General features: G+C 34.9%; 197 protein-coding genes and 1 tRNA gene. 107 read left to right on the top strand and 91 right to left on the bottom strand.

The window, feature by feature from the left end; all coding sequences use genetic code 11:
* Positions 1-395 precede the first annotated feature (395 nt).
* The 4 genes from D778_RS14810 to D778_RS10355 all read right to left on the bottom strand — a co-directional run bounded on the left by D778_RS14810 (position 396) and on the right by D778_RS10355 (position 3401).
* Positions 396-593, bottom strand: a complete 198-nt coding sequence (locus tag D778_RS14810; protein WP_040492120.1) for a hypothetical protein — start codon at positions 591-593, stop codon at positions 396-398.
* 134 nt (positions 594-727) lie between these two features.
* Positions 728-1528 carry a TIGR00266 family protein gene (locus D778_RS10365; RefSeq protein WP_007650397.1) on the bottom strand — a complete coding sequence of 267 codons (801 nt, stop codon included), beginning with the start codon at positions 1526-1528 and terminating at the stop codon, positions 728-730.
* A gap of 125 nt (positions 1529-1653) precedes the next feature.
* On the bottom strand, positions 1654-2109 hold the full coding sequence (locus tag D778_RS10360; protein WP_007650396.1) for a DUF4442 domain-containing protein: 456 nt from the start codon (positions 2107-2109) through the stop codon (positions 1654-1656).
* 62 nt (positions 2110-2171) lie between these two features.
* A complete protein-coding gene (locus D778_RS10355; protein ID WP_007650395.1) occupies positions 2172-3401 on the bottom strand; it encodes a hypothetical protein in 1230 nt (409 codons plus the stop codon).
* Between the two features lie 126 nt (positions 3402-3527).
* Between D778_RS10355 and D778_RS10350 the strand changes: the two genes are divergently transcribed.
* The 4 genes from D778_RS10350 to D778_RS10335 all read left to right on the top strand — a co-directional run bounded on the left by D778_RS10350 (position 3528) and on the right by D778_RS10335 (position 7052).
* The gene (locus tag D778_RS10350) at positions 3528-3974 is read left to right on the top strand and encodes a DUF4870 domain-containing protein (RefSeq protein WP_007650394.1); all 447 of its coding nucleotides are present in this window, start codon (positions 3528-3530) and stop codon (positions 3972-3974) included.
* 93 nt (positions 3975-4067) lie between these two features.
* The gene (locus D778_RS10345) at positions 4068-4412 is read left to right on the top strand and encodes a PadR family transcriptional regulator (RefSeq protein WP_007650393.1); all 345 of its coding nucleotides are present in this window, start codon (positions 4068-4070) and stop codon (positions 4410-4412) included.
* Positions 4405-6174 (top strand): PspC domain-containing protein, encoded by a 1770-nt coding sequence (locus tag D778_RS10340; RefSeq protein ID WP_007650392.1) that lies wholly within the window; start codon positions 4405-4407, stop codon positions 6172-6174. Before D778_RS10345 ends, D778_RS10340 begins: the two co-directional genes overlap by 8 nt.
* A 149-nt stretch (positions 6175-6323) precedes the next feature.
* Positions 6324-7052, top strand: a complete 729-nt coding sequence (locus tag D778_RS10335) for a head GIN domain-containing protein (protein WP_040492153.1) — start codon at positions 6324-6326, stop codon at positions 7050-7052.
* A gap of 184 nt (positions 7053-7236) precedes the next feature.
* Here D778_RS10335 and trxB read toward each other — a convergent pair whose 3' ends face one another.
* Positions 7237-8217, bottom strand: coding sequence for a thioredoxin-disulfide reductase (gene trxB, locus D778_RS10330; RefSeq protein WP_007650390.1), 981 nt, complete (start codon positions 8215-8217; stop codon positions 7237-7239).
* A gap of 146 nt (positions 8218-8363) precedes the next feature.
* Positions 8364-8933, bottom strand: coding sequence for a hypothetical protein (locus D778_RS10325; protein WP_007650388.1), 570 nt, complete (start codon positions 8931-8933; stop codon positions 8364-8366).
* A gap of 96 nt (positions 8934-9029) precedes the next feature.
* Here D778_RS10325 and D778_RS10320 point away from each other — a divergent pair, with 96 nt between their 5' ends.
* On the top strand, positions 9030-9440 hold the full coding sequence (locus tag D778_RS10320) for an arsenate reductase family protein (RefSeq protein WP_007650387.1): 411 nt from the start codon (positions 9030-9032) through the stop codon (positions 9438-9440).
* 5 nt (positions 9441-9445) lie between these two features.
* Here the strand turns inward: D778_RS10320 and D778_RS10315 are convergent, their stop codons facing one another.
* The 7 genes from D778_RS10315 to D778_RS10290 form a co-directional block, all read right to left on the bottom strand.
* Positions 9446-9766, bottom strand: coding sequence for a hypothetical protein (locus D778_RS10315; protein ID WP_007650385.1), 321 nt, complete (start codon positions 9764-9766; stop codon positions 9446-9448).
* A 280-nt stretch (positions 9767-10046) separates the two neighbouring features.
* On the bottom strand, positions 10047-10208 hold the full coding sequence (locus D778_RS14420) for a DUF1328 family protein (protein WP_007650383.1): 162 nt from the start codon (positions 10206-10208) through the stop codon (positions 10047-10049).
* Positions 10209-10419: 211 nt separating this feature from the next.
* Positions 10420-10869: a ferritin-like domain-containing protein gene (locus tag D778_RS10310; RefSeq protein ID WP_007650381.1), complete on the bottom strand. Its 450-nt coding sequence runs from the start codon at positions 10867-10869 to the stop codon at positions 10420-10422.
* Positions 10870-11050: 181 nt separating this feature from the next.
* Complete coding sequence (locus D778_RS10305; protein WP_007650380.1) at positions 11051-11485, bottom strand: hemerythrin domain-containing protein; 435 nt, start codon at positions 11483-11485, stop codon at positions 11051-11053.
* 82 nt (positions 11486-11567) lie between these two features.
* A complete protein-coding gene (locus tag D778_RS10300) occupies positions 11568-11777 on the bottom strand; it encodes a hypothetical protein (protein WP_007650379.1) in 210 nt (69 codons plus the stop codon).
* Positions 11778-11804: 27 nt separating this feature from the next.
* Complete coding sequence (locus D778_RS10295) at positions 11805-12152, bottom strand: hypothetical protein (RefSeq protein ID WP_007650378.1); 348 nt, start codon at positions 12150-12152, stop codon at positions 11805-11807.
* A gap of 3 nt (positions 12153-12155) precedes the next feature.
* Positions 12156-12488 (bottom strand): YtxH domain-containing protein, encoded by a 333-nt coding sequence (locus D778_RS10290; protein ID WP_007650377.1) that lies wholly within the window; start codon positions 12486-12488, stop codon positions 12156-12158.
* A 193-nt stretch (positions 12489-12681) separates the two neighbouring features.
* Between D778_RS10290 and D778_RS10285 the strand changes: the two genes are divergently transcribed.
* Positions 12682-14046, top strand: a complete 1365-nt coding sequence (locus D778_RS10285) for an NAD-dependent succinate-semialdehyde dehydrogenase (RefSeq protein ID WP_007650374.1) — start codon at positions 12682-12684, stop codon at positions 14044-14046.
* 10 nt (positions 14047-14056) lie between these two features.
* Positions 14057-14209, top strand: a complete 153-nt coding sequence (locus D778_RS14695) for a hypothetical protein (protein WP_007650373.1) — start codon at positions 14057-14059, stop codon at positions 14207-14209.
* 83 nt (positions 14210-14292) lie between these two features.
* Here the strand turns inward: D778_RS14695 and D778_RS10280 are convergent, their stop codons facing one another.
* The 12 genes from D778_RS10280 to D778_RS10230 all read right to left on the bottom strand — a co-directional run bounded on the left by D778_RS10280 (position 14293) and on the right by D778_RS10230 (position 25822).
* Positions 14293-14796: a pyridoxamine 5'-phosphate oxidase family protein gene (locus D778_RS10280; protein WP_007650372.1), complete on the bottom strand. Its 504-nt coding sequence runs from the start codon at positions 14794-14796 to the stop codon at positions 14293-14295.
* A gap of 35 nt (positions 14797-14831) precedes the next feature.
* A complete protein-coding gene (locus tag D778_RS14415; protein ID WP_081602635.1) occupies positions 14832-15149 on the bottom strand; it encodes a four-helix bundle copper-binding protein in 318 nt (105 codons plus the stop codon).
* A 99-nt stretch (positions 15150-15248) separates the two neighbouring features.
* Positions 15249-16277, bottom strand: a complete 1029-nt coding sequence (locus D778_RS10275) for a helix-turn-helix domain-containing protein (RefSeq protein ID WP_007650370.1) — start codon at positions 16275-16277, stop codon at positions 15249-15251.
* 204 nt (positions 16278-16481) lie between these two features.
* Positions 16482-19076: a PAS domain S-box protein gene (locus D778_RS10270; RefSeq protein WP_007650369.1), complete on the bottom strand. Its 2595-nt coding sequence runs from the start codon at positions 19074-19076 to the stop codon at positions 16482-16484.
* Between the two features lie 14 nt (positions 19077-19090).
* Positions 19091-19537: a response regulator gene (locus D778_RS10265; protein WP_040492119.1), complete on the bottom strand. Its 447-nt coding sequence runs from the start codon at positions 19535-19537 to the stop codon at positions 19091-19093.
* A gap of 24 nt (positions 19538-19561) precedes the next feature.
* On the bottom strand, positions 19562-20104 hold the full coding sequence (locus tag D778_RS10260) for a helix-turn-helix domain-containing protein (RefSeq protein WP_007650363.1): 543 nt from the start codon (positions 20102-20104) through the stop codon (positions 19562-19564).
* Between the two features lie 164 nt (positions 20105-20268).
* Positions 20269-21174, bottom strand: a complete 906-nt coding sequence (locus D778_RS10255; protein ID WP_007650360.1) for a mechanosensitive ion channel family protein — start codon at positions 21172-21174, stop codon at positions 20269-20271.
* Positions 21175-21185: 11 nt separating this feature from the next.
* Positions 21186-22985, bottom strand: coding sequence for an SLC13 family permease (locus D778_RS10250; protein ID WP_238307651.1), 1800 nt, complete (start codon positions 22983-22985; stop codon positions 21186-21188).
* 127 nt (positions 22986-23112) lie between these two features.
* On the bottom strand, positions 23113-23754 hold the full coding sequence (locus tag D778_RS10245) for an NADPH-dependent F420 reductase (RefSeq protein WP_007650358.1): 642 nt from the start codon (positions 23752-23754) through the stop codon (positions 23113-23115).
* A 22-nt stretch (positions 23755-23776) separates the two neighbouring features.
* Entirely contained in the window at positions 23777-24394 is a 618-nt protein-coding gene (locus D778_RS10240; protein WP_007650357.1) for a nitroreductase family protein, read from the bottom strand.
* 137 nt (positions 24395-24531) lie between these two features.
* On the bottom strand, positions 24532-25548 hold the full coding sequence (locus D778_RS10235) for an AI-2E family transporter (RefSeq protein WP_007650356.1): 1017 nt from the start codon (positions 25546-25548) through the stop codon (positions 24532-24534).
* Positions 25549-25582: 34 nt separating this feature from the next.
* On the bottom strand, positions 25583-25822 hold the full coding sequence (locus tag D778_RS10230; RefSeq protein WP_007650355.1) for a DUF7218 family protein: 240 nt from the start codon (positions 25820-25822) through the stop codon (positions 25583-25585).
* Positions 25823-26059: 237 nt separating this feature from the next.
* Between D778_RS10230 and D778_RS10225 the strand changes: the two genes are divergently transcribed.
* The gene (locus D778_RS10225) at positions 26060-26245 is read left to right on the top strand and encodes a CsbD family protein (protein WP_007650354.1); all 186 of its coding nucleotides are present in this window, start codon (positions 26060-26062) and stop codon (positions 26243-26245) included.
* A gap of 84 nt (positions 26246-26329) precedes the next feature.
* A complete protein-coding gene (locus D778_RS10220) occupies positions 26330-26773 on the top strand; it encodes an MgtC/SapB family protein (protein ID WP_007650353.1) in 444 nt (147 codons plus the stop codon).
* A gap of 13 nt (positions 26774-26786) precedes the next feature.
* On the opposite strand, the gene D778_RS10215 is transcribed toward D778_RS10220, so the two are convergent.
* The 7 genes from D778_RS10215 to D778_RS10185 form a co-directional block, all read right to left on the bottom strand.
* Entirely contained in the window at positions 26787-27692 is a 906-nt protein-coding gene (locus tag D778_RS10215; protein ID WP_007650352.1) for a YihY/virulence factor BrkB family protein, read from the bottom strand.
* A gap of 126 nt (positions 27693-27818) precedes the next feature.
* Positions 27819-28352 (bottom strand): lipid-binding SYLF domain-containing protein, encoded by a 534-nt coding sequence (locus D778_RS10210; protein WP_040492113.1) that lies wholly within the window; start codon positions 28350-28352, stop codon positions 27819-27821.
* Positions 28353-28539: 187 nt separating this feature from the next.
* On the bottom strand, positions 28540-28779 hold the full coding sequence (locus D778_RS10205; protein WP_007650350.1) for a DUF7672 family protein: 240 nt from the start codon (positions 28777-28779) through the stop codon (positions 28540-28542).
* Positions 28780-28875: 96 nt separating this feature from the next.
* Positions 28876-29076: a hypothetical protein gene (locus D778_RS10200; protein ID WP_007650347.1), complete on the bottom strand. Its 201-nt coding sequence runs from the start codon at positions 29074-29076 to the stop codon at positions 28876-28878.
* A 3-nt stretch (positions 29077-29079) separates the two neighbouring features.
* On the bottom strand, positions 29080-29430 hold the full coding sequence (locus D778_RS10195) for a hypothetical protein (RefSeq protein WP_007650345.1): 351 nt from the start codon (positions 29428-29430) through the stop codon (positions 29080-29082).
* A 5-nt stretch (positions 29431-29435) separates the two neighbouring features.
* A complete protein-coding gene (locus tag D778_RS10190; RefSeq protein ID WP_040492111.1) occupies positions 29436-29765 on the bottom strand; it encodes a YtxH domain-containing protein in 330 nt (109 codons plus the stop codon).
* Between the two features lie 253 nt (positions 29766-30018).
* A complete protein-coding gene (locus D778_RS10185) occupies positions 30019-30447 on the bottom strand; it encodes an FKBP-type peptidyl-prolyl cis-trans isomerase (RefSeq protein WP_007650343.1) in 429 nt (142 codons plus the stop codon).
* 370 nt (positions 30448-30817) lie between these two features.
* On the opposite strand from D778_RS10185, the gene D778_RS14235 reads away from it, so the two are divergent.
* Positions 30818-31189 carry a BamA/TamA family outer membrane protein gene (locus D778_RS14235; RefSeq protein ID WP_007650340.1) on the top strand — a complete coding sequence of 124 codons (372 nt, stop codon included), beginning with the start codon at positions 30818-30820 and terminating at the stop codon, positions 31187-31189.
* Between the two features lie 308 nt (positions 31190-31497).
* Here D778_RS14235 and D778_RS10175 read toward each other — a convergent pair.
* Positions 31498-31572 (bottom strand) — tRNA-Pro (locus D778_RS10175).
* A gap of 153 nt (positions 31573-31725) precedes the next feature.
* On the opposite strand from D778_RS10175, the gene D778_RS10170 reads away from it, so the two are divergent.
* The 11 genes from D778_RS10170 to D778_RS10120 all read left to right on the top strand — a co-directional run bounded on the left by D778_RS10170 (position 31726) and on the right by D778_RS10120 (position 42801).
* Positions 31726-32832 carry a PQQ-dependent sugar dehydrogenase gene (locus D778_RS10170; RefSeq protein WP_007650337.1) on the top strand — a complete coding sequence of 369 codons (1107 nt, stop codon included), beginning with the start codon at positions 31726-31728 and terminating at the stop codon, positions 32830-32832.
* 85 nt (positions 32833-32917) lie between these two features.
* Positions 32918-33526, top strand: coding sequence for a uridine kinase (gene udk, locus D778_RS10165; protein ID WP_007650336.1), 609 nt, complete (start codon positions 32918-32920; stop codon positions 33524-33526).
* Positions 33526-33852, top strand: coding sequence for an FtsB family cell division protein (locus D778_RS10160; RefSeq protein ID WP_007650335.1), 327 nt, complete (start codon positions 33526-33528; stop codon positions 33850-33852). The genes udk and D778_RS10160 overlap by 1 nt, the downstream gene beginning before the upstream one ends.
* Positions 33845-35212, top strand: a complete 1368-nt coding sequence (locus tag D778_RS10155; protein WP_007650334.1) for a methylmalonyl-CoA mutase subunit beta — start codon at positions 33845-33847, stop codon at positions 35210-35212. The genes D778_RS10160 and D778_RS10155 overlap by 8 nt, the downstream gene beginning before the upstream one ends.
* Positions 35213-35234: 22 nt before the next feature.
* Positions 35235-35903: a hypothetical protein gene (locus tag D778_RS10150; RefSeq protein WP_040492108.1), complete on the top strand. Its 669-nt coding sequence runs from the start codon at positions 35235-35237 to the stop codon at positions 35901-35903.
* Positions 35904-35923: 20 nt separating this feature from the next.
* Complete coding sequence (gene scpA / locus D778_RS10145; protein ID WP_007650330.1) at positions 35924-38047, top strand: methylmalonyl-CoA mutase; 2124 nt, start codon at positions 35924-35926, stop codon at positions 38045-38047.
* A gap of 95 nt (positions 38048-38142) precedes the next feature.
* Positions 38143-39021 (top strand): SDR family oxidoreductase, encoded by an 879-nt coding sequence (locus D778_RS10140; RefSeq protein WP_007650328.1) that lies wholly within the window; start codon positions 38143-38145, stop codon positions 39019-39021.
* A 678-nt stretch (positions 39022-39699) separates the two neighbouring features.
* Positions 39700-40134, top strand: a complete 435-nt coding sequence (locus tag D778_RS10135) for an RrF2 family transcriptional regulator (RefSeq protein WP_007650326.1) — start codon at positions 39700-39702, stop codon at positions 40132-40134.
* 46 nt (positions 40135-40180) lie between these two features.
* Positions 40181-40912 (top strand): iron-sulfur cluster repair di-iron protein, encoded by a 732-nt coding sequence (gene ric, locus D778_RS10130; protein WP_007650324.1) that lies wholly within the window; start codon positions 40181-40183, stop codon positions 40910-40912.
* 244 nt (positions 40913-41156) lie between these two features.
* Positions 41157-42368 (top strand): hypothetical protein, encoded by a 1212-nt coding sequence (locus tag D778_RS10125; protein WP_007650322.1) that lies wholly within the window; start codon positions 41157-41159, stop codon positions 42366-42368.
* Positions 42340-42801, top strand: coding sequence for a hemerythrin domain-containing protein (locus tag D778_RS10120; RefSeq protein ID WP_007650316.1), 462 nt, complete (start codon positions 42340-42342; stop codon positions 42799-42801). Before D778_RS10125 ends, D778_RS10120 begins: the two co-directional genes overlap by 29 nt.
* A gap of 40 nt (positions 42802-42841) precedes the next feature.
* Here the strand turns inward: D778_RS10120 and D778_RS10115 are convergent, their stop codons facing one another.
* The 4 genes from D778_RS10115 to nirK form a co-directional block, all read right to left on the bottom strand.
* Positions 42842-44119 (bottom strand): alginate export family protein, encoded by a 1278-nt coding sequence (locus D778_RS10115; RefSeq protein ID WP_007650315.1) that lies wholly within the window; start codon positions 44117-44119, stop codon positions 42842-42844.
* A gap of 55 nt (positions 44120-44174) precedes the next feature.
* Positions 44175-44903 carry an SCO family protein gene (locus D778_RS10110; RefSeq protein WP_040492106.1) on the bottom strand — a complete coding sequence of 243 codons (729 nt, stop codon included), beginning with the start codon at positions 44901-44903 and terminating at the stop codon, positions 44175-44177.
* A gap of 91 nt (positions 44904-44994) precedes the next feature.
* Positions 44995-45774, bottom strand: coding sequence for a formylglycine-generating enzyme family protein (locus D778_RS10105; RefSeq protein ID WP_007650307.1), 780 nt, complete (start codon positions 45772-45774; stop codon positions 44995-44997).
* Between the two features lie 28 nt (positions 45775-45802).
* The gene (nirK, locus tag D778_RS10100; RefSeq protein WP_007650306.1) at positions 45803-47275 is read right to left on the bottom strand and encodes a copper-containing nitrite reductase; all 1473 of its coding nucleotides are present in this window, start codon (positions 47273-47275) and stop codon (positions 45803-45805) included.
* Between the two features lie 174 nt (positions 47276-47449).
* Here nirK and D778_RS10095 point away from each other — a divergent pair, with 174 nt between their 5' ends.
* The 8 genes from D778_RS10095 to D778_RS10060 all read left to right on the top strand — a co-directional run bounded on the left by D778_RS10095 (position 47450) and on the right by D778_RS10060 (position 54322).
* The gene (locus D778_RS10095) at positions 47450-48607 is read left to right on the top strand and encodes a porin family protein (protein ID WP_007650304.1); all 1158 of its coding nucleotides are present in this window, start codon (positions 47450-47452) and stop codon (positions 48605-48607) included.
* Positions 48608-48732: 125 nt separating this feature from the next.
* Positions 48733-49497, top strand: a complete 765-nt coding sequence (locus D778_RS10090) for a ParA family protein (protein WP_007650302.1) — start codon at positions 48733-48735, stop codon at positions 49495-49497.
* 2 nt (positions 49498-49499) lie between these two features.
* Entirely contained in the window at positions 49500-50399 is a 900-nt protein-coding gene (locus D778_RS10085; RefSeq protein WP_007650300.1) for a ParB/RepB/Spo0J family partition protein, read from the top strand.
* The gene (locus D778_RS10080; protein ID WP_007650299.1) at positions 50389-50991 is read left to right on the top strand and encodes a DUF5683 domain-containing protein; all 603 of its coding nucleotides are present in this window, start codon (positions 50389-50391) and stop codon (positions 50989-50991) included. The genes D778_RS10085 and D778_RS10080 overlap by 11 nt, the downstream gene beginning before the upstream one ends.
* 6 nt (positions 50992-50997) lie before the next feature.
* A complete protein-coding gene (gene dapB / locus D778_RS10075; protein ID WP_007650297.1) occupies positions 50998-51699 on the top strand; it encodes a 4-hydroxy-tetrahydrodipicolinate reductase in 702 nt (233 codons plus the stop codon).
* Between the two features lie 64 nt (positions 51700-51763).
* Positions 51764-53341: a signal peptidase I gene (lepB, locus tag D778_RS10070; RefSeq protein WP_007650295.1), complete on the top strand. Its 1578-nt coding sequence runs from the start codon at positions 51764-51766 to the stop codon at positions 53339-53341.
* 52 nt (positions 53342-53393) lie between these two features.
* Positions 53394-54014 carry a WbqC family protein gene (locus tag D778_RS10065; RefSeq protein WP_007650293.1) on the top strand — a complete coding sequence of 207 codons (621 nt, stop codon included), beginning with the start codon at positions 53394-53396 and terminating at the stop codon, positions 54012-54014.
* Positions 54014-54322, top strand: coding sequence for a DUF6122 family protein (locus D778_RS10060; RefSeq protein WP_040492103.1), 309 nt, complete (start codon positions 54014-54016; stop codon positions 54320-54322). The genes D778_RS10065 and D778_RS10060 overlap by 1 nt, the downstream gene beginning before the upstream one ends.
* Here the strand turns inward: D778_RS10060 and D778_RS10055 are convergent, their stop codons facing one another.
* The 9 genes from D778_RS10055 to D778_RS10015 are packed head-to-tail and all read right to left on the bottom strand — an operon-like array spanning position 54323 to position 61120.
* The gene (locus tag D778_RS10055; protein ID WP_007650290.1) at positions 54323-54649 is read right to left on the bottom strand and encodes a DMT family transporter; all 327 of its coding nucleotides are present in this window, start codon (positions 54647-54649) and stop codon (positions 54323-54325) included.
* Positions 54650-54658: 9 nt separating this feature from the next.
* Entirely contained in the window at positions 54659-55684 is a 1026-nt protein-coding gene (locus D778_RS10050; RefSeq protein WP_007650288.1) for an endonuclease/exonuclease/phosphatase family protein, read from the bottom strand.
* A 12-nt stretch (positions 55685-55696) separates the two neighbouring features.
* A complete protein-coding gene (locus D778_RS10045; RefSeq protein ID WP_007650279.1) occupies positions 55697-56566 on the bottom strand; it encodes a rhomboid family protein in 870 nt (289 codons plus the stop codon).
* A gap of 2 nt (positions 56567-56568) precedes the next feature.
* The gene (locus D778_RS10040; protein ID WP_007650277.1) at positions 56569-57342 is read right to left on the bottom strand and encodes a rhomboid family intramembrane serine protease; all 774 of its coding nucleotides are present in this window, start codon (positions 57340-57342) and stop codon (positions 56569-56571) included.
* A 15-nt stretch (positions 57343-57357) separates the two neighbouring features.
* Positions 57358-59211, bottom strand: coding sequence for a DNA mismatch repair endonuclease MutL (gene mutL, locus D778_RS10035; RefSeq protein WP_007650275.1), 1854 nt, complete (start codon positions 59209-59211; stop codon positions 57358-57360).
* An 8-nt stretch (positions 59212-59219) separates the two neighbouring features.
* Complete coding sequence (locus tag D778_RS10030) at positions 59220-59495, bottom strand: hypothetical protein (protein WP_007650273.1); 276 nt, start codon at positions 59493-59495, stop codon at positions 59220-59222.
* A gap of 8 nt (positions 59496-59503) precedes the next feature.
* Positions 59504-59797, bottom strand: coding sequence for a hypothetical protein (locus tag D778_RS10025; protein WP_007650271.1), 294 nt, complete (start codon positions 59795-59797; stop codon positions 59504-59506).
* 59 nt (positions 59798-59856) lie between these two features.
* Positions 59857-60348 (bottom strand): 6,7-dimethyl-8-ribityllumazine synthase, encoded by a 492-nt coding sequence (ribH, locus tag D778_RS10020; protein WP_007650269.1) that lies wholly within the window; start codon positions 60346-60348, stop codon positions 59857-59859.
* 1 nt (position 60349) lies between these two features.
* On the bottom strand, positions 60350-61120 hold the full coding sequence (locus tag D778_RS10015; protein ID WP_007650268.1) for a tetratricopeptide repeat protein: 771 nt from the start codon (positions 61118-61120) through the stop codon (positions 60350-60352).
* A 131-nt stretch (positions 61121-61251) separates the two neighbouring features.
* On the opposite strand from D778_RS10015, the gene recF reads away from it, so the two are divergent.
* The 3 genes from recF (at position 61252) to D778_RS10000 (ending at position 63184) form a co-directional block, all read left to right on the top strand.
* Entirely contained in the window at positions 61252-62331 is a 1080-nt protein-coding gene (gene recF, locus D778_RS10010) for a DNA replication/repair protein RecF (RefSeq protein ID WP_007650266.1), read from the top strand.
* Between the two features lie 101 nt (positions 62332-62432).
* Complete coding sequence (locus D778_RS10005) at positions 62433-62858, top strand: lipocalin family protein (RefSeq protein ID WP_040492101.1); 426 nt, start codon at positions 62433-62435, stop codon at positions 62856-62858.
* Positions 62859-62887: 29 nt separating this feature from the next.
* Positions 62888-63184, top strand: coding sequence for a DciA family protein (locus D778_RS10000; protein ID WP_007650262.1), 297 nt, complete (start codon positions 62888-62890; stop codon positions 63182-63184).
* A 69-nt stretch (positions 63185-63253) separates the two neighbouring features.
* Here the strand turns inward: D778_RS10000 and D778_RS09995 are convergent, their stop codons facing one another.
* The gene (locus tag D778_RS09995; RefSeq protein WP_040492099.1) at positions 63254-65797 is read right to left on the bottom strand and encodes a M4 family metallopeptidase; all 2544 of its coding nucleotides are present in this window, start codon (positions 65795-65797) and stop codon (positions 63254-63256) included.
* Positions 65798-65888: 91 nt separating this feature from the next.
* Entirely contained in the window at positions 65889-66308 is a 420-nt protein-coding gene (locus tag D778_RS09990; RefSeq protein WP_007650258.1) for a nucleoside-diphosphate kinase, read from the bottom strand.
* A gap of 90 nt (positions 66309-66398) precedes the next feature.
* Here D778_RS09990 and D778_RS09985 point away from each other — a divergent pair, with 90 nt between their 5' ends.
* The 3 genes from D778_RS09985 to D778_RS09975 all read left to right on the top strand — a co-directional run bounded on the left by D778_RS09985 (position 66399) and on the right by D778_RS09975 (position 69163).
* Positions 66399-67418, top strand: coding sequence for a DHH family phosphoesterase (locus tag D778_RS09985; protein ID WP_007650256.1), 1020 nt, complete (start codon positions 66399-66401; stop codon positions 67416-67418).
* Positions 67411-67947 carry a gliding motility-associated peptidyl-prolyl isomerase GldI gene (gene gldI / locus D778_RS09980; RefSeq protein ID WP_007650254.1) on the top strand — a complete coding sequence of 179 codons (537 nt, stop codon included), beginning with the start codon at positions 67411-67413 and terminating at the stop codon, positions 67945-67947. Before D778_RS09985 ends, gldI begins: the two co-directional genes overlap by 8 nt.
* Positions 67948-68023: 76 nt before the next feature.
* Positions 68024-69163: a peptidylprolyl isomerase gene (locus tag D778_RS09975; protein ID WP_007650253.1), complete on the top strand. Its 1140-nt coding sequence runs from the start codon at positions 68024-68026 to the stop codon at positions 69161-69163.
* Between the two features lie 96 nt (positions 69164-69259).
* Here the strand turns inward: D778_RS09975 and D778_RS09970 are convergent, their stop codons facing one another.
* The gene (locus D778_RS09970; protein ID WP_007650251.1) at positions 69260-70726 is read right to left on the bottom strand and encodes an aminoacyl-histidine dipeptidase; all 1467 of its coding nucleotides are present in this window, start codon (positions 70724-70726) and stop codon (positions 69260-69262) included.
* Positions 70727-70799: 73 nt separating this feature from the next.
* Between D778_RS09970 and D778_RS09965 the strand changes: the two genes are divergently transcribed.
* The 13 genes from D778_RS09965 to D778_RS09905 all read left to right on the top strand — a co-directional run bounded on the left by D778_RS09965 (position 70800) and on the right by D778_RS09905 (position 87773).
* Positions 70800-71852 (top strand): DUF3810 domain-containing protein, encoded by a 1053-nt coding sequence (locus D778_RS09965; protein ID WP_040492098.1) that lies wholly within the window; start codon positions 70800-70802, stop codon positions 71850-71852.
* A 67-nt stretch (positions 71853-71919) separates the two neighbouring features.
* A complete protein-coding gene (locus D778_RS09960) occupies positions 71920-72717 on the top strand; it encodes a TrmH family RNA methyltransferase (protein WP_007650248.1) in 798 nt (265 codons plus the stop codon).
* A gap of 96 nt (positions 72718-72813) precedes the next feature.
* The gene (locus D778_RS09955) at positions 72814-74052 is read left to right on the top strand and encodes a M48 family metallopeptidase (RefSeq protein WP_007650247.1); all 1239 of its coding nucleotides are present in this window, start codon (positions 72814-72816) and stop codon (positions 74050-74052) included.
* Positions 74053-74212: 160 nt separating this feature from the next.
* The gene (locus D778_RS09950; protein WP_007650245.1) at positions 74213-76426 is read left to right on the top strand and encodes a RelA/SpoT family protein; all 2214 of its coding nucleotides are present in this window, start codon (positions 74213-74215) and stop codon (positions 76424-76426) included.
* Between the two features lie 26 nt (positions 76427-76452).
* A complete protein-coding gene (locus D778_RS09945; protein ID WP_007650243.1) occupies positions 76453-76905 on the top strand; it encodes a Fur family transcriptional regulator in 453 nt (150 codons plus the stop codon).
* Positions 76906-76916: 11 nt separating this feature from the next.
* Entirely contained in the window at positions 76917-78188 is a 1272-nt protein-coding gene (locus D778_RS09940; RefSeq protein WP_007650241.1) for an adenylosuccinate synthase, read from the top strand.
* Between the two features lie 244 nt (positions 78189-78432).
* Entirely contained in the window at positions 78433-80214 is a 1782-nt protein-coding gene (locus tag D778_RS09935) for an OstA-like protein (RefSeq protein WP_238307649.1), read from the top strand.
* Between the two features lie 2 nt (positions 80215-80216).
* A complete protein-coding gene (locus D778_RS09930) occupies positions 80217-81407 on the top strand; it encodes an aspartate aminotransferase family protein (RefSeq protein ID WP_007650237.1) in 1191 nt (396 codons plus the stop codon).
* 138 nt (positions 81408-81545) lie between these two features.
* Positions 81546-82931 carry a tetratricopeptide repeat protein gene (locus D778_RS09925; RefSeq protein WP_007650234.1) on the top strand — a complete coding sequence of 462 codons (1386 nt, stop codon included), beginning with the start codon at positions 81546-81548 and terminating at the stop codon, positions 82929-82931.
* Positions 82932-82988: 57 nt separating this feature from the next.
* Positions 82989-83999, top strand: a complete 1011-nt coding sequence (locus D778_RS09920; RefSeq protein ID WP_007650233.1) for a DUF368 domain-containing protein — start codon at positions 82989-82991, stop codon at positions 83997-83999.
* Positions 84000-85019: a DUF368 domain-containing protein gene (locus D778_RS09915; RefSeq protein WP_007650231.1), complete on the top strand. Its 1020-nt coding sequence runs from the start codon at positions 84000-84002 to the stop codon at positions 85017-85019.
* Positions 85012-85749 carry a shikimate dehydrogenase family protein gene (locus D778_RS09910; RefSeq protein ID WP_007650230.1) on the top strand — a complete coding sequence of 246 codons (738 nt, stop codon included), beginning with the start codon at positions 85012-85014 and terminating at the stop codon, positions 85747-85749. Before D778_RS09915 ends, D778_RS09910 begins: the two co-directional genes overlap by 8 nt.
* Before the next feature lie 101 nt (positions 85750-85850).
* Entirely contained in the window at positions 85851-87773 is a 1923-nt protein-coding gene (locus D778_RS09905) for a DUF349 domain-containing protein (RefSeq protein ID WP_007650229.1), read from the top strand.
* Between the two features lie 257 nt (positions 87774-88030).
* On the opposite strand, the gene mazG is transcribed toward D778_RS09905, so the two are convergent.
* The 6 genes from mazG to ruvX all read right to left on the bottom strand — a co-directional run bounded on the left by mazG (position 88031) and on the right by ruvX (position 91840).
* Positions 88031-88804, bottom strand: coding sequence for a nucleoside triphosphate pyrophosphohydrolase (mazG, locus tag D778_RS09900; protein WP_040492150.1), 774 nt, complete (start codon positions 88802-88804; stop codon positions 88031-88033).
* A gap of 116 nt (positions 88805-88920) precedes the next feature.
* A complete protein-coding gene (locus D778_RS09895) occupies positions 88921-89340 on the bottom strand; it encodes a DUF5606 family protein (protein WP_007650227.1) in 420 nt (139 codons plus the stop codon).
* A 53-nt stretch (positions 89341-89393) separates the two neighbouring features.
* Positions 89394-89984 (bottom strand): peptide deformylase, encoded by a 591-nt coding sequence (def, locus tag D778_RS09890; RefSeq protein WP_007650226.1) that lies wholly within the window; start codon positions 89982-89984, stop codon positions 89394-89396.
* A 111-nt stretch (positions 89985-90095) separates the two neighbouring features.
* Positions 90096-90338 carry a hypothetical protein gene (locus tag D778_RS09885; protein ID WP_007650225.1) on the bottom strand — a complete coding sequence of 81 codons (243 nt, stop codon included), beginning with the start codon at positions 90336-90338 and terminating at the stop codon, positions 90096-90098.
* A gap of 341 nt (positions 90339-90679) precedes the next feature.
* Entirely contained in the window at positions 90680-91273 is a 594-nt protein-coding gene (locus tag D778_RS09880; RefSeq protein ID WP_040492095.1) for a T9SS type A sorting domain-containing protein, read from the bottom strand.
* Positions 91274-91429: 156 nt separating this feature from the next.
* Positions 91430-91840, bottom strand: a complete 411-nt coding sequence (gene ruvX / locus D778_RS09875; protein ID WP_007650223.1) for a Holliday junction resolvase RuvX — start codon at positions 91838-91840, stop codon at positions 91430-91432.
* A gap of 147 nt (positions 91841-91987) precedes the next feature.
* On the opposite strand from ruvX, the gene D778_RS09870 reads away from it, so the two are divergent.
* On the top strand, positions 91988-92803 hold the full coding sequence (locus D778_RS09870; protein ID WP_007650222.1) for a 2,3,4,5-tetrahydropyridine-2,6-dicarboxylate N-succinyltransferase: 816 nt from the start codon (positions 91988-91990) through the stop codon (positions 92801-92803).
* Positions 92804-92813: 10 nt separating this feature from the next.
* On the opposite strand, the gene D778_RS09865 is transcribed toward D778_RS09870, so the two are convergent.
* Positions 92814-93392 carry a lipopolysaccharide kinase InaA family protein gene (locus D778_RS09865; protein ID WP_007650221.1) on the bottom strand — a complete coding sequence of 193 codons (579 nt, stop codon included), beginning with the start codon at positions 93390-93392 and terminating at the stop codon, positions 92814-92816.
* A gap of 306 nt (positions 93393-93698) precedes the next feature.
* Between D778_RS09865 and D778_RS09860 the strand changes: the two genes are divergently transcribed.
* Together D778_RS09860 and D778_RS09855 are read left to right on the top strand one after the other, a co-directional pair.
* Positions 93699-94775 (top strand): glycosyltransferase family 9 protein, encoded by a 1077-nt coding sequence (locus D778_RS09860; RefSeq protein WP_007650210.1) that lies wholly within the window; start codon positions 93699-93701, stop codon positions 94773-94775.
* Positions 94776-95354 carry a class I SAM-dependent methyltransferase gene (locus D778_RS09855; protein ID WP_007650208.1) on the top strand — a complete coding sequence of 193 codons (579 nt, stop codon included), beginning with the start codon at positions 94776-94778 and terminating at the stop codon, positions 95352-95354.
* On the opposite strand, the gene D778_RS09850 is transcribed toward D778_RS09855, so the two are convergent.
* Positions 95344-96165, bottom strand: a complete 822-nt coding sequence (locus D778_RS09850; protein ID WP_007650206.1) for a glycosyltransferase family 2 protein — start codon at positions 96163-96165, stop codon at positions 95344-95346. The two genes, D778_RS09855 and D778_RS09850, sit on opposite strands and share 11 nt — an antisense overlap.
* A 170-nt stretch (positions 96166-96335) precedes the next feature.
* Between D778_RS09850 and D778_RS09845 the strand changes: the two genes are divergently transcribed.
* From D778_RS09845 to D778_RS09825, 5 genes are all read left to right on the top strand, one after another.
* Entirely contained in the window at positions 96336-97274 is a 939-nt protein-coding gene (locus D778_RS09845) for a hypothetical protein (RefSeq protein ID WP_007650204.1), read from the top strand.
* A 374-nt stretch (positions 97275-97648) separates the two neighbouring features.
* A complete protein-coding gene (locus tag D778_RS09840) occupies positions 97649-98200 on the top strand; it encodes an NmrA family NAD(P)-binding protein (RefSeq protein ID WP_162138295.1) in 552 nt (183 codons plus the stop codon).
* A 199-nt stretch (positions 98201-98399) separates the two neighbouring features.
* On the top strand, positions 98400-98918 hold the full coding sequence (locus D778_RS14230) for a hypothetical protein (RefSeq protein WP_007650200.1): 519 nt from the start codon (positions 98400-98402) through the stop codon (positions 98916-98918).
* A gap of 35 nt (positions 98919-98953) precedes the next feature.
* A complete protein-coding gene (locus D778_RS09830; RefSeq protein WP_007650198.1) occupies positions 98954-99361 on the top strand; it encodes a hypothetical protein in 408 nt (135 codons plus the stop codon).
* 172 nt (positions 99362-99533) lie between these two features.
* Positions 99534-100268 (top strand): glycosyltransferase family 2 protein, encoded by a 735-nt coding sequence (locus D778_RS09825; RefSeq protein WP_007650196.1) that lies wholly within the window; start codon positions 99534-99536, stop codon positions 100266-100268.
* Here the strand turns inward: D778_RS09825 and D778_RS09820 are convergent, their stop codons facing one another.
* Entirely contained in the window at positions 100269-100988 is a 720-nt protein-coding gene (locus D778_RS09820; protein WP_040492092.1) for a polysaccharide deacetylase family protein, read from the bottom strand.
* A gap of 97 nt (positions 100989-101085) precedes the next feature.
* On the opposite strand from D778_RS09820, the gene D778_RS09815 reads away from it, so the two are divergent.
* Complete coding sequence (locus D778_RS09815) at positions 101086-101832, top strand: glycosyltransferase family 2 protein (protein ID WP_007650191.1); 747 nt, start codon at positions 101086-101088, stop codon at positions 101830-101832.
* A 5-nt stretch (positions 101833-101837) separates the two neighbouring features.
* Entirely contained in the window at positions 101838-102944 is a 1107-nt protein-coding gene (locus D778_RS09810) for a glycosyltransferase family 4 protein (RefSeq protein ID WP_040492090.1), read from the top strand.
* Here the strand turns inward: D778_RS09810 and D778_RS09805 are convergent.
* Positions 102925-103881: a WaaS/CpsH family glycosyltransferase gene (locus D778_RS09805; protein WP_007650188.1), complete on the bottom strand. Its 957-nt coding sequence runs from the start codon at positions 103879-103881 to the stop codon at positions 102925-102927. The two genes, D778_RS09810 and D778_RS09805, sit on opposite strands and share 20 nt — an antisense overlap.
* A gap of 20 nt (positions 103882-103901) precedes the next feature.
* Positions 103902-105116 carry a glycosyltransferase gene (locus D778_RS09800; protein WP_007650187.1) on the bottom strand — a complete coding sequence of 405 codons (1215 nt, stop codon included), beginning with the start codon at positions 105114-105116 and terminating at the stop codon, positions 103902-103904.
* A 131-nt stretch (positions 105117-105247) separates the two neighbouring features.
* On the opposite strand from D778_RS09800, the gene D778_RS14225 reads away from it, so the two are divergent.
* Positions 105248-106345 carry a glycosyltransferase gene (locus D778_RS14225; RefSeq protein ID WP_007650185.1) on the top strand — a complete coding sequence of 366 codons (1098 nt, stop codon included), beginning with the start codon at positions 105248-105250 and terminating at the stop codon, positions 106343-106345.
* Positions 106346-106359: 14 nt separating this feature from the next.
* Here D778_RS14225 and D778_RS09790 read toward each other — a convergent pair whose 3' ends face one another.
* Genes D778_RS09790 through D778_RS09780 form a run of 3 tightly spaced genes read right to left on the bottom strand, consistent with a single transcriptional unit; the run spans position 106360 to position 108904 of the window.
* On the bottom strand, positions 106360-107175 hold the full coding sequence (locus tag D778_RS09790; RefSeq protein ID WP_007650178.1) for a glycosyltransferase family 2 protein: 816 nt from the start codon (positions 107173-107175) through the stop codon (positions 106360-106362).
* The gene (locus D778_RS09785) at positions 107176-107814 is read right to left on the bottom strand and encodes a NeuD/PglB/VioB family sugar acetyltransferase (protein WP_007650177.1); all 639 of its coding nucleotides are present in this window, start codon (positions 107812-107814) and stop codon (positions 107176-107178) included.
* 1 nt (position 107815) lies between these two features.
* On the bottom strand, positions 107816-108904 hold the full coding sequence (locus D778_RS09780; protein WP_007650176.1) for a DegT/DnrJ/EryC1/StrS family aminotransferase: 1089 nt from the start codon (positions 108902-108904) through the stop codon (positions 107816-107818).
* Positions 108905-108995: 91 nt separating this feature from the next.
* On the opposite strand from D778_RS09780, the gene D778_RS09775 reads away from it, so the two are divergent.
* The 4 genes from D778_RS09775 to D778_RS09760 all read left to right on the top strand — a co-directional run bounded on the left by D778_RS09775 (position 108996) and on the right by D778_RS09760 (position 112774).
* The gene (locus D778_RS09775; protein WP_007650175.1) at positions 108996-109559 is read left to right on the top strand and encodes an L-threonylcarbamoyladenylate synthase; all 564 of its coding nucleotides are present in this window, start codon (positions 108996-108998) and stop codon (positions 109557-109559) included.
* 78 nt (positions 109560-109637) lie between these two features.
* Entirely contained in the window at positions 109638-111056 is a 1419-nt protein-coding gene (locus D778_RS09770) for a CCA tRNA nucleotidyltransferase (RefSeq protein ID WP_007650174.1), read from the top strand.
* A gap of 35 nt (positions 111057-111091) precedes the next feature.
* Entirely contained in the window at positions 111092-112111 is a 1020-nt protein-coding gene (locus D778_RS09765; RefSeq protein ID WP_007650173.1) for a COX15/CtaA family protein, read from the top strand.
* Positions 112112-112255: 144 nt separating this feature from the next.
* Entirely contained in the window at positions 112256-112774 is a 519-nt protein-coding gene (locus tag D778_RS09760) for an IS1096 element passenger TnpR family protein (RefSeq protein WP_007650171.1), read from the top strand.
* A 69-nt stretch (positions 112775-112843) separates the two neighbouring features.
* Here the strand turns inward: D778_RS09760 and D778_RS09755 are convergent, their stop codons facing one another.
* On the bottom strand, positions 112844-113905 hold the full coding sequence (locus D778_RS09755; protein ID WP_040492088.1) for a hypothetical protein: 1062 nt from the start codon (positions 113903-113905) through the stop codon (positions 112844-112846).
* Between the two features lie 125 nt (positions 113906-114030).
* Here D778_RS09755 and D778_RS09750 point away from each other — a divergent pair, with 125 nt between their 5' ends.
* From D778_RS09750 to uvrB, 7 genes are all read left to right on the top strand, one after another.
* Positions 114031-114927 carry an ABC transporter ATP-binding protein gene (locus D778_RS09750; RefSeq protein ID WP_007650167.1) on the top strand — a complete coding sequence of 299 codons (897 nt, stop codon included), beginning with the start codon at positions 114031-114033 and terminating at the stop codon, positions 114925-114927.
* A 46-nt stretch (positions 114928-114973) separates the two neighbouring features.
* Complete coding sequence (locus tag D778_RS09745) at positions 114974-115798, top strand: ABC transporter permease (RefSeq protein ID WP_007650165.1); 825 nt, start codon at positions 114974-114976, stop codon at positions 115796-115798.
* 26 nt (positions 115799-115824) lie between these two features.
* A complete protein-coding gene (locus D778_RS09740) occupies positions 115825-119139 on the top strand; it encodes a T9SS type B sorting domain-containing protein (protein WP_007650162.1) in 3315 nt (1104 codons plus the stop codon).
* A gap of 78 nt (positions 119140-119217) precedes the next feature.
* A complete protein-coding gene (locus D778_RS09735) occupies positions 119218-121017 on the top strand; it encodes a T9SS type B sorting domain-containing protein (RefSeq protein WP_007650161.1) in 1800 nt (599 codons plus the stop codon).
* 172 nt (positions 121018-121189) lie between these two features.
* A complete protein-coding gene (locus D778_RS09730; protein WP_238307647.1) occupies positions 121190-125974 on the top strand; it encodes a T9SS type B sorting domain-containing protein in 4785 nt (1594 codons plus the stop codon).
* A 79-nt stretch (positions 125975-126053) separates the two neighbouring features.
* The gene (locus tag D778_RS09725) at positions 126054-128384 is read left to right on the top strand and encodes a T9SS type B sorting domain-containing protein (protein WP_007650155.1); all 2331 of its coding nucleotides are present in this window, start codon (positions 126054-126056) and stop codon (positions 128382-128384) included.
* Positions 128385-128493: 109 nt separating this feature from the next.
* Entirely contained in the window at positions 128494-130494 is a 2001-nt protein-coding gene (uvrB, locus tag D778_RS09720) for an excinuclease ABC subunit UvrB (RefSeq protein WP_007650153.1), read from the top strand.
* A gap of 95 nt (positions 130495-130589) precedes the next feature.
* Here uvrB and D778_RS09715 read toward each other — a convergent pair whose 3' ends face one another.
* Positions 130590-130991, bottom strand: coding sequence for a hypothetical protein (locus D778_RS09715; protein WP_007650151.1), 402 nt, complete (start codon positions 130989-130991; stop codon positions 130590-130592).
* A 224-nt stretch (positions 130992-131215) separates the two neighbouring features.
* On the opposite strand from D778_RS09715, the gene D778_RS09710 reads away from it, so the two are divergent.
* From D778_RS09710 to D778_RS09700, 3 genes are all read left to right on the top strand, one after another.
* Positions 131216-131482, top strand: coding sequence for a DUF1456 family protein (locus D778_RS09710; protein WP_007650148.1), 267 nt, complete (start codon positions 131216-131218; stop codon positions 131480-131482).
* 68 nt (positions 131483-131550) lie between these two features.
* Positions 131551-132249, top strand: a complete 699-nt coding sequence (locus tag D778_RS09705) for a phosphoadenylyl-sulfate reductase (RefSeq protein WP_007650147.1) — start codon at positions 131551-131553, stop codon at positions 132247-132249.
* Positions 132250-132271: 22 nt separating this feature from the next.
* Positions 132272-133003, top strand: coding sequence for a YqjF family protein (locus tag D778_RS09700; RefSeq protein ID WP_007650145.1), 732 nt, complete (start codon positions 132272-132274; stop codon positions 133001-133003).
* 85 nt (positions 133004-133088) lie between these two features.
* Here the strand turns inward: D778_RS09700 and sucC are convergent, their stop codons facing one another.
* The gene (gene sucC / locus D778_RS09695) at positions 133089-134279 is read right to left on the bottom strand and encodes an ADP-forming succinate--CoA ligase subunit beta (RefSeq protein ID WP_007650138.1); all 1191 of its coding nucleotides are present in this window, start codon (positions 134277-134279) and stop codon (positions 133089-133091) included.
* Between the two features lie 215 nt (positions 134280-134494).
* Here sucC and lysA point away from each other — a divergent pair, with 215 nt between their 5' ends.
* Positions 134495-135706, top strand: a complete 1212-nt coding sequence (gene lysA, locus D778_RS09690; RefSeq protein ID WP_007650136.1) for a diaminopimelate decarboxylase — start codon at positions 134495-134497, stop codon at positions 135704-135706.
* A 51-nt stretch (positions 135707-135757) separates the two neighbouring features.
* Here the strand turns inward: lysA and D778_RS09685 are convergent, their stop codons facing one another.
* Positions 135758-136783, bottom strand: coding sequence for a T9SS type A sorting domain-containing protein (locus D778_RS09685; protein ID WP_040492080.1), 1026 nt, complete (start codon positions 136781-136783; stop codon positions 135758-135760).
* Positions 136784-136917: 134 nt separating this feature from the next.
* Here D778_RS09685 and D778_RS09680 point away from each other — a divergent pair, with 134 nt between their 5' ends.
* The 22 genes from D778_RS09680 to D778_RS09570 all read left to right on the top strand — a co-directional run bounded on the left by D778_RS09680 (position 136918) and on the right by D778_RS09570 (position 161605).
* Complete coding sequence (locus D778_RS09680; protein WP_007650132.1) at positions 136918-137430, top strand: SRPBCC family protein; 513 nt, start codon at positions 136918-136920, stop codon at positions 137428-137430.
* A gap of 228 nt (positions 137431-137658) precedes the next feature.
* The gene (locus D778_RS14220) at positions 137659-139506 is read left to right on the top strand and encodes a histidine kinase dimerization/phosphoacceptor domain -containing protein (protein ID WP_162138294.1); all 1848 of its coding nucleotides are present in this window, start codon (positions 137659-137661) and stop codon (positions 139504-139506) included.
* Between the two features lie 3 nt (positions 139507-139509).
* Positions 139510-140253: a LytR/AlgR family response regulator transcription factor gene (locus D778_RS09670; protein WP_007650127.1), complete on the top strand. Its 744-nt coding sequence runs from the start codon at positions 139510-139512 to the stop codon at positions 140251-140253.
* A gap of 175 nt (positions 140254-140428) precedes the next feature.
* A complete protein-coding gene (locus tag D778_RS09665) occupies positions 140429-140860 on the top strand; it encodes a hypothetical protein (protein WP_155949934.1) in 432 nt (143 codons plus the stop codon).
* A 178-nt stretch (positions 140861-141038) separates the two neighbouring features.
* Positions 141039-141977: an NAD-dependent epimerase/dehydratase family protein gene (locus D778_RS09660; RefSeq protein WP_007650125.1), complete on the top strand. Its 939-nt coding sequence runs from the start codon at positions 141039-141041 to the stop codon at positions 141975-141977.
* A gap of 6 nt (positions 141978-141983) precedes the next feature.
* Positions 141984-142505, top strand: coding sequence for a RidA family protein (locus D778_RS09655; protein ID WP_007650124.1), 522 nt, complete (start codon positions 141984-141986; stop codon positions 142503-142505).
* A gap of 557 nt (positions 142506-143062) precedes the next feature.
* Positions 143063-143368, top strand: a complete 306-nt coding sequence (locus tag D778_RS09645; RefSeq protein WP_007650121.1) for an EthD family reductase — start codon at positions 143063-143065, stop codon at positions 143366-143368.
* 117 nt (positions 143369-143485) lie between these two features.
* Positions 143486-144247 (top strand): SDR family NAD(P)-dependent oxidoreductase, encoded by a 762-nt coding sequence (locus D778_RS09640; protein WP_007650114.1) that lies wholly within the window; start codon positions 143486-143488, stop codon positions 144245-144247.
* 445 nt (positions 144248-144692) lie between these two features.
* On the top strand, positions 144693-145262 hold the full coding sequence (locus tag D778_RS09635; RefSeq protein WP_007650113.1) for a hypothetical protein: 570 nt from the start codon (positions 144693-144695) through the stop codon (positions 145260-145262).
* 191 nt (positions 145263-145453) lie between these two features.
* The gene (locus tag D778_RS09630; RefSeq protein WP_007650112.1) at positions 145454-146500 is read left to right on the top strand and encodes a proline iminopeptidase-family hydrolase; all 1047 of its coding nucleotides are present in this window, start codon (positions 145454-145456) and stop codon (positions 146498-146500) included.
* A 131-nt stretch (positions 146501-146631) separates the two neighbouring features.
* Positions 146632-147882 carry a DUF418 domain-containing protein gene (locus D778_RS09625; RefSeq protein WP_007650111.1) on the top strand — a complete coding sequence of 417 codons (1251 nt, stop codon included), beginning with the start codon at positions 146632-146634 and terminating at the stop codon, positions 147880-147882.
* Positions 147879-148208, top strand: coding sequence for a hypothetical protein (locus D778_RS09620; RefSeq protein WP_007650109.1), 330 nt, complete (start codon positions 147879-147881; stop codon positions 148206-148208). The genes D778_RS09625 and D778_RS09620 overlap by 4 nt, the downstream gene beginning before the upstream one ends.
* 35 nt (positions 148209-148243) lie before the next feature.
* Positions 148244-148984, top strand: coding sequence for a DUF6090 family protein (locus D778_RS14805; RefSeq protein WP_007650108.1), 741 nt, complete (start codon positions 148244-148246; stop codon positions 148982-148984).
* A 17-nt stretch (positions 148985-149001) separates the two neighbouring features.
* A complete protein-coding gene (locus D778_RS09610) occupies positions 149002-150141 on the top strand; it encodes an FIST signal transduction protein (RefSeq protein ID WP_007650107.1) in 1140 nt (379 codons plus the stop codon).
* A gap of 3 nt (positions 150142-150144) precedes the next feature.
* Positions 150145-151305: an FIST signal transduction protein gene (locus tag D778_RS09605; protein WP_007650105.1), complete on the top strand. Its 1161-nt coding sequence runs from the start codon at positions 150145-150147 to the stop codon at positions 151303-151305.
* Positions 151302-152348 carry a sensor histidine kinase gene (locus D778_RS09600; RefSeq protein ID WP_007650102.1) on the top strand — a complete coding sequence of 349 codons (1047 nt, stop codon included), beginning with the start codon at positions 151302-151304 and terminating at the stop codon, positions 152346-152348. Before D778_RS09605 ends, D778_RS09600 begins: the two co-directional genes overlap by 4 nt.
* On the top strand, positions 152345-157066 hold the full coding sequence (locus D778_RS14210) for an ATP-binding protein (RefSeq protein ID WP_051052649.1): 4722 nt from the start codon (positions 152345-152347) through the stop codon (positions 157064-157066). Before D778_RS09600 ends, D778_RS14210 begins: the two co-directional genes overlap by 4 nt.
* A gap of 68 nt (positions 157067-157134) precedes the next feature.
* Entirely contained in the window at positions 157135-157509 is a 375-nt protein-coding gene (locus D778_RS09590; protein ID WP_007650100.1) for a response regulator, read from the top strand.
* The gene (locus D778_RS09585; RefSeq protein WP_007650099.1) at positions 157509-158549 is read left to right on the top strand and encodes an adenylate/guanylate cyclase domain-containing response regulator; all 1041 of its coding nucleotides are present in this window, start codon (positions 157509-157511) and stop codon (positions 158547-158549) included. Before D778_RS09590 ends, D778_RS09585 begins: the two co-directional genes overlap by 1 nt.
* A gap of 34 nt (positions 158550-158583) precedes the next feature.
* Positions 158584-159144: a Pycsar system effector family protein gene (locus D778_RS09580; protein ID WP_007650097.1), complete on the top strand. Its 561-nt coding sequence runs from the start codon at positions 158584-158586 to the stop codon at positions 159142-159144.
* A 68-nt stretch (positions 159145-159212) separates the two neighbouring features.
* Positions 159213-160619 carry a vWA domain-containing protein gene (locus D778_RS14205; protein ID WP_007650094.1) on the top strand — a complete coding sequence of 469 codons (1407 nt, stop codon included), beginning with the start codon at positions 159213-159215 and terminating at the stop codon, positions 160617-160619.
* Between the two features lie 2 nt (positions 160620-160621).
* Positions 160622-161605, top strand: coding sequence for a hypothetical protein (locus tag D778_RS09570; RefSeq protein ID WP_040492070.1), 984 nt, complete (start codon positions 160622-160624; stop codon positions 161603-161605).
* 153 nt (positions 161606-161758) lie between these two features.
* Here D778_RS09570 and D778_RS09565 read toward each other — a convergent pair whose 3' ends face one another.
* From D778_RS09565 to D778_RS09525, 9 genes are all read right to left on the bottom strand, one after another.
* A complete protein-coding gene (locus D778_RS09565) occupies positions 161759-162250 on the bottom strand; it encodes a hypothetical protein (RefSeq protein WP_007650090.1) in 492 nt (163 codons plus the stop codon).
* Between the two features lie 8 nt (positions 162251-162258).
* The gene (locus D778_RS09560; protein ID WP_007650087.1) at positions 162259-163635 is read right to left on the bottom strand and encodes a M20/M25/M40 family metallo-hydrolase; all 1377 of its coding nucleotides are present in this window, start codon (positions 163633-163635) and stop codon (positions 162259-162261) included.
* Between the two features lie 74 nt (positions 163636-163709).
* Positions 163710-164591 carry a PPK2 family polyphosphate kinase gene (locus D778_RS09555; protein WP_007650086.1) on the bottom strand — a complete coding sequence of 294 codons (882 nt, stop codon included), beginning with the start codon at positions 164589-164591 and terminating at the stop codon, positions 163710-163712.
* Between the two features lie 23 nt (positions 164592-164614).
* Positions 164615-165778: a sigma-54-dependent transcriptional regulator gene (locus D778_RS09550; protein WP_007650085.1), complete on the bottom strand. Its 1164-nt coding sequence runs from the start codon at positions 165776-165778 to the stop codon at positions 164615-164617.
* 3 nt (positions 165779-165781) lie between these two features.
* Positions 165782-166669 (bottom strand): mechanosensitive ion channel family protein, encoded by an 888-nt coding sequence (locus D778_RS09545; RefSeq protein ID WP_007650084.1) that lies wholly within the window; start codon positions 166667-166669, stop codon positions 165782-165784.
* A gap of 6 nt (positions 166670-166675) precedes the next feature.
* Entirely contained in the window at positions 166676-167989 is a 1314-nt protein-coding gene (locus D778_RS09540) for an ABC transporter permease (protein ID WP_007650083.1), read from the bottom strand.
* A 1-nt stretch (position 167990) separates the two neighbouring features.
* Entirely contained in the window at positions 167991-168917 is a 927-nt protein-coding gene (locus tag D778_RS09535) for an ABC transporter ATP-binding protein (protein WP_007650082.1), read from the bottom strand.
* 283 nt (positions 168918-169200) lie between these two features.
* Entirely contained in the window at positions 169201-170328 is a 1128-nt protein-coding gene (dnaJ, locus tag D778_RS09530) for a molecular chaperone DnaJ (RefSeq protein WP_007650081.1), read from the bottom strand.
* A 4-nt stretch (positions 170329-170332) separates the two neighbouring features.
* The gene (locus D778_RS09525; RefSeq protein WP_007650080.1) at positions 170333-170881 is read right to left on the bottom strand and encodes a nucleotide exchange factor GrpE; all 549 of its coding nucleotides are present in this window, start codon (positions 170879-170881) and stop codon (positions 170333-170335) included.
* Positions 170882-171043: 162 nt separating this feature from the next.
* Here D778_RS09525 and D778_RS09520 point away from each other — a divergent pair, with 162 nt between their 5' ends.
* A complete protein-coding gene (locus D778_RS09520; protein WP_007650079.1) occupies positions 171044-171700 on the top strand; it encodes a YceI family protein in 657 nt (218 codons plus the stop codon).
* A gap of 52 nt (positions 171701-171752) precedes the next feature.
* Here D778_RS09520 and D778_RS09515 read toward each other — a convergent pair whose 3' ends face one another.
* The 4 genes from D778_RS09515 to D778_RS09500 all read right to left on the bottom strand — a co-directional run bounded on the left by D778_RS09515 (position 171753) and on the right by D778_RS09500 (position 174492).
* Complete coding sequence (locus D778_RS09515) at positions 171753-172655, bottom strand: TIGR01777 family oxidoreductase (RefSeq protein WP_007650078.1); 903 nt, start codon at positions 172653-172655, stop codon at positions 171753-171755.
* Between the two features lie 161 nt (positions 172656-172816).
* Positions 172817-173515 carry a tRNA (5-methylaminomethyl-2-thiouridine)(34)-methyltransferase MnmC2 gene (mnmC2, locus tag D778_RS09510; RefSeq protein ID WP_007650077.1) on the bottom strand — a complete coding sequence of 233 codons (699 nt, stop codon included), beginning with the start codon at positions 173513-173515 and terminating at the stop codon, positions 172817-172819.
* 2 nt (positions 173516-173517) lie between these two features.
* Positions 173518-173976, bottom strand: a complete 459-nt coding sequence (locus tag D778_RS09505; protein ID WP_007650075.1) for a hypothetical protein — start codon at positions 173974-173976, stop codon at positions 173518-173520.
* Positions 173977-174492, bottom strand: a complete 516-nt coding sequence (locus D778_RS09500; protein ID WP_007650073.1) for a DUF4920 domain-containing protein — start codon at positions 174490-174492, stop codon at positions 173977-173979.
* 113 nt (positions 174493-174605) lie between these two features.
* Between D778_RS09500 and D778_RS09495 the strand changes: the two genes are divergently transcribed.
* A complete protein-coding gene (locus D778_RS09495; protein WP_040492126.1) occupies positions 174606-175676 on the top strand; it encodes a branched-chain amino acid aminotransferase in 1071 nt (356 codons plus the stop codon).
* A gap of 71 nt (positions 175677-175747) precedes the next feature.
* Here D778_RS09495 and D778_RS09490 read toward each other — a convergent pair whose 3' ends face one another.
* Positions 175748-176137 (bottom strand): pyrophosphohydrolase domain-containing protein, encoded by a 390-nt coding sequence (locus D778_RS09490; RefSeq protein WP_007650070.1) that lies wholly within the window; start codon positions 176135-176137, stop codon positions 175748-175750.
* Positions 176138-176582: 445 nt separating this feature from the next.
* Between D778_RS09490 and D778_RS14200 the strand changes: the two genes are divergently transcribed.
* Positions 176583-179978 (top strand): M36 family metallopeptidase, encoded by a 3396-nt coding sequence (locus tag D778_RS14200; protein WP_155949933.1) that lies wholly within the window; start codon positions 176583-176585, stop codon positions 179976-179978.
* A 226-nt stretch (positions 179979-180204) separates the two neighbouring features.
* Here D778_RS14200 and D778_RS09475 read toward each other — a convergent pair whose 3' ends face one another.
* Positions 180205-182244, bottom strand: a complete 2040-nt coding sequence (locus tag D778_RS09475; RefSeq protein ID WP_007650067.1) for a dipeptidyl-peptidase 3 family protein — start codon at positions 182242-182244, stop codon at positions 180205-180207.
* Positions 182245-182335: 91 nt separating this feature from the next.
* Between D778_RS09475 and D778_RS09470 the strand changes: the two genes are divergently transcribed.
* The 4 genes from D778_RS09470 (at position 182336) to D778_RS09455 (ending at position 186428) form a co-directional block, all read left to right on the top strand.
* Complete coding sequence (locus D778_RS09470; RefSeq protein WP_007650065.1) at positions 182336-183373, top strand: SRPBCC family protein; 1038 nt, start codon at positions 182336-182338, stop codon at positions 183371-183373.
* A 9-nt stretch (positions 183374-183382) separates the two neighbouring features.
* Positions 183383-183748 (top strand): fluoride efflux transporter CrcB, encoded by a 366-nt coding sequence (gene crcB / locus D778_RS09465; protein ID WP_007650063.1) that lies wholly within the window; start codon positions 183383-183385, stop codon positions 183746-183748.
* 97 nt (positions 183749-183845) lie between these two features.
* Positions 183846-184949 carry a right-handed parallel beta-helix repeat-containing protein gene (locus tag D778_RS09460; RefSeq protein WP_007650061.1) on the top strand — a complete coding sequence of 368 codons (1104 nt, stop codon included), beginning with the start codon at positions 183846-183848 and terminating at the stop codon, positions 184947-184949.
* A 21-nt stretch (positions 184950-184970) separates the two neighbouring features.
* Complete coding sequence (locus D778_RS09455) at positions 184971-186428, top strand: T9SS type A sorting domain-containing protein (protein ID WP_007650059.1); 1458 nt, start codon at positions 184971-184973, stop codon at positions 186426-186428.
* 49 nt (positions 186429-186477) lie between these two features.
* On the opposite strand, the gene D778_RS09450 is transcribed toward D778_RS09455, so the two are convergent.
* A complete protein-coding gene (locus D778_RS09450; protein ID WP_040492064.1) occupies positions 186478-187080 on the bottom strand; it encodes a DUF1684 domain-containing protein in 603 nt (200 codons plus the stop codon).
* Between the two features lie 242 nt (positions 187081-187322).
* Here D778_RS09450 and D778_RS09445 point away from each other — a divergent pair, with 242 nt between their 5' ends.
* Positions 187323-188540, top strand: a complete 1218-nt coding sequence (locus tag D778_RS09445) for an MDR family MFS transporter (RefSeq protein WP_007650056.1) — start codon at positions 187323-187325, stop codon at positions 188538-188540.
* 288 nt (positions 188541-188828) lie between these two features.
* Here D778_RS09445 and D778_RS09435 read toward each other — a convergent pair whose 3' ends face one another.
* On the bottom strand, positions 188829-189272 hold the full coding sequence (locus D778_RS09435; protein ID WP_007650055.1) for an Lrp/AsnC family transcriptional regulator: 444 nt from the start codon (positions 189270-189272) through the stop codon (positions 188829-188831).
* A gap of 115 nt (positions 189273-189387) precedes the next feature.
* On the opposite strand from D778_RS09435, the gene D778_RS09430 reads away from it, so the two are divergent.
* Positions 189388-189783: a hypothetical protein gene (locus D778_RS09430; protein WP_040492062.1), complete on the top strand. Its 396-nt coding sequence runs from the start codon at positions 189388-189390 to the stop codon at positions 189781-189783.
* A gap of 507 nt (positions 189784-190290) precedes the next feature.
* On the opposite strand, the gene D778_RS14610 is transcribed toward D778_RS09430, so the two are convergent.
* From D778_RS14610 to D778_RS09395, 7 genes are all read right to left on the bottom strand, one after another.
* Positions 190291-190764, bottom strand: coding sequence for a T9SS type A sorting domain-containing protein (locus D778_RS14610; protein WP_007650052.1), 474 nt, complete (start codon positions 190762-190764; stop codon positions 190291-190293).
* Positions 190765-190876: 112 nt separating this feature from the next.
* The gene (locus D778_RS09420) at positions 190877-191782 is read right to left on the bottom strand and encodes an Lcl domain-containing protein (protein WP_007650050.1); all 906 of its coding nucleotides are present in this window, start codon (positions 191780-191782) and stop codon (positions 190877-190879) included.
* A gap of 86 nt (positions 191783-191868) precedes the next feature.
* On the bottom strand, positions 191869-192459 hold the full coding sequence (locus D778_RS09415) for a hypothetical protein (protein ID WP_007650048.1): 591 nt from the start codon (positions 192457-192459) through the stop codon (positions 191869-191871).
* A gap of 56 nt (positions 192460-192515) precedes the next feature.
* On the bottom strand, positions 192516-193214 hold the full coding sequence (locus D778_RS09410) for a hypothetical protein (protein ID WP_007650046.1): 699 nt from the start codon (positions 193212-193214) through the stop codon (positions 192516-192518).
* A 139-nt stretch (positions 193215-193353) separates the two neighbouring features.
* Positions 193354-194712, bottom strand: a complete 1359-nt coding sequence (locus tag D778_RS09405; RefSeq protein ID WP_081602633.1) for a T9SS type A sorting domain-containing protein — start codon at positions 194710-194712, stop codon at positions 193354-193356.
* A gap of 31 nt (positions 194713-194743) precedes the next feature.
* Positions 194744-195214 carry a hypothetical protein gene (locus tag D778_RS09400; RefSeq protein ID WP_155949932.1) on the bottom strand — a complete coding sequence of 157 codons (471 nt, stop codon included), beginning with the start codon at positions 195212-195214 and terminating at the stop codon, positions 194744-194746.
* A 165-nt stretch (positions 195215-195379) separates the two neighbouring features.
* Positions 195380-195721 carry a hypothetical protein gene (locus D778_RS09395; RefSeq protein ID WP_155949931.1) on the bottom strand — a complete coding sequence of 114 codons (342 nt, stop codon included), beginning with the start codon at positions 195719-195721 and terminating at the stop codon, positions 195380-195382.
* Between the two features lie 679 nt (positions 195722-196400).
* On the opposite strand from D778_RS09395, the gene D778_RS09390 reads away from it, so the two are divergent.
* Both D778_RS09390 and D778_RS09385 read left to right on the top strand, forming a co-directional pair.
* Positions 196401-198314 carry a histidine kinase gene (locus D778_RS09390; protein ID WP_238307644.1) on the top strand — a complete coding sequence of 638 codons (1914 nt, stop codon included), beginning with the start codon at positions 196401-196403 and terminating at the stop codon, positions 198312-198314.
* A 3-nt stretch (positions 198315-198317) separates the two neighbouring features.
* Positions 198318-199079: a LytR/AlgR family response regulator transcription factor gene (locus tag D778_RS09385; protein WP_007650035.1), complete on the top strand. Its 762-nt coding sequence runs from the start codon at positions 198318-198320 to the stop codon at positions 199077-199079.
* Positions 199080-199253: the final 174 nt, after the last annotated feature.

Raw genomic sequence — 199253 nt, 5'->3', positions numbered from 1 at the left:
TTTAAAATTTTAAAAAAAAAAAAAAAAAAAAAAAAAAAAAAAAAACTATCCAAAATTGCTCGTTGCAATAGCCATCCAATGGTTCATTTGTCTTTTATTTTCAATCGATGAATTTGATTATCTTCTTCCGAAACAGTAATACCTTTTATAGTTTGGGAGTCACAGCTACAATCAGGAGGTGTATCGTCTTCTTTATCGCAACAAAAATTCACTAAAGTTAAAAAATGGTCAATAAAAGGACTTTTATTTTCTTATGTTGGAATAAATTTGGGAAAGATGAAAAATAATAAAAAATATTTAGCAGGATTTTATTCGCCAAACGTGACGTTTACAGTTCTTTTGAACTTCACTTATTAAGTATAAAAAAAGCGACCCGTTGGTCGCTTTTAAATTTATCACTCTTTTAAGTAAATTAGACATTGATTTAAGTCGGGATTTTGCTGTACAAGAGATTGTATGAAAATCTTTAACTCTTCAATTTCATAAGGTAATAGACGTTGAAGGGCTTTTTGTACCTCTTTGCAAAACAACGTAGCATCAAAACTTACCTTATTAAGTACCGTTTTGGTGTACTCAAACATTGCTCTAGCCATAATATTATTTAGGTTTTTGGTTTAAAAAAAGTAGATTTGTTTTATAGGCATGTATTTAGTTTAGTTTCCATAAATTTAATAAAAAAAAGGATTGTTTTTTAATTTAAACAAAAATTTAACAATCCTTTTTAGTGTTAAAATCTGTTATCTCCATCCAACAAATCCCCTAAACCTCCAAGGATACTGCCTTCGCCTTTATCTTTTCCTCCTCCTTTAGGAGCAGATGCCAACACACGTCCTGCCAATCTGCTAAATGGCAACGATTGTATATAAACAGTCCCAGGACCTTGAAGTTTGGCAAAGAACAAACCTTCTCCTCCAAACACCGTGTTTCTAATACCTCCAACAAACTCTATATCGTAATCCACATTTTGGGTAAACCCAATAATACAACCAGTATCAACACGCAATACTTCGCCAGCTTTGAGCTCTTTTTTAACCATAGTGCCACCAGCATGAACAAAAGCTTTGCCATTTCCTTCCAGTTTTTGCATGATAAAACCTTCGCCACCAAATAAACCTCTCCCTAATCTTTTACTAAATTCTATACCAATACTAACTCCTTTGGCTGCGCACAAAAAAGCATCTTTCTGGCAAATAAACTTACCATTGAAAGCTGTTAAATCGATAGGAATTATTTTACCAGGATAAGGAGATGCAAAGCTCACCTTGCGTTTGCCGTTTAGGTTGTTGTAAAAAGCGGTCATAAAAAGGCTTTCTCCTGTTAAGATTCGTTTTCCAGCTCCTAAAATGGAATCTAAAAAACCTTTGTTTTTTGATGAACCATCACCAAAAATAGTTTCCATTTTAATGCCATCGTCCATCATCATAAAACTACCTGCTTCGGCCACAACGCCTTCTTGTGGATCCAGTTCTATTTCCACAAACTGCATCTCTTCGCCATAAATTTGATAATCTATTTCATGTGCTTCCATGTTATATGTTCTTATTTGTGTGTTAATAAATTGTCTAAAGTATTAGTTGGCAACTTTAATGCTTTGTTACACATTTTTCAAAAATTTAAGCAAGATTTACTGAAAAACCATATTCTAACATCTATCTATGGCTTTAATTTAAGCGTCCATTGAAATTCAAAACTGGACACTTCCACGCCTTCAGCATTAGTTCCTTTTGCATGCATCCAAAGGGTTTGTCCCTCACCTGTTTCAATAGCTTTTTGAATTGTTTTTTCAACTTCCAATCCTTCTTTACAAACAAACGTAATTCTACCTGTTGCTTTTTTAACAAATGTGGCATTGTTTTTTGCCACCAACATGGAAATGTTTTTTCCTGAGGCTTTTATTTGCTGCATGACCAAAGCGCCTGTAGTTAGTTCGGCTGCCATACCTTGCACAGCCCAAAACATGGAATGAAATGGGTTTTGGTTAATCCATCGATGTTTTACTGTAACAACGCATGTCTCTTTATCAATATGTTTTGTCCGAACGCCTGTAAAATAAGCAGCTGGAAGCTTGAACATTAAAAAAGCATTGAGTTTTTTTGGGGTGATGATCATATGGTTTTTTTTGTTATTTGAAATACTATCAGAATGATATACAACAGACAGCATTGCTGTGTTTATTCTTTGTTGGTTTTTTCCACTATAAAAGAAGGTGGGTATTCTGTAGTAAATAACCCATTCCAACTACTAGCAAACATAATCTTTGTTCCATCCCTATTTGGGACTGCTTGTGGTTGCTGTTGGTATGCGTCATGGTAAGTTGCATGATGCAAACCAAATCTTTCCACAGTGTTGCTTGAATCCAGTTTAATGGCAAATAATTCTTTTTTCCCTATGGTTTCGCAACAGCCTTCACTAACATAAGCCCAACCAGGTCTGTTAATGTTTCGACAACTAATATGACCATTCCACACACCATTGTCTGGCGTATAATTAAAAAGAGGCGTTGTTAGTCCATCAGACAGTCTAACCATTTTCATAAAATAACCGTTTGGTCTGGTGGTTTCATCTCCAAAAGCCACATAGACTTCCTGTCCATCTGCATCTATTCCCAAATCGGAGTGAGTGGTATAATTGTTTAAATGTCTTTTGTTTGTTAAATCAATATCATAAGCCTTTAATCCTTGGGTTGGTAAATCGCCATCTTCCCCAAAAGTAATTACCGCATAATTTCCAAGAGGACTTACAGAAAACCAAGCCAAATCCACATTTCCAATAGGATCGGTTCCAACAATTTGATTGTTTTTAATATCATAAACAATAAGGGTCAAATCAGATTCATTTTTACCTACAAGTCCTATATACCTATCGTCATAAGACATATTTCCTTTGTTAAAACCGTAACTTATTTCTTCAAAATCTTTAAAAACGTGAATGGTTTGAATGGTATTGATTCTAACATCATAAGAAACCAATTTATTTTTATAGGTACCATACATAATATTGGGATTGGTGTTTGCCCAGGTTGCGGAAGCTGGAATATCTGCCCATTTAACAAACTTATAAGTTTTGCCATCCAAGATGGCAGCAGGATATCCCGAAAGTTTAATATATGACCCATCACTATTCCAAGGGGAATCTACACTGTAATGATGACGCAATTGCTTATTATCTTTACCAAAAACCGTAGCGTCGCTTATTCTGGTGACTTGCAGACCAAATCCATTGGTAAAAGGCACCAAATACTCTGGAGTATCACTTGGAGGCTCATAAGCGTTCCATGTGGCAACCATGATTTTTTCTTCTTTTGGATAGGATTGCGACATGCAACTGTAACAGAACAAAAACAAGATGTAAACCACTTTGCCCACAAAGACTTTACTAATAAATTGAAACGTTTTAAACATGCCCTAATTTATTAAAAATAACGAAACAAAAATTTGTTAATTTTTTGTTAAATTTTAGTACTTTGTATTGCATAATACCTTTTTTAAGATATATATTTGCATAAGAAACTATTATATACTTTTAAAATGATAGACAAAAACCAGAAAAATATTGCCACTTTTATCCATCTTTCAACCTTTTCCAGGTTCTTTTTCCCTTTGGGAAATTTTATTGGACCAATTGTGTTATGGGTTGCCAACAAGGACAAGTCGGATTTTATAGATGCGCATGGCAAACAGGCTCTAAATTTTCAAATAAGCATTTTGTTATATGCCATTGTTTTAGGCATGATAACCATTCCGTTTTTTATTTTTAATCTTTTGGATGGATTTCAATTTATAAATATGGATGCCTTTAACAGTATTCATATTAGCTTAACAAAACCCTCTCCTCTACTTTATATCTCTGGCGGATTGGGTTTTGTTGCAGTCGTGGGTTTTATCCTGGAATTGGTATTTATAGTTAAAGCTAGTTTGGCTGCCAAAGAAGGATTGTACTATCATTATCCACTTACAATCAATTTTATAAAATAAATCATCAATTCTCCCATGTCAAAAAGGCATTGGAGAAGCAATCACAAATCAAAAAATGAACAGTTTAAAAACAATTAAAAAACGCTTTAGAATATGAAGATTGAAAACACAAAGGCTCAAATGCGAAAAGGCGTACTGGAATACTGCATTTTATCAGTCCTAAAAGATGAGGACGCATACGTTGCAGAAATCTTGGACACTTTAAAAGACGCCAAACTGTTAGTAGTAGAAGGCACCATCTATCCCTTACTAACGCGCCTTAAAAATGCTGGACTTCTCAATTACAGATGGGAAGAGTCCACCTCTGGACCACCAAGAAAATATTATGGTCTTACCGAAACAGGAAAGCTGTTTCTTAATGAATTAAACACGACTTGGAGTGAATTACAAAATGCAGTTAATATAGTAACCAGACAAAAAAACAAAAAAAATGAATAAAACAGTCAACATAAATTTAGCAGGTATATTTTTTCATATAGATGAAGATGCATACTTAAAATTACAACGCTATCTTGAGGCTATAAAACGTTCATTTACAGACTCTCAAGGACGCTCTGAAATAATCGCTGATATAGAAGCAAGAATTGCCGAACTTTTTAGCGAACGTGTAAAACACGAAAAACAAGTTATTAGCAACAAAGAAGTAGATGAAGTGATAGCCATTATGGGACAACCTGAAGACTATCTGGTAGATGATGAAATCTTTGAAGACGAACCCAAAACCTATACCAGCAGGCCATCTGGTCGTTCCAAAAAGTTATTTAGAGACACTGACAACTCCTATATTGGTGGTGTGGCTTCCGGTCTTGGACACTATTTAGGTATTGATGCTCTTTGGGTACGTTTACTTTGGATTTTGCTTGCCATAGGCTCTGGTGGTACCTTTATCTTTATTTACATACTTTTCTGGATTTTAGTACCTGAAGCTGTAACAACAGCCGATAAGCTAACCATGACAGGAGAGCCTGTGAACATTAGCAACATTGAAAAAAAAATTAAAGACGGATTTGAAAATGTTACCCAAACCGTTTCGGATACAGTAAAAAACATTGATGTATCCAAACAAAGCAACAAGATAAAATCCAGTTCAAAATCGTTTTTCGATGCCATAGGAGACATTGTGATGTTTTTCCTGAATATTTTTGCAAAATTCATAGGAATTATCTTGATTCTTGTAGGTGCCTCTACATTAATAGGGTTGATTATAGGCTTTCTTACAGTAGGTGTCACAGATATAATCAATGTTCCTGGTTTCGACTTTATAGATGCTGCCAATGCTGCAAACACTCCTGTTTGGCTAATATCATTACTGCTGTTCTTTGCCATAGGAATTCCATTCTTTTTTGTTTTCTATTTGGGATTGAAAATATTGGTGAACAACTTAAAATCCATTGGAAACATTGCAAAATTCTCTTTGTTGGGAATTTGGTTCCTGGCAATTATAAGTTTGATTGTTATTGGTGTAAAACAAGCAAGTGAACACGCTTTTGATGCAAGCGTCACAGAGAAAACCACATTAAATATAACAGCGAATGATACTTTAAAGGTGAAAATGTATGGCAATGATGCTTATAAGAAAAGCATATACAGAAACAATGGTTTTAAATTGGTTTATAATGAAGATGACGAAAAAATTATTTTTTCTTCAGACATTAGGCTCATTGTAAGATCCACAAAAGATAGTTTAGCAACCATTCACGTTGAAAAAAATGCTGAAGGAAGTAGTTACCAACAAGCCAAAGAGCGAGCAAAAAACATCCATTACAACTATTCATTACAGGATAATGAGTTAAAGCTTGATGCCTATTTAACAACCGAATACCAAAATAAATTTAGCGATCAGCAAGTAGAAATTATTTTGTACCTACCAGAGGGCATGACTTTAATTGCAGACGAAAACACCTACAGTTTCCATAAAAACACCAGTCATTACAACGATATTCTTGATAATGGTATGGAAGGTTATTACCTTAAAATAATGGATGATGGCATTATGTGCGAAGATTGCCCAGAGGATTTTAATATTGATGTAGATGTCAATAACAGCAACTCAAGGGTTAAAATCAACGAAAATGGCATAGACATAAAATCCAACGATTCCAGCCTGGAAATTAACCAAACAGGTGTGAAAGCTGAAAGTGAAAGTGTAAGGGTTGATATAGACGAAAACGGTATTAACATTACATCAGATGGAAATTAATCAATTCATCTATAAAAAATTACAGTTCAGAATATATTTCTTTAATATCCTGTTTTTAAAATGAATCTTTGAAAGCAACAAATATCAAAACCAATCACAGCTCCTTAGAGTGCACAAACTTTGGGGAGCAAATCAAAAAACGAACAATTATGAGCACACTAACAAAAATTTTGGTATCCGTTATTCTAGCCATCTTAATGATGTCGTGCAATTTCGACGGAAATTTTAATTTTGGAGTCAATGGAAATGGCAAGGTAATAAGTAAAAACAGACCATTGGATGGCACTTTCAATTCGGTAAAAATAAGCCGAGGTTTGGATGTGTATCTCACACAAAGTGATTCCGACAAGTTAACTGTTGAGGCAGACGAAAATCTTCATGAGATTATAACCACCAACATTAAGAATAATGTACTGTATATCTCAACCACAGAAAACATAGGCAGATCTTCCTCTAAAAAAGTCTTACTACATTTTAAAGACCTTGAATCCATAAAAGCCACAAGTGGTAGTGATGTGTTTGCAACCAATACCATTAAAGCCATACATTTAGAACTGGAAACCAGTAGTGGCAGCGATATGGAATTACATGTGGAGGCCGAAACCGTTTCTTGCCATGCAACTAGTGGTAGCGATTTAGAGCTGTCTGGAAAAACCCAAACCTTTATTGCAGATGCTTCCAGTGGCAGCTCTATAGAAGCAGACAACCTAGAATCCATAAACGCTCAAGTAAAAGCTTCCAGTGGTGCCGAAATTAATGTAAACACCTTAAAAAAACTTACAGCAAAGGCTTCCAGTGGCGGAGACATTCATTATGTTGGAACTCCAGAAAGTATTGAAAAAAACGATGGTGTTTCCGGGTCCATAGAGAAACATTAAATATCACTGAACCAACCAAAAAACAAAAAACCATGTCAGTCTGTATTGGATTGATATGGTTTTTTAACTTGTATTAAGAGCATGACATTTTTAAGATGCCGTTTTCTTCATTTTAAAACATCTAAAATAAAAAATCCGAAAACAATAGTTTTCGGATGTTTATTGATCTTTACATCGCTTGTTTTTAATTGTACGTGGATGTAGCCACTTCAAAATCGGCATCTTTAGCTGCCAACCATCGTTCAGCATCCAGTGCTGCCATACATCCTGTTCCAGCTGCTGTAATGGCCTGTCTGTACACATGGTCTGCAGCATCTCCAGACACAAACACACCTTCTACATTGGTTTTTGATGTTCCTGGTACATTAATAATATAGCCTGTTTCATCCATATCCAGATAGTCTTTAAAAATATCTGTATTTGGTTTGTGACCTATAGCCACAAAAAATCCTGTAGCTGGAATCTCGTGTTTTTCGTTGGTTTTGTTGTTAAACACACGAACACCAGTTACCACTTGTCCATCTCCTAAAACTTCTTCGGTTTCCGTATTGTACAAAATTTCAATATTAGGCGTTTTTTTTACTCTTTCAGCCATAATTTTAGAGGCTCTAAACTCGTCACGTCTAACCAACATGGTTACTTTTTTACAAAGTTTGGACAAGTAATGAGCTTCTTCGCAAGCAGAATCTCCTGCTCCAACAATTACAACTTCTTGATTTCTGTAAAAGAACCCATCGCAAACTGCACAAGCAGAAACACCTCCACCAAGTTTTAAATATTTCTGTTCAGAATCCAAACCTAAATACTTTGCTGAAGCTCCAGTTGAAATTATAACTGTATCGCAATGTATTTCCTTGGTGTCGTTTACCCATACTTTATGGATATCACCAGAGAAATCCACTTTGGTAACCCAACCATCACGTACATCTGTCTCAAAACGTTCAGCTTGTTTTTGTAATTCAATCATCATTTCAGGTCCTGTAATACCATCTGGGTAACCAGGAAAATTTTCAACTTCATTGGTTGTTGTCAATTGGCCTCCTGGTTGTGTTCCTTGGTACAAAACCGGTTTCATATTCGCTCTGGCAGCATAAATGGCAGCAGTGTAACCTGCAGGTCCAGATCCTATAATTAAGCATTTAACTCTCTCTATTGTATCAGACATAATGAATTGTAATTTATTTATAACAAAAGTAGAATTTTTATAAGAAACCTTTCAGTAAACTTATTAAAAGTTATTATTAACACATAAGCTTATTTTATATAAGCGTGTTCATAAAAGCCTATTCTTGATAATTTTATTTTTTTGGTTTAAGCATTGCTATTCTCCTCCAATTCCTTTTGGTTTTCTTTGGCTTTTTCCTGGTCTTCAGAAAGTAAGGGATGATCTTTTTTTAAGCCCACTATTAAAATTATATTACTTACTGTGTTGTAAAGCATTAAAATAACAACAACCATTAAACCGCTTAACATGGAAGACATAATTAAGGTTGCCCAATAAATAACCTTGAACCAGATGGTTGGCACATTGTCCGATTCCGTTATGGGAATATTAAAGAGCTGAAACAATACCAATGTAACTATAAACAAGGACGTATCTATTTTTGCTATACTCATGACTTCCAGATAGTGGCTGTCTTTTAATTTGGATTTGGTGCCAGAGCTTATTCCCAACAGGGTTAAAAGCAAGGCCAAAATGGTTGCCGAAGCTAAAATAATGGTGTTGCAAAGCATGTTGATTCCCATTAAGGAAGAGTTCAACAACTGTTTTGCTTCGTAGCCTGAGATATTTCCCAGTAAAAAAACACCAATACCAATAATTATAAAGGTGATCAAGCCTCCATAAATGGCTTTTTTGTTTTGCTTTAAAAATTCTATCATTTTTTTTAACTCTTTTTAAATGAATTAAGATTATATTTTTTACAGTTAGCAGAAATCCTTGATAACAAGTAGATTTACTTTATAAAATATACGATCATGGGAACCATAGCAACAGACAAAAAGAAATTAATACTGTATTATCATCCGGAAACATCCATTGGAAAACAAGCATACGCTTTTGCGCTTGCTTCCAATAAAAAAATATTGGCCATAGACATTTCCAAAACAAAAATTACCGGAACACAATGGTTAGAAATTTCAGAAAATTTAAACACCATTTTATCCAAATTGGTAAACCAAGAACATCCTGAGTTTACCAATAATTACGATTCTGGACTTTCACTGGACAAAGACGATTGGATAAAAGTGCTCCAAAAACACCCGGAAACCTTGCGTTGTCCCATTTTGGTTGATGGCAAAAATTACCATTTAATTGAAACGCCTTCTAAAGTTTCCAAGCTTATTGAAAAGGAAGAAACAGCTGAGGATCCACGTTCCAAAGAATAGGAGCCTTAAATATCCTTATTGGATAAATCGTTCTCTTTTGGAATGTTTTTAAAAAATTCGTCAATGTCCGTATCGCTATTGGCTCCATAATTGGCTGTAACCATTCCTTTCAAGCCATCGTCTGTTTTAATAACATATAAAATGGACATATCTGATGGATTGCTCAAACCTTCAAATCTATGTTCACGTTCTATAGTGATCTGTTTGGGTTGATACTTTTTTTTGGTTTCAAGCTCCATCAGTAAGCCACCTTCACATTTAAAATTACTTGAGTAGCCTTTTTCTTGATATTTTTTTATTAGGTCTAATTCGTTTCTTTCTTGCATGATTTTAATGTTTTTTAAATTAAAAAAGGCAGATATGCGTATTGAAGTGTGCCTATCTGCCTTTAACTACAAACCAACTAACTAATCTAAATAAGTGTTTAATTTATTGTCAAACATCGTTAACAGCCGTAAATTCCATTTCAGTCTCTCAACTGTAGTTTTTACCTGCTTCTGCAACGTCTTCAATAGTGTTTGATTTATTCATATTTACCATTTGGATAATCCAAATTAGTTGTTTAAATACTTATCGTTTTTTTATGTTAAGGAACTTAATGATCCTCTAGGACTTTCTTCGTCCCATGATTAAAGAAACAATAAATAAAACTATAAATATGAAGAATAAGATTTTAGCAATTCCAGCTGCTGCTCCAGCAATACCACCAAATCCTAATATTCCTGCAATAATTGCAATGATAATAAATGTGATTGTCCAACGTAACATAATGTGTGTTTTTATGGTTAATAATTAGAAACCTGACTATCAAATTTCTATGTTATAAAAGTCGTTATTTATTTTAATTGGTGTTTGCTGTATCAAGATATTGTTTAACTCAAAAAAAAATGGATATGCAAAACCCTTTGTGGCAAAACAAGAAGAGACCTCAACATTTTTTGAGGTCTCTTGTAACCAATAAATTACTGGTTGTGAATTTTTATTTTAAATCTTCCAAACGCTTAATGGTGTTAAGCTCTTGTGTAATGGTGTTTTTTTGTTTCAACACCAGGTCTCTGGTTGTTGGAGGTAAACCGGTTTCGTTTAGCACATCGTTGTATTCTTCCACAGATGCTTTTTCTCCTCTAATGGCCTCTTCCAACATGGATTCTTCGTTATCTGCCGAGAAAACAGCCTTTACATCCATCCAGGTTCTGTGAGCTGCTCCTGTGGCACTTCCTCCTTTTTTAGGGGTTTCTCCAAAATTTTGGATTTCCGATTTTAATTCATGTCCAAAATTGTAACGTTCTGCAGCCTTACGGTTAAAAAAGTTTTTTAAAGCAGTGTTTTGTGTGTGTTCTGCAGCTTTTTTGTAACCTTTTTCGGCATCGTAATTTTTTTCCAACAAATCGTTTAATTTGTTTCCTACTTCTTCTGTGTATGATTTCATAATATTAAGTATTAAATTCTTGAGCAATTTCTTTAAAGATGCTTGCTGTTTGACATCTATAAGCTTTTAAAGCATCATGTTCTATTCTTTAATATATATAGGCAGAAAGCAACATGTATGTATCTGTAAAAATCAAAAATTTACGCCATTCCATACTTTATTGAATGTTCTGTAATGGTTTTTACAAATGCGATTTCATATATTTTTGATACTCTGTAGCCAAGGTGGATTTTTTAGTTTCAGAAAAAACTTTTCCTGCCATTTGAAAAAATGCATGTTCCTCATCTTCCAAATGATGTTCCACTTTATCTTTTAAATCTTTTGCTATTTTTAACCAAGCAGAAGAATCGTAATCTGTTTCCTCCAATTGCTCTATTAGTTCGTCTATTTCGTGATGTTCTGCAATACCATGTCTGGCATGGTCCTGCATCATATCGCTACTTATCAATGGTTTGTAAAAATGGCGCTCTTCGGCATCTGCATGTACCTGAAGCTGTTTTTTAACAGCTTTAAAAAGGGCATCCCTTTTATTGGAATCTCCAGATGTTTCTACCAATTTACTCAATAGATCGCGTTGCTTGTCGTGATCTTCCCTTATGGCTTCAAAAATGTTCATTATTGGTGTTTTTTTTTTTAGGTTAGACTTTTACTGATGGTTATGGGATGATGGTTTGATGGAATCATCCAAAAAATAGGCATCAGCGTTTAGTGAAAAGTTTTCTTAAAAGCATAAACACGCCATATTTACTGGCTCCTTTAATTATAGGTTCCACCCAATTATAGGGTCTAAAATCTTCTTTAAACTCTGTTTTTATTAATTTCAATTCTTCCCAGGCAACCTTACGTTCTAAATCAAAACGTCTTAAGTCGGTTTCAATCTGTTCAAAATTGGTATATAATGGTTTCATAATATGCTTTACTGTTTATGGTTTGTGTTAAGAGAAAAATTTCGCACCTATTTTTTTTATTACAATGGCATTTATAAAGGCTCTTTTTAAATATATAACAAGACCTATCAATAAAAACAAAAGTCCTACTATAAGATATCCTAAAAGCAGGTTTTCTAGAGCATTGCCTATGGCCATTGCTGTTGCAACAGCACAAAAAATAAGTCCGAGAAATACAAACAAGCTTATGGCTGTTAACTTAGCAACCATACTAACCGACAGGGTTAATTGCTGGAATGCTTTTAACTTAAGATATTGGTGAGATGCTTTAAAATAAGCCTCACCAATATCTGTAGCTTTATCTGTGGTTTCTCCTAAAGATTGGAAAACATTCATGGTTTATGATGCTTTTTGATATTTTTTATTTTTTGCTTTCAATTCTTTAAGTTTGGCTTCCAAAGTAGAGATTACATCTTCAGCTTTGTAACTAGCATCAGACACGATACTTTCCACCTTGTTTTCCAAAGTGTTTTTTTCAGAACTTACGGTATCTGCAATTTTTTCCCTTAAATCAGCCGCCGAAGAAGCCAATCTGTCTTTTTGCAACTGCGCTTGGTCTGCAATACGTTGTCTGGTAACACTTCCTTTGTCTGGAGCAAATAAGATTCCCAAAACAGCTCCTGCTGCAGCTCCTACTAAAACTCCTAATCCTGTACTTCCGTTATTTGTCATGATATTGTATATTTTTATGTTAAACTTTTTTGTTATACTTCAAATTTCAGAAAAAACAAGCAGCTCCATTAACGCTAAAAATTAAAATGTTGACCTAAACCAAAATATGTGAAAGAGTTAATAGTTTTACTGAATAGGTTACTTGAAAAACCATTTAAGAACTATCTTACATTCACATTAAAAAAACAAGATTATGCCTTCTAAAATTGAAACCATTAATCCTTATAATGGGAATCGCATTAAAAATTATCAAGAGTTTACCAAATCGAAACTAGAGGCTTGTTTGGAACTTTCAGAAAACACTTTTGAAACATGGAAACAGACAGACATTAAGGAACGTACCACTCTATTAAAGACACTTTCCAAAAACCTGCTTAAAAACAAACAAAAATTTGCCGAACTAATGACTGAGGAAATGGGCAAACCCATAAGCCAAAGTCTGGCAGAAATAGAGAAATGCAGTTTTTTAGTGGATTTTTACGCTAAAAATGCTGATGATTTTTTAGCAGATGAACTTATAGAAACCGATGCCGAAGAAAGTTTTATCAGTTTCGATCCGTTGGGTTGTATTTTAGGCATCATGCCTTGGAATTATCCTTTTTGGCAAGTATTGCGCTTTGCCATTCCTACCGTTACAGCAGGAAACACGATACTTTTAAAACACGCCAGCAATGTTACAGGTTGTGCTTTGGCCATCCAGGAAATATTTGAAGAAAGTGGTTTTCCAAAAGGCTGTTTCCAAACACTTATTGCAGATCATGAACAAATAGACCAGCTTATAGCAGACTCAAGAATTAAAGCTATATCCTTAACTGGCAGTGAAAAAGCTGGAAGGCATATTGCCGAAACAGCAGGAAAACACCTTAAAAAAACCGTTTTGGAACTTGGAGGCAATAATGCCTGTATTGTTCTTGCAGATGCAGATTTGGATGCGCATTTGGACACAATGGTACATGCCAGAATGCAAAATACAGGACAAAGTTGTATTGCTGCCAAACGCTTTATAGTTGTTGAAGACATTTACGGGGAATTCCTAGAGAAATTTAAAGCCAAAGTAAAGAAACTTAACATTGGTGATCCTGCTGATAAAAATACCGAATTGAGTGTTCTGGCCAGGGAAGATTTGGCTAAGACCTTAAAAAAGCAAGTTGACACATCCATAGGTCAAGGTGCAAAAGTGATTACAGGCAACAAAACAGATAAAGCCTATTTTGAGCCTACCATTCTTACAAATGTCAAACCAGGAATGCCTGTTTTTGATGAAGAAACCTTTGGACCTGTAGCTGCAATTATAAAGGTGAAAACAAAAGAAGATGCTTATAAAATGGCCTCTCATTCCAAATTTGGTCTGGGAACCATGGTTTTTACACAAAATATTGAAGATGCCAGAAAACAAATTATAGAGATTGCAGATGGTGCCTTCTTTATAAACGAACTGGTGAAATCGGATCCTAGATTACCTTTTGGAGGCACCAAAGCTTCTGGTTTTGGAAGGGAACTTTCAAAAGAAGGTATCCATGAATTTGTAAACAGAAAAACAGTATTTATTAACCTTTAAAAAATAACATATGCCAATAATTAAAGACGAAGATTCAGACAGAAAAGATTATTTATTACAAGATGATAAAAAAACCAGGTTTGGTGCTAAATTTATCATAATAACCTTAATTTTATTAGCCATTGCAGTTGTAGCCTCTGGCTTATATTTTAAATGGTTTTAAGTTAACAACCAATTTCTTTAACGAGCATTAAAAAAGCGCAACGTTTGTTGCGCTTTTTTAGTTTAAATATGTGTTATGTGGCATTAATAACTTTGCAAATTAACATAGCCTTTTTGGCCTAAATCTGCTGTATCTCCTTCTATTAATTCAAAGAAAGAAACCAATTTGTGCAATTTGGAGTCCCAGTAATAAGCTTGTTCCATATTAACGTTCAGCAAGGCGAGGTTGGCATCTTGTTTCCCTCCTTCAAACCAATTGTTGAGCATGGGATTCCATAATTCGTCCACCTTTGTTTTATCCACAATGTGTGTGGCATTTCCGTAAATGGAAATATAGGTTTGGTTTTGTTCGTCTGTGTATAAAATTTGGACACGGTTGTCGTGGGCAATATTTGTAAAGTGCTCACTTTCTTTAGAAGTAAAAAACCACAAATCTCCTTGTTCATCCATTTGTAAAAGCGTCATGGGACAAACAGCAAAAGGTGCTTTGTGCAATCTGGTTGCCAACATAACCGTTTTTGGTTCGTTGATAAGGCTTCTTATTTTTTGAAATCCTTTTGTATCTTTTTTATAATTTACAGTACTCATGTTGTTGTGTTTTTATTGATATTAAACTTTAGGTTTTATGCAGCATATTGATAACAAGCTTCAGCACATGTTAAACAAGAAGCAGCACATACTTGACAATGATCGTGTTCGTGTTGCTGACATTGTTCTGCACACCATTTGCAAATGTCTGCACATAATTTGCATGCTTCTTTAGTAAATGGACTATCGGCAACCATAAACTTTATGCACATTAAGCAAGCATCTATACATTGGGCACAGCAATTTGGACAAGCATTGTGGCTTTCCATTGGTGCCATTTTAGTTAAACAGTTTTGACAATCTATCAAACACTGCTGACAGGCTTGAATGCAGGTTTCATAATTGCGTATCATGATTTTTAGGTTTTAATTATACATTAAATTTGCATGAAGTTAAACCAAGCATTCTAAAACCATTTATTCTAATAATAAAAGTTTTAACGCTATCGGTAATTAGGCAGAAATTGCCATACTACGTTGTGCAAACTTGTAGTCCTTTGGGCTACAGTTATATTTTTCCTTGAAAATTTTTGAAAAATAACTTCTACTTGTCAATCCTATGGTATAAACCACCTCAGAAATGTTCATATCTGTATTTTTAATAAGCTCTTCGGCTTTTTTAATACGTACTTCCCTAATGTATTCGGTTACTGTGTGTCCATGCATTAACTTAAAGCCTTCTTGTAGTTTTGATGGTGAAAGCCCGAATTGACTGTACAGTTGCGAAATGGTTATTTGAGATTCTGAATTGTTGTTTATAAATTGTGTCACTTCTTTTATGGTGTCCATGTCCCTAAGAGTTAAAGAACCTGTTTGAAGATTTTGGTTTTTAAGGTCGTCTTTATGTTGTTGAATCTCCAAGGCCAAAATAACATGTACCAGACCTTGAATTAACAAACTTCTTACAATTCCTTTTTGAGAAATGGCATTTAGTTGTTCTATTTTTTCTGCAATTTTTAAATTATGTGATCCTATGTAGATAAAATTTCCAGAGTCTTCCTCTTTAAAGAACGTTTCGCGCAATTTAGCCTTTAAACCATCCACTTCTGGATTGTTCTCTTTTTTTCCGGTTTGAACTGTAATCAACGTGGTTTTCAACTGTTCATCTTTTGTAAAATATAAGATGTTTTCATCGTTTCTCTTACTGGTCAAAATCCCTGTTTGATAACTTTCCAGAGAACGTTTTTCTCCTTTATGTCCAAAACTATGGGTTAAGGTTCCTTTTGAACAATAGGTGAAATATATAGGGTTTTTGTTGGGTGTATTGATGGAAAGCTCCAAATCGTGATAAAAAACCATATCAAATTCCAAATACGAAATCCCTCCTTTAAGTGACATTCCTTTAATGATACCTTTACCTATATCATTATTGATCTCTAAAGTATATTCTTTTAATTCCTTTGTTAATTTACCACCAAAATTAGTCTTCATTTGTTCTAACATGGTCTTGATAACATTTGATTCTAAATATGCAGTTTTCATAGGGTTTATGTTTTAAAGTATGGTTTGATTTTTATTTAAAGTAAAGATCGTTACTTAGGCAGCTTTCCCTATTACACAATTTTGGCATTGTGTTGTACAACTATTGGATTTTAAGTTAAAATGTGTTAAAACGTCACCTAAATGCTTGTTTAAGGTGTCTTGGTGAGAAAAAAAGAATAAAAAACAATTAAAAAGAATTAGTTTTTATGCAGGTAAATACATAATGAATTGCGCTCCTGTTCCCAGTTTTGCTGTGGCAAATATGTAACCGTTATGGTTTTCAACAATTTTTTTGCAAATGGCCAAGCCTATTCCGGTTCCTGAGTATTCGTTTTTTTGGTGCAAACGCTGGAACACTTCAAAAATCTTATCGGCATATTTAACATCGAAACCAATGCCATTGTCCATGACGGAAATTTTATGGTATTGTTTACTTGTTTTTAAAAATGTTTCAGGAATATCGGCAGCATGTATTTTTTCAGAAGTAATATGGATTACAGGTGTTTCAATGCTACTTCTATATTTGATAGCATTGGAAATTAAATTTGCAAATAGTTGCTCCATTTGAAAAAAGACGCCTTTTATTTCCGGAAGAGCATCTGCATGAACGCTTGTTTGGGTTTCATTAATGTTGGTAGCCAAATCGTCCAATACTTTTTCCAATACCAGATTTAAGTCCACTGTTTCAAAATCTGTTTTAGTGCTGTCAATTCTGGAATAGGCTAATAAGTTCTGAATTAGTGATTGCATGCGCTTTCCAGCATTTTTTACTTTCGTAAAATATTCCAAACTTTTATTGGAAAATCGATCGGACTCTTTATCTTCAATCCTAGAAATAAACAATTGAATTTTACGGAGTGGTTCTTGTAAATCATGACTGGCCACACGATTAAAAGATTCCAATTCGGCATTGCTTTGCAGGAGTTCCAAATTGCTTTTTCGCAACTTCTCTTCGGCTTCTATACTTTGGGTCACGTCTTGGACCACACCAATCATGACTGTTTCATCATCTTTGTTTATAAACTGTCCATTGGTTTTAAAATATTTAACATGGCCACTTTTTGTAACAACACGATAAGTGTATTCATTAGGTTTTAAAGTGGTTAAGGATTTTTTTGTTTTTTCGGTCACCAATTCCAAATCATCTGGATGAATGAATTTCTTATAGGTTTCAGGCGAAGGTTTAAATTCATTTGCTTTATAACCCAACATCTGAAAGAAATTATCAGAAATCTCGGTAATATCAGATTCTAAATACCATAAAAAACTACCAGTTTTAGCTATTTTTTCGGCATCTGTTAAAATGGAGTTCCTTATAACCAACTGTTCGTTTAACTTGATAAGCTGATTTGCTTTTTCTTTTTCTTCAGTAATATCCCTTGTGGTAACAGTCACGCCATCCCCTAATTTTATGGCTGTTGCACGAAACCAAGTGGTTTTACCATTTTTTTCGTGAGGGACTTCGTATTCTTCAGGTCTATTAAGCTCTATGGCGTTTACCAGATGTTCAAAAACACCATTTTTAAAAATATCTGGAAAAACCTTCGATACTTTTTTGTTTTTTAATTCTTCTGGAAGATCTCCTGTAATTGGATTGATTCTTTCGTTTACAAATAAAATCTTGAAATCTACAATCTCTCCCTTGGTATTGCGAATGCTTTTAAAGTGCATAACTACATGAGAGATACTTTTAAAGATATTTCCTAAAAACGCCCTGTTGTCCAACAATCTTAAATTTTGGCTTTCCAAACGCTTTTTAAATGCCAATTGAATTTCTTTGGCTTCTTCTTCTGCTGTGGTGTTTCTAGCTGTTTCCAAAATTCCATCTGCTAATGGTGTTACAATGGACTCAAACCACATATTGGAGTCTTGAACCACTATTTGCCTATCGGAAATTTCTTTGGTTTGTTCAAGATAACACTGTTTCATTTTGTTAAACTCGCCATTTTCCGAAAGAAAAGGAAAGACATTTAAAACAGAATCCCCAATCATTTCATCTGGTTCCAAGCCAAAATAATCGCTGTTACAATCGTTTGCATAGAGAATTTTAAAGTCTATGATGTCGTTATTATTATTAAAAATGGGTTCGTAATAATTAACAACATTATCGGTAGTTGACAGAACGTTTTTTAAAAAGGCCTCCGATTTTCTAAAGCGTCTTTTGTTTTTATAAATCCTGATAAAGGAAAGCACAAACACCAACAAGGCAAAAAAGGTAAGCACCAGTAAGGTTAAAGGAGCCAAGGATTTATGCGAATTATAATTAACTTCGCGTTCTTGCATTAAACGCTGTTCGTAGGCCAGAAGTTCGTTTTTGGCATTCCGAAGATGGTACAAGGTGCCATTTATTTTCATTTTCTGGGACTGACTGTAAGACAGAGCTTCCTCACTGTTTTTAAAATTCACGGTATCCAACTGCTGCAGCTGTGTATACAACTTATCCAATAAAACTTCAAAAGATTCTAAACGCGCTAATTGTTCTTTATTGTCTGAGGTTAGGGTTTTTAAGCTATCAAGAATGGTCTGGCCTTCTTCCCTATAATTTTTAAAAGCCATTCCAGCACCTCCTGTTTTTAGCAATTCTTCCCTAAATTCCTCTGATTCTGCTTGAGAATAATGGGTTGTTAGATCGCCTATGGCATTATAAACCTGCAAGGTATGCTTTACCAGTTCCGATGATTTTTGCATGTTCAATATTTGCAGATAAGTAATACTTGCAGTAAACACAAGCAAACCCAAAGCAACTATCAATAAAATTATATACGTTTTTGAAGATGTATATACGTGCTTAAAATCCATGGTAACATTTAACTTTAAATACGGAAAAGAAAGGTCTCTTTATTTAAATTGGACGTATGGTATTGCCAATTTAGCTGTAGCACCTTCTCTACCACTTCCCGCAATTTACTAAAGTTATTGGGCTTATTTACATAAATGTTTGCCCCATTTAAAAAAGTTTCTTCTATATCTTTTTCTGAAGAAGAAGTAGAATAAATAGCAACACACAAATCTTTAAGTTTTGGATTGTTACGAATTTCCATTAAACACTGTTGTCCATTTTTAATTGGCATATTAAGGTCCAAAAAAATAAGGTTTGGCAATACCACGTTGGGCAAGGTTAAATAATCCATTAACTCTTGTCCATGGTTAAAGAGCGACAATTTTGTTCTAATCTCTATTTCGTTGATTGCTTCACTAAATAGCATTCGGTCGTCCTCGTCGTCGTCTGCTAAAGCTATGTTAAGTATATTATCACTCATTTAATTAGTATAAGATGGTTTGTGCTAGTTTTTTTTCTTGTTCATGATGCTTTGAAAAACACTAGGTGTCAAGCCTGTTGTTTTTTTAAATTGCCTGGATAAGTGAGCCACACTACTATAATCTAAACGAAAAGCAATTTCCGTAAGGGTTAAATTGGTATTGCAAATAAGTTCTTTTGCCAAATCAATTTTTTTTAGAATGGTATAGTTTTCTACAGACATATAGGTGTTTTCTGAAAAAACAGTGGATAAATGCGCATAAGAATAATGCAACTTATTGGATAGATAAGTTGATAGTTTTTCTGTACGGAAATCTTCATTCCTTAAATAATCGTCTATGGCATTTTTTATTCTATCTATTAAAGACACTTTTTGTTTGGATAAAATGTCTATGCCATATTTTTTTAAAGCAGCTGTTAAATTTTCCTGCTTTTCTGGCGATAGTTTCCCTTCAATGTGAATTTCTCCCAGACTTCCCAGACTATAGGAAATATCTTGAGCATCCAGCTGTTCTTTTAAAAGCGTTTTGCAGAGCAAATCCAAATCGTATTTTACAAATAAAGTCATTAATGAATGAATAGGTCCTTAATTTTTTTTAAAGGATTTTAAAGATATACCATTTATTTGATATAAATAAGCTTAGAAAGCAAGTTTTTAACTTTCTTAAAAAAGCCTAAAGGAGCCAAGTATGGGAAAACACAAGCAATGGATTGAGGTTCAATATCCCTTAATTATTCCGGTTGATTTTTAGAACTGTTGTTGTTCTCAATACGCATGGTGTTTTTACTGAAATCCAAGGTGCGAATTGGAAAAGGAATGTTAATGCCATGTTTATCAAAATTACTTTTTATAAGTTTTATGGCTTTATGTGTTTCAGCGTGTTTTTCTTTGCTTTTTACCATATCTATCCAAAAGCGTGTCATAAAATTAATGGAGCTGTCACCAAATTCGGTAAAGAAAAATTCAACTTCCTCTCCTTCTTTTTGTTCAAAATTTTCAGAAATAATTTTAACCACCAAATCTTCCACCTCTTGTAAATTGCTCTCATAACCTACACCACAAGAAACAGCAATCCGGCTTCTTTTACTTAATGAATAATTGGTAAACGAGTTATCCACAAACTTGGAATTTGGGATAATGACGTAATTGTTATCTGGTCTGCGCAGTACAATGTTCCTTAAACTGATTTCGGACACAAAACCCTTAACGCTGTCTGTCTCTATATAATCGTTTATTTTTAATTTTGGCATAAACGAAAGGATTAAACCTCCAAAACTATTGCTTAATGTGCCTTGCAGTGCCAAACCAACAGCCAAACCAACAACTCCTGCTCCAGCAAGGATACTGGTTAACACCTTGTTGAGCTCCATAACGCCAAGCGCTATAAAAAACCCAAATAAGATAACGGTTACAAATATCATTTTGGAAATGATATCCTGAATGGATTTTTGGCTAATTCGATTTAAGAGGAATTTATTGAACAACTTCTTTACACCTCGAGCTATAAAATAAAAAACAATCATGATTAAAACAGCCAAAACCAGGTTTGGCAATTTCAATATAATGGCTTCCATCCAACCATCCATTTTATCCCACAATTTATTTACAGCTTCTTCAATAGAAAAATTTTGATCCATAATTATAAATTTTATAACATTTTGGTTAATAAAAAGGTGGCAACTATCCATAATATGAGACTGAGAACGCCTCCTATAAACAGAAAATGCTGAAAACGATAATTACCTATACCATATATTAAAGCATTTGTTTGATAACCAACTGGAGTAAAAAAACTAAAATTGGCAGCAAACATAACTGCCAGGATAAACGGTTTAAAATCCAGTCCCATACCATGTGCCAAGGAAATGGCAATAGGTGTCATAATAATGGCAGTTGCATTATTGCTAACCACACCACTCATTATCATGGTAACCAAAAACAATGTGCCAATAATGATATTGTTTGGTTGGTTGTGTAAAAAACCAAGCAACTTTTCTGAAATCCACATATCTGTTCCTGTATTGTGCATGGCCACACCCAAAGGGATCATGCCTGCCAACAAGAAAAATATTTGCCAATTTACCTTTTTATAAACCGTGTTCAGGTTTAAATTTTTGGTAACCAACAACAAACAGATCCCTGTTAGGGCACTTACCATAATGGACAACAAACCGGAAGCAGCCAATGCAATTACCAATAACAGTACAGAAAACGTAAAGTAGCGTTTTGTTTTTGAGGTTTTATCAATTTTATTCAATTGTTGCAAAACCACTACATTTTCCATCGTTTCCAGAGCGTAAAGTTTTTCTTTGGATATTTCCACCAACAATCTATCGCCTGCTTTAAGTGTTAGTTTGTCTTTACTACTGTGAATCATTCTTTCGTTAACATTTACCAAGGTTTTTCGTTTTTTAATAGCAATGGGAATGGCATCCTGTATCATAAAATCCCTAAGGTTACCTAATGTTTTACCCAACAACGATGCGCCTGGCAACATAAGAAGTTCCACAAAAATCATTTCCTCCAGTTCTATTTCACTTGTATTGGCACCTGTTTTGTCTTGTTGCTTATTTAAATGCTCTTTTTCATGAATGATGCTCATGTTTTCTGACTTACTGATACGCGATAAATTTTGAAGATCGCACATTAACAACAACTCGTCTCCTGCTTTAAGCGTGATGTATTTTCCTGGAGAATTGTGAGCGTGGTTGTTTCTGGTGAGCCTTAACAGTGTGACTTCAGGATTGTCGTGCAAAAAACTATCATCAATTCTTTTTCCAACCAATTTTGAGTTAGGTGTGACCCGCACACTAGTGATGTAGTTTTCAATTTCATAATCTTTATTTAAATTCTGTTTCTTTCCCCAAGGCAACCAACGCAAGGTTAGTGTTAAATACACAATGGCAATTCCCAAAAAAATAAGACCCAGTTCCGTAAATTCAAAAAACCCCAATTTTTCAGCTCCTAAATTTTTAGAAACCGAATTCACTATTAAATTTGTTGAAGTTCCCATTAAAGTACAGGAGCCACCTAAAATACCAGCAAAAGAGATGGGCAAAAGCAGCTTGGATTGAGGAATTTGATACTTTTCAGAAAGCTGATTGATCATTTTTATAAACACTATCACAACTGCTGTGGTACTTATAAAGGCCGAAATGCCTGCAGCTACAAACATAAAAATAGGTGCCATAACAAAAACTGGCAAGGACTTGACTTTGCTCATTCCAGAAGTCAACCAGCTGATGACTCCATTTTCTTCCATAGCAATAGCCAAAATCATGAGAGCCAATACAGCAATGGTAGCACTGTTTGAAAACCCACTAATACCTTCTTCTGGTGTTACCAAGCCAAGTAAAATAAGTAATACAATAATGAAAAAGGCAATTTTGTCCATTGGAAAAATCTCAAACATAAAAAGTACTACTGTAAGAAGTAGTACTGTAAACATTAAGATTATTTCCAAGCTCATCTGTTAGTTTATTAGTGTTAGGTGTTCCTGTTTCTTTAAAATTAATAAATTAACATGAGGTTTTGGGCAGAGATAGTTTTAAAATATTTTGAAATTCATTTGATTCCTAATGAATTCTTGTAGCATCTACCAATTCTTTTAATTTTCCAACCTCCACTGCTTTTCCATAAATTGCCTGATCTGGATCCATGATGTTGGTATCGCTTAAATTTCCTATGTAAAAGGCATCGAAACCTATATCTTCTATAAGCTGTTGTCCCACAGCTTTGCTTTCCTCGTCTTGAGCTGCAAAAGGCACAGATAATTTATCATACTCCCTAAACGCACGATCGCGCAAATCTTCAGCTTTTATGGTATTAAAAGCTTTTACTGTTTTTGCCGTATTGAATTTCATAGCTGTATATTCGGTTGCATTGTAATTGGCATTCCTTACTTCTTGAGCCATCTCGCCATCTCGTTCAGGATATGGATTGGTAGCATCTATAATCACTTTGTTGCCATATTCGCCAGCATACAATTCTGAAATTTTATCGATGGCTTTAAATGGAGTTGCCAGCAAATAAGCATCAGCATTGGCTTCAAAGGCTTCGGTTACGCTAACTGCTTTTGCATTGTTGCCAGCTTCACGAGCCAAATCGTTAAGTTCCTCTGGATGCCTGGAGCTAAACAGCACGTCATGTCCTGCTTTTGCCCAATGTTTCCCTAAATTTCCTCCTATATTTCCACTTCCTATTATTCCTATCTTCATAATTTCTTTTTTTATTGTTTGATTATTTTTCTTTTGGATTCCATGTTTCCTTAAAAGCAAATTCCTCTTGTGAAACCCTATTGCGCTTGGCAGTTTCCTGTTCTTGCAAATCTTCTGGAAGGTCTTCCAAATCGCCACCATAATATCCCAAGGCAACAGCTGTTGAGATATGATATCCTTCAGGAACGTTAAATTCTTTTTGTGCCTTTTGCCAGTCCACTCCTGCCATATGGTGAACAGCTATTCCCAAATATTGCGCTTGAACGGTTAAAGACCCCATACTCAAGCCCAAATCGTGCAAAGCGTGAAAGTTATCTTTACCATCTTTAGTTTTTTCTTTATAAGCAGTGAGCATTAAAACTGGTGCATTGTCTGTCCAGGATTTGTTGAAATCGCTTAAACAGTTGTAAATTTTTTTATAGGCTTCCGTTCCTTTTTCGGCATAAATAAAACGCCATGGTTGCAAATTATTGGAACTTGCAGACCAACGTACTGCCTCAAAAAGCTGATTGAGGTGTCTGCTTTTTATAGATTCCTTTTTAAAAGTCCTTGGACTGTATCTTTGTTTTAACAATGCGAATATTTCATATTCGGTGTCTGCTATGTTTTCCAATCTTATTTGTTCTGCTACATTCATCATAACTTAAATTTATACTGCAAATTATTTATTACATGGAACAATGCTTAACCGTAAACAAAAAAATTTTGATGCAATTAAGGTTTGAGTGGTATTTTTTGTGAAAAAAATTCAATAACAGAGCCTTTATGGCTAATCAATTATAGTCGATCTTTTTCGTTTGGCGCATACTCCTTTTTATATATACGAACGATTATCAGTGACAAACTAACCAATAAAGGTCCGAAAATCAAGCCTATAAACCCAAATAACGGAATCCCGACAATTACTCCTATTAAAGTAATCAATGGATGCACATTATCCAGTTTTTGAAGCACGTATAAACGGATTAAATTATCGGTAGAACCCACAACCACTATTCCGTAGATTAAAATTCCCCAAGCTTGAAACGTATCTCCATTGGAGATGGTTAAAATAAACACCGGAATGGTACCCAAAAGGTTTCCTACAAAGGGAATCATGGAGCCAATGGTAACAATTATGGCCCAAAAGAAAGGGCTTTCTATACCAAAAATCAAAAAACCAATCAATGCAACAATTCCTTGTGCAATTGCTACCAAAGGAATGCCAATGGCGTTGGCACGTACCATTTCCCTGGTTTCTTTTCCCAATATTTTTAAATTGTCTTTACTAATAGGAATGTATTCCATTAAAGATTCTTTAAGCTGTTTTCTATTGGTTAACATGTAAAACAATAGAAAGTACATAATGGCTATGGCTATGGCTGTATTAAATGTACCACCTGCAAAGTTCTGCAAATTTTCGGAAAGCCAACTGGAAATGGCTGAAGCATCAATCTGGGAAGTTAAATCATATCCTAAACGGCTTTCCAGTTCGACCAATTGTGTTTTTATGGCTCGCGTTACCTTTTCGGAATTGTTTGCCGCTTTCCCAATTTTGTTTCCCAGCATCAATACAGCTCCAGCTATGGGAATTAAAATGGAAAAAAATGACAGGACCATTAATGATACGGCAGCTAAATTCGGGTTCCAGCCTTTATTGACCAACTTGACCATGCTTCTTTTAAGCAAAACATACAAGGTTATGGCTCCCAACACACCAGAAAAATAAGGTGTCATTTCCCTAAAAATAAGGACTCCTATTAAAACGATTAATAGAAGTAAAAAAATTTGGCGTATTATTTTAGCGTTGATCATGGTTATGGTTTAGTAGTTATAAGTTGATTGGTTTTTAGTTGTTCCTTAAGGCATGAATAAGTTCTTGTTTGTCCATTTTAGAACGTCCCTTGATATCTACCTGTTTGGCTTGTTCATACAGCGCTTCTTTAGTCCATTCTTCATAGGGTTTAGCCTTTCCTCCTTTTTTACCGGAATTAGGGGAATTGGCAATTCTGGCTGCTTTTTGTTTACTGTAACCTTTGTCTCTTAAGGCTTCGTATTGGTCTTCGTTTTTAATACTTGGAATGTCCATAATCTATATTAATTTAATTTTTTAAATGACTGACACAAAATCAATCAAATATGATTAAATGCATTTAGTATGTTTAACACAATCCAAAAAAATGTTGCTCTCAAAAAAAATACACTCCTATCTTACACTCCTATTTTAATTGGTGCAACAAATTATTTTTTTGAGTCAATAACACAGGTTAAGTATGCCTAAATTGTGACTATTAAAATAATATTAATTTTTAAAAAAACATACATCATGAACAAAGATCAATTAGAAGGAAAATGGAAACAGGTTAAAGGTGAATTTAAACAAAAATACGGTAAGCTTACCGACGACGATTTAACCTATTCTGAAGGTAAATTTGACGAAATGTTAGGTAAACTTCAAGAAAAAACTGGAAAGACCAAAGAAAAATTGAAAAATGAAATTGAAAACTGGTAAGAGTTACTTGTAACCTTTAATACCAACCCCAAATAAATACCTCTAACACACAATTAGAGGTGTTTTTTTTTAAACTAAAAGAATATGATATCTGAGTTATTTACTTTTGAAGCAAAAGAGGTTTTGGATTTTTCCATAAAGATTGGCATAGCCACAGTTTCGGGTCTTCTTATTGGTTTGGAAAGAGAATATAAAGGCAAAAGTGCTGGTTTAAAAACAAATGCATTGGTAGCCATTGGTGCTGCAGTATATGTTTTGATATCCCTTAAATTTCAAGGTGAGGATTACGCAGACATAACACGTGTACTAAGTCAAGTGGTTACAGGAATTGGTTTTTTAGGAGGTGGTGTGATATTACAGAAAAAGGACACCATAAAAGGATTAACAACAGCTGCAACGGTTTGGTGCAGTGCAGGTGCAGGATGTTTGGCTGCCACTTCCATGTTTTTTGAACTTATAGTCCTTACCTTATTGGTTATAATTATAAACTTGGTTTTTGGATATTTGGATTTGAAAATAAATAAATAAAAACATGTTAAGATTATGCCTTTAGTTTTTCCTTTTTTGAACTAGGCTGGATTCCCAAACCATAACGTTCTGCATAGACCCAAGTAAATTGGGCACCAAAAAATAAAATTAAGCAAGAATAAGAAACCCAAAGCAGTATCAATACAATGGTACCTGCTGCACCATAAGTAGAACCTGGATTGGCTTCACCAAAATAGAGACCCAACAAAAATTTTCCTAAAACAAACAATACCGAAGTAATAACAGCACCAATCCATACCGTTTTCCATCTAATTTTAGCATCGGGCAAAAATTTAAAAATCATGGCAAATAACACCGTTATAATCCCAACGGAAACAATAAAATCCATGACAAAAGCAATGTAAACTATTAAATCTGGGAACAAGCTTTGAATGTAATCTGTTAAAACCGAAATAGCGGCAGTAATTAAAAAACTAATCAGCAATAAAAAACCCATGGCCAAAATAAAAGCAAAACTTCTGGCTCTGCTCCATAGCATTTTTAAAAAAGTCATTGAATTTTCTGAGCCAACTTGCCAAATTTGATTTAATGACAATTGTAGATGATAAAAAACTCCTGTAGCACCATAAATCAAGGTTGCAATACCCAGAATAGTTGCCATGGTGCTTTTGTTTTCATTTTGTGTTTCTATCATCATGGTCTGAATGGATTCGGCTGCATCACGTCCCAAGGCACTGGATATTTCATCGGTTAATTTTCCTTGAACGATTTCAACTCCCCAAACAGAACCTACCAAATTAATAATGATAACCAATAGTCCAGGCATGGAAAGTACGGCGTAATAGGCCACTACAGCACTCAACCTAAAAGGGTCACTGGCATCCCAAGCCTTATAGGTATCCACAATCAATGAAGGCAAGTCCTGTATTTTAAATGTTTTTGTGTTTGCTTCTGTCATGATATAAATCTATTATGATATCCCTTATTAGGTTAACTGAAAACAACTTTTACTTAACTCAATTAAATTTATAAAAAAAAAGGCTGACCAATAGCCAACCTTTTATATTTATAGTTTTTTGTTGTATTATTTGAATGGATGGTATTCAAATTTCTGTCCTCCAACCGAAGTGTCGGCCATTAAACCTGCTTTTGGCATAGCAAACACAATAACATTGTCGCTATAATTCGCGTCTTCAGAAACCCCTTTGTCTGCAACCACTGCAGAAACTTGAGCTGCAAATTCAAAATTTCCTTCCTTGAACTTTTCCAATGCTTCATCTGTTTCAAAAAAGATAACCTCAGTTAATGCTTGTCCTCCAGCTTGAAGCCCTACACTTAGTTTTTTAATGTTGGCCATCCCAATGGCGTTTCCGTTTTCATACACCACACCATTACCCATAGCACCTCCAATAACCAGTGCTCCTTTTCCTATGGTAGGAAAAATAACATAGCCTGAGGCACTGTCAAAAAATTTCTCCAGTCCTGGATCTTTTTCCAATAATGCTGCTTTTGCCTTGTCGGCATGCGCCATTACTTCTTTGTCTTTGTCGTTTTGAGCAGTGACACCTAATGTTATAAATAGAAGGCATACTGCCATAAATGTTTTAAGAGTCTTCATAATTGTATTGTTTTTAAGTTTCACTCAAAGATATTTAATTGACTCTTTAAGGACTGACTCAAAAAATTCAAATATTAGCTCAAATCCTTAAAAATCAAAAACCTATGATCTCATTATGTGGTTTCTGAAATTTTAATTTTTATAAAAAACGTAAAGTGTTATTAAGAGTAAATCTTCATTCTTTCATTCAAAAGAAAATAGCATAAAGTTTGGCTCCCAATAAATAACCCAACCCCAAGGTTAAAGGATACCCTAAAAACAACCAAAAATAATCCCACAGGTTTAGCTCCCTAAAAGCGCTTAACCCTATGTCACTCAACAACTGTATAAAATCGTACCAGGATTTAAGCCCAATTTTAATGGCTACTGCATTGGCTATTATGGCAACCAGTAAAATACTGATTCCTATGATGTAAAGTTTTACCATAGTTGCATATATTAAAACATAAATAAGTCTGTAGTTACTTTAAAATTAAAAAGGAACCATTTAACGATTCCTTTTTATCCTTTGTTGAAATAAGTTTTATTTAAAAATACGCTTAGTAAGTAAAAACAAGCCATATTTTCCTGCTATTTTAAGTGCAGTTTGTAACCAATTTGCTGGTTTTAATTCTTCTTGAAATTCACTTTTTATAAGTTTCATTTCTTCCCAAGCAATATGTCTTTCCAAATCCAGACGTTTTAAATCTGTTTCTATGTCTTCAAAAGAGTGATATTGTTTCATGTGTTAGGTGTCAAAAAATTTAGAAGATAGACTTTTAATAATTTTATTGTTAATAAAAGCTCTGTTGTAATATACTACAGCTGTTACAATTAAAAAAATGGCAGCAACTATTAAATATCCCAAGGCCAAGCTGTCAAGCCATTCGCCTAAAGCCAAAGCCAGTGCAAATGCCAAGAAAAACAATCCGACAAATAGCAAACCTCCAATAATAAGGGCTTTTGCAAAAAAACTTACAGAAATACTAATCTGTTGGAATACTTTTAATTTAATGTATTCTTGTGATTTTTTTACATAAATTTCTCCTGCATCTGCCATCTTGCCAGATGTATTGTTTATAGATTCAAAAAGGTTCATTCAAATTAAGATTTTTGGTACTTTTTGTTTTTAGCTTTTAGTTCGCTTAATTTTTTTTCCAAAGAAGTAATTACGTCTTCTGTCTTATGGCTTACATTGCTTACTATAGTTTCCAATTGCTCATCCAAGGTTTCTTTTTTACTGGAAACCGAATGAGCCACCTTGTCCCTTAAGTGATGTGCTTCTTCAGACACTCTATCTCTGGCAGCTGCAGCTTCATCGGCTATTCTTTGTCTGGTTTTAGAACCCTTGTCTGGTGCAAACAAAATTCCTAAAGTGGCTCCTATGGCAGTTCCTGCCAATATTCCCAATAATGTACTACTTTCTTTTCCCATGATCATTTAATTTTTTTAGTTAATAATTTTAGTAATCTGTGAGATTTTCTCTCTAACAAATCTAAATACCAAATTGGTATCATCTACATATGCAATTTACTAAAAGTCCTTGACTTTTAACCAGTTCGGCACGTTGATTTAATATATAATACCATAGATTTTTCAATTTAAGGCAGTAATTATAAATAATTTAACATTTAGGCATAAAAAAAGCCTGGGTTTTCCCAGGCTTTGTGGTTATGTTGGATAACTGTTATTTTATTTCAACCAATTCCAATTCAAAAGTTAAATCTTGACCAGCCAAAGGGTGGTTTCCATCAACAATAATATGATCTTCATTTACAGCAACCACTCGAAACTGATTTTCAGATCCATCTGGATTTTTTGATGCTAATCCCATACCTACTTCCGGTGCCATATCTTGAGGTAATTGTTCTTTTTTCACTTCGTGGAACAACTCCTTCCTAACGTCACCATATGCTTCTTCTTTGGCAATAACAACTGTTTTCTTATCGGCTACCTTCATATCCAATACAGCTTTTTCAAAACCAGGAATCAACATACCTTGACCAAGTGTAAACTCTAAAGGATCTCTATCCAAAGAACTGTCAAACACTTGACCGTTACTTAATTTTCCTGTGTAATGAACTTTAACCGTATCATTCTCTTTTACATGACTCATAAAATTGTGTTTTTTAATAATTTGAGCAAAACTACCAATTATTACCCGGAATACCATAAAACTAACAACTGTTATTAAAATATTAACGTAATACCTTAAAAAAACATTCTATTTTTTAATTACATAAAAAATATACCTACTTTTATTTTAAACATGAACGGAAGTATGAGAATTTTAAAATGTGTTTTGGTAATAATCACAACTCTGGTTTTTGCATTTTCAAGTTATGCACAATCTACCAAACCAAAAAAAAACCCTCAGGGATTCTTTGGACAATAAATTGGATTACAGTGATTTTTTATTGAATCCTATAAAGGATTGTATTTTCCTTCAATTTGAAACACTTCCAGATTTTGTTGAATAAAAGTCATTGAAAAGTATTTTAAGCAGCCCTGGACTTGTAGTGGAGTTTGATAACAGAGACAATATTTTTAATCCTGATAAAGGATTTTTAATAAACACAACCTATCATTTTAATGCCAATTGGACAGGAAGCGATTATACGTTTGGAAATTTGGAAATTTCTGCATTGTATTACCATCAGTTTACACCTAAATTGGTTAGCGGACTGCGACTTGCTTCAGAAATGCAATTCAAGGATGCTCCTTTTTACACAGATCCTTATATAAATCTACGAGGTGTACCAAAAATGCGATATCAAGGCAAATCCACCTATGTAATGGAAACAGAACAATGTTTTGAATTTACCACAAGGTGGAGTTTAAAGGGTTTTGGTTCTTAGCTAAGGCTGTTGAAGAAAACGACTAATTCCAACCTGTATTGATGTATAATTACGGAACTGGGTTTAGGTATTTAATTGCAAGGAAGTTTAAAATTAGAATGGGAATAGATGTGGTTTGGCCCAATCACGATTTTGGATACTATATAGTTTTTGGCTGCGCTTGGAACAATAGGAAATAACATTTTTTTATAATACCAATTCTTTGCATAAGAATTTTTGGAACCTTTGATTGTTTTGTTTGTCAAAGCAAACAAATTGCTTTCCAAAAAAATAAGCCAAAATATCAAATGATTTTTTGGCTTATTAAGTCGGGGTGGCAGGATTCGAACCTGCGACCTCCGCGTCCCAAACGCGGCGCGATAACCGGGCTACGCTACACCCCGAAAAATGTAAAATTCGTAGTGTGGTTTACCCCGAGCAATGTCGAGGGGCTACACCCCGAATTGGTTATCTAAATTTTGAGGTGCAAATATATAGCTTTTCTTTAACAACAAACAACTTTTATTTTTTAAATTTATGGATTAAACCTTATAAACATGAAAATTCGTCATTCGCTTTACATTCTTATTTGTTTTATCAGCATCTTAGCTTGTGCGCAAGCAAAAAAAGAACCGGCTTCCAAAGATACATACCAAATTATAGTCCCTGAATTGAACATTCCTTGGGGTTTTGCCTTTTTACCAGACAACGCCATGTTGATTACTGAAAAAAAGGGTGAGTTGATTCATTTCAAAGATGGGAAAAAAACCCTTATTGAAGGGCTTCCTGAAATTGAACTTCTTGGTCAAGGTGGCTTTATGGATATTGAATTACATCCTGACTATAAAAACAACGGTTGGATTTATTTTTCCTATGCGTCTCCCGAAGGTGAAGAAGAAGGTTGCAACACTGCCATAATTAGAGCACAATTAAAAGACAACCAACTTATAAACAAGGAACTGCTTTATAAAGCCAACCCAAACACTTCTGTAGGCTATCATTTTGGCTCAAGAATCGTGTTTGATAAAGAAGGCTATTTGTATTTTACCATTGGAGACAGAGGCGAAGAAGACATTAATCCTCAGGACCTTACTAGAGATGGTGGAAAGGTTTACAGGCTTTTTGATGATGGTCGCATTCCAGAAAATAATCCATTTTACAATACCCCAAATGCCAAAAAAGCCATTTACACCTATGGTAACCGAAATCCTCAAGGTATGAAAATTCATCCAGAGACTGGAGAAATCTGGTCTCATGAGCATGGCCCAAAAGGTGGCGACGAGATTAACATTATAAAAGCTGGTGAAAATTACGGTTGGCCAAAAGTGTCTTACGGCGTTAATTATGTTGGCACTAAAATTTCAGACTACACCACCTTGCCAGGAATTGAACCTCCTATTCATTATTGGGTACCTTCCATTGCTCCTAGTGGAATGGCTTTTATTTCCAGTAGTGTGTATCCCGAATGGAAAGGCAACTTACTGGTTGGCTCCTTAAAATTTCAATATGTAAGCAGGTGTGTTTTGGATGGAAAGAAAGTAATTAAAGAAGAAAAAATTTTAGAAGGCCTTGGTCGCGTTCGTTCCCTTGAACAAGGTCCAGATGGCTATATCTATGTTGGAATAGAGAATTTAGGCATTGTAAAGCTATTACCTGAAAATTAAAAATAGTGTCCTGTAAGTTTCGTAAATACCTCTCGTATTTCCAATGTAAATAACTAAATTTGTGCTTTAAATAAAATACATATTCATGCTAATTATAGGAATTGCAGGTGGAACAGGCTGTGGAAAAACCACAGTGGTCAATCAAATTTTAAACCAATTACCTGAAGGGGAAGTTGGTGTGATTTCACAAGACTCATATTATAAAGACACGTCCCACTTAAGTTTTGATGAACGTGTAAAAATTAATTTTGACCATCCTCGTTCCATAGATTTTGAATTACTGGAAAGCCATTTAAAAGAATTAAGAAAAGGAAACGACATTCATCAACCTGTATATTCCTTTATAAAACACAACAGAACTGGAGACACCATTTTAACACATCCCAGAAAAGTAATGATTGTTGAAGGTATTTTAATACTAACAAATCCTGAATTAAGGGACATGTTCGACATAAAAATATTTGTTCATGCAGATAGTGATGAACGATTAATAAGAAGGTTAAAACGTGATATTACCGAAAGAGGTCGCGATATAGAAGAAGTTCTTTCTAGATATCAAAACACCTTAAAACCCATGCATCAGCAGTTTATTGAGCCCATGAAGGAATATGCTGATATTATTATACCAAATAATAAATACAATACAGTGGCTATAGACATTGTTAAAACCATCATTAACCATCGTTTAGTATAATGGCAAAAAAACAAAGCAAATACTTAAAACCCTTTAAAAACATTTTTGTTTTAATACTCGTGGTGTTTGCTGTTTGGATGTTTTTTTTCGATGCTAATTCCTGGTTAATTCACAACGAGTTAAACTCTGATATTGAAGAACTGGAAGCCGAAAAAGAATTTTATAAAAACGAAATTATAAAAGACCGTAAAGCCATTAAAGAATTAAGCACAGAAGAAGGTGTGGAAAAATTGGCTCGCGAAAAATATTACATGAAAAAGGACAATGAAGAAATATTCATTATTGAATATCAAGACAGCCTAGCTAAAGCAAAGAAAAATGAGTAAAAAATTATTTGAGGAATTTAGCGACGTTTCATCCAAAGAATGGAAACAAAAAATTCAAGCAGATTTAAAAGGTGCCGATTATAACGACACCTTAATCTGGAAATCGAATGAAGGAATTGATGTAAAACCATTTTATCATGCCGATGAGTTTTCTTCCCTTCCCAATGTTTCGTCATCCAAAGCTACACAATGGAACATTTGTGAAACCATTTTTGTCGCAGATGTGGAAAAGTCCAATGCCAAAGCACAAGAGCTGTTGAATAAAGGGACGGAAAGTCTAAAATTCATCATCCCTTCCGAAGACATTTCAATTGAAACCCTGTTAAAAAACATTGATTTAAATAACACAAAACTGTTTTTTGAACTTCAGTTTTTATCTGCTTCTTATGTGCAGATACTTACCGAAAAAACTTCAACAAAAAACACCTTTATCCTTACAGATATTATAGGAAATCTGGCCAAAACAGGTAATTGGTATGCAAACTTGCAGGAAGACCAAAAACAATTGGACACCATAGTAAACACAACGGCAACCTTGAGCGTGGATGCTTCCTTATACCAAAACGCTGGTGCAACCATGGTGCAGCAATTGGCTTATGCCATGGCTCATGTTAACGAATATTTAAATCATCTTGATATTGTTGCAAAAGAAACGAGGCAATCCCTTCAAGTAATTTTCAATGTTTCCTTGGGCACCAATTATTTCTTTGAAATTGCAAAGCTAAGGGCCTTAAGGGTTTTATGGGAAACATTGGCTTTGGAATACAACATACCAACCGAGTGCCTGATATTTTCAACACCAACCAAACGCAATAAAACACTATACGATTACAATACCAATCTGCTCCGAACCACAACCGAATGCATGAGTGCCATTTTAGGAGGTTCAAATTTTATTAACAATTTGGCTTACGATGCCATATACCATAAAGACAATGAGTTTGGCAGTAGGATTTCAAGAAATCAGCTATTGGTTTTAAAACATGAAAGTTATTTCGACAAAGTAAACAATCCAGCAGATGGCGCTTATTATATTGAAAGCCTCACTCAGCAATTGGCTGAAAAAGCCCTGGAATTATTTAAAGATATTGAAGCCAATGGAGGGTTTTTAAAACAATTGAAAGAAGGCATCATCCAAAGGAAAATAAAGGAAAGTGCCGAAAGAGAACAGAACCAATTCAATAATGGCGAAGAGATTTTGTTGGGAACCAATAAACATCCCAACCCAAATGACAAAATGAAACACGAATTGGAATTGTATCCGTTTGTAAAAACAAATCCACGAAAAACACTTTTGGAGCCCATTATAGAAAAAAGATTGGCTGAAAACTTAGAACAAAACAGACTAAAAACCGAATAATTAACAATTTAAAATTAAAATGATGAGCAAAACACTATTAAAATTTTCAATTATTGCATTATGCTTCACGCTTTTTAACTGTAAAAATGAATCGGCTTCGTTTACCAATTACAAATATGCCGACAAAGAAAATATTTTAGTTTGCGATAATTTAGACACCAAATTGTATTTTGAGGCTTTACTTTCTTTTGAAGATGATATTACCAATAAATACAATCCCCAAAACAAAGATTTACGCAGATCTTACTCCTTTTTCACCAGAGATGCCATAGCAAATAGGGTTAATTACCAAGACATAGTATCTCCACATACCATGGAGGTTTTTGAAGCCTTAAAACAAGATAAGGATCTTTGGAATGCAGACAACAGCATTAATTATAATGCTGATATTTTTAAATGCGTATCAAGCAATTTCAAAAACAAAGACCTACAAACCACATTCAATGCCTTGGTTTCCACAAACAGCATGCGCCCAGATTTATTTGGTGCACCACTAATTAAACATGTGAAAAATGCTCACGACGATAGATACATGGCTGCTTATATTGCGTTGGACCTATTCTATGCTCGTTTGTTTCAAGTAGACCCAACAACAGTAACCGAAAAACCTGAAACAGACAAGGCCAATACAAACAAAGCCGTAAAAGGCACACCTCAAAACGTGATCTTAAACAGCGAAAAAAAAGGTTAAGAATTTGATATCCAACCAATATGTCTAGAAAAAACATTCAACATATCACACTAAAAAAAGCTTCTAAAAACGAAAAGGCTACCTCCAACACCACCTTTAACACGGCTGAAAATATTGATGTAAAATCCACCTATTCCAAAGAAGATTTAAGCGAATTGGAACATTTAAATTTTGCAGCTGGAATAGCGCCTTTTTTACGTGGACCTTACAGCACGATGTTTGTTCGAAGACCTTGGACCATTCGTCAATATGCAGGTTTTTCAACAGCTGAAGAAAGCAATGCTTTTTATAGACGAAATCTGGCTGCAGGCCAAAAAGGCTTATCCGTTGCTTTTGATTTGGCAACGCATAGAGGCTACGATTCAGATCATGAACGTGTGGTTGGAGATGTTGGTAAAGCTGGTGTGGCCATCGACTCGGTTGAGGATATGAAAATTCTTTTCGACCAAATTCCCTTGGATAAAATGTCGGTTTCCATGACCATGAATGGGGCTGTATTACCTATTATGGCATTTTACATTGTGGCTGCCGAAGAGCAAGGCGTTTCTCCAGAACAACTTGCCGGAACCATTCAAAACGATATTTTAAAGGAGTTTATGGTACGTAATACCTACATCTATCCTCCTACACCATCCATGAAAATCATTTCGGATATTTTTGAATACACCAGCAAGCACATGCCAAAATTCAATAGTATCAGTATTTCAGGCTATCATATGCAGGAAGCTGGTGCCACTTGCGATATTGAATTGGCCTATACCTTGGCAGATGGTCTGGAATATATTCGAAAAGGTTTGGAAGCAGGCATGGATATTGACACCTTTGCTCCTAGACTATCATTTTTTTGGGCTATAGGAATGAATCATTTTATGGAAATTGCCAAAATGAGAGCTGCCAGAATGCTTTGGGCCAAACTGGTAAAACAGTTTCATCCAAAAAACTCCAAATCCTTAGCTTTAAGAACCCATTGCCAAACAAGTGGTTGGAGTTTAACAGAGCAGGATCCATTCAACAATGTTGCTAGAACCTGTATTGAAGCAGCTGCAGCTGCTTTTGGTGGCACCCAATCCTTGCATACCAATGCCTTGGACGAAGCCATAGCTTTACCAACGGATTTTTCTGCCAGAATTGCCAGAAACACACAAATATTTTTACAAGAAGAAACCAAAATCACCAAAACCGTAGATCCTTGGGCTGGCAGTTACTATGTTGAAAAATTAACACATGATATTACCCAAAAAGCTTGGGAGCTTATTGAAGAAGTAGAAGAGCTTGGTGGCATGACCAAGGCCATTGAAGCTGGAATCCCAAAGCTTAGAATTGAAGAAGCTGCCGCAAGAAAACAAGCAAGAATTGATTCTGGAGAAGATATTATTGTAGGAGTCAATAAATATAGATTAGCAAAGGAAGACCCTATTTCCACTCTAGAGGTAGACAATCAAACGGTTAGAAATTCTCAAATAGAACGATTAAACACCATTAAAGCTAAAAGAGATTCCAAAAAAGTAAAACAAACCTTATCAAATTTAACTCAAGCTGCTCGTTCAGGAGAAAATAATTTATTAGCTTTAGCCATAGAAGCTGCTCGTGAAAGAGCTACTTTAGGTGAAATTAGCGATGCTTTAGAAACAGTTTTCGGACGTTACAAGGCTCAAATAAAATCTTTTTCTGGAGTGTATAGCAAAGAAATTAAAAACGACGACTCATTTAGCAAAGCCAAACAATTGGCAGACACATTTGCCGAGCAAGATGGTAGAAGACCACGAATCATGATTGCGAAAATGGGTCAAGATGGCCACGATAGAGGTGCCAAAGTAGTGGCTACAGGGTACGCAGATGTTGGTTTTGATGTGGATATTGGTCCTCTTTTCCAAACTCCAGAAGAAGCAGCCAAACAGGCTGTGGAAAATGATGTGCACATTCTTGGCGTGTCCTCTTTGGCTGCCGGACACAAAACCCTTGTGCCACAAGTTATAGAAGCACTAAAAAAATATGGTAGAGACGATATTATGGTAGTTGTTGGAGGTGTAATCCCAAAGCAAGATTACCAATATTTGTTTGATGCTGGTGCTGTAGCTGTTTTTGGCCCTGGAACTAAGATAAGCGATGCAGCCATACAAATATTAGATATTTTGATAGATTAATTATTCTGTTTGGATGCATTTTCAGAAAACTGTGATTGTTTCTTCACTGTTTATGAATACTTGTATTGCAATAAAAATTAAAAACCCATTAAATCATGAGCCACACAGCAAAAATGCTTCGCGATAACGCTTTAAAAGGAAAAACCATCGTAGTTACAGGAGGTGGCTCTGGTCTTGGAAAAGCAATGACCAAATATTTTTTGGAACTTGGTGCACAAGTTGCCATTACCTCCAGGAATTTAGAGAAACTACAGGCAACTGCTAAAGAATTGGAAACAGAAACTAGTGGTACTTGTCTAGCTATCCAATGCGATGTCAGGCATTACGACCAAGTGGAACACATGCTCAACCAAGTTCTTGAAAGCTTTGGAAAAGTAGATATTTTATTGAACAATGCTGCAGGAAATTTTATCAGTCCTACAGAGCGTCTGTCTGCAAATGCCTTTGATACGGTTATAGACATTGTTTTAAAAGGGACCAAAAATTGCACCTTAGCTTTTGGAAAACACTGGATAGACAGCAAACACACCAACACAGTAGTTTTAAATATTGTTACAACCTATGCTTGGACAGGTTCTGCTTATGTGGTTCCCAGTGCCACAGCAAAAGCTGGTGTATTGGCCATGACCAGAAGTCTAGCTGTGGAATGGGCAAAATATGGCATGCGTTTTAATGCCATTGCACCAGGACCTTTCCCTACAAAGGGAGCATGGGACAGACTTTTACCTGGAGATCTTAAAGAGAAATTTGATATGACTAAAAAAGTACCTTTAAATCGTGTGGGAGAACATCAGGAGCTTGCCAATCTGGCAGCATATTTGGTTTCCGATTTTTCCAGCTATGTAAATGGCGAAGTAATTACCATTGATGGTGGCGAGTGGCTAAAAGGAGCTGGACAATTCAATCTTCTAGAAGAAATCCCTCAACAAATGTGGGACCAGCTGGAAGCTATGATTCGTGCCAATAAAAAATAAAACCCCTTGAACATGGCAATTCAAGGGGTTATTACACTTAACTAAAAAATTCAACATTTCAATTTTCATGAACTTGTTGATCGAACTATCGTTATCTGCGTTTACGCATTTTCTTTTCTTCCAATTTCTTTAAAATTTTTTCTTGCCTTTTTTCTTTTAAATCAGTTTTTGGCGCTTTTAAATTTTTTCCTCTTGCCATCTTAGTATTATTTAAAGGATTATTATTAATATATTAATGACCATAACCTTATTGTTTAAAATTTATCCTAAGCGAGTAACCATCAAGGCATAGTGCCAAGACTTGATATGTTATTGGATTAAAATAAGGTGTTAGAGCACACTCGCTGGTGCTACTTAATTCAGGAAGATAATTTTGGATTTTCTAAAGGATACTTTATTAAAAAAACTAAACGTGTCTGTTAAAACACCGTTTAATGTAATCTGTATACAAATGATATGTTTAAATTTAGAAATAATCATTTTAAAAAACCCTAAAAGTATGACACTGCTAACATAACCAATAAAAGATATATCTCAAACTATTCCTTAGTAATTAACCTTATTTTAAGAATTGAAAAGCCTAACATTGGATTTAAAAAAATTTAACATAATTTAATTCGGATAAATTTGTCCGTATTAAGATTTTGTCATACATTTGTACCAAATAAAAACTAATATATGTTTTCCAAAGCATGCGAATATGGTATTAAAGCGTCTATTTTTATAGCGCTAAACTCTTATGAAGGTAAGAGGGTAAGCCTTAAAGCTATTGCCAAGGAAATTAATTCACCAGAAGCATTTACAGCTAAAATTTTACAAGACCTGGCGAGACATAGCATTATAAATTCTGTAAAAGGCGCCTATGGTGGCTTTGAGATAGACAAACATGCCATATCAAGCATTAAATTATCTCAAATTGTAAATGCCATTGATGGCGACAGCATTTATAGAGGCTGTGGTTTGGGCTTACATACTTGTGATGAAGAACATCCATGTCCTGTACATGATAAGTTTAAATCGGTTAGGGACGAATTAAAATACATGTTGGAAAATACCAACTTAGAAGAGTTGGCCCTAGATATAAAATCTGGTGTCGCTTTTTTAAAGACTTAAAAAAATTTGATTACAAATAGGATAAAAACATCCGAATAAATTGATTATGGAAACATTAAGAAAAGAAACTCAAAAACAAATAGGACAGTATGTTGCCGAAGATTACAGAACTGCAGGCGTATTCTCGAAATATGGCATAGATTTTTGCTGTAAAGGGCACAGAACCATAGAAGAGGTTTGCACCAAAAACAATATTGACAGCAACGAACTTTTGAATGAACTGGACAAAGTGTTGACTGCCAACACAAACCAATCCATAGATTACAAATCCTGGCCTTTGGACCTATTGGCTGAATATATAGAGAAAAAACATCACAGATATGTGGAAGAAAAAATCCCTATACTACGTCAGTTTTTAGACAAACTTTGCAAGGTTCATGGAGAAAGACACCCAGAACTGTTTAAAATAAACGAATTGTTTACAGCTTCTGCTGGGGAATTGGCAGCTCATATGAAAAAAGAGGAGTTGATATTATTCCCATTCATTAAAAAAATGGTTAAAGCACAAATAGACAAAGGAGCCATTTTAGCACCACAATTTGGCACTGTTGAAAACCCTATTGCCATGATGATGCAAGAGCATGACAATGAAGGGGAACGTTTTAGACAAATTGCCGAATTGACAAACAATTACAATCCTCCTGCAGATGCTTGCAATACCTATAGAGTTACGTTTGCGATGCTGGACGAATTTGAAAAAGATTTACACTTGCATATCCATTTAGAAAATAACATATTATTCCCTGAAGCTGCAAAATTAGAGAAAGCGTTTCTTTAAGAATGATTAATAGCAATTATATTTTCTAAATTAAATCTGGGAGCCTTTTCCCCAAGGGCTCCTCGATTTTAAAATATATATAAAATAGTTTAATGTTAGTAATGGTTGTTTATCAAAAACACTTCTCGAGTAATTAATTATAGTTTTAAATTTGTTGAGGAGAAAATTTATGTTCATGTAGTTTTTTATACAAGAGAAGTGTTTTTTTATTCATTACTTTTACCCAAACTATTAATTTAACCTTATGCCCAAAAAGCTCGTTTTTACTTGCTTAATTAATTTTTTTATTGCTGCCATCTTAGGATTGGCCCTTCGCTATACCTACCTATTCCCAATTTCTATCAACTATAGGTTTTTAACGCATGCACATTCACATGTAGCCATGTTGGGCTGGGTATATTTAATGATTTACACTTTATTTGTTCGTTATTTTATTCCCAATAAAAAACCGGTATACAATACCCTTTTTTGGGTGACCCAAATTGCTGTGGTTGGTATGTTATTAAGCTTTCCGTTTCAAGGATATGCAGCCATTTCCATTACATTTTCCACACTCCATATTTTTTGCAGTTATTATTTTGTACGTCTTATTTGGAAAAATCACAAAACCCAATCCACAACCTCCAAACTTTTGCTCAAGGCATCACTTCTATTCATGCTCATTTCTACCATAGGTGTTTGGTGTTTGGGTCCAGCTGTTGGTCTTTTGGGTCAAGCTTCTGCTTTTTATCAAATTGCCATCCAGTTTTTTTTACATTTTCAGTTTAATGGTTGGTTTTTGATATCCGTTTTGGCTATCTTTTTTCATAAACTTCAACTTACAGACTCAAAACAATTTCAACGTTTTTTTAAATTATTGATTGCCTCAACCATCCTTACCTTTGCACTACCTGTAAATTGGTTTGTGCCACATGCTGTTTTGTTATGGCTAAATGGGTTGGGAGTTGTATTGCAAATAGCAGCTTTACTTATTTTCATAAAACTTATAAAGGCTCCTTTTAAAATTGTTTTGAAACAAAGTCACAAACTCATCAGATTTATGTTCCAATTCGCCATGTTTTGTTTCATTTTGAAAATAGGTCTGCAAACCTTGTCTTTAATTCCAGATATATCCAATACTGCCTTTCAACATAGAAATTTGGTTATAGGTTTTATTCACTTAACTATGTTGGGTGTTATTTCTGGATTTTTGTTTGCATATATCCTTCAAACCAAATTGGTGAAACTCAATAAAACCCTTACCATAGGCATGTACGTTTTTGTTTTGGGCTTTGTACTTACAGAACTTATTTTAATTGTACAAGGAGGCTTGTTTTACTTTGGAGCTGGTTTGATACCAAAGTATTACCTGCTGCTATTTATAAGCAGCTTGTTGTTGCCATTGGGTATTTTAAGCCTTATATTAAACATTTTAAAACCTAATAATTATGACACCAAAACCCTTAAAGAGACATAAAGCGTTACAGCCATTAAGCAGAGAGCATCACCATGGGTTGTTATTATCCTGGAAGATTAGAAATGGTTTTAACAAGAATATAGATCCTAAACGCATGAAAATTTATGCGGATTGGTTTTTTGAAACACATTTAACACCACATTTTGAAATGGAAGAAAATTATATTTTCTCTATTTTGAAAAGTGATAACGAATTGATAAAACGTGCCTTGGCAGAACACAGACGTTTAAGACGTTTGTTTTCTGAAACGGAAGCCAATCCCAAAACCCTTAGCAAAATTGAAGAAGAACTGGAACAACACATTAGGTTTGAAGAACGTGTACTGTTTCCTGAAATACAAAAAGTTGCAAGTGAAGAGCAATTGCTTCACATAGAAAAAATTCATCAACCAGAATCTTTTAAAGACAATCTGGAAGATGAATTTTGGAAATAATATCAACCTACGGTTTTAAACTTCAATAAGTATTAAATTTTTATGGGTTTGTTGTCTCGTCTTTCTTAAAAGACGTTTTAAACAAAGATGGTTTAACCGAAATCATGGCCCAAGCCCAATTATTGGTAGCGTCTTTATCTCCTCCTTTAATCACTTCCATACTTTCGGTAGCAAACATTTGCGAATAACCTACTTGAAAAAGGATGTCTTTGGAAAATTTATAGCCTAAAACCATATCGATTTCTGTGCCCAAACCATTACTTAACTCGTCTCCAGTACTATCTACAATGGTAGCTGCCGAAGAAAAGAAATGTGGCACCAGTTTGGCCGAAAATTTATTTTTTTGGTACGCAATGGTTGCATTTATATCCAGCAATCCAACATTATTGATATGATTGCCTACATAAAAATAATCCATCCAACCATTAAATTTGTGATTGGTTCCATACCAAGGGTTAAAAGACTCCAACTTGTTGTTTGTAGCATTCATATCTGTTCCAGATAAATACTCGCCACCAAATCCTACATTAAATTCCGGTGTTATTGCATAATGCAAATTTAGGGCTACGTTGTAAGCACTTAAATCCCTATCGGCAATTTTTCCTGTTTGGAAATAAAAAGAGGCATCTGCTTTTATTTTGTTTTTACCATAAGTTGCATGTGTACCAAAGGTTTGATTGTAATCCACTTGCTGTTCGTAGTTTTCGTCATAAAAAGCATACCCATTGTTTAGTGCCAAAATACTTAGTCCAAAATCATTTAAATTGGTATGATACCATACATATTGAAACGACTTATAGTTATTTACGGTGTAATCTGCTTCAAACAAGGTTTCATCTTCAGAACTGATTGCCAAACCTAAATCTATCCTGTTGTTTACATTTGGTTTGTAGGTTACAATAAGGGCATCGTGACTTCTGGCTTGTTGCGCCCAATCCACACTACCAAATATTCGTTGATCGTCGTAAGAAATCTCTTGACGTCCAAACTTTAATGAAAACTGTTTGTTCAAGAAAACCTCAGCCCAAGCTTGGTGAATGGCAGTTCCATTTTTATCGGATGTTGCCAAAGTGGCAACGTCTCCCCAAACCCTTACGTTTTGCAAGCTGAAATAGGCATTGAATGTCTCGCTGTTATATCCTAAGTTTAAGCGTGTTCGTTGGGACACAAAAGCTGCTGCATCCACAGAATCCACTGCTAGGGTTTTATATCCGTGTCTATATTCAAATCTCGGTTTCAATTCGGCCGAAACCTCAAATTCTTGGGCATAACTTGTCATGCCTAGTCCAATACATAGGATTGCTAGTATTTTTTTCATCTGTAATATTTTAAAGATTTTTTGCGTTTTAAAACGCTTTCAATAGTTTTAGGTTTTAAGATTGCCCTTGAGTTAATTGCAGAATGGCTTCAACGGTTTCTTTGTTGTCCACTCCCAAACCTTCTTGCTGATGGATCAATTCGCCTTGAGAATTAAAAACACTAATAATGTTGGAATGAGAAAAATCTATGGGAGATATTTTCTTGTATTTTACAGCCAAAACATTGGCAAATTCCTGAACGCTACTTTCTGTACCTTGTAAAAAGGTCCACTGTTCTCCATCCATCATGTTTTCTTTTGCAAAAGCTTTTAATCGCTCTGGTGTATCTATTTTTGGATCGATACTAACCAGCACAAACCGCAAATCATCCAAATTGGCTTCTGGAATTTGAGCCTCAATATTTCGCATATCTGCCACCAATCTTGGACAGGCAGCCTTACAAGACGTATAGATCATGACCATTACCAAGGTTTTACCTTTTAAATCTTCAAGTTGAATCTCGTTGCCTTCTTCAGTATGCCATTTAGAGGTTAAATTGAAAATGGATTCTTCTGAAATGTCTTGATCGCTTAACTCTTTTGAGTTTTCAGTTTCCATAGGTTGCAAATCCATTTTGCAAACAGGGCAACTTCCTGCTTCAGGATATGTTTTTTCTCCTTCACATTTCATTGGGCATTGATAAACCGCTATATCATCTGATGCTTGATCAGATTTATTGGAATTGCAGGATGACAGTGTCATTATCAATAAAAGGACAGGGAAAATTATTTTTAAATGTTTCATGTGTTTATATTTATTGTTTTTCAAAGGTCACATGTAACATCCATATAATCATTCCGCTGTGTGACAAAATTTTTGGTCATGGATGTTTCATTTATTTTTTTTCGTTTACATCTTGAACACATCTAAAGCCAAGATTTTTCATAGCGTATTTTGCTTTTAAACTGCCTCTAATGGCATAACGCATAAATGCAGCATAATTCATTAAATCTGTTGCGTTTACTGATGCACTTCCACAAAACAGATTACTGTCTTTATCAACGTCTTTTCTGGATTCACCAGTAATCAACACGGAATTGAAATCCAATGTCCATTCCCAAACCAATCCATGCAAGTCGTAAACTCCCCAAATGTTTTTAGGGGTTTGGCCAATGAGGTTTTCGTTTGAACGTGGTGTTTCGTACCAAGATAGAATTTTAGCGTTGTAAGATAGTTTTACTCGTGCATCTTTGGTGGTTTCATCAGCCATGGCTACATACTCCCATTCATCTACTGTGGGTAATCTTTTACCTTGACATTCGCAATAAGCTTTGGCTGCAAACCAAGACACATAAGTAACAGGACTATCTGGATTTTCTGTGTCTTTCAACTCTAAATCATTTTTCCAATTACTTAGGTAACTATCATCGGCAAATAATTTAATGACTTTTGATTTTTGCCATTTTGGAAATTTTTCAACAAATTGTTTAAATTCCTTGTTGGTTACTGGATATACATCCATTTTAAAATCGTTTACTTCCACTACTGTAGAGTCCCTACCATACAAAGGTAAATACCTGCTGCCTTCAATGTAAACCATGCCTTCAGTTTGCGCGAACAAGAAGGTTTGAAACACACAACAAAAAATAATGAGACTGAAGGCTTTGGTTTTCATTTTTATAAGTTTTAAGGTTTAAAATTAATTATTTTTTATTTTTAACTTTTTCTACCATTTCTTTGGTAACAACCGTACCATTATTGCCCCAGGAATTATACACATAGGTCAATACGTTTGCAACCTCATCTGAAGACAGAGACTGACGTGTCATAACACTGTTGTATTTCTCACCATTTACAGTAATTTCTCCAGTTAAACCGTTTAATACAATGTCTATGGCTCTGTTAACATCAGCATTTAAATAATCTGAGTTAGCTAAAGGAGGGAAAGCATTTGGAATCCCTTGTCCTTCACCTTGGTGACAAGCAAAACAGGTTTGCATATAGGCTTGTTTACCAAATTCCATTTGTTCTTCGAAGGATTTTGCTGGAACTTCAGAAGCTACAATTTCATCGGTTGTAGGCATGGTTTGGATACCAGGTCCTTCAGGTAAATATATATCGTCTCTAATTTCACCAGAATAAACTTTCTTGTCTTCTTCCCCTTCTACTTTTAACATCGCTAAAGCCCCTTTATTAAAAGCTCTAAAAATTGAGTGGTCAACCAAAATAAAAGTTCCAGGAACATCAACCTTAAATTCCACAATGGCTGCTCCACCAGCAGGAATAAGCGTGGTTTGCACATTTTCGTTAATCATGTCGCCACCTTCTACGTGTACTTTGTCGAAAATTTCACCAATAACATGGAATGAAGATACAAGGTTTGGTCCACCATTACCAACAAACAATCTTACTGTCTCTCCAACTTTAGCTGTAATGGCATTATCTCCTGTCAAGGCTCCTACTTTACCGTTAAACACAACGTAATCAGCGTGCTCATCAACTGCTTTTTGCATGTCGAAAGGCTGTAAACCTCTTTCCCCATTGGCTCCTTTTGTATAAAAATCGCCTTGCATGATATAGTATTCTTTATCAACTTTAGGCAAACCACCTGCAGGCTCTACTAAAATAAGACCATACATACCGTTTGCAATATGCATACCAACTGGCGCTGTTGCACAATGATAAACATACAACCCTGGATTTAAGGTTTTAAATGAAAATACCTTAGAGTGACCTGGAGCCACAAAAGAAGATTCTGCTCCTCCTCCTGGACCTGTTACAGCATGCAAATCGATATTGTGAGGTAATTTGTTATCTGGGTGGTTCTGTAAGTGAAACTCCACTTCGTCTCCAACTCTGGTTCTTATAAAGCTTCCTGGAACACTACCTCCAAAGGTCCAGTAAACATATTTTACACCATCTGTCATTTCGCCTTCTTCTTCAAGAATTTCCATTTTAACAATAAGTTTTTTGGCTTTTCTTGTTCCTACAGGAGTTGGCACATGAGGTGGTGCTGTTAATTCTGCAATCATCTCTTGATTTACTGGAATTTCGGCAGCATTTTCAGCTTCCTCTTTTTTGTCGTTAAAGCACGCTACAAAAAACATAGGTGCTATTAGTAAAGCTAAATGCTTTACTAATTTTAATTTTCTTTTTGATTTTTGGGTTGTTTTCATGAATAAAATTTTAGTGATTTATTAATTCGATATTTTAAATCGGATAAATTAATCTTAATTGTTACTGTGCAAATATAAATGCCACTCAATAAGAAAAACATGACTTATGTCATGTAATTAATTCATAGATTAAATATCTTTGAAACTTTAAAAACATAAAATAAAAAAATTAACATGAAACACCCAATCATTTTACTTTTTATTTTGAGCACTACCCTATTCTTTGCTCAAAACAACAATTCCACAACCATTTATTTTAAAGATGGCTCTACCAAACAATTTGAAAAAGTTAAATTTGAAAACAATGCTGAAGACTACATTATTGGCGTTGAAGTTAAAAATGCTGATGACAATAAAACCATATACCATTTAACTGACATTGTTAGCGTAAAAGAGAACACTACCAAACACGTTACCAAACAATACAAAAAAAACTTGTATCTTTTAGAAGAAGTTATTGTTGGTTCATTATCACTTTACAAAAGTGGAGCCCATTATTTTTTGGAAAATGATGAAAATGGTTTAAGGGAAATTTCAAAAGTTATTATTGATCAAACAACCTTAAACAGATATGACTATGCCACTTTATCTGTATTTGTTAACAAGTGCAAAGCTGCACAAGAGGAAGCTTACAACAAAAACAATTCCATTAGTATTAGCGTTCTTAAATCTGTGGTAGAGACTTATAACTCTTGTGTTTTAAGCGATGACACACAATTTGCAGAAAACATTATAACCCTTGCAAATGCGCCTTCAGAGTTTTTAGAAATTGGCATTAATGTTGGCTATGGTTTTTTAAACACAAAATTTGATGATTTATCTCCTGGTGTTTCCAACCAATACGGTACTCCTGTAATTGGAGCTCAAGTATATTTTAACACAAATATGTTAGAGAAGCGATTAGGGTTTCTAATTTCAGTGGATTATTCTTTTCCAAAAGAATTCAACTCCAATGAGAATTCCATAATTTTAAAATCTAAGTTATCATATATCAATACCATGGTTGGTGCTCGATATACATTCAATAACATCAACAAAACTTTTAGCCCTTATTTTGGATTTAATGGTGGTTTTATTTTTAATTCCATGTCTGATGTTACTGCCCAAGAAGCTGTTTTTGGTGCCCAAAGAATAGATTTTGAGTCTACAAACAAGCTTGCTTTAAATTTGAATGTAGGAACTTATATTCATTTAGGGAATCAAAAAATTGATTTCAATATAATGTATCAACCTGAAAATGAATTTGAGCTTGTTTCTACCGACAACCTAAGCCGAATAGAAAGCAATTACAAGATGTCTGGTTTTCAATTGAAAGCAACGTATGTGTTTTAATTATTAATACAAACAATCCTTATTATGAAAGTCGCTTTAACAAGCGACTTTTTTTGTTAACAAGTTCCGTTTTTTAAACTCACAAATAATTGTATTTTTACCGTTACAAAAAACCAAATCAATTAATGGGTAAAATCATAGCAATTGCTAATCAGAAAGGTGGTGTTGGAAAAACAACAACTTCGGTTAATTTAGCTGCTTCTTTAGGTGTGCTTGAAAAAAAGGTACTTTTAATAGATGCAGATCCACAAGCCAATGCTACTTCTGGATTAGGATTAGATGTAGATACAATAGACGTTGGGACCTACCAATTGTTAGAACATACTAACAATGCCAAAGACGCTATTTTAAAAACCAGTTCACCAAATCTAGACGTGATTCCATCGCATATAGATTTAGTGGCCATAGAAATAGAATTAGTAGACAAAGATGAACGTGAGTATATGCTTAAAAAAGCATTGCAGGACATTAAAGACGATTACGATTTTATTTTAATAGATTGCGCACCTTCTTTGGGCTTATTAACTTTAAATGCTTTAACAGCTTCCGATTCCGTGATTATTCCAATACAATGTGAATATTTTGCTTTGGAAGGTCTGGGAAAGCTTTTAAACACCATAAAAAGTGTTCAGAAAATACACAATCAAACCCTGGACATTGAAGGCTTATTATTGACCATGTACGATTCCCGTTTGCGCTTATCGAATCAAGTGGTTGAAGAGGTACAAAAACATTTTAACGATATGGTTTTCCAGACCATTATTCAAAGAAATGTCCGTTTAAGCGAAGCTCCTAGTTATGGTGAAAGTATCATAAACTATGATGCAAGTAGTAAAGGTGCAACTAATTATTTAAGTTTGGCAAAAGAACTTATTATCAAAAACTCCTAAAAATGGCGAAGGCAACAAAAAAACAGGCTTTAGGAAGAGGTTTGTCGGCTCTGTTAAAAGATCCCAGTAACGACATATCGTCTGTTCAAGATAAAAATGCAGATAAAGTAATAGGCAGTATTGTAGAATTGGATATTGAATCCATTGAGATAAACCCGTTCCAACCTAGAACCAATTTCAATGAGGAAACACTTTTGGAATTGGCTTCTTCCATAAAAGAATTAGGGGTTATCCAACCTATAACCGTAAGAAAATTAGAATTCAATAAATTCCAATTGGTTTCAGGGGAAAGACGTTTTAGAGCATCCAAGCTGATAGGCTTAGAGACCATTCCAGCATATATTCGCATTGCTAACGATCAAGAATCCTTGGAAATGGCATTGGTGGAGAACATTCAACGTCAAGATTTAGATCCCATAGAAATTGCCCTGTCTTACCAAAGGTTAATTGACGAAATTAATTTAACCCAAGAGCAAATGAGCGAACGTGTAGGAAAAAAACGTTCCACCATAGCCAATTATTTACGGTTATTAAAACTGGATCCCATAATTCAAACAGGCATGCGAGATGGTTTCATTACCATGGGTCATGGTAGAGCCATAATAAACATTGAAGACCAAAACATTCAGCTTGATATTTACGAAAAAATAATAAGCAATAAACTTTCTGTTAGAGACACAGAGTCTTTGGTTAAATCTTATCAAAGTGATAAAACGGTTAAAGTCCCAGAAAAACAGGAAATCCCAAAATATATAAAAAAAGGGATTAAAGATTTTTCTGAATACTTTGGACACAAAATCAACGTTAAAGTTTCTAAAAATGGAAAAGGGAACATTACCATCCCTTTTCATTCCGAAGAAGATTTTAATCGTATTTTAAAACTAATAAAGAGTGCCAAATAAATTTTTAATATTAGCTGTATTTTTATTAGCCATTTGTTTTTCGGCAGTAGCCCAAGAGGACCAAAAAGAAGATAAAAAAAAGAATCCCAACAACGTTCCTACCGAAGAGTTGACAGTGGAAGCAGGTTCTATAATCAAAGATCCTATAGACCCTTTATCTCCAGCACGTGCTGCCTTCTACTCTGCCGTATTGCCAGGACTGGGTCAAGCTTACAATAAAAAATATTGGAAAATCCCCATAGTGTATGCCGGATTGGGTATTGGTATTTATTTTTATATAGATAACAACAAAGAATACAACCGTTATAGAGATGCCTATAAAAGGCGTTTGGCTGGATTTGAAGACGACGAATTTTATGGAACCGTTACAACTGATGGCTTGGAAGAAGCCCAAAAACAATTTGGCAGAAACAGGGAAATTTCCTTACTGGTTACACTTGCCATTTACGCTTTAAATATTATAGATGCCAATGTAGATGCGCATTTACTTCAATATAATGTAGACGATAACCTATCGCTGAAACCACACTATAAACTTAACGAGTTTGACAACACAGGAGACCTGGGTCTAACATTAAATTTCAAATTTTAAAAAAACATGAAAATTGCATTACTTGGCTATGGTAAAATGGGACAAACAATTGAAAAAATTGCTTTGGAACGTGGGCATGAAATAGTGATAAAAACCAACGAAGAAGAAGGTTACGATATTAACCAAGCAGATGTTGCCATAGATTTTAGTGTCCCAAAAGCTGCTTTTTTCAACATAGCAAAATGCTTAAAACTTGGGGTTCCAGTTATTTCCGGAACAACTGGTTGGCTGGACAATTATGAACATGCCATAAAACTTTGCAAGGAAAACAATGGCGCTTTCATATACGCTTCCAATTTTAGCTTAGGTGTCAACATTTTTTTTGAATTGAACAAACATTTGGCAAAAATGATGAGCCAACTAAAACAATATCATGTATCCATTGAAGAAATTCATCATACCGAAAAGCTCGATGCGCCTAGTGGCACTGCCATTACCTTAGCAGAAGGGATTATATCGCAACATGACGAATACAACAAATGGCTGTTAAACCAAAATAAAAAGCAAACCATCCCTATAACTGCCAAACGCATAGCAAATGTGCCTGGCACACATAGTATAGAATACAAAAGCAATACAGACACCATAAACATTACCCATACTGCACATACCAGGGAGGGATTTGCCCTTGGAGCTGTAGTTGCTGCCGAATGGATTCTAGGCAAGACTGGAGTGTTCAGTATGAAAGATGTGTTAAATATTGGTTAACACTTTACAAACAAGTAACTTTTTTTAGTGATTTTGCACTAATAAAAAAACAAAAACACAAATTATGACATTAACGCAATTGTTTATTTTCCTGATAGTTATTCAAATAATTCATGGACTTGGGACTTGGAAATTATACTTAAAAGCTGACAGGCAAGCGTGGGAAGCTTTTGTTCCTGTATACAATGCTGTTATTTTAATGAAAATAATCAATAGACCTTGGTGGTGGACCATTTTGTTATTCTTACCTATTGTAAATTTAATTATGTTTCCAGTGGTTTGGGTAGAAACTGCAAGAAGTTTTGGCAAAAACTCCACAACAGATACCATTTTAGCTATTGTCTCTTTAGGCTTTTATAATTACTACCTTAATTATGCCTTAGATATAGAACATGTAAAAGATAGAAGTTTACATCCTAAAACTGCTGCAGGAGATTGGATTAGCTCCATTTTATTTGCTATTGTGGCTGCAACAATTGTACATACCTATTTTATTCAACCTTACACCATTCCAACCTCCTCTTTAGAGAAATCCTTATTGGTGGGGGATTTCCTATTTGTAAGTAAATTTCATTATGGAGCACGTGTCCCAATGACAACCATTGCTGCTCCAATGGTACATGACACCATTCCTTTTATTAAAAAGAAATCTTATTTATATAACGATCATTTAGAAAAAAAGAATACAGCTTTTGTAAACAAATTGTCTTTACCTTATTTGAGGTTACCAGGGTTTCAAAAAATAAAACGTAATGACATTGTGGTCTTTAACTGGCCTGTGGATACCATGCTAAACATGCGCTATACAGATAGAAACCATTACAAACCTATCGACAAAAAAACCAATTACGTAAAACGCGCTGTTGGAATTCCAGGGGATTCTTTGGAAGTAAGAGATGGCTACGTGTATATAAATGGAGAACAAAACCAATTACCTGACAGAGCCAAACTTCAGTTTTCGTATAAAATTGAAACCAACGATGGACCTTTTAATAACGACCATTTAACCAAAAGATATGGTATAACCGATTTACCTCAATACAATCAGGATTATTCCTTAAGTTATTTTCCTGGTTTAACAGATGAAACTTTAAGTCAGTTTAAAAACCATCCCAACGTAAAAAACATTGAATCCCTAAAACGCGAACCAGGACAACGAGAGAAAAGTGTGTTTCCACACGATCCAAATTACCATTGGAACAACGATTTTTTTGGGCCTATTTACATTCCAGAGGCTGGTGCCACCATTAATTTAAATCTAGAAGTTTTACCATTGTACAAACGTCTTATTACAGAATATGAAGACAATACTCTTGATATAAAAGGAAACCAAATATATATTAATGGTGAGGTAGCCAACACCTATACCTTTAAAAAAGATTACTATTGGATGATGGGAGACAATCGTCATAATTCTCAAGATGCCAGATCATGGGGATTTGTCCCATTCGATCATGTGGTAGGGAAACCGGTTTTTATCTGGATGAGTTGGGATAGATTTGGAAAACCACGTTGGGAACGTTTCTTTACAACCGTCCATGGTAGTGGTAAACCTGTCTCTTATTTAATTCCTTTTTTAATTGCTTTAGCAGCTTGGTTTGGATTTGCTCAATGGAGAAAACGTAAAAAAGCAAACACCTAATTGTGCTGTGTAAATAAGATATTTAACTAAAGGCAATGATTCTACGTAACACATGAAGGCTCTTATCCATCCAACATATCTTCCAAACATAGCCCATGTTTCTGCCATGGTTCAAGCTGATGAAGTAATATTTGAAATGGATGATAATTACCAGAAGCAAACCTATAGAAATAGAGCCTATATTTATGGAGCCAATGGCAAGTTGCAATTGAGCATTCCCATAATTCATTCACAAAATGAAAGACAAAAATACAGAGATATAAAAATCCATAATGCTGAAAACTGGCAAGCTGTACACTGGAAATCCCTTGAAACAGCTTATAGAACCTCACCATTTTTCGAGTTTTATGAAGACGAGTTCCAACCTTTGTTTACCACCAAGGCAAAATATCTTCTAGATTTTAACTTAAAGTGCCTGGATGTTATTTGCGATTGCTTGCAAATGGAAATCAAAAGTTCCAAAACCGAAGTTTATCAGAAAACCGTAACGGACAAAACGGACTTTAGATTTCTGGCAAATGCACGAAAGGAGCCTACTTTTCATTTTGACCCTTACACACAAGTATTTCAAGAGAAGCATGGATACCTTTCAAATTTAAGCGTTCTGGACTTGTTGTTCAACGAAGGCACAAATGCCTTGAATTACCTGGAAAACCAATACAAACACCTATAATGCTACAACCCTTTCTACATTATGGCATACATTTTTTATTGCCTCTAGCTGTAGCGCTTCTATTCTTTAAAACCCAATGGAAAATTGCGTACTTAATCATGATAAGTGGGATGTTAATAGATTTGGATCATATATTTGCCAACCCCATGTTTGATCCAAACAGGTGCAGCATCCAGTTTCATCCACTACATACTTATTATGCCATAGGAATCTATGTGTTACTGTTAATACCAAAAAAAACCAGGTTGATAGGTTTGGGCTTGATCATCCATATTTTGGCAGATATTGTAGATTGCTTAATGATGTGATTAATTGGACACAAATTTCAAACCAATAATGGAAGCAATTAAGGTAGTTAAAAAGAAAACACGCCAAAAGCTTGCCGGTTCTTTAAAAACAAGAATCCCAACAAGTACGGTTCCAACGGCTCCAATTCCTGTCCAAACTGCATAAGCAGTGCCAATAGGAAGCTCCTGTGTCACTTTCACCAGCAAGTACATACTTATGGCCAAACATACCAAAAACCCTAGGTACCAATATACCATTTCGGTTCCAGAGGTTTCTTTGGCTTTACCCAAACAAGTAGCAAAAGCCACTTCAAATAGGCCAGCGATAATTAATAAAATCCAGTTCATATCAATACATTATGGATGAAGTTTAAAGGTAGCCAAAATGGGATAATGGTCTGAAAACTTATTGTCAAAAGTTTTAAAATCGGTTACTTCAAAGTGTTTTTCAGCAAAAATAAAATCGATTCGTATTGGGAAAAATTTAAAATCGTAAGTCCTCCCAAAGCCATTACCTGCCATTTTAAAGGCGTCTTTGAGTTCCCCTTTTATTTCTTTGTACACATAAGAATACGCCGAATTATTGAAATCGCCACAAATAATCATTTTGTAAGGACTGTCGGCTTTGTGTTTTAAAAACATTTCGGTTTGTACCTGTTGCATTTTAAAGGTTTGTTCCACACGTTTTAAAATCCAATCAGAGTCTTCTTGTTTCAGTTTTTCAACATTGGCATCTATTTTCAGGGACTGAAGGTGTACATTGTAAATTCTAAGTGTATCCTTTTCTATCACAATATCTGCAAAAATGGCATTATTGGAAGTATTGGGAAACTCCACAGAACCTGAGTTGATAATTGGGTATTGTGAGAAAATTGCCTGTCCGTATTTGGCTTTGGTTCCTGAAAGCTTTTCAAACTTATATTTAAAGAAAGACAAATCGATGTTTTTATGAGGATGGTATTCCTGCAAACTAAGAATGTCTGGTGCTTTCGTTTTTATAAAGTCCACCATTTTGGTCTCGATGCCCTTTTCCGGAATCCATTCGTATAAATTAAACAAGCGCACATTGTAATTCATAACAGACAAATCGGATGTTTCCGGCTCCACATCTGAAGATGAAAATTTATAAAATGAACCTAAAGTAAAATACCCAATGGTTAAAACCAATAAGGAAAGAATGAGTTGTTTTTTTAATTTTATCAACCAATAAATAAAAAAAAGTACATTGGTTAAAATCAAGAATGGCACTCCCAAACTTAAAACCGAAAGCAAGGCAAAAGTTTTAGGTGGAAAATACGGAAGCACATAAGAAAGCAAAAGCATGGTAGCCACTAAAGCATTAACCATATAAATTATTTTATCGAAAAGCTTTAGGTTTTTCATTGGTGCAATTTATTATTTACCTGCTTTGAACAAAAACTCTTTTTCTTCCTTGGTTAGGCTATCATAACCACTTTTGCTTATTTTATCAAGTATAAGGTCTATTTTTTTCTGCTTATTGAACTCATTAAATTCATCTTTGGAATAACCAGCCACCTTTTGAGACTTTTTTCTATGAACGGTTTTTAAAGGCGATTTATTTGATTTTTTAAACAAGCCCATAAATCCATCCATTATTTTTTCAAATCCTTTACCTATATCTGTCCCTTTTCTTAACCGTACAGCATAAACATAACCTAACAAGGCACCACCAAGATGAGCCAGGTTACCTCCAGCATTTAAACCAAAAAGACCTAAGACATCTATAACTACAATGGCAACACCTATATACCAAAGTTTGAGATTGAAGGTAAAAAAACGTACTTCCATGGTTGGCATGTAAGCGCAGAGAAATATTAACAAGGCCCTTACTCCTGCTGAAGCTCCAACCAAACGGCTGCTGCCATCAAAAATCCCTGGAAACACATTATAACCAAATAAAAACAACAAACCTCCCGTTATGATGCCCAAGAAATATACATTCAACCCTGTTTTTACTGAAAACAAATTCATAAACATTTGCCCAATAAAATAAAGCCATAGCATATTAAAGAGTATGTGCCAAAAATCGTAATGTGTAAATCCGTAAGTGATAAGGCTCCATGGTTTTAAAATAAAGTCCATAAATTCACTTGGCAGTTCCAACCAACTAAGACTGGAACCTATGGTAAAAACCACTTTAATTATCAATCCAACAAAAAAAACAACGAGGTTGACTCCTATGAGTTTTTCAAACACGTTTAAATTTTGTAATTTATCCTGTATGTCTTTGTTAAGTGTTGTCATACTTAGTCCCAACGGTTTTTATTAAACTGCGTTTTTTTCCAGTACCACATAATCAGGAACCCTGTTAAAGCTCCTCCAACGTGAGCCACATAAGCCGTGTTGCTAGGACTGAAAAAGGATTGGCCAGTAATGGCAGAAATTAAATCCAAAGCAATGATTCCTGGAATAAAATACTTGGCTTTAATGGGCACAGGTAAAAATATTAGCATGAGCTTGGACTCTGGATATAACATACCAAAAGCAACCAAAACTCCCATAATAGCTCCTGAAGCTCCTACCATGGTACTATGAAACACTCCTACAAAATTTTGAAGTTGGTCTTGATTTAAAAACTGGCTCCAACGGGTATCATACACACCATAACCAGATTTTAGGGTTTCGAAGGTTTGGATTTGATCAAAACCTGCTTCGTTTAAAATAGATAAGCCAGTATAGAACCTAAAATAATAATAACCTAACATGCACAAAGCTGCTCCTAACCCTGAAGATATGTAAAAAAACAAGAACTTTTTCGCCCCAAAACGTTGTTCCACAGCTGTACCAAACATCCAAAGGGCAAACATATTAAAGAAAATATGCATAAAACCACCATGCATAAACATATGTGTAATTATTTGCCAAGCTTGAAACGCTTCATTTTTTGGAAAATGTAGGGCAAACCAGTCGTAAAACAAAGTATTTTCTCCAAAAGCTTGACCACCAATGGCCAAAGTTCCAACAAACATAATGACGTTTATTATTATTAAATGTTTTACGGTATCTGTAATATTATTCATCATAAGGCATGCTACTTATATAAATTTTTTATCCAGTTCGTCTACACTTAACGTTACAAATGTAGATTTATTTGTTGGCGACATGTTGGGTTCTTTGCAACCAAACAAACTATTCACCAAATGTTCCTGTTCTGTAACTGTAAGGCTTTGACCCGATTTTACTGCCAAGCTTTTGGCCATGGATTTTGCCAACAAATCTGTTGGACTAAAATTGCTGTCCGGAACTTCATTTTCAATATCGCTAATCAATTGTTCTAAAATAACCGAAACCTCACTTTCTGGAACATGTACTGGTACACCAGAAATTTCTATTCCATCATTTGTGAAATTTGAAAACAAAAATCCTGTGTGTTCCAAATCTTCTTTTACTTGTCTTAAAATTTCTATTTCCTGAGGGGAAAAATGCAACTGCACAGGAAAAAGCAATTGCTGACTCATGCTTTCCTTGACTGTGATGTGTTGCAGGAAATCTTCGTACAACACACGTTGATGTGCACGATACTGATCTATTACCAACATACCAGATTTTATGGTACTGATTATATATTTATTTTGAATTTGAAACGTGGTTTGTTTGGTTTCCACTTGATTGGAATCTTTAAAAATAGAGCCCGTTTGCTCTTCGCTTTCAAACTGTACACTGGTAAAGTCCTGTTGTGTTTGAGTCCCTTTGGATTCCAGCCCTACATACAAACTATCCCAATTTGCCAAAGTTTGTTTTTTAAGAAAAGTGGTTTGCTTACCAGAGACCTGTTTTTCCTGAAAAGGGTTAAAGCTTCTGTCCACTTCAATATTTGGCACATTGGGATGGTGTTTATCTTTATACTCATATGGAGTATCTAAATTGGCATCTCTATCAAAATCCAATACTGGAGCAATATTAAATTGCCCTAAACTGTGCTTTACAGAAGCCCTTAAAATGGCATACAGCGTATGTTCATCATCAAACTTAATTTCTGTTTTGGTTGGATGGATGTTGATATCAATGGTTTGAGGATCGACCGTTAAATTCAAGAAATAACTAGGATGTGTGCTATCTTTTAAAAGTCCTTCAAACGCTGAGGAAATGGCATGATTCAAGTATGCACTTTTAATAAATCTATCGTTTACAAAAAAGAACTGTTCTCCTCTGGTTTTTTTGGCATATTCTGGTTTGCCCACAAACCCCGAAATTTTAACCACTTCTGTTTCTTCGTTAACAGGTACTAGTTTTTCGTTGGTTTTGGCACCAAAAATATTTACAATGCGTTGTCTGTAATTGCTTTCTGGAAGATTAAACACCTCGCTTCCATTATGGTACATCACAAACTGAATATTGGGATGTGCTAGAGCCACTCTGTGAAACTCATCTATAATATGACGGGTTTCCACTTGATTGGATTTTAGAAAATTACGTCTGGCAGGAATGTTAAAAAATAGGTTTTTAACAGCAATACTCGTCCCTTTAGGTGTTACAACCACCTCTTGCGAAACCACTTCACTGCCTTCTACAATCAATTGGGTACCTACCTCATCATGGGCTTGCCTGGTTTTTAACTCTACATGAGCAATGGCAGCGATACTGGCAAGGGCTTCGCCGCGAAATCCCTTGGTATGCAGTTGAAATAAATCTTCGGCAGAACGTATTTTAGACGTGGCATGACGTTCAAAACTTAGTCTGGAGTCTGTAACACTCATTCCAGAACCATTGTCTATAACCTGAACCAAAGTCTTTCCTGCATCTTTAACAAGAAGTTTTATAGTGGTTGCTTTGGCATCTATGGCATTTTCAAGAAGTTCCTTTACCACAGATGCTGGACGCTGTACAACTTCGCCTGCTGCAATTTGATTAGCGACATGATCTGGCAATAACTGAATAATATCTGACATGAGCGCTATTAAAAGAATATGGATAAATCGAATTCAATAATGAACAGGAAGATTAAAATTAAAATTCCTATAATAATCAAAACCCGTTTATTTGCCGATTGATTTTGATTGTGCTTATAGTCATTTAATGCTGTAACCAATTTGTTTTTCAATCCTTTGTTGCTTCCCACAGTCGTTCTAAAATCGTCGAACTTATGTTTTATTTCATACGGATTGCCTTCCCCTTTGTAATGTCTAGGAGTATAACTATACGTTTTATTTTTTCTTGTTTTAAAAATCCCCATACTATCTGCTATTCATAACCACTTAAATAATACCAAAGTACCAATACAGCTATCAAAAACAAGACCATATACCATGGTGAGGTTAAAATACTTTTCTTTCGTGTTCTTGATTGTTTTAATTCGTGCCATTTTGACTGAATATCTTGCTCTTGACCTTCGTCGGTTGCGTTTTGATATTTAGGCTTGATGTTAAATTGTCTGTGCTTTTTGGAAAATGCCACGATTATAATCCTTTGATATCTTTCAAAAATACTTAAAAATGGAAGAAAAACAGGCTTTGAAATGCCAAAAATTGTTAACATTCAAAACTTGAAAATACGTTTACTTTTCCTCGACAGACCTTTTATTGAAATGTAAAAACCTAGGACTTGGAGTTTTTGTTTAGAGCTGCCATTTTAATGGCAGCAATGGCAGCTTCTGTTCCCTTGTTGCCATGTTTGCCACCAGAACGATCTATGGCTTGTTGCAGGTTATTATCGGTTAACACACAAAAAATAACAGGAACATCGTGTAAAACATTTAGGTCTTTTATCCCTTGTGAAACGGCCTCACAAACAAAGTCGAAATGCTTGGTTTCCCCTTGAATCACACTCCCAATGGCAATAACGGCATCTACGCCTGTTTCTTGCATTTTTTTGCATCCATAAATAAGCTCGTAGCTTCCAGGTACATTCCATCGCAAGATATTTTTCGAAGAGACTTCGTTTTCCATTAAAGCTTGGTAAGCTCCATGAAACAGGCCTTCTGTTATGGATTCGTTCCATTCTGAAACAACAATCCCAAACCGAAAATCATTCGCGTTTGGGATTGTAGCTTTATCGTAATCTGATAAATTTTTATTTTCTGTTGCCATGTTATTTATTTGCCAACACGCGTGCTTTACCTATAAACACATCTATGTTTGTTGCTTCGGTAGAAGACGCATAGTTTTCTTTGATATCGTTAAAATACGTAAGTGCTTTGTCTGCTTTTCCAAGTTCCATGGCAATAACGCCTGCTTTATATAAATACAAAGGAGTTGTAAAATCGTTCTTTCTCATTTTGGCAGCTTGCTCGTAGTAGTCCAAGGCATCTTCAGGTTGGTTTAACTGCACAAAGGCATCACCAATACTTCCTTTAGCCATAGGTGCTAAAACCAAATCGTCACTGGAGAAATCACTTAAATAAGTAACCGCATTTTTATAGTCTTTTAAATTCAAATAAGCCATTCCAGCATAATAGTTTGCTAAATTAGCTGCAGGAGTGCCACTGTATTCAGAAGCTATGTCCAACATTCCTAATTTTCCTTCACCTCCATTTAAGGCCAATGTATACAAGGAGTCTTTTTCGGTTCCATTTACAGCTTGGTTAAAATATTTTTGGGCTTGGAACATTTCGTTCATAGCTTCACTTTGCTTAGGTTTTGCTATAAACTCGTTGTAACCTAAATAACCTAAAACCACAGCAGCAACAACACCTATAATCACGAAAATGTATTTTTGATTGGCAATAACCCAATCTTCTGTTTTAGAAGCAGATTCGTCTAATGTGTTAAAAACTTCAGCTGTTGTAGAGTGATCAACAATATCATGCTCTTTTTCTTCTTTCGTTGTCGGTTTGTATCCTCTTTTCTTGTAAGTTGCCATATATTTTAAATTAATGCGTGGCAAAAATATGATTTTTCTTCATATATAAAAGCCTATTTATTTGTTATTTTTCAATAATTTGCACAACTTATTCTTTTAAAAATTCAAAACCATATTTAAGTTAGTTTTTTATGATTTTAAAATCGCTTTCTTTATTAAACTATAAAAATTTTGAAAGTCAGTCTTTTGAGTTTAACGACAGGATTAATTGTTTTGTAGGAAACAATGGTGTTGGAAAAACCAATGTACTGGATGCCATTTATCATTTGTCCTTTGGAAAAAGTTATTTTAATCCCATAGCTTCCCAAAACATCAAGCATCATGAAAGTTTTTTTGTAATAAATGGCGATTATGAAAAAGACGGCAAAACCGAAAAGATTGCAGTAAGCTTAAAAAAAGGTCAGAAAAAAGTAATAAAACGCAACAATAAAGTATATGATAGGTTTAGCGACCATATTGGTTTTTTACCTTTGGTTATTATTTCGCCAGCTGATAGGGATTTAATTATTGAAGGCAGCACCACTAGAAGAAAATTTATTGACAGCGTGATTTCGCAAAGCGATAAAAACTATCTGGACCATTTAATAAATTACAACAAAATTCTTGTTCAGCGAAATTCCTTATTAAAATATTTTGCTCTAAACAATACGTTCAATGCAGACACTTTGGGCATTTACAACAAACAATTGGACACCTATGGTCAGGTTATTTTTGAAAAAAGGGAAGTTTTTTTAGAAACTTTCATCCCTATTTTCAAAGAACGCTATAAAGCTATAAGCAATGGTAACGAACCTGTAAATTTAATTTACAACAGCGATTTAAAAGAAGACAAACTAGAATCGCTCTTAAAGGCCAATATCAACAAAGACAAGGCGCTACAATACACCAGTGTGGGAATACACAAAGACGACTTGGTTTTTGAAATTGACAATCATCCCATTAAAAAATTTGGAAGTCAAGGACAGCAAAAGTCTTTTTTAATTGCTTTAAAGTTGGCGCAATTCGATTTTATTAAAGCACAAAGTGGTGTGAATCCTATTTTACTATTGGATGATATTTTTGACAAACTGGACGAAAACAGGGTCTCTCAAATTATTAAATTGGTTGACGACAAAAATTTTGGTCAATTGTTTATTAGTGATACCCATGCCGATAGAACCGAAAATGCTGTAAAACAAGTGCATCAATCGTATGAAATATTTAAATTGTAACCAAAAAGGAACGAGGGATGAGAAAAATTACAAATTCCATACCTTGCTGGAAGACAGACAAATTAAAATTTAAAAAATATAATTCTTAACACTTGAAACTAATGAATTCAAAATATTTTTTACTCATCTTTAGCCTTCTGTTACTGAACAGTTGTGCGAAAAACCCAGAAACATACATAGAACACTTGGAAGGATATTGGGAAATTGATCAAGTGACAATGGCAGATGGAACAGAAAAAAAATACACTTATAACGACACAGTAGATTATATCGAAATCTCTGATAGTTTAGCAGGTTTCAGGCTAAAATTAAAACCTGTTTTCGATGGCACCTTTGAAACTTCTAAAGATTCGGAACAATTCACCATAAAAATTGAAAACGACAGCTTAAATTTGTATTACAAAACCCCTTTTGACAGTTGGAAAGAAACTGTTTTAATGGCAACTAAAGACCAGCTAAAAGTTATAAACAAGAATAAGGCCGTATTTTTATACAAGAAATTTGTTCCAATAGACATTACTAATTAAAATGATTTCCATTTTCACTGAAAGACAACATGGCAAAACGAAATAACGAACATATTAGCATTGCAGATGCATTAAAGGAATTTGTTGAAACCAACAAACTTGAACATGGCTTGGATGTTGTAAACGTTCAAGATACTTGGCGGGACATGATGGGAAATGGTGTAAACAATTACACAACAGACATACAACTTAAAAACGATACGCTTTACGTGCAATTAAGCTCCAGTGTTTTAAGGGAAGAACTGAGTTATGGAAAAGCAAAAATTATCGCCATGTTAAACGAATCCCTTGGTAAAGAAGTAATAAAAAAACTGGTTTTACGCTAATAAAACCGATAAAAAAAAGCCTTGTAAGTTCTGTTTACAAGGCTTTTTTATAAAGAATAGGAAATATGTTTACTGCTTTACAAGCTTAATCACTTGAGTCGCATCTTTAGCATGTACATTCATAAAGTAAATGCCTGCTGTAACTTCTGTGATATGGACAGCTTGAAGTTGCTGTCCATTAGACAGGTTGATAGTTTTAATCAATCGGCCATTAATATCGAAAATATCTGCTTTTACCAATTCGATATTGTTTACATTTTTAAGTGTGTAAACTCCGTTTGAAGGGTTTGGATACACTTTGATACTGTTATGTAAGCTTTCAAAATCTGCAACAGAAAGGCTCATTTCGCAGTTGTAAACCGAAATGTCATCAATATACCAACCTTCACGACCATTACAACCATCTGTTCCAACCTCAAACCTAAATTGAATGGTAGAATTGGCAACAACTCCCAAACCAGATAAATCTATATAGCTTCTTCCCCAACTCCCTGAAGTAGAACCACCATCTGAACCTGTAAACGCTTCTTCACCTGCCAAAGGGTTGTCGTTCCCATTATTGTTTATAAAACCGTTATAACCATTGGCTGTAAAAGCACTTGCCGGAAGTAGTGTCCAGGTGTTTCCATCCAAACTGTATTTTATATTGGTTCCATCCCAACTTGCTTCTGTAGAGACATAGTGCATAAAAGTCATCTCAAAGGTTCCCGTTAACTGATTAGGGATGGTAATTACAGGACTTTCCAATCTTAAAATACCGTTTTGTAAAGATGTGGTGCAATTTCCATTTATAGGATCGACTCCAAAAACAGCCTGACCTGTTCTTCCGTCCGGCAAACTGGAAACTACAGCCCAATCCCTAGACTCCCAGGTTCCAGGATTTGATGCGATTTGTGAAACCGTCCAATTGTTTAAACCAGATTCCCAATCTTCAAAAAATATTGGAGCCATAGTAGCAGCAGCACAAGGGTCTGCTACTGCTGAGAGAATTGGCTCGTAGCCACAAATATCGTCGTTGCGCAGTTCCACAGCCAAAAGCACCTTATAAAGTTCATTAAAATCGGAAGCAGTGATAATTTCACCGGAAAGACCTACAGGAGCTCCTGTGCTCAAGCCTTCCAAATTAATACCAAATAAATCTGTACAAGATGCTTCTAAGGCATCTGCCAGAGAGTAAAAATCGCTGGTAGCAGTTAAATATTCGCTTTGAGCCCTCCAGAATATATGTGCTGCTTTAGTAAAGCCAATACCAGTAATGGTTTGCCCATTATAAGTTCCACCATCAACCAAAAGTGCATAAGCATGGTTAGGAATCCCAGAGTTTGAATGAACTCCTCCTCCATCTCCTTCACCACAATAAAATTGTCCATCTGTTAATTTTCCTGGGTCTCCATTACAAGGAGGATTCCACATATCTCTTATGGCTCCACCAAAAGCTGTGGCATCTTCTCCCATTCGCCATCTGTCTGAACTGTTACAAGCTGTCCTTAATGAATGGTCATCATCAGCATCTTGATAATTGTTCAACAAATCCACTGTTTCTCCCCAAATATCAGAAAAAGCTTCGTTCATAGCACCAGATTGATACGCATAAATCAACCCACTTGTGTATTCTGTATAGGCATGTCCCCATTCGTGTGCAATCACGTCATCTGAAGCTGTTCCGTTGCAATAATTAGCCGTCACACCATTCCAATTGGCATTGGGACAAGACACATTTGGGTTGTTATTTATGGTTCTCATTTGAGCATCTGCACCATTATAAGATACATATCCAAACGCGTTATTGAAAAAATTGTAAACATGTCCAGAGGCCTCAACTTCATTTCTTTGCCAAATGTTTAAAGTTCCTGGAAATGCATCTCCTTCTTGCCAAACAATGTTTGAGGTGTTGTTCTCATAAACAATTCTATCCATAGCATGCGCCATTCCTGTAAATTGCTCTGTAATGTTACCAGAATGTGCATTTACATACACATATTCCCTAACATCTGCATCGTTTCTAACCTCAACTTCATAAACCAATTGTGTAGCCCCAAAGGAATTGTCTATCAATCCCTCTTGAAACAAATATAAAATGGTATCAAAAGCGAACAATGTTACTCCAGAATGGTTTTTGTCCTGTTTAGTCACATTTTCTATGGCAATGTTACTTGCTTCTGATGGAGTAATAACAGGATTGGTATTGTTTTTTATATTGGGAATATAATTTCCGTTAATGGCTGTTAATTGATTGTTGGTATTAAAATGAAAACGCAATTGACCATCAAATACTGGTACGTTGTTTTTATGTTGTGTTAAAGTTAAGTGCTTGAACCCATGAACATCCACTTTAACTGTTCCAATAAGGAACGTATTTTCAATGGTTTCAAACGGAAATAAATCTTTATGGGTTTGCAAAAAAGATACTGTTTTGGCTTGAATGGTAAGTCCATCCAAATCTAAAGGTTGATTTGTTGGAAATTTAATAAATTCAGCAACGCCATTAGAGTTTACAGTAATGTGCGCGTTGGTTTCCGTTTTCAATTGCTTGATTGCTTTTAGCATTTGTTGTGAAAAAGCCATAGGGCTAAACAACAGAAAACCAAGCAAAAGGATGATAGTTTTTTTCATTCGTAAATATTTAGGTTGGGCGAATTTAAAATAAAAAAGCCTGAAAAATTGAATTTTCAGGCTTTTCTATAATGTATTGGGATTGTTTTTACTAAAACATTTCTCTTCCAGAAAAATGAAAAGCACCTTCAATGGCAGCATTTTCATCACTATCACTTCCATGAACGGCATTTTCACCAATAGAAGCAGCATAAAGTTTTCTTATGGTTCCTTCGGCAGCATCTGCAGGATTTGTAGCACCAATCAATGTTCTAAAATCTTCAACTGCATTTTCTTTTTCCAAAATAGCAGCCACAATAGGACCACGAGTCATGTATTCTACCAATTCACCAAAGAATGGTCTTTCACTGTGAATTGCATAAAACGCTTCTGCATCTGCTTTTGTCATTTGTGTTAATTTCATTGCTACGATTCTAAAACCTGAAGCATTTATTTTTTCTAAAATTGCGCCAATGTGTCCTTTTTCAACTGCATCTGGCTTAAGCATTGTAAATGTTCTGTTAGTTGCCATTTAATTTTTTTTTAATTTGGGTGCAAAAGTAAGGTATTTCATTATAAAAACCACAAAAACCAATATTAAAAAATTGTATCTTCGTTGCCTATGAAAAAAGACGATATAAAAAACATAAAACAGCTTTTAGAAACTCCCAAACAAATTGTTATTGTACCTCATAAAAACCCAGATGGAGACGCTATTGGCTCAACACTTGGTTTATACCATTATCTTTTAAAACACAAGCACCAGGCAACGGTTATTGCTCCAAACGATTATCCTGATTTTTTAAAATGGATGCCTGAAGAACCTAAAATTTTAAAATACGATTCGCAAAAAGAACCAAGCGACATGCTTATTGCCAAAGCAGATATTATTTTTACTTTGGATTTTAATGCCCTAAATAGAACTGGCGACATGGAAGACGCTTTAAGCGCTAGTGACGCCATTAAAATCATGATAGACCATCATCAACAACCAGAAAATTATGCTGTTTACAGCTATTCTGATGTTAGTATGAGCTCCACTTGCGAGATGGTTTACAATTTCATAGATATGCTAGGGGACAAAAACCTTATAAACGAAGCCATTGCAAGCTGTTTGTACGCTGGCATATTAACAGACACAGGTTCTTTTAGGTTTCCATCCACAACAAGTAAAACCCATGAGGTTGCGGGATATTTAATAGATAAAGGCGCCAATCATTCCGAGATTTACAATCAAATATTCGACAATAACAGTTACGAACGCCTACAGCTTTTAGGACGTGCGTTAAGTAACCTAAAGGTCTTACCGGAATACAGAACAGCTTACATTACCTTGACTCAAGACGAGTTAAACGAATATAATTTCAAGAAAGGAGACACAGAAGGTTTTGTTAATTATGGCCTTTCCTTGAACAACATCATATTTGCAGCTATTTTTATTGAAGACACGCAAAATAACATTATAAAAATCTCGTTACGCTCTAAAGGAAGTTTTTCGGTCAACGAATTTTCCAGAGCTCATTTTGAAGGTGGTGGACACACCAATGCTGCCGGAGGAAAAAGCAATTTGGATTTAAAATCTACAGTTGAAAATTTTATTAGTATCTTACCAAGCTATAAAAACGCCCTAAACAATGAGTAGAATAATTGCCTTATTAATATGTGCTTTGCTTTTTGTGGCCTGTAAATCGCCTGAAGCAAGAAGACCTGTATCTTCCAAATCCGGATCTTTTATTGATGCATCTGTGGAGAGAAACATTAAATTAAATGAACGCGAGCAAGCCTATATTAAAAAAATCATGTCAGAAAATCCTGAACAGGAATACATTGCTTCAGAAAACGGGTTTTGGTATTATTACAATGTCAAACAAGCCGACAGCCTAATGTCTCCAGATTTTGGGGATATTGTTACTTTTAATTACAACATTAAAACATTAACAGACGACATTATTTATTCCAAAGAAGACCTAAAAACCCAAACTTATGTTATGGATAAGCAAGAATTGTTTTCTGGTCTTAGGGAAGGATTAAAACTTATGAAATCTGGGGAAACCGTAACATTCATGTTTCCATCGCAAAAAGCTTATGGATATTATGGAGATGAAAATAAAATTGGCATCAATGTGCCTATTAAATGTGAAGTCTCAGTAAACTCCATTATAGATAAATAACCTCAAAGATAATTTCCAAAAAACACTATTTTTACAACAGAAAAATTAATTACTCATGAACATTTTAAAACATACTATGAAAATTTTATTTCTTGCACTTTTGGTAAGTTTTACCTCTTGCGAACAGCAAAAATACCCAGATTTGGAAGATGGCCTTTATGCTGAATTCGTTACCAACAAAGGGATTATGGTCGCTAAATTACATTACAAGGAAGTCCCTGTAACAGTGGCAAATTTTGTGGCTTTGGTAGATGGCACACACCCTAAGCTTCCTGATTCCTTAAAAGGAAAAAGATATTATGATGGGACAACTTTCCACAGGGTTATAGACAAATTTATGATCCAAGGAGGCGACCCAACAGGCTCTGGTGCTGGTAATCCAGGCTACCGTTTTTTAGATGAATTCCATCCTGATTTAAAACACGATAAACCAGGTATTTTATCCATGGCCAACTCGGGACCAGCAACCAATGGAAGTCAGTTTTTTATCACTGAAGTGCCTACCCCAAATTTAGATAACAGACATGCCGTTTTTGGCGAATTGGTTATTGGTTTGGATGTACAGGACAGTATTTCCAATGTAGCTGTTAGTCAAGGGAACAACAAACCGGTGGATCCTGTTGTTATTGAAACCATTAACATTATTAGAAAAGGACAAGAAGCTGAATCATTTGATGCTGCCAAAGTTTATACTGATGAGTTGCCTAAAGTTGAAGAAAGACAAAAACAACTAAAAGAAGAAGAAAACCAAAAACTTAAAGAAAATGCCAAAGCTGCTGCAGATAACTTTATAACAAAAAATGCTGATTTGGGTGGCACAGTTAAAAAGTTAGATACTGGAGTGGTCATGATTTTCACCAAGCAAGACGAAGCTGCCGTTAAACCTACTTCGGCACAAAAAGTTTTGGTTAACTATGCTGGTTATTTTGAAGATGGCCGCTTATTCGACACCTCTTGGGCAGAAGTTGCCAAAGAAAACAATGTGTATAGCGAACAACGTGATGCCCAAGGAGGCTACAAACCGTTCCCTATGATTTATAACGAAACTGCAAGTCTGGTTCCAGGATTTAGAGAAGCAATGCTTAATATGAATGTAGGCGATAAAGCACGTGTATTTATTCCTAGTTATCTTGGTTATGGAGCAAATGGTATGGGACCAATTCCTCCAAACAGTAACTTGGTTTTCGATCTTGAAATTGTTGGATTAGCTGAATAATAGCTTATAAGCTTAAATTTTTAACAAAAAATAAATAAACCACAATTCCACAAATAATATGTATTTGTGGAATTGTGGTTTATTGTTTGCAGGTATCTAGTTTTGTTTTTCAGGAATCTGCTTCAAAATTTCTAACACAAACTTCCAGTATTTTTGAGCTGAAGATATTTGCGCTCTTTCGTCTGGAGAATGTGCACCTTTAATGTTTGGCCCAAAACTAATCATGTCCATCTCTGGATAATTCTGTCCAAGAATACCACACTCCAATCCAGCATGACAAGCAGCCACATGTGCTTTTTGTCCATTCATTTTTTCATATAAATTATCCAACACTTTTAAAATAGCCGAATCCATATTAGGTTTCCAACCAGGATAATCTCCAGAAAATTCAACTTCGCAACCAGTTAATTCAAACGTGGCACGAAGCATATTGGCTAAGTCCCATTTAGAACTTTCAACAGATGAACGTGTTAAACAGGCTATTTTAACCTGTCCGTCTTTTACAATAACCCTAGCAATATTATTGGATGTTTCTACCAAATCTGGAATATCTGCACTCATTCTATATACGCCATTCAGTGCAGCATACAAAGCTCTGGTTAGACCTTCTTGAACTCCCAAATCCATAACTTTTTTTGGTGTTTCAATGTTAGAAATCACAATTTCCATATCTGGTTCCATGGTTTTAAGCTCGGCTTTAATCTCGTTGGCATGCTCTGCCATTTCAGCTTTAAAAGCCTCTTCATGAATGGCATCAATGGCCACTAAAGCTTTGCTTTCTCTAGGAATGGCGTTTCTTAAACTACCTCCATCTATTTCAGAGATACGCAAGCCAAAATTCTCGAAACCGTCAAACAACAAACGGTTTAGGATTTTATTGGCATTACCCAACCCTTCATGGATTTGCATTCCTGAATGTCCTCCTTGCAAGCCTTTTACTGTTACAGAAAACCCTATTTTAAATTCTGGTGTTTCTTCTTCCTTATAGGATCTGGTTGCTGTTACATCTACTCCTCCTGCACATCCAACTCCTATTTCATCATCTTCTTCTGTATCTAAATTCAAAAGTATTTTGCCTTCAAGCAAACCCCCTTTTAAACCCATAGCTCCTGTCATGCCTGTTTCTTCGTCTATGGTAAACAACGCTTCAATGGCTGGATGAGGAATATCGGTACTTTCCAAAATAGCCATAATGGTTGCAACGCCCAATCCATTGTCTGCACCAAGGGTTGTGCCTTTTGCACGAACCCAATCGCCATCTACATACATCTCGATTCCTTGTGTTTCAAAATCAAAATGAGTATCAGCATTTTTTTGGTGTACCATATCCAAATGAGATTGCATAACAATCGTTTCCCGATCTTCCATTCCTGGTGTGGCAGGTTTTTTTATAATCACGTTCCCTACCTCATCCTCTATGGTTTCCAAGTTCAGCTTTTTACCAAAATCTTTCATAAACGCAATCACTTGCGCTTCTTTTTTAGAGGCTCTAGGCACAGCGTTTAAATCGGCAAATTTATTCCAAAGTTGTTTTGGTTCCAGGTTTCTAATTTCTGAATTCATATGTATATTTTAAAAGTTATACAAAGGTACTTATATCTTATAGAGTATTAAAACATTTGATTATTTTTGAAAGATGTTCAAGAACCCAAAACCATACATAGCCTTTTCCATAGTTCCATTGTTCCTTATAGTGAAACTCCTAAAGCAATTCCCTGAAGTAGTTGAAACTTATTACAGTTTGGGCATATACCCTGTTATTTCTAGCTTGTTCCGGTTTACTTTAGGCTGGATTCCGTTTTCCTTTGGAGATGTGTTTTATGGTTTTGCCATCATTTATATAATAAAGTGGCTTGTTGCAAACCGAAGACGGATTGTTAAGGACACCAAATATTGGTTGATAGAGGTATTTGCAGCCATCTCCATCATTTACCTGGCGTTTCATATATTTTGGGCCATGAATTACCACAGGTTGCCTCTACACGAAAGTTTGGGACTGGAAGCAGATTATTCAACTGAGCAACTTCTTTCTGTTACTCAAATGCTTATTGAAAAATCGAATGCCCTACATGGGCAATTAGCTAAAAACGATTCCTTAAAGATAGATCTACCATATAGCAAAAATAACATTTTAAAGATGGTCCCTGAAGGTTTTGAAGCTTTACAGAAAGAATTTCCACACTTGGAATATCATCCTAAAAGTTTAAAAAAATCATTGTTTAGCTTGCCCTTAACATATATGGGATTTAGTGGCTATTTAAATCCGTTAACCAACGAGGCCCAGATAAACGGATTAATTGTTCCTTATAGGTTTCCAGTGGTTGCTTCTCATGAAGTGGCACATCAATTAGGCTTTGCAAAGGAAAACGAAGCTAATTTTATAGGTGGTTTGGCAGCTATTAACCATAAGGATACGTATTTTAATTACAGTGGCTACACCTTTTTATTGAAACATTGTTTGTTGGAAATCTACAAACGTGACAACAAGTTATATTTTGAAACCTTAAAAACCATAAACAAAGGTATTTTAAAAAATTATCAGGAAGTTCAGGATTTTTGGGACCATCATCAAAACCCAGCAGAACCCTTGTTTAAAAGCACGTACAATAGTTATTTAATTGCCAACAACCAAGTAGATGGCATGAAAAGCTACAGTTATGTCGTGGCTTTAATAGTGAATTATTTTTAAATAAAAAACCTTTAGAAAATAGATAAATCTCGTCTGATTTATTTCTAAACAACTAATTTTGCAATCTATGATAAAGCAAATTACAAGCAGTCAAAACACTTACATAAAAGAACTGTACCTACTGAAGGAAAAGTCCAGGGAACGTAAAAAATCTGGTTTGTTTTTAATTGAAGGGGTTCGCGAAATTGGGTTAGCAATAAAAGGAGGATATGTTATAGACACTTTGTTATTCTATCCAGCTTTATTTCCAGAATCTCAGCTTAACCAGTTCAATGCAACACCTAAAAACATTATTGAAATTTCTAAAGAGGTATACCAAAAATTGGCGCACAGAGCAACAACCGAAGGTGTTATTGCCATAGCAAAAACTAAAGTATGTGCTCTAAAACATTTAAACTTTAAAACTAAAAACCCATTAATTTTAGTGGCCGAAGCTCCTGAAAAACCAGGAAACATTGGAGCCCTGTTACGTACTGCCGATGCAGCCAATGTAGATGCTGTAATTATTGCAAATCCTAAAACCGATTTATACAACCCAAACATTATACGTTCCAGTGTTGGTTGTGTTTTCACAAATAACATTGCCACGGGTACAACATCAGAAATCATTCAGTTTTTAAAAGAAAACAATGTATCCATATATTGTGCGGCCTTACAGGCCAGTCAAGATTACCACACGCAAGATTTCACTAAAGCCACTGCTTTGGTTGTTGGTACAGAAGCCAGTGGTCTAAGCGATGAATGGTTAGCACATTCCAACCAAAACATCATTATTCCCATGCAAGGTGAAATTGATTCCATGAATGTATCGGTTGCAGCCGGAATCCTTATTTTTGAAGCCAAAAGACAACGAAATTTTCTATGAAAATTAGCTGTAAACAAATCACAAAATATAAATTCCAAACCAACCACTTTATAATTTCGAATTTGGGACTTTAAATATTTGAATTTTTATTTTTTTATGACAGCTACAACCTTATTCTATATTATCCTAGCCATATTAATAGTAAATTTTATTATTGACAAAGCCCTGGACGCTTTAAACGCTAAGCATTTTAATGACCCTATTCCCCATGAGCTTCAAGATGTGTATGATGAAACTGAATACAAAAAATCTCAGGCCTATAAAAAAACCAATTACAAATTCGGGTTGCTTACCTCTTCATTTTCAATGGTTTTAACCCTAATTTTTTTAATTTTCGATGGATTTGAATATGTGGACAACATTGCAAGAAGCTATTTTGAAAACCCAATTATAATTGCGCTTATATTCTTCGGCATAATAATGATTGGAAGCGATATCCTCTCCACGCCTTTTTCTTACTATAGGACTTTTGTTATAGAAGAGCGTTTTGGTTTTAATAAAACCACTAAAAAAACCTTTGTGATGGATAAAATTAAAGGCTGGCTTATGATGGTTTTTTTAGGTGGAGGCATATTGGCACTTATTATTTGGTTTTATCAGTTCTCTGGCGACAATTTCTGGCTGTATGCTTGGGCTTTAACAACTGTTTTTACCATCATTATGAACATGTTCTACGCCAAGCTGATTGTACCATTATTTAACAAACAAACCCCTTTGGATGCTGGCGGATTGCGAGACAAAATTTCAAACTATACCAATTCCGTGGGTTTTAAATTAGATAAAATTTTTGTCATAGATGGTTCCAAACGAAGCACCAAGGCCAACGCCTATTTCTCAGGTTTTGGCAGTGAAAAACGTGTTACCCTTTTTGATACCTTAATAAACGATTTGGAAGACGAGGAAATTGTGGCTGTACTTGCCCATGAAGTTGGTCATTACAAGAAAAAACACATCATTTTCAACTTAACAGCTTCTATTATACTAACGGGATTAACTCTTTATATCTTGTCTATTTTCATATCAAATCCATTGCTCTCACATGCTTTGGGAGTAGACATCCCCAGTTTTCATATTGGGCTTATTGCTTTTGGGTTATTGTATGCGCCTATTTCAGAAGTCACCAGTTTAATCATGAATTGGATTTCTAGAACCTTTGAATACCAAGCAGACAATTACGCCAAAAAAACCTATAAAGCCCAGCCTTTAATAAGCTCTTTAAAAAAACTCTCTAAAAACAGCTTGAGCAATTTAACACCACATAAGGCCTATGTTTTTGTGCACTATTCGCATCCTACCTTATTGGAAAGAATTAAAAATTTAAAATTAAAGGCTTAAATTTCAATTCATGAAACTTTTCTTGTTTTTTATGAAATAAAAAACGTGAAACATCTTATATTTATATAAAAATTCACACAGATTTAGAATCTTACCATTCCTTCAGTTGCAAAAAGCAAAAGGGTTGTAAATTCGCTTTGATTATACTATTTTTAAGTCTATGACAGAATTAGAGCTAGAACAGGAAAATGCTGCCATTACACAAGCTTACAAAGAATTGCTTCGTGTGAGTTACAGAACACTTTCAGACGACGATAAAAAACTTATCAGAAAAGCCTTTGACGTAGCTGTAGATGCACACAAAGACCAACGCAGGAAATCTGGCGAAGCTTATATCTTCCATCCTATTGCTGTTGCCAAAATTGTGGCACAGGAAATTGGCATGGATGCCACATCCATTGCTGCTGCGCTTTTACATGATGTGGTAGAGGATAACGATGATTATACCATTGCAGACATTGAACAATTGTTTGGGGAAACCGTTGCAAAAATAGTTGATGGTTTAACCAAAATCTCATCTTTGGACACCGAAATGGACGTGTCCCTTCAAGCTGAAAATTTCAGGCGCATGTTGCTTACCCTTAATGATGATGTGAGAGTAATAATCATAAAAATTGCCGACAGGCTCCACAACATGCAGACCATGGAATCCATGCGTTCAGACAAACAGGTGAAGATTGCATCGGAAACATTATACATCTACGCGCCTTTGGCTCATAGAATTGGACTTTACAACATTAAAACCGAATTGGAAGATTTAGGTTTAAAATATACAGAACCCGAAGTTTACAAGGATATTTTAACCAAAATTAAAGAAAGCAAAGAAGAACAAGACGCCTATATTAATGAGTTTACAAATGTTATTAAAACCTCTTTGGACAAAGAGCAGTTGGAATATGACATAAAAGGTAGACCAAAATCCATTTTTTCCATTAGAAGGAAAATGCAGAACCAAGGTGTTTCTTTTGATGAAGTTTATGATAAGTTTGCTGTTAGGATTATTTATAAAAGCGAACCTGAAAACGAAAAATTCCTGGCGTGGAAAATTTATTCCATAGTAACAGACCATTTTAGGCCCAATCCCACCAGACTTCGAGATTGGATTTCCTCGCCCAAATCTACTGGTTATGAAGCCTTGCACATTACTGTTGTGGGGCCAAAGGGACGATGGGTTGAAGTGCAGATAAGAAGTGAACGAATGAACGAAATTGCCGAAAAAGGTTTTGCTGCACACTATAAATACAAAGAAGGAAATGAAAAAGACGACAGTTTGGACAGTTGGATTGCCAAACTACAGGAAGCTTTGGAAAACCATGAAACCAACGCTGTGGATTTTGTGGAGCAGTTTAAACTTAACCTCTATTCCAAAGAAATATTTGTTTTTACTCCTAAAGGCGAACTAAAATCCTTGCCAAAAGGAGCTTCTCCATTGGATTTTGCCTTTAGCATCCATACCGAAGTTGGTATGAAAACACGTGGTGCCAAAGTAAACGGAAAATTGGTTCCTTTAAGTCACGAATTGAAAAGTGGCGATCGTGTAGACATTTTAACATCAGAAACGGCCAAACCCAATTCCAACTGGTTGGATTATGCTACCACTGCCAAAGCTAGAAGCAAAATTAAATCTGCTTTAAAGGAAGACAAAAAAATAATTGCCGAAGACGGCAAAGAGATTCTTCGAAGAAAATTGAAACAATTAAAAATTGTTTTGAATGAAAAATCGGTTAATGAGTTGGTAAATTACTTTAAACTTAAAACCAGCCTGGATTTATTTTATAGAGTTGGCATAGGAACCATAGACAACACCATGCTTAAAGAATTTGCTTCATCCAGAAGCAATGCGTTCATGAGCTATATTAAGAATAAAATCTCCAGGAAACCAACCCTTACCAAAGAAGAGCTGGATAAAGATGAGATAACCTCCAAATACGATTTATTGGTATTTGGCAAAGAAGAAGAGAAATTGGATTATAAATTTGCCAACTGCTGCAACCCAATTCCTGGTGATCCTGTTTTTGGCTTTTTAACCATTAATGATGGTTTGAAAGTACATAAAAAAAACTGCCCAAATGCTGTAAGCTTACAGTCCAATTATGCATACAGAATCATGACTGCCAAATGGATCGATTCATCGCAACAAGAGTTTGCAGCTCAAATCATCCTTTCAGGCATTGATAATTTGGGCTTGGTAAACGAAATCACAAAAATTATTTCCTCAAACATGCACGTGAACATGAAAAGTCTAAGTTTTCAAAGTGATGATGGTATTTTTTCTGGTAAAATAAATGTGATTGTCAAAAACAATACCTTATTAAAAAAGCTTATGGAGAACCTGAAAAAAATTAATGGTATCGATAAAGTCTCCAGAGTTTAAAAATTAATGTAAATTTGCCACAGATTATGAGCTTAAAAACAGACACAAAAAATCAGGAAATTGTAAAAAACGTGTTTACAGCTTTTTTGGAAGAAAAAAGCCATCGTAAAACACCAGAGCGTTATGCCATTTTACAAGAAATCTATAATAGCGAAGAGCATTTTGATATTGAGTCTTTATACCTTAGTATGAAAAACAAAAAATATCGCGTCTCTCGCGCCACGCTTTACAATACCATAGAATTGCTATTGGAATGTGGCTTGGTCAGAAAACATCAGTTTGGTCAAAATCAGGCACATTATGAAAAATCCTATTTCGACAAACAACACGACCACGTGATCTTAACAGATACAGGCGAAGTGATTGAGTTTTGCGATCCAAGAATACAAAGCATAAAAAAAACAATTGAAGAAGTTTTTGATATAGAAATCAAAAACCATTCACTCTACTTTTACGGCAACAGAAAAACAACTAAATAACTTATTTTAAAATGGCAGTAGATTTACTACTAGGACTACAATGGGGAGACGAAGGCAAAGGAAAAATTGTTGATGTTCTTACTTCCAATTACAATATTATTGCTCGCTTTCAAGGTGGCCCTAATGCAGGACACACCCTTGAGTTTGATGGCATAAAACATGTTTTAAGAACCATTCCTTCAGGAATTTTCCACAAAGAATCCATAAATGTTATTGGTAATGGCGTGGTGATAGACCCAGTGGTCTTTGCCAAAGAATTGGAAGGATTGGACCAATTTGATATCGATTATAAAAAGAAACTCATTATTTCCAGAAAAGCACATGTAATTCTGCCAACACATAGATTGTTGGATGCTGCCAGTGAAGCCTCAAAAGGAAAAGCTAAAATTGGTTCAACCCTTAAAGGAATTGGCCCAACCTATATGGACAAAACAGGAAGAAATGGAATTCGTGTAGGTGATTTGGAATTATCAGATTGGAAAGAAAAATATCGTGCTTTGGCAGATAAGCACGAAGCCATGATAAAATTCTACAATGTAGATGTTCAGTATGATTTAGAGGAAATGGAAGTGGAGTTTTTTGAAGCTGTAAAAGTTTTAAAATCTTTGCAATTTATAGACTCAGAGGAATATTTGTACCAAGCACAAAAAGCTGGAAAAACCATTCTTGCCGAAGGCGCTCAAGGCTCCTTATTGGACATTGATTTTGGTACTTATCCATTTGTAACATCTAGCAACACAACAGCTGCTGGAGCTTGTACAGGTTTGGGCGTGGCGCCTAACCAAATTGGCGACGTGTATGGTATTTTTAAAGCATATACAACACGTGTTGGCTCCGGTCCATTTCCAACAGAGTTATTTGATGAGGTAGGTTTAAAAATGGCTAAAGTAGGAAACGAATTTGGAGCTGTTACTGGACGTCCAAGACGTTGTGGCTGGCTGGATTTGGTTGCATTAAAATACGCTTGCCAAGTTAATGGTGTTACTAAATTAATGATGATGAAAGGCGATGTCCTTTCTGGTTTTGAAACTTTAAAGGTCTGTACTGCTTACAACTATAAAGGCGACACCATCACTCATTTACCATATAATATTGAACCAGAAAACATCCAACCTATCTATACAGAATTTAAAGGGTGGAAAGAAGATCTAACCAAGATGACAGAAGCCTCCCAATTCCCTAAAGAATTGAACGCTTATATAGATTTTTTGGAAAAAGAACTGGAAATACCAATCTATGTGGTTTCTGTAGGACCAGATAGAAAACAGACTATTTTTAGGTAACAACTTGCTTGCACTGAGCACAGTTTATGTCTCTTTCAGAACAAAGTGAACTTGTCTGCCAACAGGCAGAGAATCCCATAAAACAAAACCTGTCAAGTAATTATCTTGATAGGTTTTTCTATTAAAAATATCTTAATGCCACACAACAGAAGATATTAATCATTATTTTTGGACAAAATTTAAGATGTTGCAACAACCAAGTCAAAACTTACTTAGCTTTTTCTTATGCCTTTTATTCTTTGGTATGTCTTTTGCCCAAGAACAAAAACGTATTGAGATTAAATACTCTGGATTTCTGGAGTTTAAGGAAGAAGAAGCTCCTGGTTTAAAAGTCATGACTCGCGACGATTCGCAACAAATACATGTGCTTCACGAAGGTGTAAATATGTATTGTGACCAAGCACTACTTTACAGTAACGAAGATTTTATTGAAGCTTATGGCAATGTTAAAATGGTTCAAGGAGACACCATTAACATGACAGCCAAGTATGTGGAGTACAGTGGCAAAACCAAATTGGCTTTTGCTAGTGGAAACGTGGTCCTTACAGAACCTAATTCCACGCTTACCACAGACACCTTATATTTTGATCGTGTCAAGCAACAATCCTACTATAAAACAGGTGGACAAGTGGTTCGCGACTCTTCTGGCACCATTACCAGTAAGATTGGTCGTTATTATATGGATGCTAAAAAATACCAGTTTGTTAACAACGTGGTGTTAACACATCCTGACTATAAAATCAACACCAAACATTTGGATTTTTATTCAGAAAGTGGTTATGCTTATTTATATGGACCTTCGACCATTGTAACCGATGACAGCAAAACCTATTGTGAAAAAGGGTTTTATGATACCGAAAACAAACAAGGTTATGGTGTTAAAAAAACCAAGATAGAATACGATAATCGGGTTTTTGAAGGCGACAGTATGTATTTTGACAACACTAGAAGCTTTGCTTCTGCAACCAACAACATTACAGTAACGGATACCATTAACAAAAGCATCATTAAAGGGCATTATGCCGAGGTATACAAAGACAAAGACTCTGTTTTTATTACCAAAAGAGCCTTGGCAATCTCAGTGCAGCAAAACGATTCCATTTATGTGCATGCAGATACTTTAATGGTCACAGGAAAACCAGACAAAAGAATTACCAGAGCATTTAGAAACACTAAAATGTACAAATCTGACATGAGTGGTAAAGCCGATTCCATACACATTGACCACCAAACAGGTTTGACACAGCTTATCAATCTATCCAGACTGTCACCAAAAGATGCCTTTGCCGTTAAACGAAGACCAATAATCTGGAATTTAGGAAACCAAATGACTGGAGATACCATTCATATTAAATCGAATCCCAAAACAGAAAAACTAGACTCCTTAATTGTGTTTTATGATGCCTTTTTAATAAGCAAAGACACCATAAGCGAAGACAGTTACAATCAGATTTCAGGAAAAAGACTGGTAGGACTGTTTGACGAAAAAAACAATTTAAGGCAAGTGGACATTATTAAGAATGCTGAATCCATCTTTTTTGCCAGAAATGATGAGCAGGAACTTTTTGGCATAGACAAGGCTAAATCCGGAAGCATTTCCATCTTTTTTGCAGATGGAGACATTGAGCAATACAACCGCTACAATCAAATTGATGCTAAAACCTATCCTGAATCTGAGTTCCCAAAAAATGCCAGAAAGCTTAGAGGTTTTGATTGGCGAGAGGACGAACGACCTAAAAGTGTGGAAGACTTGTTTAGCGACGATCCTCCTTTAAATTTACCAGTTATTAAGGGGTTGGAAGATTATGTGCCACAGGAAGAGTTTTTTGACGAGAGCATGATTGGCCGTATTGAAAAAGCCGAAAAAGCAGAGCAGCCCAAAGCAAGTAAAGATGTCAAAAACAACCAAAAGAACAATAAAAAGAAACGCTCTAAAGCATCTAGACACCTACCTCAACGTATTTTGGACAGCATGCAACAAAAAAAAGAAAAACCCAAACCCTTAATGGAAGCATCTGAAAATTAACTATGGCTGAAGATTTTTTAAAATACCAAGCACAAACATCACCACATCCATTGGCCATGAAAGTTTCTCATGCCAAAGGATCCTATATTTATGATGTTAACAACAAGGCCTATCTGGATTTTGTTGCAGGTGTTTCGGCTTGTACCTTAGGCCATGGACATCCTAAAGTGGTTGCTGCCATTAAAGAGCAATTGGACCAATACTTGCATGTTATGGTTTATGGTGAATACATACAGGAACCAGCTGTGGAACTCGCCAAATTTTTGGCAAAAAATTTACCTAACAATTTAGAAAAAACCTATTTAACCAATTCTGGTACCGAAGCCATTGAAGGTGCTTTAAAATTAGCCAAAAGAGCAACAGGCAGAAGTGGTATTGTTTCAGCAAAAAACGCTTATCATGGAAATACCATGGGCTCCATGAGTGTTATGGGTTACGAGGAGCGCAAAAGAGCCTTTAGACCTCTCTTGCCTGATGTGTCCTTTATGGAATTTAACAACGAAGAAGACCTATCTAAAATCACAAAAAAAACAGCTGGAGTTATTTTAGAAACCATACAAGGTGGTGCCGGATTTATAGAACCTAAAAATCATTATTTAGAAAAAGTAAGGGAACGTTGCGATAAAGTTGGAGCCTTATTGATTTTAGATGAAATCCAACCTGGAATTGGTAGAACTGGAAAACTGTTTGGTTTTGAACATTACAATTGTGTCCCAGATATCTTGGTTACCGGAAAAGGTTTAGGTGGAGGTATGCCTATTGGTGCTTTTACAGCATCTGGAAAATTAATGGACTTACTTCAAGATAAACCTAAATTAGGACACATTACCACGTTTGGTGGTCATCCTGTAATAGCTGCTGCTGCCTTGGCAACTTTAAAGGAAGTCACCAAAAGCGATTTAATGGCGCAAACCCTTGAAAAGGAGCAGTTATTTAGAAAACATTTAGCGCATCCTCTTATTCTAGACATACGTGGTAAAGGCTTAATGCTTGCTGCCATAACACCTTCAGCAGATATCACAAACCAAGTTATTTTAGCCTGTCAGGACGAAGGTCTCATCCTGTTTTGGTTACTTTTTGAACCTAAAGCCATTAGAATAACACCTCCTTTAACCATTACAAAAGAAGAAATCATCAAAGGTTGTCAGATTATTTTAAAGGTTTTGGATGAAATTCAAGAAAAACACAGCTAAACAACTATCTGAAAATCAATAAAAAACAAGCTTATTCGCAAAAGTGTTCATTACTTTGTTAAAAACATTTAAGCAATTTTATCATAAAAATCAATTAGTACGTTACATTTAAGTACTATAAACCATATAAATGTGCTTATGGAGTTTAGTCCCAACGACAACAATAATTTACCTCTAACGAAATTTGAATCGATGTTAAAAACAAACCATGTGTTGTTTTTCGATTCAGAAGAATTTGAGAATATCATTCACCATTACCTCACACAAGGTAAAATTTCACTAGCCAAAAAAGCCATTAAATTAGGATTGGAGCAGCATCCTGATTCCACCAATTTAAAACTTTTTAAAATTGAAATTTATGTTTTTGAAGACAAGCTGGAAGAAGCAGATGCCTTATTAAACGAACTTTATGAGTTAGAACCTCGCAACGAGGAAATATACATCCAAAAAGCCAATATCCTTTCAAAAAAGGACCATCACAAAAAAGCCATACATGTCTTAAAAAAAGCCCTGGAACTTACAGACGATGTTCAGGACATTTATTCCTTAATAGGTATGGAATACTTGTTCCTGGATAAATTTGAAGATGCCAAATATTACTTTATGAAATGTATGGAAGAAGATATGGAGGACTATTCTGCGCTGTACAACATGATTTATTGCTTCGAGTTCTTGGACCAATACGATGAAGCCATAGACTACCTTAACACCTTTTTGAATAAAAACCCATATTGCGAAGTGGCTTGGCATCAGTTGGGAAAACAATATTACGCATTAAAAGAACACGAAAAAGCCTTGGCAGCCTTTGATTTTGCCATCATTTCCGATGACACCTTTGTTGGAGCCTATTTGGAAAAAGGAAAAGTGCTGGAAAAACTAAAACGCTATGAAGATGCCTTAGAGGCTTATTCCTTAACATTGAAACTGGATGACGCAACGTCATTTGCCTTATTGAGAATTGGTCACTGTTACGAAAAATTGGATCAAGACGAATTAGCCATTCAGTATTATACTAAAACAGTAAAAGAAGATCCTTTATTGGATAAAGGATGGATTGCCATTACAAAATATTACAACAAAAAAGGTAATTACAAAAAATCACTTTATTACATCAATAAAGCAATCAATATCGATTCTGAAAATGTAATCTATTGGAAACTGTATGCGCAATTAAATTTCAGGTTAAACCTTTTGGAAGAAGCCGAAAGAGGCTACAAAAAAGCTTTGGAACTGGGTAACTACGAATTGGAAACTTGGTTGGTAAGAGGCGATATTTTATTGAAACTTGGTGAACCGGAAGCTGCTGTTTACAATTTTCTACAAGCATCGGAATTTTATCCAGAGAATGCCGAAATTGAATATAGGTTGGCTGGATTGTATTTCACTTTAAATGAAACCGAAAAAGGCGAATATCATTTAAAAAACGGGCTGTCCTTTAATGTAGAGTATGCATTTATACTGGAAGAGCTCTTTCCTAAAGTCTATAAAAAAAGACAAATTAAAAACTTGCTTAAATCCAAATAATAGTAAAAACGTCTAACTTTATTTACATACCTTTGGGTCTCTTTTAATAACTGAAGCATGCAAAGACGTTTTAAAGACTATTTCCTTATAACCTTAAAAGGTGTTGCCATGGGAGCTGCAGATGCCGTTCCAGGAGTTTCTGGAGGAACCATTGCCTTAATTTCCGGCATCTATGAGGAGCTTATTTCCACCATAAGCAATGTGAATATTTCCCTAATTAAAACCTTAAGGCAAGATGGATTTAAAACTTTTTGGAAAGCCTTAAACGGTAATTTTATTTTAGCCTTGTTAATTGGTATTTTAACCAGTTTTGCCTCTTTTATGCGACTGGCCAAATATCTTATTGAAGAACATCCTGTTTTAATTTGGTCTTTCTTTTTTGGACTAATCATTGCCAGTATTTTCTTTGTGGGCAAACAAATAAAAAAATGGAGTTTAGCCACAATAATATCCCTTATTATTGGTGCGTTTGCTGCCTATTATGTAACCACATTGCCATCCATGGCCAGCAACAGCAATCCACTGTTTTTATTTTTGGCAGGAGCCATAGCCATTTGTGCCATGATTTTACCAGGAATTTCTGGCTCTTTTATTTTGGTTATTTTAGGAGCTTACAAGACCTTAAGCGATGCCATACACGATTGGGATTTTAAACGTATTGCCATTTTTGCCGTTGGAGCCGTTGTGGGACTTTTAAGTTTTAGCCGTGTTTTAAAATGGCTTTTTAAGCACTATCACAATACCACTTTGGCTTTATTAACTGGCTTTATAGTGGGCTCATTAAATAAAATATGGCCATGGAAAAAATCCATTATGGTTTTAAAAGATACCACTGGCCAAGCTGTTCCATTTTCCAATATTTCCAATTTAGGGTCCTTATCAGTGTATCAACAGCAAATAAATGATTTTGAATCTTACAAAATTGTTACAGAAGAAAGTGTGTCTCCATTTGTCTATTCTTCCATCAACAATGGTGAAAGTTCGCAATTAATTGCCGCCATTGCACTTATAGTTGCAGGTTTTTTAACTATTTTTATTCTTGAAAAAATAGGAAACAAAAAAGCTTAAATGCAGAGCACCAGAACATTTAAGGATAAGATATTTCTAATCTTAAAAGGATTAGGCATGGGAGCTGCCAACAAAGTACCTGGAGTCTCTGGTGGCGTTGTGGCTTTTGTGGCTGGTTTTTATGAGGAATTTATATACTCCCTTCAAAAAGTGAATGGCAAGGCTTTTAAACTGTTGATCAATGGTAGGTTTAAAAGTTTCTTTCAATATATAAATGGTCGTTTTTTAAGTTTACTTTTCCTAGGAATGGTTGTTAGCTATTTTAGCGTATCCAAAATACTGGACTATTTAATTACCCATTACGAGCTGTACGTTTGGAGTGTGTTTTTTGGAATGATTGTAGGCTCTATTTATTACATAAGCAAAGATTTTAAGGATTGGAATTATAAAACCTATATATCTTTGGTTATTGGGATTGTTTTGGGTCTTGGGATTAGTTTTTTGGATCCTGCCACAGAAAACGATAACCTACTGTTTGTTTTCTTTTGTGGCATTATCAGTGTGTCTGGGATGACCTTACCAGGATTTTCAGGTTCTTTTATTTTGATTCTTTTAGGCAACTATGTTTTACTATTGGTCGACTCGGTAAATGCACTTTACGATACCTTTGCCGAATTAATAACTGGCGATTTTAGTTTTATAAACAATTTGGAACGCTTAAGAATGTTGAAGGTTTTGGCTGTTTTCACCATTGGGTCTGTAGTTGGTTTGGTAACTTTCTCTCATATTTTAAATTATATTTTAAAGCATTATAAAAGCATAACCATTTCAACCATTATAGGTTTTATCATTGGTTCGCTTGGTGTGGTCTGGCCTTGGAAAAAAACCATTTTTAAAACCAATATGGACGGAGAGTTTATACTAGACACAACTGGACATAAAATCATTGAAAATTACACACGTTACATACCAGAACTCCATAACAATACCTATATGGCCATTGGCTACATCATCCTTGGAATTATTATAGTTTTGGCTTTGGAGGTTTATGGGAAGAAAACCAGAAAAACAAATGGATAGATTTGGCTTAATAGGAAAAAACATTTCTTACTCGTTTTCCAAGACGTATTTTAAAAATAAGTTTCAAAATGAAACATTATTGAATGCTTATTACGAAAATTTTGACATCCAAAATATTCAGGAATTTCCAAAAATCTTAAAAAGCAATCCAGATTTAAAAGGACTGAACGTGACCATTCCCTATAAAGAAGCCATCATCCCTTTTTTAGACTCCTTAAATAAAGAAGCGCAGGAAATTGGCGCAGTGAACACCATAAAAATCTGCAAAAACGGTAAATTAAAAGGGTATAATACCGATTGGTATGGCTTTAAAAAAACACTGGAACCTCTTTTGAAACCTCATCACCAAAAAGCTCTAATTTTAGGAACAGGAGGAGCCAGCAAGGCCATAGCTTTTGCTTTAAAAAAACTGGATATTGCTTATACTTTTGTTTCAAGAAATTCTTCAGATACGCATCCAATCACATACACATCGTTAAGTGAAAGCGATATACAGAACCATCTTATTGTTATTAACTGCACGCCTTTAGGCACACATCCAAACATAGATGACTGTCCCAAAATTCCATATCAAGCCTTAAACAACAAACACATTCTATACGATTTAATTTACAATCCTGAGCAGACCAAATTTCTCCAACTTGGAAAAGCAAAAAAAGCCACTACCATCAACGGTCTACAGATGCTTATTTTTCAAGCCAATAAAGCTTGGGAAATCTGGAACAGCTAAATGTTATTTACATAAAATATATACGAAGCCTTTGTAAATATTGCAGTTGTTATTATCTTTAACGCTAGAGTATTTTTTTACGAACCAAACATTTTACAAAAATGTCAGAGCAAGATAACCTGCAAGAAGCAGATGGAAAGAAAGAATCAACAGTTTCAACAGCAAACCCGAAAGATTCTAAAACAACAACACAAGAAATTACAGACAAACACGAAGACCCAGAAAACGATGATAAGGTAATTTCTGAAATAGAGGAATCCAACGCTGAAGATGCTGAAGATGAAGGAAGTGCAGATAGACATTCCATAGTTAAAAAGGACTATGATAAAATGTCTTTGGAAGAGCTTGCAGACGAATTGGAACAGCTTGTAAAAACCCATAAGGTTCAAGCTATAAAATCTCATGTAGAAGACATTAGAAGTGAATTCAAATCAAAATTCAGCACACTTTTAGAAGAAAAAAAGGAAGAATTCTTAAACGATGGTGGTAACGAAATAGATTTTTTCTACTCCAACCCTATTCAAAAAAGATACAAAGACACTATAAAAGAATACCGAACCAAACTTAATGCACACTATAAAAGTTTGGAAAAAAGCCTTAAGGACAATTTAGCTGAAAGATTGGAGATTATTGAAGAGATTAAAGGCCTTATTAACGTTGAGGAAAACATAAACACCACCTACAAACATTTTAAAGATTTGCAGGAAAGGTGGCGAAATGCTGGACCAATCCCTAGAGACAAATACAACAATGCTTGGAACAGTTACCATCATCATGTAGAAATTTTTTACGATTTCCTTCATTTAAATCGCGATTTAAGGGATTTGGATTTTAAGCATAATCTGGAGCAAAAACTAAAAATTATTGAGCGTGCCGAAGAGTTGGCTCAAGACAACGATTTAAATAGGGCCTTTAGGGAATTGCAAGTTTTACATAAAATGTGGAAAGAAGAGCTTGGTCCTGTAGATAAAGAATATAGGGAAGACATATGGAAACGCTTTAAAGCTGCCACAAAAAAAATTCACGACAAGCGTCAGGTGTACTTTGAACAACTGGACAAGGAATACGAAAAAAACCTAGAGACCAAACAGGCCATTATAGAGAATATTAAAGTTCTTGCAGAAAAAGGCGCAAAAACACATAACGAATGGCAGAAAAAAATCAAGGAAGTTGAAGCCTTACGCAACGAGTTTTTTGGTGCAGGAAAAGTTCCTATCAAGGTTAACGAAGCCACATGGGCTGCCTTTAAAACAGCTGTTAGAAATTTCAACAAAAAGAAAAACGCCTATTATAAAAACCTTAAAAAAGACCAGTACGAAAACCTTCAGAAGAAATTAGATCTCATAAAAATCGCTGAAGACAATAAAGACTGTGACGACTTTGAGGCTACCACTCCATTAATGAAGAAAATTCAAAGCGACTGGAAAAAAATAGGTCATGTTCCCAGAAAAAACAGCGATAAAATCTGGAACCAATTTAAAACAGCTTGCAACCATTATTTCGACAAGCTACATGCAGCCAAAAACGAAGCCAACAAAGAAGAGTTTGAAGCTTATGAAGCTAAAGTGAAACTACTGGAAGAGATAAAAAACCTGGAACTTTCCGGAAACAAAGAAACCGATTTGGAGACCATAAAAACGCATATAGACAAATGGAAATCCATTGGCAATGTTCCTTCCAGCAAAAGATATATTGAAGGGAAACTAAACAAAACCTTGGATAGCTATTTTAAAAGTTTAAAACTAAACAAGACAGAAGCCGAACTTATTAAATTCGACAACAAACTGGAAGTTTTAAACAATGCTGAAGACACTAGACACTTGGATAACGAACGCTCTTTTATAAGCAAAAAGATCAAGGAAGTAAAAAGCGAAATCAATCAATTGGAAAACAATTTACAGTTTTTCACTAATGTTGATGAAAGCAATCCGTTGGTAAAGGAAGTGATAGACAACATTCAAAAACACAAAGACACTTTAGCACTTTGGAAAACCAAATTGAGCAAAATCAAAGAATTATATTAAATCTATAAGGCAACTAAAAACATTAAATCCTATTTGTTCAAAATAAGAAAACTTATTTGGCAAATAGGATTTAATCTAACTAAACTAACTAAACAGTTATTTTTTTCCCAACTAAAAAATAACCTACTTATTTTTTTGAATGACCTTTAAAAGGTAAGAATTTAAGCTATTAATCTACTACTTATGATATATAAGTGCCATTCAATTACTATATATACGCACAGGATGTTATTTTGGATTACAAGATTTAAAATTTATTACTTTTTTTTAGCTTCTTCCCAAAATACATCCATTTCAGATAAGGTCATGTCTTTTAAATCTTTTTTTAAAGTCTTTGCTTTCGCTTCTAGATATTGAAACCGTTTTGAAAACTTTTTATTGGTTCGTTCCAGAGCATTTTCAGGATTGATTTTTAAAAACCTGGCATAATTTACCATAGAAAACAACACATCTCCAAATTCATTTTCCATGGCTTCTTTATCACCTTTTTGGACCTCCTGCTTAAACTCATTTAGCTCCTCCTCTACTTTTTCCCAAACTTGGTTTGACTGTTCCCAATCAAAACCTACGCCAGCCACTTTATCTTGAATTCTGTTGGCCTTTACCAGAGCAGGCAAACTCTTTGGAACTCCTTCCAATACGCTGGTTTTGCCTTCCTTCAGCTTTAATTTTTCCCAATTACGCTTAACGTCCTCTTCATCTTCAACCACAACATCACTATATATATGTGGATGTCTGTCAATTAATTTGTCGCAAATAGTGTTACAAACATCTGCAATATCAAAATGCTTGGTTTCACTTCCTATTTTAGAGTAAAACACTATATGCAAGAGGACATCACCAAGTTCTTTTTTTACTTCGTTTAAATCGTTGTCCAGAATGGCATCCCCAAGCTCATATGTTTCTTCAATGGTAAGGTGTCTTAAACTTTGCATGGTTTGTTTCCGGTCCCAAGGACATTGTTCCCTTAATTCGTCCATGATGGTCAATAAACGATCGAAAGCTTTTAGTTGGTCTTCTCTGGAGTTCATGTGTGATGTTTTGATAAAATTACAATATTTAAAGGGATTTACTGGATTTGCAAAAACAAAAAAATCCAGCATGATGGCTAGATTTTTAATTGTGATTTAAAATTGGTATATGCTTATTATTCTTCTTCGTTGGAAACAGTTTCATCTACCTCAAAGTCCAACATATCGTGTTTATGAAGTAAATTATACCATTGCACCACTTTTTTGATATCGCTTGCATACACGCGATCTTCGTCATAATCTGGCAAAACTTCAAAGAAATATTCTTCCAAAGCCTCTTTACTATCTTTATGATTGATTGGTGTTTGGTTTCCGTTTTCTTTTTCTTTAATCTTTTTAAAAACCTCGCGTAAAGGCACTTCTTCGGTTAAGGTATAGATAGCGATTTCACTTAACACGCTTACGTTTTGATGAATGTTTACAGATAGTCTTTTTTTATCCAATAAAGATTCTGCAATAAATCCACCACGTGTTTGTGTAATTAACTTATACAATCCTGGTTTTCCCGAAATGGCTAATACTTTTTCTAAACTCATAATTACTTTTTAAGGAGCGCAAATATGCTACGTTTGATATATTAAAACAAATATTATCGTTTCTTTTTTTGGTTAGGAAAACGCATTCTGTAATCCACACTAATTTTTCCTTTGGAAATGTTGGCCAGTTTTCCTTTTATTAAACGTTTTTTTAAGGTGGATAGTTTATCTGTAAACAAAATCCCTTCTATATGATCGTATTCATGCTGAATAACCCTAGCAATTAATCCTGTAAAGGTTTCGGTATGTTTTTCAAAGTTTTCATCAACATATGTGATGGTGATGGTAGGTTTTCTAAAAACATCTTCCCTCACGTCTGGAATGCTTAAACAACCTTCATTAAAAGCCCATTCATCACCTTCTTCATTTATTATTTGTGCGTTTATAAAGGTACGCTTAAAAGCTTTTAGTTCTTTTTGTTCTTCTGGAGACAAAGCTTCGTCTTCAGCAAAAGGAGAGGTGTCAACAATAAACAACCTTATTGGCAGCCCAATTTGTGGTGCAGCCAATCCAACACCATAAGCACCATCCATGGTTTCGTACATGTTATCTATAAGCTCCTTTAGGTTTGGATAATCTTTGTTGATCTCTTCTCCCAATTTCTTTAACACAGGATCGCCATAGGCTACAATAGGTAATATCATTTTATGTTTTTTGAAAAATTCACTGCAAAAATACAATCTTTAATTTAGATATATAAAAAAACTCCTTTTCAATTGAAAAGGAGTTTTAACCTCGAATTTATAAAAAGAATATTAGCACATTTTGCTTTTATCGGCAATAAAGAACAGATCTACTTCGCCTTTTAATTTGGAATTGATTTTCGCATTTAAGATATCTTTCTTTTTTGCAGCAACATTGTTTGCATCATCCTCATGAACAGTAGCTGCATTCAAAACAACTTCTGTTATAACAGGTTGTGTCTCAACTTGGTTTTGTGCATGACTATTAAATGTACTTAAAAGGGCTACAAAAATTAAAATCAAAAATGGTTTCATGTCGTAATTGTTTTCTTGTGACAGGACAAATATATATTCGACAAACGGTATAAAAAGAATAAATTTGTTGAAAGCCAACGTATAATCGATGATATGATAAAGGCATGTGTTTCATCGACAAACGTACTGCCCATAAACCTTTACAATTGGTTTTTTATCGATAAATCAATACTCGCAACAAATTGGCAAACAGCTTAAAAACATGTTCCTAAGAGATTTTCCATTGGTATGCAATACTTGTTTTTTTTAATATTTTCAGTCTATTTGAAATTAAACTGATGGACATAAAAAAACTCCTTTTCAATTGAAAAGGAGTTTCTATTTAAAAAAGCTTAAAGCTGTTATTTCATTATAATCACTTTCTTGGTTATGGTAGAAGATCCTGCTTCTATTTTAAGCAAGTAAACACCATTAGTTAACGCAGATGCGTTTATTTCCTTTCGGCTTACATTATCTATATTCAAGCTAAGTACTTTTTTACCAGTAATATCGTACATACTCGCTGTTCCACTTAAATAGGAACCAAACATCAAATGAATGCTGTTGCTGGAGACCAACGGATTAGGAAAAACCTTCGTGGATTTCACCACTTGGTCCACTTCGCCAATGGATAAGGTTTCCTGTGTTAAATCGCCATTGGTATACTCACAGGTTCCCACGCCAAAATCGGCCACAAAATAATTGATATTTGCTATAGGGCTTCCAGAGGTTAAATCGTAAATGGCATAAGCGCTTTCACAAACCATCAAATTGAATTCACTGGTTCCAACCATAACCGTTGTTGGTCTTTCACCACATGTTGGTCCACTAGGACTGTAAAAAAAGTACAAGGATGATCCGTTTGTAAAACCAGTTGGAGGACAAAATTGTGCATTGGCCTGGTTAAAACCAAACACAGTCAATGCCGTCAATAAAAATAAGTAGTAATGTTTCATAAGTTTCGTAATTGGGATTATTATGAAGCAAATATATACTTGCGATAAATGTGAATTAAAAGATTTAGTTAAACTGAAATTAAATAACGACAAATTGAATAAACCTGCAAATATAATCGGTAAAATGCACTGTTTAAAGGAGGTTTAAGGCTGTTTTTATTTGGAATACAGGTAACTTTGAAGGATTAAGGTAGCACTTATCTCATCTAACAGAGCTTTATTTTTACGTTTCTTTTTCGACAAACCACTATCTATCATGGTTTGAAAAGCCATTTTTGAAGTAAATCTTTCATCAACTCTTTCAATTGGAATTTTAGGGAACGCTTTTGTTAATTTTTCAAGAAACGGAATGATGAGAGCCTCACTTTCAGAAGGTTCATTATTCATTTGTTTGGGCTCACCTACTACAAATAACTCCACTTGTTCTGTAGCTGTGTAGTTTTTTAAAAAGGTAATCAAATCTTTTGTGGCAACTGTTTCAAGACCAGATGCAATAAGTTGCAATTCATCTGTAACAGCTATTCCTGTTTTCACTTTCCCAAAATCTATGGCCAAAATTCTTCCCATGAGACAAAGTTAACATTTAAAAAGACATGACAAGCCAACTCTTTTTAATTCGTGGTTTTCTGTAGGCTTCTAAATGGGTTTTTATTTGAATAACTTTAGAGATTTCAATTATAGGATTATCTTTGCGAAAACACTATTAAAACAATTATGAAACAACTACAGCAAATAATAGAAAATGCTTGGAATGACCGAAGCTTGTTAACCGATAAAATAACCATAGACAGCATAAGAAGTGTTATAGACCTTTTGGATGAAGGCACTCTAAGGGTTGCCGAACCTACAAGTAAAGGTTGGCAAGTAAACGAATGGGTAAAAAAAGCTGTGGTATTGTATTTTCCAATACAAAAAATGGAAACTTTTGAAGTGGGTATTTTTGAGTATCATGATAAAATCCCTTTAAAAACCGGTTATGCAGACAAAGGCATTCGTGTGGTACCTCATGCTGTAGCAAGACATGGTGCTTACATTTCAAAAGGTGTGATCATGATGCCAAGTTATGTAAATATTGGTGCTTATGTAGATGAAGGTACCATGGTAGACACTTGGGCAACTGTTGGAAGTTGTGCACAAATTGGCAAAAACGTCCATCTTTCTGGTGGTGTTGGTATTGGTGGTGTTTTGGAGCCTTTGCAAGCGGCTCCTGTAATTATTGAAGATGGTGCATTTATAGGGTCGCGCTGTATTGTGGTTGAAGGTGTAAAAGTGGAAGAAGAGGCCGTTTTAGGCGCCAATGTGGTTTTAACCATGAGTACAAAAATTATAGATGTTACTGGAGATGAACCAGTGGAAACCAAAGGTGTTATTCCAGCAAGATCTGTAGTAATTCCCGGAAGCTACACTAAAAAGTTCAAGGCAGGAGAGTTTCAAGTGCCTTGCGCCTTGATTATTGGAAAACGTAAAGAAAGTACCAACAAAAAGACCTCTTTAAACGATGCCTTACGTGAGTATGGTGTAGCTGTGTAAGCTCACTTTTTTATGATTTAAACCTCATCTTTCTTCCTGAACGACGTAGTTTTTTGGAATTTATTTTCTTTTGAAAAGCCCGACTGTGTTTTAACATCAAAGCATAGGTTTCCTCACTTGTTTTATGGTATAACTTTGAATAGGTTTCAGACATAATTTTTATCATGGTTTTAGACAACCATAAACGTCTGAAATTATGCATGCGTTTATTAAAATCCATGGTTTCAAAACGCATCCTGTTTAAATCGATTAAATAAAAATCGTAACGATTATCAGGTTTTTCAACAATTAAAGTGTTCCCAGGAGAATGGTCTAAAAAATTGATGTTGTTTTCGTGTAACTGAAAGGTGAATTCCGTAAACTGTTGCAGAATCCTTTTTCTGTTGGGAAATAAAGGCTTGTGAATTAATTCCCTAAAATCAAAATCGTAATCAACCTGCTTGCTTATATAATAACTGGTTTTAAGACCAAACACATTGGTGTTTTCTACATAAGCAATGGGAAAAGGTGTTAAAATATTGCAAGCCATCAGCTTATTGGCATATTCAAAAGAGCGCTTGGCTTTCGATTTCCTAAGGTATTTGTACACAAAACCATTAAAACCATTTGGTATTTTAAACGACTTGACATTAATGGACTCTCCACCTGCTTCAAACTGTTTGATAACGTTTCTTTGACCTACGGTTATCTCTTTTCCGGAGGTTTCAAAATCTGTAACAACAGCTTGTAAAGCTTTACTTAAATGTTGGTATTTTGGGTGAATGTGTATAATTATATCCGTATTAAGAATTTTCTCAAAGATATGTTAATTGATATTTTAATAAAAGTAGAAAATATAATACTTTGCAGGTAATTAAGTTTTAATTATAAATTCCCTCTTTGCTGGGGAAGCGCCATGAAAAAAATACTTGTCATACAAAACAAACGTATAGGAGATGTTTTAATAGCGTCTGTAATTGCACAAAACATGAAAAAAATCTATCCAGATAGTGTTATAGATTTTTTGGTATACGACTATACAGTAGGTGTAATTGAAAACAATCCTGCCATAGACCACATTATTGAAGTAAACGACAAAGAATTAAAAAAACTTGGCAATTTAAAACAGCTCATCCAAACCGTAAAAAACAGAAAGTACGATATTATTTTCGATCCTTATTCCAAACTACAAAGCCGACTTATTTGTTTTTTTTCCAAAGCGCCAATAAGGATTGGTTTTCAAAAAAGAGGCAAAAATCCCATACTTAAATTTTACACACACCATGTGCCGTTATTGGAAGAAAAATCAAACATATGTGGCAAAGCCATAGAAGACAGGGTCAATATGGTGACTTCTGTTTTCAATCTACCAGAACAGCAAATAGATTTTGAGCCAAAAATTGTTTTAACCGAAGAAGAAAAACAATACAACAAACTGGATGCCTACAACAAACCTGCAATTATGCTAGGGGTTTTAGGGAGCACACCTCAAAAATCCATGCCTTATGAATACATCGTACAACTGGTAGATTTTATTACTGAAAAGTATCAGGTGAATGTGCTTTTTAACTATGCTCCTAACCAAAAAGAAGATGCGCTTAGTATTTATGAATCCTGTAAAAACAAAGACAACATCATTATAGATATTTATGAAGACAGTATTCGTGGTTTTATTAAACTCATGAATACATGTGAGTTGCTGGTTGGAAACGAAGGTGGTATAGTACATATAGCAAAAGCCTTAAACAAGCCTACGTTCACCATTTTCTCTCCTTATGTGATGAAAGATCATTGGGCCAGTTTTGAAGATGGCAAAAAACACGCATCCATTCACTTAATGGAAGAAAAACCAGAATTATATAACGAAAACAGCGTTGAAAACAGACGGAAAATTGAAGCAGACCCAAGCTTTATGTACAAACAATTAACACCTGAACTTATTATACCCAAACTAGAACAGTTTTTATCAATAAATTTAAAAAACCAAACATGAATGACTATTCTAGATAAATTTAATAATTGGCGAAGGAAACAACGTTGGAACAGACAATACAAACAAGGTCGTTGGGATAGTTTAAAAAAACCCATTGAAGCAACGCGATATCATACCATTAAAGAGTTTATAGATACTTATGGCAAAAAGCAACCAAGTATTTTGGACTTGGGTTCTGGTGAAGGGGTTTTAAACGAATATCTGGCAGCGAATTCTTACCAGTATTTTTTAGGAGTGGATTTTTCCAAAGTTTCTATAGAAAAAGCCAAAATCAAGCAGTTTCCTCATTCAGAGTTTATGTCGGCCGACATTCATAGTTATAAACCTAGCAGAAAATTTGATATCATTATTTTCAACGAAGTCTTTTATTATATCCATAATTCACAAAAAGAACATGTCCTACAACGCATGTTAAATCAGTTAGAAGAAAATGGTATACTTATAGTTTCCATTTACAGGGAAGGAACAAGTTGCTGGGAGTATTTTAAAAACTTACAATGTATCGATTTTAAAGTTGTAACAACTGAAGAGGAAAAGACCTATTGGAAAATTGGTGCTTATAAAACCATTACTTCTTAACAATCCCAAAATTGGTCCATACTCGCTTTTCAGTCTTTGTAGTCTTCCTAATGGCCAAATTTTTATTGATGGATTCCTGGTTTTTGTAACCACGTGGATGATCTAAATGAATACAAACAGCACTATAGCGAATTTGTTTTCCCTTGATGCCCAAATTCATTAAACGCTCTCCCAATTCCCTGTCTTGTCCACCATATTGCATGCGCTCATCAAAACCATTTATGGCCACAATATCTTTTTTCCATCCTGAGGCATTATGACCATTCCAACTCGCGTTTGTTGGTGTTATGGCGTTTAAAAACCAAGACTTAAACCCTTTTGCTGTTAATTTGTTGTTTTTAAAAGACGGCTTTAAGCCATGGAATTTCAACCATGCTACATTAAAACAATCTCCATTCATAATAGATTCTTTAGTAATGGCTTTAGAAATGTCCATAGGCAGCATAAAATAACCACCAGATAAAAAATAACCTATTTCCCTCTCCTTAATATGCACCTCTACAAAATCTTCCCTTGGAATACAATCGCCATCAGACATTAAAATATACTCAGCCTGACAATTTACAATGGCCTTATTTAAAATTTGTGATTTTTGAAACCCATTGTCTTCATGCCATACATGGGTTATGGGGTAAAACACTTCTTTTTTAAAGGCTTCAATAAGGTCTATGGTTTCTTGTTTAGAACCGTCATCTGCAATAACAACCTCGAAGTTTTGATACGTTTGATTGTTATATCCATGCAACACTTTTGCCAACCACTCTGGGGAATTATAGGTACTAATTATTACAGAAATAGCAATCTCGCTCATTAATTTGTTGTTTATGCAGCGCAAAGATAAGCATATTTCAGGTATTAGTTTTATGAGTTTAAAAAGGATTGATTAGAATTAAAAACTGTTATATTTGAATAGACAGCTTTTTAATTGCACAACCTGAAGTCACACCTAATTTACTGTTGCCCACTTTAAAAAATTCACAAATGAAAAAATTAAAATGGATATTTGCTCTGTTTATATTGATTTCTTGCCATAAGGATAATCAAGTTGACAAGCTTGTCCCTTCTTCTCATATAAAATATTTTGGCTTTACATTAATTGATACTTTTTGGGATGACCCAACCGATAATGAACAAAAAACGAATTATATAGATGAAGTGTTTGGATTTTCAAATGTTGCTGATATTTTGGTTGTGAACCCTTCAGACAACATTGTTGCTAGAATGACAGAAATGAACCATTTACAAGTTAAAAGTATTTTACATGTGTCGGAACTATTTTTTGAATGGATTGGCACTTCCAGCCCTTCTGGATCCGAATATGGCTTAAGACCAGATTATCAATCACGATGGGACGAATTTATAAACGCGAATAATTTACAAGACAACCAGGAGTTCATTCAATCATTTTATATTGGAGAAGAACCAACTTGGAACGGCATATCGTATTCAGAATTAAAATTGGCAACCGATTATGTAAAATTGACAATACCAGATATCCCAATAATGATAGTTGAGGCTTATCCAATAATCGATCTCCTTAAAGTGCCAAATTCCGTAGATTGGATTGGTTTTGATCACTATTTTGTAGAAGATCCAAAAACTGATGTTTTATATTTAAACGAATTGAACACTTTAAAATCCAAATTTACCACTTCAGAACAGAAGCTGGTACTTATTATGGATACCCATTATATAAGTGACTTTCACGGAGATTATGGAGGAATTGCATTGAACGACATGGATAAAGTTGCCAATAGTTATTATGACCTGGCAAAATCCGAACCCAAAACAATTGCCATACTGGGTTATTTTTGGCCTAGCGGATTTGATAACCCAGAATCAATTGGAGCCAGGAACATGCCAGAAACCATAAAAGAAAATTACTTCCGTATAGGAAAAGAAATAACTGGAAAAAATTGAGAACACATTGCAAAATTAATGAGCTAAAATTTTTTTTAATCCTTAAATTGGAATGAAACACATCTAAATAACAGGAGCTACAGACAATATAGGTCGCGAGATCATTCCTTATCTGGTTCAAACAAGCACTAATTCCAAAATAATTGTTGCTGTTAGAAATATTAAAACAGCTAAAATCCACTTTAAAAACTATCCTGCTCTGGAATATAGAGCCTTCGATTTTAAAAACACGGTTTATTGTAATTCTGCTTTTAAAAATATTGATGTTTTATTCCTGTTAAGACCTCCACATATTTCAGAGGTTGAGACTTATTTTAATCCACTTTTACAATCTGCCAAAGAAAACAATATCAAAAAAAATTGTTTTCCTTTCTGTGCAAGGAGCAGAAAAGAGCAAAATTATTCCTCACCATAGAATAGAAAACCTCATAAAAACACTTGGCTTTAATTACATTTTTGTAAGACCAAGTTATTTTATGCAAAACCTAACCACTGCACTGCTTCCCGAGATTAAAGAACATCAAAGCATTACATTGCCTTCTGGAAAAGGGGTATTTAATTGGATTGATGTAAAAAATATTGCCGAGGCAATTGCCTTTTTAATTGAGGATTTTGATAAGTATAAAAACAAGGCTTACGAAATTACAGGAAGCGAAAACAAAAATTTTTATGACATTGCAACATTAATAACTAACATCACTGGAATAAAAATTCAATATAAAAGCATCAATCCCATTCGTTTTTATTTCAAAAAAAGAAAAGAAGGATTGGAAAAACCGTTCGCATTGGTAATGACCATGCTTCATTTTTTGCCTAGAATTGAAAAAGCTCCAAACATTACAACAAATTTTAAAGATATTACAGGCAAACAACCTACGTTGTTAAAAGATTTTATTGAACGTGAAAAAACAATATTCAATGGGTAAAATAACAAACGAGCCAATTTAAGCCAAAACAACAAATTAGCAGACTAAAAAACCATGTACAAACTAGGATTTGAAACCTAAACTATATTATAAAATACAGTTAATAACCTTAGTTGCAACAATATACTTTTCAAGTTAAATCCAATTAAATTCTTTTAAATTTGAACATTCAATTTTTATTGTTTAAACTAAAACCAAAATGATTAAAAAAATAACCTACTTAGCTACCTTTCTTTTGTTACTTAATTGTGGTGGTACAATTAAAACAACTACCTATTCAAACCAATCCAATTCAAAATTTAAAAGAGCTTATATTATTTCAAGTGATAACTCTCAATATATAAAGTTCAAATTCGGAAGTTTTAAGCCTTATGGCTACGTTGCTCCAATAGATGAATCTTCTGAAACCAATGACGTTATAGGAAACACAGACACCATTATAAAACAAGAATTAGAAAAACACGGAATTCAAGCATTGATTGGAAAAAAAGGGGATTCTCCAGAAAATTTTGATTTAATTGTTACATATAATGATACATGGAGATGGGATTTTAAAAAAATATTGGACAAACTTGAAATTGTTTTTATTTCACCCGAAGGAGATAGTATCATTGCAAAATCAACTTACAATATATACAAAAACAAAGAACTTCATAATTTCCCAACACCAGAAAAAGAAGTTCCAAAAATGATTAAAGAATTATTAGATTTAAAATAAAAAAACTAACTTGTCTTACTTAAAATGCTCTCAGCATGAACTCAACAGTAAAAAACATTTTAGCAGTCGTTGCAGGATTGGTTATTGGTAGCATTGTCAATATGGGACTCATTACCATAAGCGGTTCTATAATTCCTCCTCCAGAAGGAGTTGATAACACCACCATGGAAGGATTAAAAGAATCCATGCACTTGTTCCAACCCAAACATTTTATATTTCCATTTCTGGCACATGCTTTAGGAACTCTGGTTGGAGCCTTTATTGCTTCAAAAATTGCAACCACCCGAAAAATGACTTTTGCAATGGTTATTGGTGTCTTTTTCTTAATTGGTGGTATAACTAGTGTCATAATGTTGCCTTCTCCTACTTGGTTTTCCATCTTAGACATTGTTGTTGCATACATTCCCATGGCTTGGATTGGAGGAAAGTTAGCTATTAAATAAATTGCATCTTAACCATTAGCAATAAAAACAACTATTAAACTTCAATTTAAAATTGTAATTTTGAGGCATTGTTTGCCATGAAAACCCATAATGGGTATTAGACTAACAAGGTTCAATACCTAACCAAACAATTGAATATCTAATTAAAAGGTTCCTGATAAATCAAAAATAGATGAAACTATCTGTCATCATTCCTACCTTCAACGAAGAAGCCTATTTAAAAAATGCGCTTCGTTCGGTTTCTTTTGCAGATGAAATTATTGTGATAGACTCCTTAAGCACAGACAAGACAGTGGAAATAGCTGAAACTTTTGGTTGTAAGGTGTTACACAGAAAATTCGATAATTTTTCCAATCAGAAAAATCATGCGCTGCAATACGCAACAGGAAATTGGGTTTTATTTATTGATGGTGACGAACGCATTACCTACAAGTTAAAACAAGAAATCCTTCAAGCCATGGAAACTGGAAAGCATGCTGGCTACAAGCTTAATTTTCCACATTTTTACATGAATAGGTTTTTGTACCATCATAGTGATAATGTGACCCGTTTGGTCCTTAGGGAAAAATGCCGATTTGAAGGTTCCGTTCACGAAAAACTGATTGTAGACGGAAGCATTGGCAAGCTTAAAAACCCTGTTTTACATTTTACCTACAAAGGCTTGATGCATTATATTAGCAAAAAAGACAGTTATGCATGGTTTCAAGCAAAACAACTTTTAAACAAAGGCAAAAAAGCCACATATTTTCACTTAGCCTTTAAGCCTTTTTACCGTTTTTTTAGCAGTTATATTTTACGTGGTGGTTTTAGGGATGGCATTCCTGGTTTGGCAGTTGCCAGCATTAATGCGTATGGTGTATTTTCACGTTATGTGAAACTCATTCTTCTCCAAAAAGGCATGAAATAATCAAAACCATAGCTTACCATATTTTATTTTCCGTTTAAAAGTGGTCAAACTATCCTCTCCTTTAATATCCAATCGCTGAATTTCGTAATTGTTTTTAAAAGGAAAAGCATTTACCCTATTCCCTATCCGTAAACCATAGGCTATCTTATTTTGGTGCAATAAATTAAAAAACCGTGTTTTGGCTTCCCCTTTCCTTGGATACTTTCCATAAGGATAAGCCAAGGTATTGTGTATTTCCAAGTTATTTTTAAGTATAAAGTCTTTGCTCAAATCAAAATCTGCTTGAATCTCTTCAGCAGTCATTTGGCTGTAATTGTTATGGGCAAAACTGTGCAGCCCTAGCTCAACAACATCAGAATCTAAAGATTGTAATTGCGAAACAGACATAATAGGTTCTTTGTTTGTGTTCCATATATCTGTTTTGTTTACATATTTTAAAGGCACATAAAAACAAGCTTTCAAACCATACTTTTTAAGCAAAGGATAAGCCAATTCCAACTGGTTCACATACACATCGTCAAATGTGATAATGATGGCTTTTTCAGGAAACTGTTTAGGGCCTTTTATATTTTGAAGTTCTTTAAAATGAAGCGACTGGTAACCGTTTTCTTTTAAGTAAGCAAATTGCTCCTCCAGTTTTGAAATTGCAATAGTTAAGCCATGACTTTCTTGAAGATTCCTGCTCACGCTATGATACATTAATATGGGAAGTTTTGGCATGGCTTATTTAAAATGGAAAATCTTTATATTTTGATTACTTTTGACACAAATATATAAAGCCATGAGCAATATATTTGATAAATCTGAAATTTTATAAATGATAAGCGCTTTAGCTATAACCTACAACGAAGAATCTAACATTGAAAGTTACATTGAAAGCTTGTCTTTTGCTGATGAAATTGTTATAGTGGACTCTTTTAGTACTGACAATACAGTAGCTTTAGCCAAAAAACACAATGTCACAGTGGTACAAAGGCCATTTGATAATTTTTCCAATCAAAAAAACCATGCCATTTCACTTGCCAAAAACGATTGGATTGTGTTCTTTGATTTAGACGAAAAAATCTCCGATGCTCTTGCCAATGAGATAGTTTCCAAGGTAAATTCCAAAAACCCCTTAAAAGCCTATAAAGTAAAGCGCAATTTTATTTTTATGGGTAAAAGCTTAAAGTATAGTGGGTTTCAAACAGATGAAGTAATTAGATTGTTTCATAAAGATTATTGTAAATACAATGGAAACGCTGTTCACGAAACCATTGAAACTTCAGAAAAAGTAGGGCTTTTAAAAAACACCTCAGATCATAACACCTACAAAGGGTTTGATGCTTACAATCAGAAATTAAGTCAATATAGCAAATTGCAGGCCCAGCAATTGTTCCAAAAAAACCTACGCCCTAACTTGTACCATTTCCTGTTTAGGCCTTGGTACAGGTTTATGCACCAATATTTTTTAAGATTAGGAATTTTAGATGGCAAAGAAGGTTTTATATTAGCATACATCAATGCCTTTTCGGTGTTTAAACGTTATATTCAGCTTTGGTTGATGTATAGAAAAATAGATTGATTTTTATGAGACTCTTACAAATTACAGCATCAAATGTCTGGAGAGGACACGAACAGCAAATAGTGTATTATTATGATGAATTCAATCCAAAAATTGAACATCAGGTTTTGCTTTGCCCCACCAATACACGTCTGGCAGAAATTGCTGAAGAAAAAAATTACAATTTTTACAGTTTGCCATATCATTCTAAAGCCAAAAAGCTTTGGGTTAGTACCATAAACAAGATTGTAAAAGAGCATGAAATAGATATTATTTTGATACATAACAGCAAAGCGCACACCCTTTGCATCATGCATTCGTTGCTGTATCGATCTAAAATTCCCATGGTATTTTTTAGGACTTTAATTAAAAAAGTAGACACCAACCCACTTAGAAAATGGAAATACAATTACAAACACCTTAAAAAATTGGTTTGTGTCTCTCAAGCAGTGATTGATGTTTTAAAACCAGCCATAAAAGATCATTCCAGATTGAGTATTGTTGGAAGCGCCACAGACATCAGTGAATTTCCTAAAAAAGAAGCCACAGGCTTACTACATCGTGAATTTCAATTACCTGAGGATACCGTTTTAATAGGAAATATATCAGCTTTTGTACCTTTTAAGGACCATTACACCTTTGTGAATGCAGCAAAAATTATAAAATCCAAGAAACCAAATGTTAAATTTGTTCTTGTAGGTAAAGGCGAATTGGAAAACGAGATTAAAGCCTATGTAAAGGAATTAGGTCTTGAAAACGACTTTATTTTTACTGGTTTCAGGAAAGACATTCCCGAAATTTTCCCAGAATTTGATGTTTTTATGTTCACTTCCAAATTGGAACCAACAGGAGGTGTTTTGTTGGAAGCCTACAATTGCCATGTGCCTGTTGTAGCAACAAATTACGGAGGGATTCCTGAAGTAGTTGCAGATGGGAAAACAGGAATTTTATGCGAAAAAGAAAATGCCAATGCCTTTGCCGAAGCAACCCTTAAAATATTGGAAGACAAAAACTTAAGAGAGCAACTTGTGCTTCAAGGCGAAAAGCATTTATTGGCTCACTTTACAAAAGAAATCATAGCAGAAAAAATGCAGAAAGAACTACAGGAAGTTCTTAAACAGACTTCAAGTTAAAAACATTTTCTATCCAACCTGCCAAGGTGTATTTATACAAAACATCTTTGGGTATTTCCTCATAGGGCGTTTTAAAGAAAGCATCTGGAATTTGAATGTTATGGACATCTACAACTGCTATGTTGTTAGGATTATAAAAATCGTAGTGAACAATATCCGCATTGGTTGTAATTAATTTTTTCTTATAACCCAAAGATTCAAAAACCCTAAAGCTAAGACCATATTGGTTTTCTTTTTGTATATCCAACAACACATCTGCTTCCAGTAAATACTCTTTTACTTTAGTTAAAGGAATATATTCTTGAATAAAGGTTACCAAAGAAGATGTTTCAGCCTTTTCTTTTCTAACTAGGATTGTGTAGTCCAACTCTTTGCTTTTAAAATAAGACGCCATTTTTTCCAAGCTTTCAAAACGCTCGTCGTAAGATGAAATATTAAATATTTTACATGTAGAGCTTTTAAACTTCGCACTATTAAAATCGTAAATAAAGTTTGTTATAAATGTAAGGTTGTATTTTTCAACATCTTCTTTTTCATAACTAAAAACAGTATCGAAATAAGGAATTAAACTACTTTTTTCAGGAAAATTGGAGATGGCATCAAAAAAAAAGGAATAGTAATTTTTAGCATAAGCCTTTAAGGCTATAACGGTTTCCAGTTCTAATTTATCTGGCCTAACAACTATAATAAAATCTTGTACTCCATTAGATTTTACTGTGTTTAAAACTACTTTTGATTTATAAAGGTCTTTGATGTTTTTTTTTAAGACCAGTTTTCTAAAAAGATTAAGAAGTTTATCAAATACAGATGAGTAAGTGTATTTAATATTGGAATAGTTAATAAAAACAGCCTGTGTTTCTGGAAGGGATTGTAATTCTTTTAAAAGAAAATCTAAATAGCCAAAAGATTCTGGAGCGATTAAGGTAATTTTCCTCATAGGTTGTTTTTATATATGTCTTATTTTAAAACTTTAAGGACCTGTTCTTCTATATGGCTAATTGAAAAAGGCTCCAAAACTTCTTTTGATGCTTCGCTTACTTCTTCCCACACAGTTTCATCTTGGTACAATTTAAGAATTTTATTAGCCAAACCTTGAGCTGTAGTATCAATAACATGGTCTGCTTGTGCTTTAAAATCAAAACCTTCAGCACCTATTGGTGTGGTAACCAATGGCAAACCATACTCCAAACTTTGTCCTATTTTACCTTTTACTCCTGCACCATAACGCAATGGAGCCACAAACACTCTGGATGTATTGAAATACTCTGAAATATCTTCTACATAACCCAATACTTTAAAACGATCTGAATTGAGGTCCAGCATGTCTTTGGTTGGGTAACTTCCAACAATGGTTACTTTAATATGTTTATTTTTTTTCCAGACCAATGGCATGATGTCGTGATACAAAAAAAGCACAGCATCCTGGTTGGGTTTATGGGAAAACCCTCCTACAAAAAACAAGCCTTCCCTATGCTTGAATGGTGTTTTTTTAACATCCAGAAATTGATGGACATTCCCAATGGTTACCATTTTGTGTTCTTCTGAATAAAATTCCTTTAAGGCGTTTTTATCCTGTTCCGAAATGGTTATGATTTTATTGGCCAACCTACAATTTTCAACCTCAATGTCAAGATATTTTTCAGCTTCCATTTTAGTTTTGGAATCCTTGGTGTTTTCCCATTCCCTAATAAATCTCAAATAGTGAAAATCAACCATGTCATAAATCAATTTAATGGATTTGTTGGAAGAGACCAACTGTGAGTAAGTTTTAAACACATCTGCTCGATGCAACCAGGCAAAATCAATTTTAGGCAAAATGGCTTCTATAAAAGTCTCTTTTGTAACAAAAGCTCCTGTTTGGTCAATAGAAGGCTCATAAACCACAACCCCCAATTTCCTGTAATGCGCCACGTAATCGGTATTGTATTTATATTCTTTTTTATCGGCTATTAAAAAAACACCAAAACCATGGCTCAATAAAATATTTATAATCTTAAACAAACGCCTGGAACCAGAATCTTTATCAAATTCTGGAATAATGGAATCTATTATCAAAACATTTTTGTTGGCATAAGGGATTTTAGAAAAATCCAATACCTTTTTTGCTTTGGTTAAGGCAACTTTAAGTTGATGGTTTTTATATTTTAATCTGAGGTCTTTATAAATTGACATAGGTGTAAATATTTCTTCAAGGAATTAATTTACAAAACAAAAGTAGGTATTTACTTGAAACTATTTGGTGTTTCTTATTTTGTTTCATGAGAATAAATTATTTTTGGATTTCCATTAAAATAATTTGAAACATGTCTCAACCACTAATATCCATTATTGTTCCTTGTTATAATGTAGAAGCCTTTATAAAAAAAGGCCTACAAAGTATCTATCTACAAACATATACGAATTGGGAATGCATTTTGGTTGACGATGGCAGTAAAGATAATGTTAGTGGCGAAATCGATATTTGGGTAAAAAAAGATTCACGCTATAAATACATCTATCAAGACAACGAAGGAGTCTCCAGCGCTAGAAACAAAGGTCTTGATCATGCCACAGGCGATTATATCCTTTTTTTTGATCCGGACGATCTTTTTTCAACCAATGCATTAGAAAATTTAATTTCACTTGCCAAAGATGATATCGATATCATTATTGGTAAAAACGCCATTACCAATGGACAAAATTATGATATTGTAGAGTACTTGGTTCATTATTCCAAACCCTTACTAAAAGTATCGAACCAAGATAAAAATTTGATTAAAATCGTTGTTGAAGAACCCATTATCTGTGTTGCCTGGAACAAACTTTACAGAAGGGATTTTTTAAAAACCCATAATTTGAAATTTAAAAAAGGGGTTTTACACGAAGACGAATTATGGTTTTTTGAAACGCTATTTAAAGCAAATGCCGTTATATTTAACAATGAACCCACTTATTTCTATAATGTTACCAATTTAAACTCTGTAATTAATAATATGGGGTTAAAAAACCTAAAATCTTATTTGGAAATAATTGAATACATATATGAGCAGTATTATAAAACCGAAACCAACAAGACCAATAAAGAACTTATTTCAATTTATATTACACATTTAAAAATAAAAGCCATTCTGCATTGTTACAAACAGCTTAACAAAAAAGACAGGCTTGAAGCAAAACCAATTATTGAAGCTTGTTTTGGACGTGTAACACCTGTTAGAACAAAAAAAATACTTGCAGACTCTTTTGAAACATTACATTACCATTTTAAATTGGTAAAATTATTATCGCCTAACCTTATATTAAGGTATCTACGCTACTATAAATCTTCACGTATCATGAGACAAATAAAAGCAAAATGGATTTTAAAGAAGGCCACAAAGACAAACAACTCCAAAAACAGGACAATAGTAGATGTAAGGTAGCTTCATTCCACACTTTATTTTCTTTTAAGCCACTTTTTCCAATAATATTTAAATTGTTTCTTTTTGTATTTTCTATAGCGTTTTCTTAATACCTTATTTGCAGGTTTGCTTAACACATTATGTTTGAGCAAAGGTTTAATGGTATTCAGTGTCATTTTTATGGTTTGAATCTCATCAGCACCAGACCATGCACCTTGGCTATGAACCCTGTAAACACCCATTTCTTCTTCAAATCTTTTAATTTTCAAGTCCTTGATCTGAATTAAAAACAATGGCCAATCGCCTACTGGTAAATAATTAAACCAGTCTTGCAATTTAAAGTTATTTCTTAAAACTATGGTATTGGTCCTGATGTAGTTGGTTCTTGCCAGGTCTACTATGGTACTTGTTTCAGGTTCATCTTTATTAAGAATATCATGTTCCAATTGTTGTGTATCTTGATAAAATATTTTGGAATTATGGAAACAAGAGCCATAATCTGGATGTGCCTCTAAAAAATCCACTTGTTTTTGAAGTTTAAAAGGGTCAATCCAATAATCGTCTCCCTCACACAAAGCAATATATTTACCTTGAGCCCTAGGAAACACATAATTAGCCCATGGCTTTTTAAATTTTGAAAATTGATTTTCTGTTTGAAGAATAGGAACTATCCTGCTATCTTTTTCTGCATATTCCCTAATAATTTCAGCCGTATTATCGGTTGAGGCATCATCGTGAACAATAATTTCTATAGGAAAACTTGTTTGTTGCAACAAAAACCCATCCAAGGTCTGATTAATGTACTTTTCATGATTAAATGTGGTGCAGCAAATACTTAACAAAGGGTTCATTTATTCAGTTTCTTTTATTTTTCTGGCCGGATTTCCAACTAGAACGCATTTTTCCGGAAAAGATTTTGTAACGTTAGATTTAGCTCCTACAATACAATCGTTACCAATACTAAGGTTTAATGGAATAATCAAGGAATTCATTCCTAACAACACACGTTCACCTATGTTACAATAAGAACCTACCATAGCCAAAGAAGACATATAGCAAGCGTCTGCTAAAGTAGCATGGTGTGCCACCAAACTATTAAAGTCAATAACACAATCGTTGCCCAAGGTACAATTGGTGCTAATTTTAGCATTTAAATGAATAAAACAACCTTGACCTAAAGTTGCCGAAGGGCTTATAAACGCTCTAGGGTGAATTAAATTTGGGGTATGTGCTCCAAGGTTGCGCAATTTACTGGCAATTTCATGTCGCATTTTGTTGTTTCCCATAGTTACAGCAAAGTTTTTCCCTGTTATATCTTTTTGGTACAAATCTTCTGTACAACCTATTATAGGATAACCTAACACTTTTTCACCCAAACGCTCGTGATTGTAATGGTACAAACCCTTAATATTAAAACCACAATCCTGAGCTAATTCTATGATCACTTCTGTATAGTTTCCAACTCCAATTAAATAAATATCTTTTTTCACTTTAATTTAGGTTTTTATTGATTAAACAAGAGATTGTTTCCACTTGATTTTCTTTCAATTCATAATATAAGGGCAAACATAAAATACATTTGGATATACCTTCGGAAACAGGCATGGGTTGGTTATCAAGATAAGGCAGTTTATTTAACGAGGGATAAAAATACCGTCTTGGGTAAACCTTATGTGCATTTAAAACTTTCTGTATGTTTAAAAGTTGTGCTTCATTTTCAAAAACCACAGGAATATAACTGTAATTATAGGTTGTATGCTCTCTGATACTTTGAAACCTCAAACGCGAATCCAAAAGCTCTTGATACAATTCAAACAATAATTTTCTTCTGTTAAAAATGGCTTCCAAATATGGCCAAACAGCCAATCCCATAGCTGCTTGTATTTCACTCATTTTAGCATTAATACCAATACCTTGAAACTGTTCTGGACCATCATGACCAAAATTATGATGATAAAACAACTTATTAAATAGTCTTTTATCGTTGGTAAAAACAGCTCCTCCTTCAGCTGTATGGAAAATTTTAGTAGCATGAAAACTACAAGTACTCACATCTCCATAATTAAACATGGATGTTCCTTTGTATCTTACTCCAAAACTATGAGCTGCATCGTAAATAACCTTTAAATCGTGTTTTTTTGCTATCTTTTCAATAGCTTCAACATGACATGGATTTCCAAACACATGAGTGGCTAGGATGGCAGAGGTTTTGTCTGAAATTTTTTCCTCAATTTTTTTAGGGTCAATAGTAAAAGTGTCAACATCTATATCAACAAAAACTGGTGTCAACCCTTCCCAAACAATACTAGATGTTGTTGCAACATAACTAAAAGGCGTGGTAATAATTTCACCTGTTAAATCCAGGGCTTTTATGGCAATTTGCAATGGCAAGGTACCATTAGTGGTAGCTATAACTGGAACCGTTTGATAGGTGGAAGTGATTTTATGTTCCAGTTCCTTAACCAATTCTCCTCTGTTGGTCATCCAACTGTTATCCCAAGCTCTTTTTAAAATCTCTTGATACTCCTTTTGCTTTGGTAAAAACACCTTGGTTACGTTAATCTGTTCCGATTCTATCATTAATGGTTTGGGTTTATCTTACAAAATTAAACTAATTTCTGCATTTAAGTTTTATATATATTATTTTTACACCTACAATTTATTGATTCTTATGTTTCAAAAAGAAGTTCAAGAAAGTTTTAAAGTATTAAAACAAGGTGGCCTTATTCTTTACCCTACAGATACCGTTTGGGGAATAGGCTGCGATGCTACAAACGAAGCTGCAGTGGAGAAAGTGTTCAAGCTTAAACAGCGTCATGACAGCAAAGCACTTATTTGTTTGGTGGCAGACGATAGAATGCTAAAAAAATATGTTAAAAAAATTCCTGATGCAGCATTTGACATTATGGATATTGAAGACAACCCTATTACCATTATCTACGACGAGCCACTAAATTTAGCTAAAAACTTAATCGCGAAAGACAATACCATTGCCATAAGAATTCCAGATAATGACTTTTGTTTCCATCTGCTTCGGAAATTTAATGGTGCTATTGTTTCTACCTCAGCAAATATTAGTGGACAAGCTACGCCAAAATCCTTTAAAGAAATACATGAAGACATTTTAAAAGGTGTGGACTATGTTGTAAATTTGCCAGATGAAAAAATAGGTGCTAATCCATCGTCTATTATTAAATTGAGCAATGATGGAAAAGTACAGGTTATAAGAAAATAAATTCCCAATTTCAAGTACCAAAAGCCAAAAACCCTTTTTGAAGTTTTGTTCTTGTATATTTTGGAATTTGAAACACATATGAATTACAAACAAGCTTTAACCCATCCAATTTTTAAGATTATTTCGCAATCTGCAAAAGAACTTCAACTAGATGCTTATGTTATTGGTGGTTTTGTACGCGATTTTATCTTACAACGTGGTTCTGCAAAAGATATAGATATTGTAGCTATTGGTTCTGGAATTGAATTGGCTAAACAAGTGGCTAAAAATTTACCAAACAACCCTAAAGTTCAAGTTTTTAAAACCTATGGTACTGCCATGTTGCGTTTTGAAGATATTGAAATTGAATTTGTAGGTGCCAGAAAAGAAAGTTATCACAAAGACAGTAGAAATCCCATTGTGGAAAATGGCACACTGGAAGACGACCAAAACCGTCGTGACTTTACCATAAATGCTTTAGCCTTGGATTTATCTGAAGAAAAATTTGGAGATCTTTTAGACCCTTTCAATGGCATCCAAGATTTAAAAAATGCCATTATTAGAACTCCCCTTAACCCAGATATTACCTATAGTGACGACCCTTTACGTATGATGCGAGCCATAAGGTTTGCCACTCAGTTACATTTTGAAATTGAAGAAGCCAGCTTAAAGGCCATTTCAAAAAACAATCATCGTATCGAGATTATAACCAAGGAACGCATTGTTGTGGAACTAAACAAAATTTTGGAAAGCAACAAACCATCCATTGGTTTTTTATTGCTTGAAAAAACAGGTTTATTGGATTATATTTTACCGGAATTAACAGCCTTAAAAGGTATTGACGAAGTAGAAGGTCAAAGACATAAGGACAATTTTTATCACACATTGGAGGTTGTTGATAATATTAGCAAAAAAACAGATAACCTCTGGTTGCGTTGGGCTGCGTTATTACACGACATAGGCAAGGCTCCAACCAAAAAATTTCATAAAAAAATTGGCTGGACCTTTCATGGCCATGAGTTTAAAGGCTCTAAAATGGTGTATCAATTATTTAAACGCCTAAAAATGCCTTTGAATGACAAAATGAAATTTGTTCAAAAATTGGTTTTAATGAGTTCTCGTCCTATTGCCATTGCAGATGACATAGCTACAGATTCGGCTGTGAGACGATTGGTTTTTGATGCAGGTGACCATATTGAAGATTTAATGACACTTTGCGAAGCTGATATCACCACAAAAAATCCGGTTAGATTTAAAAAATATCATAACAATTTTAAAAACGTTAGAAAAAAAATAGTTGAAGTAGAAGAACGTGACCATATAAGAAATTTTCAACCTCCTGTTTCTGGAGAAATCATTATGGAAACTTTTAACTTAAAGCCTTGTAGGGAAATAGGCATAATTAAAGAGACCATTAAAGAAGCAATTTTGGAAGGTGTTATTCCAAACGATTATGATGCTGCTTACCAATTGATGTTGAAAGAAGGGAAACGTTTGGGCTTGGAAAAAAGTAAATAGTGGTCAGTAAATAAAAATTAAAAAATCGTGTATTCGTGGCAAAACAAAAAGACAACAAAAACGTAATCTACTGGCTTTTAACAGGCTGTATTTTAATCTTTATCATGGTAGTGGTTGGAGGCATTACCAGGTTAACAGACTCTGGTTTATCCATTTCGAATTATAAATTGATAACGGGAACCATTCCTCCCATTGGAGAAGCAGAATGGCAGGAAGCTTTTGAGCTGTACCAACAATATCCAGAATACCAAAAACTCCATTCACATTTTACCCTAGAAGATTTTAAAGGAATCTATTTTTGGGAATGGTTGCACAGAGTTATTGGTAGATTAATAGGATTGGTCTTTATTTTTCCATTTATCTATTTTTTAATTACCAAACAACTCACCAAAAAAACCATCAAAAAATGCCTTGTTTTATTGGTACTTGGAGGTTTCCAAGGGTTTTTGGGTTGGTATATGGTAAAGAGCGGATTGGTTGACATGCCAGACGTAAGCCATTTTAGACTGGCTGCACATTTAACAACGGCCTTTTTAACCTTTGCTGCAACCTTATGGGTTGCTTTGGATTTAATGTATCCTAATAAAAAAATTATTGACAAAAAATTCAGGAATCTAATTATAGTCAGTTATTTAGCACTTATTTTCCAAATAGTGTATGGCGCTTTTGTTGCAGGACTTAAAGCTGGATTGTTGCATAACCATTGGCCTTTTATGAACGAAGGAAAATTTATGCATGAGACCGTTTATATTTTGGAACCTTTTTATAAAAACCTTATAGAAAACCCAAGTGGCATTCAGTTTATACATAGAACCTTTGCCTATGTTGTGGTGGTTTTTATTTTAATTATTTGGTATCAAGGCAAAAAAATGAGCTTAACAAAGCTACAAAACAAAGCTTTAGATGCCTTGTTTATTCTTGTTTTTGTTCAGTTCCTATTGGGTGTTTTAACCATCATCTATCAAGTGCCATTGTGGTTGGGTGTTGCACATCAGGTTGGTGCATTTTTCTTGCTTTCGGCAATGACCTTTACCTTACATCGCTTTAGCAAATAAATCAAAGTGTTTCAATTTTTAAATGTCAGAAATATTTAAAGTTTGGTTTGGCCTGCCCAACCGTTAAAATGGACATTTTGTTTTTGGAATTTTATAATATGAATAAATAACCAAAACCTTATCTTTGTACCCTAATTTTTCATTATGATTTACAGATTTAGAATTATACTTGACCACGACTCTGAAGGAGATATCTTTAGGGACATTGAAATTCGTGAAACAGATACTCTGGAAGATTTGCACAACAGCATTACACAAGCGTTTGGTTTTGAAGGCAGTGAAATGGCTTCATTTTATTTAAGTGATGACGAATGGAACCAAGGTGAGGAAATCTCATTGTTTGATATGAGCGAAGCTGCCAATGAAGTGCGTTTAATGAGAGATACTCCAATCAATGAAGTCACACATGAAAAAAGCACCAGACTGTTGTACATATACGACTTTTTGAGCATGTGGACTTTTTTAGTGGAACTTGCCGAAATTGTTGAAGAAGCTGAAGGTACAGATTATCCAAACCTGATGTTTGTTCATGGACAGATTCCTGATGAAGCTCCCGAAAAATCTTTTGAAGCTGAAAATTTTGATGATTACAACGACGAGTTTGATGACGATCTGGATCTGGACGATTACGACAATCTAAATTTTGATGAAAATTGGAATTAAACTTAGTTTTAAGTTCTTAATATCAAGATTAGCACAACCAAACAACAGCCAACGCAACACTAAACCCATTTAGTAGAAATTTTTCATATTGACATCTTCATAATTTCGTTTTACAAAATCCAAGGCATGTTTTAAAATGTCTCCCATGGTTTTGCTTTTTTTGAAATTAACATCAGAGGTAAATTCATAAATTTCATTCCTTAACTGTTTTACATATTCTGGTTTTGAAAGTGTATCATTAATCATACAGTTTAGCAAATGGGCAATCCTATCGTGATAGCTTATTAAACGTTTGGCCATAATGGAACGTTCCTCCAGTTTATATTGGTCTATGGATTCGGCTTGAAATTTTTCGGTTACCAACGCAACCATTTTATAGTTTTCCTTAAAAAACTGAGGTTTGTAAATATTGAATTTCCCTTCGTAACACTGCTGATCAAAATCTATGGCTCGAATTTTATAAACCACATGGTCAAAATCGTGGGTTGGCACGATCACGTAATTGTAAGACCTCATATCGCCCAAAAGCCTGATGGTACAACGTTCATTGAATTTTACAAACTCCTTGGCTATTTGCGATTTTTCCAAAGGGTTGCAATTGGGCAACATATTTTTTATAAATTCATCGCCAGGAATTCCAGCAATATGTTCTTCAATTAAAGTGTCCTTGTGTACCAGGAAATTTAAGTTGTAAGGAGACAGCATGTGTTCCAGTTCCAGACCATAAATCCTGGAAGCATCTGCTTTTTTTACGTAAAAATAGGTGTAATTGTCGTTTAATATGTTCCTAACCTTTACCCGAAAGGGCTTGGAGTTCCCAAACGTACAGTAATCCACAGCATCTATGGTAAGAAATGGAATGGTTTTTTCGTTACCATCACTATGTAAAATGGTGTAAACACGTTTCAGGCTTAAATCTATTTCTTCACGTTCAAATTCGTTGTAATATACACGTATCCATAGTGTATCTTCATCATTTTTATCGTACACCACAATGGAACCTTGAAAACGCAACAAATCGTCGTAAAAAATGGGCAACCTAATATTCCTGTTGTATTCAGTGAGATATTGGTGCAATTTTTTACTAACTGGATAAGATGGTTTTTTTTTTGATATCTTTAAATCTTCCATAGAAAACGAATTGTTCAAATTTAAGCTTTTATTTTTATGGATGTAACATTTTTAAGGAACACTCGTCATATACATACTAATTAAAACCGAATTTTTCGGTCTCAATCAAAAAAAAAACTATCAATTTGGAACCCATTCTTACAATTAACAACCTCACCAAAAAATTTGGTTTCTTAACAGCTGTCAACGACTTATCGTTTACCATAAACAAAGGAAACGTGTATGGCATTTTAGGTCCAAATGGCAGTGGGAAATCCACCACATTAGGCATAGTTTTAAATGTGGTAAACAAAACTTCCGGAAACTTTAAATGGTTTAACGGAACTGTGGATACGCATGATGCCTTAAAAAAAGTTGGAGCCATTATAGAACGTCCAAATTTTTATCCGTACATGACTGCAGCACAAAATTTAAAGTTGGTATGCAAAATTAAAGGTGTGGACTATGCCAAGATTGACGAAAAACTGGAGGTTGTAAATTTATTGGACAGAAAAGACCATAAGTTTAGTACCTATTCTTTAGGTATGAAACAGCGTTTGGCCATTGCTTCTGCCCTGTTGAACGATCCTGAAATCCTGATTTTAGATGAACCCACAAATGGGCTGGACCCTCAAGGCATCCATCAAATTAGACAAATAATCAAGGAGATTGCCAACCAAGGCACGACCATACTTTTAGCATCGCATTTACTGGATGAAGTTGAAAAAGTGTGCTCTCATGTGGTGGTTTTAAGAAAAGGCGTAAAGCTTTATTCTGGACGTGTGGATGAAATGATTTCCAGCCATGGTTTTTTTGAATTGAAATGCGACAAGCAAGAACACCTTCTGGAATATCTAAAATCGAATCCGGATTTTGGAACCATTAAAGTGGAAAACGACCTGATTACAGCTTTTCTAAACGAACCCATGGATGCAGTAACATTCAATAAACTTATGTTTGAAAAAGGCATGGTTTTATCGCATTTGGTAAAACGCAAGGAAAGCTTGGAAGAGCAATTTTTACAACTAACAGACAAACTTTAAACTAACCCATTCCCACTGAACCTGTTTCAGTATCAAAACCAATTCCATGTTAAGACTCTTAAATCTAGAATTACAAAAACTGTTATTAAACAGAACCAGTAAAGTATTGATATTTATATCGTTTGTATTGCCTTTTACAGTATTGATCCTCTCTTCCATAAAAATTAATTTCTTTGGATTTTTTACTTTGGAATTAGGCGAATTGGGCATTTTCAATTTTCCTATAATCTGGCACATAACCACATTTTTTGCGTCGCAATTTAAATTTTTCTTTGCTATTGTGGTGGTTAGCATGATAGGGAACGAATACAGCAACAAAACCCTAAAACAAAACTTGATTGATGGTTTAAGCAAAAAGGAGTTTATTCTTTCCAAATTTTACACCATTGTGTTCTTTTCTTTAATAGCCACATTATTGATTGCCTTAGCATCTTTTTTTATAGGTTTATATTATTCCAGTTACACCGAAGCTGCCATTATTGTTAGGGAAACAAGCTTTTTATTGGCGTACTTTGTAAAACTTATTGGTTTTTTTAGCTTGTGTTTGTTTTTCGGTATGTTGGTAAAACGTTCAGCTTTTGCTTTAGCTTTTTTATTCATTTTATATATTTTGGAATGGATCGTTTTTGGCATCATTTCATGGCAGGCAAATATGGATCTTGCTGGAAAAATTCAAAATTTCTTTCCTTTAAAATCCATGTACAATCTTATAGACCAGCCTTTTCAAAGAGTTATGATGACCAAATTTCCTGAAAAAGGCGATTTAATGTACGATTATGCTGTGCATTGGTACGAGATTTTCATTGTGTTGGGTTGGACTGCCATTTTTATCTTTTTATCTTATAGATTATTAAAAAAGCGAGATTTATAATACCTTTGGTTTCTATTGCTCGTTAAATGAATAAACTACTTTTTTACTTTTTATTATCCATAAATTTCTGTGTCTTTTCTCAAGAAGAAGCCTCCAATTGGTATTTTGGTGAAAATGCAGGCATCCAATTTGCAAACGATGGTTCCATAACCGTTTTAAACGATGGCCAATTAAACACCATAGAAGGTTGTTCTTCCATTTCTGATAGCAATGGTAATTTACTTTTTTATACAGACGGCATAACAGTTTACAACAGACAACATACTATTTTAAACAACGGTTTTGGGTTATTGGGAAATCCTTCAAGCTCACAATCTGCCATTGTGGTCCCTAAACCTAACGATCCCGATATTTATTACATTTTCACTGTAGGTTCCAATCAGTCTTTAACAGGGTTGAAATATTCTGTTGTGGACATGACTAGAGATGGAGGTTTGGGGCAAGTGGTTCAAAAAAACATTAATTTGTTAACTCAGTGTTCTGAAAAAGTTTCAGCTGTTTTAAAAGATTGTGCGTCTCAAACCATTTGGGTTATTGCACTTTCAAACCCTGGAGGTAATGCCACTTCGCCATTAAATACCTTTCATGCTTTTGAGGTAACAACCACTGGAGTAAATACAACTGCTGTGGTTTCAACTATAGAAGGTATGGGCATTTCAGATTTAAGAGGCTACTTAAAATTTTCACCTAGTGGCGAAAAACTAGCTTGTGCCAATGTACAAAGAGATGGTTTGTTTCTGTTCGATTTCGATAAACAAACTGGAATTGTTAGTAATAACCAAAGACTAAATATAAGTAGTCCTTACGATGAACCTTATGGCATAGAATTTTCCCCCAATAGTGAGATGTTATATGTCTCATCATCAAATGATTATTTTAATCCTGCCGATGATCATCTTCCTTCTAAACACTTTTCTGCCCTAACCCAATTTGATTTAACAAACCCTGATATTGTTGGCACACAACAATTAATAGATCAACAAAATTTATATAGGAGCGCCTTACAATTAGGACCAAACGGAAAAATTTATCGAACTATGGCTGCCACTTATACACAAGGCACCCCATTTTTAAGTGTAATAAACAATCCCAATGAGCTAGGTCAAGCCTGCAACTATCAAAACAATGCCATTAATTTAGGCATCCATAATGCCACACAAGGCTTACCTCCTTTTATCTCGTCTTTCTTTGTTGAAAAAATCGATATCATTAACAACACAGTCACTCCCATTGCCACCAATTATCTGCCTTTATGTTTGGGTGACACCTATACCTTAATGGCTGAAGATATTCCTGGAGCCATTTACACCTGGACCTTTAATGGTAATCCATTACCCAATACAGATTATTTTTTGGATGTGAATCAAAACGGAAGCTATGAAGTACTTATAGACTTGAACAATGGTGGTTGCGATTTCTTGGAAGGAGAAGCCATTGTGGAATATTTCCCTCTACCTGTGGCAAATTCAGTTTCCAATATGGATATTTGTGACGATAACAATGACGGTTTGTGGTCATTTGATTTTTCAACCAAAGATGCTGAAATTTTAAATGCACAAGACCCAAATCATTACAGTGTGCATTATTTTGAAACACAAGCAGATGCAGATGCCAATCAAAATGAAATCATTGGCTTATATACCAATACATCCAATCCTCAAGAAATAATTGCGAGAGTTGATTTAACAGGAAGTCCTGGTTGTTATGATACCACTTCGTTTTTTATTGAAGTGTTTAATACTCCAATTGCAAATAGCCTAAACACCCAAGAGATATGTGACAATATGGAGGATGGTGATGACACAAATGGACAAATGGATACCTTCTTGCATGATTTTGATGCTTTAGTTTTAGGCAATCAAGATGCCAGTGCCTACACTGTAACCTATCATTCATCACAAATAGATGCTGAAAACAACACAGCTGAACTGCCTGAACCTTATTATAATTCCAACCCATTTAACGAAAGCATTTTTGTTAGGATAGAAAATAATTTAAACACCAACTGCTTTGCAACCACTTCTTTTGATATAATTGTAAATTCTGTCCCAAGTTCTTTTAATGCCTCACTTTTACAATGTGACGAGGATGGCTTAAACGATGGCAGAACCTTCTTTAATTTGAATGAAGCCCATAACGAATTAACGGGTGGCGCAGCAAATGTTTCTACAGGTTTTTATTTGAACCTTTTGGATGCTGAAAACAGCAATAACCCTTTAAATGCTTCCAGCTACCAAAACATTTCAAACCCACAAATTATTTTCGCTCAGGTTATTGATGATGCTACAGGTTGTTTTAGCATAGCGCAACTTTCGTTGGAAGTAAGCGTCACGCAACTTCAGGATTATCAGGTACCTATTGCTTGCGATGAACTGGATTCTCAAGATGGCATCAACACCTTCAACCTAAACGATATTGCTACAGACATGCAAACCATAAATGGCATTGTGTTCCCAATTACTTTTTATGAATCTTATCAAGATGCGCTTTTAGAACAGAACGAATTAGTGTCGCCTTATAATAATACAACACCTTACAATCAAACCCTTTTTGCAAGAGCTGAAAACAACAACGCTTGTTATGGTATTAGCGAAGTGTATCTTTCTGTGAAGAGGTTACCCGTTTTGGAAGATGATGAAACGGTTTTATATTGCTTGAACACCTTCCCACAAACCATTACTTTAGATGCTGGCATTGTAAACGATATACCTGGAAACTACACTTATCTGTGGTCCAATGGAGAAACCTCTAGCAACATACAAATCAACGAGATTGGCACATATACAGTTACTGCTACAAACATCTTTGGTTGTTCTAAATCCAGGAGCATTACTGTGGAACCTTCCAATACAGCCACTTTTAACGATATTATGGTAGTGGATGCTACCGAAAACAACACCATAACCGTTCTTGTTTCTGGAGAAGGTGACTATGAATATGCGCTTTACAACCAAGATGGTTTATATTACACCTATCAACCCAGCAACACATTTTACAATGTATATGGAGGTATTTATACAGTTGCTGTAAGGGATATTAAAAACAATTGTGGCATAGTAACCCAAGATGTTTCTGTTATTGGTTTTCCAAAATTCTTTACACCAAATGGTGATGGCTATAACGATACTTGGAATGTGAAAGGCGTTTCCAATGTGTTCCAGCCCAACACCATGATCCGTATTCACGACAGGTATGGAAAATTAGTAAAACAAATAGACCCTCTTGGCAAGGGTTGGGATGGCACTTTTAATGGAGAGCCCTTACCTACCAGTGATTACTGGTTTTCTGCAACACTACAAGACGGCAGGGAGTTTAAAAGTCACTTTACTTTAAAACGTTAAACATAAAAGTTGTACATTTAATTCAATAATTTTTGTTGAATGTCTCGACTTTTTACATACGTTATATTCTGTATCATTTTGACAAATAACATTCTTTTTAGTCAGGAGATTACGTTATTTCAGCAATTTAATGGACAATATGATTATTTGGCATTTGGCAACACTTTAAATTCTAGCGAAAACAATATAGATCGTGATTTTTGTGATGTTTTATCAGAGTCCCAAGCCGATTTACTCATGCCAGCCAATACAACTATTGTTGCTGCATATCTCTACTGGGCTGGTTCTGGTAATGGTGATTTGGATGTGGCTTTAAACAATAATCCAATTAGTGCAGACAATATCTACTTAGTAGAATACAACGACCCTACTTATGGTTTGCTCACTTATTTTTCTTGCTATGCAGACATTACAGACTTCATCACAACAACAGGTAATGCTACCTATAACTTTTCAGGATTGGATATTTCTGAAACCTTAACAAACAATCTTGGCTATTGTGGCAACAGAACCAATTTTGCTGGTTGGTGTGTATATGTAGTTTTCGAGGATAGTCAGTTGCCTTTAAATCAAGTGAATTTATTTCAAGGTTTGGAGATTATCAATAGAAATGTTCAGGAAAAAACTATTTTATTGGACAATGTAAATGTCTTGGATAACGATGGCGCTAAAATTGGTTTTCTTGCATGGGAAGGGGATGCCAATTTAAATTATGGCGAATCCATAATCATCAATAACAATATCATTTCAAGTCCGCCATTAAATCCTGCCAACAATGCTTTTAATGGCACAAACTCTTTTACAAACAGCAACACATTTTACAATGGAGACATTGATGTTTATGGCATTCAAAATAATATTGCAATTGGGGACACTTCTGTTGAAATAAAATTAACAACTGGAGATTTGGATATTTTTGGTAACCTGCAAGCCGATTTAATTATAATAAACAACATTATAACCGTATTAAACAGTCAGCTTCCTGATGCTACAGTTCAAATAAACAATATCCTTTTGGAATGTGGCAACAGACAAATCACAATCGATTACACTATTTTCAACATAAACAGTACAGATATTTTAGCTGCAAATGTTCCCATTGCCATCTATGCCAACAATGAACTTATTGGCAGCACATTTACCACAAACGAACTGGTTATTGGAGCTTCGGAAAACGGACAAATAACCGTTACTGTTCCAGAAAGCCTGCCAAATAACCTAAATATAACCATGGTTGTAGATGATACTGGAAATGGCACAGGAACGGTTGTTGAATTAAATGAACTGAACAACCAAGCCTTTCAGGATATCCAACTCCTTGATATACCTATCAATCCTCTCGAACCATTAAAAAATTGTGATGAAGGATTTGATCAAGCTTATTTCGACCTCACCCTATCATTGGAACAAGTTGAAACCAATGGACAAACAATATCATTTTATGAATCTTTTGAAGATGTTGAAACAGATTCAAACGAAATAATTAATCCAACGTACTATCAAAACTCTGTTGAGCCACAAACCATTTATTTAAAAGTACCAGCCGAACCCTGTTACCATATTTATTATTTTGATTTAGTAGTGGAAAATTGTCCACCACACATTCCACAGGTTTTTACACCAAATAATGATGGCTATAACGATTGGTTCAACATTCAAGGACTTTACAATATTTTTGAACAGCATGAACTGAAAATTTACAATCGATATGGCACCTTAATTTTTGAAGGAGACAACAACACACCATGGGAAGGAAAAGCCAACAAAGGCATTAATAATACTGGAAACATCCTACCCACTGGAACCTATTTTTATCAATTGCATCTAAACGATCCCAATTACAATATACTTACAGGTTGGGTGTACTTAAATCGATAGTAAACATAAAATATTGCATTTTATCGATATTTTTTGCGTTTTGTCTAATTTTTACCTACTTTGCTCGCCCAATTAATCCCAAATTAATAGAATCTTGAAAGTAAAAAATAAAAGTACGCATCAAAGGCTTACATATGCTAGCTATCTGTTAGCCGCTTTATTTATGGCTTTTATGCAAACTACCTACGCCCAACAAATTTCCATAAACGATAACATCCCAGTGAACGACCTTATAGAAACACACTTAATCCAAGGCTGTGTAGAGGTTTCTAACATACAATCAAACAGTAACGGTTCGGTAAATCAAATAGCCAGTTTTGGGTATTTTGAAAGAGACAGCTCCAATTTTCCGTTTGAAAATGGCATCATGCTTTCTACTGGAGCAGCAACTTCTGCTGGAAACACGGTAAATGCAAACCCTTTAAATGAAGGGGAAACCACATGGGGAACAGATCCTGATTTAGAATCTGCCTTAGGAATTACAAATACCTTGAATGCGACGTCCATAGAATTCGATTTTATCTCGGTATCCAATCAAGTACAATTCAATTATATTTTAGCTTCAGAAGAATATTATGCCAATTATCCTTGTGATTATTCCGATGGTTTTGCTTTCTTGATTAAAGAAACAGGTTCGGCTGCTCCTTATCAAAATGTTGCTTTGGTTCCTGGAACTGCCATTCCGGTTAACACTAATACAGTCCATGAAGAAATAGTTGGTTTCTGCCCAGCAGAAAACGAACAGTATTTTGATGGACATAATCTGGGAGACACCAATTTTAATGGAAGAACAACGGTATTAACAGCAAACGCCGCCATTTTACCAAATGTCCAATACCATATTAAGTTGGTCATTGCAGATCAATCTGATGAGAATTTCGATTCAGCCGTTTTTATTGAAGGTAACAGCTTTAATGCTTCTGTAGATTTAGGTCCAGACGTGACCACTTGTGCAGACAATGTGACTTTAAATGCCGATATACAAAACCCGTTGGCTACTTACGAATGGTTTTTAAACGGACAGCCATTAATTGGTGAAACATCAGAAACCTTAACAGCTAGTGCTTCTGGAACCTATACAACGGTTGTAACCATTCCTATTAGCAATACCACTTGTGTAATTGACGATACCATAGTAGTTACACTAAACTCCGAACAACCTGCTGGACCTATTGCAGATTATGAGATTTGTGATGATACCAGTAACGATGGTATTGAAACCTTTGATTTAAGCACTAAAGATGCCGAAGTATTAGCTTCGGTTCCTTCTTCAAGTTACAATATTAGTTATCATGAGTCTGCTACTGAAGCCCAAAATAACCTAAACGCCATTACCAATCCTATTCAAAATACGTCTAATCCACAAACCATATTTGTAAGAATTGAAGACACAACCAATGGTTGTTTGGCCTATGCCAATTTTAACCTGGTTGTAAATCCTTTACCAATAATTATAGACCCTCAACCCTTGGAAATTTGTGACGATGCCACGGCAGATGGCTTTACCGAAATAGATTTAACCCAAGCAGACAACGAAATAACCAACAACAACTCAAATTTAATTGTTACCTATCACTATTCTCAAGCAGATGCTGATACTGGCACCAACCCAATTGCTTCCCCATACATAAACACCAATCAAACCGAACAGCTTTTTGTGAGGGTTACAGATGCCAACACTGGCTGCTTTGGCACTACATCTATGGTTGTAACTGTTTTGGACAGTCCCGCTATTAATATGGATCCTCAAACCATAAATGCCTGTGAGCAAGATGGAGATGGTTTTGATAGTTTTGACCTCTCAACGGTTATTACTGATATTTTAGACGGGCTAACCGATGTTTCAACCACATTTCACACCTCTTATGAAGATGCGCAAACTGGAGATAACCCAATTCAAGATATTACTAACTTTGAAAATACAACTCCTAATGTGCAAACGGTTTATATAAGGGTTGTTGACGATGTTACTGGTTGTGTTGCCATTTCAGCTATTGAATTACACACCAATATTTTGGAATCAGGAACCCAAATCAGAAACTTCTACAGATGTGATGATGCTTCCAATGATGGAATTTCAGATTTTAACCTACAAAACATAGGAAACACCATTATCAACAATTTGGAAAACGTAATGGTTACTTTTTATGAAACCGAACAAGACCAAACCAATGGAACCAACCCAATAGACCAAACAGTTCCTTACCAAGTAACTGCTAGTCCACACCCATTGTTCGTGACCATAGAAAGTATAGATTGCACCTACTTTACAGACATAAATTTAGTGATTAATCCTGCAGTGGTTTTACAAACATTAAATCCTGTAAATTATTGCGATACAGATGATGATGGCTTTACAGCGATTGAATTGGCTACCTTTGATACCTATGTAAGCTCTGGAATTGCAAATGCTACGGTTAGTTATTTTATATCTCAAGCAGATGCTGAAAATAACGAAAATATATTACCTCCTTTTTTCACGAACACAAGCAATCCTCAAATTGTCTATGCACGTGTGGCCGATGCAACAACTGGATGTAACGACATTGCTCCCCTTGAAATAAATGTCATACCTGCACCAACAGTTTCTCAACCATCAGACCTTGTAATTTGCGACGATGATCAGGATGCATATTATATAGTGGATTTAGAGGCTAAAATTTCAGAAATTGTTGCCAATACTTCAAACTTAAACATCTCTTTTCACACTTCAGAAAATGATGCTAATGCTGATACCAATGCCATTGCCAACACATCTGCATACAATGCCAATACACAAACGATATTTGTAAGGATAGAAAGTGAGATCACAACTTGTTATGCCTTAGTGAATTTCGAAATCATTGTTAATACCGAACCTGTGTTTACCAATATCAGTAACTTTAGAAATTGTGAAACCGATGGCAATCAAACAGCAGAGTTCTTTTTTGTGGATAAAGATGCCGAAATTTTAAACGGTCAAACTGGAAAACGCGTATTGTATTTTGAATCTGCTGCAGATGCCCTAAACAGAACCAACATCATTGACAAAAACTTGGCTTACACAAATCAATCAAACCCACAAACCATACATGTACGTGTGGAAAACCTAAGTGACCAAAGTTGTTTTGGAGTGTCTTCTTTTATTATTGAAGTAGGCTCCATTCCTGTTTTTGATGCACCTTTGGACACATTTTTATGTGATGACATGTCCAACGACAGTCAAGAATCCTTCGATTTAAACGCCATCATAACAGAAATGTCCCAAAACAGTCCGGAAAACTTAACCATTACTTTTTATGAGACTTTAACGGACGCTGAAAACGAACAAAACCAACTACCTCTGGATTATACCAATCAAACCAATCCACAACAAATCTATGCACGTGTGGAAAATGGAACCTATTGCCATGCCATTGCAGAATTTGGTTTAAATGTGATACAAGTACCTTTGGTAAATGCAGCTTCTGCTTTAACCCAATGTGATACAGATCAAGATGGTTCTGCAAGTTTCAATTTAACAGTTTCAGAATCTGAAGTGTTGGATATTAGACAAAATGATATTTTGGTGACCTATCATGAAACCATGGAAGATGTGGATAACAATAACATTAGCATTCCAAATCCAAGTGCTTACAGCAATACCTCAAATCCACAAACGGTTTTTATTAAAGTCACCAATACTGTTTCCAATTGTTATGTTACCATTCCTTTGGATTTAATAGTTAACATACCTCCTACCATTAACTCGTCTTCTATTGAGATTTGTGACAACAATTCGAGCTCTTTTAATTTATTGGATGCTGTTGATGATTTAATAGGAACCCAAACTCCAATTGATGTTACTTTTTATTCCAATATAACAGATGCACAGAATGGACAAAATCCCTTGGATACCAATTATACATACAATTCAAACAACGATACTATCTTTATACATGCTTTAAATACAGACACAGGTTGTGCTGCTATTGGTTCCTTTAATTTATTGGTAAACCCAAGTCCCATGGCCAACCAACCTCCTGATTTAATAGCTTGTGATGATGATTTTGATGGCATGCTTATTTTCAATTTGTCCCAACAAACACCTTTTATTCTTGGCACACAAGACCCAAATAATTATAGTGTGGATTATTTTGAACTGGCAGAAGAAGCCATAGACAACACCAATGCCATACAAGATTTAAACTATTTGGCATTTGATGGACAAACCATTTATGTAAGAGTGGAAAATAACCAGACAGGCTGCTTTAACACCACATTCTTTAATACGGTTGTAAACAGAAAACCAGAAGTCAATATCCCAGACCAAACGGTTTGTTTAGACAACTTACCACTAATAGTTTCTGCTGAAACCGGTTTTGCAGACGACAGTTATGTGTGGTCAACCACTGCTACAACCCCAGAAATAGAAATCACACAAATTGGAACCTATTCTGTAACGGTTACCTCCATAAATGGATGCCAAACTACTTCCACCTTTAATGTCATAGAATCCGAACAAGCTACTATAGAATTCACAGAAACTGTTGATTTCTCTAATCCTAATAACATTACAGTTACCATTAGTGGGATTGGAAATTACCTTTATGTTCTGGATCATGGTGTCCCACAAGAGTCCAACGTATTCTATAATGTTACATTAGGACCACACACCATTGAAATTATCGATTTAAACGGTTGTGCTTCTGCCATCAAAGACATTGTTATTATTGATGCTCCTTTGTTTTTTACCCCAAACAGCGATGGTTATAACGATACTTGGCACATCACTGGAGTCAACCAATTGGAAGGAACCATTGTCAATATTTTCGACAGATATGGCAAACTCATCAAAACCCTTACCAGCAGTTCTCCTGGTTGGGATGGCACCTATCGTGGTGAACCAATGCCTTCTAACGATTACTGGTTTGTGGCTTATGTTAAAAAAGGTGATATTTCTTTTGAAGTAAAACGACATTTTGCTTTAAAACGATAAAAGAATCTCACAAGTCTTTAACAAACTTTATACTGTAAAAAAATTAGTATTAGTTATCTTTGCACACTAATTTCCATTAATGAAACAGTATTTTATAATTCTTTGTGTTTTTGTTTCTTCCTTGACGTATTCGCAAAACGTGATTACAGATAGTAATACCTATTCTGCTCAAGAACTTATTGAAGATATCTTAATAGATAGCAATTGCATTACAGATGTGGTTGTTACCAATGCTGTTGGTGGTAATTTCAATGGTCCAGATAAAAGCTATGGTTATTTTAACGCCAATGGTTCTTCGTTTCCCTTTCAGGAAGGCATTGTGCTCAGTACGGGAAGATTGATAAACGTACAAGGCCCAAATACCTCTCTAAGTGACGACGATGCAAACGGTTGGGGTGGCGATGAAGATTTGGAATATGCTTTAAACGAGTCGAACACTATCAATGCAACTATCTTGGAATTCAATTTTAGAGCTGTTGCAGACCAAATTAGTTTCAGGTATCTTTTTGCTTCCGAAGAATATCAAGAAGGCAACAGCAATACCTGTCAATATTCCGATTTATTCGGGTTTTTAATTAGAAAGGAAACAGAAACCATTTACGACAATATTGCCCTTGTTCCTGGCACCACAACTCCTGTTAAGGTAACAACGGTTCATTCTGGGATCCCTGGCGCTTGCCAACCCATAAACGAAGCTTATTTTGGGGGTTGGAACTATAGCAATGCTCCCATAAATTTTAATGGACAAACAGCTGTTTTAACTGCAACTGCCAATGTAATCCCTAACGAAACCTATCATGTGAAACTGGTTATCGCAGACGAACAAAATTACAGATACGATTCGGCTGTTTTTTTAGAGGCTGGCAGTTTTCAATTAAGTACCAATTTAGGACCAGATTTACTACTCGCCAACAATTCGGCTTTATGTCCAAACGAAACCATTTTATTAGATGCCAGCCAACCTGGAACCAACACTTATAGATGGTTTAAAAATGGTGTGGAAATTCCCTTGGAGACTAATCCTACCTACTTGGTTACAGATGCTGGAACCTACAATGTGGAAGTGGTTATTGATGGCACCTGTTTTTCGTATGGCGAAGTAGTTGTTGAAATGGCTGCAAATCCAACAGTTTTTAACACCACATTGAGCAGTTGCGATTATAATTTGGATGGTTTTACCAACTATAATTTATTTGATGCAGAAACAGATGTTACCAATAACAACAATGCCTTGACTTTAGAAAACTTTTTCTTTTCTGAAGCAGAAGCAATCTCCAACACAAACCCAATTCCCACACCAACCAATTTTGATAATACTGCCATTAACCAAATTGTATATGCAAGAGTTACAAATGCCAATGGTTGTATTTCGGTTGCAGAAGTAACTTTAACCTTTGCCAACAATCCTATTGTATTTCCATTATATCCAGGATGTGACGATGATACTAACGATGGCATAACGAGCTTTGATTTGGATGCCATGGAAGCTTTTGTGCTTTCAAACAACAATGTACCTAATACTGCCACAATCACCTTTTATGGGTCCCAATCTGATTTGGAAAACCAAACAAACCCTCTTTCCGGAACCTATGAAAACACAGACAGTTCCTATTTTGACACCTTATATGTTCAAATTACAGATAATGGTATTTGTTATGCCTATGCATCCATTTATTTAACAGTAAACCCTTCCCCAGAATTAATTTCAGATGAAGACATGGTTTATTGCTTAAATCTCTTTCCAGAAACCATACTTTTGGAAGCTGGAATTCTTTATGGAAACCCAATTGACTTTAATTACCAATGGCAATTAAATGGCACTGATTTATTGGAAAGCACAGAGCAAATTTCTGTGAATGAAGTAGGCACTTATACAGTAACGGTTACCAATAGTGATGGCTGTTCAAACACAAGAACCATAACGGTTCTTCCTTCCAATCTAGCTACAATTCAAGATATTTTGATAACTGAAGCGTCAGATAACAACTCCATAACAATAGTTGTAACTGGCGAAGGAGACTACGAATATTCTATAGACAATGGTTACTTTCAAGACAGCAACATATTTACAAATGTGTCAGCTGGGTATCATACAATACATATTCAGGATAAAAATGAATGTGGTACCATTTCAGCAGATGTTTCTGTTTTAGGTTTCCCTAAGTTTTTCACACCAAATGGCGATGGTTACAACGATTTTTGGAATCCAGTAGGTTTGGATTACATGGAAGCTTCGGTAACTGTAAACATCTTTAACAGATACGGAAAACTCCTCAAAGAATTAAGTGCTTTCGGTTCTGGTTGGGATGGCACTTTTAAAGGGGAATTACTGCCAACAGACGATTATTGGTTTGTAATTACCTTTAGTAACGGCAAAGAATATAGAGGTCATTTTACTTTAAAAAGATAGATGAAAGTTTCATGCAAAATTTCAACATCTTTAAGTAATTTAGCTTCGATGTCATGCTGAGCATGTCAAAGCTTCTTAAATAATTTTTATAACATAAAAAATACGCATTATGCGTTTCAAAATAACATCAGAATTCAGTCCAACAGGAGATCAGCCAGCTGCCATCAAGCAATTGGCAGATGGCCTAAATGCCAATGAAAAATACCAAACATTGCTTGGTGTTACTGGTTCTGGTAAAACGTTTACAGTTGCCAATGTTATTGAACAGGTACAAAAACCAACACTGGTTTTGGCTCACAATAAAACCTTGGCGGCTCAACTATACTCAGAATTCAAACAGTTTTTTCCTAATAATGCTGTAGAATACTTTGTATCTTATTACGATTATTACCAACCAGAAGCTTATATTCCTGTATCTGGCGTATACATTGAAAAAGACCTCTCCATAAACGAAGAAATAGAAAAAATGCGTTTAAGCACAACTTCTTCCCTACTTTCCGGAAGAAGAGATGTGCTGGTGGTTGCTTCGGTATCTTGCTTGTATGGTATTGGAAATCCTGTGGAATTTCAAAAAAACGTGATATCCATTGAAAAGGACCAGGTTCTTTCCAGGACCAAGTTACTTCATAGGTTGGTTCAAAGCTTGTATTCCAGAACAGAAGCAGAATTCCATCACGGAAATTTCAGAATAAAAGGTGACACTGTGGATGTGTTTCCCAGCTATGACGATCACGCCTTTAGGATTCACTTTTTTGGAGATGAAATTGAAGAGATTGAAGCGTTTAACATTCAAACAAACGAAGTTATTGAAAAGTATGACAGGCTCAATATATATCCAGCCAACATGTTCGTGACTTCTCCTGAAGTCTTACAAGGCGCCATAAAAAACATTCAAGACGATTTAATAAAACAATACGATTACTTTAAAGAAATAGGCAAACATCTGGAAGCAAAAAGACTGAAAGAACGAACCGAATTCGATTTAGAAATGATACGCGAATTGGGCTACTGTTCTGGTATTGAAAACTATTCTAGGTATTTAGATGGCAGACAACCAGGAACCAGACCTTTCTGTTTGCTGGATTATTTCCCAGACGATTATTTAATGGTTGTAGATGAAAGTCATGTAACCATTTCGCAAGTGCATGCCATGTATGGAGGAGATAGAAGCAGAAAAGAAAACCTGGTAGAATATGGTTTTAGACTTCCAGCAGCTATGGATAACAGACCTTTAAAATTTGAGGAGTTTGAAGCCTTGCAAAACCAAGTGATATATGTAAGTGCCACACCTGCAGATTATGAACTTCAAAAATCAGATGGCATCTATGTGGAACAGGTTATTAGACCTACTGGTCTGCTGGATCCTGTAATAGAAGTACGACCTAGCTTGAATCAAATTGATGATTTAATTGAGGAAATCCAACAAAGGGTTGAAAAGGATGAACGTACCTTGGTAACAACCTTGACCAAACGTATGGCCGAAGAACTGACCAAGTATTTAAGCAGGATTCAAATTCGGGTTCGTTACATCCATAGTGATGTGGACACTTTGGAACGAGTTGAGATTATGCAGGATTTACGAAAAGGTTTGTTTGATGTTTTGGTTGGTGTAAACTTGCTTCGTGAAGGTTTGGACTTACCAGAAGTGTCTTTGGTTGCTATTCTGGACGCAGATAAAGAAGGGTTTTTACGTTCGGCCAGATCTTTAACACAAACCGTTGGAAGAGCTGCCAGAAACCTTAACGGAAAGGCCATTATGTATGCAGACAAGATAACCAACAGCATGCAAAAAACCATAGATGAAACCAATTACAGACGTGAAAAACAAATTTCTTACAATACCAAACACAAGTTAACACCAAAGGCTTTGAACAAAAGTCTTGACAATGCCTTGTCAAAAAATTCGGTGAGCACTTACAGTTATGAATTGGAAGCCATGAAAGCGGCCGAACCAGAAAGCAAATATCTTACAAAAGGGGAATTGGAAAAGAAAATTCGTGAAAAACGAAAATTGATGGAACAGGCAGCCAAAGCTTTGGACTTTTTACAGGCAGCTAAATTTAGAGATGAGATTAAAGCTTATCAAGGGAAATTAGAAACTTTGAAATAAACCCCAAGTTCCTTAAAACTAAACTCCAAAAATCCATCATTCAAAAATATGCAACTATATAAGCTAAATCTTGAAGTATAAACTTTGAATTTAAATCAATTATATTGCACTTTAAAAATATCAATAAGCACATCTGGAGGAACAATTTTATTAGGAAAGCTTTCCATTAAATACAATACCTTATTGATGGATTCGTGACTTAAACCCATTCGGATGCCATAATTAAACAGCTTGATTCTTTCTTTTGGTGTATGCTCGTCATCAATATTCATAAGTAAAACCAATCTATGAAATTGCACAATACGTTCACTATGGGATTCTAAATGAATATAGTTTATTGGATGATCTATCAAATAATCGAAATCTTCTCTGGAGATTTCAAGCTGTTTTGCAATTGCTAGTAAAAAGTTATACTCAATTGGCTTTAAATCACTTTCGCTTTTTGCAAATGAAATCATTTCAGACAAAAGGCTTAATTTTTCAACCCTGTTAATCATTAGAGGAATGGATTAATAATTACATTATAAAGATACTTATAAACAATAATTGATAATCCCTTATAATTTGTAACTTGTCGAAAAATAATCTGCGTTTTATCGTTATTTTTTTACGCTTTGTATAAAATAAAAGTTAATTAACTGACTATCAGTATTTTAACTATAATGTGTATTTCATCGATTATTTTATATTTGTGAGAAAAAAGAAACAATAAATTTTATATATGACTAATAACGACATCTTTAAAAAATTAAGGGTTGCTTTAAAACTTCGAGACGACGAAATAGTAAAAATTTTGGAATTGGTAGACTTCAGAATCACCAAAAGTGAATTGAGCGCTTTTTTTAGGAAAGAAGATCACCCTAAATACATGGAATGTGGCGACCAAATATTAAGGAACTTTTTAAATGGCTTGGTCATTCACCTTCGTGGACCTATGCCAAAAAAGAATTCCAAACCAGCTATTTCAAACAAAAACACAAAAAAATAGGTTAGCATTTCAGTAGTATGGTAAATATTACTAAATTGCACAAATAAGACCAAATAGTCCTAATCTATATGTTAGATAATCCTACGATCACACAGCTCTCTGAGATTTCAGAAGACACCATAAAAACACTCAACAATAAATACAAACCGCTTTCTGCCACAAACCGTATCAAAGAGCTTTATAAAGATTTTGATGTTAAAGATGTCATGCTTACCAGTTCTTTTGCTGCGACTTCTGCTTTTTTATTGAAACTTTTTTCTGAAGTAAATACAAACCAAAAAGTGTTTTTTATTGATACTGGCTATCATTTTGAAGAAACCTTAAAGTACAAGGAAAAACTGGAACAACTTTACAATTTGAATGTAACATCTATTACAGCCATTAAAGAGGAACATGAGTTTACCACAAAAGATGAAACTTGGAAAAAAAATCCGGATTTCTGTTGCTCCATTAACAAAGTAAGACCTTTGGAAACCATAAAAAAACAATACAAGGTTTGGGTTTCGGGATTGATGGAATGGCAAAGCGACCATAGAGCCAGCTTGGACATTTTTGAAATGAGAGGAGAGATTTTAAAATTTTATCCATTGTTGGATATTACCAAGGAACAACGTGATGCTTACATAGAAAAACACCAATTACCCTTCCATCCATTAGTTGCCAAAGGCTATCACTCCATAGGTTGCAGCCACTGTACAGCTCCTGGGGAAGACAGAAGTGGACGCTGGAACAACAATCCAAAAACAGAATGTGGATTGCATTTATAAGGTTTTTTAGTTATTTTAAGGAATGACAATCAAAGAAATTCTAAATTCCACAGAACACAGACCTTGGAAAAAACCTAACAAAAGTTGGAAATATTATCAAGAATGGAATGATGCTATTTTTCTGCATTGGCAAGTTGAATTACATGAATTAAAAAAATTTGTTCCAGAAGAATTAGAAATAGATTTATTTGAAGGAAAACCTTGGATTTCAGTAGTAGCCTTTACTATGGAAAAAATAAGACCAAAAAACCTTCCTGCATTTAGACCAATTTCCAATTTTGAAGAAATTAATATCAGAACTTATGTAAAATGCAACAATAAAACTGGAGTATATTTTTTAAGCATAGAAGGTGGCACCAGTCTATCTTGTAAAATTGCAAAAGGCATCTCTCAACTTCCTTATCGTTTCTCAAATATAAAACGAAATACGAATCAATATTATTCAAACAACATTCAATTTAATGACAGATTAAAAATTGATTTTGTTATTGGTGAAAAAATAAATAAAAAAACCGCATTAGAACATTGGCTTGTTGAAAGGTATGCACTTTTTCAAGATTCCGAAAATACTATCAATGAATTTGAAATCCACCATTTGGAATGGCCTTTAAATGACATTGAATTGAAAAATTTAGAATTAAACTATCAACGCTATGAAAATCTGTTAAAAAATAATCCCATTAAAATGCATTATTCAAAAGGTGTAAAAGTAGTTGCTTGGGGAAAGACCGAAATAACGAAACTAAAAAAATAGTCATCATTAAGTGACATTTACTTTAAAACTAAAAAAACCACTTTACATGTAAAGTGGTTTTTAATTTATATAAAGATTGCTTTTTTTAAGCTAATACTTTCTGTACTTTGTCTGCAGCTTCTTGGAATTCGGTAGCACTTAATACATCCAATCCAGAATTATCAATCAAATCTTTAGCGATGTCTGCATTGGTTCCTTGTAAACGTACAATAATTGGCACATTAATGTTCCCCATGTTTTTATAGGCATCAATAACTCCTTGAGCTACACGATCGCAACGTACAATACCACCAAATATGTTTATTAATATGGCTTTTACATTTGGGTCTTTTAAAATAATTTTAAAAGCAGCTTCTACTCTAGCAGCATCTGCAGTTCCACCAACATCCAAAAAGTTTGCTGGTTCTCCACCTGCTTGCTTAATTAGATCCATGGTTGCCATAGCAAGTCCAGCGCCATTAACCATACAACCTACATTTCCATCTAAATCCACATAGTTTAGACCTAGAGCTCCAGCTTCTACCTCTATTGGGTTTTCTTCACGTAAATCGCGTAAATCTTTATAATCTTTATGTCTAAAAAGCGAATTGTCATCTATGGTCACTTTGGCATCAACAGCCATAATTTTGTTATCGCTGGTTTTTAAAACCGGGTTGATTTCAAATAATGAAGAATCTGACTCTACATAAGCTGTATATAATGCAGAAACAAACTTGGTCATTTCTTTAAACGCAGTTCCTTCCAAACCTAAGTTAAAGGCAATACGTCTAGCTTGAAAAGGCATTAATCCTACAGAAGGATCTACTTCTTCGGTAAATATTAAATGTGGTGTTTGTTCAGCCACTGTTTCAATGTCCATACCACCTTCGGTAGAATACATAATCATGTTACGACCTGTACTTCTATTTAACAATACAGACATATAAAACTCACTTGTTTCACTCTCTCCAGGATAATAAACATCTTCTGCAACTAAAACTTGGTGTACTTTTTTTCCTTCGGCAGAAGTTTGTGGCGTAATTAAGTTCATGCCAATAATTTGACCTGCAATCTGTTCCACTTCCTGAAGGTTTTTGGCAAGCTTTACTCCTCCTCCTTTACCACGTCCACCAGCGTGAACCTGAGCTTTTATAACATGCCAACTTGTTCCTGTTTCAGATGTTAATTGTTTGGCTGCTGCTACAGCTTCTTGAGCATTTTTTGCAACAATACCACGTTGAATACGTACGCCAAAGCTTGCTAATATGTCTTTTCCTTGATATTCGTGTAAATTCATCTTTATTAAATTAATTGTCATTTATTTAAAAGAAGAAATCTCTTAAATCTATTGTGGCACAAAAGTAAACAACCTATTGCTTTTAACCAATATTTTTTACAGGAAGTATTAGTATACTTTTTAAATGACTGAAATATGAAATAATAATGCTAAAAATGAACTTGGTTATATAAAATACTTTTTAGTTTTACGCTTCAAAAAAAATAATAAATCAAATGAACACAAAAACCTTATTACAAATTGCGAAGGATTATGGAAGTCCTGTTTATGTTTACGACTCTGAGAAAATAGTCTCTCAATACAATCGTTTAACAACTGCTTTTAATAAGGTCAAACAGGTGAAAATTAATTATGCTGTAAAAGCCTTGTCCAATGTTTCGGTATTAAAACTCATGCATTCGCTTGGGGCAGGATTGGATACCGTTTCTATACAAGAAGTGAAATTGGGTTTAACGGCTGGGTTTTCGGCTGATAAAATAATTTACACTCCCAATGGCGTATCTCTTGAAGAAATTGAAATTGCAGCAAACCTTGGGGTACAGATTAATATAGATAATCTTTCAATTTTGGAACAATTTGGAACCAAATACCCAAACATTCCTGTTTGTATCCGCATAAACCCTCATGTTATGGCTGGCGGAAACACCAATATTTCTGTTGGGCATATTGACAGTAAATTTGGGATTTCAATTCATCAAATCCCTCACATCCTTAGAATTGTTGAAAACACCCAGATGACCATTAATGGGATTCACATGCATACTGGAAGTGACATTTTGGATATTGATGTGTTTTTATATGCCAGTGAAATTTTGTTTGAAACAGCCAAACATTTTAAAGATTTGGAATTTATTGATTTTGGTTCTGGGTTTAAGGTTCCATACAAGGAAGGGGATATTGAAACCAATATTGAAGAATTTGGAAAAAAACTAACCAAAAGATTTAACGAATTCTGCAAAGAATATGGCAAAGAATTGACCCTAGCTTTCGAACCTGGTAAATTTTTAGTGAGTGAAGCTGGATATTTTTTAACCAAGGTGAACGTGGTTAAACAAACAACCTCAACAGTTTTTGCTCAAATCGATTCTGGGTTCAATCATTTAATACGTCCCATGTTTTATGGGTCTCAACATGAAATTGAAAACATTTCCAATCCTAAAGGTAGAGAGCGTTTCTATTCTGTAGTTGGATATATATGTGAAACCGATACTTTTGCAAACAATAGACGTATTGCAGAAATAACCGAAGGAGATATATTAGCGTTTAAGAATGCTGGAGCCTATTGTTTCTCCATGGCATCTAACTATAATTCCAGATATCGTCCTGCTGAAGTTCTCTGGCACAACAACCAAGCACACCTTATTAGAAAAAGGGAAACTTTTGATGATATTATTAAAAACCAAATAGAAATTGACCTCACTAAATAAACAAAAAAAGCGTTTCAGAAACCGAAACGCTTTTTTTATAAGTATAACGGGTTATTTTTTTAATATTTTTTTAGAGTAAGCACCTTTATCTGTTGCAATATTGGCAATATACATACCTGCTTTTAGGTTGGAAACGGAAATGGATGTTAAATGGTCATTTATAGACAAAACCTGTCTTCCACTTAAGTCTATTAGAACAATTGAACTTATTGTCTCGTTCTGACTTAAATGTATATTCAAAACATCATTAACTGGGTTTGGAACTATGGTAAGTTCTCTTGATTCTAAGTTGTTTTCAGCAATATTTAAGGTGCTTAATGGTAACAAACTTTCCATAACAGTCTCGTTTACATTAAGTAAACCGACAACAAAATTATTGGTTCTAAATATCAAATTATTATTGTTATTATCATAATAGTAGTATGATGTTTGAGATGCTGCAGCGCTAACCGGAAAAGGTGATGTAGCGTTTAATGTTAAATTTTGAACAACTTTCAATCTTGTAACAGATCCTATATATGACCCTTCACCAATATCATTTAATTGTAAGGTACCATAAGCATCAACCACAACATCAATGGTTCCATTAAAAGTCCCTACTATAGTTCCAATTTGTGTATTAGCAATAGTAAAGCTACCTGAAACCGGATCAGAACTTACTGTATTATAAGACAAAGGAAATGTACCAATTAATGCGTTATTTGTATAATTAAACTGTAAATCATCTCTTTCAACACCTGTTAAAGAAACAGTAGACATTTCAATTTTCTCAAAGATATAATTAATATTTGTCGGATTGTTAGTATTGGTAATAGTTGCTACATTAGTAGTTCCAGGATAATTACTAAGATTTACGGGTGTGGGAGGGTTATAGGTATCTTCATTTTGAGTTCCCGTTGCTACAAGATCTGTAAAGTTCCAAGTTAGGTTTGGACCACTTGTAGTCTGATCAACAGAACCGCTTGAGGTTACTTCAGCATAATTAGATCCACTTAAACTGTTAAAGCCTGCTATTGGCACTTGCGAAAAAATCATTGCAGGAATTGATAAAAATAAGTAAAGTAGTTTTGTTTTCATATAAGTTAGTTTTCCTCAAATCTATCAAAAAGAGCATATTAAGTATAAAAAATAGGACAATTGTATAAAAATACCGTTAAAGTGTTAATTGTACTGAAATATAATTTTGTACTTTTAAAAGTAAATTTTCCATCATGAACGAACTAACTTGGGAATCGTTTACAAAACGCATCCACATTCATGCCACAACGGAAAAACTATATTGGTGTTGGGCTACATCAGAAGGTCTCACGTCATGGTTTTTAAAAGATGCAGTGTTTTTAAGAGACAACAAGCCTATTAATAAATCAGATTTTATAAAACCAAATGACAGCTATTTTTGGTATTGGCATAATTGGGACGGGAAAGAAGAAGGGAAAATTATTGAAACAAATGGGAAGGATTTTATAAAGTTTTTGTTTGCTGGAAGCTGTGAGGTTACCATAAACCTGGAACAGAAAAAAGAAGCCATATTGCTCTCCTTAACCCAGTCCAAAATCCCACAAGATGAAAAAAGCAAACTGGAGATTTTTTATGGCTGTAGTAATGGTTGGACCTTTTGGTTAGCCAATTTAAAGGCATATTTGGAACATGGTATATTGTTAAATGAAACCGGAATCGACCTAAAACCTTTTGGACTAGCAGGTTATGAATTTGTTAATATGTAGTTTTTTTTACTATCTTTAAACTCTCCTCAAGTCTTTTTAATAGCGTACAAAAGACTTATGAAAACTAACAAACTAAAGCCCATTGTGCTTGCCAGTGCAACATCTCTTCGTTGTGCCAAAAAATTCACGTTCTCATTCGAGCCTTTTTTTATTTTAAAATACTTTAAAACCCTATTGTGTTTTGTACTTCTATGCCATACTCCATTAGTTTTTTCCCAAACCAAAAAAATGGATAGCTTATCAGAAGCGCTTCAAAAAGAAACAGACAAAAATTTAAAACTGGCCATAATAGACGAGCTGGCCAACACAGCATTTCAAACAGATTTTGAAACAGCTCTTGATTATGCCAAACAAGGGGTTTTACTTTCTGAAAAAAACCAAAACAAAGAATGGCAGCCCAAATTTTATGAAATGACCGGAAGAATCCATGCCAATTTATTGGAATTGGATTCAGCAACCACTTATTTCAATAAAGCCGTAAACGGTTACAAAGCCATAAACAACAAAAAGGGTCAGGCAACCACCTATTTTAAGATTGCTTGGGTACACAAAAGAAGAGGGAATATTGAACAAGCCCTAAAACTGGATCTTGAGGCCTTGAAACTTATGGAAGTAATTCAGGACAACACAGGAATTGCTGGTGCATACAGTCGGATTTCTGAAGACCTAAACAAACAAGGCAGACATAATGAAGCCCTGGAATACGCTTTAAAAACCATAGAAATAAGCAAAAAAAACAAGCTAAACACCGAATTGGTCTATGCTTACACCTCTGCTGGCGACACACATATGTATTTGGGGTCTTACCAAAAAGCCTATAACTATTTTAATGATGCATTGTTATTGGCTTATCAGCAAAATGTGTCCACTTACGATTTAATAAACTTTAGAAACAACAAAGCGAATGCACTTAAACGTATGGGCAAACATCAAGAGGCTAAAATTGAATATGAAACGGCTTTAGCCAAAGCTAAGGAAATCGAGTATGAAAATGCCATATATGTTATTACTGCCAATTTAGGGGAAATAAACTTGCTTCTAGGAAACTACAACGATGCACTTAAATACCAGCTCCTAACGGTAAATATGCAGGAATCCAATGGAGATGTCTCCAATCTTACAGAAAATTACGAACATGTAAGCACCATATACGAGAAATTAGGCAATTACCCAAAAGCTCTGGAATACCAGAAAAAAGCAAGGGTTATGAGAGATAGTACTGCTGCTATTGAAAGTGATAAGGTAATGTCCAACCTATTAACAAAATACGAAACTGAAAAAAAGGAAGAAACCATAAAAGCGCAAGAAGCAAAAATCTCCCAACAGCAAAAAAACCAAATCCTGTATATAACCATTGCGGCTTTATTGACCTTTAGTTTAATAGGCATGTTTTCCAGCATGAGGAATATTAGAAAAAAACGTAAAAAGCTCCAAGTTTTAAATTTGGAATTGGAAACAAAAAACAAACAAAATGAACTCCTTCTCAAAGAAATACATCATCGTGTAAAAAACAATTTGGAGTTGGTAAAAAGTTTAATCTCCTTACAGTCTGCACAACTGGAAGACTCTGCAACCAAAGATGCCATGATAGCGAGTCAAAATAGGGTTCAGTCCATGGGAATCATCCATCAAAAACTCTATCAAGGCGAAAATTTAGGGAGCATTGAAATGAAAGATTATTTCATAAATTTAAGTGAAGGGATTCTAGACACCTTTAATAGTGAAGATCAAATAAAAATTGAATGTGCCATGGAGCAATTGGAGTTGGATGTGGACACTGCTGTCCCTATTGGGTTGATAGTGAACGAACTTTTGACCAATGCTTTAAAATATGCTTTTCCTGAAAACCAAAAAGGGAACATCCGAATTAGCCTACTTAAAGACAAACCTGACACTTTAACACTCAAGGTGGTGGATAACGGCATTGGCAAAACCCAAGGAATCGCTCCAAGGGGAACCGGTTTTGGCTCTCAACTTATCAAACTTTTAACCAAACAATTGAATGGTGAAATGAAAGAAGAATCGCATAATGGCACGTCTGTTCTATTTCACTTTAAATTAAAATCCGCTGCATAACAAATGAATCCTCCATTAAAAATATTAATCGTAGAAGATGAAATGATCATTGCAGCCAATATTTCTTTGCAGCTAACCTCATTAGGCTATGAAGTAACCGGAATTATTCCTCGTGGAGAAGAAGCACTCCTACATATAAAGCAACATCAACCAGACATGGTCTTGTTGGACATTAACTTAAAAGGAAAAATAGATGGTATTGAAACAGCTCTTTTAATGCAACAAGATTACCGTATTCCCATTATTTACCTTACGGCCAATGCAGACGATGCTAACTTTAATAGAGCCAAAGCCACAAACCCTTATGCATTTATTTCCAAACCTTTTAAAAAACTGGATTTACAGCGCGCCATTGAACTTACTGCAACCCATTTAAAAGACAATAACACAACTCCCAAAGAACAAGCATTGAACAATGCAGACCCTTTAATACTTAATGATTGTATTTTTGTTCGTCATCATGAAAAAATGGTAAAAATAAATATCATAGACATTCTTTACATAGAAGCCGAACGTAATTACTGCCGAATTTATTCTAAAGGTAAAGAGTTCTTAATAGTAACCACTTTAAAGGACATAGATCAAAAATTACCACAAGATCACTTTTTAAGAATTCACAGGTCGTTTATTGTCAATATTTCACAAATAGATGAAATTGCCACAAGTCATGTAGTTGTTTCCAGAAAAGCCATTCCCATAAGCAAGCAGCTAAAATCCGAACTCTTAAAACGCTTACATACAATATAATAGCACAAAACCCTGTCTTTTTAAAAATTAATAGGCAACACCCATTTCTTTAGATAACTAAAAAAGGATGTTCGGACATTAATAACACCATTTCGTCCTAACCCACTTTCAATTGGTTGTGCAATTAAGTTACTTAGTTAAAGTAAAAAACTATTATTAATAAACGCCTGAAATTGTGAAAACTATATATATTAAAACGGCAATAACCATTTTCATTTTGTTAATGCCAATGATTACAAATTCACAAACACAAGAGAATAACATTATCACTATTGAAGAAGTTTATAATCATATAATTATAAACGAAGTTTCAAATTCAAGAAATATAGTAAGCCCATTCCAAAATTACAACTTGGCAAACAACAATGACGACCATGCAATCCCAATTATAAACTCAGCAATAGTCAAGGAAATTATTTTAGATTTTAAAAACGAGTGGGAATTTATCATATTCGGCAACATTACCATTACTGAAATAAACAGCAACAAGATCCTAGTTACTGGCTTTATTTCAGGCAAAAACATGGAAAAAGGCATGATAAACCACATGGCATTTCAACATACTTGGTTACTTGAAAATGGAGTGCTCATAAAATTTATTCAATAAACCAAATGCACAAACAAAACAGGCAGGTTAATTTTTTATAGAGGGAAATTTATAGAAATCGTTTTACTTGAGGTTTAAGGTTTTGGTGATTTTTAAACAAAAATGTCAAGTCACAAACGATCTAAAATCTGTCTGTTTTTATTTAAAAAAACATTCAACAATAAAAAAACAAAATCCCATGGATAAAGTAGGCATTATAGGTGGTTCTGGCTTTATTGGAAGCTACATCACAAAACTGTTTTTAGATAAGGGTTTTGAAGTTAAAGTTTCAACAACAGACATTTCAAACCAAGAAAAATATGAGCACTTAATGAATTTAGATCATTCTGACCATTTATATCTCAGCGAATTGAATGTTGAAGACAAAGAACAGTTAAAAGAATTTGTAAAAAATTGCGACATTATTATTCATGGTGGCACACCTTTTCAGTTGGATTTTAAAGATGCCAAAACCGAATTGTTAGATCCAACCATAAAAGGGACCGAAAATTTCCTGGAAATTATAAAAGATACACCTATGGTAAAAAAAGTGGTGTTAATTGCTTCTGTTGCTGCATGGAATACCAATTTCCCCTTACCAGCAAATGGTAAAAAACCAACAGATGTATTTAACGAAAACAGTATACCATTTATGAGTGAGGAAAGTCATCCTTATGCACAGGCCAAATTTATTGCCAATGAAACGGTTCGCAAATTTATTGCAGAAACCCCAAATTTGGGTTTTGAAATTACCAGCGTATCTCCAGTAGCCGTTATGGGTAAATCCTTGTCCAAAAGAAAAGATTCCACCTCAACTGGGCTACAGTTTCTTTTTAAAAACAAAATTGCTCCAAACCCTTTTATCCAAATGTTTTACGACAAGGATGTTTTGTTTGCCCTTGTAGATGTAAAAGATGTTGCCATAGGAGTTTACAAAGCTGCGACCATTTCAGGTTTGCATGGGAAAAACTATTTGTTATCCAGCGAAAGTTATCCTGTATCAGACATCAACTTAATGCTGAACCAAAAAGCACCTAAAAACAGGCCAATTACAGTATACCAAAACCAAATGGCAGAACGTGAATTGGGTCTGCCTTTTCGTCCTGTGAAATTAACTTTAAATAACTTTTCAAAATAAATAATCATGAAAAAAACACTCTTATTATGTTTTACTGTTTTATTGCTCACAACAATGACTTCACTGATAAGCTGTAAAGAAAATGCAGAAAACACTCAAAACCAATCCGAACCAGTGGAAACAACAATAAAAGTTGCTGATGTGCCAGAGTATTTCCTATTACATCCAGAAGTAGAAAAAGCCTATGGTTATTCGCATGCCGTAAAAATTGGCAACAGTATAAAAATATCTGGTGCTGTTAGTATGGATGACCAAGGCAATCCTACTGCTGTAGGAGACTTGAAACAACAAATGAAAAACTGTTATGCCGATCTAGAAAAAATATTAAACCATTATGGCTGTACGTTTAACGATGTGGTTCTAGAAAACATCTTTACAACAAACATGCCTGCCTTTTTGGAAGTTGCCGCTTATAGAGCTGAAATTTATAAAAACCATTTTCCAACAGGGTCTTGGATAGGAGTCAAGGAATTAGCCATACCAGAGTTTCTTATAGAAATAGAGATGGAAGTACATAAAACAGAATAAAGAATAATGAAGGTTAAAAACGAACTATGAGGACAGCACTTTTGGGAGACGAAAAGCTAGGTTGTTTCGAGTCTATGCATTTTGCAAAAAAACACTTTTGGAAAGCAAAAGAAACGACCTGTAAATAAAGATGTTGAAAAAAATTCAGTTTATCTTAATATGGATAATGTTGCTGGACAAATAAAAGGGATTTACTTGCAAGAAAATGAAGATGTAAGATCCATTTTTGAAGAAATGCTGAAACCTTATGGGATTTGGATGTGGATAATCCAACCATACAAAACACCAATATTACAGATCATAATGTATTCGACTATGGTAAAATTCCTGGTTTTCAAATCATTCATTATCCATTGAATTGAAAAGCATTATACATCACTCAGATTAATATCATATAGAATGCTTACAAGAAAGAACAAGATAATTAATGCAAGTTATGCTGCACTTGTCCATCAAATTGCAGAGAGAGACTCCCATATGCCCAGATATGAGTAAGCCTTTCGATTATCTGCTACAAAGGAAGCAACATTCATAATAACCAGTTAAAACATAAAATCATGATTAAATTAACAGTACTATATGGACACCCAACAGACATTGAAACATTTGAAACCTACTATGTAAACACCCATTTACCAAAAGCGTCTAAAATGAAAGGTCACCTAAAAATTGAACTTACAAAATTCATGAATTCTCCAGATGGCTCCAAACCAGCTTATTATAGAATGGCAGAGTTTTCGTTTTCCAATCCTGAAACCATGCAAGCAACCATGTCTTCTCCAGAAGGTCAAGCTACTGCTAAAGACTTAGACAATTTTGCAACTGGTGGCGCAACCTTATTGATAGGAATTGTGGAAGGATAAACGTTCTTTTATGACACCAACTAATCGATTGGACATTATAAGGTTAAACAAATAAAAAAAATATCTTTTATAGTAAGCTTAAATAAATATCTCAAAAAATTCAAAAAATAAATAATCATGAAAAATAAAGTAGTATTGATTACAGGAGCAAGTAGTGGCATTGGGAAATCGACAGCCGAAGCCTTTGCTGCCAAAGGAGCCAACGTCGTGGTAGCTGCTCGTAGGGAAAATGAATTACACAATTTAGTCAATGCCATTAAAGCCAATGGTGGCAAAGCTACTGCCATACAAACAGATGTTTCCAACAGTAAAGAGGTTGAACAAATGGTTGCACATACCATGGAGACATTTGGTCGTATTGATTATGCCGTGAACAATGCTGGTATAGAAGGAGAAATCGCACCTATTACCGAATTGTCGGAAGCATCTTGGGACAAGGTGATGAATATCAATCTTAAAGGTGTCTTTTTATGTATGAAATACCAAGCAAAAGCCATGCTATCAGGTGGTCATTCTGGGGCTATTGTCAATGTTGGTTCAGTCAATTCCTTCCTTGGGTTTCCTGCTGGATCAGCTTATGTGACATCAAAACATGGCCTTGTTGGGTTAACTTCAAGCGTTTCTGCCGAATTAGGCCCAAAAGGCATTAGAGTGAACCTCTTGTGCCCTGGAATAACCGTAACGCCAATGCACAGCAGAATCAGAGACCTTTTTGGAGACGATTTGTACGACAAAGGAATCATCCCAAAAGTTCATTTACAACGTGCTGGAAAACCAGAAGAAATGGCAAAAGTCATTTTATTCCTCTGTTCAGACGAGTCAAGTTACATAAGTGGCTCAACGCTTACGGTAGATGGTGGTCTTACGCTAACAATGTAACACCATTATAAGTATAATTAAAATAATTTAAAATCCATTACCTATCCTCAACCATCTCTTTTAGGGTGACACCTAATTGTATTTGTTTTGAGAGTATATAAAATGCAGTAAAAAACTCATTTCCTTAGGTCATCACAAAACCTGTTAATACGTGCATAAAAGCTTTTTTATGTTTAGTTATGCCTATTATGGGAAAAGAAAAACATTCTTTGTAAGATAACATTCACGATTATTTTGTATTTTTAACTTGACTACTAGCCTCTTAAACTAAAGCTAGTTCTCAAAAAAACATATACTTTAAAGCAAATTGCCCTTTTCTGCTCTGCTAAACAGATGCTTTTGCAATAGCCTAATTGTTTTGCTCAATTTGGAATTCTTTATTGCAACATCACGTGAACCCTTCTTAATTTAACACTATTAAAATGTCACTTAAAAGCCATAAATCATGAAAAATCTTATCTTAATTGGATGTTTACTATTGATTTTCACATCCTGTGAAAAAAAACCTCGCTACACACAAAATTCTGAACAAATAGAAATTGTTAAAGCTGCCATTAACGATTACGACTACCAAGAATGGGAAAAACTCATGTCCCATTATGCAGATACAGCCCATATTTATTACAACACCAGATCAAATGTCCTGTCTCCAAAAGAACTTGCTGAATTTCATAAAAAAAACGATGTCTATTTTTCTACTCGTGCCTTTGAAGATGAAAACAGGGAATATGAGATGGTGGAAGATAACAATGGAAAAACCTGGGTGAATTTTTGGGGTCTATGGAAAGGGAATTTGGCTGCAAACAACAAACAGATAATCATCCCTGTTCATATTACCTATCAATTTATTGACAATAAAATTGTAACGGAATATGGTTATTGGAATTCTTCAGAGTTACAATCGGAACTACAAAAAATAAATACCGAAAAATCAGCAACAGACAGCGTACAAGAACCCCAAGCTGTAGAAGACATACAAGAAGTGATTGACATTAAAGACGAAGACTTGGAGTAAATGCATATGTACTTACTTTTTAATTTACCTAAAGTTCAATAATAAATATTGAAACATTTTCCTATGAATTGATTTTGGTAAAAAAATAAGCCTATTCGGACAAAAATATGAATGTTTCATCCTAATCCGATTTTATACTAACATAAATATCGCGTACTTAGAATTCAAATGATTACCAAATTTCAATTATTATGAGATACTTTTTTGCCATTATTGTTTTTTTGAGCCTCTTTTTTGGATGTCAAAAAAACCAAGAGCTTACTCAAACCGAATCCAAATCGGTTTACATGGATTATTCAAATAGTGAAGATCAATTCACTGGAGGCATTAACATGATCCCAATTACAACGTCCAAAGGAATATTCAAAGTTTATACAAAACGTGTTGGAAACAATCCTAAAATAAAAGTCTTACTCCTACATGGAGGACCAGGTGGTACGCATGAATTTTTTGATTGTTTTGATGGCTATTTTCCAAACGAAGAAATAGAATATGTGTATTACGATCAATTGGATTCCTATTATAGCGATAAACCAAACGATTCAACCCTTTGGACCACAGAACATTTTGTGGAAGAAGTAGAACAAGTAAGAAAGGCTTTGAATATGGACAAAAACAATTTCTATCTATATGGCCAATCTTGGGGAGGCATACTTGCTATGGAGTACGCATTAAAATATCAAGACAATTTAAAAGGATTGATAATTTCCAATATGATGTCGAGTGCTCCAGAATATGGTAAATATGCTGAAGAAGTCTTAGGCCCACAAATGCCTCCTGAAGTTTTAAAGGAAATCAAAGAGTTAGAGGCAAAAGAGGATTATGCAAACCCAAGATATACAGAGCTATTAATGACCCATTACTATAGCAAACACGCGCTTCGTTTATCATTGGAAGAATGGCCAAAGTCTGTTGAATTAGCTTTTCAACACTTAAACCCAAAAATTTATCTCTACATGCAAGGACCAAGTGAATTTGGCATGGCAGGAAACGCAACCCTAAAAAGCTGGGATGTTTCAGACAGGTTAAAAACAATCAATACACCAACTCTTGTTATTGGTGCAACACATGATACCATGGACCCTAAACATATGGAATGGATGGCAAACGAACTTCCAAACGGTCGTTTTCTATTATGTCCCAACGGAAGTCATCTAGCCCAATACGACGATCAAAAAGTATATTTCAAAGGTCTAATTTCATTTATAAAAGATGTTGATGACGGCACCTTTAAATAATAGCCAACAAAAAAAACACATACTATTTCTCTTTATGACATATAAAAAATAAGCCTATTGCAATAAAGCAAAGAAATTAAATCCAAACCCCTAAGTCTTTTCTAATTAACAGCAAACTAACAACAAAGACTATGGATACAAAAACAGAACTTCATCCTGTTACAAAGGAAGATAGAATCGATTTTTTGGATATTTTAAGAGGCATTGCCATTCTATTTATCTATGCAGCCAATATAGTTTATTTTTCTGGTTACTTTTTTTTCCCTCCAGAAGCGCATATTCCTGCAACCAATTTAGTGACAGATAACTTTGTGGATTTTACTGCGTTCACATTAATAGACGGAAAGTTTTATTCCATTTTTTCATTGCTATTTGGGATTGGTTGCGCCATTCAGTTTCAAAATTTAAACAATTACAACAAACCCTTTAAGCCTTTTTTTAAACGTAGAATGTTCTGGCTTTTAATGTTTGGCCTTGTTCATTTGGTCTTTATTTGGCTGGGAGATATATTAACTCTTTATGCGCTGCTCGGCTTTGTGTTGGTATGGTTTGTAAACTGCACGAACAAACAACTAATAAATTGGGCCATACTATTAATCTTGTTCCCAATTGCAAACTGGTTTGTTATCCATGTGGCAAATTTTAATTATCCCAATTACATATTTCAGCTGAACACAGAATATTCTAAACATTTCGGATTTCAAATGACTGAATGGCAGGGCAAAGAATTCTCCGATTTTCAAGCATATTTAAAGAACGACAATATGGTTGAGTTTTTTAAAATGAATGTTGGGAACACCTTTATTAGAATTGGAAATATATTATTGGAAGGTAGGATGTTTAAGGTACTTGGTATTTTTTTAATTGGACTTTGGACAGGTAGAAAAATTTTAACCGAAGATTTACTCAACAACATCAAATTTCTAAAAAAAGTGGCGCTTTATGGTATTTGTATAGGCCTCCCTGTAAGCGCCTTTAGATCCTATATAGAATTCTTTTCTAACCAAGATCTTTTTTGGAGCTTTTTAAACACGCTCTCTTATGCGTTTGGAACCGTTCCTTTAGCTATGGGATACACAGCCTTGTTGGCACTTATGTATAAAAAAAAGGTGAAGTTTTTACATTGGTTTGCCCCTGTTGGGAAAACAGCTTTATCCAACTATATTTTTCAAACATTTATTTCCATAACGCTTTTTTACGGAATAGGTTTTAATCTCGCTGGCAAGTTTGGGATTACCGTTATTATGGGAATTACCCTACTCATTTTCATCTTACAAATTTTTATGAGCAACTGGTGGCTAAAACATTTTAGGTTTGGTCCTTTGGAATGGATATGGAGACAAGCAACTTATGGTAAAAAAATAAAACTTAAGAAAGTATGAAATATAATAATTGGACAAAAGCAGAATTACAAACTTATATTTTGCTGCTATGCGCAAATGCAGATTCAGAAGAAACAGAAGAAGAAATCCATGTAATAAAATCCAAAACCGATTCTAACATTTTTGAAAAAATATATCAGGAATTCAAAAAGGACAATGAAAATGAAAGATTTGAAAAAATTGATGAAAACATTCATCATCTTGAATATTCCAATCAAGAATTGACCCAATTTAGAAAAGAAATGCATGAAGTCTTTTTTACAGACAAAAAACTTATGCTGATGGAAAAAAACCTAGACCGTATTATGGATAACATACTTTACTAAAGATGATTAAATTTTTCAGAAATATCCGAAAAAATATGCTAAACGAGGGCAAAACCTCAAAGTACCTCAAATATGCCATTGGCGAAATTGTGCTTGTGGTTATTGGTATTCTCATTGCCTTACAAATAAACAACAACAACGAGGCAAATAAAGCAAGAACAAAAGAGTTGCATTACCTTAAAAACATAAAAACCGATTTACTACTCAATATTGAAAATATCAACAATTTCATTGAAACAAGAAAAACCAAAATTCATTCGGCAAACATGGTTCTGGAATATTATGAGGGAAAACCACTCACCAATCTCAAAGATTTAAACAGCAACCTCTTGAATGTTTATATCTGGCATAAATTCTATCAAATAAACAACACCTTTTTAGAATTAACAAATTCAGGGAATCTTGCAGCCATTTCAAACGATTCCATAAAAAATGGGTTACTTAATATAGATGCCCTTTATAAGGAGTTAAAAGGTGAAGAAGAGCATTATCGGTTCGACACAGAGGTTCTGCTTTATGAGCCTTCATTTAGCACGTTAGACTTGAATCCTCTTACAAAAAAATATATGTTCGATGTTAGTAACGGTCAAGTTGGGGAAAATGCTGAAATACCAAGAGAAAATTTTGAAATACTATTAAAAGACACGAAACATAAAAATGGCTTTGTGATGGCTGTTTATGAATTTACAATTATGAATGGCCAATTAGAACGTATGAAAGACATGTCTGAAAAGCTTATTGAATTAATAGTTAAGGAACTAAAAAAAGACACCTAATTTATTGTGAAACACATATGAAAGCAAAAACAATAAAAGCATATTCCATTAAGGATATAATCAAAGAAATTAACAGAATAATTTCTAATGATTTTAAACCAACCTTAGCTATTGTATTCCTCTCAATAACAAAAGATTGGAAAGTTATTAGTGATGTGTTGGACAAAAAAGATATCGTTGTTTTTGGAGCCACTACTTCTGGTGAGTTTATTGATGGTGATATAGAAGAAGGCAGCATCGTCATCATGTTATTAGATATAAATCCAGAATATTTTAAATCGGTGTTTTTAGAAACAGGAACTGAAACTACGTTTGAAAATGCCAAACAAATCGGCTTAATAGGAAAGGAAACATTTAAAAATCCTGCCTTCCTTATCGTTTCAGGCTGGTTAACAGAAGAAGGCGAAAATATTGTTGAAGGCATAACAGAGGGTTCTGGAAAAGATGTCACCATTTTTGGAGGTATGGCAGGTGACGACCTTTCCCTTAGTGGCCCAATGGTTTTTACAAAAGACAAAAGCAGCGACAAAGGACTCCTCGCGCTCATCATTGACACAGATAAAATTGAAGTCAATGGCATTGCAACCTGTGGTTGGAAACCCATAGGCACCACAAAAACAATCACAAAAAGTAAAGGAAACATTGTTTACACTATAGACAACAAACCTGCGTTGGACATGATTATAAAATACCTAGGCGTAGATTATAATTTTGATTCCGGAAAAGAAATCGTCACGCAAATAGGTGCCTACTATCCGTTGCAATTGGAGCGGGAAAATGTAGCTCCTGTAATGCGTACTGCCATGTTGGCTAATCGTGAAGACCGTTCGCTTATCTGTGCCGGAAACGTACCACAAGGGGCCAAAGTCAAATTTTCATTGCCTCCAGATTTTGATGCCATAGAAACGGTTATAGAAGAATGTAACGAGCTAAAGGATGAACACCAACAAGAAGCTGATGCCTTAATCATGTTTTCTTGTATTAGCAGACACTTGTCTTTTGGAATTTTAATGAGCGAAGAAATTAGTCAAGTACAGAACGTGTGGAATGCGCCAATGGTAGGATTTTTTACCTACGGTGAATTTGGTAAATCAAAAACCGGAAAACATGAATTTCACAATAATACCTGTTGTCTTGTAGCACTTAAAGAAAAATAAAAAATGAAATCAAAATCAATAAAGGGGAAATCAACAGAGGAAATCAAACAAGCATTGGAAAATAGTTTGGCAGATGGCTTTGCACCAACGATTGCCATTGTTTTTATTTCTGTAAAACAAAATAGAAAAGCCATTTGTGAGCTAATGGATTCTAAAAATATTGAGGTCTTTGGAGCCACATCCTGTGGTGAATTTATTAACGGTCATCAAACGGAGGGAGAAATTGCCATTTTACTTTTAGAATTAGCTAAGGAGCACTATACCATATTATTCGAAACTATGGAAGATGGAAACATGGACAAAGCCATTTCCAAATTAGCCAATAACGCCCTAGAACAATTTACAAATCCATCACTTATAGTCTGTGGCCCAGGCATCAACCAAAATGGAGAGCATTTTGAAGGGGAAAAACTGGTGAAAAGTCTAGAAAAACAACTTGGTGCAGATAAATTATTTTTTGGAGGCATGGCAGGCGATGATTGGGCACTAAAAGAAACTTTCGTTTTTACCAACACTCAAGAATCCAATTATGGAATTGTTGCACTGACACTAAACGGAGATAAAATTTCACTGAATGGAATGGCCGTTACGGGCTGGAAACCAATGGGAATCGCAAGAACTGTTACAAAAAGTGACGGCAAGTTTCTTTACGAAATAGATGGAAAATCTGCTGTAGATTTATACCTAAAATACCTTGGTAAGGCAGATAAAATAACCGAAAAAAATTTTAAGATTTTTGAGGACCTCGCCATAGAATATCCATTCCTCGTAGAACGCGACACCAATGAAACCGTTATAAAATCGCCAACAAAAATTGATCATACAACAAATGCATTGTTTATGGACAATCCAATGCCAGAAGGCACAAAATTTTGGTTCACGCAACCACCAGAGTTTGATATTGTTGAAGAAGTCATTGAAAAAGCAGCCCAGTTAAAAAACGATTTGGACACAGAAGCAGAGGCACTTTTGATTTTTTCATGTGGTGGCAGAAAACCGATTCTTGGCCCTTTTGTAACTGATGAAAATGAAGGACTCGCTAAATTGTGGAACACACCAATGGCAGGATTTTTTACCTATGGTGAGTTTGGACGGGTTTTAAATGGAAGGCAAAATTTTCATGGAGGTGCCTGTTGTTGGGTAACACTTAAAGAAAACGTATGAATCAACACCTTCAACATATTCAAAATTTTATTGAAAACTTAGATCTGCTTTCTGAAGAAGACAAAGTGGCCTTATTGAAATCCTTAAAAAGTGCCGATAAAGATTTGCTCATTTCCGAATTTAAACTGGAACGTACCGAAAAAGTAAAACGTACAACAGCTATCTTACTAGAGGAAACCATTGAGGAACTCGAACAAAAACGGAAAGCTGTTGAAGACTCTAACGATGCTTTGCAAAAATCGCTACAAGAGTTAAAAGCAACCCAATCGCAACTTATTCAATCTGAAAAAATGGCAAGTTTAGGTGAATTAACGGCTGGAATTGCCCATGAAATCCAAAACCCCTTAAACTTCGTTAATAATTTTTCTGAAGTCAGTAAGGAATTGCTAGAAGAGATGTTAGAAGAGCTTCAAAATGGCGATATGGAAGAAGTCCATGCCATTGCTCAAGATGTGATTCAAAACCTTGAAAAAATAAACCATCATGGCAAACGTGCAGATGGTATTGTAAAAGGCATGTTACAACATAGTCGAAGCAGTTCTGGAGTAAAAGAATTGACAGATATCAATGTGTTGGTAGATGAATATTTACGTTTGGCTTATCATGGCTTACGTGCCAAAGACAAATCTTTTAATGCTGCATTAGAAACACATTTAGATGAGTCAATTGGAAAAATAGAAATTGTGCCACAAGACTTTGGAAGGGTTGTATTAAACCTAATAACCAATGCTTTTTATGCTGTGAACGAAAAGAAAAAAACACAAACTGAAGCGTATGAACCCAAAGTAACCGTTGAAACCAAAAAACAAAAAGACACCATCGAAATTTCCGTGAAAGACAATGGATATGGTATCCCTAAAAAAGTGCTGGACAAAATATTTCAACCCTTTTTTACAACAAAACCTACTGGTCAAGGCACAGGCTTAGGGCTTTCCTTAAGTTATGACATTATAAAGTCTCATAGTGGAATCATTCATGTAAAAACAGAGGAGAATCAAGGAACAGAATTTATCATTTCATTACCAACCAAAAGCAACAGATGAAACTTAGCAAGAAAATAGAAACCGAAATCTGGCAAGTGTACGATACTTGGCTACATAGCTACCTAAATGGCGATGTAAAAACCTATAATAAATATCTAGATAAAGATTATCATTTTATTGGATCTACGGACAATGAAGAGTTCTTAAACAAAAAAGACACAACCAATTTCTTTAAAACCACAGCAGACCAGCTCGCAGGAAAATGTGATTTAAGGAATGAAACAAAAATCATTGAAAAATTTGAAGAATTGGTTTTCATCACCCATTTATTTGATGCTTGGTTTATAAATGGTGAAGATTGGGCTTACTATGGACGTTTTCGTTTTACAAATGCGCTTAAAAAAAACAAAGAAGGCTGGCGTTTTATCTATCAGCATTTCTCAACAACCGATTCCAAAACCGATGAAGGGGAAACCATAGGGTTCGATAAAGTAAGTATGGAAAACCAAGAATTACGAGAAGCCATAAAACGACGCACTTTTGAACTGGAAACCAAAAACCGGGAACTAGAAATCGAAACCGCCTTAGAACGTACACGTACCCAAAGCATGCTTATGCAGCATTCAGAGGAATTGGATGCCACATCAAGAGTGTTTCACCAACAGTTATTAGTGTTAGGTATAGACACCGAGTTTTCTTACGTATGGCTACCAGACGAAGCCAAAAAAGAACACCAATTTTGGGTAGCCTGGAATTCTGAGCAAAATAAAGAGGATATTAACAGTAAAGCCATAGTTTATCCACTTGATAAAACAGAACCTTATACTGCTTCTTGTTTTAAAGATTGGGCAAGTGGTATTCCTATAAATATTCACCATGTAGAACCCAAGGAAGTTAAAACGTTTTTTAATGCATGGGAAGAACTCCTGAAAGACGCCAAAAAATTGACACCCAAATACTTTTCAAATGGACTGTATTATGCAGAAGCCTTTATGAAATATGGTTGCTTTGGTATCAATATTAAAAGACCCATAAACGATGAAGAAAAACAGATACTGCAACGTTTCAGTATAGAATTTGAACGCACCTACACGCGTTTTCTCGATCTTCAAAAAGCCGAAGCACAAGCTCGTGAAGCACAAATAGAAACAGCTTTGGAAAAAGTGCGTTCTAGAACTATGGCGATGCAAAGTAGTAGCGAATTACCAGAAGCTGCCAACAACTTGTTTCTACAAATACAAGGGTTAGGTATTCCAGCTTGGAGTGCTGGTTATTGTATATGGGAGGACAACCAAAAAAGAGCTTGGTGCAATATGAGTAGCAAAGGCGAGATTCAAAAAGGGTTCTCGTTACCTACTATTGGCGAAGGTTATAATTTTAAGAAACCGCTTAAAAACAACGAACCTTTTCATGTTGCAGAATTGGGCGGTAAGGAATTGGTAAAGCATTACAACTTTATGAAAACACTTCCAGGCATAGGGGAAGTTTTAGAAGACTTTGCTAAAAAAGGCATCTCCTTACCAACCTTTCAAATATTTCATATTGTTTATTTCTCTCATGGCTACCTCATGTTTATCACTTACGAAGCTGTCCCAAACGATTGGGAGGTTTTTAAACGTTTTGGAAAGGTATTCCAACAAACCTTTACGCGTTTTCTAGACCTTAAAAAAGCTGAAGCGCAAGCAAGGGAAAGCCAAATTGAAGCAGCTCTTGAAAAAGTACGTTCACGTTCCTTGGCCATGCACAACACTAACGAACTTTCGGAAGTGGTAGCTGTAGTTGCTGAAAAACTAAAGGAATTAGGTGTGATATTTGATGCTGGAGGTGTTATTCTCTGCACCTATTTTCCAGACAACAAAGATGTTGTGCATTGGATTGCGGTTGACGACTTTTCAACATCGGGAAGATATTATGTACCCTATTTTGATAATCCTATTTTTAACGAAGCTTGGGCTTCCAAAATTCGAGGTGATACCTATTTCTCTAAAGAATTTCCTATAGAAGCAAAAAATGATTTTTTTAAACAAGCCTTTGAGCATAGTGATTATAGCAAGATGCCAGAAGACTATAAACAGTTTGTGCTTCAAGCTGAAAAGCACACCTTATCAGCCGCCTGGTCAAAAAATTCTGCAATTATTATCCCTTCCCTTACAGGCGCTGTCCCTTCTGAAAGCGATGCCGAAATAATAAAACGCTTTGCCAAGGTTTTCGAACAAGCCTATATTAGGTTCATGGATCTGCAAAAAGCAGAGGAACAAGCAAGAGAATCCCTAATTGAGATTGGCCTGGAACGCGTAAGAAGCAGAACCCTTGCCATGCAAACCTCAGAGGAATTGGCAGAAACTGCTGTGGTTCTATTTAAACAACTTATCGATTTAGGCATAGCGCCAAACAGATTGTTTATTGGTATTGTTAAAGATGAAGGCAATAGTATTGAAGCTTGGGCAACCAATGAAGATGGCAGTAGTATAGCCAATCGGTTTACCTTGCAAGCTTCAAAAAACAAATCCATAAAAAAAATGCTAACAGGATGGAAACAACAAAAAAAATCTCTTGTTATCGATATAAAAGGAAAAGAACTACAGGACTATTTCCACTACTTGAACAAAGAAATAAAAATTCCTTTCATGTACGGATTAGACCAAAAAAGAAGGGTCCAGACCATAGCTTACTTTTCGGGAGGCTTAATTGGAATGGCGTCTCCAAATGAGCAATCTGAGGAAAGCATCCATTTGTTAGAACGCTTTGCTTCCGTTTTTAATTTAACATATACGCGATTTAACGATTTAAAAGTTGCCGAAGCACAAGCTCGAGAAGCACAAATTGAAGCCTCTTTGGAAAAAGTGCGCTCAGTAGCCTTAAGCTTACAAAAAGCCGACGAAATGCTGAACATTGCCAAAGTTCTGTACGAGCAATTGCTGGGCCTTGGCTTTACCAAAATTCGAAATGCCATTATAGACATTCACAATGATGATGAAGAAACCTTTTTGGACTACGACTATTCCCACGATATGTCCAGTGCCATCACTAAATTTTCTTTCTATGGCGATCCCGTTATAGAACAACAAGTTAAAAAAGTACAATCCAGCAACGATGCCTTTTTTGAAATTGAACTAAAGGGCAAACAACTGGAAGAGCTTATAGAAACACGGTTGCGAAACGGCGAAAAGGACGATCCGCGACTTCATAAAGCAGATCTGCTTACATACAACCTTTATTCCTTTGGAAATGGAGCCATAGGGATTTCTAATTTTGGGATTTTAAGCGATGAACAAAAACAAATACTGAAAAAGTTCCGAAATGTATTCACATTTGCCTATAAAAGATACACCGATCTAGCAAAAACCGAAGCACAAGCACGCGAGGCTAAAATTGAAGCTGCCCTTGAAAAGGTACGTTCGGTAGCGCTAAGCATGGTCGAATCCACCGACCTGCTCCTAATAGCAAAAGCACTGTACGAGCAGTTGTTGGAATTGGGCTTTAACGATATTCGCAATGCCATAATAGATGTTAACAATGAAGACGACAAAACATTTATGGACTACGACTATTCCCACGAAATGGGTGGCGCCATTACCCCTATGTCCTACGATGACGATCCCACCCTTGTGGAACAAGTACAAGATATAGCCGCAACCACAGACGGTGTTTCCGAAATGACCCTGGAGGGACAGCAATTACAAGATCTTATCGAGATGAGGCGCAAGAATGGCGAAGCAGACGATCCGCGTTTGCTAAAAACCGATAGTATTTGCTATACACTATACGCCTTTGGCAATGGAGCTATTGGCATTTCTAATTTTGGAGAGCTCAATAAAGACCAAAAGAACATTTTAAACCGTTTTAGAATCGTGTTTACCTTTGCATATCAGCGTTTTAAGGATTTACAGGAAAAAGAAGAACATTCGGTGGCCTTGCTTGAAGAAAAACAACGTCTTGAAAAAACACTCTCAGATTTACAGACCACGCAAACCCAATTAATCCAATCGGAAAAAATGGCCAGTTTGGGAGAATTAACGGCTGGCATAGCCCATGAAATTCAAAACCCATTGAATTTTGTCAATAATTTTTCTGAAGTCAGTCAGGAGCTTCTCGACGAAATTCAAGAGGAACTGGAAAACGGCAATCTGAAAGAGGTCAAGGAAATCATGAAAGATGTTATTCAGAACTTAGAAAAAATAAACCACCATGGCAAGCGTGCCGATGGTATTGTAAAGGGCATGTTGCAACATTCAAGAAGCAGCACTGGAACCAAGGAACCAACAAACATCAATGTTCTGGCCGATGAATATTTAAGATTGGCATACCATGGTTTAAGGGCCAAGGACAAAAGTTTTAATGCCACACTGGAAACCCGTTTTGACGAAGGTCTTGGCAACATCAACATAATTCCCCAAGATATAGGACGTGTGGTTTTAAATTTACTAACCAATGCTTTTTATGCGGTAAACGAGAAATCATCGCTCAATAAAGACCTTTCAGGTTCTAAAAACCTAAAAGGTCTAGAGAATTACCAACCAACCGTATCATTAACCACGAAGAAACAAGGGAATTGGGTAACTGTTTCAGTTAAAGACAATGGCAATGGGATTCCACAAAAAGTATTGGTCAAAATTTTTCAACCCTTCTTTACAACCAAACCAACAGGCCAAGGTACTGGGTTGGGACTTAGCATGAGTTACGATATCGTTACCAAAGGACATGGAGGGGAATTAATTGTTGAAACAGAACAAGGAAAAGGAACAGAATTTACAATAAAGCTACCAATCACAGATTAAGCAATTTGGAGCTATAAAGAAATATATTAAAAATCCGTGAATTCGGAGCAATCAAAAAATATACAAATATGAAAATTTTAGTAGTAGACGACGAACACGATGTAAAAACACTCTTTTTACAGCGTTTCAGAAAGGAAATTAAAACCGGCAATATGAACTTTGTGTTTGCTTTTTCGGGAGAAGAAGCCATTACTTATTTAAATGGGAACAAACAGGAAGCAGTACTTATCTTATCGGACATTAACATGCCAGGCATGAGCGGACTGGAATTATTGGAACATATAAAACAAAAATTCCATGCTCCGCCTCCAGTGGTGATGATGATTACTGCTTATGGAGACGATGAAAATTTTAACACTGCCAAAAGGCTGGGCGCAGACGACTTTTTAACCAAACCCCTGGACTTTAATCTTTTAAAAGACAAATTAAAAACTTTAATATAATGGCTAAAATACTAGTTGTAGACGACGAAACGGATTTAGAGGTTTTAATCAAGCAGAAATTTCGAAAAAAAATACGCGAAAAAGAATACGAATTCCTCTTTGCGATCAATGGTGTTGATGCGCTTGAAAAAATCTCAACCGAACCCAACCTGGATATCGTATTGAGCGATATTAACATGCCAGAAATGGACGGACTTACCCTTTTGACCAAAATAAACGAGCAAAAACCCTTGCTTAAGTCAGTTATAGTTTCGGCTTACGGAGACATGCAAAACATCAGGACCGCCATGAACAGAGGAGCTTTCGATTTTATTACCAAACCCATCAATTTTGAAGATTTAAATATTACGGTTGAAAAAACACTCAAGCATAGCAATCAAATAAAAGAGACACTTCAGGCCATCAAGGAAAACAATATCCTTAAAATGTATGTCGATGAAAATGTGCTTAATTTTATGGGAAGCCGTGAGTATGAATCGACCATAATGGCAAACGAGACCATTGAAGCCACTGTTATGTTTATCGATTTATGTGGCTTTACCAAAATTAGTGAGACAGCTCCAGCTGATACTGTTGTAACCATGATCAATACCTATTTTGACGAAATGGTAAAAGAAATCATGAACCAACAAGGTTTTATAGACAAGTTTATTGGAGATGCCATCATGGCTGTTTTTAGAGGAGACTATCATCTAGACAGGGCCATTGACGCTGCCTTGGCTGTGAGACACAAAATAAACAAACTTGAAACATCAAAGAACTTACCAGATTTTACCCCAAAAGTATCCATAGGAATAAAAAGTGGGGAAATGGTTTCAGGAAACATAGGTTCCGTGAGCTTAAAAAGATTGGATTATACCGTAATAGGAGACACCGTAAACACAGCAGCACGTTTTCAAGATGCTGCAAAAGCAAACCAAATTATCATTTCCGAAGATTGTTACAACCAAGTAAAAGAAGCATTTAAATGCCATAAACTTGGAGACATTCAATTAAAGAACAAATCAGAAAGTATAACCGTTTATGAAGTCATAGAATAGTACCTCGCTTTTTATTCAAAAAAAAACAACATATATGGAAACCATAGAGCCACAAAATCCCAAAAACAGAAAAAACAAACATACCGATGATTTAGTTGATCATTATTGGGGAAGTATCACCTATGTGTCTTCATTAATAAAAGCATCGGAAATTAAAGCAGGCCTGATTCTGTCCTTTTATGGTATTTTGTTAAATTTTTCTTACAAATACATAGAAATGATTTTGGCAAGTGCCACTAAAAACATAATGCTCTATATTCTTTTAGCAGCTTGGTTTTTAAGCACCATGACATCCATATATTTTAGTGTACGTTGTTTTATGCCACGAATTGAAGCTAAGTACGAAAAAAATATTTTCTTTTTTGGTGATGTCATTTCAAAATTTGGCAGTATTAAAGATTTTTCCAAAACATTCTATAACATTAGCGTTGATGGCGACCAACTGTTTGAACAATTAGGGCAACAAATATTTATTATTTCCAAAATTGCTTCCATTAAATTTAAATATGTCAATAAATCCTTACGGTTTTTGGCTATAGGTCTCTTTTTGCTGCTCATATTGGTTGCCTATAACTTAATAATTACCCATCTCTAAAAATCAGGTAAATTATGTCAAGCGAATTGTTTTTTTAAGTACCTTTAAATCACTTAAAACATCTCATTATGAAACGTTTAGCTTTTATTCTGTGTGTGTTTTGTTTTCTTTCAAAACTAGTCGCACAAGAACAAAAAGCCCCATCTCCTATTCTATTTATCTACGACGCTAGTGGTTCCATGTGGGGACAACTGGAAGGAAAAACAAAAAAAGACATTGCTTCTGAGGTATTAGCCACCACTGTGAGCAGTTTACCAGAAAACCAAAATATTGGACTTATGGCTTATGGTCACCGAGAAAAAGGAGATTGTAATGACATTGAGTTATTGGTTAATTTAAACAACAGCTCCAAAACCAGCATCACCAATTCGGTTAGTAAAATAAATGCTTTAGGAAAAACACCTTTAGCGCGTTCTGCTGCACAAGCCATTAATTCTTTAAAGGAAAGCGGTACCAAAGCTACCATCATTTTAATTACCGATGGTATTGAATCCTGCGATGGTAATATTTGTGATGTCGTTGCAAAGGCTAAAGCAGATGGCATTGATTTTAAACTCCACATTGTAGGTTTTGGACTTAAAGAAGCAGAAACCGAACAACTAAAATGCGCTGCAGATGCTGGTGGTGGCAACTACTATAATGCTGCAGATGCCAGTGGTTTAGGTGAAGGACTTATAGAAGCCACAACACTAACCGTAGATAAACCAGAAGGCAATTTTTCTATTTATGCCTCAAAAAACGGAGAACCTGTAGATGCATGGATAGTTGCAAAAAAAACAGGTACCAATGAAGCTATTGATGGCTCCAGAACCTACAGAGATTCAGGTTGGGTGTATCTACCTCCTGGAAAATACGATATTGCCATTAAACCACTTGAAGGCACTGATATTCCTGGAACTTCAATTACTGTGGAAATGAAAGAAGGCGACATCAAACATGAAAACATCAGTTTTGATGGTGGCACTTTAGCAGTAACAACTACAAATAATGATGAAGGTTGGGATACCATGGTAAAAATGCTTGATATTAATTCAGGAAAAGTGGTTGCCCAAACTAGAACTTATGGTGAACCAAAAACCATGGAAGTTCCAGCAGGATATTATAAGATTACCTTTCAAGCGCTTGCCATGAAAGGTGTTGACACCTACTTTGAAATCGATAATATTGAAATAACATCTAATTCAACAACTCCAATAACACATAATTTTGAAACAGGAATTGCCATGATTGGTGTGCAAACATCAAATGGAGAGCTTATTGATGCCACAGTGAATTTTACAGAAATAAATTCCAAAACCTGGGTCGTTGGTTCACGAACATACACGTCTACAAATAACAATCCACGTGAATTTTTATTAAATCCTGGTACGTATAGTGTAGAAGTTGTGACTTTGGGAGCTCATAAAGGCAACTCAGAAACCTTTATTATTGAAGTAAAACAAGGTGAAACTGTTACAAAAATACTAAGCTTTTAATTATGGCACATCAAGCAGTTAAACCCTATAGTTTTTTAATGTACTTTTTAGCCATTATTGCATTTTTCTTTCTAGGCATCGTTTATGCTAGCATTACAGAAGCAGGAAAAGGACAAATGTTGGCTGGTGGTGCCATTGTGTTTGGTTATGGTGTGATTGGCGCGTTTATTGGGTTGTGTTTATCAATATTTACAGCTATAAAAGCTAAACGACATAGTATCATTAAAATTAATGGTTTGTTAACGCTCATTATTGTAGCGTCTTTTGCATATTTCTATGTCAACTACCAAAAGCGTCAACGAGAAAAACTAGAGAACGAACAACAAAAAATAGAACGACCAAAAACCCATAAAACTACAAATAAAGCACAAACCAAACCAATGGCAATGCTGATAAATTCAGACACAGATAACCAAACAACACATGAAATGGGTTTGGGTATGTTCACGCCTAATTTCTATGAAAACAAAGTATTGTATTTCTATAGTAACCTAACTCATGGAAAATCGGTTCAAGAACACATGCCAACTGATAGTATTACCTTCAAACAACGCGAATATGGCGGTTTTGATATTGCAACTGCGCCACCTTGGTTGGTTCCAGAACATTTAAAATTGGATTACGACCTACTGTATTTTAAAGTCAAATCCATTTCGCACGATTTTATTGAAGTCATCGTTAATACAACCAATAATCAAACTGCATTTGTGGATCGCTATTCTGGAAAATTACATTATTGGTCTGAATTCTTGTTAGGTGTTCATAGTATTGAATTTCCAGAGCCTTCAAAACACAAAATATATGTAAAGCCTTTAGATCATGCAGGAACAATTGCAACCTCTTACAGTTTTATGCGTCCTGTAAAAATTCAAAATGATTGGATGTATGTTGAACTCATGGATGATAACTTCAATAAAAAAGGAAATGGTTGGATCCGTTGGACTAAAAACAGCAAAATGCTTATCACTTATAATTTATTGAGCTAGTTTAAACTATGATAAAGTTTTTTTAGAAAAATACGTCAAAACTTAATTAAGAAAAAAAGAGTGAGCAAGTGTATATTTATTCCTTTAATTAAATTATTCTAGTTGTTGTTGGATTTTTGAGTAAAAAATAGAAATAAAGCAAAAAGCCCTCATTTAACTGATTATATTGGAGTTCCTTAGTTTATCCAACACGCTTTGTAGCTCTTCTTCTTTTTGTGTTCCTATTAAATATTTTTTCTTGTTAAAGAGTTTCAAAGATAAGCCTTTGTTCCCTTTCATGTTATAGACTATGCCATGAGTCATTCCTATTCTTATTCCATAACCAAGAAATCTATATTTTATAACTCGTGCAGATTTGATGTCTGTCCATAAAAAATGTTTCTTTATAAAAGAAAAAAAACTAACACGAACGCCATCATTATTAATTTCAGTCTTTAAACGCATAAGCCAGAATAAAACAATAATTCCAAAAATAAATGCAGAAAACAGCATAAGAACAACATCAGACATGGGATTGTTTCCAAATGCTTCTCCAAGAACAAACTGCTTGTAAATACCAAAAACCGGAATATTACCAAGTCCTATTATAATAAGCCAAAGCCACCACTGTGAAAATCTTTGTTCTTCTTTAAAAAAGACATTCATAAAACAAACTATTTAACCAAACCATAGGTATCAAACAAATAGACCAAACTTGCCATGGTAGCTGCCCCAAGTTCCAACTCACGCTTATTTACAGCATCAAAGGTATCATTTGCAGCATGATGGTAATCGAAATAACGTTGAGAATCTGGACGCAAACCAGCCAAGACATTGGTATCTGTTTTTAAAGGGCCAACGTCTGCGCCACTACCTCCTTTTTCAAAATAATGTATTAAATAAGGTTTAAATAACTCTTTCCAGCCCAAAACTTGATTAAAGTTTGCATCATTACAATCAAAACTAAATCCTCTAGGTGTAAAGCCTCCAGCGTCACTTTCCAAAGAAAAAATATGTGTCTCTCCTTTTTGTTTGGCGACCTCAGCATACTTTGTGGCACCACGAAGTCCGTTTTCCTCATTCATAAATAACACCACTCGAATACTGCGTTTAGGCTTGATACCTGTTTCTTTAAACAACCTTAGCACTTCCATAGACTGTACAACTCCTGCTCCATCGTCGTGAGCTCCATCTCCCAAATCCCAGGAATCCAGGTGTCCTCCAACTACTATATACTCGTTTGGAAACTGACTTCCTTTAATTTCACCAATCACATTGTAAGATTGAACATCATTTAATTGCTTACAGGTTTGGCTGAAATAAAATTTAATATCCTTATTTAAAGCCAACATACTACTTAAGGTATTGGCATCGTTGGTACTTATGGCTGCTGAAGGAATACGTTTGGACAATGGTAAATTACCATAAGTCATACTTCCTGTATGTGGGAAATTGTCTTGTCGTAAACTTAATGAGCGAACCAAGACTCCAACAGCTCCATACTTTGCAGCTTCCATAGCTCCCGAATATCTTTGATTCACACAACCTCCATAAGCCTCGAAAGTCTGGATTAAATCGGCTTGCATAGGTTTGTTAAAAAACACTATCTTCCCTTCAATGTTTTCTTTTCCTAGTGCCTCTAACTCATCCATGCTCTTAACCTCCACCACATGAGCTTTTATACCTCCAAACGGTGTTGCTATAGAACCTCCCAATGCACAAATATTCACATTGGTTGTGGCTCCAAAAGCCGATTCTATAAAAGCAAATTCTGGCGCACCACGAACCCATTTAGGCACCATAACCGGTTGAAGCCAAACTTTGTCCAAACCTAATTTTTCGAGTTCTTCTTTTGTGTACTCTACTGCTTTTTCTGCATTTAAGGAACCTGACAAACGTCCACCTATTTGATTAGACAAATGGTCCAACCATTGGTAACTGTTGCCATTTGTTAAAGAGGTTTTGTATAGATTTTTTATAACCTCTGCATCTGTTTGTGCAGTTGTGTTTAAAACTAAAAATAAACTAAGAAATAAAATGATGTATCGCATGGGAAAAAATTAAAAAATAAAAATACTGTTATTAAAAAAACAAATTGTTAAACAGATTATAAAAGTCGGTTTTTTTATTGCTCACTTTCCAGTTGTTTTTTATAAAGCTCCAAATTTGCTTTAACCTCATCATCCAATTCCGGTTCTTTAATATCCTTATATTGCTTTAAAGCTTCGTATATAATATGAGCCACAAGAATTCTAGCTGTAGGCTTATCGTCTGCAGGAATGGCGTACCAAGGCGCATGAGGTTTGGATGTTCTGTTTATGGCATCTTGATAACATGCTTGATATTCATCCCAGAGTTCCCGTTCTTTTAAATCGTTAGGAGAGAATTTCCAGTTTTTGTTTTTCTTTTCCAACCTACGAAGCAATCGGTTTTTTTGTTCGTCTTTAGAAAGATGTAGATAAAATTTAAAAATTATGGTGCCGTTTTCTGCTATGTGTTTTTCAAAATTAATTATCTGTTCAAAACGTTTATCCCAAAAAGTATCGTTAATATCATCCAAAGAAGTAACATCTGGTAAATTTTCCCCTAAAATATATTCTGGATGTACGCGAGTTACCAACACATTTTCATAATGTGTTCTATTAAAAACCCCTACTTTTCCTCTAGCGGGAAGCGCAATATAATGTCGCCATAAATAATCGTGTTTCAGCTCCAATGGAGTTGGCACTTTAAAACTATGTACCACAACACCTCTAGCATTTAGGTCTTTAAAAACCTCACGGATCAAACTGTCTTTTCCAGCTGTATCCATGCCTTGCAAACACACCAAAACCGCATATTTACCATGTGCATACATGGTATCTTGGAGCTTGGCCAGTTTTTTTCTTATATCCTCTAGTTCCGACTCGATTTTTTTGTTGCTCGCGTCAAGATCGATAGATGTTTTAACATCTTTTAATTTTATAGGTTTGGTAACTTTAAACTGATCACTATCTATATGTTTCATGTTGCAAAGGGTTTAAGTCCAATTTATTTTGAAGCAAATAGTTTCACGTCTTGCTCACCTACTTCCTTCTCACCAAGAATGATAAGTCTTTCAACCACATTTCTGAGTTCACGAATATTTCCGGTCCAATCGTAATCCTGAAGCATTTTTACTGCTTTTTCAGAAAATGATTTTTTTGCCGTACCATGTTCGTTGGAAATTTTTTCAGAGAAATACTCAATCAATAATGGAATATCTTCCCGTCTATCGTTTAAAGGTGGTACCTTAATCAAGATAACTGCCAAACGATGATAGAGGTCTTCGCGAAATTTTCCTTCGTCTATCTCTTTTTTTAAGTCTTTGTTGGTTGCAGCTATTACGCGTACATCCACTTTAATGTCTTTATCGCTTCCTACACGCTGAATCCTGCTTTCTTGCAAAGCCCTTAACACTTTGGCCTGTGCAGAAAGGCTCATATCGCCAATTTCATCCAAAAAGATGGTGCCTCCATTAGCTGCTTCAAATTTTCCCGCTCGATCTTTTACAGCACTTGTAAAAGCACCTTTTACATGACCAAACAATTCACTCTCTATGAGTTCTGAAGGGATTGCAGCACAATTGACTTCAACTAAAGGTCCAGAGGAGCGTTCGCTTTTTTGATGCAACCAATGCGCCACGAGTTCTTTTCCTGTTCCATTTGGTCCAGTAATCAGCACACGAGCATCTGTAGGAGCCACTTTATCAATCATGCCTTTAATATTGGTAATAGCTTCACTTTCCCCAATCATTTCAAAGTTCTTGCTTACCTTCTTTTTAAGCATTTTGTTTTCCACAACCAATTCCTTGCTGTTTAGAGCAATACGGACAGTGTTCAACAAACGGTTTAGGTCTGGCGGTTTTGAAATATAATCGAAAGCGCCCAATCTCATGGTATTAACAGCTGTATCCAAATCGCCATGACCGGAAATCATGACAATAGGTATTTCAGGTTTTATTTTTTTTACGGCTTCCAAGACTTCAACCCCATCCATTTTTGGCATTTTGATATCGCATAAAATCAAATCGAAATCTTCGTTTTTAATTTTCTCAATACCTATAAGGCCATCTTCAGCTTCTTCTACTTGATAGTTGTTGTTCTCTTCTGAGAGAATTTTAACCAATACGCGTCTAATGGCTGCTTCGTCTTCTATAATTAATATTCTTGGCATCTTTTAATTCTTTTTTTCAATAATATGAATGTCTCTTTGTGGAAACGGGATACTGACATTATTTTCCCTAAACAACCTGTCTATTTCAAACCTAATATCGCTAGATGGGAACTGGGCCTTAAAACTATCGTTTAAGGTAAAAATCAACTTAAAATTTAATGAGCTGTCTCCAAAATCCGTGAACAAAACCACTGGTTCTGGTTGACTTAAAACTTCTGGGTGTTTATTGGCTGCTTCCAACAATAACTTCTTTACCAGTTGTACATCGCTGCCATAAGCTACTCCTACCGAGACACTCTCTCTTGTGAAGGTATCGTTTTGGGTCCAATTGTACAAACTGTTTGTAAGATATAAGTGATTGGGTATAACCAATACTTTATTATCTATTGTAACGGCTCTGGTTGTGCGAAGTTTTATTTCTTCCACACGTCCTATTTTATCTTCTATTTCTATAATGTCCCCTACATGCAAACTTTGGTCTATTAATATAAAAACTCCAGAAATAATATCTTGGAATAAGGTTTGTAAGGCTAGACCAACACCTATCAACAGGGCTGCAGATGCAGCAAAAATAGCGGTAACGTTCACACCTACAGAATCGAACACTATCAATAATACAATAATGTAAACCAACCATCTGGCAAAAGAAAACACAGTATTGAATTTAGCTTTGTCTGCTTTTGGCAGCCTTCTGGAAAATATACGCCTTAAAAAATTTAAAACAATGGTAGTGATGATGTAAATAACAAACACCAACAAAACCAAGCCTATGGTTATCTTTATGGTTTTATCTTCATTAACGTATAAAACAGTCCTTAAAAAATCCAAAAACGTTTCCCAAGCGCCACTATCTGTCACTATTTCCTCTATTTCATCTAAATGATTCTGCATGTAAGATTAATATTTAACCCATTTTAGTAATTCTTTATAACTTGGTTTTTTTCCATACATTAAAATACCCACACGATAAATTTTAGCTGCAAACCAAACTGTAAAAATAAAAGTCCCTATCAATAAAGCTAAAGATACCAATTGCTGCCAAATAGGCACACCAAAGGGAATTCGCATAAGCATGACAACTGGCGATGTAAAAGGAATAAATGAAAACACTGTTGAAACGGTTCCGTGAGGATCTTCTATAACCGTAAAAATGCCAATATAAACAGCTAATATCAATGGCATTAAAATAGGTAGCAAAAACTGTTGGGTATCTGTTTCGTTATCAACAGCTGCTCCAATGGCTGCATAAAGCGAACTGTACAACAAGTAGCCTCCAATAAAAAACAGGATAAAGGCTATAATTAAATTGGTAATAGGAAGATTGTAAAAAGCTGTAATAACATTTTGGATTTCGGTATTGACATCTGGATTTTGCATGGCTTGATTTAAGATTTCCTGCTGACCTGTTTGTGATTGTGCAAAATCTATTCCGAAAACCATGGATAAAACCGTCATTAAAACACCTCCCAAAATAATCCAGATTACAAACTGGGTGATTCCTGCCAAAGAGGTTCCAATAATTTTACCCAACATAAGCTGGATGGGTTTGACAGACGAAATAATGATCTCTATGATGCGACTGGTTTTTTCCTCTATCACGCTTCGCATGATCATATTACCATAAATAATGATAAACATAAACAGTAAATATCCTGCCAAACCACCAAATATAAGCTTTACAACACTATCTATTTTTGAGGTTTTTTCACCTATAAAACTTTCTTGACCTATGTTTACACGTACTCTGGAAGCTTTAATTTTTTCAACATCCACGCCTTCAAACTCCAACTTTAAATCTGTGAGTTGCTTTTCCAGTTTGCTTTCCAGGGCAGACATAAGCGTTAACGAAGGGGATTCTTCTGAAAAAAACTTGATATGTTCGCCCAACTTATCTATATCCTTAAAATTTTCTATGTATAGCAAGCCATATTCCTCATTTTTATGGACTTGTTCCTTGGCTTCTTCCAGAGACATGTTTTCCAAAATATGATACGTCAGGTTGTCTGTGTCTGTAAAAGAATGCTTTAAAATTCCAGATTGATCCAAAATGGATATGGTTCGTTGCTTATTGTTATTTATTTGAGAAAGATAAGCCACAACAGCTATAAGCGCAATCATGATGATTGGACTTAAAATGGTCATGACTATAAACGATTTGTTTTTAACCTTGGTTAAATATTCTCTTTCTATGATTAATGATAAATGATTCATATTAATTATTCTTTATGGCTTGAATAAAAATATCGTTGGCACTTGGAATTAGCTCAACAAAATGCGAAACTTCCCCTTTAGAAGTTAAAAAACTCAACAAATCATTTGGGACATCCTTTTCTGAAAGTTTTACATTAAGCATCAATTCGTCACCAAGTGTTTTAAAACTTGCAGGCGATACCACAAATTTTTCTGAGAGTTCTTTTTCCAGCAGCAAATTATTGGAGGTTCTGATGCCAACTTCGAAGGTGTTGGTTTTAAACTGCTTTTTAATATCTGTGAGCTTCCCATCCAGAATTTTATTGGATTGATGAATCAATGCAATTTGATCGCACAATTCTTCTACGGATTCCATTCTATGGGTTGAAAAAATAACAGTCGCTCCATTGTCTCTCAACCTTAAAATTTCATCTTTAATAAGTATGGCGTTTATGGGATCGAAGCCAGAAAAAGGCTCATCGAATATCAACAACTTTGGTTCGTGTAAAACCGTTACAATAAATTGTATTTTTTGGGCCATTCCCTTGGAAAGTTCCTGGATTTTCTTGTTCCACCAATCTCCAATTTCCAATCTCTCAAACCAATATTTCAATCGGGTTTTGGCTTCTGCTTTGCTCAAACCCTTTAGCCTAGCCAAATACATGGCTTGTTCACCAACTTTCATGGATTTATAAAGGCCACGTTCTTCAGGCAAATAGCCTATGTCCTTAATATGATGTGTTTGAAGTGGCTCTCCATCTAAAAACACCTGCCCTGTGTCTGGCATGGTAATTTGATTGATAATGCGAATTAATGTGGTTTTACCTGCCCCATTTGGACCAAGAAGTCCAAAAATACTTCCTTTAGGTACAGAAATAGACACTTGATTAAGTGCTGTAAAGTTGCCAAATTTTTTAGAAACCGATTGTGCTTCTAATAAGTTGTTCATATAGGTTGGTTATTTATGATACGTAAAGATATTAAATGTCATAAAGTAATCCTTAATATACGGAAATAATTTAAATGCCATTAAAAAAACAAAACCCACCCTGAAATATATAATATTTTAGGATGGGAAAAAATTGCTATGAAAAAGAAAAAAACCACTATTTAAAAATAGTGATATTTCAAAGATAGTGTTTTTTAATAAACTATCGATATTTAGATACAAATAAGTTGTTAAAACAAAAAAAATCCCTCTATTGAAGAGGGATTCGTGGAAGTATATTTTTTTAAGAAAACATGTCTTTTACTTTCTCAAAGAAAGATTTGTCTGAACTTTCTGGCTTTGGCGCAAAATGTTCATCGTCTTTCATGGTTTCAAAAAAGTCTTTTTGTTGTTTGTTTAAGGTTTTTGGTGTCCATACGTTTACATGAACCAATAAATCCCCTTTTCCATATCCATTGATACTAGGAATCCCCTTCCCTCTTAAACGCAATATTTTTCCAGATTGCACTCCTGCTTCTACTTTAATACGAACTTTTCCTGTTACTGTATCTATCTCTTTGGAAGTCCCTAAAACAGCATCTGGCAAACTTATGTACAAATCGTAATGCAAATTGTCTCCTTCACGTTGTAAGGTGGCGTGCTTTTCTTCTTCGATGGCTACAAGCAAATCACCAGAAACCCCATTTCCAGGAGCTTCGTTACCCTTACCAGAAACTTTAAGTTGCATTCCATCTACAACTCCTGCCGGAATTTTTATGGAAACAGTTTCTTCTTTAACAATTAAACCATGAGCATCTGCACCATCGGGCTTTTTATCAATGGTTTGACCAGCTCCACCACAGGTTGTACAGGTTGTTGCAGTTTGCATACGTCCTAAAATAGTATTTGTAATACGTGTTACCTGTCCAGAACCATGACACATACTACAGGTTTTGTAGGTGGTTCCACTGGCTTGGACCTTACGTCTTACTTTCACTTTTTTCTCAACACCATTGGCTATTTCTTCTAAGGTTAATTTTACCCTAATACGCAAATTACTACCTTTTACACGACGTTGCTGGCCTCCAAAACCACCTCCAAAACCAGAGAATCCTCCTCCACCTCCAAAGGCTCCTCCAAAAATATCGCCAAATTGGCTGAATATGTCATCCATATTCATGCCTCCACCACCAAAGCCACCATTGCCATCAAAGGCTTGGTGCCCAAATTGGTCGTAGCGCGCTTTTTTATCGGCATTGCTCAAGACCTCATAGGCTTCTGCTGCTTCTTTAAATTTTGTTTCAGCTTCTTTGTCGTTCGGGTTTTTATCAGGATGATATTTTAAGGCCATTTTTCTGTATGCCTTTTTTATTTCGGCTGCACTGGCATTTTTATCAATCCCTAAAATCTCGTAATAATCTCGTTTTGCCATATGTTTATTGTCCTATAACTACTTTTGGAAATCTAATTATTTTATCGCCTAGTTTGTATCCTTTTTCAACCACATCCACAATTTTACCTTTCAAATCGTCTGATGGTGCAGGAATTTGCGTTATCGCCTCATGTATATCTGCATTGAAAACATCTCCTGACTCTAGCTCTATTTCTTCAAGCCCTTTACCTTTTAAGGTGTTCTTTAATTTACTGTTAATAAGCTCCACGCCTTTTAAAAGTTCTTTTTCTTTGGTCTTGGAAATTTCGGAATAGGCTCTATCAAAATCATCTAAAATAGGCAGCAAAGATAGCATGACGTCTTGACTTGCAGTTTTAAACAATTCAATACGCTCTTTGGCAGTACGTCTTTTATAGTTTTCAAATTCGGCAAATAAACGTAAAAATTTATCTTTTTCCAGTTTCAGTTCTTCTTGAAGCTGTTCTTCCTTACTTAACTCTTCTTGTTCCATAACTTGGTCATCAACTTGATTTTCAGTTTGATTTTCAACTTGATCCGAAGTTATATCTGTTTTTTCATCATTCTTACTCATAGTTGTACTTGTAAATATTAAATACTTTTTAAAGATGGCAAAAGTACTGCCATTATTGTAAAAATGTCAAAATGTCACCAAATAATTTTAATATTTTTTTTAGATTATATTATCTGGCAAATATGTATTTTTGCTACTTAACACTAAAAACAATAACTTATTATGAAAAAAAGATTTCTTACAGTTTTAACAGTAGCAACTTTGGCAATTGCTTTTACCAGTTGTAAAGATAAAGCCAAGGAAGCAGAAACTACTGAAGCTGAAGTTGCTGCAGAAACAACAGATGTTTCAACCAAATATAAAGTAGACACAGAAAGATCTACCATAATGTGGACAGGTCATAAACCTACAGGATCCCATAACGGAACCATTGCCTTGGACAGTGGTGTGGTAACTTTAAACAACGACACCTTGGAAAGTGGTACGTTTTTAATTGATATGAATTCCATTACTGTAAAAGACATTCCTGCAGAAGAAGAGGACAATGCAAAACTTACAGGACATTTAAAAAGTCCTGACTTTTTCCATGTTGAGCAGTTCCCTGTATCTGCTTTTGAAGTGACTGGAATGGAAACTGTTGAAGGTAAAACCATGTTGTCTGGAAACTTAAAAATGAAAGATGCTGTTAACAATATCAAGATTCCTGTAACAGTAGACCAAAATGGCGACGCTTTAACCATTACCAGTGAAACGTTTACCATTGACCGTTCTAAATGGAATGTTCAATATGGTTCTAAATCATTTTTTGATAATTTAGGTGATAAGTTTATTAACGACGAAATAGAATTACAAATCAACATTACTGCCACTAAAGCTTAATGATGATTTTCTAAAATAAAAAAACCGTTACAACACTTGTAACGGTTTTTTTTTACAATAAATCTTCCAATGCTGGTTTGAGATTAACAAACTTATGTTCAAATTCAGTGTCAATGATCTTTTTTGAACACACTCGCTGACTTTCAAAAAGCAACACATGCATTTCCCCTAGGATCAATTTCATGACAACCTTGGGAATGTTTGGCAACCACAAGGGTTTATTTAATGTTCTCCCAATGGCTTTTGTTAATTCTTGATTGGTAACAGGGTTTGGTGCTACTCCATTATAAACACCTTCCAGTCCGTTCTCCAAAACATGAATGAATATTCTGGCCAAATCTTTTTTATGAATCCAGGATTGCCACTGAAGACCACTTCCAAAAGCTGCTCCAAAACCGTATTTGGTAGGTTTAACCATTTGTGGCAAAGCACCTTCTTTAGCATCCAACACCAAACCAATTCTAATTTTTGAGACTTTCATATTTAAATTGGAAAAAGCATCTGCTGCCTCTTCCCATTCCTTGGCCACTTTCCCTAAAAACCCTGTAGAGGTGTTTTTATAATTCTCTTCGTAATAATTAGTTAAAGAATCTGGGTAGATGCCAATGGCACTTGCAGTTATTATATGATTGATTTTGATGTTTTCTTTCTTTATGGCAGATTTTAAAAGCTGTAAACTTTGCAGCCTACTGTTTATAATTTTTTGTTTGTAGGAGGAGGTCCACCTATTGGAAATGGGAGCTCCTGCCAAATTTATTATAGCATCGACCCCTTGAAAGCACGACACATCAATTTCATTATTGGCTGGATTCCAATAAAACCCTTTATAGTGTTCTTTATTTTCAATTTTATGCTTTGAGGTAGTTAAGTAATGTACAGAAATAGCATGTTTTTTACATTGAGCTACAATGGCATTTCCTACTAATCCTGTGGCTCCTGTAATTAAAACTTTCATAGTCAATTTTTATTTAAAGATACAGATTTACCAATGCTATAGCAGTCACTTTAAATAAGGTTTAACAGATTTAACGAAAGTTTAGGGTTTATGAACGTAAATGGCTAGATAAACACTTAATTATAGAGCCTATTTTTTCCTCTTGGCATTTATCCGAAATATTATAATCTTGGAGTCGCTGTTTGTTTTGTAGCACGAAGCATTTCACGTTTTCCTGGAGGTCCAGGAAGTTTTTCAACAGTAAAACCAACGGCTTGCATGGCTCGACGCACACTCCCTTTGGCTGAATAAGTCACCAAGACACCTGATGGCATAAGAGCATCAAACATTATTTTAAACACAGATTCGGTCCATAGGTCTGGTTGGACACGTGGCCCAAATGCGTCAAAATATATTAAGTGATGTGTATTTGTATCAGTGATGTCTTTAAACATCTTTTGCTGCTTTAACAAACTGAAGTGTGGCGATATTTTTTGAAAGGTTCCCCAAGGCACCAAATGTATTTGATTGTTTAAATCTTGATATCTTGCCTCTTGAAACAAAGTGGCATAATCCAGCTCCAAAACTTCTTCTTTGGAAACCGGATAAGCTTCTACTCCAACATAAGCAATGGAAACGCTGTGTTTTTCTGAAGCGACCAAAGTTGCTAACGCATTTAAGCCTGAACCAAATCCAATCTCCAAAATAGAAATAGGTTGATTTTTAGTAGAAAAATGGTCTATTGCGTGTAGCAAACCATGTTTAATAAAAACATGTTCTGCTTCTTGCAAAGCGCCATGAACCGAGTGGTAATGCTCATTTAATCCTACAAGTTGAATGGTTTTTGACCCATCGCCCGTAATGATGATTTTGCGTTCCAAAACTATTTAATTAATAGTTTCTGAATTCTAGTGATTGGTCCAGTACATTCCGTTTGGTGACAAGAGATACAAAGGTTGATTGTATTGTTGTAACGTTCCTTTAGGGGAACTTGGGACTCTGTGTTGAAAATTTCTTTTTCACTTTCTATAAAAAGTTTGGAAAAACTCTGAAATGTTTCGTTTCTACTTTTGAATTCTGAAAGTTCTGCTGTATGGATTTTCAAAAAATCCAATGGGAATTCTGTTGGTATTTTGCCTGCTAAAATATCTTTTTTCAATTGTAGGTTTTCTGCAAACATCTGGTTCATGAGGTTTGCCATTTCAGATGGTTGATACATATCGTAAACCACCTCATCTTTTTCAGCAATAACCTCTTCCTTTTCAGCAACAACCTCTTCCTTGGCAAGGTTACAACCAAAAAAAAGTAATAGTGTTAATATACCAAAGAAGGAATTTTTCATTTATTCTTCTTTTAGCAAAACACCATTGGCTTCAAAAGAATATGTGCGCTTAGGTTCTGTAATTGCAGCTATCTCTTCTTCGGATTTACCTGCATCTTCGGCATAATGACGTTGTTCTTCAACAGAGAGTTCGCTTACATAAGCTTTTCCATCTATAATAACTTCTTTTCCAGCAATGTTTTTCGGCATAAAAAACCCGTAATCCTTAAACTTAACCATAACCTGTTCATTGTTGCCTAAATCCAATTTCATCCAGCAACCTTTGGCTTGGCATACTTCATCTACCTTAGCAACCATTTTTGTGGAAATACTGTCCCCTACAGTTAAATCCTTATAAGTGTCTGCCATTAATTTGGCTTCTATAGCATCATTAGCTTCAATTTTATCTCCAAAAGAGGCATAAGCTATTTCCTTAACTTCTTCGGTTTTCACTGTTTGTTCTGTGTTTTGTTCTGTATTGTTCTTACAAGAAACAAATGCTAAGGTTAAAGCCAAAAGTGTAAAAAGGTGCTTCATGATAATTTCAAAAATTTAATTAAGAATAGCGTCAAAGATACGTATTTTTTAAAAAAAGTTTTGGTTTTTTATCCTAGTTTAATTTTATAAATTCGCAATTGAAATTAAAAGCCATGATAAATTCTTTAAATACCAACCTTGACATCCAAAAATCTGAAACTTCTAAGATTGAAAATGTCGATTTTGAAAACCTAGCCTTTGGAAGAACTTTTACAGATCACATGTTTGTTTGCGATTTTATTGACGGCAAATGGCAACAACCTAAAATCATGCCTTATCAGGCCATGACTTTTGAACCTTCAGCTAGAGTTTTTCATTATGGTCAAGCCGTATTTGAAGGCATGAAAGCTTATAAAGACAATGCTGGGAAAATTTGGTTATTTAGACCAGAAGCCAACCATAAACGTATAAATATATCTTCGGCTAGACTGGCTATGCCTGAATTTCCGAAAGACTATTTTTTTGCTGGTTTGGAAACCTTATTGAAAATGGATAAGGAATGGATACAACCTGGTATTGGAAACTCCTTGTATATTAGGCCCTTTGTAATTGCCACTGAGCCAGCCATATCGGCCTCTCCAGCTAGCACCTACAGATTTATGATTATTTGCTCTCCAGCAAAGGCTTATTATTCTGGTAAAGTTCGCGTGTTGTTTGCTGAAAAATACAGCCGTTCTGCAGATGGAGGTGTTGGTTTTGCTAAAGCTTCCGGAAATTATGCTGCACAGTTTTACCCTACTTCTCTAGCTCAAGAAAAAGGCTATCAGCAAATAATTTGGACTGATGCACATACACACGAATATCTAGAAGAAGCCGGAACCATGAATATCTTTTTTAGGATTGATGACCGTTTGGTTACTGCTCCTACAAGCGATAGGATTTTAGATGGAATTACAAGAAAAAGCATCATCCAATTGGCAGAGGACAATGGTGTAACCGTGGAAATAAGACGTGTTCCTGTAACCGAAATTAAGGAAGCTGCAAGAAATGGTAGTTTAAAGGAAATTTTTGGTGCTGGTACTGCTGCTGTGGTAAGTCCGATTTCTGCTTTTGAACATGGAAATGAAGTCTTTGAAATTCCTGATCTTGAAAACTCTTACGCCAGCAAGTTTAAAAAGCAATTACAGGACATTCAACACAATCTTTCTGAAGACAAACACGGTTGGAGACATGAGGTGAAATAACTCTGCATTATGAGTAAACTGAATTTATGCAGTTTAAACATTCAGAAATCCATCCCTTGTTTTTACCTTATTTATTCTTTCCCTAAAATTTCTGAGATATTGGGTTTAAAGTAGTTTGGTCCTTTTAGGACTTTGCCGTCCTCACGATAAATAGGCTCTCCATTTTCACTCAACTTGCTCATATTGCTACGTTGTATCTCATCAAAAACTTCTTCAATTTTATATTGTAATCCATGCTCTATTATCGTGCCACACAAAATGTAAAGCATGTCGCCCAAAGCATCTGCCACTTCTACCAAATCGTTATTATTGGCTGCTTCTAAATATTCTTCGTTTTCCTCTCGCATCAACTTATAGCGTAACATGTTTTTTTCCATACCCAAATGGGCTTTTGGTGTTTCACGATGTCCTATTTTAAAAGCTGTATGAAATGCTTTAACTGCTTCTAGTTTATCTTTCATAGAAATATGGATTTCATTTCCAAAAATGGAAATCTTATAAAGATGTTTTCGTATTTTTGCCTAAAATTAAGGATATGTTTACAAATGGTCAATGGGTTTTTGGAATTTTATTTGCTATTGCTTTTATAATCGTTGTCTTCTATACCTACAGGCACGACCTAAAACTTCATAAACGTTATTACAAAGGGAGCATTTGGATACTGGTTGCCTTTATATCCTTCATTGTTTTTATTGCCTCCATCAAGTGGTTTTTTAAATAAACACCCTAATCTTATTTATTTTAACTGTTTATTTTAAAGAGGTGTTAACCTTTTGGTTTCTTTTTTTATAGACTTTTATTGATGACATTAATATTTAGTTACGATTTGTTGTTATATATATTATTTATCTGACAATTAAATAATTAATGTATCTTTAAAACGCTATTAATCTAATTTTATCACACATGAAAAATTCTATCCGAATGCTTCTGATTGTTTGTATGCTTACAAATGGTCTATTTGCCCAACAAAAACCCAATCAAAGAATTTCCAACAAAAAAACTGGCATTTCCTTAGAAACTTTGATTAAACAGAAAAACAACTCTTACGTAATTACTAATGATTATGTTAGCAAAAAAACTGGTATTAGACATGTTTACTTAAGACAAGCTGTTGATGGCATAGAGGTTCAAGGCACAGAATCCAGTATTCATTTTGATGCTTCTGGAACTGTAATTTTATCTCACAATAATTTTTTGGAAAACATCCAATCAACCATTACAAATAAATCGGTTGCCTTAAATGCAAGTCAAGCTATTGTTTCGGTTGCCAATCAAATGAATTATCCTTTAGGTAACCTTGAAATAATCAAGCAAGAACAAGGGAAAAACAAACAAGCCATCTTTAATAAAGCTGGGATTTCTTCTGAAAACATACCTATTAAACTTATGTATTATTTCAGGGAAAATATTGGAACCACGATAGTTTGGGAACTTTCAATTGCTGAAAACAATTCATCAGATTGGTGGAATTTTCGCGTAGATGCTGTTTCCGGTACCATTATAGACAAAGACAACCTAACATCCTATTGTAACATTTTAGGCAACCATGAAGAACACGCACCTAGTAATCCTACTAAAAACACTTCAAATTTTATAGGTCCTGTTCAAGACATTGAATATAGTAACACATCTCAAAACTATTATTTCCCTGCCATTCCTTTTGCTCCTGCAGCAAGTTACAATGTATACGCCATGCCTACGGAGTCTCCAAATCATGGTGGCAGAAGTTTAGTGACAAATCCTGAAAACTTGACTGCATCGCCTTATGGCTGGCATGATATTGATGGGATTGAAGGTGCCGAATATACCAACACAAGAGGAAATAATGTGAGTGCTTTTGATGAAGACGACAATAACGATTTACCAGACGATAGGTATACCTATAGTCCTGGTGGAAACCTAATTTTCGATTTCCCGATAAACCCTGTGTATTCGCCTGGAGAACAATCAGATGATGCCGTAGTTACCAATTTGTTTTATTGGAACAACATTATTCATGATGTGGCCTATCAATATGGATTGGATGAAGCTGCTGGAAATTTTCAAGAAAACAACTATGGCAATGGAGGCTTGGGAAGCGATTCTGTTAATGCACATGCGCAAAGTGGCGCTGGATCATGCAATGCCAATTTTTCAACACCAGTTGACGGCTTTAGACCAAGAATGCGAATGTATGTTTGTGGTTCAAGGGATGGCGATTTGGATAATGCTGTAATTGTACATGAATATGGACATGGCATCTCTACAAGGCTAACTGGAGGCCCAGCAAACTCATTGTGCCTTCAAAACAATGAACAAATGGGAGAAGGCTGGAGTGATTTTTATGCGTTGCTTTTAACCATGACATTTACTGATACTGGGACAGACTCTCGAGGCATGGGAACTTGGCTAATTGGCGAAACTGCCAATGGACCAGGAATAAGAACCTATCCATATAGCACGTTGCTCGCTACAAACCCACATACGTACGACGATATTAAAACAGAAGCCGTTCCTCATGGAGTTGGCTCTGTTTGGGCTGCCATGTTATGGGAAATGACATGGAATTTAATTGACGACCAAGGATTTGACCCCGATTTTTACAATGGTACAGGTGGAAATAATATTGCATTAAATCTAGTAACACAGGCCCTAATACTACAACCCTGCAGCCCAGGTTTTGTAGATGGTCGTGATGCCATTTTAGCAGCAGACCAAGCTTTATATGGTGGCGCATACCAATGTTTAATTTGGGATGCTTTTGCAAAAAGAGGTTTAGGCTATAGTGCCAGCCAAGGCTCATCAACAGATAGAGGTGATGGCACCGAAGCTTTTGATTTACCACCTAATTTTTCAAGTTTAAATACTGTTGAAGAGATTTGTTTGTCTGATGGCTTACAAACAGGCCTTTCTGGAGGATTGCCTACTGGAGGGGTGTACAGTGGATTAGGTGTAACAGACGATGGAAATGGATTGACATTTACTTTTGATCCTAATGTAGCAGGAGAAAGTTTGGTGGATATAAATTATAATGTAACGGACTTTTGTCTGGGAACACCAATTACGCTTTTAGACCAAATAAATGTCACCAATAATCCTCCGGAAATAATAACACGAGGAGGTGGTTTAATTACATTTACAGAGTCACAATCAGACAGTCCTTATATGGTTATTCCTGATGGAAGTCCAACAGGCGACACAGCTATTATGTCTGTCGCTTCGAATGTTGTGATTACAGATTTAAACGTGGATATAGACATCACTCACTCTTGGGTTGGCGATGTAACCATAACCATTACATCACCAAATGGAACCTCTGCTGTTATTTATGATCGTCCAGGTGTTCCAGCATCAACCTACGGTTGTAGTGGAAATAATATATTGGCAACTTTTGATGATGAAGCAATCAATCCTATAGAAACAGAATGTGCCACTACCGAACCAGCTATATTTGGCAACTTTATACCACAAAACCCTTTATCTGTTTTTGACGGTGAAAACACGCAAGGAGATTGGGTTATTACGGTATCGGATAGTGTTAGTGCAGATGGTGGAACCTTAAATTCTTGGGGAATAACCTTTAATTACGAAGTGCTTTCAACACCTCTTGACGTGGTTCTGGATGCTACTGGAAATGCCACTATAAATGCCGAAGATTTATTGTTTAGCAACTCTGTGGATTGTGGTGTAACTACAGTTACTGGTGGAAACCCATTAGCTATAACCGTTAACTTTTCCTGTATGGATTTAGGCTCCAACAATGTGGACGTATCATCCGCCAACAATGCTGGAGCTTCAACTACTGGAATTGCAATAGTAAATGTAATTGACAATTTAAATCCAACAGCTAATGGACAAGACATTACGGTAGATTTGGCAGGCAATGGTTCTGTAAGTATTACAGCAGATGATGTTGATAATGGCTCAACGGATAATTGTGATTTCACTTTAAGTATAGATATAAACACCTTTACTGCTGTTGGAGATTATCCCGTAGTTCTTACGGTTACGGATAGCTCTGGAAATGAAGATACAGTTTCTGTTAACGTAGAAGTTATTGATAGTACTTTAACCAGTGAACATTTTGAAGAAACAGATAGCAACATATCCATTTATCCGGTTCCTACTGAGGCGACTTTAAATATATCAACAGACTTAATTATTGACTCAATTGTTATGTTTGATTTGTTGGGAAAACAAATCATGTATATTGAAAAACCATCAAACAGGATAGATGTAACCAATCTTTCAGAAGGAATGTATCTTTTAAAGATTCAAACTGAAAATAAAACAGTGATAAAACGTTTTGTTAAAAATTAAATTAACCCACAAATTAATGATGACAATTTATAATTTTTTAGATGTATCATAAAACCATAAACATGAACACGTTTCTAATACTCGTATTATTACTTGCCATAAATTTTATTCTTTTAAAATTCAGTGTCAATAAATAATAAATAGGTTTGAAAGTTTTAACAATAGAAACTCAAAAAAAAGCCTTAATGCAAAAACATTAAGGCTTTTTATATTAATAATTTTCCTATTAATTTACCTCTGGAAGGAAACTATAATGCTTACTGTAATCTAACATCTGCCCAGGAAAAGATTCTGGTTGCGTTACTTTTATAGCTGTAATTTCACCATTGGCATCCATTTCTGGAACCAGAACTGGGTTTACAAAACCACTGTATGGTGCAGACGTAAACTGTTTGTTTCTTTCTAAAACTTCGGCATGAAGGTCTTGGTCTACTTTTACACCATAAGTTTCAACTAACGTTTCAACAGCTTTATAATCGCCTTCAGACTTGATACGCTGAGTTTCTTTTAATAACTGCCCAAACAACTCGTGTAACTTATCATAATCGTTAATATTGAAATACGTTTTTCCGTCTCGTGTTATTTTTTCTATCACATTATCGGCTTTACCTTTTTCATAAACCCATGCACTTACCCATTGTCTGTTTCTCATATGAGCTTCTTCTACATCGTCTCCTAAGTTCAATCGGATTAATTGGGTCATCAACCCATTTCTAATATAACCATCGTAAGCTGCTTTCCCTACTGCTTTCCAATCGTCCACCAATCCCAATTCTTGTAATTTAGGATTGTATAGGTAATATAGTCCTACCAAGTCTGCACGACCTTCTTCTAACGTAGAGGCGTAATTTTTTAAAGTTTCTTTGGTCTCTCCAACTCCTGGGTTTAATTGTCCAGAAGCATGCCCAATAACTTCATGTAAAGCTGTGTGCAATTTATCTGCCAATTGTCCGTATTGTTCTTCCAATTGTAACTCTTCTTCGTCGTTTACAAATTCTTTTAAACGGTCTGAACTTCCTGCATTATTATAGGCTTCAATAATATTTCCCAAAGAAACCGATTTACTACCAACAGCTGCACGAATCCAGTTGGCATTTGGCAAATTAACACCTATTGGCGTGCTAGGGGAAGCGTCTCCAGCTTCGCCAGCAACGTTTACAACCTTGTATGTAACACCTACCACATTTTTCTTTTTATGAGCATCCATTAATGGTGCATTGTCCTCAAACCATTGTGCATTATCGGATAGTACTTTCATTTTTTGGGACATGTCAAAATCATTTACCTGAACAATGGTTTCGTAAGATCCTCTGTAACCTAACGGATCGTTATAAACCTCAATAAAACTGTTTATATAATCTACGTTACCTTCTGTTGCTGCTGTCCAAGCTACATTATAGTCGTCCCAAGTTTGTAGGTTTCCTGTTTTATAGTATTCTATCAATAAACCAATAGCATCGCCTTGGGCTTTATTTTCAGCTACGTCTTGAGCCAATTCCAACCATTTTATAATCTCGTCTATGGCAGAACCATACAGGCCACCAGATTTATAAACCAACTCTTTTAACTCACCATTTTCCTTCACTAATTTGGAGTTCAATCCATAAGATAATGGTTTGTCTGGATTAGGGGATTTTTTGTTTTTATAAAAATTTATAACATCGGCATTGGTAACATTTGGTCCATAAAAATTAACAGCCGAAAGTGCCACGTTATCCACTCCTTTGGCTTGATTTACCTTTTTGGAATCTACCTCGTTAAAAATAACGTTAAAAGCGTCCTCCTCCAATGATGCATTGGTTTCTGCCATTAACGATTTTAAATACTCCTGTGAGAATTCCGGTTTCAACTTGTCATTTGAATAATGATGATGAATTCCGTTACTGAACCAAACACGCTTTAAATAAGTTTCAAAAGCTTTCCATTCTTCAGATGTTTTGTCTCCAGAGTAATTAGCATACACAGTTTCCAAAGCCTTTCTAATCTTTAAATTGTGTCTGTAATTCTGGTCCCAAATAATATCTCTACCTGCTAAACCTGCTTGGGTTAAATAATAAACCAGTTTTTGTTCTTTTAAGGTTAAATTATCCCATCCAGGAATTTGGTAGCGCAATATTTTAATATCGGCAAACTGCTCAACATTATAATCGAAGGTTTTTTCTTCTTTAACTTCTGTAACCTCTAAAACAGGCTCCTTTTTATCTTCATTACAAGATACCAAAGCAGCAAAGGCTAAAGCAAAACTCAATACATATGTAACTTTCATGTTTATTATTTTAATTGTTCTCCTGCAAATGTAACATATATTAGGATAGTATAAAATTGATTATCTTTGAAAAACATTTATCTAACCTTCCATGAAAGCACTAAAATATATCCTGTTTTTAATTTTAATTTTAATTATAGGTTTTACCATTTATATAGCTGTACAGCCTAACTCTTTTGAAGTTAAACGAAGTAGGACCATACATGCTCCTGCCGAAGTTATTTACAATAACGTGATAGATTTTAAAAACTGGGAGGCTTGGTCCTCCTGGGTTGAAAAAGATCCTGAAACCGTAATCACTTTGGGAGAACAAACCAAAGGTATTGGAGGATCCTATTCTTGGGTGGACAAAGATGGTAAGGGCAAGATGAAAACTTTAGCCACTACTGAGCATACTTCTATAGATCAGGAATTACAATTTGGGGATTTTGAACCATCTAAGGTACATTGGGATTTTACTCCTTTAGAACAAGGAAAGACAGAAGTAACATGGAAAATGAACTCTGATAAAATTCCATTCATATTTAAAGCCTATGCTCTTTTTTCTGGAGGTTTTGATAATATGATTGGCCCAGATTTTGAAAGAGGTCTTGAAAAACTGGATAGTACTGTAACAGCATCCATGAAGGTATATTCGATTAAAGTGGATGGTATGGCCCAACATGGTGGAGGTTTCTATCTTTACAATACAACATCCACTAAAATGGATAATTTTGAAACCGTTATGCAGGACATGTTGTCCAAGGTCAAATCATATGCATTGGAGAACAACATTACCACAGCAGGACCTCCTTTTATTCTGTATCATAAATGGGATGAACCAAATAATTCGGTCATGTTTTCAAGTTGTGTACCAACCACTGCTCAAGTAATTACAACTGAAAGCGACATCCTAACGGGACAATTGGAACCATTTAAAGCTATAAAAACAACGCTTAAAGGAAATTACAATCATTTAAAAGAAGCTTGGCAAATTACTATGGATTATATTCCAAAGAATGGTTATGAGTATACAGAACAAGGTCCAATGCTGGAGGTTTATGTTACAGACCCAACAAAAACAGCAAATCCAGCCAATTGGATTACTGAAATCTACATTGCTGTTAAAGAACAAGAAGCTTTACAATAAATCTGTAACATGAAACAACTTCTCCTGGTATTTATTGGTGGTGGTATTGGTAGTGTTTTAAGATATATTCTAGGGAAATATTTAAACAGTTACCAAACTGGCATTCCTTATGGCACTTTTATCGCCAACATTCTTGGGAGTTTATTGATTGGGATTATTTTAGGGCTTGCAGCAAAAAACAACTCTATTTCCCAAAACCACACCTTGTTACTGGCCACTGGGTTTTGTGGTGGTTTTACCACTTTTTCTGCTTTTGCTTATGAAAACCATATCTTTTTAAAAGCTGGAGACTTTACCAGCTTTGCTATTTATACTATAACTAGTTTTGCAGTTGGCTTTCTTGCCGTTTTCTTAGGGATGTTTCTTGTAAAATAAAAAATCACCAATTTTTCATAAAATATACGACATTCTGCGTATGTTTTGGCTTTCAAATAATTAGGAGTTTTGAAACATAAATCAATAAAACCTAGTTATGATGAAAAATTTATTATGCCTTGTAGCCTTATTTATTATAAGCTACACCCAAGCTCAAAACATTCTTATTGTTGATAACGACCCTGTTATTGACACATCTCCTGCTCATATGTTTAACAACATTACCGATGCAATTGCTGCCGCAAATAACGGAGACATTATTTACGTACAGCCGTCTTTAATAAGTTATGGAGCTGTTACTATCAACAAAGAAATCACTCTTTTTGGTTCTGGTTATGCACCGGAACTAAATGATGGTAGAAGAACCGAATTATCAAGTGTAAGAATTGATGCTGATAACATTAAAATTAGTGGGTTTTACATCAGTACTTACATCACTTACAACTCAAGCACATCTACATCTGATAATATTATTATTGAAGATAACTTTGTTAACCAAACTATTTTTGTGGGCTCTACAAATGCTGGCCATACCACTACCAACAACAACTGGATTATTAGAGGGAATATCATTAATTACGGTATCACACTTCATGCAGACCCAACAAAATGTATAAACACCGTAATTACTAATAACCACATTACATTATTAAACGGTAATGCAACTGCTAGTTACGCCTTACGATACTTTAACGACACAACCATTTTTAACAATAACGTTGTTAGAATAAACCATACGTGGGGAAACACAAATATTTTCCCAAACATGACTGGTGATGTAACTGCTTTCAATAATATATTTATCTCAAACGGAATAAACACTTTATTTACACCAACTACAGGTAGAACACTAACTCTTAACAACTCTATTAGCTACATGTCAACTGGTGGTACACTTTCACTAGCAATGCCTGGAACAGGTAATTTTGACAACCAAAATCCATTTTTTACCAGTGTAGCATCATCGGCTTTTGATATGGCTCCTGAAGATGATTTCACGCTTTCTCCAAGTTCAGTTGGGCTTAACGCTGGTTCTGACGGAAACGACATAGGTATTTTCAATGGCGATTACGATTTTGATATGCGTGGTTACCCAACCGAATTACCATACTTAACAAGCTTTACTATCAGCAACAACTTAATTGAAGCTGGTGAAAACATCAACGTAAACGTAAAGGCAAATGCTAATAAGTCTAATTAATAATCAAAAAATAAACTGATTATGAAACGACTTATTCACATAACTTTTTTGCTTACCGCTTACCTATCGTTTGCTCAAGGTGATATTTCTGAAATAGAATATTACTTTGACACCGATCCAGGTATTGGCAATGGCACAAGTATAGATATTGACCCAGATGCTGAAGTACTTAATCAAAACTTCAGTATTCCTACAACAGGATTATCTGCTGGCAACCACAAGCTATTTGTACGCGCTGTAAAAGATGATGGCAGCACTAGCTATTACTATTCTCAAAGCTTCAGTGTTAAAGCAGCTAATGCAACGTTTAACACAGCAAACATTGATGGTTTTGAATATTATGTTGATACAGATCCTGGTATTGGCAACGGCACACAATTATCTGTAGCTGCTATGGAGACTATTGACCAATCGTTCAATATTCCAACAGCTGCTTTAAGTTCTGGTAGTCATAAATTATTCATTAGAGCAAAAAATAGCGATGGAACTTATGGCGCATATGACAATGTAGCTTTTAGCATTAACCATAGTCCTGCTGTATTTAACAATTATGATATTACAGCTGCTGAATACTATTTTGGTACTGATCCAGGAACTGGAAATGCAACAGCAATTACAATACCTACAGGCGAAACCTTGGATGAGAATTTGGCATTTCTTACAAACACATTACCGCAAGGTAGTCATAGAGCCTTTGTAAGAGTAAAAAATGCAAATGATGTATGGTCTTTATACGACCATATAGTATTTTCTGTTGTACCATTAGCAGAGATTAATATAGCTGATATTAACAGCATAGAATATTATTTTGACACTGATCCTGGTATAGGTTTAGGCAATCAAGTGACTATTACTGATACTGAAACCGTAGACCAAAATCTTGCTATTCCTACAACAGGTTTACCTACAGGAAGCCACAGATTATTTATACGTGTTGGTAACACTGCTGGCAACTACAGTGTTTACACACATACAGTATTTTCTGTAAGAACACCTATGTTTTTCAATAACGCATCTATTGTAGCTGCTGAATATTTTATTGACATAGATCCTGGATTTGGCAGTGCCACAGCACTCTCTGTCTCCGGAGATAATTTAGATGAAAACCTAACCATATCTACCTCTGCAAGTTTAGCACAAGGAGATCATTATTTACACATTCGTGTTTTAAATGCAGATGGATCTTGGTCTTTATATGATAGGAAACTGTTTGAAATAGATGGGACTTTAGGAATCGATTCAGATGATCTTTCTGAAATACGTATATTTCCTATTCCTACATCAGATTATGTAAACATAAAAACACCTTATCATATTCAAATAAAATCTATAGGAATCATTGACCTTAATGGGAAAGTTGTGATGCAATTAAATAATCCAGTGGAAAAAATAAACCTGTCCAATTTACAACAAGGCGTATATTTACTGCAAATACAAACCCAGAATGGCAATCTGTCCAAACGGATTATTAAAAATTAAGTTTTAGTTAGCTAGTTAATTAAAGCGTCTAATCAAGATATTAGGCGCTTTAATGTTTTTTAAAGGCCTTAACTCCTGCTTCAATTTTAGTTTCTAAGTAATTCTCTCTAGGAACAATGGGACATGAATATTTTTCATTATAAGCGCAATAAGGGTTGTAGGCCGTGTTAAAATCTATAATAACCTTATCATCTTCTGGAATTCTACATTCTACATAACGTCCTCCTCCATAAGTGGTGTCTCCATTGGTAAGGTCTAAAAAAGGAAGAAATAGGTAATCATCATAGCCAATTTGGTTTTTCAAATCCAAATCTTGATAAATATTAAGTTCGTGTGTTTTGCCTTTCAACTTAAATGTCACAACTCCATACTTCACATACATGGGCAATCTGTCTGTTGTTGTTTTCATCCTAAAAGGTGTTTCATCAGGTGTTCTAGTTAAAGTTGCAGTTACAACATAGGTAGAATCAAATTTAAAGAAATCAAGTCCTTTAAATTCTTTGCGGTCTTTGTCTTTTAATGGCGATTTGGTAGCATCTTTAAAATCGGCATTCATTTTCCTTTGAAACTCTGTTTCTCCCAAAATTGGCTGTTTATCTTGCGCACAGCTTAAAACTGATATCAATAAAAAAAATTGCAGGAAGTATTTCATTGTAATATTTTTTTCATTTCAAAAATACAACTTTAAAGTATTTTGTTTAGATTTGAGTCATTAAAAGTAAAAAACAATGTTTAATTACGTCACTATTTGTAGAAAACAAACCACTTCTGGTAAGAAGAAGCGTTGGGCAATCTATGTATTCTAGTGATTTAATTATCAAATAAAATTATATATAAGTGAGTCCGACGAAAACGTCGGACTTTTTACTTTTAAGATATCTCATTTAAGAAAAAATGAAAACACTTTTTAGCAATTATATTAATACTTTTAAAGGACTGTCTTCTGAAGTTTGGTGGCTTGCACTCATTACGTTAATCAACAGGGCAGGCACCATGGTTATTCCATTTTTATCCTTGTACTTGACCAAAAGTTTAAATTTTACTTTTGCAGAAGTTGGTTGGGTTATGTCTGCCTTTGGTTTGGGTTCTGTCGCAGGTTCTTGGCTTGGAGGAAAATTAACAGACAAAATAGGGTATTATAAAGTAATGGTGAGAAGTTTGCTATCAACCGGAATTCTGTTCATAGGATTGCAATTCTTAAATACTTTTGTTTCATTCTGCATTGGCATTTTTATTATCATGTTAGTGGCAGATATGTTCCGTCCTGCCATGTTTGTGGCATTAAGTGCTTATAGCAAACCAGAAAACAAAACACGATCGGTTACTTTAATTCGCTTGGCCATTAACCTAGGTTTTTCTGCCGGACCTGCTGTTGGAGGCTTGATTATTACAACAATGAGCTATAATGGGTTGTTTTGGGTTGATGGATTTACCTGTATGTTAGCAACACTTCTTCTTATTAAAGTACTAAACCCTAAAAAGGCAAAGACATTGGATAATGTTATAAACCAGAATCCTCAATCAGCCTATAAAGACAAGGCTTTTTGGATATTTTTAGCTTCTATGACGTTATTTGGAATTATTTTCCTGCAATATTTTTCTACCATGCCATTATATTACAAAGATGTACATAAGCTTTCAGAATTTGAAATAGGATTGCTGTTGGGATTAAACGGCTTTTTTATTTTTATTTTGGAAATGCCTCTAATCAAGTGGCTTGAACATACGCGATATACCAAACCTGGACTCATGATATTTGGTGCTACACTAACATTAGTAAGTTTTTTAGTCCTTGATTTAACTTCTTGGGTTGGCGTATTGGTTATTGGCATGTTATTAATGACTATTGGGGAAATGATTGCTTTTCCTTTTTCAAATGCATTTGCCATGCAACGCGCTAAAAAAGGAAATCAAGGGGAGTATATGGCACTATATACCATTTCATTTTCTATTTCCCACATTTTTGGGCATAATGCAGGATTACATTTAGTAGACAGCTTTGGTTTTGATGCAACATGGCTTATTATGGGGTTATTAGGACTGATTTGTGTAAGCCTTTTATATTATTTAAAACAATACCTAAAGTCGAAAAATGAATTATACCTGAAATAATTTGATAGTATCTATAAATTAAAAAATAATGCGGCTAAGAAAATCTGCCAGAGAACTCCTTAAAAAGGCTCATGCATAGATATACGTGGTTATAAAGACCTAGAATATTTAGATTTATTAAGAAATGAAATTGATGAATCTAGGATTTTATTTGCAGAATGGGTAAAAACATTTGATTGTTGGAATTACATGATTGATCGTTGGGATCTTTTAAATCCTCCTGGAATAAATTATGTAGATCATGATCCAAATGATGATAATCCATTTAACAATAAAGATATGTAGTATTTATTTTAATGGTTTCACAGGGTTGTGTTTAATAACATGCGATAAGACAATTTGAGTTTTGGTTTCACCATAAACTATCAATTGGTCAATAAAAAGTTCCAAGTGCTTCTGATTTTTTAAAACAACTTCCATTACTATATTTTCATTACCTGTAATTCTATAGCAATTAATTACTTCATCAAAAGATTTAACTTTTTCCAAAAAAGGCTTTAACATACCCATAAAAGCTCTAATGGTAATTAATGCTTTTAATTGGTAGCCAACTTCAAAAGGGGAAACAGTTGTATGATAATTTTGAATAATTCCAAGGTCTTCCATTTTCTTAATCCGTTCTGAAACAGCAGGAGAACTAATCCCTACTTGCCTACCTATTTCTGCATTGGATTGTCTCGAATTGCTCTGCAAACATTTAAGAATTTTCCAATTTAATTGATCAAGACTCATTTTAAAGAAATTTTATAAAAAACATTAAATATTAAATCAAATATACAACTTTACCTTAAAATCAAAAGTTAAAAATGAAAACTAGTTACTACTTTTGAGTAAATTGCTATAATAAATGATTCCAAATATGCCTTCACATTTGTCCCATTTGCCTATATATCAAAAGGCTATGGATATTATTGTTCTGTCTCGAAGTATTTCAACATATTTAAATCAAGATTTAGCGTATTTACAACCCGATGGAAAAGAAGATATTAACATATATTTCTCTGGAGATATAGTGCAACAATCCACCTCTTTAGCTCCTGAAATAGAAAAAGCTGAATTGGAAAAATATAGTGATAAAAAGCACAAACATATTGCATCTGTAAAACGTTTAACTAATCTACTCTATAAAAACTGTTGCCGATTAGAAAAGTCTAATAGTAATGGCAAAGATTATCTACCTATACTAAGAAATGAACTTAAAAAGTTTAGAAAACTGCAACATACATGGTCTTTAACGCTTTAATCAGTCAATAGGGACTAGATTCAAATTTCCTAAATAAATAATAATTAGCGTTTTAGTTTAAAAATCTATATTCAATTTTGTTAAAAACACATTTTAAAGTGAATACAAAACTGAAAGCTGAATGATTTCATAAACAAAAGGTTTCACCTAATTTCAAGCGCCCTGTCATATGGTCATTTTCAAGTTGCGGCATGATGGGCTGTGCCACGGCAAAAAAATCCAGACACACCTTCTTTAAATTATATAACAACAAAAATGTGTCTAAAATTAAAAGTTATTTTGAATTAATAAGATGCAATGGTTATACTATAAATTATGTGAGGCTTAATGTCTTCCATTAAAGATTGTATGTAGAAAACAACAATAAGGCACTGTGTAAATCATATCTTTTGCTTAATTTTTAATTGTTTTTGTCAACTTTCCTGCTGTTGTTCAAGACAGTTGAAACGAGGTTATTTTTACCCATTTAAGGTTACCTCCTAAAATCATTTCTCAAAATAAGATCTGCTATTTGTTTACAAGCAATTTCTTATGAATAATGTATCCATTATGGTTTAACCACACAATATAAACTCCATTTGAAAAATTGGATGTATCTATTCTTGCTGTTTCCGTATTTACTATTTTTGAAACAATTACTTTTCCATTTATATCAAAAACTATCATTTGTATTTCTCCATGAGGCAAATTGGTAATAGTTACAAAATCTTTAGCAGGGTTTGGGTACAACAACAATTGGTTGTCTATTGAACTTATTTCAATGTTTAAAGTTTCTCCAAAACCAGAACTAATAAATCCTTCAGATAAAAGTATGTTACCTGCATTGAGCTCTTGCACGTTTACTTCACCTATAGTATAAAGTACAATTATGTTGCCGTTTGAAGTACTGTTACCACCACTATCAATAGAGAATTTTTCGATGGTTTGAGCTTGAGCCCATAAGCACCCAAAGCTGATGATGAATGTTAGTATGTGTTTCATGTGTTAATTTTTATTGTTTTATAAAGTCTATGTTTCGACTACGCTCAGCTCAAGCAAGTTTGTCTCTAATCTCTTTTTTCGCAAAATTCGACTACCAAAGGCGATTAAATAGTTAAAAAGCACGAATAGCGCGAACCCTGAGTGTGTTAAGTCTACCAGCGCTGAGCTGGCTGCCATCGCCGAAGTCCTGATACCATGCGTCGTTGCTATTGCTCTCGGTAGAACTCCAATAGAGGGCATAAGATAAAAGGCTACCTCCGTTTGCTATTGCCGTAGTATCAATGCTTACCATGTTTTGATATATCAGGTTTAGTTCGTATTTCGAGGGCAAATACCAATCGCCATAGTATTTACCGTTTTCTGTAATTAGTAATTCATTGCAAATACGAGCTGCATATGTGTTACCATCATCTCCAATGGCAACTTGTGCAGCAATAATAATTGATGTGTTTGCTTTGCCAGCATAAGGTCCGTTTCCCTTGGCTTGAGTATTGCCGTTGGTCCCTGCATACCAACGTACTCCTGTGCTTTGGTCTTGTTTGGCACAAACAAGACCATGTTGTCCCGTTTCGTCAACCCAAAATACAATACCGCCATGGGCAAAGTCACCCACAGAATAGGTGGTTACACCGCTTACACTTTCAGCAGTTTGTGCGTGTATGGCATAAGGTACTGCCATAAACTGCGTCGTGCCCATATCAGTAAGGCCGCCTCCTGTATTTATCTGTACGTTTAGGTAGTGGTCGTCTGCACTCCAATCAATGGTGCTGAATGTGCCTGAAATGGGTATGCCCTCGCCAATGTTTATAATAACAATGCCATTGGCATCGGTGGTTGGGCTGTGGGTTTCTTGATACACACTTGTGGCACCTTGTAAAATGGTAAACTGTACCTGTATTAAATCGTTAGCAACCACGTTACCAGAGCCGTCTTTAACAATGGCTTTATAATTAATGCCTTGTTGTGCGAACGTGCTTCCAAAAAGGAAAAGCACCATAATTTGTAGTATTGTTTTCATGTGAATCTGTTTTTGTTATTTCGTTTTTTATAATTGTCCTATTCAGTTCATTCTTATTACCGAACCCATTTTAAGGCATCAATCTATTAAAAATTGGTTTTTTCTAAATCGGTTTTTGCCTGCAACAGCTTTTTACTGTCAAGTCTTCTACCAGTCAAGGATATGTGATAGCGGTTTTGTTTGATGTATTGCAACTCCGAAAATTGGATGTCTTTAACACGCTCTTCTTTTAATAAAATCCTAACACCTTGATGGTCTAGGGTTTTTGCCCAATTATTATCCCCTTTGTTGTTTACCTCCATGGAAATCATTTTGTGGACGGCATTGACATGCCCAAAACCATAATTTCCGGCACCATCCAAAATTTTGACTGTAATATTTTCGGTTTCATGATTAGGGTTTGTACTTACACTATAGGTTCCTACAACGGTTTGAGCTGCCGGTGAATCTGAACTTCTTAACGGCAAACCTGCCAATTGTTTAGGCAGTTTAGCCTTGAGTTGGTCTATTTGCAATGGTTCTGTTGTTATCAAATTTTGTTGCCAAGAACCAACTTTAGTTGAATTTTCAAGTTCATCAATCTTTTCTTCAAACACATTATTTTCCTCATCTGAAGATTGCTTGCATGAACTTGTTGCAAATAAGATGAAAATCAGCATCAAAAAAATGGGTCTCATAAGGTTTTGGTTTTAAAATTCAACATATACAAGTCATCTTGTTTTTTTTCTATTGTTTAGAAATATTTTGCTATCCATTTAATACCATCTTCTGCCTGAACATTTTTAACTACAACCTTACTGGGTTTATTGGAGGTAACTTTCGAATTCATTTTATGAATATCTTCAATGGTATAGGCTATAACATTCAATCCTGCTTCTAGTTCCAATTGATAGTGGTAGCTGGCGTTTACCGTCTCTTCTGAAAACTGAAATGTAGTAGCGCATTCGGTTTTAAGTGTGGTGGCTTCAGCAACGTAAACTATTTCGTAAAATGTGCCTTCAATGGGATTGTTGTAGGCTTCGTCTTCCATCCAATGCATCAACCTCTCGTCGGTAACGGGAAACAACACGCCCACATAACGGTTTTTGTGCCATAACGAAATGGGGCTTATACTAGTTGCCATAACAATTGGATACTCGGGTTCGTCTTGCCCAATGCAATTAAAACGGAGTGCGTATTTAAAATCGTCCGCTACCATTTGATTTTCCGTATCTGCAGATTGGAAGGCTTCTTTTTCCGGAAAATTGAATTCCAAAGTACCATTGGCGGTTAATTTCCCAATGTTTACAGCGCTGTCCATCCCCATAGGCCAAAGTACTATGTCCATTTCGGGCATATTCTTTAACGGGTTTTCAAGCTTTCCGGTATGGGTTTGTGTATGCCCTAAAATACATAGAAGTAGACCAAGAAATGTAAATAATTGCTGTTTCATTGTATGTTTTTTAATATTTTTAGAATTGTCATTGTAAACCTCAAAGCAGTCAAAAACAAAACATTCTTAATGGTTGGTTATCATTTGTGAAAAGTGCTTCGTTGTTCGTGTCTTACACCTAAAGATGACAGCCTTAAACTTAATTGCTTATCACCAATTTTTTATAGGTTATTTTATCCTTATGGGCAATGTGTACCATGTAGATGCCATTGGTAAAATTGGTTGTGTCAATGGTTTCTATTCCTGTATTTGCGTTGATTGAAAACACTTCTTTTCCCGTAATGTCAAAAACTTTTATGTCCGTTTCTCCATATGGTAAATTTGATAAGGTTACCAAATCGTTGGCTGGGTTGGGATATAAAGAAACCCCTGAAACCTCGTTGTCTTGAATGCTCATGGTGTTTGTGAATTTCATAACGGACAATTCGAAACCGTAGCCAGTATCACTAAATGCTACAATTGGTTCATTATTACTGTTAAATACCAAAGAAGTGTAGTATATTTGTTCATTGGAAAAACCTTGGTTTCCGACTGTTTCCCAGCTACTACCGTTAAATTTTTTAACGGTTCCCCAATATAAATAACTACCATCCGAATAGGCTACATAAGGTTCGTCGTTAGAGTTTAGTGCCATGGAAATATAATCTTGACCACCACCCGAATAACCTGATGATCCAACGTTTACCCAATTCGTGCCATCAAACTTCTTAACTGAACTTTTATCTATATAATCATAAAAAGCTATATATGGCTCATTGTTACTACTAAATGCTAGGGAAGTATTCCACGCTTTTCCTGTTGAAAAGCCTGGTGTTCCAACATCTACCCAATTGGTACCATCGAACTTCATTACTGTTGCCTTTTCTGAATTGCCAAAATCTTTATAAGAAATGTGTGGCACATCATTGTTGCTAAACTTAAATGAAATAAAGTCGGCCTTACCTGCCGAAAACCCAGGAGCGCCAATATAGACCCAATCTGTGCCATTAAACTTCATTACGGTTGCTTTTTGTGAAAATGAGGCATCGGCAAAAGCTATATATGGTTCACCACTATTGCTAAACGCCAATGAGGTAAATTGTGTACCACTTGTTGAAAAACCAGGAATACCAACATTAACCCAATTGGTTCCGTCAAATTTCATAACGGTAGCCTTGTATCCATTCCCATGGTCTGTATAGCTTACATAAGGCTCATCAGTATTGCTGAATACCAAAGAGATATACGAAACCATTTGTGCCGAGAAATCTGGTTGCCCAACACCTATCCAATCGGTTCCATCGAACTTCATGACTTCAATATGGGCAAAATTACCACTTCCACCACGAAAAGCGACATAAGGCTCGTCGGCACTATTAAGAGCCATCGAAGAATAAGTCGAAACTCCAGTTGAAAACCCTGGCGTACCCACATATTCCCAACTTTGTGCAATGGACAATGGTATAGTACATAGAGATAGAAGTATAAAAAATGTAAAATTTTGTACTGTTGTTTTCATATATATTTCATGTTTTATTTTAATCTAAAAATTACCCAACCTTAAACGAAAATGTGGTACTTATGACTTCTGAATGTACCTTTACTGGTTTCATTTCCAGTTGTATTTCATAATTTCCTGGAGCGAGTTTGCCTTTGTTTTTAACGGTCGTTTTTTGAAGCAACGGAATAAAATCGAAAGCTTCTACGGGAACATACATATCACCAGGCAACCATGGCCAATCGTTACGGCTGCTGCTTCCAATGGTTTTTCCGTTATGGATAATGGTAGTTTTCATTTGAAAGAGCACTAACCCTTCTCTTCCCGAAATGTTTTTAAAACGGAACAGGATTTTGTGCTTGCCATCTCTAAAGTTTTTGAACAGAGCTACTGGTTCCTGTGATTTCAATGTGGTGGTTTTACCCCAACCTTCAACAATAAGTTTGCCTGAAAGTGATTGCCCTAAAGCGGTAGTACAAAACATACTGAGCATAAAAACAATAGAATAGATAAAAGATTTCATATAGTCAATCGTATTTTATAGTTTTAAATAATCTTTGGTGCTAAACTTATAGTCTACAGCTTCAATGGCCACACACGCCATAGTTCCCGAAGTGTTTTTTTTACCTTTGTTTATTTTATCGATCATTTCCATATGCCTCAAAAGTGCACCCTTTTAATTTTTGAATTATTCTTTTATAGGTTCAGGATAACGATCCATTTCAGACTTGAAAACTTGATCAAAACTCACGGGCGCATCTACGGTAAAATAGGATACAAATGTATAGGCATCATTTTCAAACTTTTTACCTATGCAATCGTATCCTAAAAATGTTTTATTGGGCAAGTATGTTATGGTTAAATCCTCCAGCGATGGAGATTCAATGTCTTCAATATCATCCAAGGTTTCATCGATATCAATCGAAGTTGCCGTTACCACTTTGTTGCCACCGCTTTCCATAAACATAAAAGTAGTATTTGCATCATCATCAATGACCCTAAAAAACGGTACGCCAGCGTTCATTTTCATGCCTATATGTGGCATCAGGCTCAAGAAAATAGTCTAAGTCCATCTCTCCGTTTGCAGTAGTCATCTTTAACTGGTATTTATATGAAAATTGATAAGAGTCTGGAACATTTTTGGCATCTACCTTTTTGCCCTTTGCCTGAGGACTATTGAGGTTAACATCAAAAATTTTGTCTAAAGAATTAGAAGCTTTTTCGGAAGCTTTTTCGGCAGTTTTCTCAACAACAGTCTGTTCTTCCTTCTCTTCAATCCTTTTCTTGAGTTTTTTTTAAAATTGAGCCTCTGAGGTTTGTGTAAAACCCACCAACAACAAAAGTAATATTATGTACCTTGACCTTTTCATAATTATTGTTTTGAAACAAACTTAACCATCAATAGTTGTTTTAAAAACACGTATTTAGAATTTGGCAGATTCCATTTAGAATTTGGAAGAAGTAGCTTTGGCTAACCAAATTCTAAACCCATACAGCCAAATTCTAAATTTTGTATAAAGGAGTAAAAATCATTTTTTATATTGTGTAAAATTGAATGAGTAGATGATTTGGGCTTTTAAAAAATATATGGCAAAATGAAGAAACTGGTTATCATTACGCTTCTCTATCTTTTGGCTTTTTATACCTTATCTGCCCAGATAAAGGCTGATGCTATTGACTCAAGTTTCAAACTAATTGGCAATCCAGAGGTGCAAGCTTTAAAAAGCGTTAGCGATGTTTCGATTAATAATATTATAAAAAGTACTTCTTGGAAAGCTTACGACTCTACTTTTACGGTAAGTAAAGACACAGCAGTTTGGATGAGTTTCAAACTAAAAAATACTACTCAAGAGATACTTTCAACCTATCTTTTTTACGATGGTCATTACATCGATATTTACCTTGAAAAAGAGGATGAGTATAAACATTACAAAAATGGCTACTTCAGACCATTAAACCAACGCCCTGAACCTAAATCGTACTTTTTTACCGAACTCAAACTTTCACCATTGCAACAGTCGCAATGCTATATAAAATTAAGTACTGATTATAAAAGCACAAGATTTACCGCTCCCATTTTGTACTCAAAAATTGGGCATTTGGTGTTTATGGACAATGTGCAAAAAATTCATGGTCCACCCATAGCGTTTATCTACGTCTATCTGATTTCAATGTGCTGCATTGCTCTTTTTGTATTGGTGTTTTGTTTTCGTTTACAGAAACGAATTTATGTCTACTATTTTGGCTATCTGTTTTTTCAAATTATATATGCGTTTCTGGTCTTACAGACTACACCTGCCACCATAGCAAATCTTGCTTTTCACTTTCCATATTTTTCAAACCTGATTTTGGAATCTGTACAATTTACCTTTATTGGTTTTTATATTTTGTTTATACTGCATTTGCTTACAGTAAAGATGTTTGACCTTAAACTGGCCAAAACATTAACAATATTTGCTATTATTTGCTTCACTTATGCCATATTATGGTTTGGATTTAATCTTGTTTGGGTTGATTTGGATGTTAGAAGAATAGCATCTATAATAATACGTGTCATTGTTTTACCTCTTAATCTATTCTTGTTTTTCTGGATAATTTACAAGGTAAAACATCCATTACTCAAATATTTTGTTGTGGGACAGAGTCTTTTTTTTGTAGGCTCAGTTCTTTCATCCATTGTTTTCTACAGTGGCTTACACCAAGTACCCAATGGCATTTTTAGTTTCCCACACTCGCAAAACGTCATCTTTATGGCGGGGCTTTTGGGCGAAGTGCTCTGTTTTTCAATAGCTTTAGGGGAAAGCATGTTTCTTGTGCAAAAAGATAAAGAAAAGACCAGCCAAAAATTGATTGAGCAATTACAGCAAAACCAAATTATGGAAACCAAAATGCGCAAAGAATTGGATAAACAAATCAACCAAAAAACTGAAGAACTGGTACAGGTCTACTCTAAAATCGAAAAACAAAAAGAAGAACAACTAAATAAATCGTTTAATGAACGTTTACGAAACATGAAAATGTTGGCATTACGCTCACAAATGAACCCACATTTTATATTCAATAGTTTAAATGCTCTTAAAAATTTAGTCATGCAGTCACGAGAGGAAGATGCTATTAGCTATTTGGATAATTTTTCATTATTGCTTCGTAACATATTACAAAACAGCAGTAAAAATAGTATTACCGTAGAAGAAGAACTTGAAATATTAGAACTATACCTTTCTCTAGAAAAAAGAAGGTTAGGGAATAATTTTTCCTATGTCATCCAATGTGATTCCCGTGAAATACTATCACAATATAACATACCACCCTTATTGTTACAACCTTTCGTAGAGAATGCTATATGGCATGGGCTTTATCCAAGTAATAAACCTGAAAAAAACCTTTCTTTGGTGTTTGACACTTCCAAACAACTGCAAATTATTATTGAAGATAATGGAATTGGACGAAAAGAAAGTAGTAAGACAAAAAAAACACATCAATCTGCTGGAACCAATATTACAAAGGAACGGTTAACACTTTACAACCATGTAAGTCATACCCAAATGCAACTCAGTATTTTGGACTTGGAAGATAACGGTAAACCTTCTGGCACGCGCATAACAATAACATATAACGATTAGACAATGAAAAAAATTATAATTATAGATGATGAAACACATTGCATAAACGTACTGACAAGTCTTATAAAAAAAGTACATACTGACTATGAGATTATCGGAACATTTAGCAACCCAGAAACAGGTTTGGAATTTATTAAAACTAATCCACCAGACCTTCTATTTTTAGATATCGAAATGCCCAATCTTAATGGTTTTGCTTTGTTGGATAAAATATTACCCATAGATTTTGACATTATTTTTACAACAGCTTATGACCAATATGCCATTCGCGCCTTTGAGTATAGTGCCATTAACTACTTGCTAAAGCCCATAACAGAGAAAAGCATCGTAAAGGCACTATCTGGCTGGGAAAAACGACGCAAAAAGACCACTATAGAGCAATGGCAATTATTACATAACAATATAAACAGTTCGGTAATTAATGCTTCTAGAATTGCATTGCCGACAGCAGTAGGCTACCATATTGTGGATATAAAAAATATTGTACGTTGTGAATCAGATAATAACTATACTTATTTTTTTTTAGTAAATGAAAATAATCTACTTATATGTAAAACCCTTAAAGAAATAGAAAAAATGCTTAGTGATTATGGTTTTTTACGTGTACATCAATCTCATTTAATCAATCCACAATTTGTTAAAGCCATTCTTAAACAAGATGGAGGAACAGTACTTATGAACGATAAAAAAGAAATCCCTGTTTCAAGGCAAAAGCGAAATGAAATTAACAATATCTTGGAATCTATGCTGAGATTTGGGCAATGAAATATTTTTATTATTATTCAAAAAAATCACTTCAAAAAGCACAATAACATACAAATTGATTAAATATGATTTAACTTTAAAAACATAGAGAGTAAAGGTTTAATATCACATCATTTGAAAAGCATAAAACAAAAAAAATCCCGGTCCAAAAAATGAACCGGGATCCTAAAAAAG

This window comes from Xanthomarina gelatinilytica, assembly GCF_000348685.1.
Classification (GTDB): domain Bacteria; phylum Bacteroidota; class Bacteroidia; order Flavobacteriales; family Flavobacteriaceae; genus Xanthomarina; species Xanthomarina gelatinilytica.
The sequence above is the reverse complement of the archived record's forward strand: the minus strand, read 5'-3'. Positions and strand labels throughout refer to the sequence as shown.

Coding starts and splice junctions, on each gene's coding strand:
- D778_RS09860 (WP_007650210.1), top strand. CDS start 93,699: ATGAAAAAAATACTTGTCATACAAAACAAACGTATAGGAGATGTTTTA.
- D778_RS10365 (WP_007650397.1), bottom strand. CDS start 1,528: ATGGAAGCACATGAAATAGATTATCAAATTTATGGCGAAGAGATGCAG.
- D778_RS14210 (WP_051052649.1), top strand. CDS start 152,345: ATGAAACTTAGCAAGAAAATAGAAACCGAAATCTGGCAAGTGTACGAT.
- D778_RS09715 (WP_007650151.1), bottom strand. CDS start 130,991: ATGATTAACAGGGTTGAAAAATTAAGCCTTTTGTCTGAAATGATTTCA.
- D778_RS09740 (WP_007650162.1), top strand. CDS start 115,825: ATGAATAAACTACTTTTTTACTTTTTATTATCCATAAATTTCTGTGTC.
- D778_RS10095 (WP_007650304.1), top strand. CDS start 47,450: ATGAAACACCCAATCATTTTACTTTTTATTTTGAGCACTACCCTATTC.
- D778_RS09475 (WP_007650067.1), bottom strand. CDS start 182,244: ATGAAAGTTACATATGTATTGAGTTTTGCTTTAGCCTTTGCTGCTTTG.
- D778_RS09895 (WP_007650227.1), bottom strand. CDS start 89,340: ATGAGTTTAGAAAAAGTATTAGCCATTTCGGGAAAACCAGGATTGTAT.
- D778_RS09970 (WP_007650251.1), bottom strand. CDS start 70,726: ATGAATTCAGAAATTAGAAACCTGGAACCAAAACAACTTTGGAATAAA.
- D778_RS14810 (WP_040492120.1), bottom strand. CDS start 593: ATGGCTAGAGCAATGTTTGAGTACACCAAAACGGTACTTAATAAGGTA.
- ruvX (WP_007650223.1), bottom strand. CDS start 91,840: ATGGGAAGAATTTTGGCCATAGATTTTGGGAAAGTGAAAACAGGAATA.
- D778_RS09995 (WP_040492099.1), bottom strand. CDS start 65,797: ATGAAAAAAACTATCATCCTTTTGCTTGGTTTTCTGTTGTTTAGCCCT.
- sucC (WP_007650138.1), bottom strand. CDS start 134,279: ATGAATTTACACGAATATCAAGGAAAAGACATATTAGCAAGCTTTGGC.
- D778_RS09410 (WP_007650046.1), bottom strand. CDS start 193,214: ATGAAACAGCAATTATTTACATTTCTTGGTCTACTTCTATGTATTTTA.
- dnaJ (WP_007650081.1), bottom strand. CDS start 170,328: ATGGCAAAACGAGATTATTACGAGATTTTAGGGATTGATAAAAATGCC.
- D778_RS10270 (WP_007650369.1), bottom strand. CDS start 19,076: ATGGATTTTAAGCACGTATATACATCTTCAAAAACGTATATAATTTTA.
- D778_RS09420 (WP_007650050.1), bottom strand. CDS start 191,782: ATGAAAACAATACTACAAATTATGGTGCTTTTCCTTTTTGGAAGCACG.
- mutL (WP_007650275.1), bottom strand. CDS start 59,211: ATGTCAGATATTATTCAGTTATTGCCAGATCATGTCGCTAATCAAATT.
- D778_RS10000 (WP_007650262.1), top strand. CDS start 62,888: ATGGCAAAACGAAATAACGAACATATTAGCATTGCAGATGCATTAAAG.
- D778_RS10350 (WP_007650394.1), top strand. CDS start 3,528: ATGATAGACAAAAACCAGAAAAATATTGCCACTTTTATCCATCTTTCA.
- D778_RS09975 (WP_007650253.1), top strand. CDS start 68,024: ATGAAAATTTTATTTCTTGCACTTTTGGTAAGTTTTACCTCTTGCGAA.
- D778_RS09395 (WP_155949931.1), bottom strand. CDS start 195,721: ATGAAAATGAACGCTGGCGTACCGTTTTTTAGGGTCATTGATGATGAT.
- D778_RS09755 (WP_040492088.1), bottom strand. CDS start 113,905: ATGGAAGATTTAAAGATATCAAAAAAAAAACCATCTTATCCAGTTAGT.
- D778_RS09625 (WP_007650111.1), top strand. CDS start 146,632: ATGGATACAAAAACAGAACTTCATCCTGTTACAAAGGAAGATAGAATC.
- D778_RS14420 (WP_007650383.1), bottom strand. CDS start 10,208: ATGTTACGTTGGACAATCACATTTATTATCATTGCAATTATTGCAGGA.
- D778_RS09570 (WP_040492070.1), top strand. CDS start 160,622: ATGGCACATCAAGCAGTTAAACCCTATAGTTTTTTAATGTACTTTTTA.
- lysA (WP_007650136.1), top strand. CDS start 134,495: ATGAACACAAAAACCTTATTACAAATTGCGAAGGATTATGGAAGTCCT.
- D778_RS09445 (WP_007650056.1), top strand. CDS start 187,323: ATGAAAACACTTTTTAGCAATTATATTAATACTTTTAAAGGACTGTCT.
- D778_RS14225 (WP_007650185.1), top strand. CDS start 105,248: ATGTCTCAACCACTAATATCCATTATTGTTCCTTGTTATAATGTAGAA.
- recF (WP_007650266.1), top strand. CDS start 61,252: ATGATTTTAAAATCGCTTTCTTTATTAAACTATAAAAATTTTGAAAGT.
- D778_RS09525 (WP_007650080.1), bottom strand. CDS start 170,881: ATGAGTAAGAATGATGAAAAAACAGATATAACTTCGGATCAAGTTGAA.
- D778_RS09990 (WP_007650258.1), bottom strand. CDS start 66,308: ATGGCAACTAACAGAACATTTACAATGCTTAAGCCAGATGCAGTTGAA.
- D778_RS09680 (WP_007650132.1), top strand. CDS start 136,918: ATGAACGAACTAACTTGGGAATCGTTTACAAAACGCATCCACATTCAT.
- D778_RS10065 (WP_007650293.1), top strand. CDS start 53,394: ATGAAGGCTCTTATCCATCCAACATATCTTCCAAACATAGCCCATGTT.
- D778_RS09940 (WP_007650241.1), top strand. CDS start 76,917: ATGGCAGTAGATTTACTACTAGGACTACAATGGGGAGACGAAGGCAAA.
- D778_RS09535 (WP_007650082.1), bottom strand. CDS start 168,917: ATGAACAACTTATTAGAAGCACAATCGGTTTCTAAAAAATTTGGCAAC.
- D778_RS10335 (WP_040492153.1), top strand. CDS start 6,324: ATGAGCACACTAACAAAAATTTTGGTATCCGTTATTCTAGCCATCTTA.
- D778_RS10120 (WP_007650316.1), top strand. CDS start 42,340: ATGACACCAAAACCCTTAAAGAGACATAAAGCGTTACAGCCATTAAGC.
- D778_RS10355 (WP_007650395.1), bottom strand. CDS start 3,401: ATGTTTAAAACGTTTCAATTTATTAGTAAAGTCTTTGTGGGCAAAGTG.
- D778_RS09550 (WP_007650085.1), bottom strand. CDS start 165,778: ATGCCAAGAATATTAATTATAGAAGACGAAGCAGCCATTAGACGCGTA.
- D778_RS09845 (WP_007650204.1), top strand. CDS start 96,336: ATGAAAAAATTAAAATGGATATTTGCTCTGTTTATATTGATTTCTTGC.
- D778_RS09960 (WP_007650248.1), top strand. CDS start 71,920: ATGATAAAGCAAATTACAAGCAGTCAAAACACTTACATAAAAGAACTG.
- D778_RS10220 (WP_007650353.1), top strand. CDS start 26,330: ATGATATCTGAGTTATTTACTTTTGAAGCAAAAGAGGTTTTGGATTTT.
- dapB (WP_007650297.1), top strand. CDS start 50,998: ATGAAAATTGCATTACTTGGCTATGGTAAAATGGGACAAACAATTGAA.
- D778_RS09775 (WP_007650175.1), top strand. CDS start 108,996: ATGTTTCAAAAAGAAGTTCAAGAAAGTTTTAAAGTATTAAAACAAGGT.
- D778_RS14695 (WP_007650373.1), top strand. CDS start 14,057: ATGCCAATAATTAAAGACGAAGATTCAGACAGAAAAGATTATTTATTA.
- D778_RS09810 (WP_040492090.1), top strand. CDS start 101,838: ATGAGACTCTTACAAATTACAGCATCAAATGTCTGGAGAGGACACGAA.
- D778_RS10105 (WP_007650307.1), bottom strand. CDS start 45,774: ATGAAAACCAAAGCCTTCAGTCTCATTATTTTTTGTTGTGTGTTTCAA.
- D778_RS10305 (WP_007650380.1), bottom strand. CDS start 11,485: ATGAACATTTTTGAAGCCATAAGGGAAGATCACGACAAGCAACGCGAT.
- D778_RS10210 (WP_040492113.1), bottom strand. CDS start 28,352: ATGAAGACTCTTAAAACATTTATGGCAGTATGCCTTCTATTTATAACA.
- def (WP_007650226.1), bottom strand. CDS start 89,984: ATGATATTACCTATTGTAGCCTATGGCGATCCTGTGTTAAAGAAATTG.
- D778_RS09950 (WP_007650245.1), top strand. CDS start 74,213: ATGACAGAATTAGAGCTAGAACAGGAAAATGCTGCCATTACACAAGCT.
- D778_RS09710 (WP_007650148.1), top strand. CDS start 131,216: ATGACTAATAACGACATCTTTAAAAAATTAAGGGTTGCTTTAAAACTT.
- D778_RS09385 (WP_007650035.1), top strand. CDS start 198,318: ATGAAAAAAATTATAATTATAGATGATGAAACACATTGCATAAACGTA.
- D778_RS09870 (WP_007650222.1), top strand. CDS start 91,988: ATGAAACAACTACAGCAAATAATAGAAAATGCTTGGAATGACCGAAGC.
- D778_RS09660 (WP_007650125.1), top strand. CDS start 141,039: ATGGATAAAGTAGGCATTATAGGTGGTTCTGGCTTTATTGGAAGCTAC.
- D778_RS10250 (WP_238307651.1), bottom strand. CDS start 22,985: ATGTTTACAGTACTACTTCTTACAGTAGTACTTTTTATGTTTGAGATT.
- D778_RS10060 (WP_040492103.1), top strand. CDS start 54,014: ATGCTACAACCCTTTCTACATTATGGCATACATTTTTTATTGCCTCTA.
- D778_RS10320 (WP_007650387.1), top strand. CDS start 9,030: ATGGGAACCATAGCAACAGACAAAAAGAAATTAATACTGTATTATCAT.
- D778_RS10090 (WP_007650302.1), top strand. CDS start 48,733: ATGGGTAAAATCATAGCAATTGCTAATCAGAAAGGTGGTGTTGGAAAA.
- D778_RS10215 (WP_007650352.1), bottom strand. CDS start 27,692: ATGACAGAAGCAAACACAAAAACATTTAAAATACAGGACTTGCCTTCA.
- D778_RS09800 (WP_007650187.1), bottom strand. CDS start 105,116: ATGTCAATTTATAAAGACCTCAGATTAAAATATAAAAACCATCAACTT.
- D778_RS10085 (WP_007650300.1), top strand. CDS start 49,500: ATGGCGAAGGCAACAAAAAAACAGGCTTTAGGAAGAGGTTTGTCGGCT.
- D778_RS10025 (WP_007650271.1), bottom strand. CDS start 59,797: ATGTTAACAATTTTTGGCATTTCAAAGCCTGTTTTTCTTCCATTTTTA.
- D778_RS09935 (WP_238307649.1), top strand. CDS start 78,433: ATGTCTTTTGCCCAAGAACAAAAACGTATTGAGATTAAATACTCTGGA.
- D778_RS09495 (WP_040492126.1), top strand. CDS start 174,606: ATGATAAATTCTTTAAATACCAACCTTGACATCCAAAAATCTGAAACT.
- D778_RS10315 (WP_007650385.1), bottom strand. CDS start 9,766: ATGCAAGAAAGAAACGAATTAGACCTAATAAAAAAATATCAAGAAAAA.
- D778_RS10135 (WP_007650326.1), top strand. CDS start 39,700: ATGTTTTCCAAAGCATGCGAATATGGTATTAAAGCGTCTATTTTTATA.
- D778_RS09815 (WP_007650191.1), top strand. CDS start 101,086: ATGATAAGCGCTTTAGCTATAACCTACAACGAAGAATCTAACATTGAA.
- D778_RS10110 (WP_040492106.1), bottom strand. CDS start 44,903: ATGAAACATTTAAAAATAATTTTCCCTGTCCTTTTATTGATAATGACA.
- D778_RS14230 (WP_007650200.1), top strand. CDS start 98,400: ATGATTAAAAAAATAACCTACTTAGCTACCTTTCTTTTGTTACTTAAT.
- D778_RS09760 (WP_007650171.1), top strand. CDS start 112,256: ATGATTTACAGATTTAGAATTATACTTGACCACGACTCTGAAGGAGAT.
- D778_RS09610 (WP_007650107.1), top strand. CDS start 149,002: ATGAAAGCAAAAACAATAAAAGCATATTCCATTAAGGATATAATCAAA.
- D778_RS09565 (WP_007650090.1), bottom strand. CDS start 162,250: ATGAATGTCTTTTTTAAAGAAGAACAAAGATTTTCACAGTGGTGGCTT.
- D778_RS10195 (WP_007650345.1), bottom strand. CDS start 29,430: ATGAACCTTTTTGAATCTATAAACAATACATCTGGCAAGATGGCAGAT.
- D778_RS09620 (WP_007650109.1), top strand. CDS start 147,879: ATGAAATATAATAATTGGACAAAAGCAGAATTACAAACTTATATTTTG.
- D778_RS09730 (WP_238307647.1), top strand. CDS start 121,190: ATGCAAACTACCTACGCCCAACAAATTTCCATAAACGATAACATCCCA.
- D778_RS09920 (WP_007650233.1), top strand. CDS start 82,989: ATGCAAAGACGTTTTAAAGACTATTTCCTTATAACCTTAAAAGGTGTT.
- D778_RS09430 (WP_040492062.1), top strand. CDS start 189,388: ATGATTCCAAATATGCCTTCACATTTGTCCCATTTGCCTATATATCAA.
- D778_RS10280 (WP_007650372.1), bottom strand. CDS start 14,796: ATGAGTACTGTAAATTATAAAAAAGATACAAAAGGATTTCAAAAAATA.
- ribH (WP_007650269.1), bottom strand. CDS start 60,348: ATGGCAACAGAAAATAAAAATTTATCAGATTACGATAAAGCTACAATC.
- D778_RS10260 (WP_007650363.1), bottom strand. CDS start 20,104: ATGACTTTATTTGTAAAATACGATTTGGATTTGCTCTGCAAAACGCTT.
- D778_RS09405 (WP_081602633.1), bottom strand. CDS start 194,712: ATGAAAACAACAGTACAAAATTTTACATTTTTTATACTTCTATCTCTA.
- D778_RS09540 (WP_007650083.1), bottom strand. CDS start 167,989: ATGAATCATTTATCATTAATCATAGAAAGAGAATATTTAACCAAGGTT.
- D778_RS09770 (WP_007650174.1), top strand. CDS start 109,638: ATGAATTACAAACAAGCTTTAACCCATCCAATTTTTAAGATTATTTCG.
- D778_RS10125 (WP_007650322.1), top strand. CDS start 41,157: ATGCCCAAAAAGCTCGTTTTTACTTGCTTAATTAATTTTTTTATTGCT.
- D778_RS09855 (WP_007650208.1), top strand. CDS start 94,776: ATGACTATTCTAGATAAATTTAATAATTGGCGAAGGAAACAACGTTGG.
- D778_RS09545 (WP_007650084.1), bottom strand. CDS start 166,669: ATGCAGAATCATTTAGATGAAATAGAGGAAATAGTGACAGATAGTGGC.
- D778_RS10235 (WP_007650356.1), bottom strand. CDS start 25,548: ATGATCAACGCTAAAATAATACGCCAAATTTTTTTACTTCTATTAATC.
- D778_RS09705 (WP_007650147.1), top strand. CDS start 131,551: ATGTTAGATAATCCTACGATCACACAGCTCTCTGAGATTTCAGAAGAC.
- D778_RS14610 (WP_007650052.1), bottom strand. CDS start 190,764: ATGAAACACATACTAACATTCATCATCAGCTTTGGGTGCTTATGGGCT.
- D778_RS10225 (WP_007650354.1), top strand. CDS start 26,060: ATGAACAAAGATCAATTAGAAGGAAAATGGAAACAGGTTAAAGGTGAA.
- D778_RS10005 (WP_040492101.1), top strand. CDS start 62,433: ATGAATTCAAAATATTTTTTACTCATCTTTAGCCTTCTGTTACTGAAC.
- D778_RS09600 (WP_007650102.1), top strand. CDS start 151,302: ATGAATCAACACCTTCAACATATTCAAAATTTTATTGAAAACTTAGAT.
- D778_RS09905 (WP_007650229.1), top strand. CDS start 85,851: ATGTCAGAGCAAGATAACCTGCAAGAAGCAGATGGAAAGAAAGAATCA.
- D778_RS09505 (WP_007650075.1), bottom strand. CDS start 173,976: ATGAAAAATTCCTTCTTTGGTATATTAACACTATTACTTTTTTTTGGT.
- D778_RS09830 (WP_007650198.1), top strand. CDS start 98,954: ATGAACTCAACAGTAAAAAACATTTTAGCAGTCGTTGCAGGATTGGTT.
- D778_RS09560 (WP_007650087.1), bottom strand. CDS start 163,635: ATGCGATACATCATTTTATTTCTTAGTTTATTTTTAGTTTTAAACACA.
- D778_RS09640 (WP_007650114.1), top strand. CDS start 143,486: ATGAAAAATAAAGTAGTATTGATTACAGGAGCAAGTAGTGGCATTGGG.
- D778_RS09930 (WP_007650237.1), top strand. CDS start 80,217: ATGGCTGAAGATTTTTTAAAATACCAAGCACAAACATCACCACATCCA.
- D778_RS10295 (WP_007650378.1), bottom strand. CDS start 12,152: ATGAATGTTTTCCAATCTTTAGGAGAAACCACAGATAAAGCTACAGAT.
- D778_RS09925 (WP_007650234.1), top strand. CDS start 81,546: ATGGAGTTTAGTCCCAACGACAACAATAATTTACCTCTAACGAAATTT.
- D778_RS10245 (WP_007650358.1), bottom strand. CDS start 23,754: ATGAAGATAGGAATAATAGGAAGTGGAAATATAGGAGGAAATTTAGGG.
- D778_RS09745 (WP_007650165.1), top strand. CDS start 114,974: ATGTTAAGACTCTTAAATCTAGAATTACAAAAACTGTTATTAAACAGA.
- D778_RS09605 (WP_007650105.1), top strand. CDS start 150,145: ATGAAATCAAAATCAATAAAGGGGAAATCAACAGAGGAAATCAAACAA.
- D778_RS10205 (WP_007650350.1), bottom strand. CDS start 28,779: ATGGTAAAACTTTACATCATAGGAATCAGTATTTTACTGGTTGCCATA.
- udk (WP_007650336.1), top strand. CDS start 32,918: ATGCTAATTATAGGAATTGCAGGTGGAACAGGCTGTGGAAAAACCACA.
- ric (WP_007650324.1), top strand. CDS start 40,181: ATGGAAACATTAAGAAAAGAAACTCAAAAACAAATAGGACAGTATGTT.
- D778_RS10150 (WP_040492108.1), top strand. CDS start 35,235: ATGAGCAAAACACTATTAAAATTTTCAATTATTGCATTATGCTTCACG.
- D778_RS10345 (WP_007650393.1), top strand. CDS start 4,068: ATGAAGATTGAAAACACAAAGGCTCAAATGCGAAAAGGCGTACTGGAA.
- D778_RS09700 (WP_007650145.1), top strand. CDS start 132,272: ATGACAATCAAAGAAATTCTAAATTCCACAGAACACAGACCTTGGAAA.
- D778_RS09910 (WP_007650230.1), top strand. CDS start 85,012: ATGGATAGATTTGGCTTAATAGGAAAAAACATTTCTTACTCGTTTTCC.
- D778_RS10055 (WP_007650290.1), bottom strand. CDS start 54,649: ATGAACTGGATTTTATTAATTATCGCTGGCCTATTTGAAGTGGCTTTT.
- scpA (WP_007650330.1), top strand. CDS start 35,924: ATGTCTAGAAAAAACATTCAACATATCACACTAAAAAAAGCTTCTAAA.
- D778_RS09450 (WP_040492064.1), bottom strand. CDS start 187,080: ATGAAATACTTCCTGCAATTTTTTTTATTGATATCAGTTTTAAGCTGT.
- crcB (WP_007650063.1), top strand. CDS start 183,383: ATGAAACAACTTCTCCTGGTATTTATTGGTGGTGGTATTGGTAGTGTT.
- D778_RS09630 (WP_007650112.1), top strand. CDS start 145,454: ATGAGATACTTTTTTGCCATTATTGTTTTTTTGAGCCTCTTTTTTGGA.
- D778_RS09685 (WP_040492080.1), bottom strand. CDS start 136,783: ATGAAAACAAAACTACTTTACTTATTTTTATCAATTCCTGCAATGATT.
- D778_RS09780 (WP_007650176.1), bottom strand. CDS start 108,904: ATGATAGAATCGGAACAGATTAACGTAACCAAGGTGTTTTTACCAAAG.
- uvrB (WP_007650153.1), top strand. CDS start 128,494: ATGCGTTTCAAAATAACATCAGAATTCAGTCCAACAGGAGATCAGCCA.
- D778_RS14200 (WP_155949933.1), top strand. CDS start 176,583: ATGAAAAATTCTATCCGAATGCTTCTGATTGTTTGTATGCTTACAAAT.
- gldI (WP_007650254.1), top strand. CDS start 67,411: ATGAGTAGAATAATTGCCTTATTAATATGTGCTTTGCTTTTTGTGGCC.
- D778_RS10050 (WP_007650288.1), bottom strand. CDS start 55,684: ATGAAAAACCTAAAGCTTTTCGATAAAATAATTTATATGGTTAATGCT.
- D778_RS10360 (WP_007650396.1), bottom strand. CDS start 2,109: ATGATCATCACCCCAAAAAAACTCAATGCTTTTTTAATGTTCAAGCTT.
- D778_RS14805 (WP_007650108.1), top strand. CDS start 148,244: ATGCTAAACGAGGGCAAAACCTCAAAGTACCTCAAATATGCCATTGGC.
- D778_RS14205 (WP_007650094.1), top strand. CDS start 159,213: ATGAAACGTTTAGCTTTTATTCTGTGTGTGTTTTGTTTTCTTTCAAAA.
- D778_RS10300 (WP_007650379.1), bottom strand. CDS start 11,777: ATGAAACCATTATATACCAATTTTGAACAGATTGAAACCGACTTAAGA.
- D778_RS10255 (WP_007650360.1), bottom strand. CDS start 21,174: ATGGATCAAAATTTTTCTATTGAAGAAGCTGTAAATAAATTGTGGGAT.
- D778_RS09790 (WP_007650178.1), bottom strand. CDS start 107,175: ATGAACCCTTTGTTAAGTATTTGCTGCACCACATTTAATCATGAAAAG.
- D778_RS09805 (WP_007650188.1), bottom strand. CDS start 103,881: ATGAGGAAAATTACCTTAATCGCTCCAGAATCTTTTGGCTATTTAGAT.
- D778_RS09825 (WP_007650196.1), top strand. CDS start 99,534: ATGAAACTATCTGTCATCATTCCTACCTTCAACGAAGAAGCCTATTTA.
- D778_RS09500 (WP_007650073.1), bottom strand. CDS start 174,492: ATGAAGCACCTTTTTACACTTTTGGCTTTAACCTTAGCATTTGTTTCT.
- D778_RS09455 (WP_007650059.1), top strand. CDS start 184,971: ATGAAACGACTTATTCACATAACTTTTTTGCTTACCGCTTACCTATCG.
- D778_RS10170 (WP_007650337.1), top strand. CDS start 31,726: ATGAAAATTCGTCATTCGCTTTACATTCTTATTTGTTTTATCAGCATC.
- D778_RS09670 (WP_007650127.1), top strand. CDS start 139,510: ATGAATCCTCCATTAAAAATATTAATCGTAGAAGATGAAATGATCATT.
- D778_RS10040 (WP_007650277.1), bottom strand. CDS start 57,342: ATGAATAATATTACAGATACCGTAAAACATTTAATAATAATAAACGTC.
- D778_RS09985 (WP_007650256.1), top strand. CDS start 66,399: ATGAAAAAAGACGATATAAAAAACATAAAACAGCTTTTAGAAACTCCC.
- D778_RS09645 (WP_007650121.1), top strand. CDS start 143,063: ATGATTAAATTAACAGTACTATATGGACACCCAACAGACATTGAAACA.
- D778_RS09850 (WP_007650206.1), bottom strand. CDS start 96,165: ATGAGCGAGATTGCTATTTCTGTAATAATTAGTACCTATAATTCCCCA.
- D778_RS09725 (WP_007650155.1), top strand. CDS start 126,054: ATGAAACAGTATTTTATAATTCTTTGTGTTTTTGTTTCTTCCTTGACG.
- D778_RS10045 (WP_007650279.1), bottom strand. CDS start 56,566: ATGACAACACTTAACAAAGACATACAGGATAAATTACAAAATTTAAAC.
- D778_RS14220 (WP_162138294.1), top strand. CDS start 137,659: ATGGATAGCTTATCAGAAGCGCTTCAAAAAGAAACAGACAAAAATTTA.
- lepB (WP_007650295.1), top strand. CDS start 51,764: ATGACATTAACGCAATTGTTTATTTTCCTGATAGTTATTCAAATAATT.
- mazG (WP_040492150.1), bottom strand. CDS start 88,804: ATGAACTCCAGAGAAGACCAACTAAAAGCTTTCGATCGTTTATTGACC.
- D778_RS10290 (WP_007650377.1), bottom strand. CDS start 12,488: ATGACAAATAACGGAAGTACAGGATTAGGAGTTTTAGTAGGAGCTGCA.
- D778_RS09955 (WP_007650247.1), top strand. CDS start 72,814: ATGACAGCTACAACCTTATTCTATATTATCCTAGCCATATTAATAGTA.
- D778_RS10190 (WP_040492111.1), bottom strand. CDS start 29,765: ATGGGAAAAGAAAGTAGTACATTATTGGGAATATTGGCAGGAACTGCC.
- D778_RS10340 (WP_007650392.1), top strand. CDS start 4,405: ATGAATAAAACAGTCAACATAAATTTAGCAGGTATATTTTTTCATATA.
- D778_RS09965 (WP_040492098.1), top strand. CDS start 70,800: ATGTTCAAGAACCCAAAACCATACATAGCCTTTTCCATAGTTCCATTG.
- D778_RS09490 (WP_007650070.1), bottom strand. CDS start 176,137: ATGAAAGATAAACTAGAAGCAGTTAAAGCATTTCATACAGCTTTTAAA.
- D778_RS10185 (WP_007650343.1), bottom strand. CDS start 30,447: ATGAGTCATGTAAAAGAGAATGATACGGTTAAAGTTCATTACACAGGA.
- D778_RS10155 (WP_007650334.1), top strand. CDS start 33,845: ATGAGTAAAAAATTATTTGAGGAATTTAGCGACGTTTCATCCAAAGAA.
- D778_RS09400 (WP_155949932.1), bottom strand. CDS start 195,214: ATGAAATCTTTTATCTATTCTATTGTTTTTATGCTCAGTATGTTTTGT.
- D778_RS10140 (WP_007650328.1), top strand. CDS start 38,143: ATGAGCCACACAGCAAAAATGCTTCGCGATAACGCTTTAAAAGGAAAA.
- D778_RS09415 (WP_007650048.1), bottom strand. CDS start 192,459: ATGAGACCCATTTTTTTGATGCTGATTTTCATCTTATTTGCAACAAGT.
- D778_RS10015 (WP_007650268.1), bottom strand. CDS start 61,120: ATGGCAACTTACAAGAAAAGAGGATACAAACCGACAACGAAAGAAGAA.
- D778_RS09470 (WP_007650065.1), top strand. CDS start 182,336: ATGAAAGCACTAAAATATATCCTGTTTTTAATTTTAATTTTAATTATA.
- D778_RS10310 (WP_007650381.1), bottom strand. CDS start 10,869: ATGAAATCATACACAGAAGAAGTAGGAAACAAATTAAACGATTTGTTG.
- D778_RS09635 (WP_007650113.1), top strand. CDS start 144,693: ATGAAAAATCTTATCTTAATTGGATGTTTACTATTGATTTTCACATCC.
- D778_RS09655 (WP_007650124.1), top strand. CDS start 141,984: ATGAAAAAAACACTCTTATTATGTTTTACTGTTTTATTGCTCACAACA.
- D778_RS10115 (WP_007650315.1), bottom strand. CDS start 44,119: ATGAAAAAAATACTAGCAATCCTATGTATTGGACTAGGCATGACAAGT.
- nirK (WP_007650306.1), bottom strand. CDS start 47,275: ATGAAAACAACCCAAAAATCAAAAAGAAAATTAAAATTAGTAAAGCAT.
- D778_RS10230 (WP_007650355.1), bottom strand. CDS start 25,822: ATGGACATTCCAAGTATTAAAAACGAAGACCAATACGAAGCCTTAAGA.
- D778_RS10160 (WP_007650335.1), top strand. CDS start 33,526: ATGGCAAAAAAACAAAGCAAATACTTAAAACCCTTTAAAAACATTTTT.
- D778_RS10265 (WP_040492119.1), bottom strand. CDS start 19,537: ATGAGTGATAATATACTTAACATAGCTTTAGCAGACGACGACGAGGAC.
- D778_RS09880 (WP_040492095.1), bottom strand. CDS start 91,273: ATGAAACATTACTACTTATTTTTATTGACGGCATTGACTGTGTTTGGT.
- D778_RS10325 (WP_007650388.1), bottom strand. CDS start 8,933: ATGATAGAATTTTTAAAGCAAAACAAAAAAGCCATTTATGGAGGCTTG.
- D778_RS14415 (WP_081602635.1), bottom strand. CDS start 15,149: ATGATACGCAATTATGAAACCTGCATTCAAGCCTGTCAGCAGTGTTTG.
- D778_RS10240 (WP_007650357.1), bottom strand. CDS start 24,394: ATGATGAATGTAGCAGAACAAATAAGATTGGAAAACATAGCAGACACC.
- D778_RS09460 (WP_007650061.1), top strand. CDS start 183,846: ATGATGAAAAATTTATTATGCCTTGTAGCCTTATTTATTATAAGCTAC.
- D778_RS09555 (WP_007650086.1), bottom strand. CDS start 164,591: ATGAAACATATAGATAGTGATCAGTTTAAAGTTACCAAACCTATAAAA.
- D778_RS10275 (WP_007650370.1), bottom strand. CDS start 16,277: ATGAAAACTGCATATTTAGAATCAAATGTTATCAAGACCATGTTAGAA.
- D778_RS09820 (WP_040492092.1), bottom strand. CDS start 100,988: ATGCCAAAACTTCCCATATTAATGTATCATAGCGTGAGCAGGAATCTT.
- trxB (WP_007650390.1), bottom strand. CDS start 8,217: ATGTCTGATACAATAGAGAGAGTTAAATGCTTAATTATAGGATCTGGA.
- D778_RS09945 (WP_007650243.1), top strand. CDS start 76,453: ATGAGCTTAAAAACAGACACAAAAAATCAGGAAATTGTAAAAAACGTG.
- D778_RS09520 (WP_007650079.1), top strand. CDS start 171,044: ATGAAAAAAAGATTTCTTACAGTTTTAACAGTAGCAACTTTGGCAATT.
- D778_RS09590 (WP_007650100.1), top strand. CDS start 157,135: ATGAAAATTTTAGTAGTAGACGACGAACACGATGTAAAAACACTCTTT.
- D778_RS09885 (WP_007650225.1), bottom strand. CDS start 90,338: ATGAAACCATTTTTGATTTTAATTTTTGTAGCCCTTTTAAGTACATTT.
- D778_RS09915 (WP_007650231.1), top strand. CDS start 84,000: ATGCAGAGCACCAGAACATTTAAGGATAAGATATTTCTAATCTTAAAA.
- D778_RS09585 (WP_007650099.1), top strand. CDS start 157,509: ATGGCTAAAATACTAGTTGTAGACGACGAAACGGATTTAGAGGTTTTA.
- D778_RS09515 (WP_007650078.1), bottom strand. CDS start 172,655: ATGAAAGTTTTAATTACAGGAGCCACAGGATTAGTAGGAAATGCCATT.
- D778_RS10200 (WP_007650347.1), bottom strand. CDS start 29,076: ATGAAACAATATCACTCTTTTGAAGACATAGAAACAGATTTAAAACGT.
- D778_RS10030 (WP_007650273.1), bottom strand. CDS start 59,495: ATGGGGATTTTTAAAACAAGAAAAAATAAAACGTATAGTTATACTCCT.
- D778_RS09580 (WP_007650097.1), top strand. CDS start 158,584: ATGGAAACCATAGAGCCACAAAATCCCAAAAACAGAAAAAACAAACAT.
- D778_RS10285 (WP_007650374.1), top strand. CDS start 12,682: ATGCCTTCTAAAATTGAAACCATTAATCCTTATAATGGGAATCGCATT.
- D778_RS09435 (WP_007650055.1), bottom strand. CDS start 189,272: ATGAGTCTTGATCAATTAAATTGGAAAATTCTTAAATGTTTGCAGAGC.